This window comes from Streptomyces sp. NPDC050560 (genome assembly GCF_044457285.1).
Lineage (GTDB): Bacteria > Actinomycetota > Actinomycetes > Streptomycetales > Streptomycetaceae > Streptomyces.
Genome location: NZ_JBITGT010000005.1, coordinates 341,717 through 567,768, shown reverse-complemented (window position 1 = coordinate 567,768; position 226,052 = coordinate 341,717). Strand labels below are relative to the sequence as shown.

The following is a 226,052-nucleotide window of genomic DNA, read 5'->3' as shown; positions in this document are numbered from 1 at the left end:
TCGAGGCGGCCCCCGACGACCAGCTCGGCGTGGTCGCCCCTGATGTGCATATGCGCTCCCGAGAGTGCGTCGGTCCCGTGTCGTCAGTGCGGCACGCGTATGTCGGGTGGGTGTCGTCCGTGTGGCGAGCGGTGGGTGTGACGTCCGTTCATGTCACTGCACCTGACTGCCGCCCGGGCGGATACGTTTCTGGTTGTAAGCGAACCGATATCGAAATCGCCCCTGGGGGTGACCGCGTGGGCCGGGCCCAGGGCCCCGTGGGGGTTACACGGCATCGGCGCGCCGCTGGTGGTCAGTGCTCGTAGAACCCCTGCCCGCTCTTGCGGCCGATGTCACCGGCGTCAACCATCCGGCGCATCAGCTCGGGCGGGGCGAACTTCTCGTCCTGGGTCTCGGTGTAGATGTTCTCGGCGGCGTGCAGCAGGATGTCGACCCCGGTGAGGTCGGCGGTGGCGAGCGGGCCCATGGTGTGCCCGAAGCCGAGGCGGCACGCCAGGTCGATGTCCTCGGCGGTGGCGACACCCGACTCGTGCAGCCTGGCGGCCTCCACCACGAGCGCCGTGATGAGGCGGGTGGTGACGAACCCGGCGACGTCGCGGTTGACGACGACGCAGGTCTTGCCGATGGACTCGGCGAACTCCCGTGCGGTGGCGAGGGTTTCGTCGCTGGTCTTGTGGCCGCGCACGAGTTCGCACAGCGCCATCATGGGGACCGGTGAGAAGAAGTGGGTGCCGACCACGCGCTCGGGGTGCGAGGTGCCCGCCGCGATCTTGGTGATGGGGATCGCGGAGGTGTTGGAGGCCAGCACGGTGCCGGGGCCGACGAGGGTGTCGAGGTCGCGGAAGATGCCGAGCTTCACGTCGAGCCGCTCGAAGACGGCCTCCACGACGATGTCGGCGTCGGCGGCGGCGCCGAGGTCGGTGGTGGGGGTGATCCTGGCGAGCGCGGCGTCCGCCTCGTCCGCCGTCATCCGCTCCTTGCCCACGAACTTGCCGTAGGACGCCTCGATGGCACCGCGGCCGCGGGCGAGCGCCTCGTCGGTGACGTCGCGCAGGACGACGTCCCAGCCCGCCGCCGCCGACACCTGGGCGATGCCCGAGCCCATGAGTCCCGCTCCGATGACGGCGAGCTTGCGTGCCACTGTCCGACTCCTTTGTCGTGTGTGCCCTGCGGCGCGCGCCCGTGCCGCGCTCCGCGTGCGCCGGGGCGGCGGACGGCGTGCACGGGCGTGTCGCCTTGCCCCGGGACCCTAGCCTTTGAGCGGGCGTTGTGGGGGCCGAGGAGATGCGTGTCACGTCTCACATGACGGACTTCACATCCCCGACCGGCACTTGGGACCGGGGGGCCGGGCGGTCCCGGGCGTGGCGCCGCGGGGGCGCGCCGCCCACCGCCGTGTCATCAGCCGCCGCGTACCGCGTAGTTCAGTACGCGCTCGCTCAGCAGGTCCTCGATCGCGTCGAGCACTTCGAGCGCGCCCCTGGAGACCACCGCGGGATCGCCGAGCCGCACCATCTCGCGGCCGATGGTGCCCATCGCCGTCTCGTGCACCCAGTTGATCTGCCCCGCCATCAGCGCGGGCAGCGGGTCGTCGGGCGCGGCGCCGGTCTCCTCGCGGAGGGTGGCCTCCAGGTTCTCCCGCACCGTCTGCTGGACGGCCCACAGCCGGGAGCGCAGCGCGGCGGAGCCGTGCACCACCCGCATGAAGCGGTCGTAGCCCGCCATCAGGCCGACCCGCGGGGACACCGCCTCCACCTCGTCGCGCAGCTCGCGCAGCACCGCGCGGGCGGCGGACTCCCCGGTGTCGCGGCCGCGCACCCAGCGCGAGAGGCGGTCGACGACGCCCGACATCCGGTCGAGGAACAGGTCCTCCTTGGCCGGGAAGTAGTTGTAGACGGTGTTCACGGACACGTCGGCGGCCTGGGCGACCTCGGCGACGGTGACCGCGTCGAAGCCGCGTTCAAGGAACAGGCCCGTGGCCACATCGGAGATGTACTGCCTGGTCCGCCGCTTCTTGCGCTCCCGCAGGCCCCCTTCCTCCGGGGCACCTTCGCCGCTCGCCGCCACTCCTCACACCCTCCCTGCCGTACTCCGCGGGGGCGCGGGCCGTGCGCCGCCCGGCCCGATCCTACCCGTCGATGGGGACCCTACATTTTTGGTGGCATTGCAATTTTTAAGTCGCTCTGTTTTTCTGTGGGGCATGGCAGTCATCACCACCAGCGGCCTGAGCCGCACCTTCCGCACCAAGGCGGGCCCCGTCGACGCGGTCCGCGGCATCGACCTGTCCGTCGCCGAGGGCGAGATCGTGGGCCTCCTCGGGCCCAACGGCGCCGGCAAGACCACCACCCTGCGGATGCTCACCACACTGCTGCGGCCCACCGCGGGCCACGCCACCGTCGCCGGGCACGACCTGCTGCGCGACCCCCAGGGCGTGCGCGCCCGCATCGGCTACGTGGCCCAGTCGGGCGGCCTCGACCCCCATGTCGAGGTCCGCGAGGAGCTGGTCACCCAGGGCCGCCTCTACCGGCTGAGCGCCGACACGGCCGCCGCCCGCGCCGAGGAACTGGCCGCCGACCTCGACCTCACCGCACTGCTCGGCCGCCCGACCGCGGCTCTCTCCGGCGGCCAGCGCCGCCGCCTCGACATCGCGCTCGGCCTCGTCCACCGCCCGCGGGTGCTCTTCCTCGACGAGCCCACCACGGGGCTCGACCCCGCGGCCCGCGCGGCCCTGTGGGACCTGGTGCGCGCCCTGCGCGACGGGCACGGCGCCACCGTCTGCCTGACCACGCACTACCTGGACGAGGCCGACGCGCTCTGCGACCGCATCGTCGTCATCGACAAGGGCGTGGTGGCCGCCGAGGGCGGCCCCGCCGCGCTCAAGCTCCGCTACGGCGGCTCCCTCGACGCCACCCTCCAGGACACCTACCTCGCCCTCACGGGACACGGCCCCGCACCGGCCGACGCCGCCCCGCTCGCGGTCTGACCACCGCACTCCCCCGTCCGCCCACCACCCAGGGAAACGCCCGCCATGTCCGCACTCGCCGCCGACACCGCCCTCATCTTCCGGCGGTACGCCCGCCAGACCCTCCGCTCCCGCTTCCAGATGCTCTTCGGCATCCTGATGCCGCTGCTCTACCTGCTCTTCTTCGGGCCGCTGCTCACCGGCCTCCCGCTCGGCTCGCGGGGCAGCTCCTGGCAGGTGCTCGTCCCCGGGCTGCTGCTCCAACTGGCGCTGTTCGGCGCCTCGTTCGCCGGTTTCGGCATCATCATCGAGAAGAACCTGGGCGTCATGGAGCGGATGCGGGTGACGCCCGTGAGCCGCACCGCCCTGCTGCTCGGCAGGGCGCTGCGCGACACCCTGCTCTTCGTCGGCCAGTCGGTGCTGCTCGTCCTCGTCGCGCTGCCGATGGGGCTGCGCGCCCCGCTCCCCGGCGTCCTGCTCGGCTTCGTCTTCGTGGCGCTGCTCGCGCTCGCGCTGGCGTCGCTCTCGTACACGCTCGCCTTCCGCGCCCGCACCCCGCAGGAGTTCGGCCCGGTCGTCAACGCGGTCACCATGCCGTCGATGCTGCTTTCCGGGCTGATGCTGCCGATGGCCCTGGCGCCCGGCTGGCTCGACACGCTCTCCCACTTCATGCCGCTGCGGTACTTCGCCGACGCGGTACGGGACGGCTACACCGGGCACTACGCCACCGCCGCCATGCTCTACGGCCTGCTCGCGGCCGTGGCGCTCGCCGCGCTCGCGCTCGCGGCCGGCGCGCGCGTCATCCGGCGCACCGAGGCATAACTACCCTTGCCCCATGGTCAGACTCACCCGCATCTACACCAGGACAGGCGACCGGGGCACCACCAACCTCGGCGACATGAGCCGGGTCCCCAAGACGGACCTCAGGATCGCCGCGTACGCCGACGCCAACGAGGCCAACGCCGCCATCGGCACCGCGCTCGCGCTCGGCGGACTGCCCGAGGACATGGCGCAGGTCCTCACCCGCGTCCAGAACGACCTCTTCGACGTCGGCGCCGACCTGTGCACCCCCGTGGTGCCCGACCCGGAGTTCCCGCCGCTGCGGGTCGAGCAGGCGTACGTGGACCGTCTTGAGGCGGACTGCGACGAGTACAACGAGCGGCTGACGAAGCTCAGCAGCTTCATCCTGCCCGGCGGCACCCCGGGCGCCGCGCTGCTGCACCAGGCGTGCACGGTGGTGCGGCGCGCCGAGCGGTCCACCTGGGCGGCGCTCGACGCGCACGCCGACAGCATGAACGAGCTGACCGCCACCTATCTCAACCGCCTCTCCGACCTGCTGTTCATCCTGGCCAGGGCGGCGAACGGGGAGCGCGGCGACGTGCTGTGGGTGCCCGGCGGGGAGCGCTGAGCGCCGGGACGGCCACGGGGCCCGGGGCCCGTCCCTGCCGTGTCAGCGGACCCCGGGCCCCGTCCCCGCCCCGGCCGCCTTCGCGGCCTTCTCCTTCTTCGGCCAGATGACGTACGTGGCGGCGATCACCGCGTGCAGCCCCAGGGCGCGCAGCGCCACCCACTGCCAGTTCCGCAGCGACGAGGTGTCCCCGGCGCCGCCCACGTACCAGATCGCCGCCTGGAGCAGCGCGCAGGCGACGGCCGCGCCCAGCAGGGTGCGCAGCCAGAGCACGCCCTCGTGCCTGGCCCTCGCCATGCCGTACCTGGGCGGCTTCACCGGCTCGGGCCCGCCCGCGAAGCGGTGGCGCACCTTCCCGTCGAGCCAGCGCACCGTGTAGTGCCCGTACGCCACCGTGTAGCCGATGTAGAGCGCCGCGAGCCCGTGCCTCCAGTCCGGCGCGGCGCCGTTCCTCAGGTCCACCGCGGTGGCGACGAGCAGCACCACCTCCATGACCGGCTCGCACAGCAGCACGGCCGCGCCGGTGCGCCGCAGCCCCGCCCCGTACCGCAGGAAGAGGCCCAGGGCGAGCAGGACCCAGAACGCGACCTCACAGGCGATGACCAGTCCCACGACCACGGCCGACTCCTTCCGTCCGGCCTCAAGACTGCCGCCGGGGCCACGCCCGGCGCGTCGTCGCCCGAGACGAGAGCCCGCTGCATCCTTCGATGTAGCGGGCGCCGGCGCCTCCTCTCCTTGGACAAGAGGCGGGCGGCGCCACGGTGCTTGGATGGGACCATGCCGTCCCCGCCCCCGCGCCCGCATCCGCACGACGCGCTGATCGCAGCCGCCGGGCTGCTCGGCGGGCTGCTGCTGTGGTCGCTCGGACTGCACACCCAGGAGTACGGGCCGCTGGGCGCGGCCTGGTCGCTGCCGCCGCTGCTGCTGATCGCGCTGCTCGAACTGGTCCGCAGGACGCGGCCGCGCGCCGCGGTGCTCGGCGGCACCGCCGCGGTCGTCTTCGACCAGGTCACCCCCGGCAACCTCGGCACGATCCTGATGTTCACCGACCTGCTGTACGCGGGCGTGCTCTACGGGAGCCCCGGGCAGGCCCGCCGGATGCCGCTGGTGACGGGGCTGATCACCATGGCGGTCACGGTCGGCTCGCTGATCTGGCTCAGGGACCCGCAGGCGCTGCTGATCGGCGTCCTCACGGGCCTCGTCTGCTGGGCGCCCACCACCACGGGGGCGCTGCTGCGCGGGCACCGGGAGGCCGCCGACGCGGCGCGGCTGCGCGCGGAACAGACCGCGCTGCTCGCCGAGATGGACCGGGCCCAGGCGGTGAGCGCCGAGCGCGCCAGGATGGCGCGTGAGCTGCACGACATGGTGGCGAACCACCTGTCGGCCATCGCCATCCACGCCACCGCCGCGCTCTCCCTCGACAAACCGGCCACCACCCGGCAGGCCCTCTCGGTGATCCGGGAGAACAGCGTGGAGGGGCTCGCGGACATGCGACGTCTTATCGGGCTGCTGCGCGACTCTGGAGAGGCGGGCGAGGCGCCCACGGCGGCCCCCACACTCGACGGCCTCGGCGCGCTCGCCGAGCAGGCGAGGGCGGGCGGCCTCGACGTACGCGTGGCCGACGGCAGGCCCTCGGGGCCCGCGGCGAAGCTCCCGGCGCCGGTCGATCTCGCCGCGTACCGGATCGTGCAGGAGTCCCTGACCAACGCCCTCAAGCACGCCTCCCCCGGCACCGTCACCGTGTCGCTGCGGCAGCGCCCCGGGGCGCTGGTGGTCCGGGTGACCAGCCCACTCGGCCGCCGTGACGGGCCACGGGCGCCGGGCGCGGGCGCGGGCCTCATCGGGATGCGGGAGCGGGTGGAACTGCTCGACGGCACCTTCACCGCGGGCCCCGAGCGGGCCACCGCAGACGAAGCAGAGGAAGCAGACCAAGCAGGCGAAGGAGAAGAAGGGGGCGGAGGGGCCGAAGAGGCTGGCGAAGGCGGCGGGGACGGCAAGGTGTGGCGGGTGTGCGCAGAACTGCCGACGGACACGGCCGGGCGCGGCGGGCCCCGGCGGACGGGAGCGTCATGACCATCCGGGTACTGGTCGCGGAGGACCAGTCGGCGGTGCGCGCGGGCCTCGTACTGATCCTGGGCAGCGCCGACGACATCGAGGTGGTGGGCGAGGCCGAGGACGGCGAGCGGGCCGTGTCCCTCGCCCGCGGGCTCCGCCCCGACCTGGTGCTGATGGACATCCAGATGCCGCGGCTCGACGGGGTGTCCGCGACCCGGGCGGTGGTGGCGGAGGGGCTTGCGGACGTCCTCGTACTGACCACGTTCGACCTGGACGAGTACGTCTTCGGGGCGCTGCGCGCGGGCGCGTCGGGCTTCCTGCTGAAGAACGCGGAGGCCGGCGAGCTGCTGGCGGCGGTGCGCACGGTGGCACGCGGCGAGGGGCTGATCGCCCCGGCGGTCACCCGCAGGCTCATCAGGGAGTTCGCCACGGCGCCCGCACCGCCGCGGGGCCACGCCCCGCCCCCGCCGGAGCCCGCGGAGCTGGCCGCCCTGACCCGCAGGGAGCGTCAGGTCCTCTCGTGCCTCGGCCGCGGCATGTCCAACGCCGACATCGCGGCACATCTGAGCATGGCGGAGGCCACCGTGAAGACCCACGTCAGCAGAATCCTCAGCAAACTGAACCTACGAAGCAGACTCCAGGCAGCGGTACTGGCCCAGGAACAGGGCATTTGACACCGTGATCGGGTGGGCGGGTGGGCAAAAACGCCAGAGCAACCCCAACGCACCCGCACAGAAGAATCACGCCAGCCAAGCATCACGCCAGCCAGATCTCACGCGACGTTGACCCGCTGCCCAGGCGGCGCAGCCTCAAGCCACGCCAGAAACCCCGTCAACGCATCCTCGCTCATGGCAAGTTCAAGCGGCGTCCCCCGATGAAGACAACTGAGAACCATCGCATCGGAGAGCAACGCCAACTCCTCCTCACCCGCGGGCCGCCGCCGCCCCGCCACCTCGATCGCACCGCGCTCCAGCACCCTGCGCGGCCGGGGCGCGTACGAGAAGACCCGGAACCACTCGACACGGTCGCCGTTGTAGCGTGCCACCCCGTAGCCCCAGCCCTTGCCGCTGGTGTCGGGCGGCGCCCCCGCCCCCGTCGGGACCGTGTCCCAGCGCAGGCTACAGTCGAACGTTCCGCCCGAGCGCTGGATGAGCCTGCGGCGCAGCCCCAGCACGAAGAGGCCCAGTACCGCCAGCACCACCACCGCGATACCGCACACCAGCAAAGCGAGGATCATCGGCACCGACCTCCTCGCCTCTCTGGTACCTCATCGGTAACGGGACAATTCGATTTGATCCAGCATTGCCGCAGCCGCGGCCGGGTCCGGATGCTCCGGTCCCGGCCGCGGCTGAGGCTGGCCGTGCCGCCTTGGCCTTCGCCTGGTGGGAAGGTCAGGACGGCACGGCCAGGGTCTCGCTCCGCGCGGGTGTCAGTGCACTGCCACCGCCCGCAGTCGTACGTCGGCGCGCCGCTCGGCGGACGCGTCCGCGTCGGACTTGGCCCGTTCGAGTGCCCGCTCCGCGCGCTTGACGTCGATCTCGTCGGACAGCTCCGCGATCTCGGCGAGCAGCGACAGCTTGTCGTCGGCGAACGACACGAAGCCGCCGTGCACCGCGGCGACCACGGTGCCGCCGCCGGTCGTGCGAATGGTCACGGGGCCCGATTCCAGCACACCGAGCAGCGGCTGGTGTCCTGGCATGACGCCGATGTCGCCCGATGTGGTGCGCGCGACGACCAGGGTGGCCTCGCCCGACCAGACCTGGCGGTCGGCTGCGACCAGCTCGACATGCAGCTCTGCTGCCAAAGGGGGCTCCTCGGGTCGGCACCCGGCGGCGGCCGGGTGTTGTGTCGGATTCTAGTGGCCCGTCGCCGGACCGGTGGACGGGGGCCCACCGGGGTCCCCGTCCGCGCGCGGCGCCGGGTCAGGAGACGCCCAGCTCCTTGGCGTTGTTCTTCAGGTCCTCAAGGCCACCGCACATGAAGAACGCCTGCTCCGGGAAGTGGTCGTACTCGCCGTCGCAGATAGCGTTGAACGCGGCGATCGACTCGTCGAGCGGCACGTCGGACCCGTCGACGCCGGTGAACTGCTTGGCGACGTGGGTGTTCTGCGACAGGAAGCGCTCGACTCGGCGGGCGCGGAAGACGGTGAGCTTGTCCTCCTCGCCCAGCTCGTCGATGCCGAGGATGGAGATGATGTCCTGGAGGTCCTTGTACTTTTGCAGGATCGTCTTCACGCGCATCGCGGCGTTGTAGTGGTCCTGCGAGATGTAGCGCGGGTCCAGGATGCGGGAGGTGGAGTCCAGCGGGTCCACCGCGGGGTAGATGCCCTTCTCCGAGATCGGCCGGGAGAGCACCGTCGTCGCGTCGAGGTGCGCGAAGGTGGTCGCCGGGGCCGGGTCGGTGAGGTCGTCGGCGGGGACGTAGATCGCCTGCATGGAGGTGATCGAGTGGCCGCGGGTGGAGGTGATGCGCTCCTGGAGGAGGCCCATCTCGTCGGCCAGGTTGGGCTGGTAGCCCACCGCGGAGGGCATGCGGCCGAGCAGCGTGGAGACCTCGGAGCCCGCCTGGGTGAAGCGGAAGATGTTGTCGATGAAGAACAGCACGTCCTGCTTCTGCACATCGCGGAAGTACTCGGCCATGGTGAGGCCGGCCAGCGCGACGCGGAGCCTGGTGCCCGGGGGCTCGTCCATCTGGCCGAAGACCAGGGCGGTCTTGTCGATGACGCCGGACTCGGACATCTCGTCGATGAGGTCGTTGCCCTCACGGGTGCGCTCACCGACGCCGGCGAACACGGAGACGCCGTCGTGGTTGTTGGCGACGCGGTAGATCATCTCCTGGATGAGCACCGTCTTGCCGACGCCCGCACCGCCGAACAGGCCGATCTTGCCGCCCCTGACGTAGGGGGTGAGCAGGTCGATGACCTTGATGCCGGTCTCGAACATCTCGGTCTTCGACTCAAGCTGGTCGAAGGAGGGCGCCTTGCGGTGGATGGACCACCGCTCGCCGATGTTGGCGTTCTCCTCGGGGACGTTCAGCACCTCGCCGATGGTGTTGAACACCTTGCCCTTGGTGAAGTCGCCCACGGGCACGGTGATGCCGTCACCGGTGTCGGTCACCGCGGCCTGGCGTACCAGTCCGTCGGTGGGCTGCATGGAGATGGCGCGCACCAGGCCCTCGCCGAGGTGCTGCGCGACCTCCAGGGTCAGCGTCTTGCGCTCGCCCGCGTTGGCCGGGTCGTCGACCTCGACCTGGAGCGCGTTGTAGATGTCGGGCATGGCGTCGACGGGGAACTCCACGTCGACGACCGGGCCGATGACCCGGGCGACGCGGCCCGTGGCGACGGCCGTCTCAACTGCGGTGGTCATTACTTGTCACTCCCCGCGTTCGCGTCGGCCAGGGCGCTGGAGCCACCGACGATCTCGCTGATTTCCTGGGTGATTTCGGCCTGCCGGGCCCCGTTGGCGAGCCGGGAGAGGGTGTTGATGAGGTCCCCGGCGTTGTCGGTCGCCGCCTTCATCGCGCGGCGGGTGGCCGCGTGCTTGGAGGCTGCCGACTGGAGCAGTGCGTTGTAGACCCGGGCCTCGACATAGCGCGGCAGCAGGGCGTCGAGGACGTCCTCGGCCGATGGCTCGAACTCGTAGAGCGGCATGAGCTGGCCCTTGGAGGCGGCCTGCCCGGCCCCCTCGCCGTCCGCGGCGCCGCCGTTCGCGGACGCGGAGACCGCGTCGAGGCTGAGCGGCAGCAGCCGCTCGTCCTTGGGCGTCTGGGTCAGCATGGAGACGAACTCGGTGTAGACGATGTGCAGCTCGTCCACGCCGCCCTCGTCGGTCGCCTGGCGGATGGCCTCGATGAGCGGGTCGGCCACCTGCTTGGCGTCCTGGTACGACGGGTCGTCGGTGAAGCCCGCCCAGGAGTCCGCGATCTTCTGCTCGCGGAACTGGTAGTAGGCGACACCCTTGCGACCGACGATGTACGTGGTCACGTCCTTGCCGTCGCCGCGCAGCCGCCCGGTCAGCTCCTCCGCCTTCTTGATGGCGTTGGAGTTGTAGCCACCGGCGAGTCCCCGGTCGCTGGTGAGCAGCAGCACCGCGGCGCGGGCGGGCCGCTCGACCTCCGTGGTCAGCGGGTGCTGGGTGTTGGAGCCGGTCGCCACCGCCGTGACCGCGCGTGTCAGCTCGGTCGCGTAGGGCGTGGAGGCGTTCACCTTGCGCTGCGCCTTGACGATGCGCGAGGCGGCGATCATCTCCATCGCCCGGGTGATCTTCTTGGTCGCGGTGACGGACCGGATGCGACGCTTGTAGACCCGGAGCTGCGCTCCCATGAGTCAGGTCCCTTCCGTGGTCACTTCGCGGCGGCGGGGGTGTCGTCGCCGAGGAGCTTTCCTTCGGAGGTCTCGAACGTCCGCCTGAACGTGTCGACCGTGTCGGAGAGCTTCTGGATGGTGTCGTCGGACATCTTGGCGCCCTCGACGATGGACGTGAGGAGCGGCTTCTGCTCGCGGTGCATGTAGTCGAGCAGCTCCCGCTCGAAGCGGCTGATGTCCTCGACCGGGACGTCGTCCATCTTGCCGTTGGTGCCGGTCCAGATGGAGACGACCTGGTCCTCGGTCGGGTACGGCGCGTACTGGGCCTGCTTGAGCAGTTCCACCATGCGCTGGCCGCGGCCGAGCTGTGCCTTGGAGGCGGCGTCCAGGTCGGAGCCGAAGGCGGCGAACGCCTCAAGCTCGCGGAACTGGGCGAGGTCCACGCGCAGCCGGCCCGAGACCTGGCGGATCGCCTTGTGCTGGGCGGAGCCGCCGACCCGGGAGACCGAGATGCCGACGTTCAGCGCGGGGCGTACGCCCGCGTTGAACAGGTCGGACTCAAGGAAGCACTGCCCGTCGGTGATGGAGATCACATTGGTCGGGATGAACGCGGAGACGTCGTTGGCCTTGGTCTCGACGATCGGCAGGCCCGTCATCGAGCCCGCGCCCATGTCGTCGGAGAGCTTGGCGCAGCGCTCAAGCAGCCGGGAGTGCAGGTAGAAGACGTCGCCGGGGTACGCCTCGCGGCCCGGCGGGCGGCGCAGCAGCAGGGAGACGGCGCGGTAGGCGTCGGCCTGCTTGGAGAGGTCGTCGAAGATGATCAGGACGTGCTTGCCCTGGTACATCCAGTGCTGGCCGATGGCGGAGCCGGTGTAGGGCGCGAGGTACTTGAAGCCCGCGGGGTCGGACGCCGGGGCGGCCACGATGGTGGTGTACTCCAGCGCGCCGGCCTCTTCGAGGGCGCCGCGCACGGAGGCGACGGTGGAGCCCTTCTGGCCGATGGCGACGTAGATGCAGCGGACCTGCTTCGCAGGGTCGCCGGTGCGCCAGTTGTCACGCTGGTTGATGATCGTGTCGACGGCGAGCGCGGTCTTGCCGGTCTGGCGGTCGCCGATGATGAGCTGCCGCTGGCCGCGGCCGATCGGCACCATGGAGTCGACGGCCTTGTAACCGGTCTCCATGGGCTCGTGCACCGACTTGCGCTGCATGACGGTGGGCGCCTGGAGTTCGAGGGCGCGGCGGCCCTCGGTCTCGATGTCGCCGAGGCCGTCGATGGGGTTGCCGAGGGGGTCGACGACGCGGCCGAGGTAGCCCTCGCCCACGGCGACCGACAGCACCTCGCCGGTGCGGGTGACCGGCTGGCCCTCCTCGACGCCGCTGAACTCGCCGAGGACGATGGCGCCGATCTCGCGCTCTTCGAGGTTGAGCGCGAGGCCGAGGGTGCCGTCCTCGAACTTCAGCAGTTCATTGGCCATGGCCGAGGGCAGTCCCTCGACCCTCGCGATGCCGTCTCCGGCCAGCGTGACCGTGCCGACCTCCTCGCGCGAGGCCGCGTCCGGCTTGTACGACTGGACGAAGTTCTCCAGTGCGTCCCGGATCTCCTCCGGCCGGATCGTGAGCTCCGCCATCTGGATTCCCTGCTCTCCTTGTTGGGCCCGAAGTTTCCTTGGGGGATCTGGGTTTTGCCCGATGGCGGCTCCGCCGCAGGCCCCAGAGACATGTGTCCTTGGCTCGGCCCAACGCGGGCCGTGGTACTGCTCGTGTGGAGTTGGTCAGCCGGCCAGGCGGCGGCTCGCCTCGTCGACGCGGTCGGCGATGCTGCCGTTGATGACCTCGTCGCCGACCTGCACCCTGATGCCGCCGAGTACTTCCGGGTCCACGTCGAGATTGAGGTGCATGGCCCGGCCGTAGAGCTTGGCGAGCGCGGCGCCGAGGCGCTGCTTCTGCTGGTCGCTCAGGGGCACCGCCGTGGTGACGACGGCGACCACACGGTCGCGGCGCTCCGCGGCGAGCCGGGACAGCGCATCGAGTCCCGCCTCCAGGCTACGTCCCCGCGGCTGCGTCACAAGACGCACGACGAGGCGCTCGGTGACGGGTTTGGCGCGGCCCTCAAGCAGCTCCCGCACCAGGTTGCCCTTGGCGGCCTCGGTGGCGGTGCGGTCGGTGAGCGCGGAGCGCAGCCCGGCGTTGGCGGCGACGATCCGGCCGAACCGGAACAGCTCGTCCTCGACGCTGTGGAGGCTGCCGTCACGCTGGGCGACCGTGAGGTCCGCGATCTGGGCCAGTTCCTCCAGCGCGTCCACCAGGTCGCGGGAGCGCGACCAGCGCGAGCGCGCCATGCCGGCGACCAGGTCGACGGTGGCCCCGCCGACCTGCCCGCCGAGCAGCCTGCCGACCAGGTCGGCCTTGGCCTCGGCGGGCTGCGCCGGGTCGGTGAGCACCCGGCGCAGCGCGACCTCGCGGTTGAACAGCGCGGTGACGGAGGCCAGCTCGTCGGCGAGGACGGCCGGGTTCGCGGGCGTGCTGTCCACGAGGGCGTCGAACCGCTCGCGGGCGGCGGAGAGCGCCTCGCGGCTCGCACCTGTCGCGGTCATCGGGCGGCCCCGGCGTCCGCGGCGTCGTTCGCCTCGGCCTTCGTCTCAAGCTCGTCGAGGAACCGGTCGACGGTGCGGCTCTGGCGGGCGTGGTCCTCAAGGGACTCGCCGACGATGCGGCCCGCGAGTTCGACGGCGAGTCTGCCGACGTCCTGGCGGAGGGTCTGCGCCGCGGCCTTGCGGTCGGCCTCGATCTGGGCGTGTCCGGCCGCGACGATCTCGTCGCGCTGGCGCTGGCCCTCCGCGCGCATCTCGGCGATGAGCGCGGCGCCCTGCTCCTGCGCCTCCTGGCGCAGCGACGAGGCAGCGTGCCGGGCCTCGGCGAGCTGGGCCTTGTACTGCTCCAGCACGCTCTGGGCCTCGGTCTTGGCGGCCTCGGCCTGTTCCATGCCCCCTTCGATCTTCTCGCGACGCTCTTCCAGCACCTCGTTGATGCGCGGGAGCAGCTTCTTGTAGAAGACGAAGAAGACGATGGCGAAGGCGAGGGCCCCGACGACCAGTTCGGGCCAGGCCGGGACGAGCGGGTTCTGCTCCTCCTCGGCCGCGATGGCGACCAGGTTGGCGATCACATCAGTGCCTTTCGTCGAGATGCGTCAGCAAGCGTCGATGCGTCGATTACTTGCCGAACACGAACGGCATCACGATGCCGATGAGGGCCAGGGCCTCACAGAAGGCGAAGCCGAGGATCTGGTTGGCGCGGATCAGACCGGCGGCCTCGGGCTGGCGGGCGAGGGCCTGGGTGCCGTTGCCGAAGACGATGCCGACGCCGATGCCGGGGCCGATCGCGGCGAGGCCGTAGCCGATGGAGCCCAGCGAGCCGGTGATGTCGGTGGCGGCGAGGGTCTGGAGAGCGGACATGCCGGTTCTTCCTTCTCTTTACAAGGGCCGACGGTGGTTGGCCGCCGGACGTTCAGGGGTGGGTCGTGCCGGTGGGTCGTGCTCAGTGCGACTCGGCGAGCGCGCCCTGGATGTACGAGCAGGTCAGCATCACGAACACGTACGCCTGCACGGCCTGCACGAAAAGCTCGAAGAGGATCATCACGAGCGTCATGACGAACGAGACGCCCGCGGCGGGGATCATGTAGCTGTTCAGCAGGTACCAGGAGGCCACGGTGAACATGACCAGCATCAGGTGGCCCGCGAACATGTTGGCGAAGAGCCGTACCGCGTGGGTGAAGGGCCGCACGAACAGGTTCGAGAAGAACTCGATGACCATGACGAGCGGCAGCACGGCGCCGAGTGACTTGTCGTAGCCGGTGATGTTCTTCCAGCCGCCGACCCAGCCGTGCTTCTTGAAGGTCAGCGAGACCCAGACGAGCCAGACGACGATCGCGAGGAACATCGGCACGGCGATGACGGAGCCGACCGGGAACTGGGCGAGCGGGATCACCGACCAGATGTTCATCAGCCAGATGAAGAAGAAGAGCGACACCGCGAGCGGTACGTACTTCTCGCCTTCCTTCTTGCCGATGGTCTCGTAGACCACGCCGCGGCGTACGAAGTCGTAGCCGGCCTCGGCGATCATCTGGAGCTTGCCGGGGACGACCTTGGCCCTGCCGAAGGCGGCCCAGAAGAACCAGACCAGGACGACCGTGGTCAGCAGGGCGAGCAGCATGACCTTGTTGAACTCGAAGCTGCCCCACGAGAAGAGCGGCTCGAAGAGGAAGGAATTCAGGCCCGGTGCCGGAAAACCACACCCGTTGTCGGACAGGATGCGGCAGCTCCAGTCGAAGGCGAGCTGGGTCTGGTCAGCACTCACCGCGGGCTCCTTCAGCGTGGGGCATGGGTTCGGCAACCTCGTTGTGTCGGCACGGCACGGGGCCGCGGTTCGGCACCGGACTGGTGTGGCGGGTATGGGGACTGCGGCCGGGCTTCACGCCTCGCTCCGGACCGGGCGTCGGTTCGGAAGGCCACGCCCGCGGCGCCGCAGTTGGCACCGGACCATAGCAGGAGCGGTGGCGCGCCCTTATCCCGGCCCTACTTCTCACGATGCGGACTCGGCCTTCTCGGGGTTCCCGGCCTTGTCGCCCCCGCTCGTATCGGGGTCCACGTAGAAGATCTTGGCCTTCATGTGGGCCCTGGCCTGCGCGGCCATCCACACCACGGTGCAGGCGACGAGGGTCGCGGAGAATGCCCTGGGGTTGAAGGCGGTGGTGTCCTTGAAGAGCGCCACGAAGATCAGCAGCAGCAGGAGTTGGGCGACGTAGAGCAGCAGTCCCATGGCCTGGAAGAGCTGGGGCAGCGACGCCGCGGTGCGCTGGAGCACGTAGAGCCCGAGCCCCATGAAGGCGATGACCACCGCACATCCGACAACGGCGCCCAGTGCCCCCTTGCCGCCGACGACCGCGGCGCTGACCACGGTGGCGATCGCACCGGCGGCGACGGTGGGCACGGCGGTCTGGAGGAGGTTCCGGACGTCGTTGGAGGGCATGAGGGCAACTCCAAGGGGCGTGGGGTGAGCGGGGCAGCGGGAGACAGCGGGGACGGCGGGGATGCAGAGCGTGGCGTGGTCAGGGTCGGCACAGCACGGGAGAAGGGCGTCGCGGTGGACGAGCCTAGTCCCGGACGGGAGCACGAAAACCTCGGGCTGTGATGCGCAAAAGCCTGTCGACCTACGGTCCTTCGGCCCTGTCCCGGGGTTTCGTGAACGGTATCACAAACTATTTGATGAGGTCTTTACCTGGTGGATGTGGTCGCCGTCACACGTGAGAGTGATGCCGCGCGCATGTGCAGGACAGGGGGTAACTTGCCTGATATTGGACCGTTTTCGCCCCGTCAGCGAGGCCCCTCGGCGCCTCCCCTGCGCACTCGGGAGAACGCCGAGCGCGAACGGGTTCCCATCGCGGTCGCGCCGTTGACGGCGGGACGCGTAACGCCGGTGGTACCGGAGGCGGATGGGCCGGATGTGCGGTTTGTGCCGTTCGCCCCAGCAAGGGCGGGTTCGCCGGATTCCTCCTCGGCGGTGGCCTCTTGCGTCCGGCCCTGCGCGGTATTCTCCGCCTCCGCCGCGTCCCCGGCCGCGGGCTCTGGCTCCACCGCCTCCGCGCGCCCGCGCCGCCGCCCCCGGTAGCGCGGCGGCACCACGTGCTCGGCCCACAGCGGCGTCTTCGGCTTGAAGCGGGGCAGCAGCAGGAGCACGAGGCCGACCGCGCTCAGGCCGGTGATCGTCAGCACGATCCACATCGACGCCGAGTTCACCGAGTACGCCAGCGTCCCGAACGCGATCAGCGCCGACCAGAAGTACATGATCAGTACGGCCCTGCTGTGCGAGTGCCCGATCTCCAGCAGCCGGTGGTGCAGATGCCCGCGGTCCGCCGCGAACGGCGACTGGCCCCGCCAGGTGCGGCGCACGATCGCGAGCACCAGGTCGGCGGCGGGCACCGCGATGATGGTCAGCGGCAGCAGCAGCGGGATGTAGGCGGGCACCATCTGGTGCACGGTGTTGCGCACGGAGCCGGAGTACAGGCTCAGCGCGTCCGGGTCGAGCTGCCCCGTGATGGAGATGGCGCCCGCGGCGAGCACCAGGCCGATCAGCATCGAGCCCGAGTCGCCCATGAAGATCCGCGCGGGGTGCATGTTGTGCGGCAGGAAGCCCAGGCACATGCCCATCAGGATGGCGGAGAAGAGGGTGGCGGGCGCCGCGTCCTCAAGACCGTAGCCGTACCAGATCCGGTAGGCGTACATGAAGAACGCGATGGTCGCGATGCACACCATGCCCGCGGCGAGCCCGTCGAGGCCGTCGACGAAGTTGACCGCGTTGATGGTGATCACCACCAGCGCCACCGTCAGCAGGGTGCCCTGCCACTGGGTGAGCGCCACGATGCCGACGCCGGGGATCGGCAGGTAGAGGATGGTCAGGCCCTGCACCACCATCACACCGGCGGCGATCATCTGGGCGCCCAGCTTGATCAGCGCGTCGATCTCGAACTTGTCGTCGAGGACACCGACCACCCAGATCAGCGCGGCCCCGGAGAGCAGCGCACGCGGCTCGTGGGAGGCGAACACCTCGTTGAGGCTCGGCAGATGGTCGGCGACCAGCAGACCCGCGCACAGGCCGAAGAACATCGCGATGCCGCCGAGCCGGGGCGTGGGCTCCCGGTGCACGTCGCGGGCCCTGATCTCGGGCATGGCGCCCGCCATGATCGCGAACTTCCGCACCGGCCCCGTGAGCAGGTAGGTCACCGCGATCGTGATGCAGAGCGTCAGCAAATATTCACGCACGGGCTTCCCCACAGGTATCGCTGGCCGTCACAGCCCCACACCCTAATGCCCCCGCGGAGCCCGCCCGCCGCCGAAGGCCGCCTGTCGGGGGCAGCCCTCACCCACCCACCCGTGTGACGCACCGGGCTCACGAAAAGTTCCCACCGCCGCAGTGTGCGCTCGCGGCCGCGAGCGGCGCGGGCACCGCCGACGGGCCTACTTGTACCCGGTCAGCGCGGACAGCATCGGGTCCAGGGCCTCCTGGATCTCCTCGCCGACCGAGCGGAAGAAGGTCAGCGGCGCCCCGTACGGGTCGTACACCTCGTCGGCCTCTGCGGACGGCGCGAGCAGCCAGCCGCGCAGCGCGGCGGCGGCGCGCACGAGCGCGTGGGCGCGCTCCGCGACGCCCTCGTCGGGCGGCGGCAGCGTCGCGGGGTCGATGGCCCGCACCAGGCGGGTGAACTCCTTGAGCGTGAAGGTGCGCAGGCCCGCCGAGTGCCCCATGGAGATGACCTGCGCCCGGTGGTCGCGGGTCGCGGTCAGCACCAGGTCGGCCCTGATCACGTGCTCGTCGAGGAGTTCACGCCCGGTGAACCCGGCGGGGTCGGCCCCGAAGTCGGCCAGCACGGTGGCGGCGTGCGCCTCCATCGGCGCCCCCTCGTGGCCCCAGGTGCCCGCGCTCTCCACGATGAGCCCGCCGCTCGAACCCGCGGCGAGCCCGCCGCCGCGCCCGAGCCGGTCCGCGAGGGCGTGCCTGGTCAGCCGCTCGGTGATCGGCGAGCGGCACACGTTGCCCGTGCTGACGTGGAGAATGCGGAAGGTGCCCCCGGCCTCCCCGGTGCCTATGCCACGCCCCTCAGGGGCGGTCAACTGGCCACCTCAAGGTCGGGTACCACCTTGCGCAGCTCCTCCGCGTCGATCGCGCCGGCGCGCAGCAGCACGGGCACCTTGCCGCTGACGTCGACGATGGACGACGGCACGTTGCCCGGCGTGGGCCCGCCGTCGAGGTAGACCGACACCGAGTCGCCGAGCATGTCCTGGGCGGCGTCGCAGGTCTCCGGCGCCGCGTGGCCCGTCAGGTTCGCCGAGGACACCGCCATCGGGCCGACCTCGGTGAGCAGCTCGATCGCCACCGGGTGCAGCGGCATCCGTACGGCGACGGTGCCGCGGGTGTCGCCGAGGTCCCACTGGAGCGAGGGCTGGTGCCTGGCCACCAGGGTGAGCGCGCCCGGCCAGAAGGCGTCCACCAGCTCCCACGCCATCTCGGAGAAGTCGGTGACGAGCCCGTGGAGGGTGTTCGGGGAGCCGATGAGCACGGGCGAGGGCATGCTGCGTCCGCGGCCCTTGGCTTCCAGCAGGTCGGCCACCGCCTCGCCCGCGAAGGCGTCGGCGCCGATGCCGTACACGGTGTCGGTGGGCAGCACGACCAGCTCGCCCCTGCGGACGGCCGACCCCGCCTCACGCAGCCCGGTGGTGCGGTCGGTCGCGTCATTGGTGTCGTAGCGCCGTGCCATCAGTCGGCCTCCTGGAACACATGCGGTCTTGGTCGTGTGGGCGTCACGGCAGCGCCTTGCGGGCGGTCGCGAAGCGCGGGCGGTTGTTGAGGTCGGGGTGGTCGGCGGCGTCCGCCCAGCCCGCTTCCTCGCTGAAGATCCAGGGCACCTGGCCGCCCTGGGTGTCGGCGTGCTCGACCACGACGATGCCGCCGGGGCGCAGCAGCCGGTGTGCGGTGCGCTCGATGCCGCGGATGGTGTCGAGGCCGTCCTCGCCGGAGAAGAGCGCGAGGTCCGGGTCGTGGTCGCGGGCCTCGGGCGCCACGTACTCCCACTCGGTGAGCGGGATGTAGGGCGGGTTGGACACCACCAGGTCGACCTGGCCGGTGAGTTCGGGCAGCGCGGTGCGGGCGTCGCCCTGGTGCACGGTGACCCGGGAGCCGCCGGCGGACTCGGTGCGCCGTACGTTCTCGCGGGTGAAGACGAGGGCGTCCTCGGACAGCTCGACGGCGTGCACCCGGGATCTGGGGACCTCCTGGGCCATGGCGAGCGCGATGGCTCCCGAGCCCGCGCAGAGGTCGACGACGAGGGGTTCCACGACGTCCATGGCGCGTACGGCCGCTATGGCCCAGTCGACGACGGACTCGGTCTCCGGGCGTGGCACGAAGACCCCGGGGCCCACCCGCAGTTCGAGGTAGCGGAAGTAGGCGAGCCCGGTGATGTGCTGGAGCGGCTCGCGGGCCTCGCGGCGGGCGACGGCCTCCCAGTAGCGGGCGTCGAAGTCGGCGTTCTTGACGGTGTGCAGCTCGCCCCGTTTGACGCCGTGCACATAGGCGGCCAGCTCCTCCGCGTCGTTGCGCGGCGAGGGCACGCCTGCGTCGGCCAGCCGCTGGGTGGCCTGGGCCACCTCCGCGAGCAGCAGGTTCACGCTGGTCCTCCGGGGCTGGGCTGGTGCCGGTCGTGCCGGGCGGTGGGGTACGGCGGGTGGGGCGGGTGCCGCGGGCGGCGGGGTCAGGCGGCGGCGAGCCGCGCGGCCGAGTCGGCGTCGGCGCACGCCTGGATCACGGCGTCGAGTTCGCCGTCGAGCACCTGGTCGAGGTTGTACGCCTTGAAGCCGACCCGGTGGTCGGAGATGCGGTTCTCGGGGAAGTTGTACGTGCGGATCTTCTCGGACCTGTCGACGGTGCGCACCTGGCTGCGCCTGGCGTCGGCGGCCTCCTTCTCCGCCTCCTCCTGGGCCGCCGCGAGGAGCCTGGAGCGCAGGATACGCAGGGCCTGCTCCTTGTTCTGCAACTGGCTCTTCTCGTTCTGGCAGGAGGCGACGACGCCGGTGGGCAGGTGGGTGATGCGTACGGCGGAGTCGGTGGTGTTGACGGACTGGCCGCCGGGCCCCGAGGAGCGGTAGACGTCGATCCTGAGGTCGCTCGGGTTGATCTCGATGTCGATCTCCTCGGCCTCGGGGGTGACGAGCACGCCCGCGGCGGAGGTGTGGATGCGGCCCTGGGACTCGGTGGCGGGGACCCGCTGCACGCGGTGGACACCGCCCTCGTACTTGAGCCTGGCCCAGACGCCCTGGCCCGGCTCGGGGGCCTGGCCGCCCTTGGTCTTCACGGCGACCTGGACGTCCTTGTAGCCGCCGAGTTCGGACTCGGTGGCGTCGATGACCTCGGTCTTCCAGCCGACGCGCTCGGCGTAGCGCAGGTACATCCGCAGCAGGTCGCCCGCGAAGAGCGCGGCCTCGTCGCCGCCCGCGCCCGCCTTGATCTCCAGGATGACGTCCTTGTCGTCGCTGGGGTCGCGGGGCACGAGCAGCAGCCGCAGCTTCTCGGTGACCTGCTCGCGCTGCTCTTCGAGTTCGCGTACCTCGGCGGCGAAGTCGGGCTCCTCGGCGGCGAGTTCGCGGGCGGTCTCGATGTCGTCGCCGGTGCGCTTCCAGAGCCGGTAGGTGTCGACGATGGGGGTGAGTTCGGCATAGCGCTTGCCGAGCCGGCGGGCCCCGGCCTGGTCGGCGTGGACGGAGGGGTCCGCGAGCCGCTTCTCCAGGTCGGCGTGTTCGCCGATGAGTTCCTCGACCGCCTCGAACATCTTCCGTGGCTCCTGATCTGCGTGCGATGAGGGCGGGACGGGCCGCCGTGCCGGGGTGTCCCCGGGCCCCGGCCGGGAAAAAAGCGCCGGTCCCGGCCGCCCCGGGCGGGGGCTGCCGAGGACCGGCGTCAGGGGGCGTCTTGTCGATCTTCGTGGAACAGGGCGCGGTCGGATGCCGTAGCTGTCGTCGCGACCCCGCGCAGGCCGAACGGGACGCCCCCCGGGAGGTCGCTACTTGCGGGAGCCGGTGGCGGCCTTGCCGAAGCGGGCCTCGAAGCGGGCCACGCGGCCACCGGTGTCGAGGATCTTCTGCTTGCCCGTGTAGAACGGGTGGCACTCGGAGCAGACGTCGGCACGGATGGTGCCGCCCTGGATGGTGCTGCGAGTGGTGAAGGACGCCCCGCAGGTGCAGCTCACCTGGGTCTCGGCGTACTCGGGGTGGATGTCGCGCTTCAAGGTCTCTCCTAGGTTCTGGAGGGCGCCGGGTCGCAGGCGCGGGAGTGCGCTGCGTGAACCGGAGCCGACGTACCAGTCTGCCAGTCCTGGCCGCATGTCCCAAAACCGGGGGCGGGGGGCGGTTATTCCGCCGGGTGCCCGCGGTGGCGTGCGGTGAGCGGCCGTTCACCTTGGGCCACCGCGGCCCCGCGCGGGTGTCAGCGTCCGGCGACGACGTCCTTCGCGTCTCCCTTGTCGCCCGCGGAGTCCTTGGTGGCGGAGGCCGGGATGGTGCGGTCGGCCCTGAGGGCGTCCCAGACCTGGCGGGCCTGGCGGTCCTGCGGCAGTACCCGGTTGGGGTCCGCGGGGTCGTACCTGACGGGCAGGGTGACCATGTCGATGTGGTCGGCGCCGATGCCCTTGAGGCCCCCGGCGAATCCGGCGAGGCTGCGTACGGAGTCCAGGTCGGAGTCGGTGGTCAGGGCGCTGGTGGCGGTGTCGGCGAGGTCGTAGAGCTTCTTGGGGTCGCTGAACAGGCCGACCTGCTCGACCTGGCCGATGAGGGCCTTGATGAACGCCTGCTGGAGCTGGATGCGGCCGAGGTCGCTGCCGTCGCCGACGCCGTGCCGGGTGCGGACGAGGCCGAGCGCCTGCTCGCCGCCGAGGGTGTGGGGTCCCGGCGCGAGGTGGAGGTGGCTCTTGTCGTCGTCTATGCGCTTGCTGGTGGTGATGTCGACGCCGCCCAGAGTGTCCACGAGCTTCTTGAAGCCAGTGAAGTCGACCTCCAGGTAGTGGTCCATCCTGATCCCGGACATCGCCTCGACGGTCTTGACGGCGCAGGCGGGCCCGCCGACCTGGTAGGCGGTGTTGAACATCTGGTCGCGCCCGCCGGCGGCCTCGGAGCCCTTGTCGGTCTTGCAGTCGGGCCTGGTGACGAGGGTGTCGCGCGGTATGGACACCACGCTGGCGCGTTTGTGCCCCTTGTAGACGTGCACGATCATCGCCGTGTCGGAGCGCGACGAGCCCTCGTCCTTGCCGTACTCGCCGTTGGACCCCGCCCGGGAGTCGGAGCCGAGTACCAGGATGTCCATGGAGCCGTTGTCCGGGTCGGCGGGTCGGTCGCCGCCGAGGGCGGCGTTGATGTCGACGCCGCTGATGTTGCCGTTCAGCTTGGCGTAGAGGTAGCCGAGCCCGCTGCCGCCGACCACCACGAGGCCGACCGCGGTCCACGCCGCCACCAGCAGGGCCTTGCGGCGCCTGCTGCGGGGCCTGCGGCGCCGTCCCTCGTCCCGGGCGGCGGTGCTCTCGTCAGCCATGGTCTCCTCGGTTCTCGAAACGGCCGGGTACCCCGCCCTTCGCGGGGTCAGTCACCTCAGGTGTGATGCGCGCTCTCCGGAAAAAGATCCGGGAAATCGTGCGCGGACCCGCCGGAACCCGCCGGGGGCCTGCGCCCCCGTGGTCCTCGTGGCCCCTGCCCCGCCGTTTTCCGGCCACTCGCGCCCGGGGTGTGGCATAGGTCTCGGGCGTGGCCGTACGAACCCCGGCACGACGCACGACCGCCCCCGCCACGGCGTGTGGCGGGGGCGGCTTCGTGCGGGGCCGTGCGCGGGGACTGTCAGTCGCCGGGCATGGGGGTGGTCTTCTGGATCTGGAGCAGGAACTCCGCGTTGGACTTCGTCTGCTTCATCTTGTCCAGCAGCAGTTCGATGGCCTGCTGCTGGTCGAGGGCGTGCAGCACCCGGCGCAGCTTCCACACGATGCCCAGCTCCTCGCCGCTGAGCAGGATCTCCTCCTTGCGGGTGCCGGACGCGTCGACGTCCACCGCGGGGAAGATCCGCTTGTCGGCGAGCTTGCGGTCGAGCTTCAGCTCCATGTTGCCGGTGCCCTTGAACTCCTCGAAGATCACCTCGTCCATGCGGGAGCCGGTGTCGACGAGCGCGGTGGCGAGGATGGTCAGCGAGCCGCCGTCCTCGATGTTGCGCGCGGCGCCGAAGAACCGCTTGGGCGGGTAGAGCGCCGTGGAGTCGACGCCGCCGGAGAGGATGCGGCCGGAGGCGGGCGCCGCCAGGTTGTACGCGCGGCCGAGGCGGGTGATGGAGTCGAGCAGCACGACGACGTCGTGTCCCAGCTCGACGAGCCGCTTGGCGCGCTCGATGGCCAGCTCGGCGACGGTGGTGTGGTCCTCGGCAGGCCGGTCGAAGGTCGAGGAGATGACCTCGCCCTTGACCGAGCGCTGCATGTCGGTGACCTCTTCCGGACGCTCGTCGACGAGGACGACCATCAGATGGCACTCGGGGTTGTTGTGCGTGATCGCGTTGGCCACGGCCTGCATGATCATGGTCTTGCCGGTCTTCGGCGGGGCCACGATCAGGCCGCGCTGCCCCTTGCCGATGGGCGAGACCAGGTCGATGATCCGGGTCGTCAGCACCCCGGGGTCGGTCTCCAGACGGAGCCTGTCCTGCGGGTAGAGCGGGGTGAGCTTGTTGAACTCCGAGCGGCCGCGGCCGTGTTCCGGCGCCATGCCGTTGACGGAGTCGAGCCTGACCAGCGCGTTGAACTTCTCGCGGCGCTCGCCCTCCTTGGGCTGCCGCACGGCGCCGGTGATGTGGTCGCCCTTGCGCAGGCCGTTCTTGCGGACCTGGGCGAGGGAGACGTACACGTCGTTCGGCCCCGGCAGGTAGCCGGAGGTGCGGATGAAGGCGTAATTGTCCAGGATGTCGAGGATGCCCGCGACCGGGATCAGGACGTCGTCCTCGGTGATCTGCGGCTCGCCGACCTCGTCGCGCCCGCGCCGCCCGCGGCGGTCGCGGTAGCGTCCGCGGCGGCCGCGGCGCCCGCCGCCGTCGTCGTCGTAGCCGTCGTCCTGCTGCTGCTGGCGTCCGCCGCCGCCCCCCTGCTGGCGCTGGCCGCCGCCCTGCTGGTTCTGCCCCTGGTCGTCGTTCTTGCCGCCGCGCCGGTCGCGGTCCCTGCCGCGGCCGCGCTCCCTGCGGCTCTGGCGGCCCTCGTGCTCGCCGCCGCCCTGGCCGTCGTGCTGGCGCTGCTGGTCGCCGTTCTGGGAGCCGCCCTCGCCCTTCGGCTCGGACTTGGCCTCGGCGTCGGTGCGCGCGTCGGGGCTGCCCGCCTCCGCGGTGGCGCGGCGCCTGCGGCGCTCACCGGGCGCCTGGTCGTCGCTCGCGGGCTGTCCTGGGATGTCAATCTGCTGCTGGGCGGCGCGGGCGCCGTCCTGGGCCTGCTCGCCGCCCTTGGGCGCCGTCTTCGCGGGGGCCTCGGGGGCCGTCCCGTCGCCCGCGGGCTTTCCGGCGTTCTTCGCGGCCTTGGCGGGCTTGTCCGCCTTGCCGTCCTTGCCGTCCTCGCCAGTACGCGCCCTTGAGGTGGCCCGCCGCTTCGGCTTGGGCTCTGCCTCGGACTCGGGGGCCTTGGCGGCGCCGCCCCCGGCCTGTGCCTCCTTGATGACCTCGATCAGTTGGCTCTTGCGCATCCGCGCGGTGCCCCTGATCCCGAGGCCCGATGCGACCTGCTGCAACTCGGCCAGCACCATGCCTTCGAGGCCGGTGCCGCGGCGGCGCCGCGTCCCGGTCGTTGCACCGGTGGCAGGCGCAGCATTGGCGTCCGTGGCGGGCGCGGCAGCGGTGTCGACCGTGCTGTCGGCAGTCACGCCCATCAGATCGGTGGTGTCGCTCACGAAGGGTCCTTCCCTGGAGCGGACGTCGGCCTGTCTGGCTCGGCGACCGGTTGTGCTGTCCGGCGGCCCTGTCGGATGGACCGTGCCGGGGCGGTGGTCCGCCAAAGCGGCGGAAGAAACAACTGGTGATGGCGATTCCCGGAGCCGTGCCACGCATGGGCTGTGTCACGCGGCTGGGTCACGCCGGTTCCGGAGCGTGCTCGGGTGACCGCTCAGTGCAGGGCACCGAACGGATCGGGAGGCTCCCGGAAGGATGTCTGTCCCCGACAGGGACACGAAGCACCTCGCCATGGTGGGGTCGGGTGCAGACTTGAGATTAACACTACCGGATGCAACAAACATTCCCCCTCTCGAAATCCGGCACACACGGGCGTTTATCCGGCCCTGTTCGTGGTCAGCGGCAGGACGCAGGTGCCCTTGCCGTCCAGCGGCAGCCGGTTGGCCGCCCAGCCGTCCCCGGCGAGCCTGGCGACCTTCTCGGCCTCCTCCTCGCCCGTGAGGGCCAGCACGGTGGGCCCGGCGCCGGAGATCACGGCGGGTACGCCGTCCGCGCGCAGCCGCTCGACCAGTGCGGTGCTCTCCGGCATGGCGGGGGCCCGGTACTCCTGGTGGAGGCGGTCCTCGGTGGCGGGGAGCAGCAGTTCCGGGCGCCTGGTCATGGCCTCGACGAGCAGTGCGGCGCGGCCCGCGTTGGCGGCGGCGTCGACGTGCGGGACGGTGCGCGGCAGCAGACCGCGCGCGGTTTCGGTGAGTACGGGCCTGGCGGGCACGAAAACCACCGGAACGATGGAATCGGCGGCGTCCATCCTGATCGCGCGGGCGGCGCCGCCCTCGGTCCAGGAGAGCGTGAACCCGCCGAGCAGGCAGGCGGCGACGTTGTCGGGGTGGCCCTCGATCTCGGTGGCGAGTTCGAGCAGCGCGGTGTCGTCGAGGCGGGCGTCGCCGCCTATGGTGACCGCCCTCGCGGCGACGATGCCGGCGCAGATCGCGGCGGAGGACGAGCCGAGGCCGCGGCCGTGCGGGATGCGGTTGGCGCAGACGATCTCAAGGCCGCGCGGCTGGCCGCCGAGCAGGTCGAAGGCGGTGCGCAGGGCGCGCACCAGCAGGTGGTTCTCGTCGCGGGGGAGCGTTTCGCTGCCCTCGCCCGCGATGTCGATGTCGAGGCCGGAGTCCGCGACCCGTACCACGACGTCGTCGTAGAGGCCGAGGGAGAGACCGAGGGCATCGAAGCCGGGTCCGAGGTTGGCGCTGGTCGCGGGGGTGCGCACCCGGACGGCGGCGGCACGGAAGGCGGGACCGGCCATCGCTCGACGACTCTCCTTGCGCTGGGGGATGTGCTGGTGGGCTTGGCTGTTCGGGAGATTCGGGGCACCCGGGCCGTGCGGTGGCCCGGCTTGCGGTGTTCCTGGCGTGGTCGCTGCTGGCGTGTCCTGGGGTGCGGCAGGTGACGGGACCCGGGGCGCCCACGGCCGAGCCGTGTCGGAGGGCGCCGCTGCATATGCGGCAGAGCGGGTGGGGCAAGCCTATCGAAGGAAGGTTCTGCCACGACACAGGGCGCACAGGAGGCGCACGGTGCGTGTCGTGAGCCCCCTTGTGCCCCCATTGCCCCGCCCGGCCTGGCGCGAACCCTCGCTGCGGCGTGGTCCAAGGGGGCCCTGGCCTCCCGTGGCCGGGCCGGGGTCATACGGGGCCCCGCCACGGGCGCCGTACCGGAACAGAGCCTCCCGCTTTGCTTTCCGCCGTCCGGCGTCGCATATGCGAACGCGTCGGGCCCTTCCGGGTACCGGAGGGAACGCGTCCGCTGCCCCCGAGGGCACGCGGGGCGCGCCGCGGCACGCTGTGGCCGTGCCCGGAGGGGCACGGTTCGTGGCCGCGGGCGGCCATCCGCGGCGGGAGGCGGGGACGGGGCACTCCGTCGGGACGGGCCGCCCTGTCGCGACGGCGGCCGTCGCGTGGCCCCGGAGCCGACCGCGGGTGGCGGCCGGGGCGTGGCCCGGGAACCGGCCGCGGCCCCGCCGCCGGGGCCCGCGACGGGGTCCCGGGACGGCTCAGTCCAGGCCGAGATGCTGTGCCGCGGCGGCGGCGTCGACCGGGACGGTACGGGGCTGCGGGGCGCCCGCGACCGCCCAGTCGGGGTCCTTGAGGCCGTTCCCGGTCACCGTGCAGACGATCCGCTGCCCCGGGTCGACCTTCCCCGCCGTGTGAGCCTTGAGCAGCCCGGCCACGGACGCGGCGGAGGCGGGCTCCACGAACACGCCCTCCTCGGCGGCCAACAGCCGGTAGGCGCGCAGGATCTCACGGTCCGTCACCTCGTCGATGAGGCCGTCGGACTCGTCGCGCGCGGCGAGCGCGAACTGCCAGGACGCGGGGTTGCCGATACGGATCGCGGTGGCGATGGTCGACGGGTCCTTGACGACCTCGCCGCGGACGATGGGCGCGGAACCCGACGCCTGGTAGCCGAACATCCGGGGGGTGCGCGTGGCGGGCCCGTCGGCCGCGTACTCCCGGTAGCCCTTCCAGTAGGCGGTGATGTTGCCCGCGTTGCCGACCGGCAGGACGTGGATGTCGGGGGCGTCGCCGAGGGCGTCCACGATCTCGAACGCCGCGGTCTTCTGCCCCTCGATACGGACCGGGTTGACCGAATTGACCAGCGCCACGGGGTAGTTCTCCGACAGGCCCCTGGCGAGGGTGAGGCAGTCGTCGAAGTTGCCGTCGACCTGGAGGATCTTCGCGCCGTGCACCAGCGCCTGCCCCATCTTGCCGAGCGCGATCTTGCCGCGGGGCACCAGCACCGCGCTGATCATCCCGGCGCGCACGGCGTACGCGCTTGCGGACGCCGAGGTGTTGCCGGTGGAGGCGCAGATGACGGCGCGCGCGCCCTCCTCCGCAGCCTTGGTGATGGCCATGGTCATGCCGCGGTCCTTGAAGGAACCGGTCGGATTGGCCCCCTCGACCTTGAGGTGCACCTCGCACCCGGTGCGCTCCGACAGCACCTGCGCGGGCACCAGCGGGGTGCCGCCCTCGCGGAGCGTCACGATCCGCGTGGTGCCGGAGACCGGGAGCCGGTCCCGGTACTCCTCGATGATTCCGCGCCACTGATGGGTCGTCCGGTGGTTCGTCTGGTGGGTCGTCTGGGCCATCGCCGGTTACTCTCCTTCAACCCGCATCATGCTGGCGACACCACGCACGGTGTCGAGGCCGCGCAACGCCTCGACCGTCCCCGTGAGGGCGGCGTCCGACGCGCGATGGGTGACGACGACGAGCGAGGCGTCCTCGGCCCCGTCCTGCCGTCCTTGCTGGCGCACCGTGTCGATGGATACGCCGTGCTCGGCGAAGACCGTCGCGACCTGGGCGAGCACCCCGGGCTTGTCGGCCACGTCGAGGCTGATGTGGTACCGCGTCACGACCTCGCCCATCGGGGAGACGGGCAGTCGCGCGTACGCGGAGTCGCCGAACCCGGTGGCCTCGCCGAGGCGGTTGCGGCAGACCGCGACCAGGTCGCCGAGGACCGCGGACGCGGTGGGGGCGCCGCCGGCGCCCGGGCCGTAGAACATCAGTTGTCCCGCGGCCTCCGACTCGACGAAGACCGCGTTGTACGCCTCGCGGACGGAGGCCAGCGGATGGCTGAGCGGGATCATCGCCGGGTGCACCCGGGCGGTGACGGACGCGCCGTCAGCGGCGCGCTCGCAGATGGCGAGCAGCTTGATGGTGCACCCCATCGCCTTTGCGGAAGCGAAGTCCGAGGCGGTCACCTCGGTCATGCCCTCGCGGTGCACGTCGTCGAGCCTGACCCGGGTGTGGAAGGCGATACCGGCGAGGATGGCGGCCTTGGCGGCGGCGTCGAAGCCCTCCACGTCGGCGGTGGGGTCGGCCTCCGCGTAGCCGAGGGCGGTGGCCTCGTCCAGGGCCTCCTGGTAGCCCGCGCCCGAGGAGTCCATCTTGTCCAGGATGAAGTTGGTGGTGCCGTTGACGATGCCGACGACCCGGTGGACGTGGTCGCCCGCGAGCGACTCCCGCAGCGGGCGCAGCAGCGGGATGGCGCCCGCGACGGCCGCCTCGTAGTAGAGGTCCCTGCCGTGTTCCACGGCGGCCGCGTGCAGCGCAGCGCCGTCCTGGGCGATGAGGGCCTTGTTCGCGGAGACCACGGAGGCCCCGTGCTCTATCGCGGCGGTGATGAGGGACCTGGCGGGCTCGATCCCGCCGATCACCTCGACGACGACGTCGATATCGCCGCGCTTGACGAGGGCGGTCGCGTCGGTGGTGACGAGGGAGCGGTCGATGCCGTCGCGCACCACGCTGGGCCTGCGCACGGCGATCCCGGCGAGTTCGAGCGGGGCGCCGATCCGGGCGGCGAGGTCGTCGGCGTGCGCCGTCATGATGCGCGCCACCTCTGAGCCCACGATCCCGCAGCCCAGCAGCGCCACCTTCAGCGGACGCTTACGCATCATCCGACCTCGCTTCTCCATCGTGGGTGTCAAGTCTCACGCACCGGAAGGCAACCACAGCCGACCGTCCGGATTGTGAGATGTGCGTACCATTATCGGGACTGCCGTTCCGTTCTGGCGCGCCTTTCGGCCAGGCACGCGCCCACGGACTCCCGCCCGCGCCCCATGGTGCCGGACCTGCTCCTCCCGGGCCCGCCGCCCCCGTATTCTCCGCCGCGGCGGGCCCCGGGCGCCGTATCTTTCGTCACTCCCCCGGCATCGGACCCGCCGGGCACCCGGCCGCTCGTCCGGACACCCGGCGCCTCAGCCGACGTCGAGCCGCAGCAGGTCCTCCTCGGTCTCCCGGCGGACGATCGTCCTGGCCCCGCCGCCCGCGACCGCGACGACCGGCGGGCGCAGCGCGTGGTTGTAGTTGCTGGCCATGGAGCGGCAGTACGCGCCCGTGGCCGGCACCGCGATCAGGTCCCCAGGCGCCAGGTCGGCGGGCAGGAAGGCGTCCCGTACCACGATGTCCCCGCTCTCGCAGTGCTTGCCCACGACCCTGACCAGCATCGGTTCCGCGTCGGAGGCCCGGGAGGCGAGCGCCACGGTGTACTCGGCGTCGTACAGCGCGGTCCTGATGTTGTCCGACATGCCGCCGTCGACGGAGACGTACGTACGCAGCCCGTCGAGCGGCTTGACCGTGCCGACCTCGTAGAGGGTGAAGGCGCTGGGCCCGACGATGGCGCGGCCTGGCTCGACGGAGATCCGCGGGGTGCTGAGCCGGGCGGCCTCGCACTCGCGGGTGACGATCTCGCCGAGCGACTTGGCGATCTGCGCGGGCTCACGCGGGTCGTCCTCGCTGGTGTACGCGATGCCGAGGCCGCCGCCGAGGTCGATCTCGGGCAGCTCGACGCCGTGCTCGTCGCGGATCTCGGCGAGCAGTGAGACGACGCGGCGGGCCGCGACCTCGAACCCGGCCGTGTCGAAGATCTGCGAGCCGATGTGCGAGTGGATGCCGACGAGTTCGAGGCCCTTCAGGCCGAGGGCGCGGCGCACCGCCTCCGCGGCCTGTCCGTCCGCGAGCGCGATGCCGAACTTCTGGTCCTCGTGCGCGGTGGCGATGAACTCGTGGGTGTGCGCCTCGACGCCGACGGTGACCCGGATCTGCACCGGCTGCCGCCTGCCGAGCCGGTCCGCGACGTGCGCGACCCGCACGATCTCCTGGAACGAGTCGAGCACGATCCGCCCGACCCCCGCCTCGACGGCCCGCTCGATCTCGGCCATCGACTTGTTGTTGCCGTGCAGGGCGATGCGCTCGGCGGGCATCCCGGCGTCGAGCGCGGTGGCCAGTTCGCCGCCCGAGCAGACGTCGAGGTTGATGCCCTCCTCGTGCAGCCAGCGCACGACGGCCCGGGACAGGAACGCCTTGCCCGCGTAGAACACGTCGGCGCCCGGTCCGAACGCGGTGCGCCAGTCGTGCACCCGTGCCCGGAAGTCGCTCTCGTCGAGGAAGTACGCGGGGGTGCCGAACTCCTCGGCGAGCCGCGTCACTTCGATACCGCCGACGGTCAGCACCCCGCTGTCGGCGCGGCGCACGGTCCTCGCCCACACCTTGGGGTCGAGCGCGTTGAGGTCGGCGGGCGGCGCCGTGGGGTGCCCCTCGGGCAGTACGTCGCCGTGTCGGGGCCCTGCGGGGTGTGCGGAACGGCTCATGGCTTGCTGTGCTCTTTCGGTTCGTTGACGTTCAGATGAGGTCGGGGGCGTCGATGCCCAGCAGGGTCAGGCCGCCGGCCAGCACCGTCCCGGCGGCTTCGACGAGGGCGAGCCGGGCCCGGTGGGCGGCCGAGGGTTTCTCGTCGCCCGAGGGCAGGACGGGCACGGCCCCGTGAAAGGCGAGGAAGGCGTCCGCGATACGCACCAGCCCCCGCGCGACCCGATCGGGCGCCCCGAGCCGCGCGGCGATACGCAACTCGGCGGGCTGATCGGCGAGCAGGTCCAGGAGGCGGGTGGTGGCGGTGGCGGGCGCCTCGCTGTCGGTGGAAGGGCCGGGGGTGGTCGCAGCGCCGGGGGTGGGCGGGTCGGCGGGCGTCGCGCCACTGGTTGCCGGGCCGCCAGGCGCCGTATCGCCGGTCACGGCACCACTGGGCATCGCGCCACTGGTGCCAGCACCGGTGGGCGCCACGGCGCCGGTCACCGCATCACTCCCGAGCAGGACCGCCTCGGCCTCGTCGACCCGGCTCGCGAACCCGAGCCGACCTGCCTCGCGCACCAGCGCCCTGGCCCGGGAGTGGGCGTACCTGACCCGGAACAACGGGTTCGAGTCCCGCTGCACAAGGCACTCCCGCCCCAGCTCCCGTCGCCCCGCGCCGGGCGCCAGCAACGCCCAGCGCCCGGCGTCCCGCCCCAGCACGAGGGGGTCGGACACGGCGGGCAGGGGACGGACATAGCGCTTCGGGTAGGGGGAGGCGTCGGAAGGGGACGTACGGGGGGCGGCAGCGGGGGGCGCGGTGGTGTGCGGGGCGCCGGGCGTGGCCGGGGCGCCGGAGGCGGCGGGCCCAAGACCGAACCCCCGTACCCACGCATCGGGCACACCGCCCGCGCCGATGCCGCGACGGCCCTCCGCCCCGTGATCGTCTTCGAAGCGCACGTCGACGACCCCCTGCGCCCGCAGCAACCGCCCGAGCGCATCGGCCACCACAACGGCACGCACCTCGACCGGACGCACGAGCACGACCCCCAGCCCCTCGCCCCCGGCCACGTCCGGACCACCGGGCCCCCCTGGACCGCTGGACTCGCCGAGCCGACCGGGCCGACCGGCCCCGCCGAGGCTCCCCCGAGCAGTCCCGAATTCGACGGAACCGCCCTCCAGAATCCGCCGCAGCACCCCCACACCCCCGGCCCGAGCCCCGGCACCGTCGAGGGTGATGTTCAGGAACCCGGGCCCGGTGATGTCGACGCGTGCGATGCCCGGCTCGTCGAGAAGCCGCTCCCGAAGCACCCCGGCGGCCTCCCGCCCCGGCACCCCCGCCTCTGCGGCGACGCGAAGCGCGATCCCGGTGGCGTAGTCCCCGCACCCACCGGCCCGGGGCCGCTCCACCACGGCACGCTCGGGCACGGCCACCACCAGCTCACCCGCCGCCACCGCACGCTCGACGGCGCGCAGCACGGTACGGGAGAGTTCCACGGGGTTCACGGGAACAAGCGTATGGGAGCACGCCACTTTTCAGCCCCCCGGATTCCACGTACCGAAACGCCACGAAAGGGCGGACCGGGAGACCTCCGGAATCCCACGAGAAGGCCACGAGGCGAGCGCGGAGACCACGGCGAACCGGCCTTCTGCACAGCTAGCCCCCGAAGCCCCTTCCGGCCCCCTCCTCAAGATCCCGTCCCGTGCGCGGCCCGTCCCGACGCCCGCCGAGTCCCGAACCTTCCGCCCCCGGGGCGTCGCCACCCCGCGCGTCCCTCTCCCGCTCCTCGGCCTCCTCGTAACGCCGCCGTTCGAGCAACTGGCGCACGGTCCTGACCAACTCGGCCGGCTCGAAGGGCTTCGCAAGAAAGGCGTCGACCCTGACCTCGCTCTGGTGCGGCGAGCACGCGCTGACTATGACGAGGGGCAGGGCACTGGTACGGGGGTCGGCACGCAGCCTGGCCGCCGTACGCAGCCCGTCGAGCCGAGGCATGACGACATCGAGTGTGACCAGATCCGGTCGCACCTGATGCACCATGTCAAGACACTCGGCACCATCGGCCGCGGTCACGACCTCAAACCCCTCAAGTTCGAGATTGACCCTGATCAGCTGCCGGATCACCTTGTTGTCATCGACAACAAGCACCCGGCCGGACGCGCCTGGCACAACTTGAGAGTAGGTGGCCCGAGGTCGCCGCGTCCGGGTTTTCCCCACTTCCACCCCTGCGGGGGACAAGCCCCCGCCCCCACCCGCCAAAACCCGTTCATGACCACCACCCCCAGCCTGGTACTGTTCTTCTCGTCCACACCGGACACGCCCCCGTAGCTCAGGGGATAGAGCAACGGCCTCCGGAGCCGTGTGCGCAGGTTCGAATCCTGCCGGGGGCACCTTGTATGAGGTGCCCAAAGACCCCGTCACCAGCGGAAGCGCTGAGGCCGGGGTCTTCGTATATGCGCAGGCGGATGCCGCCGGACGTAGCTGTTTGCCGTCTCCTTGTCCAGCGAGACCCTGGACGCGGACGACCACCTCCTCCCATGGGACGCGACCACCGGTTCAGCATGTGTCTCAGGCTCGGCCGCTCAGTACTCCGCAAACCCTGCTGTCCCATGCTGCGAGCACCTTGGATCAAGGAAGAGAGATGCTGGCGAATCTGCTACCTGGTCTTCGTGACGTCCGGGCACCACTGTCTGCGGGGTGCATATGGCTCTTGACGCTCTGGCTGACGGTGGAACATCGGATTCCGACACGGGAGCAAGCACGGGGTGTGTGGGCGTCGCTGTATCGTCTCGGCGGTTTGATGGGCTCTGCCGGATTGCTGGCGTCCGCAGCATTTGCGGCGTATCTCGTCGGCGCGATGTTGATGGTCCGGGTTTCCGATGTGAATGTGCAGGAAGCGCGGAAGACGGCGAGGCTGAGGAACATTCAGCTGACCCTCACTCCGCGCGTGTCCAAGCTCGCATTCGATGACCTGGTCCGCTTCCTTCAAGAACAAGGGCGGGTGCCGGTCCCGAGGTCAGGGGCGGCCAGAGACCGTCGGCGTGAGCGGGGTGAGCGGGGTGTGGTCAACCTTGTGGCACGAGACGTTCTTGGTGAGACCAGGCAGCTTCGTATCAAACTTCTGATCGCCAACTACGACTTGTTCAACGAGTACGACCGGGCCGTGGGCGAGGCGGAGTTCCGCAAGAACGTCGCCTACTCCCTGGCAGGTCTGGCAGCGGCGCTCAGTTGGCTCTATTCCCCTTGGTGGGCTCTCTTGCTGGTTGTGCCTTTCCGGCTCTACATCGCCGGAGTGGGGAGCGAGCGGATAGCCAACGACGTCATCATCCAGGCGGTAGTGGCGAGACTCCTGGAGCCCGCGACCTTGACAGGAGCCGCAGGTCTGCCCGCCGTTCCCACGGAGCAGGGCCCGTAGCGTCGCGAGGGGCGGAATGGCCGGTAGGGGCCGCCGCCTCCGGGGCGGGAGCCGTCGAGTTTGAGCCACTGGGTGCGCCCACACGGCGATGGTCTCACTGGCGAACCGTCAGCAATCAATCAGAAGGTCACATATTTCGCCGGACAGAATCTGGCCCCCTACCCTGCGAGCGTGTCCAGGACGTCCGCGACCGGGGTGGGGTCCAGCGGGCCGACGTGTGACGCTCCGGGGAAATCGTGCACGCGGAAGCTGTTGCCGGGGGTGGACGCGTCGGCTTCCGCGATCATTCTGTCCTGAAGCGCGGTGGCGATCGTACGGTCCTTGCCGAAACGCAGGTATGTGCGGGGAATGCGTCCCCAGCCGCCGGCCCGGCCGACCGCTCGGCCCGCATAGGCGGCGACGGGCTCGTCGGTCTGCATCCCGGCCAGTATCCGGCGGAAGTCGGCGTCGGGGTAGTCCGCGCAGATCATCTCCTTCAGGAGGGCCAGCTCACCGCGGACACCCGTACGGAAGTTCAGCCGCAATACCCCGAGCCGGTCCGGGTCGCCCACTGTCAGCTCCACCGGGCTGACGGCGTTCGCGTTCTCGGGTGCCGCCGTGCAGGCGTCCGCCGTGGGCAGGACGCGGCTGGGACAGAAGGCCGCCATGTAGCAGATGTGGTGAAGCAGGTGCGGGACCGCGTCGCCGACACGGCTGACCGACACGCCACCCAGGCTGTGCCCGACCAGCACCACCGGGCCGTTCCGTGCGGCCTGCCGCACGATGCCCGTGACGCGCGCCTCGTAGTCGTCCAGCCCGAGGCCCTTCAGCGGGGAGGGCTCGACCGCCATCGCCGTGAGGTCCTGCCGCTGGTACGACTCCGCCACGAAAGCCTCCGCGCCGTGCCGCGGCTGGTCCACCATGACGACGCGGTGGCCGCGCAGCACCAGTTCCCGCGCGATCGGCATCCAGAACGCCCCGGCGCTGTGGGTACCGTGCACCAGCACGTACGTTCCGGGCCCGCGACGCGGGTGCGCCGCGGCCGGCGAGGTTCCGAACCCGGTGGCCAGCGCCGTGCCCCCCACCGCGAGTCCCAGCCCGCGCAGCGCCGTCCGACGGGTAGCGCCTTTTCGCTCTTCGTTCGTGTCATTCATCATGAGCACAACGCTATGAACGGCCCGTTCGGCCCACCAGCGGCCCAACACCCCCATAGTCGGTGGCCCCAGAACCACCCCGCCGTGCGGCTCGCAGGGTCCGCAGCCGCCCGCCGGAAGGCCATCGGTAACTCGTCCGACGCCGGGGGCGGCGACGGCCGCGTGACGGAGCGCGGCGCGTTTGTCGCCAAATCCGACCATAATATGGCGAACGTCGCATATACAGTGGATGCCCGCCCTGCGGGCCAGGGCACGGCCGGGCTGTCGGTTCACCGATCGACGGCTCGTACGGTCGCCGGGCCCGCGCCCTCCCCGGTGTCCCAGCACACCGAGAGCCCCAGGAGAACGAGTGAGCGCCCCAGCGAACACCCCGCGCGAAACCGCCTCCCGCCAAGACTCCGACGACACCCCGCCCCGCTACCCAGGCGAGCGGTCCAACTACGTCGACCCGCAGCCCGTGTTGCTCTCCGGCCCTCCGGTCAGCCCGCTCAGGTTCGCGGGCGGCAGCACGGGTTGGCTGGTCACCGGCTTCGACGAGGCCCGTGCGGTGCTCCAGGACGGGCGCTTCAGCGCCGAGCGCTGGCGCGGGGACGACACCGTGCGCCCCGTCCCCCGCGCCATCCGCGAGGCGAAGGGCAACGGGCCCGGCATGTTCCTCACCATGGACCCGCCCGAGCACCACCGCTACCGGTCCCTGCTCACCGGCTACTTCACCCTGCGGCGGATGCGCGCGCTCGAACCCCGTATCGGCGCCATCGTGGCCCAGTGCCTCGACGCGGTCGAGGCCGCGGGGCGGCCTGCCGACCTGGTCGAGCACTTCGCGCTGCCGGTCCCCTCTCTGGTGATCTGCGAGATGCTGGGCGTGCCGTATGCGGAACGCCGGGTCTTCCAGCAGGCCAGCGGCCGTCTCCTGCATCAGCACGCCACCGACGGGGAGGTCGGCGCTGCGCGTGCCACGCTCGACGCGCTGCTCGCCGACGTGGTCAGGGTCAGGCGGCGCGCGCCGCAGGAGGACCTGATCTCGCTCCTCGTCTCGGACAGCGATCTGGACGACGCCGAGATCGTCGGCATCTCGCGGCTCCTGCTGATCGCCGGGCACGAGACCACCACCAACATGCTGAGCCTCGGTACGTTCGCCCTGCTGCGGCACCCGGACCAGATGCGCCGGCTGCGCGAGGACGACTCCCTGGTCCCGGGCGCGGTCGAGGAGCTGCTTCGCTACCTCGGCATCGTCAACGCCTTCCCCGTCAGGGTCGCACTGGAGGATGTCGCCGTCGGTGACGTGCTGGTCAGGGCGGGGCAGTCCGTGGCGGTCTCGGTTCCCGCGGTGAACCGCGCACCGTCCCTCGTGGACGCCCCCGAACTGCTCGACGTGGGGCGCCCCCGCAGCAACCATCTGGCCTTCGGCTACGGCATCCACCAGTGCCTCGGGCAGAACCTCGCCCGCATCGAACTAGCCGCCGGATACCGCGGGTTGCTCGACCGCTTCCCCGGCCTGCGGCTCGCGGTGCCCGCCGGTGACGTGCCCATGCGCAGCGACATGGCCGTCTACGGGGCGTACGAGCTGCCCGTCACCTGGTGACCCGGCCCGGTCCCTTGTGCTGGAGGGCGCACGGGGGGAGCCCCGTGGTGATCGACTCGGAAACGGGCTGCCGAACAACCCGGGATTGCCCTCCTTCTGTGCATAAGTGCTCTGCCCACGGAGGACGTCGGGGTGGCCGGGGCGGGGCTTTCGGCAGGCGGGGGGGGGAGGTGCGGCCGGGGTGTCGGGCAGGGGGTGGCCGTTGTGCGCGGCGGTGTCCAGCGGTGGACGGGATCGCGGTGGGCCGCGAACATCCACCCTGCGGTTACCGCACCCCCCCACCCAGCCACGGCGCGTCGAAGCGGGCATCTGGTTCCGGCTCCGTGACCGGGCGAGGCTGTGGGCCCTTCCCTCCGGCCCCTGACCGTGGATGTCGGGGCGAACATCGGGCTCTTCTCGCTCTACGCGATCCAGCGGTGGCCCGGGGCCGAGATCCTGGCGTTCGAACCCATCCCGGAGACGCTGGAAGTGCTGCGCAGGAACATACGGATGCACGGCCTCGGAAACGTCACCGTGCACCCCTGCGCGCTGGGCGCGGAACGCGACGACGACGTGGCGTTCACCTACTATCCCGTGATTCTGGGCAATTCGACGCGCTATCCGGAGGAGAAGAAGCTACAGAAGGCGGTTCTGACGCCCATCGAGGGGGCGTCCGTCGTCGAGGAGAAGCACACGGGCCACCAGGTCCGCGCCCGCATCGAGCAGCTTTCCACCTTTCTGAGCGAGGGGAGCAGGGTCGATCTCGTGGAAGTGGACGTCGAGGGGGCGGAAGTTGACGTGCTGCTCGGTGTCGACGCCGGGGACTGGCCGAAGACCGATCAGGTGATCATGGAGGTCCAGGACATCGACGGCAGGCTCGACGCAATCCGCGACCTGCTGCACGACCACGGCCTGGAGTCCACCGCCGAGATCTCCCCGCTGATCCCGCCCGAGATACGCACCTACGTACTGCACGCGGCCCGCCCCTGACCAGACCCCGGAGCGGAGCGACGGCACCGGCGCCGCGGCCGCCGACCGGGAGAACGGATACGCGCCGTGGCCCTGCTCCGTGGGAGCGATCCCATGGGCTTCGGCGGGCGGCACGGCCGCTACGGGCCGACGGTGCTGCGCCGGTGGCGCGAGAACAGCTCGCTCTCGGCCGTGAAGAGCAGAGTCGGCGCGGGCGCGTTCGTCCGTGCCGGGGCCGGTCAGGTGCTGCCCCACTGCCCGAAGGGTGGGGGAGGCACGCCCACCATTGTGAGGCGGGGGACGGCGCGCAGCCGGTTCTCGTGGAGGAGGCGCGGTTCTACCCCCTCCATCGCGCAGTACATGACCTCGTAGCCGCCACGGGCGCCCGCGATGATGCGGCCCGGGTCCAGTTCGTACCGCTTCACCTCGGGCATCCAGGGCATCGGGGCAAGGTCGAGCACGTACGGGGCCCTGCCCGGGTGGATCATGCGGTGCTGGAGCGTGCGGCGCTCGTCGCGGTAGCGGACCAGGCCGTCGCGGTACCCGGCGCCGAGGCCGGGGCGGACCCGGTCGAGATGGCGTATGGCGTACCGCTGCGCGACGGTGATGCGGGCCGGGGGCGGTGCGATCGGCTTGGTACTGAGGGACAGGACGTGTGTGCAGCCGTCCGCCAGCGCGAGGCGGAAGGGGTGCGGGGTGAGGACCCCGCCGTCCAGGGCCCGGCTGCCGCGGTAACTCGCGGTGCCCCGCAGGGCGATGGGCAGCCAGGTGCTCGCCACCAGGGCGGCCCGCAGGTCGCGGGCACCGTCGAAGTCGGCAACCGCGGCGGTGCGCAGCTCGTCGACCAGGGTGACGGCGACATGCAGCCGGGTGGGCGAGGCGAGGACCGCGCGGTAGTCCATGGGCTTGACGCGGTCCACGATGCCGAAGACGTACTCCAAATCCATGATGTTGCCCCTGAGGGCGCGGCGTGGGTCGACGAAGCGGCGGGTGGCGAGGTCGTCGTAGTAGATGGACAGGCGGTGCCAGGTGTCGCCGCTGAGGAAGTACCCGCTGTTGATGGAGCCGGAGGACGCCGCGTAGACCGCGTCGAAGGCGCCGCGGAAGCCCAGGTCCTCCAATGCGCAGAGCATCGCGGCCGACACCACGCCCCGTATGCCGCCGCCCTCGACGGCGAGACCGATCTTCAGGCCGTCGGGGCCCGCCGACCGGTCGCCGTCGCGGCGGCGGCGCAGTGCCTCAAGGACCGGGTGGTCGGCCGGCCAGGGGTCCGAGCGCATACGATCACGGCTCCCGGGGGTCGGGCGGATGTAACGGGCGATCAGGTTGCCACAGCCCGTTTGGGCAGGTCAACGCCCACCCGGCGGGTGCGGTCCCGTGGCCGGGCGGCGCCGCTGCGAGGCGGTCAGGGCGCGGGCCACGCGTCCACCACCTCGGCGTGCCTGATGCCGCCGGACTCGGCGATGTGCCGGAACCACGAGGCGACTTCGGGGACGGTGCTCGCCAGCTTCGCCGACTCCTCCGCCTCGGCCCTGCCACGCCAGACGACGATGTCGAGCCAGCCGCCGTCGTCCTCCTTGGTGAGGTAGGCGGCCAGACAGCCGGGGAAGCGCTCGCGCAGCGCGCGGAGCATCGCGGGGCGCTCTCGCCGCAGCGCCTCCTCGGCGCCCTCGTGAACGGTGAAGCGGGCCAGTTCGACCACGGTGGCCATGGGGCATCCCTCGTTTCCGCTGTGGTGGACGGTGTGACGGGTGGGGCGGCGCGCGGCGGTGCCGCCGTACGGCCCACTCCCGCAGGGGAAAGTGTGCCGGGCGTTGACGGGGCCGTCCCCGAATGGGCCTGTTGTTCGTTGAGGCCGGTATGGAAGGAACGGATTCGACGGCGAAGCCCCTCCCCCCATGCTGGTCGCTGCTGCCCCGAGTGCAGCGCCCCCCGGTGCCGAGGCGGCGGTCCGGGGCCGTGCGGTACCGGTCCCTGCTCCGGTGGCCCGAGGTGCGGTCGGCGCGCTCAGGCGCCCGGCGCGGCGCCCTCCGCTTCCCCGCGCGCCCCCTTCCCGCCCGCCGCTCCACCTCCCCTGGCCGACCGCTCGCGGCGGAGGGCGGCCTTCCGGCCGGAGGGGTGAGTGCCGGGGCGCGGACCGGCGCCGCCGCGGCGGGCGCGTCGGCGGCGTACGAGTGGGCCCAGCGCGCCTGGTGGAGTCCGACCGGGCGTGGGGTGATGGTGACGTTCTCGGTGGTGACGGTGGCTGCGGGAGTCGTGGCGGGGGCCTGGCGGGTCTCCGGCTGAACCGCTCCCCCACCGCTCGACCGCCACCCGCCCGACCGCCGCCCGCCCGGCCTCCGCGTGCCCGCCCTCCACGCGCGTGCGTGATCCGTTGCCGGACGGGACCCCGCCCCTGCGCTCCCCCGCGCCGGGACCCGTCCCGCCGGGGCCGCTCCACCATGGCGGTGCGGCCGGGTCCCGGTGCGACGGACCGCCCCACGTCCCGCGCGCGCCGAGGTACGGGGCGCACGGGCGGCAGGGCCGTCGTGCGCCAGCCGGACAGTGACGAGCGGCTTGGAGCGATTCATTGAACGGACATTCCGACGTCTTCGCCATCCCGCTGGAGGACGAGGCGTATCTGGTGTACGCGCCGCTGCACGGCGTGGCCTTCGCGGCCAGCGAGGCCATGACGGCGGCGGTGTCCGACGTCCTAGCCGGGGGGCAGGGCGACGCGAGCGTGGCCGCGCTGGTCGAGGAGACCGGGCTGCGGCGCAGGCCGCGGCCGCCCGTCACCCGCCGCCGGGGCACCCCCGAGCCGACCGAGGTGACGCTGTTCCTGACGACGGCGTGCAATCTGCGCTGCACCTACTGCTACGCCTCGGCGGGCGACGCCCCCGCCAGCTATATGTCCATGGACGTGGCCAGGCAGGGCATCGACTTCGTCGTCGCCAACGCCAAGCGGCAGGGGGCGCCGTTCGCCGGGGTCAACTACCACGGCGGCGGGGAGCCCAGCGTCCACTGGAACCTCATGACGGAGTCGCTCGCCTACGCGCGCGAGCAGGCGGGCGACCTGGAGGTCATCGCCGCGTCGGCGGGGAACGGGGTGTTCACCGACCGGCAGATCGACTGGATGATCGCCCATCTCAACGGGGGGATGAGCCTGTCCTTCGACGGGCTGCCCGAGGTGCACGACAAGCACCGGCCGACGGTGCGGGGCACGGGGTCGAGCGCCCGTGTCATGCACACCATGCGGCGCTTCGCGGAGGCTGACTACCCCTTCGCGGTGCGGCTCACGGTCACCGCCGAGCAGATTCCGCTGCTGCCGGACTCCGTGGAGTTCGTCCTGTCGAACTTCGCGCCCCGGCGGGTGCAGGTGGAGCCCGCCTACCAGCTCGGCAGGCACGAGGGCGAACCGGACGCGGAGACCGAGGAGTTCATCGCGGCCTTCCGCGAGGCGCAGGGCCGGGCCGCGCGGTACGGGCAGGAGCTGCTGTACAGCGCCGCCAGGGTCGGCACCGTCAGCAACCACTTCTGCGGCATCACCCAGGACAACTTCTGCCTGACGCCCTCGGGGAACGTGTCGGCCTGCTTCGAGGCGTTCGCCGAGGACAACGAGTTCGCCGACGTCTTCCTCTACGGGGCGCCCGACGCGGACGGCTACGCCTTCGACATGGACCGGCTGGAGCGGCTGCGGGATCTGGGGGTCGAGAACCGGTCCTTCTGCGACGGCTGCTTCGCCAGGTGGAACTGCGCGGGCGACTGCTACCACAAGTCGCTCGCCGCCAACGGGCGCGGCGAGTTCGTCGGCTCGCAGCGCTGCCACATCACCCGCGAGCTGGTGAAGGACCAACTGCTCACCCGGATCGCCCAGTCGGGCGGCCTGATGTGGCGGGCCGGGCAGGAGACGCCCTGCGCCGTGCACGGAGCCCAGGAGGGCGCGGCGTCCGAACTCGCCGCCGCCGCGGCCGGAGGTGACCATGAATGACGTGATGCTGCCCTGGCCGCGCCCGCGGCGCCCGGGCAAGGGTGGGGAGAAGAAGCCGCAGGCCGCGGCGCCCCGCTACGAGATCCAGCGGGTGAACGCCGACGGGTCCACCGGCCCCGTGGAGATCCTGCCCATCACCAGGCCGCCGTGGGAGGCGAAGTCGGGGCGGCGCGGCTTCCTGGGCGCCGGGATCGCCTCGTCGGTCGCGGCCGCGCTGCTGCTGAGCGGCTGCGACGACAAGGGCTCCGACACCCCCACGTCCCCTTACCCGGGCTCGTCGGACTCCTCGTCGCCCTCCGACTCCCCCTCGCCGTCGGACTCCCCCGGCGACTCCACGGAGCCCACCGAGACCTACTCGCCGCCGGACACCGAACCGGCGTACACACCGCCCGACACCTACTCGCCGCCCGACTACGACGACCCGCCGTCCTATGAGATCGGCGGCGGCACCGGCGGCCAGATCTGTACCTGCAACAAGGTCTGCACCTGCATCCCCGTCTGCCAGGCGCACCAGCTCCTCAGCCCGGACCCGGCGGTCAGGAGGCTCGCCGAGACCGTGGTGGTCGCCATGGGGCCGCGCGAGCTGCCGTATCTGCGGTGGGCCGAGCGCGAGGCCACAGGACCGCTGCGGGAGCGGGTGGGCGAGCTGATCGGCGAGGTGTGCGGCGGCCGGCGCCTCACCCGCGACGACCTCGACGACCCGGGCTGCGCGGACCTGCTCGACTCCCCCGACCCGGTGGTCGCGCTGATGGCGGCGCAGGTCCTCACGCTGCGCGCGCTGCGTCTTGGGACGGGGCTCGGCGGCGCCACGGGGCGGCGGGCCGCGGCGGCGCTCACCGCGGGCGGCGAACTGCACCGCAGGCGGGCGCCCGCCTGGAGCCGCTGAGGGGCGGGCAGGCGGGCGCGGGTGCCGTGCGGGGCTGTCAGCCCTGGACGTCCACCGTGATCGGCGCCTCGTTGTTGGCGAGGTCGGCGTCGTAGTCGGGGTCGATGTCGTAGACCGACGTCGCCTTCGCCGAGCCCTTGGCGGTGCCCTCGGTGCCGGCGCCGATCTTCAGGCCGAAGGTGTACGGGTACGAGGACGTGGCGTCCAGGGTGTAGTCGGACGGGGCGCACACGTACTGGGGCTTGCCGGGCTCGCCGGGCTCGCCGCTCGGGCCGTCGATGTGGAACGGGGTGCAGTCCCCGGGGACGTCGACCGCGGTGGTGCCCTTGGGGATGTTCACCAGCAGCGCCGCCTGGTCGTCGCTGGCGTTCTGGCGCACCCAGCCGGGGCCGTTGTTCTTCAGGGTGGCCGTCACGTCGACGGTGTCGCCGGGCGCGCCCGCCGCCTTGTCGCCTGCCGCCTGGAGGTCGGCGGTGTTGTCGGCGCGCAGCGTGAGCTGGTCGAGGCTGTCGCCCGGGTCGGCGCCGGTGGCGCTGGTGCCGTAGCCGATGGTCTCGAAGAGTGCCTTGTCCAGCACCTTCACCGGCAGCGACAGCTTGGTGCTCGCGCCGGGGGCTATCGCCTTGTCCAGGTGGCAGACCGCCTCCTTGACCTGGTCGGCGTCGGTGCCGTAAGAGCAGCCGGCCACGGGTCCCGGGAAGTCGAGGCCGCGGGTGAGGGTGGTCCTGAAGACGATGTCGCGCGCGGTGGCGGTGCCCTCGTTGGTGATCGTCACCGACTGGTGGTGCACGGTGCCCGGTTCGAAGCCGTCGTCGGTCAGCGGGGACCACACCAGGTCGGGGGTTCCCTCCGCGCCCTGCGCCAGGGGGGCGAGTACGGCCAGGGGCACGGCGACGGCGGCGGTCGCCACGGCGGCGGCCAGGGCGGAGGGGGGTCGAAGGCGCATGGGGGTCTCTCCAGGTCGGTCGGGAAGCGTGCTCGGTGACGGGCCAGGGCCTGGCGGCCGGAGGGACGGCCTGCGGCCGACGGCCCCGCGGGCCGCCGTCGCCCCTCGGAAAGGCCGCGTTTCCCTGGACGTCATGTCTTAGACAGGCGGACCTCGCCGGGGGTTGCACGGATTTCCCAGCCGCCTCATTGGTCACAAACGGTCGCTCTCCTTCCGCTTCCTGACGGCGAATTGGCCCCGAGGCGCGGGTACACCGGGGAGTCCCCGGGTGCACCGGGGAGCCGGTCGCCGCCCGCGCGTCACAGCTCCCGCATCGCCCGGCCGACGGCCTGCCCGACCGCTCCCGGGTCGCCCATCCCGACGCGGGCCAGGACGTGCCCGTCGGGCCGTACGAGAACCGCGGCGGGGGCCGTGCCCAGGGCGGCGGCGAGGGCGCGGGGTGCGCTCGCGGGGACGTCGAGGGACGCCACGCCCTCGGGCAGTGAGGCACGGGCGCGGTCCTTGGCCGTGCCCCACCGGGGGTTGCCCGCGGCGCGGCCGGGCCACAGCAGGACGGTGAAGGTGTCGGCGGCGATGGCGGGCCAGTGCCCGGCGCCGGGTACGGCCCCGGGCGCGCCGCCGAGCCTGAGCGGGAGCCTGGCGCCCTCGGGTGCGGGATCGGGGCGGCCGGGGAGCGGGAGGCGGCGGCGTGGCCGCTCGCCGTAGTGGACGTCGGCCTGGCTCAACTGGGGTGCCACATAGCGCTGGAGCAGCCCGGTGCGGTGGGCCGCGCGGACGGCCGTGTCCCGCACGGCGATCTTGTAGCGGCTGCCGACGACGCCGAAGCGGGTCTGGAGGGCGGCGGCGCGTGCCACCTGGTGGACGACGGGGCGCCGCTCCGCGTCGTAGGAGTCGAGCACGCGCGCGTCGAGGGTGCCGCGCAGGACGCCTCCGAGCTTCCATCCGAGGTTGACCGCGTCCTGGATGCCGGTGTTCATGCCCTGGCCTGCGGCGGGGCTGACGATGTGTGCGGCGTCCCCCACGAGGAAGCAGCGGCCGTGCCTGAAGGTGGCCGCGGTGGCGCACCGGATGCGGTGGACGGTGCTCCAGTTCAGGCTGCCGACGGTGTTGGTGCCGGGGGCGCGGTCGTCGACGAGTTCCTGGAAGAGCGCGCGCGAGGGCGGGGTGGCGTCCTCGGTGTGCGGTACCGAGACGGCGATGCGGTAGCGGGCGCCCCCGAGCGGTGCCAGTACGAGGGCTCCGGTGCGGGAGTAGCAGTGGTGCGCCAGGCGTTCGTCGAGCGCGGTGTCCATCACGGCGTCGGTGATGGCGATGCTGACGTTGACCTGGGGGCCCTGGTAGTCGATGGCGAGTTCCTTGCGGACGGTGCTGTGGGCGCCGTCGGCGCCGATCAGCCAGTCCGCGGTGGTCTCCTCGACGGTGCCGTCGGCGTGTTCGAGCTTGGCCTCGGGGCGTCCGCCCGAGGTGTCGAGGCCGGTGAGGCGCACCCCCCGCTCGATCTGGCCGCCCAGTTCCTCAAGGCGCCCGCGCAGCACGGTCTCGGTGTCGCTCTGCGGGATCATCAGGGCGAAGGGGTAGAGGAGATTGTCGAGCCGCCTGACGAGGGTGCTGCCGAGGTGGCGCCCGTAGGAGTAGTAGGCGAGTCCGTCGCACTGGTGGCCGCCGTCGAGCAGGGCGTCCACCACCCCGACGCGGTCGAGCAGTTCCAGGCTGCGGGACCAGATGACGTTGGAGCGTGAGTGCTGCGAAGGGCGCCGGTCGGCGTCGACGAGGCGTACCTCCACCCCCTGGCGCAGCAGTTCACAGCCGAGGACGAGGCCGACGGGGCCGCCCCCGACGATCAACACTCGCTGGTGCATGCGTGTCTCCTCACTGGGGCGCGTGGTGGCCCCCGAAGGTGGAGACAGCGGTGCCCCCGAACAATGTGACACCCCCCGGTTGTGGATCACGGGAGACCGCGGACAGAGCAGGACAAGACCCGGACGAGGTCCCCTTGCGAACCCCTTGCCGTTCACTGAAGCCCCAGTTCGCAGCGGGCGGAGGCGGTGCTTCCGGGGCGTGTGGCCGGTGTCAGGTAAGCGGCTGGATGTGGAACTCCCGCACGGTCTCGGTCGCGCTGAGCCGTGCGGTGGCGGGTTCGGCGAGCCAGCCGCCCTGGGCACGGACGTACTCCTGGGCGTGCGGGAGCGCCATGTGGCGGTCCATGGCGTCCTGGTCGCGGTACTCCTCGCGGAAGAAGAACAGCCCGGGCTCCGTGGGGTCCTCGTAGAAGCCGAAGGCGATGACGCCGTCTTCGGCGCGGCTCGCGGTGCGCAGGGCGGTGGCCGCTGCCAGGAACTCGGCGCGCCGGTCGGCGCGGATGCGGGCTTCCGCGGTGAGCACCACAGAAGGTGCTGCGGTCGAGGGCATGTCGCCCCTCTCGGGTACGGCGCGGCCACGGGGGTGTGCCGCGCGGTCGGTCGGCGGCGCCCCAGGGAACCGACCGGGCGGCCCCGCCGCCTGCGCCGGCCCCCGAGCGCCCTCAAAGCGTTTCAAAGTGCTGCAACACGTTCACAACACGTCAGAGAGGCTAGGCCACCTCCGTGTCCCGCGGTCAGAACACCGGCTTGCGGCGCGCCCGCACGGCCCGCATCGCCTCCGTGAAGTCCGGGCTCTCGAAGGACTCCCGCATGAGCGCCACCGACTCGGCGACTGCTGCCTGCGCCCCCTGGTCGAGGCCGCGCAGGACCTGGCCCTTGATCGCGGCGAGGGAGGCGGGTGAACAGGTGGCGGCGAGTTGACGGGCGTACTCGGTGGCGCGGTCCTTCACCTCCGCGCGCGGGGTGACGTACTGGACGAGGCCGATGCGCAGCGCCTCGCGCGCGCCGACCGGGCGGGCGGAGAGCAGCAGGTCCATGGCGGCGCCGGTGCCGACGAGGCGCGGCAGCAGCCAGGCCGCGCCGTACTCGGCGACGAGGCCGAGGCGGGCGAAGACCGTGGAGAGCTGGGCGCTGTCGGCCAGGAAGCGGACGTCGGCGCCGAGCGCGTGGACCAGGCCGAGCCCCGCCGCGCTGCCGTTGACGGCCGCGACGAGCGGGGTGCGCAGGGTCAGCGGCAGGTGCGGGGGGTGTCCCAGGTGCTCGGCGAGGTCGCGGCGGGCGGCGGGCCCGGTCAGCTCGTCGAGGAGCGCCGGGGTGGCGCCGGAGCAGAAGCTGCCGCCGTCGCCCGTGACGACGATCGCGCGTACCCGCGGGTCGCGGTCGGCCTCGGCGAGGGCGTCGAAGTAGCCGCGGAACATCGCCAGGTCCATGCCGTTGCGGCGCTCCGGCCTGGCGAAGGTGACGGTGCGTACGGCGTCGTCCGTGGTCACGCGAATGCCGGAGTCGGTGCCTGAGTCGTTGTCCGGGTGGCTGTCTGCGTCGGTATCCGGGTGGGTCTCGGCCATGGGTGCGGCGCCTTCTTTCGGTCGTCGTGGTGTGCGCGTTCGCGCCTGCGGGCTCCCCTCGAAGGGGTCTTCACTCTTCTCCGGCCCCGAGAGACAGAACTCTGTTATAGAGTAGAGGTCTGTCCTCAGACAGTGGTCTGTCATTTGCGTCTGTGGGGCCGCAGGGCCTCACAGACGCAGCGATCGAGGAGGCCCCGTGCGCCTGTCAGAGCCCCTGGGCATGTCCGGTCTGTACGCCTGGCTGCCGCCCGAGTCCGACCGTGCCGCCGACGCCGTCGCCCAGGGCCGGGTCGAGCCGGACACCGCGGCGGAACTCGGCTACTCCGCCCTGCCCGTCGCCGTGTCGGCGCCGCCGGAGATGGCGGTGCTCGCCGCCCGCGCGAGTCTCGACGCCGCCGCCGTCAAGCCCGCCGAGGTGGGCATGGCGCTGCACGCGTGGCTGCACCACCAGGGCCATGACCTGTGGTCGCCCGCGCACTACATCGCCCATGAACTCGGGATCGCGGCCGCCGCCCCGCTGGGCGTCCAGCAGCTCTGCAACGGCGGGGCCGCCGCCGTCGAACTCGCCGCCGCCAGGCTCCTGCTGGAGCCCGGCCTCGGATACGCCCTGATCACCACGGCCGACCGGTTCGCCGAGCCCGGTTTCGACCGCTGGCGCAGCGACTACGGCATCGGCTACGGGGACGGCGCCACGGCGCTGCTGCTGCACCGCCTCGGGCCCGACGGCGCGGAGCTGACGCTGTACGCCGTCAACACCAGGGCCGCGCCCGAGCTGGAGCGCATGCACCGCGGTGACGACGCGTTCAGCCCCGCAGCCCGCTGGCACAGTCCCCATGTCGACATGCGCCGTACCAAGAAGGCGTTCCTCGCCGAGCACGGGATCGAGACGTTCGCGGCGGCCGGGCGGGAGCGCATGCACGCGGTGCTGCGGGCCAGCCTGCGCGACGCGGGCCTCGCCGCGGACGATCCGCGGCTGCGCTGTGTGGTGCTGCCCCGGCTCGGCGCCAAGACGCTGGACCAGGCGTACCGCCCGGCGATCGCGGAGGTCACCGACGCGGAGATCGTCGACCTGGGGCGCGACACGGGCCATCTCGGCGCGGGCGACACCGCGGCCAACCTCGCCGCACTGAGCGCCCGCGGCATCCTCTCCCCCGGCGACAGGGCGCTGGTCGTCAACGCCGGGGCCGGGTTCACCTGGTCCTGCCTTCTGGTGGGGCGGGACTGACGGTGCCCCGGGGCCGCCCCGCGGCGCCCCGGGGCAGATGCTCAGCCCTCCCCCACGGCGGCCCGGCGCAGCCCGGCCCTGTCGGGCACCCCGGTGAGGCCGAACCAGTCGGGCGACGGCGAGTCGAGCGCCGGGTCCGCCGTCAGGATCGCCTGCTGGAGACGGAGCAGACGGGGGGTCGGCTCCAGGCCCAGCTCCTCCACCAGGCGCTCCCGCAGGGTCCGCAGCGCGGCCAGCGCCTCCGCGCGCCGGCCGCAGCGGTACAGCGCGAACATCAGATGGCCATGGAGGGTTTCGTGCAGCGGATGCTGGGTGACCAGATGCCGCAGTTCGCCCACCAGGCGCTGGTGCCGGCCGAGGCACAGATCGGCGGTGATGCGCCGCTCCGTGGTGTGCAGCCGCCGCTCCTCCAGTTGGAGGATCTGCGACTGGATCAGCGGGCCCGCCTCGACGTTGGCGAACGGCGCCCCCGTCCACAGAGCCAGCGCCTCGTGCAGGAGGTCGGCGCCCGCGGTGAAGTCACCGGACTCGACGGCCTCGGTGCCGAGCCGGTCGAGCCGTCGGTATTCGGCCAGGTCGATCCTGAGCCATCGGGTGCTCAGCCGGTAGCCGCCGCCCTCGCCGACGATCAGCTCCGCCGCGCCCGCCGCGGCACGGTCGCCGAGCGCCTCCGCAAGGGAGCGGCGGAGCTGGCTCACATAGGTCTGCACGGTCGCCGTCGCGCTCTGCGGCGGTTCCTCCGCCCAGAGTTCCCGTACCAGGGCCGAGGTCGCCACGGCCGAATTCGCCATGCTTGCCAGAACGGCGAGAACCACCCTTGGTTTGGGTGCGATCGCCACTTTGTCCACAGCGTCTTTTAAAGACAGTGGACCAAGAATCCTGATATCCATTGCATCCCCCACGCAACAGGAATTGGCCAAGGCAGTCGAAAATGTTCATCGGGTACCCGGCGCGGAGCCCCGGTCGCGAGGACCGGGCGTCCTGCTGAGTGGAACCCCCGTTGAACTGGCCGACTGGCCCGTGACGCGGACACATCCGCGCCGCGCTATGGGCGTCGGCACTTCCACTGCGGAAGCCAGGGCTCTTGTATGAAAAGCGTGGAATCTGAGGGCTGGAAAAAAATCGACGCGGAATGCGTCACGCCCGACCCCCCGGTCCCCCGACTGCTGTGCGCCTGGCTTCTAATTCACTGAACAACCCTAGCAGACGCGTATATAAAGATCTCGTTTCGGATGAAGTGGGCAGCACTCTTCCGGTTGATGAATTCTGCGCACCCGTTCGAGGGGGGATGTTTGTGCGTATCGATGCGTCCGCGGCGGGAGAGGGGCGACGGGCCGGGGGCGGGCTCAGTCGTCGGAGGGTTCCAGCAGGTCGGCGGCGCGGTCGAGGAGGCGGCGGAACTCGGCGGTCTCCGCGGCGCTGAAGCCTCCGGTGAGCCGGTCCATCACGCCGGCGACCGCGGTACGGCCGCGGGCGGCGACCGCGCGCCCCTCCTCGGTGACACAGGTGACGAGCACCTTCTGGTGGAGGGGCGACGGGCGCCGCTCGACGAGTCCCTTGTCCTCCAGATTGGACAGGACGGTGGCCATGGTCTGCGGGGTGACGAGGCAGGCGCGGGCGAGTTGCGCGGCGGACATGCCGTCGGCGCGGGAGAGCAGGGTGAGGGTGTCGTACTGCGGGACGGTCAGGTCGAACGCCCGCAGGGCCCCGCGTTTGCGGCCGACCAGGGCGAGTTCGGCCCGCCTGAGCGCATGGCCCAGGGCCTCGGGGCCGGTGTCGGCGGCGTCCTGGGCGCCGGTGTCGACGCCCGGTGAGTTCCGCATGCGTGCACTATCGCACAGCGTGCCGCGGCGGCCCTCACCTGCGCCGTCCCGGCCCGGTGAAGGTGCAGGTCAGACGGGCCGTGCAGACGAGACGGCGGCCCTCGTCCATGATGTCGACGCCATAGCTCGCACAACTGCGGCCCACGTGCAGCGGGCGGCAGACGCCGGTGACGAGCCCCGAGCGCACCGCGCGGTGGTGGGTGCAGGACAGTTCGAGGCCGAGCGCGATCCGGTCGCCGCCCGCGTGCAGCCATGCGGCCAGGGAGCCCAGGGTCTCCGCGAACACCGCGCTGGCGCCGCCGTGCAGCAGCCCGACGGGCTGGCGGTTCCCGGTGACGGGCATGGTGCCCTCCACCAGGTCGGGGCCGTACGAGGTGAGGGTGATGCCCATACGGGCGATGAGTTGCTCGTCGCGGAAGGGCGCGAGGATCTCGACGGGTCCGAAGCAGGTGGGCGGGGCGCTTGTCATGGCCGACTCCTTGGCTTGTGGTCCTGGGCGGGCGGCGACCCGGGCGGGGTCAGCCGCCGTCGGTGGTGGCGCCGACCGCGTCCTTGCCGCCGCCGTCCACAGCCGCGGGCGCCCCGGCGGCCTCCGGCCGGCGGCCGGTGAGGAGCAGCCCGGTGAGCAGGGCGCTGAGCGCGCAGCCTGCGGCGACGATCCACAGCGTGGCGTGCAGTCCGCTGGTGTAGGCCGCCGCCGCGGCGTGGGTGAACGCGTCCACGTCGGCGCCGGGCGGCAGTCCCCGGGCGGCGCCCGCAAGATCGCCCTGGAGCAGCCGGGAGGTGAGCGTGTCCACCCCGGCCGGGTGGGCGGCGGTCTCCGCGTGGTGCGCGAGGCTGCGGCCGGTGAAGCCCGCGACCAGGGCGCCGAGTCCTGCCATCGCGACCACGTCGGAGGTGAGCCTGACGGTGCTGAACATGCCCGCCGCCATGCCCATGCGCTCCGGCTCCACGGTGGACACGGAGGCGTTGTCGAGCACCCCGAGGGCGAGGCCGTATCCGACGCCGATGCACAGCAGCGGCCCGGCGAGGGTGGTGACGGGGGCGCCGGGGCGCAGCACCGTCAGCCAGGCGGCGCCCGCTGCGGAGAGTGTCAGCAGCGCCACGAACAGGGTCCTGGTGCCGATGCGCGAGCCGGCGGAGCCGACCAGCACGGGCACCAGCAGCGAGGGCCCAGTGAGCAGCAGCAGGACGGCGCCGATGCGGGCGGGCGACATGCCGTCGACGCCGCTGAAGTATGGCGGCAGGACGATGACGAGGGCGACGAAGCTGAACGCGAGGACCACGGGCACCAGGCAGATCGCCGCGAACTTCGGTTCGAGGAAGAGCCGCAGGTCGAACATGGGCTCCGCGGCCCGCCGTTCGATGAACGCGAACAGCACGACGAGCAGGACGCTCCCGGCGAGCGAGCCCAGTACCAGGGTGTTCGTCCACCCGCGCCCCGAGCCCTCCACGAGCGCGAGGACGAACAGCGCGACGGCGAGGCTGAACGCCGCGGTGCCGGGCCAGTCGAAGCGGCTGTCCGCCACGGGCACGGGGGCGGGCAGCAGCGGGGCGACGGGGACGACGAGCGCGGCGAGCACCGCCATGGTGAGGAACACCCCGCGCCATCCCGAGAGCCCCACCAGCAGGCCGCCGACCATGGGTCCGAAAGCGAGCCCGGCGCCGAAGAAGGTGCCGAACATGCCGAACGCCCTGGCCCGCCCGGGGCCGTCGTAGGCGCGGGCGAGCATGGCGGTGACGCTGGCGAGCGAGGCGCCGCCGCCGAAACCCGCGGCGGCGCGCGCCACGTTGAGCAGCACGATGTCCCCGGCGAGGCCCGCGACGGCCATGCACACCGCGAAGAACGCGAGGCCCGCGATGAAGACGCGGCGGTGGCCGACCCGGTCGGCGAGCGAGCCCATCCCCGCCATCGAGCTGGAGGCGGTGAGCATGTAGCCGTCGACGACCCACTGGGCGGCGGGCAGCCCGCTGTGCAGGTCGGCGCTGATGTCGGGGACCGCCACGGAGGGCGCCGTGACCACGAGGGTCATCAGCGGCCCCGCGACACAGGCGGCGGTCAGGGTGGCCTTCGGGTTGCCGCGTGCGCGGCGGCCCGCCGGGCCTTGCGCTGGGGTGGGGGACAAGGGGGGCTCCGCTTCTGGGGTGGCCTGGTGGATGGTTCTGTCAGGCGTGCAGCCGCCGGGTGCCCGCGACGGGGGCCGCGGACAGCTCGGGCCAGCGGCGCTCGCGGGCGACGGCGAGGACGGCGGGGTTCTCCCCCACCACCGCGGCGTTGCCGACGGCGCCGAGCAGGTCGAGGTCGCCCGCGTCGTCGGCGTACGCGTAGCAGTCCTCGGGCGCTGCGCGGTGTGCCGCCATCGTCGTGAACGCCGCCGCGGCCTTGTGGGCGCCGAACATGGCGTGCGCCACGCGTCCCGTGAGCCGGCCCTCGGCGTCGGTCTCGGGCCTGGTGCACAGCACCCGGTCGATGCCGAGGTCGTCGGCGACCGGCTGGAGGCAGGGCAGCCAGGAGCCCGACACCACGACGGTGAGGTGCCCGGCCTCCTGGTGGGCGCGCAGCGCCCGCACCGTCGCGTCGATGTACGGCACGCCCCCGGCACGGAGCTTGCCGAACCAGTCCCGGCCCTCCGCCATCACCTGGTCGAACGGGGTGCCGGCGAGGAGTGCGAAGTACTTCGCGTTCACCTCGGCGGCGCTCCCGCCCGCGGCGGCGAACCGGCGCAGCGGCTCCACCCGGCGATCGTACGAGGCCGGCTCGGGGTCGGACGCCGCGATGTGGTGGCGCAGCAGCTCGAAGAGGCCCTTCATCGCGGTCAGGGTCTCGTCGGCGTCGAAGAACGCCACGACGGGCCGCGCGGCGGTGGTGTCGCTCATGGGTGGTGTCTCCTTGTGTCGCTTGGGCTTCACGGGGTGCGGCGGGGGGCGGGCGCCCGGCGGACGCGGGGGCGCGCGGCTGTGGTGGGGGGCGCGTGGAGGTCCGGGGGGCGTGGTGGGTGCTCGGGGGCGTGCGGCGGGCGTCGGCGGCCGGGCGCGGGGGCGGTTGCGCGTTACGCGGCCCACAGGAGGCCGCCGTTGACCTCCAGCACATGGCCGTTGACGTACGCGCTGTCGGCGCAGGCCAGGAAGACGGCGGCGGCGCCGAGTTCCGCGGGGGTGCCGAGGCGCCCCGCGAGGAGGCGGCGCCGGTAGGTGTCCCAGGCCCGGGGTGTGGCGGCGACCTGGCGGCCCATGCCCTCGTCGATGTAGCCGGGGGCGAGGCAGTTCACGGTGATGCCGCGGGGGGCGAGTTCGACGGCGGAGGTCCTGCTGAACATCTCGACCGCGGCCTTGCTCGCGCTGTACGCGGCGGCGCCCGCGGCGGTGCGGGTGGCGAGGCAGGAGGAGACGTTGACGATGCGGCCGCCGCCCTGGGCGGTCATCGGCCCGATGGCGGCGCGGGTGCACAGGAAGGTGCCGGTGAGGTTGGTCGACACGGTGCTGTGCCAGTCGTCGAGGGAGAGCCCGGCGATCTTGCCGTCCCTGCTGACCCCGGCGTTGGAGACCAGGACGTCGAGGGAGCCGAAGGTGTCGACGGTGGCGGCCACCAGCCTCCGTACGTCGTCCTCGTCGGTGATGTCGGCGCGCCGGTAGGCGAGGCGGCCGGGGTGTTCGTCGGTGAGTTCCCCGATGTCGTGGGGGCCGCGGGCGGCGCACATCACGGTGGCGCCCTCGGCGAGGTAGCTTTCGGCGATCGCGCGGCCGAGGCCGCGGGTGCCTCCGGTGATCAGCGCGACGGTGTGGTCGAGTCGTCCCATCGTGGTGTCCTTCGTGCGGCCCCGGTCGGTGGCCGGGCCTATGGCCGGGCCTAGTACCAGGTCAGGAGCATGGCTCCGGCGGTCATGCCGCCGCCGACGGCGGCGAGCAGGATGCGCTCGCCCCGTGCGAGGGGGCGTTCGCGGTGGGTGGCGTGGAGGGTGAGGGGCACCGAGGCGGCGGCGGTGTTCCCCATCAGGGGCGCGGTGAGCACCAGGCGGCCCCGGGGCACTCCCGCGTCCTTGGCGAAGGCTTGCAGGAGGCGGGTGTTGGCCTGGTGGAAGACAAAGCGGTCGATGTCGTCGAGACCGAGTCCGGTGTCGCCGAGGGTCTGGCCGACGACCTTGTCGAGGGTGGCGAGGGCGTAGTCGCGCACCGCGCGGCCGTCCATGTGGAAGAGGTGCGCGCCGGACTCGCGGGCCGCGGCGTCGAGCGGGGTGCGGGTGCCGCCCGCCTCGACGCCGACGAGGTGGTGCAGGGCGCCGTCGGTGACGAGCCGTATGGCGCCGATGCCGTAGCCCTCGGGGACCTCGCCGAGGACGGTGGCGCCCGCTCCGTCGCCGAAGAGGCTGACGGTCCTGCGGTCGGTGCGGTCCATGACGGTGGAGAACATGTCGGCGCCCACGACAAGCACCTGTTCGCCGCGCATCCGGCCGCCGAGCAGCCCCTCGGCGACCGCGACCCCGTAGAGGAAGCCGCTGCACACGGCGTTGACGTCGAAGGCGGGGACGCCGGGCAGGCCGAGGCGGTGCTGGGCGACGGCGGCGGTGGACGGCTGGGGCGAGTCGGGTGTGCAGGTGGCGACGATGAGCGCGGCGAGCCGCTCCCGGCAGACGCCGGGGGTGGACAGCGCCTCGGCGGCGGCGAGCGCGGCCATGTCGGAGGTGGTGGTGCCGGGCGACGCGTAGCGCCGCTCCCGCACTCCGGTGCGCTCCTCGATCCACGCGGGGGTGGCGCCGGTCCACGAGGCGATGTCGTGGTTGGTGACGATCCGCTCGGGCAGGTGGGAGCCGAGCGCCAGAAAGCCGACGGGCATGGTGGTGTGCCTTTCTGTGCGGCCGTCGCGCGGCCGGGTGTCAGTGCCCCATGCCGAGTCCGCCGCTGACCGGGAGGACGGCCCCGGTGATGTACGCGGCGTCCTCGGAGGCGAGGAAGCGCACGGCGGCGGCGACCTCGTCGGGGGTGCCGGGGCGGCCCAGCGGGGTGGAGCGCAGGTAGTCGGCGCGCCGCCGTTCGGTGAGGGTGCTGGTCATGTCGGTGTCGATCAGGCCGGGGCTGATGACGTTGGCGGTGATGCCGCGGGAGCCCAGTTCCCAGGCGAGGGAGCGGGCGAGGCCGATCAGGGCGGCCTTGGAGGCGGCGTAGTGGGTCTGTCCTGGCGAGCCCTGGAGTGCGACGGCGGAGGAGATGAGCAGGAGGCGGCCCCAGCGGGCGCCGAGCATGCAGCGGGCGGCGTGCTTCACGACCCGGATGGCGCCGCGGAGGTTGGTCGCGAGGACGTCGTCCACGTCCTGGTCGCGCAGCCCCGGCAGCAGTCCGTCGCGGGTGATGCCCGCGCTGACGACGAGGATCTCCACATGGCCCTGGGCGGCCTCGACGTCGGCGAACGCCCGCCGCACCGCCTCGGGTTCCGTGATGTCGCAGGGGACGGCGGTGAGGTCGGGGGGCGGTGGCCCCGAGCGGTGGGTGACGGTGACGCGGTGCCCCGCGGTGTGCAGGGCGCGGGCCGCGGCGAGGCCGATGCCGCGGTTGCCGCCGACGACGAGTGCGGAGCGTCTCATGCGGCGGTCACCACGATCACGGCGTTCTGCCCGCCGAAGCCGAAGGAGTGGGAGGCCGCGGCGCGCAGCGGGGCGCGGCGTGGCGCCGCCGTGACGATGTCGGCCTCGATGTCCGGGTCCTGGCGGGTGAGGTTGGCGGTGGGCGGGATCTCGCCGCGCTCGACGGCGAGCACGGTGTAGGCGGCCTCGACGGCTCCGGCGGCGCCGATGAGGTGTCCGATGGCGCCCTTGGTGGAGGTCACCGCGGGGTGTGCGCCGTAGACGCGCCGGATCATGCGCGCCTCCGCGATGTCGCCGAGCGGGGTGGAGGTGCCGTGCGCGTTGATGTGTCCGATGTCGCCCGGCGTGGTCAGGGCGTCGGCGAGTGCGGCGCGCACCGCCCGCTCGGCGCCGCCGCCCGCGGGGTCGGGCGCGGAGGGGTGGTGGCCGTCGGCGGAGGCGCCGAAGCCGCTGACGCGGGCCCGGACGCGGGCGCCCCGGGCGGCGGCGTCCGCCATCCGCTCCAGGACGAGCACCCCGGCGCCCTCGCCCGCGACGAAGCCGTCCCTGTGCAGGTCGAAGGGGCGTGAGGCGCGTGCCGGGTCGTCGCCGCGGCGGGAGAGCGCCCCCATCTTGTGGAGGCTTGCCATCCCGGTGCGGGTGAGGGCGGCCTCGCTGCCTCCGGCGAGCACCACGTCGCACATGCCGGACTCCAGGAGCTGGCGTCCGAAGCCGACGGCGGTGGTGCCGGAGGCGCAGGCCGTGGACACCACCTGGTTGGGGCCGAGGGCGCGGCAGTCCATGGCGATGTACCCGGCCGTCATGTTGACCGGCGCCATCACCATCAGGGTGGGCGAGACCAGCGCGGGCCCCTCGTCGAGGCAGGTGCGGTGCTCGCGCTCGAAGGTGGCCGAGCCCCCGAAGGAGGTGCCGATGACCACGCCCACCCGTGCGCCGTCCCACTCCGTGCTGTCCAGGCCCGCGTCGGCGACGGCCTGGCGGGCCGCGATCACCCCGAGGGCGCTGACCCGGTCCATGCGCAGGGCGGCCCTGCGGCCCAGGGCGGCCGCCGGATCGACGTCCTCGACCCGGCAGGAGAAGTCGACGGCCGTGCCGGACAGTTCGTCCGTCCTGGCCGCGGCGGACTCCCCCGCCCACACGCGTTTCACGTTCTTCTCCACGCCGGTCCCCGCCGGGGTCACCAGGCCGAGCCCGGTGACCGCGACGTCGAACCGCGTGCGGCGCCCCGGGGCCATCAGGCCGCGGCGCTCTGTGTGCCGAGCAGCGCGACGATGTCGCCGAGCGTGCGCTCCGGGGTGAGTTCGCTCTCCTCGACGATCACGCCGAACTCCTTCTGGATGGCGACGCCCAGCTCGATCAGCGCCAGCGAGTCGAAGTCGAGGGACTCGAAGGTGGCGCCGGGGAGGAGGGCGTCCGTGGGGACACCGATGCGGTCGAGAAGCTGGTAGAAGCGGTCCTGAACGGGCATGTCGTGACTCCCTTGGGGGTGTGGTCGATTCGTTGTGCGGGTGGATTGGTCATGCGGGTGGGTGGGGTCGTGTGGTGGCGTGGTGGGTGGGGCGTGCGTGGGATGGGGGCGGCCGTGCGGCGTGCCGTGGCCGGTCGGGCGTTCGTACGGCGGCCGGTCGGGTACGGCGGCATGTGTGCGAGGCGTGCCCGGGTACGGCGCCGGTGGGTGTCGCCTCCGCCGGGCCGGACCCCCGGTGCCGGGTGCGGGCGTCGGCCCGGGGCGCCCGGGTGCGGCGGTGCGAGGCCGCCGTGCTGATGGCCGCCCCTGCGCGTCGCGGGGCGCCGGGTCAGCGGGTGGTGGGGGCGGCCACGACCACGGCGGTGAAGGTGAAGCCGCCGCCGCCGTTGAGTACGAGGGCGTGTTCGCCGGGCTCCAGCAGGTGCCGGGAGACGAGGTCGGCCAGGGAGGCGTTCAGGTCGCCTGCGCCCAGGTGGCCGCTCTCCCTGCCGAGGTCGAGCAGTTCGGCGGGGGTGGACTCGACGAGCGGTGGCACGTACGCCTCCCGCATGGCCTTGGCGCCGAGCCGCGGCAGTACCGCGTACCGCAGCCGTGGATCGTCGGGCGCGAGTCCCGCGTCGGCGAGCGCGCGGGCCACGACGGCGCGGATGCGGTCGTGCGCCGTCTTGGTGAACCGCTCGATGCCGAACTCGCGCACGAAGGCGCGCTTGGTGCGCCGCACGTCGATCATGGAGCCGTGGCCGAGCGGGGCGGCGTCCAGCTCGTCGTCGCCGCGGTGCATCACCTCAAGCTCGGACGCGGCCTCGGTGTGGACGGCGTGGAGCAGCAGGTCGGCCGGGAGGCCGCGGTGGTGGTGGACCAGGACGGCCGTGGCGCCGTCGCCCGCCGCCATGCCGTAGTCGGTGAGCCAGCGGTCCCAACTGGGCAGCAGGAACCGGTCCGCGGTGGTGACAAGGGCGGGCCCCGCGGCGGGGTCGCCCTGGAGGCGGGCCGCGGCAAGCTCGATGCCGACGGCGCCGCCGTTGCACTGCTGGAGCACGCCGACAGGGGTCGCGCGGTGGGCGCCGAGCCGGTCGGCGATGTGGTGCGGCGCCGACCAGGCGTCGTGGCCCTGGTGGTGCACGCTGGCGTGCAGCAGGAGCGACAGCGCCTCGGCGGGGACGCCGCCGCGGTCCAGGAGAGCGCGGGCGGCGCGCACGGCCATGCCGGGCGGCGCGGTGCCGGCGGAGACGGGCAGCTCGGTGTAACCGAGGTCGCGGGCGGTCGCGGCGCTCAGCCGTCCGGAGGCGACCGCCAGGTCCGCGGTGTCCCTGTCCGGTGGCAGCCAGGCCCCGGCGAGCAACGAGAGCTGCCGGGTCAGCCTCATCGGCGTGCTCCCCGGCGGGCCTCGGCGCCGTCACGGGTGCCGGGGCGGTGGCCGGTGTCGGCGAGGGTGACCGTGATCGCGCAGATCACGGTGTCGAGTTGGCGGAAGTCCACCGCGACGGTGTGTCCCGCCGGGGGCCCCGCGACGGGGCCACGGCGCCGTGCGGTGACCGTGGTGGGGGCGTCCAGCTCGGCGAACCGCCCGAACTCGGCGTCGAAGCCCGCCACTTGGGGCAGCAGCGCGCGCTCGCCGCGGCTCGCCGTGTACAGGGCGGCCTGCCTGGCCGCCTCGATCAGCCCCATCGCCGGTACGTGGTCGAGCGGGTGGTCGTAGATGGCGGGGTGGCCCGCCGGGACGTCGAGCCTGGCCGTGGCGCCGTCCGGTGTCGGGGTGGCGTCGGTCAGCACGACGTTCTCCGGGAGGCTCCGGCCCACCGCTCCCGGCGCCGCCACGGTGCCCCCGGCGCGGGGCGGCAGCGCGCTGGTGAGCGGCGGCGGTGTGGTGCGGCGCAGGGCGCGCAGCGCGGCATAGCGCCCGGAGGGCATGTAGGCGGCGCCGATGGTGGCGTGGCCCGCCGGGGTGCCGTTCAGCGCCAGGTCCACGTCGAGGGTGGCGGACTCCAGGCGCCCGCCGCGCTCCCTGAGGTCGGTGGCGCCGACCAGCAGCGTCAGCTCGTCCGGTCCTCCGCCGGGCGGCTGCGGGGCGGCGGCGGTGAACCGGGCCGTCCAGCGTGTCACCAGGAACGCCGTGTCCGGTGGCACGCCGAGGTAGCGGTGCGCGACCGTGGTGGCGGCCTGGCGGCAGCACTCGGTGAGAAGGAGCGGATCGGCGGCGAAGCCGTCCGCGGGCGCCGCGGAGCCGCCCGCGGTGGCCGTGGTACGGGCGGCGGCCGGGCGGCCGCCACCGTCGCCGTCGGGTCCTGTGGTCTCCGCGGGCCCGGCCGCCCCCGTGGCCCCCGCAGGGGCCGTCCTGCCGCCGCGGTCCAGGCGGTCCGGCGCGGCGTATCCGGTGTGGTCGGTGAAGTAGCGGTGGCTGCGCGGCAGTTGGGCGGCGACCGCGAAGCGGATGCCGCTGACGGGCCGCGTGTCGGTGACGTACACCTCGGTCACCGCGCGCCTGTGTACCAGCGAACGCTCGACGGGACGCTCGAAGGCCAGCTCCTGGCCAGCGGCGCCCTCCTGCATGACTGTCATCCCGATGTCCCCGTCCCCGTTTCCCCGTTGCACCCGTGGCTCTTCCCGGTCCTGTGCGGCGTGCCACGGGCAGCGCGCCGCACGGGAGGCCGCCTGTGCGGGGCCTCCGCGGGGTCGGGCCGCGACCGGGGATCGGCCTGGCTCCTCGCCCACCACCGCAATGTGACACCCCCTCCTGAGCGACCGGGCCAGGTCCGCTTGAGGTTCCGGCCAGATACGGCCGTGGGCCGGGGAAGAGACGCCGGGGAAAGCACCGAAGTGCCTGGCCGGAGCGGTCGCCGCACCGCTGCCCCGGCCCTCCGCGCCGCGGCCGCGCACCGGCCCCGTATCAGCCCCAAGGGTGATGACCCGGCCCCGGGTTGACGACGGGACGCGCCGGTAGCGCTGCGTTGCGTATCGTCGACGGAGAGGTACCGGAGAGGCGGAGAGCGGAGAGGGCGGGCCGAAGGGGTCCGGCTTCCGTGCGGTCTGACGGAGGAGAGACGTGGCGCGTACCGCAGTGGTGACGGGTGGGGGGACCGGCATCGGCCGGGAGGTGGCACGGCGGCTGGCCGCCGAGGGCGCCGAGGTGGTGGTCGCGGGCAGGCGCCGGGAGGTGCTGGAGAAGACCGCGGCCGACCTGCCAGGCGCGGTGCGCCCTGTGGCGTTCGACGCGGCGTCGCCCGAGGCGGTGGCCGAGGCGCTCGGGCGGCTGCCGGAGCGGGTGGACGTGCTGGTGAACAACGCGGGCGGGGCGGCGGCGCTGGACCGGCCCGCGCCCGAGCCGGGGGATCTGCGCGCGGTGCGTGACGCCTGGTACGCGGACATGGATCTGAACCTGATGACGACGGTGCTGGTCACGGAGGCGCTGGAGCCCCGGCTCGGCGACGGCGCCCGGGTGGTCAGCCTCAGCTCGCTCGGCAGCCGCAACGGCGAGGGGGCGTACGGCGCGATGAAGGCGGCCGTCGAGTCCTGGAACGTCGGCCTGGCCCGGCGGCTCGGCCCCCGCGGCATCACGGCGAACGTGGTCTCGCCCGGGTTGGTGGAAGACACCGAGTTCTTCCGCGGGCTGATGACGGACGACTGGCGGCAGTCCCTGGTGAGCCGGTCCGCGAACGGCCGCGCGGGCAGCCCCGACGACATCGCCGCCGCCGTCTGCTTCCTCGCCTCCCCCGGGGCCGGGCACGTCACCGGCCAGGTGCTGCACGTCAACGGGGGTTCGTACAACGGGCTCTGACGGCCGCCGCGGGGGCGGTGGCGCGGGGCGCGGGCCGTACACGTGTGACGCCGACGCCCGGCACGCGCGCGTGCGGGCCACTGCGGCCCCGGCGCCGCCCCCTGCGGCCATGACGGACGGATGCCCCCGACCCTGGCGACGGGGGCATCCTGTCCGGGGCCCGGCCTGATCAACCGTGGTCAGACCGTGGCCACTTCAGCTTCCTTTCCTTGACCGGTCGTCCGCTTTCCAGGCGACCGCCCTTGCTCGGGCGAGCGTGCACTCCCTCAGGTGACCGTCCACACGAACGACCGGGTCGAGCCCGAGGCGCCCGCGGGCCCGCCCCGTGCGGTGACGGTGACCGTCCACGTACCGGTGCGGGTCGCGGCGCCGGTGAAGCGGCCCTTGTCGCTGAGGGCGATGCCGGGCGGCAGGTCCGACGCCGTGTACGTGGCCGCGCCGCCGTCGAGCGACCAGTCGACGCGCTTGCCGTGCGGGCTGCTCATGCCCCGCGGCCCCTGTTGCGCCGGGGCGGCGGCCTTGGCGGCGGCCCCGGACGCCGCCTGGAGGGTGCCGGTCAGCGGCAGGTCGCGGGAGGAGTCGCCGACGAGGATCTGATAGGAGCCGGGGGTGGTGGTCCAGCCGTGGCTGCCCGTATCCCAGTGAGCGAGATCCTTCGCGGTGAGTGTGAACGTGACGGTTTTCGACTGCCCGGGATCGAGTGTGACCCGCTGATAGCCCCGGAGTTGGTGCGGGGGCTCGCCGTCGGACGCGGGGGCCGCCACGTACAACTGGGCGACGTCCGTACCGGCCCGTGAGCCGGTGTTCCGCACGGTCGCGGTGACCTTGGCGGTGCCGCCCGACAGGGCGCCGACATCCAGGTCGCTATAGCCGAAGGTGGTGTACGACAGGCCGTATCCGAACGGGTAGAGCGGCGCGATGTCCTGCGCGTCGTACCAGCGGTACCCGACGTCGAGCCCCTCGCTGTAGTCGACCTCGCCGCCGGTGCCCGGCCAGCGCGCGGGGGTGTTGGCGGGCACGTCGCGCAGCGACTTCGGGAAGGTGACCGGGAGCTTGCCGGACGGATTGACGTCGCCGAAGATCAGTTCCGCCATGGCGGTGCCGATCTGCTGTCCTGGGTAGAAGCCCTCGAAGACGCCCGCGACCGAGTCGAGCCAGGGCATGTTGATCGCGGAGTTGTTGTTGAGGACGACCACGGTCCTCGGGTTGGCCGCGGCGACCTGGCTGATCATCTCGTTCTGGTTGTTCGGCAGGTCGAGGGTGTCGCTGTCGTGCTCCTCGTTGCCGTAGTTGTCGCTGGCGAAGACGATCGCCACGTCGGAGCCGCGCGCGAGGTCGACCGCGGAGCCGAGGTCGGTGGCGTCGTTGTAGGTGACGGTGGTGTCGGTGCCCTTGACCCGGTTCTCGATGCCGGTGATCGGCCAGACCGTGCCTGAGCTGGTGACCGTGGCGCTGCCGCCGCCGATGGTCTGCACCCCGGCGCCGCCGTCGACGCCGATCACGGCGATGGACTTGGTGGTGTCGGCGGACAGCGGCAGGATGCCGTCGTTCTTCAGCAGGACGGTGCCCTCCTCGGCGCCCTTGAGCGCGACGGCGACGTGTTCCGGCGTGGTGACCGTGGCGTCCCGGTCGCCGGTGGGCTCCTTGTCGAAGAGGCCGAACGCGAAGTACTGGGTCAGCAGTCGGCTCGCCATCGTGTCCAGCGTGGCCTGGCTCACGGTGCCCTTCTCGACGGCCTGCGCGAGGAAGTCCGCGAAGAAGTAGCCGTTGGGCATCTCCACCGTCAGGCCCGCGTTCGCGGAGTCCTCGGTGGCGTGGGTGCCGCCCCAGTCGCTGGTGACGAAGCCGCCGAAGCCGGCCTGCTCGTACAGGCCCTTGTTCATGAGGTCCGGGTTCTGGCAGGCGGGGACGGAGTTCACGACGCTGTACGCGCACATCGCCGCCGCCACCGCGCCGTCCTCGGCCGCCGTCTGGAACGCGGGCAGGTACATCTCCTGGAGCGTGCGCTCGTCCACCACGACGGTGCCGTCCGGGTGCTCGATGTTGTACGCGGCCAGGTGCTTGACCTCGGCCATCACCCCGGCGCTCTGGATGCCGCGGATGTCGGCGGCGCCCATCCGGCCGTTCAGGTACGGGTCCTCGCCGTACGACTCGAAGGAGCGGCCCCAGCGCGGGTCGCGCACGAGGTTCACCGTGGGGCCGAGCGCGACCTGGGCGCCCTTCCCCGCGAACTCCTCGCCGATGGCGGCGCCGTACTGCTCCATCAGGCCCTCGTCGAAGGTGGCGCCGTTCAGGTTGCCGCTGGGCATCTGGGTGACGCCGCCGAGGCCGTCGCCGACGCCGTGCGGGCCGTCCTGGAGGCCGATGCCGGGGATGCAGAGCGACGGGATGCCGTCGATGTTGCCGATGTAGGGCGAGGCGTTGTTGTTGCCGTGCAGGATGGACACCTTCTGCGCGTTGGTCATGTGGCTCATGACCTGCTGTACGCGCTCGGCGACCGGGGCGGTGGAGCCCACCCAGGGGCAGTCGCCGTCGCCGCCGTCCGGCGGCGGGTCGTCGGAGCCGCCCTCGGTGCGCAGCGAGAACTCCCACAGCGAGTAGCCGAACTCGGTGGCGCGCGCGGTGCCGTAGAGGCGCACGTAGCGGGCGGTCGCGTCGAAGGAGAGGCTCTCTGTGCCGCCCGCGCCGCTGGTGGTGGAGTACACGTCGCGCCAGTCGGAGCCGTTGTCGGAGACCTGGATCTGGTACGCCTTCGCGTACGCGGCCTCCCACGTCAGCTCGGCGCCGCAGAGGGCGGTGGGGCCCCCGAGGTCGACCTGGAGCCACTGGGGGTCGGCGGCCCCGCTCGACCAGCGGGTGCCGGTGTCGCCGTCGAAGGCGGCCGACGCGGGGAAGGCGGGGTCCTGTACGGAGGAGGCGGTGGCGGCCTTGCCGACCGCCGCGGTGGTGGTGGCGCAGGCCGCCGCGCTCCCGAGGGAGGCGGCGGAGGCCGAGGCGAGGGAGAAGCACGCCGACGCCAGCAGCGCGAGCGCGAGGATGACGGCGGCTCCGGGCGACCGCCGAAGGCGTCTGGGACGCCGGAGAGACCCTGATCGGGTGGCCCTCATGAGGGGTACCTCTCGAATTCTCGAAGTCTTCGGTTGTGGGCCCGCCGCCCCGGTCCGCCTCGTCGCGGACGGGTGGGGCGGGCCGTACGGGTGTGACGCGTGGTGCGGCGGGAGGCCGGAACTCCCGCCAGTCGTCGGAGCGTTGTGAGAGCGCTCTCTCGACCTCCGTGATGGTCCAGCGGTCGCCCTCGGGGTGTCAACAGGGCGGACGGGGAGCTGGGGAGAGTTTGACGAGGGCCGGGGAGGGCGACCGCTCCAGGCGGCGCACCGGGAGGCCGTTCGCCGGTTTCGATTGACCGAAACAGGCATTCCGGTTTGCTTCTCATGGGATCATATCGGCCCGACCGCGTGGATGTGGGGCTCAGGGAAGGCGTCGCGATGGGCTGGGACGAGTGGGAAGAGCTGAAGGGCCGGGCGGCGGACCGGCGCACCGCGCACACCCGCCTCAACCAGTACCCGGGCGACCAGGGCGACGGCGACGGCGATCTCGTCGTGCACCAGGACGACCTGGGGGCCGTGGGCCACGAGGCGTTCGTCCTCCACGACCATCTGCGCAAACAGGCCGACATCGCGGGAGCGGGCGCGGAGAAGGGCGGCGAGGGGTCCACGGCGCGCGCCGCCGCGGCGCTGAAGAAGCAGCACTTCGCGATGGGGCCCGCGATGGGCACCACCGTCGAGTACTGGACGAAGCAGGTGAAGGCCGTGCTCCAGGCGTGCGCGGACATCTCCAACCATCTCGACTACAGCGCCAAGTTGCACACGAAGGACGACACCCATATCGCGGCGAGCCTGCCGGACACGCCGACGTCGAAACTGAACGACCTGTTCAAGTAGGAGAGGGACGAGGATGCCGCTTTCCTACCGGGACCTGATGGACGTCGATCTCGGCCCGCTGGGGACGGCGGTGGGCGACTGGAAGACGGCGGTCGACCACCTCTCCACCCTGGCGGACAGCGCCAGGGACGGCCTCAAGGCCAAGGCGGACTCGGCGAAGTGGGCCGGGGTGAACGCGGGAGTGACGCGGGGGTTCGTCGCCAGGACGGCGAAGGAGTTCCGGGACCTGCACGGCGAGGCGAAGAGCGTCTTCGACGTGCTCGACGACGCCCACCGCGAGCTGGTGACGCTCCAGAAGAGCGTGACGTCCCTCGTGCACGAGGCCGAGGGCAGGGGCCTGGTCGTCAAGGACAACGGCGACACCACCGTCACAGTGACCCAGTACGCCGCCCCCGGGGAGCCCGCCAAGGAGGACCTGGAGAAGCAGACCGAGCACTACGCCGCCCAGATCACGTCAAAGGTCGGGCAGGCCGAGGACATCGACCAGTCGGTGAAGCTGGCACTCGGCCGCATCCATGGCAAGGACGCGTACAACGCGGGCCACCACGAGTACGGTTCGCTGAACGACGCCCAGGCGGAACGCGCTATCGAACTCGCCAATAGGGGCGACAAGATGACAGACGCGCAGTTCCGTGAGCTGAACCGGCTGCTGAAGTACAACGGCGGCGCCAGGGACGGCGAGTTCGCCACCGATTTCTTCAAGGGGCTCGGCGGGCCCCGCAAGACGCTTGAGTTCTACGCGGAGATGGCGACGGACGGCACGGCCGACAATGCCGGCAAGACGCGGCTTGACCTGGCGAGACAGCTCCAGCGGAATATGGGTATGACGTTGGCGACGGCGACTGATCCCGACAACCGGGAGCATCTTTCGGACAGTTGGGGAGCGCAGTTCCGTCGGCTCGGCACCCGGCAGATCGCGTGGGTGGACGGGCAGATGTACAAGCCGCTGGGGTACCAGGTGCTGGGCGGCATGCTGCGCTACGGCGACTATGACGCCCGTTTCATCAACCCCGTCGCGGAACACATCACCCAACTCCATGACAGGCATCCCGACATGTTCGACATCAACCGGGAGGTCGGGGGCAGTGACGCGTACGGGTTCAATCCCAGCGGGAAACTGGGGAAGGGGCAGGACCCGCTGAGCGGGGTGTTGGAGGGGTTGGGGCATAGTCCCGCGGCCGCGACGGCGTTCTTCCACGATGAGCCGACGCCGTATGACGACAACGGTTCGGAGATCGAGGATGGCAAGGTCGGTTACAGGAATTATCTCAACCACTTCACGGACGAGAACTTCAAGTGGTCGACCGACAACAACGAGCCGTTCCCCGCGGCCAACGGCGAAAAGTCCTTCACCGACCACCAGTTCGGGCCGACCGCGCTGGGGCATGCGCTGGAGGCGGCCACGACCGGACGGGCTTATGACGACGACAGCGGGCCGGCAATCATGCACGGAACGCAGCAGGCCGCCCTCGTAGGGCAGTTGGTCGACAAGTTCGGCGAACATCCGGAACTGATCCGGCACGATCTCAAGAGCGGCGCGGACGACGAAGGCAGTGGCCCATTGTGGGGCATGCGCGAGAGTCTCGGGGATATCACGGCTGAGTACATGGGTGATTTTCAGCGCGGCGTGGTGGGAGGAACAGCGGATCATTTCCCCTCCTTCGGTGAGCAGGTCGAGATCAATCCGGAAAGAGCCACGGCATTCCTGGGGGAAGTCGGGCAGGACCCCCACGCTTACGCGTCAATCACAAGTGCCCAGCAGGCTTACACCGCGAACATTGTCGATCACGTCTTGAACGACCCGAGCGAGACACGAGTGGACCCCAGCGAGCGGCTACGAAACGGTGTCGAGCCCGGAGGGATGATCGCTGGCATCATGAGCCAGGCACGTTCCGACGCGGTGGTGGCACACCACGCCGCGGCCGACTCCGCCTTCAATGACGCGGCGGCCGACAAGATGAAGTGGGCGGACCGCCTCCTCGGCATGGGGATCGACAAGGGCGCGGAGAAGGTTCCGATCCTCGGGCCCTCCATCGGCTGGGCCAAGGAGGACCTCGAAGAGAGCATTCTCAAGAGTGTGGCGGCCGATTCGGCCGACGATGCCGCCAGAGAGTCATCGGAGGAGTATCACGGCGGTCGGAACGCGGTCATCGCTTCCACCCGCAGCATCGTGGAAACAGCAGCCGGGGACAGGTTCAGCGACGCCAGTGTCAGCGACTTCCAGGACTCCGCCGTGTCCGGGGCGAGTGCGGGATTCAACTCGGGTGTGAACGCGGTGAACGGCGGGGATGCCAAGTGACCGGGGACCACGTGCGCCGGCTGGGCGCTGCCGCTGTCGGGGCCACCCTCCTCGTAGCACTGCTCGGGGCGTGCGGCGGCAAAGAACGCAACTACCAGATCCCGAAGTCACTCTGCGGAGTCCCCGTCCTCGACGAACACATCGTCGAGGATGTACTCCCTGGCGGGGACGAGATCGACCCGCGGCCGGCCTCGACGGGAGATATCCCCCAGCACCTCTACTGCGACATCCATATCGACAACAAAGTACAGATCGGCATCGAAGGAACCTGGAGGCCCGCCGGTTTCACGGCCAAGGACTCCGCCGTCGATCATTTGCAGTACGGCGCCCCCTCCACCGACCACGGCCGCTACGTCTACTGGGAAGACGGCGCCACCACCGCCTTCCCCTGCGCCAACACCAAACAGAAGTCCGGCGCCTTCTCCGTCTACGTCAACGCGCCACGCGCCGACGGCGACATGGGCGAGAAGATGCGGCGCTTCGTCGCCTCCTATGCCCAAGCCTGGAAGACCCGGCTGCCCTGCGGCAGTTGACAGCCACTCCCCCGCCCGGGGACGTCAACTTGTCGACGATGGTGACCACCGGAGCAGGAAGTGCAGGGCCTCCCACGACGGGGTGTCGGGAGGGGCCGTGTAGGCGACCAGGAGTTGGTCGGGGGAGGTGTCCACCGTGAGTTGTTGGACGTCCAGGGTGAGGGGGCCCGCGACGGGGTGGAGGTAGGTCTTGGTGAGCTGTCGGGGGCCGCTCACCCGGTGGCTCTCCCACCAGGTGGCGAAGTCGCGGTCGGCGCGGCGGAGTTCGTCGATCAGGGCGGCCAGTTCCGGGTCGTCGGGGTGGCGGCCCGCCTCCATGCGGAGCATGGCGACGCAGTCGCGGGCGGCGTGCGGCCAGTCCGCGTACAAGGAGCGGTAGGTGTCGTCGAGGAACGTCATGCGGTAGAGGTTGCGCCGCCCCGGTGGCACCGCCGCGAAGTCGGTGAGCAGGGCGACCGCCGCGCGGTTCCAGGCGAGGACGTCGGTGCGGCGGCCGAGGACGAGTGCCGGGATGTCGTGCATGCCGTCGAGCAGGAGGCGCAGCCGGGAGTCGACGCGCTGCGGGGCGGGGCGCCCGGCGGGGGCCAGCTGGGGCACGTCGGCCACCGTGAAAAGGTACGTGCGCTCGTCGGGGGCCAGACGCAGGGCGTCGGCGAGCGCGTTCAGCACCGGGGGTGACACCCGGTGGGCCCTGCCCTGTTCCAGGCGTACCACGTAGTCCGTGCTGACGTGGGCGAGCTGGGCCAGTTCCTCGCGGCGCAGGCCGGGGACCCGGCGGGGCCTGCCGTCGTCGGGCAGACCGGCCCCGCGCGGGTCGAGCGCGCCGCGGCGGGCGCGCAGGAAGGCACCCAGAGCGCTGCCGCGGTGGCCGCCCCGGGGACCCGGGCGGGTGTCGGGTCGGTCGTCCATGGTTCCAGTGTCCGCCCGGCGGGCCCCTCGTGCCTGGTACTGGTCCGCATAGGCAGGGCGCTCCCTGGTACGCGCCCGGTGCGCCGGGCGACGGTGGGGGTGGACCGGGGGACGGGACTACGGAAGGTGGGTGTGATGGGACGCGGTGTGCGCGACCGGGGGCGTGGTGGCCCCGCCCTCGGCGGGAAGGTGCTCGCGGGGCGTGTCGGGTTCGGGGCGATGCGGCTGACCGGGCCCGGTCTCTGGGGCACCTACGAGGACCGCGCGGGCGGGATCGCGCTGCTGCGGCAGGCGGTCGAGGAGGGCGCGGCCCTCGTCGACACCGCCGACGTGTACGGGCCGCACAGCAACGAGCTGCTGATCCGCGAGGCGCTGCACCCCTACCCGGAGCATGTGGTGGTCGCCACCAAGGGTGGTCTGGTGCGCGGCGGGCGCCCGCTGGAGACGATCGGCGCGGTGGGCAACCCCGCGTATCTGCGGCAGAGCGCCAGGATGAGCGCGCGGCGGCTGGGGGTGGACCGGATCGACCTGTACTACCTGCATAGCGGTTATGCGCGCGACGCCTCGTTCGAGGACCAGGTCGGGGTGCTTGCGGAGCTGCGGGACGAGGGGGTGATCGGGGAGGTGGGGCTCTCCAACGTGACCGTGGAGCAGTTCGGGGCGGCCCGGCGGATCGTGGATGTCGCGGCGGTCACCGCGCACTTCAACGTGGTGGACCGGCGCCAGACCGCACTGCTGGCGGCGGCGGAGGAGGCGGGCGCGGTGTTCTCGCCGTGGCAGCCGGTGTCGCTCTCGCGGCCCGGGGCGCCCACGGACACCGGGGGTCCCGCCGAGGTGCGCGGTGTGCTGGAGCCGGTCGCGGCCCGGCTCGGGGCGACCGTGTCGCAGGTGGCACTTGCGTGGCTGCTGGCGCGCTCCCCCGCGATGCTGCCGGTGCCGGGCACCACCAGCCCCGGCCATCTCCGCGAGAACCTGGCGGCGGGTGAACTATGCCTGGAACACCGGGACTTCGAGTCCATCGAGGCCCTGGGGAATGCCGAGGGCCCGGGGGATGCCAACGGCCTCGGCAGCGCCGGAGACCTCGGGGTGCCGGCCTCAGGGCCGGCCGTATGAACGCCGGACGGGTCCCGGCCACGCGCCGCGACCGCAAGCGCGACCGCGGGGCGGCTACTGCCGCGGCCGCAGCGCCATGGCCACGGCTGCGGCCGCGCCGCCGTCCGTCACTTGTCGTTCAGGTCGTTCTTGAATTCCTTCGCGCAGTGGTCCTTGTCGGACTGGCTGTTGGCGTGCTTCATGCAGTCGTTGTAGTCGTGGAACTCGTCCGAGTTGAAGATGGAGATGCCCGCCGCGAGGATCACCGAGGACACGATGAGGCCGAGGACGCCGAGGATCGCTCCGGCGATGGCCTTGCCGCGGTGGGGCGCGGTGCCGCCACGGGCCCTGCGGGCCCCGATGACGCCGAAGACCAGGGCGAGCAGGCCGAGGACGATGCCCCCGGCCACCGTCCAGAAGAGCACGCAGGCCAGGATGCCCAGCACCAGGGCCGCGATGGCGAGCCCATTACTCCTCCGCATGGGCATGTCATTCTGCTGGGGGTACCGGATGTCCTGCTGCGCCATGATGACCGCCTTCCGCAGCACCGTGGACCGCACGGCGCGTCTCGTCGGAGTGTCGTGCCCGGGACCGGACACCGCCTGAGCACTCGTCGAACGGTGATGCAGATGCCCCGGGATGAAGGCTTCATTCCGGGAGGGGCCGACGCGCCGTCCGAGAAGGACCGACGCGCCGCGCCAACGGTCTCCGCGCAGGTACCGGCCCGGGTACTGGACGCGGGGGTCCGCCGCGACGCGCGCGTCAACCGGTACTAGACACACGCGTCAACCGCTGCCAGGAGTGCCGCGAAAGCCCGCCTGCTCCCCCGTCGCCCCGCCCGCGGCGCCCTACCCCGCCCGTCCCGCGACCGGCCGGTGTCCCAGTGCCACGTTCCCCGCCACCGTGGCGGCCGCGGCGAGGCCCATCCCCAGGATGGCCCAGTCGAGGCCGAGTTGGCCCGCGAGGGAGGCGAGGACGAGGACGGCGACGGCGCCCGCCGTGACGACGAGGAGGTGCGCGGTGGCGCGCATACGGCCGAGCCGGTGCAGGAGCGCGAGCACGGCGAGGTGCACCGCCACCGGGACGGCCACCGCGAACGCCGCGGTGGTGTCGGCGAGATGGTCGCGGTGCTCCGCGGTCTCCACCGCGACGTCGAGGCCCGCGCCGAGCGCCGCGCCCGAGGCGAAGACGAGGTAGTGGCCGTAGCCCCAGGACAACGCGGTGCGCAGCGCGGGGAGTTCGGGCTCGGCGCCGCTGAAGTACGTCCACCAGAGGGAGAAGACGAGCAGCAGCCCACCGGCGGCGATCAGCAGCAGCTCTGCGGACACCCCGTGCTCGGTGAGGGCCGAGTGGATGCCGGTGGTGGTGGCGAGGATGACCTCGCCGAGCACGATGATGGTGAACAGGCCGTACCGCTCGGCGATGTGTCCCGCGTGCCAGGGTGTGGCCTCGCGCCGCGACTCGGCCCACAGCGGCACACACACCTCCGCGACCACCAGCACGCCGAAGCCCGCGTAGTCGTACGGGTGCGGCAGCAGCAGCCGCAGCACCCAGCCCGCCTGGACGACCGCGACGCCGATCGCGTAGCGGGTGTCGGCGCCGCGGCGCCGCGGGTCCTGGGCCGCGGCGCGCAGCCACTGGGTGACCATGGCGAGCCGCATGACCACGTAACCGGCGGTGACGACACGGAAGTCGTAGTCCCCGAACGCGTCGGAGACACCGGCGGCGAGCACGAGCACGCCCGCCATCTGAAGGAGCGTCAGAACGCGATAGGCGACGTCGTCGGTGTCGTAGGCGGAGGCGAACCAGGTGAAGTTCATCCACGCCCACCAGATGGCGAAGAACACCATGGCGTAGCCGAGGACGCCAGGTCCCGTGCGGCCGTCGGCGAGGGTGTGGGCAAGCTCGGCCGCGGCCTGGGAGACCGCGACCACGAAGCAGAGGTCGAAGAGGAGTTCCAGCGGGGTGCTGGCGCGGTGCTCCTCGTCGGGCGCGCGGCCCCGCATGGGGCGCAGCCACTGCCCCCGCCGCTGTGCCGCGCCCGCGTCCCCCATGCTCATACCGCCTCCGTGGTGCCGTTCCTGCGGCGGCGCCCGCGCGGCGGTCCGGGCCCCGGGGCCCGCCCGGGGCCCCGGGAGGTCAGCCGCGCGGCCCCGCCGCTCCCGTGTCCTTCGTGGCGAGGGGCGCGTCCGGCCGTGGCGGCAGGTCGGCTCCCTCGATGTCCACGTTCGGCAGCGTACGGTCAAGCCACCGCGGAACCCACCAGGCGTGGCGGCCCAGCAGGGCGAGAACCGCCGGTACGACGGTGAGGCGTACCACGAAGGCGTCGATGAGGACGCCGACGGTGAGGGCGAAGCCGATGGACTTGATGATCGGGTCGTGGTTGAAGATGAACCCGCCGAAGACGGCCGTCATGATGAGCGCGGCGGCGGTGACCACCCGGCCGCTGCGGGCGATGCCGTGCACGATGGCCTCGCGGGCGTCGCCGCCGTGGTGGTAGTGCTCCCTTATCCGGCTGACGAGGAAGACCTCGTAGTCCATGGCGAGCCCGAAGAGCACGCCGATCAGCAGCACCGGCAGGAACGCGACGACGGGCGCGGGCGCCGCCACCTGGAACACACCGCCGAGGTGGCTGTACTGGAAGACCCACACCACCGCGCCGAGCGAGGCGGCGATGGACAGCAGGAAGCCGAGCACCGCCTTGAGCGGTACGAGGACGGAGCGGAAGGCGAGGCAGAGCAGCAGCAGGGCGAGGACGACGATGATGGCGACGAACAGCGGGAGCGCGTCGGAGAGTTTGCCCGAGACGTCGATGGCGCCCGCGGTGGCCCCGGCGACGTAGGCGGTGCCGCCCGCGGCGGTGACGGCGCCGGTGCCGTGGTCGCGCAGCCGGTGCACCATGTCGGAGGTGGCGGTGGCGTCGGGGCCCGTCTTGGGGACGAGTCCGACGACGGAGACGGTGCGCTCCTTGTTGGCGGTGGGCGGGGTGACGGTGGCGACGCCGGGGTCCTTGGCGACGGTGCCGGCGAGCTGCTTGACCACGCCCGCGCGTTGGCCGGTGGGCACGTCGTGCAGGTCGGCGACGACGATGAGGGTGGCGTTGAAGCCGGGTCCGAAGCCCTTGGCGAGCAGGTCGTAGCTCTTGTGCTGGGTGCTGGAGACGGGCTGGGTCTCGTTGCTCGGCAGGCCGAGCCTGAGGCCGTGGGCGGGGGCGGCGACGGCGAGCAGCGCGACCACCGGGACCAGCAGGAAGAGGAGGGGCGCGCGGGTGACCGCGCGGCCCCAGGCGAGGCCCCAGGCGCCGGGGGCGCCGCCCTCGGCCGACCGCCTGCCGAGGACCCGGCCGCGCCGCGGCCGCAGCCGCTCCCCGGCGAGCGCGAGCACCGCGGGCACCAGGGAGAGCGCCACCAGGATGGCCACGAGGACGGTGGCGGCGGCGGCGAGCCCCATCACGGTCAGGAACGGCACGCCCACCGCGGAGAGCGCGGCGAGCGCCACGACGACGGTGACCCCGGCGAAGACGACGGCGCTGCCCGCAGTGGCGGTGGCGCGGGCGATGGAGTCGCGGACGTCGGAGCCGGGTTCGGCGAGCTGTTCGCGGTGGCGGGAGACGATGAAGAGGGCGTAGTCGATGCCGACGGCGAGGCCGAGCATCAGCGCGAGCACCGTCGCGGTGTTGGTCATCTCGATGAAGCGGGAGACGAACTGCACCCCGAGCACCCCGATGCCGACGCCCACGAGCGCGGTGACGAGGGGCATCCCGGCGGCGAGCAGGGAGCCGAGCGCGACCGCGAGGACCACGAAGGCCACCACCACGCCGATGACCTCGGCGGGCCCGCCGACCTCGACGGGCGGGGTGGAGGCGGAGCCGCCGAACTCGACGGTGATCCCGGCGTCCCGCGCCGGGTCCATGGCCCGGCTGAGGTCGTCCTTCGAGGACTCGGGGACGTTCTGCGGGATGTCGTCGTAGCGCACGTCCGCGTAGCCGATGGTGCGGTCGCGGGAGACGGTGCCGGTCTTCGAGGGGTCGGCGACCTGGATGACGTGCGGGACGCGGGCCGCGCGCTTCAGGCCCGCGCCGATCGCGGCGCGCACCTCGGGGGTGGCGAGGGTGTCGCCCTCCGGCGCCTCGAACACCACCCGGGAGACCCCGCCCGCGGCCTCGGGGAACTGCTTCTTCAGCAGGTCCTGGGCCTGCTGTGACTCGACGCCCGGCACGTCGAACTCGGTGCTGATCTTGCCGTGCAGGGTGATCCCGAGACCGCCGATCACCACGAGCATCAGCAGCCATACGGCCACCACCCGCCCCCGGCGCCGTACCACCCAGCGTGCCCATGCGTACAGCCGTCCGGCCACGATGTGTCCTCCCTCGGCGCCGATGGCACCCTCAACGGTCTTTTTGCAGACTATGCATACTTACTATCGAATGCAAAAATGGACGCGGTGGGTATGCTCATGCCATGCAGGAGTACGCGGTGGGGCGCGAGGCCGGGGAGGCGCCGGGGGCCGACGCCGGGGAGCAGCCGAGGCCGGGCCTGCGGGAGCGCGGCAAGGCGCGGCGGCGCGCGGCGATCGTCCGGGCGGCGTTCCGGCTCTTCGCCGAGCGGGGCTACGAGGCCACGACCATCGCGGACATCGCCCACACCGCCGAGGTGGCCCCCCGCACCGTCGCCCTCTACTTCCCGCGCAAGCAGGACATCGCGTTCGCGGACTTCGACGCGTCGGTGCGGCGGCTCACCGAGCTGCTGTGCGAGCCGCAGGCGGACGAGACCATGCTCGACGTCTTCGAGCGCTGGATGCGCGACGAGGTGGCCCTTGAGGACGAGACCGCGACCCTCTCCCGCCGCGCCTTCGAGGCCAACCCCGAGCTGCGCGCGATGCGCGCGACCCGCCTCACGGACGCCGCCCACGCCGCCTCCGACGCGGTGGCCCTGGAGACCGGGATCGCCGAGAACGCCTTCGCCCCCCGCATGATCGCCGCCGCGGCCGCGGCGGTGGTCACCGAACTCCACGATCAGCGCGAGTCCTGCGACCCCCAGGAGGCGATCACCCTCGCGATGACGTTCCTGCGGGGCGGGGTGCGGTCGGTGAAGGGCGGCGAGGAGTAGCACCGGTCCTCGGCGGGGGGGGTGCCACCCTCCGTCCACCGGCGCGCAACCGCCCGCCGTTACGCTCCCCGCATGACCGTCACCCTCTCCCTCAACTACCCCGCCGCGATACCCGTAGGGCACCGGGTCGAGATCACCGAGTTCGCCGACACCCGGCCGGAGAAGAAGCGGTACAAGAGGCCGTCGTTCGAGGACGCCTGCGCGTATCCGGCCCTGCTCGACCTGGACACCGGCGTCAGGTACATGAGCCATGTGCACGCGAGCCGGGGCGGCAACAGCAGCTACCTCCCCAGCCCCTACCCCGTGGCCCCGCTGCCCGGCCTCCCGGTGAGCCGGGTCTACCGGGCGGTCGTCAGGGCCTGTGCGCTGGTGATGGTGGACGCCGTGGACAACCAGTACACGACGCTCGTGGTGGAGCCGGCGGAGGAGTAGCGGCCGGGCAGCGGGCGAACGGGCCCAGGTGCGGTACAGGCCCCGGCCACCGTCCTTGGCGGTGTCAGTCGGTGCGGGGCGGGTTGTGCCGGTCGGGGGTGGCGGGGGACGCGTGCAGCGGGGTGTGGCCACGGCGCACGCGGTCGGGGTGGAACAGGACGCGGCGGCCGGTGCCGCCGTCGTCGCCGGGGGTGCCGGTGGCCGTCCACGCGACCCGCGCCGTGCCGGAGAGGCGGAGGGTGTCGCCGGTGGCGAAGTCGATCACGAGCAGGCCCGCCTGCGCCCCGGGCGCCGGGCGGAAGAGGGGTGCGCCGGGGGCAGGGAGGGCGCCCACCCGCAGGGTGGCGGCGTCCCGCACGTCGAGGAAGCCGCGAGCGCCGGTGAGCACGGTGGCCCACAGGGTGCCCTCGGGGTCGCGGGCGGTGAGGACGGCGAAGTCGCGCTCCGCGAGGTAGGGGCGCACGCCGCCGGACAGAGGCCGCGCCACGGGCGGGACGTCCGGGAATACATAACCCCCTCCCTCCGTTGTGAGGGTTAGTAAGCGTCCGGTCCCGGGTCACGGCCCGGGAGGGAGAGGAGGCCGTATGGCTCGCAAGGGCTCCGCCGTCCGCGGTGTGGTGACCCTGCGTTCGTCCGCGGGCACGGGGCACACCTACGTCACCCGCAAGAACCGGCTCAACGACCCCGACCGTCTTGAGCTGCGCAAGTACGACCCGGTGAAGGGGGCGCACGTGCCGTACCGGGAGAGCCGCTGACCACGCGGCCCCGCACCCGGGTCCCCCGACCCGCCACCCGCACGACCCGAGGGGAGTCGTTCCTCATGAAGCCAGGCATCCACCCCGTGTCCCGCCCCGTCGTCTTCCGCGACACGGCCGTCGGCACGGCGTTCCTCACCCGTTCCACCGCGGACTCGGCACGGACCGTCCGCTGGGAGGACGGCAACACCTATCCGGTGATCGACGTCGAGACGTCGTCGGCGAGCCACCCGTTCTACACCGGCACCGCCCGGGTCCTCGACCAGGAGGGCCGGGTGGAGCGGTTCAGGCAGCGCTACGGCGGCAGGTACACGTCGTAACGGCGCACCCACCCGCGAAAGCCCCGGCGGCAGCGCTGCCACCGGGGCTTTCGCGCCGTCCCGAGGGGGCCGCACGCACGCCGAGAGCCATGTCCGATTCCCGCCAGCCAGGGCCGGGGAGGCGCCGCACACTGGGGGTGTGACTCCCGATGACATCAAGTACGCGGCGGTGCGCAGCCGGGACTCCCGCTTCGACGGGGAGTTCTTCTTCGCGGTGCGCACCACCGGCATCTACTGCCGGCCGAGCTGCCCCGCCACCACCCCGCGCCGCCGCAATGTGAGCTTCTTCCCGACCGCGGCCGCCGCCCAGGGCTCCGGCTTCCGCGCCTGCCGCAGGTGCCGCCCCGACGCGGTTCCGGGCTCCGCGGAGTGGAACGTGCGCGCCGACCTCGTGGGCCGCGCCATGCGGCTCATCGCGGACGGCGTCGTGGACCGCGAGGGCGTGTCGGGTCTCGCCGCGCGCCTCGGCTACAGCGCCCGGCAGGTGCAGCGCCAGCTCACCGCCGAGGTGGGCGCGGGACCGATCGCGCTGGCCAGGGCGCAGCGTGCGCACATCGCGCGCGTCCTGCTCCAGACCACCCCGATGCAGGCCGCCGAGGTGGCGTTCGCGGCCGGGTTCTCCAGCGTGCGGCAGTTCAACGACACGGTGCGGGCGATCTACGCGGCCACCCCTGGCGAGCTGCGTGCCGCGAAGCCGCGCGGTGGCGCGCGGGCGGCGGCCGGAGTGCCACTGCGGCTGGCGTACCGGGGCGCGTACGACACCGGGGACATCTTCGACTTCCTCGCGGAGCGCGCCGTACCGGGTGTCGAGGAGGTGACGGGGGACGCGGGCGCGCGGCGCTACCGGCGCACCCTCGCACTGCCGCACGGCGGCGGGACCGCCGAGGTGCGGGAGGCGGCGGGCGACGGCTGGCTCGACTGCGCGCTGCGCCTCGACGACCCGCGCGATCTGACGACCGCCGCCCAGCGGACGCGGCGGCTCTTCGACCTGGACGCCGACCCGGACGCGGTGGCGGCGGCGTTCGCCACCGACCCGGTGCTCGGGCCGCTGGTGGCGGCGCGGCCCGGGCTGCGCGCCCCGGGGGCCGCGGACCCCGCGGAGCTTGCGGTGCTCGCCGTGCTCGGACAGGGGCTCGACCCCGCGGAGGGCGCCCGGTTGGGCGGCGCGCTCGTCGCCGCGTACGGGCGCCCCCTGGCCGCCCCGGACTGCGGCCTCACCCACACCTTCCCCGGGCCCGAGACGCTCGCGGTGGCGCCCCTGGAGACGGCCCTGTGCGGCACGGACGGTGTCGGGCCAGAACGCGCCGCCACCGTACGGGCGTTGGCCGCGGCGCTCGCGGAGGGGGCCGTCCGGCTCGACGCCGGGGCCGACCGGGACGCGGCGGAGAAGGCGCTGCTCTCGGTGCCCGGGGTGGCGGAGGAGACGGCCGCGTATGTGCGGATGCGGGCGCTGGGCGACCCCGACGTGCCGCTCACACCCGACGCGGACCCCGCCTGGCGCCCCTGGCGCTCCTACGCCACCCACCACCTGCTGCGCGCCGCACGCCACCACGGACCACCGCCCACACCCACACCCACACCCACACCCACTCAGGCAGGGGCACAGACGCCCGCACCCGACGAAGGAAAGCAACCATGAGCACCACCACGAGCGCGGCACGGCGCGGCCACGCGCCGCTCGCCGCCCGGGTCGACGCGCTGGACTGGGACACCGTCACGGCCGACCTGGACGCGTACGGCAGCGCCCTCACGGGACCGCTGCTCGACCCCGCCGAGTGCGCCGCGACCGCGGCACTCTTCGACGAGCCCGAGCGCTTCCGCACCACCGTGGAGATGGCGAGGCACCGCTTCGGCTCCGGCCGCTACCGCTACTTCACCCACGATCTGCCGCCGCTGGTACGGGAGTTGCGGGAGGCGTTCTATCCGCGGCTGCTGCCGGTGGCGCGGGAGTGGGCGGGGCGGCTCGGCCGCGACGCGCCCTGGCCCGACACACTCGAACGGTGGCTGACGGAGTGTCATGCGGCGGGGCAGGACAAGTCGGCGCAGATTCTGCTGCGTTACGGCGCGGGCGACTGGAACGCGCTGCACCGCGACGTGTTCGGCGAGAAGGTGTTCCCGCTCCAGGTCGTGGTCGGGCTCGACGCGCCGGGGGAGGACTTCACCGGCGGCGAGTTCCTCATGACCGAGCAGCGGGCGCGCGCCCAGTCCCGCGGCTTCGCCACCGTGCTGCCGCGCGGGCACGCCCTGGTGTTCACCACGAGGGACCGCCCGGTGCCCTCGAAGCGTGGGTGGTCGAACGCGCCCATGCGGCACGGTGTCAGCACGGTGCGCTCGGGCTCCAGGCACACCCTCGGACTGGTGTTCCACGACGCCTCCTGAGCCCCCGCGCGACGTCCGAAAACCGCCAGCAACGGGACCGGGAAAGCGGCATTGTCGGTGGTGGCGGCGCTGAACACGAAGCAAGCACGTAAGCAAGCACATAAGCACGGACGGGGCCGGGGACGGCCCGGGAGGACGGCGGCTCGATGAGCACCACACCCAGCACACCCACCACCGGCACGGCACCGACGCTCTGGACGACCGTGGAAAGCCCCCTCGGGGAGTTGCTGCTGACGGGCGTGGAGTCGGCCTCGGCGCCCGGGGGCGTGGCCCTCGCCTCGCTCACCATGGAGGGGCAGCGCGGCGCTCCCGACCCGCGCGGCATGCGCCGCGACCCGGCCGCGTTCGCGGCGGTCGCGCGGCAGCTACGCGCCTACTTCGCGGGTGAACTGACCGTGTTCGACCTGGAGTTCACGGAAAGCGGCAGCGCCTTCCAGCGCCGGGTCTGGGACGCCCTGGCGGGCATCCCGTACGGCGCTACTCGCTCTTACGGGGAGCTGGCGGAGCAACTAGGGGTTCCTCGTGAGGGGTTGCGTGCCCTGGGCGCCGCCATCGGGGCCAACCCGCTGCTGGTGGTGCGGCCCTGCCACCGCGTCATCGGCGCCGACGGCTCGATGCGCGGCTACGCGGGCGGGGTGGAGCGCAAGCGGCGGTTGCTGGAGGCCGAGGGCGCGCTTCAGCCGACGCTGTACTGAACCGGTGGGACCACCGGGAAACGCCGACGGCCCGGCACCCTTCTCCTGGGGGCCAGGCCGTCCGCGTGGGTGTCAGGGGCGGGCGGCGCCGGTGAAGGCGACCACGGCCTCGGAGGTGTGGGCGAGGAACGTCAGGCTCTCCTGGAAGTAGAGCTGCACACTGGTCGCGTCGTGGCCGAGGTAGCCGATGGACACGTCCTGGCCGAGGCACAGCTCGAAGTCGCCGCCGCGGGTGGACATCAGGAAGGCGCCGTCGATCGCGGGCGCCCACACGATGTCGCCGCTCAGCAGCCGCGCCAGGTGCTCGTGGATGGGGTAGCCGTGGTCGGAGGTCTCACTGACCGCGGTGTACGCCTCGGCGCACAGCGCCAGGCTGTACGGGCCCTCGACACCGGCGAGGCGCAGCGCGGTGATGGCCTGGCTGACGGCGTCGGGGTAGTCGCGGGCGTCGGCGGGGAGGGTGAGGGGCGGGTTCGACGAGGAGGCGCGCACCCCCTTGACGGCGGCGGCCGGGTAGCCCTCGAAGACGGCGCGGTCCTCGGCGAACGCGAGCTTGCGCGCCGCGTCCTTCACCGGCTGCCAGTCGGCGTCCTTCGCGCCGCGCGCGACGTTGTCGACCTCCTCGCGGTCCACCGTGAACGGCACCCGCAGCTCCACCACCGGCTGGGAGCGGCGCACATGGGCGGTGACACCGTCGGCGGGCGGTGCGATGGCGTCGCGGTGCCCGGTGGACACGGCAGCGAGTTCGAGCCCCGCGGCGTCCGGTACGTCCACGATGCGGCGGGCCGCGACATGCCGCTTGAAGGTCCTGGTGGCCTCCGCCTCCAGGTCCGCCCAGGCGGCCGCGGAGACGGGTGCCAGCTCGCGATGCAGGTTGTTCACGGGGCGGTGCTCCTGTTCAGATCGCCGATGCCCAGGCTGCCGTCGTGCCGGGGCGGGGTGCTGCCTTCGGTGGCCGCCGCGCCGGTGCCGCTCTCCGTGAGGGCGCTGTGCGCGGGGGCCGGGGCCGGCGGCAGGTCGTCGAGGAAGCCGGCCGGCGGCGCGAAGAAGAGGGTGCCGGTGACCGCGGTGGAGAAGTCGAGGATGCGGTCGTGGCTCGCGGCGTCGGTGCCGAGGAACATGCGCCGCAGCATCAGCTCGGTGACCTCGGGGGTGCGCGCGTAGCCGATGAAGTAGGTGCCGAACTCCCCCGCTCCCGGGCTGCCGAAGGGCATGTTGTCGCGCAGGATCTCGCGCTCGGTGCCGTCGGGCTCCTCGATGGTGGTGAGCGCGACGTGGGAGGCGGTCTCCGGCAGTTCGACGTTGTCGAGCTTGCGGCGGCCGATGACACGTTCCTGGGTCTCGGTGGGCAGGGTGTTCCAGGCGTCCAGGTCGTGCAGGTACTTCTGCACGATGACGTAGCTGCCGCCGCCGTACGCGGGGTCCTCGGCGCCGATCACCGCCGCCTCGCGCGCGGCCCGCCCCTGCGGGTTCTCGGTGCCGTCGACGAAGCCCAGCAGGTCCCGGAAGTCGAGGTACTTGAAGCCCTGGGTCTCGTCCTGAACGGTGACGGCGCCACGCAGCCTGGCCATGATCTCGGTGGCCAGGGCGAAGCAGAGGTCCTGGCGGTACGCCCTGATGTGGAAGAGCACGTCGCCCGGGGTGGCCGGGGCGCGGTGTGCGGCGCCCTGGAGTTCGCGGAACGGGTGCAGCTCCGCGGGGCGCGGCAGCGCGAACAGCCGCTCCCAGACGTCGGCGCCGACGGCGGCGACGCAGTTCAGGCCCGCCTCGGGGGCGCCGAAGCCGAAGGAGCGCACCAGGCCGGACAGGTCCTGGAGCACGTCGCGCACGCGCTCCTCGCCGCCGGGGTCGACGGTGAGGACGAGGAAGTGTGCGGCGGTGGTGAGCGGGCCGAGGAGGGGCTGCGGCTGCGCCGCGGCCCCCGCCCCCTGCCCGGGCCCCCGCTCCGTGTAGGTCTCCTCGCTCACGCGCTCTCCCGTCCCCGCCCGTCGCCGTCCTGGTGCCCGCCGGGCCGCCGCGGTGCGCGGCGGCATGGACGGTGCGGGGACCACAGTAACGCCGGGTCCTGCCGCGCAGGGGGTGGCTCGGGCCGCGGTGCGGTGCCCGTACGGTTGTCCGGCGAGGCGCCGGGTGGCTAGGCTGGCCGCGCCCGGGGGCGGTTGCGCCGTGCCGCGGGCCGGTTCTCCCGCGAAGCGGGGAGCGGGACGAACAAGCGGTGGATGTCGGTCGGTAGCAGGAGGCAGAGATGGCACAGGGAGTTGTCGTTCGGTTCGACGACACCAAGGGTTACGGCTTCATCGCCCCGGACGAGGGCGGTGACGACGTCTTCGTGCACGCGAACGAGCTGAGCGACCGCGGTGCCTCCATCACCTGCGGCACCCGTGTCGAGTTCGGCATGGTCGACAGCGGCCGGGGTCTCAAGGCGTTCGGTGTGCGGGTGTTGTCGCCCGCGCCCGGCAAGGTGCCCGTCGGCGGCCCGCTGCCGAGCGGCGCGCTCGACGACTCGCGCGGCCAGGACGACGTGCCCACCCCGCCCCCCGCGGCCCGGCAGGCGCCGCGCGGCGAGGGGGCGGCGGACGACACCTGCGAGGTGTTCGCCCGGGCCGACTTCACCCGGCTCGCCACCGAACTCCTCCTGACGAAGGCCCCTGACCTCTCCGGCCACCAGGTGCTCGCTCTGCGGGGCGCGCTCGTCGAGTTCGCGGCCGAGCACGGGTGGGTCGAGTAGGCGTAGCCGGTCGCACCGGGCAGGGCGGGCCGGGCAGGGCGGGGGCACTGCGTCCGCCGCGCCCTGCGCCTGCCCGACGCTGAACTCCCTCAGGGCCCGTTTTGCGCCCTAGTGCTTTTCCTGGCTGGTGTGTGCCGTCCGGCCCCGCGGTCCTTCCCGGCCGGTGCGCACCGCAGGGCCCGTGGCACCGCTTTCCCGGGGCCGCGGCCCGGGGGTGTCGGCGGGGGTGGGGCCGGGCGCGGTCGCCAACTCCGCGGTCAGCGCCTCGTGGAGGCGCGCGGGACGGGTCAGGCAGACGGGGGGCGCGCACGGCACCCGCCAGCGCACCCGGCGCCCCTCGGTGTGATGCGCGGGCGGTACGGCGACATACGTACCCGTGCCCAGCACCCGTACGTACGCCGGGGGCAGCCGCCAGGCGTCGGCGCGGCCCCGTTCGACGAGCCAGTACAGCACCCGGCTCGACCGGTCCTCCAGCACGGCCCCGGTGTCGGGGCCGAGACGCCCGAGGGCACCCGCGCCGAGGGGGTGTGCCACCCGCACCGCGTCCCAGTGCTCGCCCGCGGCCACCAGGGTGGGGCCGGGTGCGACGGGGGGCGTCCAGAACGCCGTGCACAGGCGCTCGTACTGGCGGCAGAGGAGTTCCACCGTGGCCGCGAGGCGGCGCGGGCACGGTGTCCGCGCGCCGGGTCCCGTGGTGTCGGGGTGCGAGTCGGCGCCGAGCACCTTCCACGCCTCGGCCACCGCCACCAGGGCCGCAGTGCGTCTGCCGCCCTCGGGCAGCAGCCGGGCGGTGTGTGCCACGCGCGGGGCGAGCAGCAGCAGACAGGCACGCATCCTGGACACCGTGAGGGCGTGCTCCTGCGCGCAGAACGGGGGTGTGTCGTCGTCGAGCACGTCGGCGGCGTCCGCCCGCATCGCGGCCACGTCGGGTGGCAGCGGGGGCGGGGTGTGCGCCGGGGGGTGGGGGTGGTCGGCGGGTGCGGCGGCCGCGGGCGGGCCCGGAACATGGATGTGGTGAGGCACGGCGGAACTCCTGACCGGCCGCCCTGGCGTGGACGCCGGTGGATGCGGAAGGCGGTTGGTGCGCTGCGGGTGTGCGGGTGCCGGGGGCGGTGTGCGGGGGCGGGGTGTGCCGGGGGTGCGGGCGTCGCGCCCCAAAGCGGGGTGGGTGGGCCGCACACGAACACACCGTCCGTGGACACCGCGCGGCGGCGGAGGAACGGGGGTGCTGCGAACGGGATGCCCACTGCGGGCCGTGCTTATCCCGTCCGGGGTGCAACCGGCGCGATGCGGTGGGTGGGTTGCCGGAACACACCGCACCCCGCGCCGCGTTTCACACCACTCGCGACCCCAATCCCCCGCGCGGCTCCCGGAACAGTGCCGCCTCAGGTCATTTCGCTGGCGGGCGGTGTATCGCCGCCGGTGGGACGGCCAACGTTCAAGCGATTCAGGGACGTTGGCCGTCCCACGGTCACCTCCACGCAGTGAAGGGGTGAGCCGGACGTCCGAGCGCATGACGTGGCGATGTGTCCCACGACGCATCGTGGCAACCGTCCGTCACGTCACCTCGGTGACGACTGGTACTACTTGGACCGGGCAGCCTTGGCAGGGCGGTTGCCGGTCTGCCCCTGGTTGTACGCCTGCTGGTGGTACGCCTGCTGACCGGCGGCTGGGGAGTTGGAGTACTGGTTCGACGGCCCCGGCGCGCTTCCGGCGCCGGCATTGAGCCGGGCTGCGCTCGCGATCTGACGCTGTGTGTCCTGCGCCAACTGGCCAGGGTACGGGTGGTCGTAACCCATACTCAGCATCTGCTGCCTGTATCGCTCTTGCTCCAGCGAGAGTTGCCCTGCATAGGACTGGCTGGCCGCGTTCTGGGACGGAGGTACGTTCACATAGAGGCTGGCGGCCGCAGCCGGGACGCCAGAAAACCCCTGAGTCCGACCGTCCCCCTGCCCCGACGCTGACTGGCTCTGTGCCGGTTCCGGCATCTCGTCTTCCTCTCCGTCGCCCACCCGGCCACGGCGGTTGTCGTGTCCTGTGACCGACTATGGTGACGACCGCGCCTGGTCCGGCGTGGTCGTAGACCAAACGGCTGGGCCGACCCGCCAGGTTCAATACGCGCCTTCTCACTCACTGGGGAATCCTCTCGACTCGGAACCGCTTCGATGGATATGCGCGTGGCCGACACCTCGTTGCTGCGACTATTGAGGCCGACCACCACCCGAGAGAGGCCCGCATGAACGACTACGACGCCTGGATACGGCGCTTCTTCCCCAGCGAGGAGGCCGCCGTCCAACTCGTGTGCCTGCCGCACGCGGGCGGCTCCGCGGCCTTCTACCGGCCCATGGCCCAGGCCCTCAGCCCCGGACTCGACGTGCTCTGCGTGCAGTACCCGGGCCGCATGGAGCGGCACAGGGAACCCCTCGTCGACGATCTCGGCACGCTCGCCGACCAGGTCGCCGAGGCGGTGCTCGGCACCGTGGACCGCCCGTACGCCCTGTTCGGGCACAGCATGGGCGCCATCCTCGCGTTCGAGGTGGCGCTGCGCGGACAGGAGTCGGGGCGGGCCCCGGTACGGGTGTTCGCGTCGGGGCGGCGCGCCCCCTCCACCCACCGCGACGAGCGGGTGCACCAGCGTGACGACAACGGCCTGATCGCCGACGTCAAGACGCTCAGCGGCACCGACGGACGGGTCTTCGGCGACGACGAGCTGATGCGCATGGTGCTGCCCGCGATCCGCAACGACTACAAGGCCATCGAGACCTACGAGCACACCCCGGGGCCGCGCCTCACCTGCCCGGTGACCGTGCTGACCGGCGACACCGACCCCAAGGTGAACGCCGAGGAGGCCGCCGCGTGGGAGGCGCACACCGACGGCGGCTTCGAGATGCACACCTACCGTGGCGGGCACTTCTACCTCGTCGACCACGCGCCGGAGGTGCTGCGGCTGGTCGACAGGCAGCTCACGGGCGCGGAAGCGCACTGAAACACACTTCCGGAACCCGCCGCACGGTCGTGCACGTAGTGTGAACGTAGCGTGGGCCGGGGTTTGCGGGTGGCGGCCGGGGCCAGCTTCCCCCAGGGGGACCGCGCGACAGCACCCGGCCGCCCGTACGCCCGGCACAGGAGAGAGAAGGACCGACGGATGGCTACGACGTATTCCATGCGGCACGAGCACGGCAACATCTTCCTGGACGGGCCGTCCACCTCCGCGGTCCTCAGGACCGGCACACTGCGCCTGAAGCGCGCCGAGATCGAGGCGGGTGGCGGGTCGCTGCCGATCGAGATCACCGACCGCAGGCGGCGCGAGGCGCGGGCGGGTACGGAGAAGAAGCCGGTGCTCCAGCTCAGCCCCAAGGACAGCTTCGTGCCCGGCAAGGGCAGGGTGCGGTGGGAGGTGAAGATGCGCTTCAAGGGCTACCGCGGTGTGGTCAGCCAGGGCGCGGACCGCATCGAGGTGTTCCTGCCGCGCTTCGGCAGGACGCCCGAGTGCACGGTCGTGGGCCACTGGGACCAGGTGGAGACGGTGACGCTCGCGGCGTGCTTCGTCCTGATGAACCGCCGCCGCCGCGACGGTGCCATCGCTGCCGCCGCTTCCAGCGGCGGCAGCGGCAGCTAGGTCGTGTCGTTCGGATCTTCGCGGGGGCGCGACGCCAGCTACGGCACCTCGCCGCGTTGTCGGACCGTCCACGTACGCCCAGTACGAGGACGATCCTCCGCCTTGCGATGCACCGCATCTGACGCCGCACCCTGGTCCACGAAGATCCAAACGACACGACCTAGGGCGGGAAACCCGCGCCCGCCCCGCACGGGTGCGGCGCGGGCGTACGGTGCACACCGCGAGGTGACGGTGTGTCAGGGCGGGTCAGTCGTGCGGTGCGGTGTCCGCCGGGAGGCAGATGGCGGTCAGCACGATGCCGTCGCGCACCAGCCACCTGCCGTCGAAGGACGGCGGCACCCCCGGCGCGGTGGCCAGCAGCCTGGCGTGGAACGTACCGCCAGGCTCCGCCCCCGGCTCCCGGGTGAACACCAGGTCGGCCTCCTCGAACTCCAGCATCCTGCGGGCGATCGGGAACCACGCCTTGTAGACGCTCTCCTTGGCGCTGAACAGCAGCCGGTCCCAGTGCACCCCCGGCTCCCCGGCCGCGTGCCTCGCGTGCCTGGCCTGCTCCGCGGGCAGCGCGATGGCCTCTAGGACACCCTCGGGGACCGGACCGTGCTCCTCCGCGTCGATACCGAGGGCGCGAATCCGCTTGCCGTGGGCGAGGACCGCGGCGCGGTAGCCGGTGCAGTGGGTCATGCTGCCCACGATCCCCTCGGGCCACACCGGCTCGCCGCGCGGCCCCGAGAGCACGGGCACCGGCGGCAGCCCGAGCCCCGCCATCGCCTCCCTGGCGCACAGCCGCACCGTCGCGTACTCGTTGCGGCGGCGCTCCACGGCCTTGCTGACGGCCGCCGCCTCCTCGGGGAACAGCTCGGCGGCCTCGGTGTCGTCCCTGCGGTGGGCGCAGGACACGTCGGGCGGCAGCAGGGCGTCGATCATGCGGGCCCCGCGGGCGGTCGCGCGGCGGTGCCCGAGCCTGCGGGCACGGCCCGGCCGTCGCCGGGGGCGGGCGCCGGGAGGATCTGGCGCAGCAGCCCCCGGGGGTGGCCGCGGCGGCGCCACTCGCGCGGGTAGCCGATGGACACCTCCTCGTGGCGCACCCCGTCGTGCCAGGTGGTACGGGGGATGTGCAGATGCCCGTACACCACGGCTGCGGTGTTGTGGCGCACATGCCAGTCGGCGGTGAGGTCGGTGCCGCACCACTGGGCGAACAGCGGGCGCCACAGGATGTCGGTGACGGCGCGCACGAACGGCCAGTGCCCGACGAGGACGAGCGGGACGTCCGGGTCCTGCTCGGCGAGGCGGCGCTCCGTCTCGGCCACCCGCGCCCGGCACCAGTCGTCCCGGGACGCGAACGGGTCGGGGTGGAGCATGAACTCGTCCGTGCACACCACGCCCGCCTCGTACGCCAGCTCAAGCGAGTGCTCCTTGCTGCCGGCCTCCGGCACCCGGAACGAGTAGTCGTAGAGCACGAACACGGGGGCGATCGCCACCGGCCCCTCGGGGCCGCGCCACACCGGGAACGGGTCCTCCGGGGTGCTGATGCCGAGGCCCCTGCACATCTCGACGAGGTACCGGTAGCGGGCCTCGCCGCGCAGTTGTACCGGGTCGTCCTTCGGGGTCCACAGCTCGTGGTTGCCCGGTGCCCAGACCACCTTGGGGAACCGCTCGGCCAGCAGGGTCAGGGCCCACTCGATGTCGGTGCTCAGCTCGGCGACGTCGCCCGCGACGATCAGCCAGTCCTCGTCGGAGGTGGGGCGCAGGGACTCGGTGATGGGCCGGTTCTCTGGCATGCCGACATGGAGGTCGCTGACCGCGAGGAGCTTTCCCCCGGGCGCGCTCATGAGGCGTGTCCTTCCACCGGGTCTTCGATGGCAACCATGGCGCTCATGCTATGTCGGAACGGCGCACAACGTGCGCGGAGTTGGGTGCGAACGCCCGATACCGGGGAAAACCGGGGTGGAAGCAGGGGTTTCCCGGGGTCACCGCCCGGTGTGCGCCGGCCCGGGGGCGGGGAGCGGCGGGGGCGCGGCGGGTTCATCATGGGGTCACCCTTGTTCCCGTCCCCCGGTGCCCACCGGACCCCACGCAGCCATGAGGAGTGCCCACCATGACCCCGAAGCCGCCCCCCGGCGCACCCGGTCCGACGGGCCAGGAGGGCGCCGCGGGGCAGGAGCGTCCCGGCACCCTGCGCAGGGCGCGGGCCGCCCGTACCGAGGCGGCGTTCAAGGAGGCGGCCAGGGCGGTGTTCGCGCGCAAGGGCTTCATCAACGCCAAGATCGGCGACATCGCGGCGGAGGCGGGCCGCGCCGCGGGCTCCTTCTACAACCACTTCCCCAGCAAGGAGGCGGTCCTGGAGGCGCTGGTCACCGACTGGGTCGACGCCGCGGGCCGGGAGCTGACCGGGCACGGCACCGACCACGACCTCTCCGACCCCGAGCACCTGCGCCGGCACGTGGCGGTGGTGTGGCACACGTACCGCGCGCACCTGCCGGAGATCCGGGCGCTCCAGGAGGCCGCGCTGGTCAACGACGCCTTCGCGCGGCGGCTCGACGCGTTGCAGTACGCGGAGAGCGAGGTGCTGCGCCAACACCTGGCGGACATGCGGAGTGCGGGGGCCGAACTGCCGGGCCCGGTGGACCTGGTGGCCTCCGCGGTGCTCGCGCTGCTCAACGAGTTCAGCCGCACCTGGCTGCTGTCGGGGGCGGCCGCCGGGGGGCGGTGCCCGACGGACGAGGAGGCGGTGGACACCCTGACCCGTTTTATCCTGCACGGTCTCGCGGGCGGCCCCGGGGACTCCTGAGCGGGCCCGTCCGGCGGGCTCAGTGGCTGCTGCCGGTGCGGTGGGCGAGGGTGCAGGGGATCTCCATGGTCACCATGGTGGGGCCGCCGTGCGGGCTGCTGACCGCGAGGATGCCGTCGAAGGCGGCGATCCTGCGTTCCACGCCGCGGATGCCGGTGCCGTCGGGGTTGGCGCCGCCCTTGCCGTTGTCGGTGACGGTGATCTTGAGCATGCCGTCCCGGTAGCCGATCTCCAGCCACATCCGCTCGGCCTCCGCGTGCTTGGCCGCGTTGGTCAGCATCTCGCTGATCGCGAAGTACGCGGCCGACTCGACCGCCTCCTCGGCGCGGCCGTCCAGCTCGATGTCCACCTCGACGGGGACCGGCATCCTGAGCGCGAGGGCGTGCGCCGCGGGGCCGAGGCCGCGCTCGGCGAGCACCGGCGGGTGGATGCCGCGCACCAGGTCACGCAGCTCCCCCAGGGCCTCCGCCGAGTCCGAGCGCGCCCTCGCGACCAGCTCCTTCGCCTTGGCCGGGTTCCGCTCGATCAGCGCCTCGATGGTGCCGAGGCTCATGCCCATGGCGACGAGGCGCGCCTGGGCGCCGTCGTGCAGGTCGCGCTCGATACGGCGCAGCTCAGCGGCCGAGGTGTCGACGGCGTCGTGCCTGGTCCTGGTCAGCTCCTCGACGCGGCGCTCAAGCTCGGCGGCGCTCGGCGCGAGCACCGCCCTGGAGAGCTGGAAGTGGGCCCGCAGCAGCGCGGGCACGGTCAGCACGGCGCCGAAGGCGAGGGCGGCGCCGACCGCGGTGGCCGCGAGGGCGGTGGCCTCGCCGTCGACCGGCACGAAGGCGTACCAGTAGCGGCCGCCGTCGCCCACGAACACCGTCCACAGGCCGAGGCCGAGTAGCAGGCCCTCGACGGGGTAGTAGACGAGCGCCCCGGGGACCAGCGCGGTCACCGCCCCCGCCGTCATGTCGACGAAGAGCCAGCGGATGTCGCGCCAGGTCGAGGGGTCGCGCAGCAGCGCGAAGCACTTCTGGATCTGCCCGAGCGGGCCGCGGCCGAGGTCGCGCGGGAGGGGCCGGTAGGCGGCGGGGATCTTCACGTCGCCCCACTCGGCGGCGAGGACCCGCCGCCAGTTCGCGTACGTGCGCACGAGCTGGAGCACCCAGGGCGTGGTCACCATGCCCACGCCCACCGCGATCAGCACCATCGAGACGACGCAGAACACGAACAGGGTGATCGACCCGGCCAGGCAGACCACACCGAGCGCGAGCGCCCGCGCCCCGGTTACCACCGCGTTCTTCACACGCATGTCCGTCACTTCCTCAGTTCTTCCGCGGTGTCTTCCCCGGCGATGCGGTCAATTCTGCCGGGTGACGGGCGAGGCGGTCACGGGTTCCAGGGCGTGGCCGCCGGGTGTACGTAACGACACCCCGAAGCGGCGCGGACTCCCCTCGCGCGCCCCCGGCGGCGGAGTGCGCGCCGTGCGCACGGGCGCCGGTACGCACACGGGTCATCCTCCGGTTGGGGAGATTCAAGGGCGGGGTCATCCCCTGGCCGCCGGGGCGCGGCTACTGTGACGGGGTTCAAGTCACGCTGTACGGCGTCCGCCTGACGGGGGCTTCGAGGACGCCACTCGCCCACCCGCCCGCGCGGCGGCGTGTGCCGGTGTGCCGTGCCACTCCTCCCACCCGGCCTCGGGGGGCGAGCGCCGGCGGTGTGGCGGGCCCATGACAAACCCATGGCGCCCGACTCGACACGAACGATGGAGGAGTTAGCCATGCGTCGCAGACTCGCCGCCCCCCTGGCCGTCGTCGGCCTCGCCCTGTCCGCCGCCCTGCTTCCGGCCGCCACCGCGTCCGCCGCGGTGCCCGCCGACAAGGCCGAGGTGCTCAGCAGCTTCACCCAGACCTCGGAGAGCAGCTACAACGCGTTCATGGCCGCCAGGAACAACCAGGCGGCATGGGCGGACTACGCCTTCGACTGGTCCACCGACTATTGCAGCAGTTCCCCCGACAACCCGCTCGGCTTCCCCTTCAAGGACGCCTGCTCGCGGCACGACTTCGGCTACCGCAACTACAAGGACCTCGGCACCTTCCCCGCCAACAAGGACCGGCTCGACGACATGCTCTACGCGGACCTGAAGCGGGTCTGCACGGGGTACTCGGGCGCGACGAAGGCGACCTGCGACTCCACGGCGTGGATCTACTACCAGGCGGTCCACAACTTCGGCTCGGTCGCCCCGTCCGGCACCCCGGCGGCGAGCTGACCCCTCGGCACGGCACCGGCGCCCCGGCCGCCGCCCCCGCACCCGCGGCGTACGGCCGGGCACCGGTGCCACCCGGGCGGCACGCCCCACGGCCGCCTCAGGCGCCCTTCTTGCGCGGCGCCGCCCGCTTGGCGGGCGCCGTCTTCTTCGCGGCGGACTTCTTGGCGGCGGCCCGCTTGCCGCCCGCGGACGCCCGCTTGCCGGTCGCGGTCGCGCCCCGCTCGTCCGGCGCTGCCCGCTTGCCCGCCCCCGTGGCGGCCCGCCCCGCCGTCTTCTTCCCGCGGGGCGCGGCCTTCTTGCGGGGCGCCGCCTCCTGCGGCCCGCCCCGGGTGTCGCGCGCCGCCGCTACGGAGTTCTCCAGCGCCGCCATCAGGTCGATGACCTTGCCGCCCCGGCCCGCCCCCGCCGCTCCCCCGCCCTCCTGCACGTCCTGCCCCGCGGCCTTGGCCGCGACCAGTTCCTCCAGGGCCTCGCGGTACTCGTCGCGCAGGGTGGAGATGTCCACTTCGCCCAGGGTGTCCATCAGCGCGTCCGCGAGGTCCAGCTCCGCGTCGCGCACCGTCACCTCGGTCTCCGGCGCCACGTCCTCGGGCCTGCGCACCTCGTCGGGCCAGAGCAGGCCGTGCATCACGATGACGTCCCCCACGACACGGAGCATCCCGAGGCGCTCCCGGCCGCGCAGCGCGTACTTGGCGACGGCCACCCGGTCGCTGCGCCCCAGCGCCTCGCGCAGCAGCGTGTACGGCTTCGCGGCGGCGGGGCCGTTCACCGCGAGGTAGTACGCGGTGCCCATCTGGAGGGGGTCGATCCGGTCCGCGGGCACGAACGCCACGATCTCGATCGTCTTCGCGGTGGCGATCGGCAGGGACGCCAGGTCGTCGTCGGTGATCGGCACCACCGTGCCGTCCGGCTCCACGTACGCCCTGCCGATCTCGTCGGGATTCACCTCCTCGTCGTCCAGCTCGCACACCTTGCGGTAGCGGATGCGCCCGCCGTCCGCGGTGTGGACCTGCCGGAACGAGACGGAGTGGTTCTCGGTGGCGTTCACCAGCTTGACGGGGATGCTCACCAGGCCGAAGGAGATCGCGCCGTTCCATATGGATCGCACGTTGCGCACCCCTTGTCCCGCGGGCCGTGTCCCGCCGCCGTCGACTCTGCGTATCAACCGTTTTCCATGAGATTGTCATGGTATGACGCCGATCACGGAGGTGGAGGGACGGCGCATTCCGCTGTCCAACCTGGAGAAGGTCATCTATCCCGGGCCCCCGGATGATCCCGGGCGCGGATTCACCAAGGGCGAGGTGCTGCACTACTACGCGTCGGTGGCGGGGCCGCTGCTCGCGCAGCTCAGGGACCGTCCCGTGTCCTTCCTGCGCTATCCGGACGGGCCGGGGGGCCAGCGGTTCTTCACCAAGAACGTGCCGCCCGGCACGCCCGAGTGGGTGAGCACGGCCGAGGTGCCGCACTCCGACGGGCCCGCGCGGCAGGTCATGGTGCAGGACCTGCCGTCGCTGATGTGGGCGGCGAACCTGGTGACCGAGTTCCACGCCCCGCAGTGGCGCGCCCCCGCGCCGCCGCGCGCCGACCGGATGGTGTTCGACCTGGACCCCGGTGCGCCCGCCACCGTGGTGGACTGCTGCCGGGTCGCCCTGTGGCTGCGGGAGCGGCTGGCGGACGACGGGCTGCACGCGGTGGCGAAGACCTCGGGCTCGAAGGGGCTGCACCTGCTGGTGTCCCTGGCCCCCGCGGCCGACCCCGCGGCGGTGACCGCGTACGCCAGGCGGCTCGCGGTGGCGGCGGAGCGGGCGCTGCCCGGCCTCGTGACGCACCGGATGACGCGCAGCCTGCGCCCCGGGAGGGTCTTCGTGGACTTCAGCCAGAACGCGGCGGCGAAGACCACCGCCGTCGCCTACACGCTGCGGGTGGGGCGCCTGCCCCTGGTGTCGGCGCCGGTGGGCTGGGCGGAGGTCGAGGGCTGCGGCTCGGCGGACGCGCTGGCGTTCACCGCGGCCGGCCTGCCGGCCAGGATCGACCGGGAGGGCGACCCGCTCGCCTCCCTCGACGAACACGCGGCACCCCTGCCCGCCTGAACGCGGCCGGGAGACGTCCGCAGGGCCGAGTACCGGTGCCGGAGGGCCGCCGCCCGGCCGAGCAGCACCGCCGGGTGGTCGTACGGGCGGGCGCCGTCGTCAGGCCGCCGCCGAGGTCTGCGCCGTCCGGCGCTCCCCCGCCCGGGCCGGGACGCTCACGCCCGGGTCCGCCGGTCTCACACCCAGGTCCGCCGGTCGCGGGCGAGCGCGTACACCGCCTCGGTGTCGGCGGGCTTCAGCTCGCCGCCGAGGCGGCCGAGGCCCGGCACCTCCTCCAGGGGCAGGACGCGCGCGTCGCGCGGCGGTGCCGTCACCCGTACCGACGAGGCGCCGACCAGCACGAGATGGGCCCGCACCTGCGCGGTCAGGGTGTGCGCCACCCGGTCGGCAAGCGACGCGAGGGTGCGCAGCACCGGCCGCGGCGCGCCCCTGCCGACCCCGACGAGCGGTGCCGCGATCCGCACCCGCTGGCGGTGCGCGGGCAGCGCGTGCAGCAGCAGCACCCCGCCGGGGCCGATCAGCAGATGGTGGACGCGGTCGCCGCCGGGCAGCGGCACCGAGTGCAGCGCCCGCCAGCCCGCACCCTCCAGCTCTTCCAGCACGGCGCCCACCGCCTCCTGCGCGGCCAGCTCCTGGCGCCGCGGGTCGGGGCGCAGCCTGCGGGCCATGGGGGACGCGGGGGCGGGCGCGCGCTCCAGCGCCACCCGCAGCGCCTCGCCCGGACGGTTGGGCGCCAGGTCGTCGTCCGGGTGCAGGGTGAGCCCGGCCAGCTCGGCCGTGCCGGGCACCGGCGGCGGTCCTACCGCCACCTCGCCGGAGAGGAACGGCGCGAGGACGTCGAGGACGTCGTCGGCGCGCTCCCGGTGCAGCAGGTTCACCCGGGCCTCGTCCCGGTCGTACCAGGCGACGGTCTGGCCGTCCTGGCGTGTCACGTAGATACGGTCCCTGCCGCCGCGCCGCGTCGGCACCGCGCGCAGCCCGCCGCCCGTCATGCCCCGCACCCCCGCCGCCCGGGGCGCCTCGTCCGCACACCCACCGCATAGCAGTACGCCACCGTGACCCGCACCCTCCGTGACCTCTCCCGCACCGCAGACGGCCGGCCCGGTCCTCCGGGTCCGCCGACTTCCATGGGAACAGGCGCACAGCCGCCTCGGCAAGGAGACGCCGACGGGGCGGCCCGGCGCGCCGCGGCACACCCGTGACACCACGGCGCACCCTCCGGATGCCTCGCGCGCCCCGTGCACCCCCGCGCGCTCCCCACGGCCGCCCCCGCACGCCACAGCGCGCGCCGCCGCCCGCGCGCACCCCTATGGCGCAGCCCGAGCTGCGGCCCGTAACGGCCCGTTCCTAGGGTGACTTTGGGTGACGTGAGGCACTACACCCCGTATGCCCGTGTCACCCGCACCACCCGTATCCAAGGAGGTCTCATGTCCCTGCGGTCCACCGCCGCCCGGTTCGGCATAGCCGCGTCCTGCGGCGTCCTCACCGCGCTCGTCGCGGGCGGCGGCGCGTTCGCCGCCGCGCCCGCGCACAACGACCCGCCGACGTACAAGGGCCGGGTGACGGCCCATGGCGGGCTGCTGCTCCGCGACGCGCCGAACCGGGACAGCGCGGTCATCCGCAGCGTCCCGTACGGCTCGTACGTGGACATCTTCTGCAAGGCCAAGGGCGGCAGCGTCGACGGCAACAGGGTCTGGTACCTGCTGACCGACGGCACCTGGGCCTGGGGCTCCTCGCGGTACATCGCCACCGTGGGGCAGCCGCCCCGCTGGTGCTGACCCCGCGCCCCCCCGGTGGGCCCGTCGCACGGGCGGCGGGCCCACACTCCGTGTACCGCCCCATAACGGGGCATATCATCGTCCGGCTTGTTACCTTCCGGGCATGACGGGAACCACGGCAGCGGCCCGGCCGCCCCGGCGCCGGGGCACGGAACTCGCGCTGATCCTGCTGGCCGTGACGCTCTGTCTGGCCGGGTACTGCACGGTGGGGCTCGCGGTCGACGGCGCGCCGCCGCGGCACGCGCTCGACTACGGCGCGGGCCTCGGGGCGCTCGCGCTCGTCGCGCACCTCGCGGTGCGGCTGCGTGCCCCGTACGCCGATCCGGTGCTGCTGCCGGTGGCGGTGCTGCTCAACGGCGTGGGCCTGGTGCTGATCCACCGGCTCGACCTGGAGACCCCGGGCGACCACGCGGCGGGCAGCCAACTGGTGTGGTCGGCGCTGGGCGTCGCCCTCTTCACGCTCGTGGTGGTCGCGCTGCCCGACCACGGGCGCCTCCAGCGGCACGCCACGGCCGCCGCGGTGGCCGCGCTGGCGCTGATGGTGGCGCCCGTGCTGTTCCCCGCGGTGAACGGGGCCAGGATCTGGGTCAGGTTCGGCGGGCTCTCCTTCCAGCCGGGCGAGTTCGCGAAGGTGCTGCTCGCGGTGTTCTTCGCGGGCCGCCTCGCCACGACCGCCGCGCGCGGCGGCACGGGCACACGGGCGCTGCGCCCGCTGGCGGGGGTGTGGCTGCTGAGCGTGCTGGTCCTCGTGCTGGAGCGGGACCTGGGGACCTCGCTGCTGTTCTTCGGCCTCTTCGTGGTGCTGCTGTACGCGGCGACGGGGCGGCTGCGCTGGATCGGCGCCGGGCTGCTGCTCGGCGCGGCCGGGTCGCTCGCGGTGGGGCTGCTCGAACCCCATGTGCACGGCAGGATCGCGGACTGGCTGCACCCGTACGCCTCCATCGACGCGGGCCAGGGGCCCGGGCAGCTCGCGCAGTCGCTGTTCGCGTTCGGCGCCGGGGGCGTGACGGGCACCGGGCTCGGCCGCGGGCACTCCGCGCTCATCGGGTTCGCGGTCAAGTCGGACTTCGTCCTGGCGACCGTCGGCGAGGAACTGGGCCTCGCGGGCCTGTGCGCACTGCTCGTGCTGTACGCGCTGCTGGTGGAGCGGGGGCTGCGTACGGCGCTGGTGCTGGACGACCCGTTCGGGCGGCTGCTGGCGGTGGCGCTGGCCGCGGTGCTCGCGCTCCAGGTGTTCGTGGTGGCGGGCGGGGTGACGGGTCTTATCCCGCTGACCGGCATGGCGATGCCGTTCCTCGCCCAGGGCGGCTCCTCCGTGGTCACCAACTGGGTGATCGTGGCGCTGCTGGTGCGGATGGGCGACGCGGCGCGGCGGCGCTACGACGGCAGCCGGGAGCTGTTCCGGGTGGCGCGCGCCGCGGAGCGGGAGACCGCGGCGGGGGCGGGGCGGGCACGGGCGTCCGAGGGGGCGGCGCGGTGAGGCGCGCGGTGCGGCACACCGCGCTGCTGTGCGCGCTGCTGCTGGTCTCCCTGGTGGCGAACGCGGTACGGGTGCAGGTGGTGCGGTCCGGGGAGCGGGCCGGCGATCCGGCGGACCGGCGGGCGGCGATCGCGCGGTACGGCACGCCGCGCGGGGACATCCTCGTCGGCGGGCGCGCGGTGACCGGCTCACGGGACACCGGCGAGCGGCTGCGCTACGAGCGCACGTACACCGAGGGCCCGCTGTACGCGCCGGTGACCGGGTACGCCTCGCAGGCGTACGGCGCCTCGGGCCTCGAAGCGGCGGAGGACGCGCTGCTGTCGGGCAGCGACGAGGCGCTGCGCCCGCTGTGGGGTTCGCGGCGGCGCGGCGCGCGGGTGGCGACCACGCTCGACCCTGCGGCGCAGCGCGCCGCGTTCCGTGGGCTCGCGGGGCGGCGGGGCGCGGTGGCGGCGGTGGAGCCCGGCACCGGGCGGGTGCTCGCGCTGGTGTCCACGCCCTCGTACGACCCGGGTGAGCTGTCGGGGAACGGGGCGGGGGCGGCGCGGGCCTGGCGGCGGCTGAACCGGGACGCGCGGCGGCCGATGCTGAACAGGGCGCTGCGCGGGACGTATCCGCCCGGTTCGACGTTCAAGGTGGTGACGGCGGCGGCCGCGCTCGACGCGGGCACGGTGCGGGACCTGGACGCGCCGACCGACTCCCCCGACCCGTACCGGCTGCCTGGCACCCGCACCCGGCTGACGAACGAGACGGACGGCTGCCGTGACGCGTCGCTGCGGCACGCGTTCCTCTTCTCCTGCAACACGGTCTTCGCGCGGCTCGGCGCCCGGACGGGGCTCACCACGATGGCGGAGACCGCGCGCAGGTTCGGCTTCGACGGGCGGGCGCGCGGGGTGCCGCTGCCGGTGGCGCCGTCGACGTTCGACACCCGGATGGACACCGCGCAGTTGGCGATGTCCTCGATCGGGCAGTTCGACACCCGGGCGACGCCGCTCCAGATGGCGTCGGTGGCGGCGGCGGTCGCGGACGGCGGCCTGGTGCGGACCCCGTACCTGGTGGACGGGGTGGCGACGGCGGACGGGCGCCCGGTGCGCACCGCGGGCCGTGCCGAGCCCCGCCGGGCGATGAGCGCGGGGACGGCGGCGCGTCTTCGGGAGCTGATGACGGGGGTGGTGGAGCGCGGCACGGGGACGGGCGCGGCGGTGCCGGGCGTCGAGGTCGGCGGCAAGACGGGCACGGCCCAGCACGGCGTGGACAACACGGGCGCCCCGTACGCCTGGTTCATCGCGTGGGCGAAACCGCGGGGCGCGGACCGCCCTTCGGTGGCGGTGGCGGTGGTGGTGGAGAGCGGGAAGGGCGAGCGCGGCGAGGTCTCGGGCAACAGGCTGGCGGCGCCGATCGCGCGGGGGGTCATGGGGGCGGTGGTGAGGGGGGCCTGACGGTCAGAAGCGCATTCCCGCGAGGTCGACCGTGATCGGGAAGGGGAGATCCACCGCGAGCTTGCCGTGGAAGATCCCGTTCACCGCGTACGTCTTGGTCACCGGATCGAGTTCGTGTACGTAGACGACGGGCAGTCCCTCGTTCTCCTCGACGCGCCAGAAGTGCGGGATGCCCGCTTCCGCGTACTTGCGGGGCTTGACGCCGCGATCGCGCACCGCGGACTCGGGGGAGACGATCTCGACCGCCAGCCGGACCGCCGAGGGCTCGTACCAGGTCTGGCGGACACTGGTGCGCTCGCTGCGCAGCACCGCCATGAGGTCGGGCTCGACACGGTCACGGGGCGAGAGCCTGACGGTCATCTCCCTGGCGACGTACAACTCGTCCGGCGCCTGGTTCCACAGCGCTGATTCCAACCAGCGCAGGACAGCCATATGGAAATCGGCCTGCGGGCTCACGTAGAACAAACCCCCGTCGATCAATTCCGTGTGCGGCGGGAGCCCGGGGATGGTGTCGAGGTCCTCCGCCTTCCACCCGTCCACGGGCGGCACCGGGTAGGTGTACGGCCCTCGCGCGTTGTGATCCTCGGCCGTGGCCATCATCAGCGCTCCCATGCGACGGAGTCTGCCAGGTCGCACCAGCCTACCCAGCCGAAAATCTGCACGGCCACGCATGCGGGTGAAAGCGCCTGCGGACGGTTGACGTTCGCCCCTGTGTCCACAGGCATTGACGCCGTTGCTGACACGTAGTCTCATAAGGGTGTGACCGGCGGTAACACATGCCGGACCACCGCTGTCCGCGACTGGTGAAGGGGGACCGACGTGACGGCCCTGACCGAGGACGGAACACCGCGCGACGCGCTCGGGCCGCTGAAGGACCGCGAGGGGGTCGCGCGGCGGCTGCTCGAAGCCTCCGCCAAGCACTCCTTCGACCCCGACGCGGAGCTGGACTGGAACGCGCCCTTCGATCCCGACAAGTGGTTCTGGCCGCCGGAACTCGTCTCGCTCTACGACACCCCGCTGTGGCGGCGGATGCCGCAGGAGCAGCGGATGGACCTCGCCAGGCACGAGGCGGCGTCGCTGGCCTCGCTCGGGGTCTGGTTCGAGATCATCCTGATGCAGCTCCTCGTACGGCACATCTATGACAAGCCGCTGACCAGCGCACATGTGCGCTACGCACTCACGGAGATAGCGGACGAGTGCCGGCACTCCATGATGTTCGCGCGGCTGATACGGCGCGGCGGCGCGCCCGCGTACCCGGTCACCCGGCTGCACCACAACGTGGGCCGGGTCATGAAGGCGGTCTCCACCACCCCGGGCTCCTTCGCCTGCACCCTGCTCGGCGAGGAGATCCTCGACTGGATGCAGCGCCTCACGTTCCCCGACGAGCGGGTGCAGCCGCTCGTGCGGGGCGTGACGCGGATACATGTGATCGAGGAGTCCCGCCATGTGCGCTACGCCCGCGAGGAGTTGCGCCGCCAGATGGTGACCGCGCCCCGCTGGGAGCGGAATCTGACCCGGGTCACCAGCGGCCAGGCCGCCCGGATCTTCTCCGTGGCCTTCGTCAACCCCCAGGTGTACACGGACGTGGGCCTCGACCGCGCGGAGGCGCTGGCCCAGGTGCGGGCGAGCGCGCACCGCAGGGACGTGATGCAGTCGGGCGCCAGGCGCCTCACGGACTTCCTCGACGACATCGGCGTGCTCCAGGGCGTCGGCCGCCGGATGTGGCGCTCGTCAGGGCTGCTGGCCTGAGCCCCGGCGGGGGGCGCCGCGCCGCCGCCCAGGAGCGGCGCGGGACACTGGCCGGGTGAGAAGCGAAGACACCCCCTTCCACGGCGGGCCGCTCGACGGCCGGGTGCTGCCGGTGCTGGTCGGGCCGACCGGGCAGCCGCCGAAGTACTACCGCGTCCCGGTGCCTGACCCGGAAGGCGGCGAGCCCACGGTGCTCGTCTACCGCCGGGTCCAGGCCGCCCGCAGCCGACGGCTCGGGCTGCACCTCGGGTGGCGCTACGAGTACGAGCCCGAGGGCGCCGCGGCGACCGGCCTCAAATGGCCGTGGACAAGGCCGGGCCGCCCGGGGCGGTGAGCGGGAGGTGAGCCGGGGGCAGTGAGCGGGGGCGGTGAGCCGGGGGCGCGGCGGCGGCACCGCAACCGGGGTTGCGCCGAACGCCGCGTGCCCTCACCCCCGCGGGTGAGACGCGCCCCCGCGGCGCGCGGAGGGTGCGGGGGCGCGGTGGGGACCGGGGCGATGGTTCACCTTGCGGTGCGGGCGTGCCGTACCGCGGTGGAGGTGACATCGTGGCGCGCGCACTCGTGCCCCGCGTCCGTACGGCCCTCGCGACGGCCGCCGTACTGACCGGAACGCTGGCCGTTCCCGCCCAGCAGGCCGCGGCGGCCCCGGGCCCCGGGCCCGCGCGCGCGGCCTCGGCCGCGGGGCTGCTGACCGAGCTGCGCGGCGCGTACCGGCAGGCGGGACAGGCCACGGAGACGTACAACGCGACGGCCGAGAAGCTGCGCGACCGGCGCGCGGAGTCCGAGCGGTTGCAGCGGCGGCTCAAGGCGGCGCGGGCCGCCGCGCACCGGGGGCGGCAGGCCGCGGGGCGGCTGGCCAGGGAGCAGTACCAGGGCAGCAGCAGCGGGCTCTCCCCGTATCTGCGGCTGCTGCTCTCCCGCGATCCGCAGCGCGCCGCCGACCAGGGCCATGTCATCCAGCGGCTGTCCGCCGACCGGGCGGCGGCCGTGCGGCGGCTGACCGGCGGCGAGCGCACCGCCGGGCGGCTCGCGGCCGAGGCGGACCGCGCCCTCACCGCGCAGGAGAAGCTGGCGAAGCGGCAGCGCACGGACCGCGACCGGATGCGCAAGCGCCTCGCCGGGGTGGAGAAGCGGCTCGCCGGGCTCGACGAAGGCCAGCTCGCCGCGCTGCGCCGCCTTGAGGACGGCTCCCCCACGGACACCAGGGCCGCGGGCGCCGCGGGCGCGCCCGCCGCCGCGGACGGCGGTGCCCCCTCGGCGGGCGCGGGCGCCGCGGCGGTCGCCTACGCGCTGCGGCAGCTCGGGAAGCCGTACGTGTGGGGCGCCACGGGGCCCGACTCCTACGACTGCTCCGGGCTCACCTCGCGGGCCTGGGCGCACGCGGGCGTCACCATCCCGCGCACCAGCCAGCAGCAGTGGGCGCGGCTGCCGAAGGTGCCGGTGGACCGGGTCAGACCGGGCGACCTGGTGATCTACTTCCCCGGCGCCACCCATGTCGGGATGTACGTGGGCGACGGCAGGGTCGTGCACGCCCCGCACCCCGGCGCCGTGGTCACCGTCTCGCCGATGCGGGCGAATCCGGTACGGGGCGTGGTGCGGCCGGGGTGAGGCGCCGGGGGCGCGGGGCGCGCGTCGGCCCCTCCCCAGGGACGCCGGGGGCGGGCGGGGGCGGAGACAGGCGTGGCGGGCGTGTGTAATATGCCGATCGGACTTGTTACCGACCGGTAGGTGCGGGTGTACCGGGCCGGCTCCGCCGTTCGCGCGTCCGCGCCCGTTCCCCTGTCCCTCCGCGCACCCAGGGAGCGGCCATGCCCGTACTCGAACGCCGGGACGTCCCGAACGGCACCGGGACCTCCCCCGTGCTCGTGCTCGACATCGGGGACGGCGAGAACCGCTTCCACCCGGACTGGCTCGGCTCCGTGGGCTCCCTCCTCGACGAGGTGGAGAAGACCGAGGGGCCCCGGGCGCTGGTGCTGGCGGCGCGGGGGAAGTTCTTCTCCAACGGGCTCGACCTCGACTGGCTGTTCGCGCACGGTGACCGGACCCGCGACTACCTCTCCGAGGTGCAGCGGCTGTTCGCCCGGCTACTCGGCCTGCCGATGGTCACCGTGGCCGCGCTCCAGGGCCACACCTTCGCGGCGGGCGCGATGCTCTCGCTCACCTGCGACGTGCGGGTGATGCGCGCGGACCGCGGCTTCTGGTGTCTGCCTGAGGCGGACCTCGGCATGCCGTTCTCGCCGGGCATGGCGGGTCTCATCAGGTCGAGGCTGGCCCCCGCGACCGCCCATGAGGCCATGGTCACGGGGCGCCGCTGGGGCGGCACCGACGCGCTCGCCGCCGGGATCGTCGACGCCACCGCCGCCGAGGGCGCCGTGCTCGACGCGGCCGTCGAGCGCGCCGCCGCCCAGTGCGCCAAGGCGGGGCCGAACCTGGCGGGCATCAGGGCGGTCATGTACGCCGACGTCATCGAGGCGCTGCGGAACGGGGACCTCCCCACCGGGTGACCGAGCGGCGGGTGACCGACCGGCGGGCGGGCGCCGGTGGGCCGGGCCCCGTTCCGCCCTGCCTCAGCCCCTGTTCAGGTTGCGGTCGAGGAGCGGCAGCAGGCGGTCCCAGTGGCGCTCGAAGGCGGCCTGGTCGAAGGACGAGGTGTCGGCCATGGTGAAGCCGTGCTGGGTGCCGGGGTAGACCTCGCAGGTGTGGTCGACCCCGGTGGCGTCGAGCGCCCGGCGCCACTCCTCGACGGCCGCCGGCTTCATGTCGCCCACGGCGAGACCAAGATGGACCTCGGCGGTGAGCCCGGGCAGCGTCCGGTGCGGGCTGTCGGGCGCGTCGGTGACCAGCCCGCCGGGGTGGAATCCGGCGACGGCGGCCACCTTGCCCGGGTGGGCGGCGGCGGTCCGCACCGCGAGGACGGCGCCGACGCAGTAGCCGACCGCGGCGACAGGGCCCTCGGCCACCTCGGGGCGGCCGGTGAGGAAGTCGAGGTAGGCGTCGGCGTCGCGCAGGACCCGGTCGGCGGTGTGCGCGTCGACGAACGGCATCAGCTTCCCGATGACCGCGGGCCTCGTGTCCTGGTCGATGTGCTCGGGGAGTTCGGCCAGGGGCGCGGTGCCGTGCCGGTAGAAGAAGTGCGGGACGAGCACGTAGTAGCCGTGTGCGGCCAGCCGCGCCGCCATGGCGCGCAGCACCGGCCGCACCCCGAAGGCGTCCGCGTACAGCAGCACCCCCGGGTGCCGTCCGCCGCCGTCGGGGAGGGCGGCGAAGCCGTCGGCCGTGCCGTCCTGGGTGGGGATTCGTACGTCTGTGAGGGGCATGGGTTTCTCCTGTCGTGTCGAGGTGGTGGGCCTGTAATCGACACGACGGGGCGGGCCCCGCGCGGCGGCGGGTCCCGGTTCGGACCGCGGGCGTGCGGTGGCCCGCGCGGCGCTCAGTGGGGCACCGGGTCGCCTGTCCGTGTGTGGCGCGATGCCGTCCCGGTATTCATCGCCGGTCAGCGTATCGGGCGCCGGGCGGGCAGGGGCGACCGGCCCGGGGGCGTGGGCTTCGGGCGCGTGGCGGGGTGGGGCGGACGCCGGGCACGGGCATCGGGCGCCGGGCGGCCGGGGCGGTGCTCCCGGGCGGGCGCGGATGTGGGGGGGCGTTCTCGCGGCCGGGGGGTTCTGCTTCGGGGGGTCCTTCGTGGCTGTGGGGGGGACTTCGGGGGGGTGTCGCGGTGCCGGTGGGGGGCGCCGCATGGCGGGCGGCCCGGTGGTACGGGCGGGGCCCGTGGCTAGTCGGGGGCCACTTCGAGTGCGTGGCGTACGAGCGCGAGCAGGGTGTCCACCACGGGGCCCTGCTTCCTGGCGTCCATGATCAGTACGGGTATGTCGTCGGGCACCGTGAGGGCGTCCCGCACGTCCTCGGGGTCGAACAGCTCGCTGCCCTCGAAGTGGTTGACGGCGACGACGTACGGCAGGCCGCTGCTCTCGAAGTAGTCGAGCGCGGGGAAGCAGTCCGAGATCCTGCGGGTGTCGCACAGGACGACGGCGCCGATCGCGCCGCGCGTCAGGTCGTCCCACATGAACCAGAAGCGCTCCTGCCCCGGCGTGCCGAAGAGGTAGAGCACCAGGTCCTCGTCGAGGGTGATGCGCCCGTAGTCCATGGCGACCGTGGTCGTGCCCTTGTCGGGGGTCGCCGAGATGTCGTCGGTCGCCGCGCTCGCCTCGGTCATCAGCGCCTCGGTCTGGAGCGGCGGTATCTCCGAGACGGTGCCCACCAGGGTCGTCTTGCCGACGCCGAAGCCGCCCGCGATGACGATCTTCGTGGCGAGGGGGGCTTTGGTGCGGTCCTTCTGCCAGGACCGCAGGTCCTCCTCGGGCTCGTCGCCCGCGAGCAGCGCCTCGAAACTGCTGAACGCGCCGCTGCCGGGGGCCGGGCCCGAAGCCCCGTCGGCCGCGTCGGGTCCGTCGACCTGGCGGACCCCGCCGACCTCATCGGCTTCCTGCGCCTCACCGGTCTCATCCGCCGCGTCGGTCCCGCGGGCCTCGCCGGTCCCACGGGCCGCGTCGGTCTCACGGGATTCGTCGGGCCCGTCGACCTTGTCAGCCGTGGCGGTGCCCGGCGCGTCCGCAGGCGCCTCGCCTTGTGGGGGCGGCCCGCCGTCCGGGGGCGCGGCGCCGCCCGGCGCGGGGCCCGCGGCGGGGGCGCCCGGTTCTGGACCCGGGGCAGCGCCCGTGAGGTCCGCGGGTTCGGCCGCCCCGGCGGCGTCGCCGCCTCTCGTGGGGGGTTTGGATACATCAGAGACGGCGAAGTCCACTCAACACCCTTTCCAGCAGCACGCGGTCCGGCTGTCCTTCGCCGTGACCCGTTCCGTACACACGGATCTTTCCCTGGTCCGCGAGGTCGCTCAGCAGCACCCGGACCACCCCGAGGGGCATCCGCAGCAGCGCGGCGATCTCCGCGACCGTTCGCATCCGTCGGCACAACTCCACGATCGCCCGCAGCTCCGGCATCATCCGGGCCCTCGGGTCGCCCTGGGTGAGCGCGAGGCGCTCCTGCGGCGCCTCGATCGCGGCCACGAACGTCTCCACAAGCAGCGTGTGGTCGCCCCGGGTGCGGCCCCCCGTGAGCGAGTAGGGCCGCACCCTCGACGGCATGCCGCCCCGCCTGGGGAGGTGGTTCACTTGGCCCCTCCCGCCGGGCGGCCGGCGAGCTGCTCCTTCTGGGGCGGTCTGCGGGAGCCCGGCACCCGCTCGCCCGCCGCGGCGGAGTCCATCGAGCGGCGCAGCTCGCCCCGCAGCTCGGGGGTGAGGACGTGTCCCGCGCGGCCCACGAACAGCGCCATGTGGTAGGCGACGACGCTCATGTCGCAGTCGGGGGTGGCGTGCGCGCCGAGGAGGGAACCGTCACTGATGGCCATGACGAAGAGGCTGCCCTCTTCCATGGCAACCATGGTCTGTCTGACCCGGCCGCCGTCCATCAGCTTGGCGGCACCGACGGTGAGGCTGCCGAGCCCGGACACGATGGTGGCGAGATCGCCCACCGTGCCCTTGGGGCCCCGGCCCCCGCCGCGCGCCTGCGTCCCCGGCTCTGCGGGCGCCTCGGGCGCCTTCGGGGCCTGGGCGGCCGCCGAGTCCGAGGAGAGCAGCAGCACGCCGTCGGACGACACCACCGCGACCGACAGCAGACCCGGCACCTCCTCCACCAGGTTCGTCAGCAGCCAGTGCAGATTGCGGGCCTGGCTGCTCAGTCCATGGGTGCTGCGGGCAGTCAACTGGATGCCTCCTCGGCTGAGTCCCCCTCGGATCGGTTGAGGTCCGCCGCGGGCCTGGGCCCGGGCTCCGCGGCGCGCACCGCGCCGCCCGTCGCTCCCGGCGGGCGGCCCGAGGCGATCTCCGCCTCCGCGTCCCTGCGGCCCTCCAGCGCCCCCCGCTGGAAGCCGCCGAGCCTGCTGCGCAGCGCCTCGGCGTCGACGCCCCGCGCACGCGGTGCGGGGGCCGGGGCGGGCGGGGTGATCCTCGGCCTGCGCTTCGGCAGGCCCTTCTCGGTGAGCCGGTGCCGCCCCGTGCCGTCGGGCGGCGGCGCGCCGCCGGCTCCCGGTGCCCGGTCGCTGGTGCGCTCGTGGGCGTCGGGCCCGATGGCGTACGGGTTGATGGGGCCCTGCCCGACAACGCCCTGGCCCGGCCGCGTGACGCGTACCGGTGCGGGGCGCTGCGGCGCCCGGGGCGCCGGGGCGTGTTCCGGGTGGGCCTCCGGTGGGTGCCCCTGGTCGGGGGGCGCGGTGACCCGTGGAACAGGGGGCGCGGGGTGGGGGGTGGCGGTCGGGGGCGCCGCGGGCTCGGGCGCGGCGAATTCGAGGGTGCGCTCGGCCGCGGCGATCAGGGGGTCGGCGGTGGGGGTGTCCGCGGCCGGGTCCTGAGCCTGGTCCTGGGCCAGGGGCGGGTGCTGTCCCGGGCCGACGGCGGGGTGCGGCGCGGGCGCGGGCGCCGCGGGCCGTGCCCGCTCCCGGTCGGACCGCGCCCGGGGCGTGAGCCCGGGCTGCTGCTGCGCCTGGAGGCCCGGCCGGTCCTGGAAGCCCTGCCGCTGGTGCTGGTCCGGCCGCCGTGGTGCGTCCGGCCCGGCCGGGCGGTCGAGCGGGTCGACGCTGCCGTGGGTGACAAGGGCCGGGGGCAGTACGGCGACGGCGGCGATGCCGCCCTGCTTCTGCTCGCGCAGCCGTACCCGTACACCGTGCCGCCCGGCGAGCCTGGCCACCACGTAGAAGCCGAGTCCGAGCCCGTCGCCGTCGCCCGTGGGGCGGGCGGGTGCGGCGGGATCGGGGTCGGCGAGCCTGGCGTTGGCGGCGTCGAGGCGTCCGGCGTCCATGCCGATGCCCTCGTCGGTGACGGACAGCATCACCTCGCCGCTCTCCAGCAGCCAGCCGGAGAGTTCGACGGCGCCCTCGGGCGGGGAGAACACCGTGGCGTTCTCCAGGAGTTCGGCGAGCAGATGGCTCAGGTCGTCGGCCGCGAACCCGGCGACGTCGGCGTGCGGCGGCAGCGAGGCGATGGTGACGCGCTCGTAGCGCTCGATCTCGCTGACCGCGGCCCGTACGACGTCGACGAGCGGGACCTGGCCGTGGTGCTGGTGGCCGTGCTCGGCGCCCGCGAGCACCAGGAGGTTCTCGCTGTGGCGCCGCATCACGGTGGCGAGGTGGTCGAGGCGGAAGAGGGTGGCGAGGCGGTCCGGGTCCTCCTCGCTCTCCTCCAGGCCCTCGATGACGCCGAGTTGGCGCTCGACCAGGCCGAGGGTGCGCAGCGCGAGCCCGACGAAGGTGCCCTCGACGCTGTCGGTGAGCCTGCCGAGCCGTGCGGTGGTCTCGTCGAGGGCGGCGCGCAGCGCGGCCCGCTCCTCGGCGGCCGCCGCTGCCGCGCCCTCGGGGGCGGCGGGCGCCCGGGGTGCCGCGGCGGGGGCGGCGCGCAGGGCGGCGGCGCGCTCGTGGAGCGCGTTGACGGACCGTACGACGTCGGCGAACTCGTCGTCGCGGCCGGTGAAGCGGATCGGCTCCCCGGTGCCCGGCTCCGCGGCGGCGAGCCTGGCGGTGCCGCGGCGCAGCACGGCGAGCGGCCTGGTGAGGCCACGGACCGCGCCGAGCGCGGCGGCGACCGCGAGCAGCAGGCAGGCGGCGGCGAGCCCCGCCCTGACTTCGAGGGCGGTGACGTCGTCGTCGCGCAGGGCGGCGAGTTCCCTGGTGCGACGGTCGCTGAGGGAGCTTTCCGCGCCGCGCATCAGCTCGACGCGTGCGGTGAGCTTCGCGTCGAGCTTCTTCGGGTCGGTGCCCTTCTCGTCCGACGACAGGGTGGCGCTGTCGGTGAGCCCGTCGAGGGCCTTCTCGGCGGCGTTGGCGTCGGGGCCGCTGACGGTGGAGTCGTACGCGGCCGTGTAGGAGGCGGGGGCGCCGTCCTCGAACTGGGCGTGGGCGGCCTTCTCCCGCAGCCGGGCGAGCTGTGCCGCCGCGGTGAGCGCGTCGCGCTGCTCGCGGTCCTCGGACGACTCGTCGTAGGAGGTCCTGGGCGCTCCCGTGGCGGGGTCGTAGACGGTGGTGCCCGCGCCCTTGGGCACGGCGAGCGCGGCGAGCAGCAGGCCCCGGGTGGCGGCGGCCTGTTCGACCGCGGTGTCCAGGTCGGCGAGGGACTGGGCGCCGTCGTCCGTGCCGGTGGGCATGTCGGCGGCGAGTTCCTCGGCGAGCGCGTGCAGGCGCAGGATCACGGCGCTGTACGCCTCGTGGGCGTCGAGGGCGCTCTCCTTGCCGGTGAGGGCGCTCCTGCGCACCGCGGCCACCTTGTCGAGGTCGCCGCGGAGTGCGGGGGGCGCGTCGGTGCGCAGTTCCGCGACGTCCCGGTCGACGCGGGCGCCGCGCTGCCGGCCGACCTCCTTGTCGTGGGGGCGTCCCGCGGCGATGTAGGCGGTGACCTCGTCGCGCTCGTCGGCGAGCGCGTGGGCCAGCGTCAGCGCGTGCTGGGTGCGCTCCGCGAGGGAGACGAGGGACTGGGCGTCGCGCAGCCGCTCGACGGAGCCGAGCAGGCCGGGCGCGGCGGCGCCGCCGACGGCCACGGCCACGACGACGACCGCGAGGCCGAGCCTTCGGCGCACACGGGTGCGCCGGCCGCGGCCCGCGGGGGGCGGCCCGGCGCCCGGCGCGGGCGCGGTGGCGGTGGGGGCCGCGTCGGCGGGGGCCGTGCGGGGTCCTTCGGATGGGGCTTGGGGAGTGGGGGTCCCGGAGATTGGCGAGGGCACGTCTGAGGTCCCTGGGGCTGCCGGGGGTACGGGGGCGGTGCTCTGGAGGGTGTTCCGGGAGGCGTCTTGGCCCCCCGAGGCACCCGAGGGTACGGCGCCGGGGGTGCCGGAGGTGGAGCGGGGGGTGGAATTCCGGCCACCCTCGGCGGTCGGCGGTACGGGGGCGGTGGCGCCCGTGGCGGCGGAGGACGCGGCCGGAGCGCCCGGGGCCTGGGTGCCGGGGGCCTTGTGGGCGCCGGGGGCACGGTGGCCGGAAACCGACTGAGGGGTGAGGGGGCCCGCTTGAGGGGTGAAAGGGCCTGCCTGGGGCGCGAGGGGGTCCGCGGCGGACACGCCGGTCCCGGTCCCGGGGTCCGCGGGGGAGGCCGGGGCAGGGGTGAACGGCGCCCGCGGGCCCGGGGTGTCCGGGTCGTCGGGGGCGTGCGAAGAGGTGGGGTCCTCGGTGTCGGCGGCGCTCTCCTCGCTTCCGGTTCCTGACGTACGGGGGCCGTGGCCCCGGGCGGTGTCGCCGGTGCCGGGGGTACGCCCCGCCCCGCCCGCCGTCCGCCGGGTCCTGCGGGCGCCGGCCGGGCCGCCCGTCCCGCCCGAGGACGCCGCCTGCCTGCCCCCCAGCCGAGGCCGCTTCTCCTGCACCGGTGCTCGCATTCCTGTACTCGTCTGCTCCTGGCCGGGTGAGGCCCCGTCAACACGTGCCTTCCGGTTCGGCATCCGACCATTCCAGTGCACGTGGGCGGTAACCGCACATCACCTCACCCACCACCCGAAGGAGTGAACCGCGCGCGAGAGTCCCCGGCAAGTTCCACCGGCATGGTCATCACCCCTGGAAACGCGGGCGCTTGCAGTGCGACACCGGCTTTGGCAGGATGCCCCGCCGCCTCGCGCACGAGCCCGCGCCACGGCTCGGCGCACGCCCCTGAGCTGGTGTTCCTTGCCTCCGTACGGTCCGCAGGTGCGGCGTGGAGAAGCTATGGAGCACTCGTGCAGACTGGCTGGATGCGCATCGAACTCGCTACCGAACCGGGTAGCCGCGACCGCGACAACGAGGACTTCGTGTCCGTGGCGCTCCCCGCGTCAGGACAGGGTGGCGCCCTCGTACTCCTGGACGGCGTGACCCCTCCCGCCGACGGTGACGGCTGTTCGCACTCCGTCCCCTGGTTCACGGCCCGGCTGGGGGGCGCACTGGGCGAACTGTCCGTTTCGCGGCGTGACCTGACGCTCCGTGAGGTGCTTTCCGAGTCAATCGGACGTACCGCCGACGCCCATCGGCAAACGTGTGACCTTTCTCACCCGAGGACGCCGCAGGCGACGGTGGTGCTCGCGCGGTGGGACGAGGAGCGCGTGGAGCACCTGGTGCTGTCCGACTCGGCGCTGCTGCTCGCGCTGGACGACGGGAAGGTGGTGCCGGTGCTCGACGAGCGGCTGGCGCGGGTGCCGCGCGGGTCGCTGGTGTCGGACGCGGTCGCGGACTCGACGGTGCGCAACAAGGAGGGCGGCTTCTTCACGGCCGCCGCCGACCCCGGGGTCGCCGCCCGCGCGGTCGCGGGCGCGCACCCCCGCGCACGCGTGCGCGCCCTGGCCGCCCTCACCGACGGCGCCGGCCGCTGGGTGGAGAAGTTCCATGCGGGCGACTGGTCGGCGTGCTTCGAGGTGCTGCGTGCGGAGGGGCCCCAGGGGTTGATCGACCGGGTACGGGGGCTGGAGGAGGCCGACGCGGGAGCGGGGCGGGCGGTGCTGCGGCGCTCCAAGACGCACGATGACGCGGCCGCGGCCTTTCTTGCCCTTCCGTGAGGGGGCGTGCCGCCCTCTCGGCCCCGGGGAGCCTGTTTTCTGGCTTTCGGCCAGTGGGCGGATGGAATCGGGGAGTTCGGCACCGCCGGGAAGCGTGGTTCGGGGTGCTCGCCGTTGCGGCGGATTTGAGGGGGCGGCGCCCCCTCGGGCCCCCACAGCAAGGGCAAGAGAGCGCACTCCCGGCAAGGAGAGGGAGCCCGTCGCAGGCGGGAGCAGGCGTGGTTGAGGGGAGCGGTTCTCAGGGGGGTGTCACGGAGTTGAGGCGGTGGAGGAGGGAGGCCAGGGTGGCCACCTCCGTGGGGGTCCAGTCGGAGAGGGTCCGTACATAGCGGGCGCGGCGCGCCTCCCGTACCGCGCCGAAGCGGGACGCGCCCTCCGGCGTCAGCCGTACGAGCCAGGCCCGGCCGTCGTCGGGATCACGCTCACGGGTGACGAAGCCGATGGTCTCCAGGGCCCGGAGCTGCCGGGACATGGTCGCCTTCCCGACGCCGATGTACAGCGCGAGGTCCGTGGCCCGCTGGGGCCCCGCCCCTTCGAGCCTGAGCAGCAGCCCGTACGCGGACGGTTCGAGTTCCGGGTGCACCTCGCGGGCCATTTCCCCCGAGGACGCCCGCGCCCTGCGCATGAATACCGTCAATTCCCTTTCGAGCGCGAGGAATTCGGGAGCCTCCCCGTCGGGGCCCCAGTCGTTGCCCCCGGCGGGATTCCCGCCGTCGTCCGCCTTCTGCACCTCGCCACCCGAGCCTGTGTAGATTCCGGCTTCCCGGTCCTGAAGCCTCCCGCGATCCGCCGCCACCGCCGCAGCTCTTCCAGTATTTCTCAGATGGGGACGAGCGAGGCCACCCGGGCCCCTCCGCCCCCGTGCGTCACGCCCGTGACAGCGCCGCATGACGGTGTGTCATGCCTTTGACAACACGAACAGGGGCCTCCCCTGGCGCGTCGTCACGTTTCCGGACGTACCAGGACATAAGAATAGGAATACCCCACCAGGCTCAACCGAAGTCTTCGGAGGCGCGCAATGCCCGTCCACGGGTCCGGAACGGACCGACGCGTACCCACCAAGGCCGCCGGGGTGCTCCTCGCGGCGCTCTCCCTCTCCCTGGCGTCCCTCACCGTGTTCACCCCCGCCACCGCGGCCGCCGACAGCCCCGAGCGCGGCTCCGCGTACATGGGCATGGGCGTCCTCTCGCACGACGGCGAGGGGCAGGCGGCGGCCGAGCCCCGCGGCATCCAGATCGCCAGGACCGAGGGCGTGGACGTCTCCAGCCACCAGGGCAACGTCAACTGGCGGTCGCTCTGGAACAGCGGCGTGAAGTGGGCCTACGTCAAGGCCACCGAGGGCACGTCGTACCGGAACGGCAACTTCACGCAGCAGTACAACGGCTCGTACAACACCGGGATGATCCGGGGCTCGTACCACTTCGCCACCCCGGACACCACGACCGGGCGCGCCCAGGCGAACTACTTCGTGGACCACGGCGGCGGCTGGTCGAAGGACGGCAAGACCCTCCCGGGCGTGCTGGACATCGAGTGGAACCCGTACGGGGCCTCCTGCTACGGCAAGAGCGACGCCCAGATGGTGAGCTGGATCAGGGACTTCGTGAACACCTACAGGTCCCGCACCGGGCGGGACCCGGTGATCTACACGGCGACGAGCTGGTGGAAGGACTGCACCGGCAATTCCTCCGCGTTCAGCAAGGTCAACCCGCTGTGGGTGGCGCGCTACTCAGGATCGATCGGTGAGCTGCCCAAGGGCTGGGACTTCCACACCATCTGGCAGTACACCTCGACCGGCAAGACGGTCGGCGACCACAACCACTTCAACGGCGCGCTCAGCCGGGTGAAGGCGCTCGCCAACGGATAGCGGCGGGCGCGGCCGGGAACGGCGCGAGGGGCGGCGGGCCCGTGTGGACCCGCCGCCCCTCGCCGTGCGCCCTGCCTCAGGGCCGGGGGTCAGGCCGCCGCCCGCACCTCGGGCGCGCTGTCGCTTGTCGCCGCGGACAGCGCCAGTTCGAGCACCTGCCGGACGTCCGTCACCGGGTGCACGTCCAGCTTCTCCAGCACCTCGGCGGGGACGTCGTCCAGGTCGGGCTCGTTCCGCTTCGGGATCACCACGGTGGTGATACCCGCGCGGTGCGCCGCCAGCAGCTTCTGCTTGACGCCGCCGATCGGCAGCACCCGGCCGGTCAGCGAGACCTCACCGGTCATCGCCACGTCCGTGCGCACAAGACGGCCGCTCAGCAGCGACGCGAGCGCCGTCGTCATGGTGACGCCCGCGCTCGGGCCGTCCTTGGGCACCGCGCCCGCGGGGAAGTGGATGTGCACCCCGCGGTCCTTCAGGTCGCCGACCGGGAGCTCCAGTTCCGCGCCGTGCGAGCGCAGGAAGGAGAGCGCGATCTGCGCCGACTCCTTCATCACGTCGCCGAGCTGCCCGGTCAGGGTGAGACCTGAGCCGCCGGTCTCCGGGTCCGCGAGCGACGCCTCCACGAAGAGCACGTCGCCGCCCGCCCCGGTCACCGCGAGCCCGGTGGCCACGCCCGGCACCGCCGTACGGCGCTCGGCCGGGTCCTGGGCCGACTCGGGCACGTGGTGCGGCCTGCCGATCAGGTCCCTGAGGCCGTCCCCCGACACCGTCAGCGGCAGCTCGGCCTCGCCCAGCTCGTGCTGGGCCGCGACCTTGCGCAGCAGCCGGGCGATGGAGCGCTCCAGGTTCCGCACCCCGGCCTCGCGGGTGTACTCGCCCGCGAGCCTGCGCAGCGCGCCCTCGTCGACCGTCACCTCGTCGGCCTTGAGACCGGCCCGCTCCAACTGGCGCGGCACCAGGTGGTCACGGGCGATGACGACCTTCTCGTCCTCGGTGTAGCCGTCGAGCCTGACCAGCTCCATCCGGTCGAGCAGCGCCTCCGGGATGGCCTCCAGGACGTTGGCGGTGGCCAGGAAGACCACGTCGCTCAGGTCGAGTTCGACCTCCAGGTAGTGGTCGCGGAAGGTGTGGTTCTGCGCCGGGTCGAGGACTTCGAGGAGGGCGGCCGCGGGGTCGCCGCGGAAGTCGGAGCCGACCTTGTCGATCTCGTCGAGCAGCACCACGGGGTTCATCGAGCCGGCCTCCTTGACGGCCCGCACGATGCGGCCGGGCAGCGCGCCGACGTAGGTGCGCCGGTGGCCGCGGATCTCCGCCTCGTCCCTGACGCCGCCGAGCGCGACCCGTACGAACTTGCGGCCCATCGCGTGCGCGACGGACTCGCCCAGCGAGGTCTTGCCGACGCCGGGCGGGCCGACGAGCGCGAGCACCGCGCCGCCGCGCCTGCCGCCGACGACCCCGAGGCCGCGGTCGGCGCGCCGCTTGCGCACCGCCAGGTACTCGGTGATGCGCTCCTTCACGTCTTCGAGGCCCGCGTGCTCCGCGTCGAGCACGGCCTGGGCGCCCCTGATGTCGTACGCATCCTCGGTCCGCTCGCTCCAGGGCAGTTCGAGCACGGTGTCGAGCCAGGTCCTGATCCAGGAGCCCTCCGGGCTCTGATCGCTGGCCCGCTCCAGCTTCTCGACCTCCTTGAGGGCCGCGTCCCGCACGTTCTCCGGCAGGTCGGCGGCCTCCACGCGGGCGCGGTAGTCGTCGGACTCGTCCTCGGCGCCCTCGCCGCCCTTGAGGTCGCGCAGCTCCTTGCGCACGGCTTCGAGCTGACGGCGCAGCAGGAACTCGCGCTGCTGCTTGTCGACGCCGTCCTGCACGTCCTTGGCGATGGTCTCCGCGACGTCCTGCTCGGCGAGGTGCTCGCGCAGTTGCCCGGTGGCCAGCTTCAGCCGGGCGACCGGGTCGCCGGTCTCCAGCAGCTCCAGCTTCTGGGCGGTGGTCAGGAACGGCGAGTAACCGGAGTTGTCGGCGAGCTGGGACACGTCGTCTATCTGCTGCACCCGGTCCACGACCTGCCAGGCGCCGCGCTTGCGCAGCCAGGCGGTGGCGAGGGCCTTGTACTCCTTCACCAGCTCCGTGACGGAGCCGGGCAGCGGGTCGGGGGCCTGCTCGTCGATCCGGGTCCCCTCGACCCAGAGGGCGGCGCCGGGACCCGTGGTGCCCGCGCCGACGCGGACCCGGTGGCGGCCCCTGATCAGGGCGCCGGGGTCGCCGTCGGCGAGGCGGCCGACCTGCTCGACGGTGCCGAGCACACCGGTGCCCGCGTAGGTGCCGTCGATCCTCGGCACCAGCAGCACCCGCGGCTTGCCCGGCGCCGACCTGGCGGCGGCCTGCGCCGCCTCCACGGCGGCCCGCACGTCGGTGTCGCTCAGGTCGAGCGGGACCACCATGCCGGGCAGGACCACCTCGTCGTCGAGCGGCAGCACGGGCAGGGCGAGTGACGTGTCAGGGCCGGTGGACTCAGTAGCCATGATCTCCCCTTCGGCAGTCAAGTTGAGCTATGCAGACTCAATGCTTGTGAGCCGATGAATGTTCCCCGGGGGTTGTTCGCTGTCAGCGATCAGGGGACGGGAGCCCTCACGACCGGGGTTCCGGCGCCTTGCGCCTCCTTGGGCAACAGCGCGCGGAGCTTCCGTTATGCCCGGCGCCCGGCGGCTCGCGGGATCGGCCGGGAGGGGCGGAGGAGGAACCCCGAGGAGGAAGAGGCGGAAAAGGGGTGGAGGTCGGCGGGGTGAGCGTGTGTAATGGCTGCAAGTCAGCAGAGGCTATTACACGCAGAGGTGCGTGCCCCCGGGGTGCGTGCCGCGTGGGGTCGAGCAGGAGGGGCGGTGCAGACGTGGCGTTCACGTCCGTACGGAGTGGTCGGGAGGGTGCCGGGCATACGGCGGCGCCGGGCGCGGGAGAAGGCGGCGGAGAGGGGTGCGGGGACGCGGCGGCGGCGCGGCCGTGGGACGACACGGCCTGTGTGGCCGAGAGCTGGGTGGCCGGCTGGGTGCTCTCGCGCGGCGCCGCGGAACCGGTGCCGCGCGACTGGGGGCTCACCGTCGACGTCGGACAGGTCACACAGGTCACGCGGTATGTGATCACCCGCCCCGAGGAGTCGTCCGTACGCCGCGTCGCCGCCGAGGGCGCCGTGCCGGGGCACTGGATCAAGGTCTTCGCCGAGCAGTCCTCGATCGGCCCCTGGCTCGGCCCCGGCTGGCGCGTGGACGAGCCCGGCCATCTGATGACCACGCGCGTCACGGGCCGTGCGCCCGGCGGGCCCCCCGACGGCTACCACCGGCGGAGCTGGACCAGGCAGGGCGTCACCCGGGTGCTCCTCACCGCGCCCGACGGCGCGTTCGCCGCCCGCGGCCAGGTCGCGGTGCGGGGCCGCACCGCGGTCGTCGACCAGATCGAGACCGGCGCCGCCCACCGCCGCCGCGGCCTCGGCAGCCATGTGCTGGGCGTCCTCGACGCCGCCGCCCACCACGGCGGCGCCGACCGCGCGGTCCTCGGCGCCTCGCCCGAGGGACGGGAGCTGTACACGTCACTGGGGTGGGAGGTGCGGGCACCGCTGAGCAGCTATGTCTTCAAGGGGCCCGCCGAAGCCCGGGGGCTTACCGAACCCAAGGGGCCCGCCGAGGCCACCCGCGGAACCTGAGGGCCCGCGCGCGAGAGCGCGAAGGCCCGCGCGCGGCCCCTCACGGGAGGCGCCGCCGCGCGGGGGCCCCGGGGGACGGCGGCGGGCGGGCGCCGGGCTCAGAGGCGTACCGCAGGGAGCGCGGCCGTGGCGGGCGGGGTGTGCAGGGGCCGGGTGAAGAAGGTCGCCGCCTCGGCCGCCGCCGTCGGGTCAGAACCCAGGTCTCCGGGCCGTACCGCCTTGCCGAGGAGCACGCCGCCCCACCGCATCCGCATGAAGTCGGCCGTGTTGCGCAGCGCCCCGACCAGGGGGTCCGCGTGCTCCGGGGTCGGCGAGTGGTAGGCGGTGACGCCCCAGAGGGTGGAGCCCTCCATGTCCGCGCGGAACGTGGCGCCAGGCACCCGGAACCAGCCCGACCAGTGGTCCAGGTACAGCTTCGCCTCCGAGGACAGGCTGTACCAGTACAGCGGCGAGACGACCACCACGTCCGTCGCCTCACGGGTCGCCCGCCACAGGTCGGCCAGCGCGCCCTCGGGACGGGGGAACTCCCCCGCCCCGTCGTGCCGTACGTCGCGGAAGCGCTCCATCGGCAGGTCACGGAGCCTGACCCAGGTGCGCGCCGCCGCGTCGGGCAGCGACCGTGCCGCGTGCCTCGCCAGCGCCTCCGAGTTGCCGCCCTCCCTGGTGCTCGCCAGCACGAACAGGAACCTCCGCCGCTCCCACGACCCCGCCTCGTCCGCCATCGCCGCGTCCCGCCTCTCCCGGCCACCCCGTGCGGCCACCGGTGCCGTGCAGCGCCACGGCGCCCCCGGGTATTCCGCCCGCCACCCTCGGTGTGCGGCACGGGACGCGCGGGGGCCACCATGGGGCCATGCCCACCCCACCCGAAGCGCCCGAAGCACGGGAAGCCGCGGAAGCGGCGGAAGCAGCAGCACCGGAAGCGTCCGCCGCCGTCAGGGCCGCGCCACCGGGGCCGCCCGAGGTGCTCGACCGGCGGGAGGGGCCCTACGGGGAGGTCGTGCTGCGGCGGCACGGCGACCTGCTCCAGATCATCGCCAACGGCTGCTTCCTGATGGACACTTCCGACGGCCGCTCGGAGCGCCTCCTCGTCGACCACGCCCTCGCGGCCCTCGACGGCCGCGCCAGGCCCACCCTGCTCGTCGGCGGCCTGGGCGTCGGCTTCTCCCTCGCCCACGCCGCCGCGCAGCATCGCTGGGGCCGTATCACCGTCGTGGAGCGTGAGCCCGCGGTCATCGACTGGCACACCGGCCCCGGGGCCCCCTTCGCGCACCTCACCGCGCGGCCGCTCGCCGACCCCCGCACCCGCGTGGTGCGCGCCGACCTCATCGCCCACCTCAGGGACGCCGACGGCCGCTACGACGCGCTCTGCCTCGACATCGACAACGGGCCCGACTGGACCGTCACCGACGACAACGCCGGCCTCTACTCCCCCCGGGGCCTCGCCGCCTGTCTGGCACGGCTCACCCCGGGCGGCGTGCTCGCCGTGTGGTCGGCCCGTCCTTCGCCCGGGTTCGAGGAGCGGCTGCGCCGCACGGGGTTCCAGAAGGTGCGTACAGAACAGATCCCCGTCCCCCGGGGCGTTCCGGACGTCGTGCATCTCGCGGTCAGGGCTGGATAGCCGCGGGCAGGCACAAGCCCTTACGCTGCTGATCGGCGCCCGGCCCGGCCTGGCGCCGACCGCACACATGGGATCACCCCCACGGATTCCGGTAAGAAACAGGCAGGGGCGGGGCGATGGAGCAGACACACACCTCCCACAACGGTGCCGGGGCGGCGGGCGCGCAGCGCCGCGTCCTCGTTGTCGAGGACGACGCCACGATCGTCGAGGCCATTTCCGCCCGGCTGCGCGCCGAGGGGTTCCTGGTGCAGACGGCGACCGACGGGCCCACCGCCGTCGACACCGCCGACGCCTGGCAGCCCGACCTGCTGATCCTCGACGTGATGCTGCCCGGCTTCGACGGCCTCGAAGTCTGCCGCCGGGTCCAGGCGCAGCGCCCCGTACCGGTGCTGATGCTCACCGCGCGCGACGACGAGACGGACATGCTGGTCGGCCTAGGCGTGGGAGCAGACGACTACATGACGAAGCCGTTCTCCATGCGGGAACTGGCCGCCCGGGTGCACGTACTGCTGCGCCGGGTGGAGCGCGCCGCGCTCGCGGCCACCACGCCCCGCAGCGGCATCCTGCGCCTGGGCGAACTGGAGATCGACCACGCGCAGCGGCGGGTGCGGGTGCGCAGCGAGGACGTGCACCTGACCCCGACCGAGTTCGACCTGCTGGTCTGCCTGGCGAACACGCCGCGCGCGGTGCTCTCCAGGGAGCAACTGCTCGCCGAGGTGTGGGACTGGGCCGACGCCTCGGGTACGAGGACGGTGGACAGCCACATCAAGGCCCTGCGGCGCAAGATCGGCGCGGAGCGCATCCGCACCGTCCACGGCGTCGGGTACGCGCTGGAGACGCCGACGCCATGACCGGCCCCCACCCGGGGCCGCGGACACCGAACACGAGGTGAGCACGGTGAGCACGGTGCGGCGATGACCGCCATCCCAGACCGGCCCGCGGCCCCCTCGGGCGAAGAACAGCACACGGGACCCGGCCGGCGCCCCCGGTGGACAGGACCACGGCGCCGCGGGACGCTCCCCCCGGCGCTCTCGTCCCTCCCCGGCCTCTCCGCCCTCGCGGCGTTCTCGCTCTTCTCGGTGAAGAACAAGCTGAGCACCCTCGTGGTGGTCTCCGTGTTCATCACCACGGGCCTGCTGATGATCGCCGTGCGCACCGAGACGGAGCTGCGCTTCATCACGGTGTTCTCGGTGATAGCGACACTGCTGCTGACCCAGTTCGTGGCGCACTCGCTGACCGCGCCGCTCGACGAGATGAACACCGTCGCCCGCGCCATCTCGCACGGCGACTACACGCGCCGGGTGCGCGGCGCGGGGCGCAGGGACGAGCTGGGCGACCTGGCCGTCACCATCAACCGGATGGCGGACGACCTGGAGCAGCAGGACCAGCAGCGCAAGGAACTGGTGGCGAATGTCTCACACGAGCTGCGCACCCCCATCGCCGGGCTGCGCGCCGTGCTGGAGAACGTCGTCGACGGGGTCTCCGCGGCCGACCCCGAGACCATGCGCACCGCGCTGAAGCAGACCGAGCGCCTGGGGCGGCTCGTGGAGACGCTGCTCGACCTGTCCCGCCTCGACAACGGGGTCGTGCCGCTGAAGAGCCGCAGGTTCGAGGTGTGGCCCTATCTGTCGGGCGTGCTGAAGGAGGCCAACATGGTCGCCTCGGCGCGCGGCGGCATCGCCACCGGCTCCGGCCACCACACCCGTACGGACGTCTATCTGCGGCTCGACGTGCACCCGCCCGAGCTGACCGCGCACGCCGACCCCGAGCGCATCCACCAGGTCATGGCGAACCTGATCGACAACGCGGTCAAGCACAGCCCCCCGCACGGCCAGGTCACCGTGAAGGCGCGGCCGGGCCCGAAGCCGGACTCCCTGGAACTTGAGGTCCTGGACGAGGGTCCCGGCATCCCCCGCTCCCAGTGGCACCGCGTCTTCGAACGCTTCAACCGCGGCGCGGCGGGCGCGGCCGTCAGCGACGGCGGCACCGGCCTCGGCCTGGCGATCGCCCGCTGGGCGGTCGACCTGCACGGCGGTCGCATAGGCGTGGCGGAGTCACGGCGGGGATGCCGGATCAGGGTGTCTCTGCCGGGGCCCCCCTGATTTAGGCTCGTTCGCCTCCGGGGCGCTGGAGTTGGTGTCCCGCGCCCTCCCGTGCTCAGTACGCTCCTTCGTCGCTCCCCTCCGCGCGCGAGGACACGGGACACCAACGCGCCCCTTCGGCTCACTCGCCCTGCGACGCGCCTCGCGAACGGCGCTGCTTCGGGAGTACCACGGGCCAGCTCCACGCTTGCTCGAAAAACCCAAAGTAATTCCCGCCATCCCACATCCCGAAACGCGCGCCCCGATGTGATCTACGCGACGTATGGTCGCTCCGGACTGCATGACCCCGCAAAGGGGGCGTAGCCTTTATTCCCGCTGTCCATCACCTTGTGAAGCGGAAGAGGGCGGTTACCGCCGTGTCGCCACAGTCCCCCAGTAATTCGAGCGTCTCCACCGGCAAGGAGGGGCAGGGCCCGGACCCTGCCGCCGCCTTCGGTCCCAACGAGTGGCTCGTCGACGAGATCTATCAGCAGTACCTCCAGGACCCCAATTCGGTGGATCGAGCCTGGTGGGACTTCTTCGCCGACTACAAGCCAGGGGCAGCCGCCACGGCCGGTGACGGGGCCGCGGGGGCCACCGGCACCGCCCGTGCGGCAGGCACCCCCGCCGCGCAGGCGCCCGCCGCGCCGCCCGCCCCCAAGACGGCACCCGCGGCGCCCGCCGCTCCCGCTCCCGCGCCGAAGGCCGCGGCCCCGGCCGCGCCCGCCGCTCCCCCGAAGCCCGCCCAGGCGCCCGCCCGCCCGGCGCAGGCCGCCGCGGCGAAGCCCGCGGCCGGCGCGAAGGCCGCGGACGCGAAGGACGCGGCGGAGGACGCCTCCGAGTACGTGCCGCTGCGCGGCCCCTCCGCCGCCGTCGCGCGGAACATGCACGCCTCGCTCGAACTGCCGACCGCCACCTCGGTGCGCGCGGTCCCGGTGAAGCTGCTGTTCGACAACCGCATCGTGATCAACAACCATCTGAAGCGCGCCAGGGGCGGGAAGATCTCCTTCACGCACCTGATCGGCTACGCGATGGTCAAGGCGATCAAGGCCATGCCGTCGATGAACTGGTCGTACGGCGAGAAGGACGGCAAGCCGTCCGTGGTCAGGCCGGCGCACATCAACTTCGGCCTCGCCATCGACCTGGTGAAGCCCAACGGCGACCGGCAGCTCGTCGTGGCCGGCATCAAGAAGGCCGAGACGCTCAACTTCTTCGAGTTCTGGCAGGCGTACGAGGACATCGTCCGCAGGGCGCGGGACAACAAGCTCACGATGGACGACTTCTCGGGCGTCACCGTGTCGCTGACCAACCCCGGCGGCATCGGCACCGTCCACTCGGTGCCGCGGCTGATGCCCGGACAGTCGGTGATCATGGGTGTGGGCGCCATGGAGTACCCGGCCGAGTTCCAGGGCACCTCCCAGGACACCCTGAACCGGCTCGGCATCTCCAAGGTGATGACTCTCACCTCCACCTACGACCACCGGGTCATCCAGGGCGCCGCGTCCGGCGAGTTCCTGCGGATCGTCGCCAACCTCCTGCTGGGCGAGGAGGACTTCTACGACGAGATCTTCGAGGCGCTGCGCATCCCCTACGAGCCGGTGCGCTGGCTCAAGGACATCGACGCCTCGCACGACGACGACGTCACCAAGGCCGCCCGGGTCTTCGAGCTGATCCACTCCTACCGGGTCCGCGGCCACGTCATGGCCGACACCGACCCGCTGGAGTACCGCCAGCGCAAGCACCCCGACCTGGATGTGAACGAGCACGGGCTCACCCTGTGGGACCTGGAGCGCGAGTTCGCCGTCGGCGGCTTCGCCGGGCGCTCGATGATGAAGCTCCGGGACATCCTGGGCGTGCTGCGCGACTCGTACTGCCGCACCACCGGCATCGAGTTCATGCACATCCAGGACCCGGGCCAGCGCCGGTGGATTCAGGACCGGGTGGAGCGCCCGCACGCGAAGCCCGAGCGCGAGGAGCAACTGCGCATCCTGCGCCGCCTCAACGCCGCCGAGGCGTTCGAGACGTTCCTCCAGACGAAGTACGTCGGCCAGAAGCGGTTCTCGCTCGAAGGCGGCGAGTCCGTGATCCCGCTGCTCGACGCGGTGCTGGACGCGGCGGCCGAGTCCCGGCTCGACGAGGTCGTCATCGGCATGGCCCACCGCGGCCGTCTCAACGTACTGGCGAACATCGTCGGCAAGTCGTACGCGCAGATCTTCCGCGAGTTCGAGGGCAACCTCGACCCGAAGTCGATGCACGGCTCGGGCGACGTCAAGTACCACCTGGGCGCCGGGGGCACCTTCACGGGGCTCGACGGCGAGCAGGTCAAGGTGACGCTGGCCGCGAACCCCTCGCACCTGGAGGCCGTCGACCCGGTCGTCGAGGGCGTCGCGCGCGCCAAGCAGGACATCATCAACAAGGGCGGCACCGACTTCACGGTGCTCCCGGTCGCCGTGCACGGCGACGCGGCCTTCGCGGGCCAGGGCGTGGTCGCCGAGACGCTGAACATGTCACAGCTCCGCGGCTACCGCACCGGCGGCACCGTGCACGTCGTCATCAACAACCAGGTCGGCTACACCGCTCCCCCGGAGTCGGCGCGCTCCTCGATGTACGCCACCGACGTGGCCAGGATGATCGAGGCGCCGATCTTCCATGTGAACGGCGACGACCCGGAGGCCGTCGTGCGGGTCGCGCGGCTCGCCTTCGAGTTCCGGCAGACGTTCAACAAGGACGTCGTGATCGACCTGATCTGCTACCGGCGCCGCGGCCACAACGAGTCCGACAACCCGGGCTTCACCCAGCCGCTGATGTACGACCTGATCGACAAGAAGCGCTCGGTGCGCAAGCTGTACACCGAGTCGCTGATCGGCCGGGGCGACATCACCCTCGAAGAGGCCGAGCAGGCGCTCCAGGACTACCAGGGCCAGTTGGAGAAGGTCTTCACGGAGGTCCGCGAGGTCACCGCGGAGACCCCGGCGGCGCAGGTGCCCGAGCCGCAGCCGGAGTTCCCGGTGGCGGTGCAGACGGCCGTGTCGCAGGAGGTCGTCAAGCGGATCGCCGAGTCCCAGGTGAACACCCCCGACCGGGTCACGGTGCACCCGCGGCTGATGCCACAGCTCCAGCGCCGCGCGGCCATGGTCGAGGAGGGCACCATCGACTGGGGCATGGGCGAGACCCTGGCGATCGGCTCGCTGCTCCTGGAGGGCACCCCGGTGCGCCTGTCGGGACAGGACTCGCGGCGCGGCACCTTCGGCCAGCGGCACGCGGTGCTGGTGGACCGGGAGACCGGCGAGGACTACACGCCGCTCCAGCACCTCACCGACGAGCAGGCCCGCTACAACGTCTACGACTCGCTGCTGTCCGAGTACGCGGCGATGGGCTTCGAGTACGGATACTCGCTGGCGAGGCCCGAGTCGCTGGTGATGTGGGAGGCGCAGTTCGGCGACTTCGCCAACGGCGCGCAGACCGTCATCGACGAGTTCATCTCCTCCGCCGAGCAGAAGTGGGGCCAGACCTCGGGCGTCACCCTGCTGCTGCCGCACGGCTACGAGGGCCAGGGCCCCGACCACTCGTCGGCGCGCCCCGAGCGCTACCTCCAGATGTGCGCGCAGAACAACATGACGGTCGCCATGCCGACGCTGCCGTCGAACTACTTCCACCTGCTGCGCTGGCAGGTCCACAACCCGCACCACAAGCCGCTGATCGTCTTCACCCCGAAGTCGATGCTGCGTCTGAAGGCGGCGGCGTCGAAGGCGGAGGAGTTCACCACCGGCGGGTTCAGGCCGGTCATCGGGGACGACTCGGTCGAGGCTGCCGCGGTCCGCAAGGTGGTGTTCTGCACCGGCCGGGTCTACTACGACCTGGAGGCCGAGCGGCAGAAGCGGGAGTCGAAGGACACCGCGATCATCCGTCTTGAGCGGCTCTACCCGCTGCCCGGCACCGAGTTGCAGGCGGAGATCGCCAAGTACCCGAACGCCGAGAAGTACCTGTGGGCGCAGGAGGAGCCGGCGAACCAGGGTGCCTGGCCGTTCATCGCGCTCAACCTGATCGACCACCTCGACCTGGCCGTCGGCGAGGACGTGCCGCACGGCGAGCGGCTGCGCCGGGTCTCCAGGCCGCACTCCTCGTCGCCCGCGGTGGGCTCGGCGAAGCGGCACCAGGCGGAGCAGGAGCAGTTGGTGCACGAGGTCTTCGACCTCTGACCCGCGCCGCCCGGGTTGCGACCCGCGAGGCCCGTCCCGTCGTCGTACGGGGCGGGCCTTCGCCTTTCCCGGCCGACCCGGGGCGGGGGGCAGTTGCACGGGCCCCCGGGGTCGTCACACGGGCTGCGGCTCGAAGTCCCAGTGCGGGCGGGTGCCGGCGGCCGCGGAGCGTGCGTGCGGGTTGTCCTCGCCGAGCAGCGCGGTGAGGTCGGCGAGCGCGCGGGCGCGGTGCCCCTCGGCGGCGGGGTCGCCGAGGGCGGCGAGGTCGAGGGCGAGGCCGGTGCGGACAGTCGCCGTCAGCACATGGGAGGCGCCCAGGGTGCGGGTGGCGCGCTCCAGGGCGTCGGCGCCGAGCGCGGCCGCGTCCTCGGTGCCGCCGAGCGCGGCGACGGCGGCGGCCCTGTTGAGCAGGGAGCCCACCGTCCACGGGTGGTCGTCGCCCACGGCCTCCTCCATCTCGGCCGCGGTGATCCTGGACAGCTCCGCCGCTGCGGCTGCCTGCCCGTCGTCGAGCATGAGCACGCCCAGGTTGTCCCTGGCGCCGATGGCGTACGGGTGCTCGGGTCCGAGGAGCGCCTGGTAGTCGTCGACGACGCCGGTCAGCAGCTCGCGTGCCTCGCCGCCGCGGCCCAGCTCGCGCAGCAGCATGGCGTAGTCGCAGGCGGCCATGAGGGTGCCGGGGTGGCGTGCGCCGCGGCGGTCGAGCTGGCGCTCGTGGACGGAGCGCAGCAGCGCGTGCGCGAGCTGGAGGTCGCCGACGCGGCGGGCGCAGAGGGCGTGGTGGTGCTCGGCGGCCAGCGTCTCGGCGTGCCGCTTGCCGAGGACCTGGGCGTGCAGCCGGGCGTTGCGCTCCTGTTCCGACAGGGCCTCGCGATAGCGGCCGAGGAGGCGCAGCATGCGGGCGGTGCGCAGGGCCGAGCCGAGGGTGAGGGCGTTCTTGCCGCCGAGCAGTTCCACCCTGGCGCCCAGGACGCGCCGGTGCTGGGCGAGCGAGTCCTCGTAGCGGCCCTGGAGTCCGACGGCGACGGCGAGGTTGTTGCGCAGCGCGAGGGTGCGGGGGACGTCGTCCTCGCCGAGTTCCTGGGCGGCGCGGGCGACGGCGCTCTCCACGAGGGCGCGTGCCTCGTCGAAGCGGCCCCTGGCCATGAGGGTGCCGGCGAGGCCGTCCTCGGCGCGGATCAGCTCGATGGGGCGGGTGGCGGGGTTCTCGCGCAGGAGGGCGAGGGTGTCCCTGCCGACGTGCTCCGCCTCCCCGTATCTGCCGAGCCTGCGAAGCATGTTGGCGTGCTGGTGGCGGGCGACCAGGACGGACCTGTGGGTGTCGCCGAGGGTGCCGCGCCAGCGGGTGGCGGCCTCGTCGCTGAGCCAGAGGCCGTCCTCGTACTCGCCGCGGACCCGCTGGTACTCGATGCAGTTGAGGACGAGAGCCCTGACGTCGGTGTCGGTGGAGTCCAGCGCGCCCGAGGGTTCGAGGTGCGGGATGAGTTCGGCGTAGCGGGGCCAGTTGGCGGCGGGGGCCGGATCGCGGGGGTCGGCGAGCACGAGGACCCGGCGGGCGATGGCGGAGTACTTGCGGGCCTCGGCGTGGGACTGCACGGAGCGCACGTAGCCGTGGAAGAGGCGGTGCATGCGCAGCGTGCCGATGGTCTGGATGTCGAGGTGGGGGCCCTGCTCGTACTCGACGCGCATGGAGGTGATCTCGGAGAGCTTGCGCAGCGCCGCGTTCCAACTGCTGGGCTCGGCGGACAGCTCCCGCAGGCCCTCGGGGAGTCCGGGGCCGCCGAGCGCGGCGCGCAGCAGCCGTACGGGGCCGAGGTCGGGCGAGAAGTGGGCGAGGAGGTGGAGCAGGTGCCAGGCGGGCGGCGAGGTGTCGCGCAGCGTGTTGAGGAGCTTGGCCCAGGCGACCTGGAAGCTCTGCGGATAGCTGGGCGAGGGCACCACCTGGAACTGCCCTGGCCTGCCCTCCCTGATGTCGTCGATGTACTCGGTGACGGAGGCCATGGGGTTGACGTCGAGCCAGGCCGCCATCTGGTCGAGGAGCAGCGGCAGGTCCTCGACGGCCTCGGCGAGCTGGTCGGCCTGCTCCTCGGTGAGCCGGTGGCTGCGCAGCGCGGCGAACGCGACGGACTCCTGGCGCTCGAAGGCGTCGACGGCGACGGACTCGGCCTGCGCGGCCCAGTCGAGGTCCTGGGTGGTGACGAGGATATGGCCGCGGCCACCCTCGGGGAGCAGCCCGCTGAGGCGTTCCGGGGCGCCGGCGCCGTCGAAGACGAGGAGCCAGGGGCGGCGGGTGCGCACGAGTTCGCGGTGGACGGCCTCGATGGTGTGCTGGAGTTCGTTGTGCCCGGGCAGGCCGAGTTCCGCGCCGAGGCGCGCGTACTGCTCGCGGGCGGCGACCCGGCCCGCCGCACCGACCCACCACACGATGTCGTACTCGCCGCGGAAGCGGTGGACGTACTCCAGGGCGAGCTGGGACTTTCCGACGCCGCCCGGGCCGTGCAGCACGGCGCGCTCGCCGGGCACGGACAGCCGCCCGCGGACGGTGTCGAGCAGGTCCGCGCGGCCGACGAAGCGGCGGTTGCGCCGCGGCACGCCGAAGATCTCGGGCGGGTCGTCGGGAAAGCGGGGGCCGCGGTCGAGGGAGACGGCGGCGGGTGCGCCGTCGAGGCCGACGGTCTGGAGGACGAGGGCGCGGGCGGCGGCGGGGCCGAGGCCGCGCAGTCCCACGGGGGCGAGCGGGACGATCTCGTCGGAGAGGTCGCGGGTGGTGACGCTGACGGCGCCGACCCGCGCGCGCAGTGCGGGATCGAGCGAGCGCAGCACGTCGAGCCAGGCGTCGAGGCCGCTGGTGCCGAGGTGTTCGTACCAGTCGTCGACGACGACGAGCACCTGTCCAGGCGCGCCCTGGAGCAGGCCGATTCCGCCGCCCTCCTGGGGGCGGCGCAGCGGGTTCCAGCGGACGGCGGTGCTCGCGCGGCCCGCCGAGCGGAGCTGGTGGTCGATCCAGCGGGCCCAGGCTTCGCTCTGGCCCGCGAAGAAGACGGTGACGTGGGGCCGCTCGTGGTCCCGTACCGCGGTGTCGCGCTGTGTGTTGGCCGTCATGTCGTCAGGCTCCTCGGCCGGCGGTGGTTCGGCGGTCTCGGGGACCGGGGGTGCTCGGGGTGCGGCCCGGGTCCGGGGTGGGTGCGGTGCTCCCGGGTGGTGCGGTGGAGCGGGTGGGCCCGGGGCCCGGCGGGTTTCGGGGGTCTTCAATTGTGCGTCATATCGGTGCGTTCGTGGGCCCGTTGGGGCCGGGGGGCGGTGCCGGGCGCGCCGCGGGTCAGGTGGTTTCGGCCAGCCTGGCCGCGATATGGCGTATCAGGTGCTCCAGGTCGGCGCAGTAGACGCTGGGGTGCCGGAAGCCGCTGCCGGGGGTGTAGCGGTGGACGTAGTTGCCGCCGCCGCACACCCGGTGGACGGGGCAGCGGCGGCAGTCCGCGGCGAGCGCGTCGGCGCCGAGCTGGCGGGCGGCGATGCCGGGGTGGCGCAGGGCCTCGTCGAAGGTGTGGTGGCGGACGTCGAGGCCGGTGGCGGGGGCGCCGGGGTAGGCCGACTTGAGGGCGTCGACCTGCTCCACGGCCCCGTCGGTGTCGACGACGACGGCGGCGAGCGGGGAGAGCCCGACGGCCTCCGCGGTGCTCGGCGCGCCGTAGAGCAGGGCGGTGATCTCGGTGAAGAGCCGGATGCGGGTGGGGGTGGCGGGGCTGTCCCACCAGGCGTCGAAGACGTCGGCGAGCCAGCGCCCGTACGGTGCGGGCCAGGGGCGGCGGCGTCCTGGCGCGGGCGGCGGGGTGAGCCCCGGCGGCGGGGTGTGCCAGTTGCCGTGCGGCAGCAGGAAGTCGATGCCGGGCGGGCCGAGGCGCAGCAGGGAGCCGTACACCTCGCGGGGCGGGGTGGCGTGGTCGATGGTGGTGAGGACGCCCGCCCAGGTGCCTGGACGGCCCGCGAGGAGCCGGGCGGCGGCGTGTGCGGCGGGCCAGGAGGCCCGGCCCGCGTGGTCGCGGCGGTGCCGGGCGAGGGCGGCGGTGCCGCCGTCGAGGCTGAGGCCGACGCGGATGCCCGCGGCGGCGAGTTCGGTGAGCGCCTCGGGGGTGAGGAGGGTGCCGTTGGTCTGCACGGTGGCGGTGACCCGGCAGTCGGCGGGGACCTCGGCGCGTACGGCGTCGGCGTAGCGGATGAGGGGGGCGGTGCCGGCGAGGAGGGGTTCGCCGCCGTGGAGTTCGACGCGGATGCCGGGCAGCCGGTGGCGGCGCGCGTGCTCCCCGATGCGGGCGGCGGCGAGGGCCATGGTGGCGCGGGAGACCCGGGCGGGGCGCTCCCGCCAGCTCTGGTCGGGGCCCTCGTAGATGTAGCAGTAGTCGCAGGCGAGGTTGCAGCGGCTGTGCACCTTGAGGACGAACTGCCGGAAGGGGACCGGGCGGTGGCCGCGGGTGTCGAGTGCGGTGTGCGGCCAGCGCGGGTGCGGCGGGTGGTGTGCGAGGGGCGGCCGCGCGGCGCGCGGCGCCGCCCTGGCGGGGACCCGGCCGGGCTCCGCCGTCATGGGGCGTCGTCGTACTGGGCGACGATCTGGTACGTGCCCGGGTCCTCCGCGCGGGCGGTGGCGCGCTCCCCCAGCTCCGCGAGGATGGCCGCGAGCACCGGGTGCCGGGGCCGCGTGGGCGGGGTGAGCGCGGGCAGCGGCGCCTCGTGGAGCGCGGTGGCGACCGGCTCCCGGCGGTCCGGTACGGCCGGGTCTTTCGGGTCGGCGGCGCCGACCGGGGGTGTGGGGGGAGGGGTGGGAGGCGTCACTCCCCGTCCCCCTCGGCTGTGTCCCCCGTCGTCAGGCGGCTGACGGCGCGGCGGATGTCGTCGTCGAGCGGGGGCTCGGCGGCGTCGAGGGCGGAGCGGTACTCGGCGAGGGCCAGGTCGGTGTCGCCGCGGCGTTCGAGGAGCAGGCCGCGCAGTTGCCGGGAGCGGGCGAGCCGCGGCGTGTCCCCGGCCTCCGCGGCGTACTCGGCGGCGGTGCGCAGCCCCGCCTCGGCCCGCTGGAGGAGGTGGGGGGAGCCGAGGCGGGCGGCGAGTTCCATGGTCACGGTGCCGCGCTGGAGCCAGCAGTCGGCGGCGAGCGCGGTGTCGTCGGCCGCGGTGGCCTCCCTGGCCGCTTCGCCGAATATCCAGTCGGCCTCGTAGAGATCGGTCAAGCCTTCCTCCTGGGAGCGGAAGCGCAGGTGGTGGGCGACGCCGAGGAGCCTGCGGCGGTTCGCGAGGTCGGGGTCGCCGCCCGGGGTCCAGTCGAGCGCGGTCGCCAGGGCGCGCACGGCGGCGCCCGCGTCCTCGGCCGCGGCCTCGGGGCCGCCCCGGGCGATGTGGAGTTCGGCGCGGTCGTTCAGGGTGCCGCCGTACTCGGCGAGGATGCCGGGGCGGCCCGGGTCGTCCCTGCCGAGGAGGGCGGTGGCCTCCTGCCAGGCGGCGATGGCGAGGTTGAGTTCCGCGGGGTGCCCGGTGGCCTCGTAGTGGTCGCGGTGCAGCCGGGCCGACCAGGTGTGGCAGTCGAGCAGGAGCGCGGGTTCTTCGCCCGCGGCGGCGAGCGCCCGGGAGACGGCGTCGAGGACGGGCCGGTGCTCGCCCTCCGCTGCCGCGCCCGCGGCGGGGCGGGTGATCTCGATGGTGGCGGCGAGGTCGAGCCAGGCGCGGCAGGACTCGTCGGCGGGCAGCGCGCCCTCCTCGCGCAGGGCGGCCATGAAGTCGTCCCCCGCGAGCCTGGCGTGCTCGGCGGCGCGCTCCTCGTCGGGCGGGCCCGCGGGCGCGACCGGGCCCCTGCCGAGGTACTGGCGGGCCAGGTCGAGGCGGATGCGGCCGCGGGTGAGGCGGCCGCGCTCGGGCGCCGGGTGGTCGAGGCGGGCCGCGGCGGCGACGGCGGCGCGCTCCAGTTGGGTGAGGTACCAGTCCTCGGGCCCCGCGGCGCGGAAGGGGCCCGCGGGGGCGGCGAGCGGTGCGGCCCACTCGGCGAGGAACGCCAGCACGGTGGGCAGCGTCTCGGCGGCGAGCAGCCGCGGCTCCGGCGCCTCGGCGGGCCGCGGGTGCGCGCCGGTGTCGCCTCCCGCGGACTGCTGCCGGTCGGCGCCGCGCGGCTGGGGCCGGGGCTCCGCAGAAGGCGCAGCGGGCGCCGAGGGGCGGGCGCGGTGCTCGCCGGTGTGCTGCCCGCCGCGCCCTGGGCCCGCGGTGGGCGGCCCGGCGGGCGCGGAGGGCGGGCGGGCGCCGTCACCGGCGCGCGGGTGCGGGGTGCGGGTGGAACTGGTGGAGCCGATGGTGCGCAGGTTGCCGAGGGTGTCGTAGCCGCCGCTCGGGCGCTCGCCGAGCGGCGGGGCCGCGATGACACGGGCGAGGTCGTCCGCGGCCCTGCGCAGCAGCTCGCTGTACGCCCACAGGTGCCCGGGGCGCTCGGCGTCGGCGTACTCCTGGGCGAAGGCGCGCAGGTCGGCGGGGAGGTCGTCGACGCCGAGCCAGGAGCTTTTCAGCGCGCCCGCGAGCACCCAGTGGACGGTGCCGCGCAGCAGCGCGGCGCGCGGGGCGGCGGGCGGCTCGGTGCCGAGCACCGAGAGGGCGTCGCGCAGGTCGTCGCCGACGCGGCGGATGCGCCAGCGGGTCAGCAGCGCGTTGGCCAGTTCCTCGGCGGCGGTGGCGCGTTCCGCGGGGCCCGCGGCGACGGCCCCGGCCTGCTGGCAGAGCGCGACGGCGTCGTCGAGATCCCGGATCAGGCCGCCCGCCTCGAAGGCGGCGAGCGCGTCCCGGCCGCGCTCCAGCAGCTCCGCGGTGCCGAGCCTGGGGTCGGGCGGGCGCAGCCGCGGGCCCCTGGTGCGGCTGCCGAGGTCGCGCAGCACCTCGCCCGCGACCTCCGCGAAGGCGCGGAGCCCCGCGGGCTCCTCGTGCCCGTCGAGCGGCGGCTCGGCGCGGCGCACCGCGGCCGGGTCGACGGTGCCGCGCAGGAAGCCGGCGGCCAGCGCGGGGAAGTTCCGCGCGACCCGCCCGAAGTGCCGTTCGACGTACTCGGAGCAGTGCTTGAACAGCAGCTCCGCCTCCTCGACCGGCAGCTTGCCGCGCAGCTCCTTGGCGACGCCGGGCAGGAAGTCGTAGCGCAGGGTGCGCGGGTCGCCGTCCTCCCCGGTGTCGCGGCGCCGCACCAGGCCGCCGAGCAGCACCTCGGAGAGGACGTCGGGGCCCGTGCCCGCGAGCATCGCGTGCTGGACGAGCTGCATCACGGGCAGGAAGAGCGGCACCGCGGACAGATAGGACGCGAGCCGCCGCGCCTCGGGCGACGCCTGCCGGGAGAACGCCCGCACCCGGTCGGCGCCCGACAGCTCGCGGGCGGCCTGGACGAGGCTGGTGGCGGGCGGGTGCAGCGGCTGCACCCAGCCGGCCGCTGCGGTGAGGCTCTGCCCGGTGGAGCCCGCGACGAGGCGCGCCCAGCCCTCGACGGAGGAGCGGCGCAGCGCGAGCACCGGCACCGGGAGCGCCCCGGGGCGCACGGGCTGGCGCTCGGGGGTGAACACCAGGCGCCCCGCGGGTCCCTCGCGCCGGTGCAGGATGCCGCGTACCGCGGGCAGATGGGTGCGCCGCCACATCCGCTGCGGCAGCGGCTGCACCACGGCGACGGGCGCGGTCGACGCCCAGCGGTACAGCATGCGATGGATGCCGCCGCTGCGCCACATGGGGCCCGCGCAGTCGCTGAGCAGCAGGGTGAGCCTGCGTCCCGTGGGGTCGCTGAGCTGTTCCGGGGCGTGCAGGGGGCCGCCGCCCTGGGGCGTGGCGGAGCACCCGGGCCAACCGTCCTCACCGGCGTGCAGGTACTGGACACGGACCTCGCGGAACGCGCCGGCCCGCTCGCAGACCTGCCGCAGCTCGTCCAGGGCCTGCTGCCACACCATGGTCGAGGTGGAGACGTCCATCACGAGCAGCAGCCTGGCCTCGCGGCGCCGTTCGCTGCGCATCACCGGCTGGACGAGCCCGGACTCGGCGGCGCGGTCGGCGGTGCGGCCCTCGTCGAGGGCGCCCGGCACGGGGCGTACGGGCGCCCGGTAGCGCTGGAGTATCCGCAGGCCGCGCTGGAGCGACAGCGGCTCGGGCAGCGCGGGCGCCGCGGGGACCTGCACGGTGCGCAGCCCGCGCTGCCCGGGGTCGCCCCCGGCCTCGGGCGCGAACAGCCGCTCGCTGTCGGGTTCCGCGTCCTCGTCGGCGCCGCGGCGGTGCGGGGGCAGGGTGCGAAAGCCGCGGCCGTTGCTGTGGCCCTGTGGCGGGGTGTTCCGCTCGACGGGTCCGCGGGGACGGTCGGCGGGCCCGTCGGCCGCCGCCGCGGGCAGCCAGCGGGCGAGCCAGAGCGCGTCCGCCATCTCCTCGACGCTCGGCGGGATGTCCGCCTCCCGCATCCTGGAGATCAGCTCGCTGAGGGCGCGGTCGGCCACGCCCCCGTCCCTCGTGGCGGCACGGTCGGCCGTGCCCCCGTCCCTCGCGGCCCCGGTGCTCATCGTGGGCCGCGGTCCAGCGGCCGCATCAGCAACTGGGCGAGTTCGCCGCGCCGCCCCGCCGCGCCACGTGCCGCGTGCTGGGCGAGGAAGATCGCGTTCAGGAGCTGGTCGGTGGGGCGCAGCGCGCCGTCCGCCTCGGCCTCCGTGAACTGCTCGACGATGTCGTGGTTGTCCTCGTACGCGCCCGCGCCGAAGTGGGCCTGCACCAGCGCCGCGAGCCGCTGGTCGCGGGGCGCCTCCAGGTCGAGCGGGACACAGCGGCGCAGCAGCGGCGCGGGGAACTCGCGCTCGCGGTTGCTGGTCATCACCACGAAGGGGAAGGCGTGGCAGCGGACCTGACCGTGCGTCACCGGGACCCGGCGGCCGTCGTCGGTCAGCACCTCCACGGTCTCCTGGCCAGGCCGGTCGGAGATCCGCTCCAGCTCGGGGATGGCGAAGCGGCCCTCCTCCAACACGTTCAGCAGATCGTTCGGCAGGTCGATATCGCTCTTGTCCAGCTCGTCGATGAGCAGCACCCGGGGCCGCTCGGCGGCCACGAGCGCGGTGCCGAGCGGGCCGAGGCGCAGATAGCGGCCGATGTCGCCGGAGCGGTCGGCGGGCGCGGCGTCGGCGCCCGGCACGGTCCGGTCGAGCTGGGCGTCCTGGAGCCGGCCGATGGCGTCGTAGGTGTAGAGCCCGTCGCGCAGCTCGCTGCGGGACACGATGGGCCACTCGAGCACCCGGCCGAGCCCGAGTTCGTACGCGATCGAGTGTGCGAGGGTCGACTTGCCCGCGCCCGGCGGCCCGGTGACGAGCAGCGGGCGGCGCAGGTAGAGCGCCGCGTTGATCAGCTCCAGGGTGCCGTCGTCCTGCACCGGCAGCGGCACGCTGCGGGCGCCGAGCCTGCGGCTCGTCGACGAGTCGAGGGGCGGCACCTCGTACGGGACCACGGGCGCGTCGAAGCGGCGCCACGGCGGCGGCTCCGGCAGGTCCCGAATCCTGTCCGGGGCCGGCCCCCCGGTCCCCCGGTAGATGAACCAGTCGCTCATGGGGTGCTCCTCGTGGGCGGTCGGTGGTGGATGTGCCAGCCGGAGTACTGGCCGACCGGGGCGACAGGCGCCCACAACGGGCCCCTGAAAATGTACCTTCGGCGGTCCGGGGCGCCGGACGGTTCAGGCCGCCGGGCGGCGGTGCCGCGGGGGGCCGAGTGCCGCGGGGTGCGCCGGGTGCGCGCCCCCGGCACCGCGCCGCCCGCGCGCCGGCTCGCGGCGGTCATGACGGCGCGTCCAGGGGCGTGCCGTCCTCCGCGGGCAGCGGGCGCCTCGGGTCGTCGTACAGCAGCGCGAGCGGCTCGGCCCAGCGCTGCGCGGTGCGCTGCACGCTGATGTCCTCGCGCAGCCTGCGCAGCACATCGGGCAGCTCGTCGGGGGCGCCGACGGAGGAGAGCAGCCTGCGTACCCGCGCGTGCAGGTCGTCGCAGCCGTCGGTGCAGCCGCCGCCGTGGCCGTCGATGCGCCACAGCGCGAGCCCGTGCCCGCCTTCGAGGGCGAAGCGCATCGCGGCCTGCCCCGCGCCCTCCGCCACGGACCGGCAGATCACCGGTACCGCCGCGGCCGGGGCCTCCTGGAAGGCGCGCGCGGTCGGTGTGCTGCGCGGCCTCGGCACCCGCAAGACCTCCAGGGGGCGCTGCGCCGTCAGCGCCTTCCAGCGGTCCCACCAGAGTTCGTCCGGTTCTCCACGGCGCGCGAGGCAGCGCAGCACCACGCGGCGTTGTGCCCCCAGGTGGTACGTGTCGTGCAGCGCGGCGATGTCGTCGAGCCGCCAGCGGTGCACCGCCATGTCGAAGTACTCGGCGGGCAGCGCCACTTCGAGCGGGACCGGGCGGCCCGCGCGGTCGTGCTGGTGGAACACCTCCGTCAGCGAGGGCCGCAGCGCCTGCACCAGCTCGTCCGAACGGTGCCCGTTGGTCGAGTTGTCGGTCGCGAACAGCACGGGCCCCGCCTGGCCGCGGTCCACCAGCACCTGCCAGAAGAAGTGCGGCGGGTCGGCCCCGATCACCGGGTCGAGCAGCACCGACACCGTGGTGCCCTCGCCCTGGCCCGGATACGGGACGATCTCCGGGACCCCGTCCGACGCGGGGAGCGCCAGGTCGCCGGGCAACCGCGCCTCCGTCACCAGCGCGTGCGCGAGCGGCGACGGCGTGTCCGCGAGCCGCTCCGCGATCCAGTCGGTCAGCGCGTCCGCCGAGCCCCCGCACGCCTCCACGTACAGCGCGACGAGCCGCAGATAGCGAAGGCCCGTCAGCGGGTCGAGCGGCCCCGTCCCCTCCAGCAGCAGCCCGTGCCCGTCGCGCCAGGTGTGCAGCTCAGGGGTGTCCTGCGGCCAGGAGATGCCGCTGCGCGCCTTGCGCGCGAGCGCCGCGACCGTGGGCCCGTCCGGCGGGGGCGGCAGCGTCGCCAGGTGCCGCAGCGCCCTGCCGCGGTCGCGCGGCGTCCACTCGGCGCCCCCGGTGTTGCGGCCCGCCATCACCACCCGGTGCTGCGCCTGCACCCAGCTCTCGTCGCCGCCGAGACCGCGCAGGCTGTGCCACTTGTCGTGGTCCGCGATCACCTTCCGGTACGTCGGCCCGAACCGCCGCAGCGCCCCGAGCGACACGGCGAGCCCCCCGTCACGCCCCTCGCGCTTCGCCTTGACCAGTGCCACGACCGCGCCGCTCTCGGGATCGAGCAGCGGGCCGCCCGACACCCCCGCGGGCAGCTCCACATCCGAGAAGCGCAGCCCGTAGCGGTCGTCGTGGATGGTGATGTCCAGCTCCGCGCTCCATGACACCGGGCGCTCGGGGCGCTCCTGCGAGGGCCGGTAGCCGTAGACCCAGGCGGGCCCGTAGTGCCGCACCGCGCGGTCCGACAGCCAGACGCACGGGTGGTCGACGCCCTCTTCAAGCAGCCGCACGAGCGCCAGGTCCTCCGCCATCGGCACCGGGCCGCCTGCCGGGTCCGACAGCAGCCACTGTGCGAGACGGGCGCGTACGGGGGCGCCGCCGTTGACGCGGTCGCCGCCGCGCACCGCGAAGACCGCGTCCCGGTCGGCCTCCCCGCGCCAGTTCAGCACGTGCGCGGCGGTCAGCACCCAGCCGGGCGCGACGAAGAACCCGGAGCCCCAGACCTGGCCGCCCCACTCGTCGGCGGCCATCAGATGCACCGTGGCGTTCCTGGTCAGCGCGTGCAGCCGCGGGTCGGGCTCAGGCATGGGGCGCTCCCTGAGATCCTGGCGGCTGCGGCGCGGCGGGCGCCGGGATCGGCGCGGGCTGCGGGGCGGGAACCGGCTGGGGGGTGACGGCGGGATGCGAGGCGCCCGACGCCTGGTCGCCGTCGAAACGCCAGGTCAGCGAGACCTGGATCGACGCCTTCGCCTCCCCCGAGGCCAGCACGGCGAGCGCCTTGCCCGGCTGCGCGCTCAGCTCCACGCCGAACGAGATCTCCGCCTCGTCGGGCGCGGCGGCACGCGCCGCCCGCAGGACGTTCCCGCCGACCGCGCGGATCAGCTCGTCCAACTGCTCAAGGCGCCCACGGACCGCGTCGACCACCCCGACGTCACGGTCGTCCCCGTAACCGTCGGTGCTGCTGAGGCGCGCCATCACCACCGAGCCGTCCGGCAGCTCGATCGCCCGAATGCGGCTCATCCCGCTCCCCCCGGCCTTTCCCTCACGTCTCCCACGATCAACTCTTCCGCATCGAAGCCCGCTTGAACCACCGCGCCCCGACCCTCCGATGGTCCCAGCCGACGCCCCGTCAGGCCCCACGGGGAACGAACCCGGCGCGGGACCGCGACACATCCGTGACGCCCGGCGGCCACGGCCGCATAACCTGAAGGGTCCGTACCTTCGCATCAGGAGCAAGTGTTGTACTTCACCGACCGAGGCATCGAGGAACTGGATCGGCGGCGCGGCGAGGAGGAGATCACTTTCGAGTGGCTCGCAGAACAACTGCGCGCCTTCGTCGACCTCAACCCCGACTTCGAGATCCCGGTGGAACGTTTGGCGACGTGGCTGGCGCGGTTGGATGATGAGGAGGAGTGAGGAGTGGGGGGCCTCCCCCCCCTTTTTTAGGCTCGTTCGCCTCCGGGCCCGCTGAGTCGGTGTTCCGGGCCACCCGTGCTCACTCCGTTCCTTCGTCACTGCGCTCCGCGCGGGCGACCCGGAACACCGACGGGGCCCTTCGGCTCACTCGCCCTGCGAGGCGCCCTGCGAACAGCACTGCGTTGGGATTTCCCTGCGCCACAGCAGGCACGAAACCCTCGGGCTACCGGGAGTACAGGATTGGGGCGACCCGGGATGTTTGGGGTACCGGGGTTGACGTCATCGGGCCACGATATATCGTGAGTACCCAGAGACGCGATATGGCGCGTCCTTGGGTAGGGAGGCCCGGGCGATGTCCGAGTGGTCTGTCACAGAGCCACGCAAGTTCACCTTCGACGCACCGGTCGAGACGCTTCACGTCCGTATCGCGAACGGTGCGGTGAACGTGGTCGGCGTCGAGGAGGGGCCCGCCCGGCTTCAGGTGTCCGAGATCCATGGGCCGCCGCTCACCGTCTCCGAGAGCGGCGGCGCGCTCACGGTCGCGTACGGGGACCTGTCGTGGCGCGGGCTGCTCGGCTGGCTCGATCCGCTCGGCTGGCGGCGGCGCTCCGCCGTGGTGTCGCTCGCGGTGCCGGCCTGCACCCTGGTGGAGGTGGGCGTGGTCGAGGCGGGCGCCGTGGTCTCGGGGATCGAGGGCCGGGCCGAGGTGCGTGGCGTCAGCGGTGACATCACGCTGGTCGGCTGCTCGGGGGCGGTGTCCGCGGAGACGGTCTCCGGCGGGGTGGAGGCCCAGGGGCTCTCGGGGGACCTCCGCTTCAAGTCGGTGTCGGGCGATCTGACGGTGGTGGACGGCTCGGGGACGTCCGTGAAGGCGGACTCGGTGAGCGGTTCGATGATCGTGGACCTGACCGCCGACGCCACCGAGGAGTCGGGCGGGGCCACCCGGGTCGCGCTCGCCAGCGTCTCGGGGGAGATCGCGATCCGCCTCCCGCACCCCGCCAACACCGAGGTCGAGGCGAACACCACCGGCGGCACCGTCTCCAACGCCTTCGAGGACCTGCGGGTCAGCGGGCAGTGGGGCACCAAGAAGATCACCGGCAGGCTCGGCTCAGGCAAGGGCAGGCTGAAGGCCACCACGGTCTCGGGCTCCATCGCCCTGCTGCGCCGCCCGCCCGAGGAGGACGCCGGGCCGCGGCCCGCGCCGCCCGAGCCGCCCGAGCCGGGTGACACCCCGGGCGGCGGGCCCGGGGACGGGCCGGGTGACGCGCCGCGGGACGCCCCGGTGGGTCCAGGCGGCCCGCCACGGGGGCCCGAGGACGCGCACGCCGATGTACCGACCGACGGAAAGGTGCTCTGACATGGCCCCCGTCTTCGCCCATGGGCGCCTCAGGCTCTACCTGCTGAAGCTCCTCGACGAGGCGCCGCGGCACGGCTACGAGGTGATCCGGCTGCTTGAGGAGCGCTTCCAGGGCCTGTACGCGCCCTCGGCGGGCACCGTCTATCCCCGTCTGGCCAAGCTGGAGGCCGAGGGCCTGGTGACGCACACCACCGAGGGCGGCCGCAAGGTGTACTCGATCACCGACGCGGGCCGTGAGGAACTGGCAGGCCGCAGCGGGGAGCTGGCCGATCTGGAGCTGGAGATCCGGGAGTCGGTGGCCGAGCTGGCCGCCGAGATCAGGGACGACGTCAAGGGCGCGGCGGGCGATCTGCGCCGGGAGATGCGCGCCGCGGCCTCGGAGGCCCGGCAGGAGCCGGGCGGCCACGGCGGGAGGCGGTCGGCCGGGGGGCGCGGGGACTTCACCGGGGGCGACCCCGGCGGCTTCGGTGACCGGGAGGCGTGGCGCAACGCCCGCGAGGAGCTGCGGCGGCTGCGTCAGGAGTGGAAGGACCAGGCGCGGCGGGCCAAGGACGAGTCACGGCGCGCGAAGGACGAGTCGCGCCGGGCGCGCGACGAGGCGCAGCGGGCCAGGAGGCAGGCGCGGGAGGCCCAGGAGTGGGCGAGGAACCAGGCGCAGCGGGAGTTCGAGCGGGTCGCCGAGCAGGTGAAGGACCGGGTGGCGGCGCACTTCGCGCGGGGCGACTGGCCCACCGGGGTGCGTGAGGGCATGGCGGAGCTGGCCAAGGAGTTCGGCGACCTCTCCAGCCTCGGGCACTTCGGCAAGGGCGGCGGGCCCGGCGACTTCGCCGCCTTCGGCGGCTTCGCGGTCGACGACGTCGACGACAGGGAGAGCGACGCGGGCGACACGGGGGACGGCGGCGGCAGCGGTACGGGGCCGGGGCGCGGGGCGCCGGGGCCCTGGGACAAGGTACCCGCCGACGCCCTGCGGGACGCCGCCGCGGAAGGCCACGAACCGGAGTGGGCGCACGGGGACTTCGGGGATTCGACGGGGGAGCCCGCGCGCGACCTCGACCGGCTGCTCGACCGCTTCCGTGACGACATCCGCGATGTGGCCAGGGACAACGGCGTCGACGAGGCCCAGCTCCGTGCCGCCCGCCGCCACCTCTCCACCGCCGCGGCCCGTATCGCGGCCCTGCTGAGCACCCCCCGCGCGGGGGGCGGGGGGTGACAACCGGGCGCGTGGCGGCGCCCGTTGGGCGCGCGGAGAGGGGCGCCGCCCCCCTCGGGGTCAACTCTGGTTGACGGCGGGGGGTCGGTCAACCTACATTGACACCATGACCGAAGCCACGGATCTCGCACGGGCCGCCGGGGACCGCGATCCCCGCGTCGGCCTGCGCGCCGTCACCGCCCTGCGCCGTCTGCTGGAGCAGTTGGAGTCCGTACAGGTCCGCAGCGCCCGGCAGCAGGGGTGGTCCTGGCAGGAGATCGCCGACCAGCTCGGCGTGAGCAAACAGGCCGTCCACAAGAAGTACGGGAGGCATTGATGTTCGAGCGGTTCACCAAGGAGGCCGGCGCGATCGTCAAGGCCGCCGTCGCCCGGGCCCTGAAGACGGACGGCGGGGGCGTCACGCCGGAACACCTGCTGCTCGCCGTGCTCGACGAACGGCACGGGCCCACCGCGGACGTGCTCGCCCGGCTCGGCGCCGCGGAGCGCAGGGAGTCCATGGCGCGGGCCGTCGAGGAGTCGCGGCGCAGGGCCGGGCTCTCCCAGGCCGACACGGAGGCGCTGGCGGAACTGGGCATCGACGTCGCGGAGATCGTCGCCCGCGTCGAGGAGACCCACGGGGTGGGGGCCCTCAGCTCCCCGGGTGACGGCTTCCACTTCCGCCGCGGCGATACGCCCCGCGGGCCGAGGAGCCACCGCCACGTCTCGTTCTCCAGGGGCGCCAAGGAGACCCTGGGCAAGAGCCTGCGGATCGCGGCGGCCAGGAAGGAGAGGCGCATCGGCGCCGAGCACATCCTGCTCGCCCTGCTGGTGCGCCCCGGGATCGCCGCCGAGGTGATGGCCGACCACGGGGTCACGTACACCGCGGTGGAACGGCTCCTGCCCGCCTCGGCCGAGGCCCGCTGACCGGCGGTCCTGGACGGAACCGGGGGGCGACGTGTACTGGGCGACATGGAGACTTTCCGTACTGGGCCCCCGGGTGCGGCGCGCGGCACCGCCCGCCGCCGACCCCCGCGCCAGGCCCCGGACCGGCGGGCGGCCCCCGTCGGACGAGGGGGCACCGTGCCCGCCGGGGGGCGGCGGTGAGAGCGCGCCCGTCGAGGGCGAGAGCGGTCGGCAGGACCGCCCGCACACCCGTCAGTTGCTCGTCGGCGGCCCCGGGTGACGGCATCCGGGGCCGCTGGTCGGGCGGTCCTGGCGGTCCTGGCGGTCAGACAGTGAGCACGATCTTGCCGAACTGGTCGCCGCGCTCCATCAGTTCGAAGCCCTCGCGGGCCCGGTCGAGCGGCAGCGTGCGGTCGATGACGGGGCGTACGCCCTTGGCGGCGCAGAAGGCGAGCAGGTCCTCCAGCTCGTCCTTGGCGCCCATGGTGGAGCCGACCACCTTGAGTTCGAGGAAGAAGATCCGGTTCAGCTCGCCGCGCGCGGGGCTGTCGCCCGAGGTCGCGCCGCAGATGACGAGGGTGCCGCCGGGCCGCAGCGACTTCAGGGAGTGCGACCAGGTGGCCGCGCCGACGGTCTCGATCACGGCGTCCACCCGGTGCGGCAGCCGCGCGCCGCTCTCCAGCGCCTCCACGGCGCCGAGTTCCACGGCGCGCCTGCGCTTCGCCTCGTCCCTGCTGGTGGCGTAGACCCGCAGACCGGCGGCGCTGCCCAGCACGATCGCGGCGGTGGCGACCCCGCCGCCCGCGCCCTGGACGAGCACCGAGTCGCCGGGGCGCACGCCCGCGTTGGTGAAGAGCATGCGGTACGCGGTCAGCCAGGCAGTGGGCAGACAGGCCGCCTCCTCGAAGGACAGCCCTGCGGGCTTCGGGAGCAGGTTCCAGGTGGGCACGGTGACCCGTTCGGCGAAGGTGCCCTGGTAGCGCTCGGTGAGGATGGAGCGGGGCTCGTCGGGGCCGACGCCGTGGCCCGACTGGCCGATGACGGAGTGGAGGACGACCTCGTTGCCGTCCTCGTCCACGCCCGCGGCGTCACAGCCGAGGATCATCGGGAGCCGCGCGTCGGGGAGTCCGACCCCGCGCAGCGACCAGATGTCGTGGTGGTTGAGCGAGGCGGCCTTGACCGTGACGGTCGTCCACCCGTCACGCGGCCCAGGGGCGGGCCGCTCGCCCACCTCCAGCGCGCTGAGAGGATCGGTCGAATCGGTACGGGCGGCGTATGCAGCGAACATGAGCCGACCCTAGGCGCTCCACGGGCCCCCGTCTGCTCCACGGCGACGGGGCCCCGGGACGACACCCGACGCCTCCGCACCGGGCTACACCCGGCTCCCCACAGTCCCGGACCTGCTTTCAGCGAGACCGGGACAGGTCTTCAGACAAGCCCGGGCTGGGTTTCAGACGGGCGCAGGCTTGATTTCAGACCTGCCTGTGAGGGGTTCCAGACAGGCCCGGGACGGGTTTCAGAGGTGCGAGGGGGCCGCGCCCCCCTCGGTGCTCCGGACCACCGTGATCGGGTGGGCGGGTGGGCACGCAGCCCAGGACGCCAGCCCCCTCCCACCCGCACCCAGAATCCACGCCCCGAAGGACAGGACTCAGGCGCGAGCCACCCCCTCCGCACGCGCAGCCACCGCCACCGCCTCCGTCACCGCAGGCGCCACCCGCTCATCGAACGGCGACGGAATGACGTAGTCAGGCTTGAGATCGTCGCCGACCACCCCCGCCAGCGCCTCCGCCGCCGCGATCTTCATCGCCTCGGTGATCCGGGAGGCCCGCACCCGCAGCGCGCCCGCGAAGATGCCGGGGAAGGCGAGCACGTTGTTGATCTGGTTCGGGAAGTCGGAGCGCCCGGTCGCCACCACGGAGGCATAGCGGTGCGCGATGTCGGGGTGGACCTCGGGGTCCGGGTTGGCCATCGCGAAGACGTACGCGCCGTCCGCCATCGACGCCACCGCGGGCTCCGGCACCGTACCGCCGGAGACGCCGATGAAGACGTCGGCTCCGGCGAGCGCCGCCTCCAGGCTGCCGCTGAGCCCGGCCCTGTTGGTGATCCTCGCCAGCTCCCGCTTGACCGGGGTCAGGTCGTCGCGGTCCTCGCTGACGACGCCCTTGCGGTCGGTCACCGAGACGTCGCCGACGCCCGCTTCGAGCAGGAACTTGGCGATGGCGACACCGGCCGCACCGGCGCCGGAGATCACGGCGCGCAGGTCGGCGAGGGAGCGGCCGGTCAGCCGGGCCGCGTTGCGCAGCGCGGCGAGCGTGACCACGGCGGTGCCGTGCTGGTCGTCGTGGAAGACCGGGATGTCGAGGCGCTCCTGGAGCCTGCGCTCGATCTCGAAGCAGCGCGGCGCCGCGATGTCCTCCAGGTTGATCCCGCCGAACGAGGGCGCGAGCCTGGCCACGGTGTCGACGATCTCGTCGGTGTCCGTGGTGTCGAGGGCGATCGGCACCGCGTCCACGCCGCCGAACTGCTTGAAGAGGATCGCCTTGCCCTCCATGACGGGCAGCGACGCCTCGGGCCCGATGTCACCGAGTCCGAGGACCGCGGTGCCGTCCGTGACGACGGCGACGACCCCGGACTTCCAGGTGTAGTCGTGGACGAGCGCGGGCTTCTCCGCGATGGCGCTGCACACCGCGGCGACCCCGGGCGTGTACGCGAGCGACAGGTCGTCCCTGTCGTTGACCGGGACCGTGGCCCGCACCGCGAGCTTGCCGCCGCGGTGCAGGGCGAACGCCGGGTGGAGCGGCTCGTCGCCGTCCGTCGCGGTCCCCGCGCCGACGCCCTGCGCCGGGGGTGTCCGCTGCGCCGTGGCGCCGTCGCTCTCCGTGTCGCTGCGAGGATTGACGATCTCCGCTGCCACTGTGTCGTACCCCTTAGGTCTGCGTGATGGAGGGTGACCGCTCCTGATTGAGGAGCGGGCGGGCACCGCGTACGCGCTCGGCCGGTTCTGGTCGGTGAACCGCCTGCGCGTCACGCGACGGGCGCGCCGCACGCGCGCCCTGAGCCCCGGATGAGGGGTGTGAGGCACCTTCTTACCGGACGCACGGTGTCGTGGACGAGTCCGGCAGCGATCGGTGACGTGTCTCATAGCCGAATATGGCGAAGATTTCACATGGGTCGCCGCCAAATCACAGTTGGGGGACGAAACCTGAACAAGCCATGGCCAACTGATGGGCAAGTCATGGCCGGCACATGAACCGGACCGGACCTTCACGCTCCACGGGGCCAGCGAAATCGGAAGGCGTCGATCCGTTTGTGGCCGAAGATTCTGCGGTAGCGAGGGACGGGGCCCGCAGATGATCCGGCCCCGAACGACCGTCCTGTCCCGCTTCAGCGGGTCACCTGTTATCCGATTTTGACATGGGGGCGCCCCTGCACGGTCTTGTCCGGATGGCAAGATGCCCTAATCACACAGGGGCCCGACATCCGCAGGTGTGTGCCGCCCGCCCCGCTCACGGCAACTCCCTCACCCCGCCGGAGGAACACCACCATGACCGCACGCTCCACCCGTCGCACGACCCGCGCCGGTGCCGCGGCGTCCAGCACCCACGGACGCCTCGCGAGGTCGCGGTTCGCCGCAGTGGGCACCATCGCGGTCGCAGGCACCCTGCTGCTTGCCGGTTGCGGTGACCAGACGAAGGACAAGGGCGACAGCTCCGACGGCGGCAAGAGCAAGAGCGCGGCCGGCTCCTCCTCCCTCGCGGACAAGCTGCCGGGAGAGATCCGCAGCGCCGGTGTCATCAAGGTCGGCTCCGACATCGCGTACGCGCCCGTCGAGTTCAAGGACAAGTCCGGCGCGACCGCGGGCATCGACCCCGACCTCGCCGCGGCACTCGGCAAGAAGCTCGGGGTGCGGTTCGATTTCGAGAACGGCACCTTCGACACCCTCATCACCGGTCTCCGCTCCAAGCGGTACGACATCGCGATGTCCGCGATGACCGACACCAAGGAGCGCCAGCAGGGCATCGACCCCGACACCGGCAAGAAGGTCGGCGAGGGCGTCGACTTCATCGACTACTTCAACGCGGGTGTCTCCATCTACACGCCCAAGGGCAAGACCCAGGGCATCACCGACTGGCCCGACCTGTGCGGCAAGAAGATCGTCGTCCAGCGCGGCACCGTCTCGCACGACCTCGCCAAGGACCAGGCGAAGAAGTGCCCGGCGGGCAAGAAGCTCTCCATCGAGGCGTTCGACGACGACCAGCAGGCCCAGACCAGGCTGCGCTCCGGCGGCGCCGACGCCGGCTCGTCCGACTTCCCCGTCGCCGCGTACGCGGTGAAGACCGCGGGCGGCGGCAACGACTTCGAACTCGTCGGCGACCAGGTCCAGGCGGCGCCGTACGGCATCGCGGTGGCCAAGGGCAACGACCAACTGCGGGACGCGCTCAAGGCCGCGCTCGACGCCGTCATCAAGGACGGCGAGTACGGCAAGATCATCCAGAAGTGGGGCGTCGGCGCCGGCTCCGTGAAGCAGGCCACCGTCAACGGCGGCAAGTGACCCTGCGCCGGTCCCCCGCCGCGGCGTCCCGTCCGTGCGGACGGCGCCCGCGGCGGGGGGACCGGCGGCCGCAGACTCCGTCACGAGCCCGTTGAAAGGCAACTTCCGTGTCCAAAGACACCGATATGGCGGACAAGGCGGGCGGCGCCGCCGAAGGCGCCGACCCGGCCGCCGCGACCGCGGCACCGCCCGAGGCGATCAGGGCCGTCCCGGTACGGCACTACGGGCGCTACGTCGCCGCGCTGGTCGCGATAGCCGTCCTGGTCGCGATCGTCTACGCGTTCTCCCAAGGCAAGATCAACTGGGGCGCGGTGCCCGACTACTTCTTCGACCACCGCATTCTCAAGGGCGTCGGCCAGACCCTGCTGCTGACTGTGCTGTCGATGCTGATCGGCGTCGTCGGGGGCATCCTGCTCGCGGTGATGCGCCTCTCGCGCAACCCGGTGACGTCGTCGATCGCCTGGTTCTACATCTGGTTCTTCCGCGGCACCCCGGTGCTCGTACAGCTCATGGTCTGGTTCAACCTGGGCCTGGTCTTCCAGTACATCAACCTGGGGCCGATCTACAAGGACTACTGGTCCTCCTTCATGACGCCGTTCCTGACGGCGCTGCTCGGCTTCGGCCTCAACGAGGCCGCGTACATGGCGGAGATCTGCCGGGCCGGGCTGCTGTCGGTGGACGAGGGCCAGACGGAGGCGTCGCACGCGCTGGGCATGAGCCAGGCCAAGACCCTGCGCCGCATCGTGATCCCGCAGGCGATGCGGGTGATCGTGCCGCCGACGGGCAACGAGGTCATCAACATGCTGAAGACGACCTCCCTGGTGTCGGCGGTGCAGTACTACGAACTGCTGCGGTACGCACAGGACATCGGGCAGACCTCGGGCGCGCCGGTGGAGATGCTGTTCCTCGCCGCGGCCTGGTACCTGATCATGACGTCGATCCTGAGCGTGGGCCAGTACTACATCGAGCGGTACTACGCGCGTGGTTCGAGCCGGATGCTGCCGCCCACCCCGTGGCAGCGGGTGCGGGGGAACCTGCTCTCGTTCGGCCGTCCGAAGGGAGCACTGGGATGACCGGGAAGCAGCAGGACCTGCGGAAGGCGCCGCGGGACGCCGCGGGCGGCACGCCGATGGTGCGGGCCGAGGGCGTCCACAAGTCGTTCGGCGGCCTCCACGTGCTCCAGGGCATCGACCTGGAGGTCGCGGCGGGCGAGGTGTTCTGCCTGATCGGCCCCTCCGGGTCCGGCAAGTCGACGTTCCTGCGCTGCATCAACCACCTGGAGAAGATCAACGCCGGGCGCCTCTACGTCGACGGCGAACTGGTCGGCTACCGGCAGCAGGGCGACAAGCTCCACGAGCTGCGCGACCACGAGGTGGCACGCAACAGGCGCGACATCGGCATGGTGTTCCAGCGGTTCAACCTCTTCCCGCACATGACCGCGGTGGAGAACATCATGGAGGCCCCGACGCAGGTCAAGGGCGTACCGAAGGCGGAGGCCAGGCAGCGCGCCGGGGAACTGCTGGAACGGGTCGGCCTCGCGGACAAGGCCGACAGCTACCCCTCCCAGCTCTCCGGCGGCCAGCAGCAGCGGGTGGCGATCGCGCGGGCGCTGGCGATGGACCCGAAGCTGATGCTCTTCGACGAGCCGACGTCGGCACTCGACCCCGAGCTGGTCGGCGACGTGCTCGATGTGATGCGGGACCTGGCCCAGAGCGGCATGACGATGATCGTCGTCACCCATGAGATGGGCTTCGCCCGTGAGGTGGGCGACTCCCTCGTCTTCATGGACGGCGGCGTGGTCGTCGAGTCCGGCACCCCACGCGACGTACTGACCTCCCCACAGCACGAGCGGACGAAGTCCTTCCTGTCCAAGGTCCTGTAGCTCGGGGGGAGGAAGCTACGGGCCGGTACGTATCCCCCGCGTACTGAAAACCGCATGCGGGGGGGCAACGCCGGTTCGCGGGGGCGCAGCGCTCGGTGTGCTTCCGTGTACCGGGCCCTGGGCCCCGGGGTGCCGGGGGCTCTCCCGCGGGTCAGGACGTCGCGGACAGGGCGGCGCCGAGGTCGCCGGGGCGACTGATGTCGATGCGGGCGACGCGTCGGTCCCGGGTGGTGACGGTGATGACCGCGAGCGGATGGCCGCCGGGGGCGATGACGCTGACCGGCCGGCCGTCGACGAGCAGCGGCGCGCCGACGCGGATGCGGTCGGCGAACAGCGTCGTCTCGCGGGCGACGGCATCGGCGCCGGTGATCGCCTCCGGCGTACCGGGCGGGAGGAGCGTGGCGTCGGCGACGCGCACGCAGTCGTCGGTCATCAGGGCGACCATCCGGCCGATGTCGCCCCCGGCGGCCGCGTCGAGGAAGGCTTCCACGACGGCATGGTCGACGGTGGCGGCCGTCGACGCGGGCCGGGCCCCGGCGAGGCTTCTGCGTGCCCGGCTGGCGTGCTTCTTGGCGCTGTCCGCGCTGGTGCCGAGGGCCTGCGCCACCTCGCGGAACGGGACGTCGAACAGGTCGTGCAGGACGTACGCGACGCGCTGGGCGGGCGTGAGCAGGCCGAGGACGACCATCAGTGCGCGGGAGATGTTCTCGCGCCGGAGGTAGCGCTCGTCCGCGGCGACGGTCTCGGCGGGGAGCAGGTCCGCGAGCAGGGGCTCCTCGCGGCGGCGGTGCCGCGTGCGTAGCTGGTCGAGACAGACCCGGGTGAGCACGGTCGTCAGCCACGCGGCCGGGTTGCGGAGGCCGTCGGTGTCCGCGGCGGACGCCTTGAGCCAGGTGCTCTGGACCGCGTCCTCCGCGTCGTGGACGGACCCGAGCAGCCGGAACGCCAGCGCCGTCAGTCGCGGCCGCGCCGCTTCGAACTCCGTGATCGGCACCACCAGGTGTCACCTTTCCGAGGCGGCAGACGTCGGGACGGACGAGACCGCCAATCTCCCACCCGACAACCCTCGTAACGGAGACACCCGCCGATGAGCATACAGAAAGCCCGATTCCCCCTCACACACGAACAAATAGCGAGGAGGCGCCCGGCATGACCACCACCGCCTTGCTCGTCGCCACGATCGTGTGTATCGCGGCCAACGCCTCCATCGCCGTCGCCGACTACGCAGGGGCGGGCTTCGTACGGAAGAACTCGGCCGAGGTACACGTCCCCGAAAGCGCCCTCCCTTACCTCGCGACCCTGAAACTGGCCGGGGCGGCAGGGCTGGTGGTCGGCCTGACCGCGTGGCGTTGGGCGGGCCTCGCCGCCGGCATCGGCCTGACCCTCTTCTTCACCACCGCCGTAGCCACCCACCTGCGCACCCACGTCCTCCACAACATCGCTTTCCCGACCCTGTACCTACTCCTCGCCCTCACGGCAACCACGTACATGACCACCTGACGGGACTACCCCGGACCGGCACTCAGGCCGGTCCGGCGGTCTGAGGACGACCGCCGAGCGACGAAGCCTGTCCGGCGTTTGAGGACGAGCGTCCAGCGACAAAGCCCGTCCGGCGCCTGAGGACAAGCACTCAGCAACAAAGCCCGTCCGGCGCCTGAGGACAAGCGTCCAGCGAAGAAGCCCGTCCGGCGTTTGAGGACGAGCGTTCGGCGACGGAGGCCACTCCGCCCTCACCTCAACCCGAGTACCACCGCATCGGACGGCGACCGCCAAACCCCCCGCGCCTCCGCGAACCCCGCCCCCCGCAGGGCCCGCACATGCCACCCCTCGGGCAACGACTCCCCGTCCGCATGCTCCCCGTAGATCTCGAACCGCTCCGCCGTCGCCTCGGCGAGCGCCGGCTCCGCCGCGGCCCGGGCCCACCACTCGCTCCAGTCCGCCACGCCCGCCGCCCGCGCCCTGTCCATCCGGGCGTGCCGGTACGCGGACTCCGCGGCGTCGACACGCGGCGTGTCCTCGCCCGGCATATGGTCCGCGTTCATGAAGACGCCGCCCTCGCGCACGAGCCCCGCCAACTGCCCGTACAGGACCGTCAGGGGCTCACGGTGCATCCAGTGCAGCGCGGTGGCGGTGAGCACGGCGTCGTACGTGCCCTGCGGCAGCCGCTCGGGCCAGTCGGGCTCCTTGAGGTCGGCCCGTACGAACGAGACCCTGGGGTCGTCCGCGAACGTACCGCGCGCGATGGCCAGGAGCGCCGGGTCGAGGTCGACGCCCACGGCGGCGGCCCCGGGGAAGCGGCGCAGCAGCCTGGCCGTGATGCTCCCCGTGCCGCAGGCCAGGTCGAGCACCCGGGGCGCCGGGCCGACCAGGGCCTCGACCATGTCGAGCATGACCGTGAAGCGCTCCTCACGGTCCGGCATGTACCACTCCTGCTGCCGGTCCCAGCTACGCTGCCACGTCTCCCAGTCGGTTCCCGCCGTCGTCTCCGCCATCATCGCCTCCGACCCGTCGTACGCTCGGACCATGCCGTAAGCCCCGTATAGCTACGGCGTCCATTACTCGCACCCGCCCACGTACCATAAAGCGCCCCTGGTAAGGACTACAAGTGGAACTCGACCGTTACTCGGATTTCGCCGTGCGCCTGGTCAACAGCGAGGAGCCGGACCGCGGCACGGACTCGCTGACATCGGTGGCCGCGGTGCGCGAGCTGTTCGGCGAGAACAACTCGGCGGCCCGCCGTGCCACGGACGCCGACGTGACCCGGTTCCGCTCGGTACGGGCGCGGCTGCGCACGGTGTTCGAGGCCGCCGACGCCGGGGACGCCACGCTCGCCGTGGACCTGCTCAACTCACTGCTGCTGGAGTTCCCGGTGAGCCCCCAGATCTCCGGGCACGACTTCCTGGACGACGAGGGCCACCCGCGCTGGCACATGCACCTGGCCGACCACCCGTCGAACGCGACCGCCGGCTACGCCGCCATCGCCGCGATGGGGCTCGCGTTCCACCTCACGGAGCACGGCGCAGAACGCCTCGGCCTCTGCCAGGCCACGCCCTGCCGCAACGCCTATCTGGACACCTCCACGAACCGCTCGCGGCGCTACTGCTCCGACCGCTGCGCGACCCGGGCGAACGTGGCCGCCTACCGGGCCCGCAAGCGTCTGGGCGCGAGCCGGTCGGAGAGCACGGGCCGCACCGCGGACAGCGCCCAGGAGAGCGCACCGGCGAGCGGGCGCTGACCCGGCCGGGTGGTACGCGGCCGGAAGCGGGCGAGGACCACGCCGAGCACCAGGTCCTCGGGCACCGCCCCGTACACGGTGCTGTCGGCGCCCGCGCCCGGATTGTCGGCCAGCACCCACCAGCCCCCCTCGCGCAGCCCGACGGCACGCTTGACGATCAGCAGGTTCTGCTGGAGCGGGTGGCGCAGCACCACGACATGCCCGGGGCGCACCCTGGCCCCGTAACGGACGAGCACCCGGTCCCCCTGGTACAGCGTCGGGACCATGGAGGGCCCCTCCACTTCCGCGACCCCGAACAGCGCCCGGACCTCCTGGCCTTCCGCTGTCTCCGGCATCAGCAAACCTCCCGGTCCGATCCCTCGCCCATCCTCACCATGCCCAGTTTCACCCTGGACTTTTGTCCTAAGCCCACCGGGGCACTCGGGAAAACGTCTCCCGCACGGAGTAATCTCCCACCTGAGAAGACGATCACGAGGAAGGACAGCTCAATGCTCTCCCGCCTGTTTGCCCCCAGGGTCAAGGTCAGCGCCCACTGCGACCTGCCCTGCGGCGTCTACGACCCCGCCCAGGCCCGCATCGAGGCGGAGTCGGTCAAGGCCATCCAGGAAAAGATGGCCGGAAACGACGACGCGCACTTCCAGGCGCGCGCCACCGTCATCAAGGAGCAGCGCGCCGAACTGGCGAAGCACCACGTCTCGGTGCTCTGGAGCGACTACTTCAAGCCCCCGCACTTCGAGAAGTACCCGGAGCTGCACCAGCTCGTCAACGACACCCTGAAGGCCCTCTCCACCGCGAAGGGCTCGACGGACCCCGCCACCGGTCAGAAGGCGCTGGACTACATCGCCCAGATCGACAAGATCTTCTGGGAGACCAAGAAGGCGTAACGCCCTCACGGTTCTTCCGGGCCGCGGCCTCTCCTGTGTGTCGCGGCGTCCGTGCTTCCCGCACCCGGCCCCCCGGTTTCCGCCCCCGTGGCGGTGCCGGGGGCCGGGTGCGGTGGTGTGTGGGGAGACTGGTCAGGGGGTCAGGGGCGCCAGTCGGGGAAGGGGACGGTGTCGTGGACGGCGGACACCGGGAGGGGGCCGTAGATATGAGGGAACGTCTCCGCAGCGTCCGGCTCCGGGGGTTCCTCGCGGACCGGGGCGGTCAGGCCCGACGGGTCGATGACGAGGACCACCAGGTCGGCCGGGTCCGTGTCGGTGTAGAGGAAGTCCGCGACGCGGCGCAGTTGGTGCGGCCTTGAGCAGTGGATGAAGCCGACCTCGGCCAGGGTCCTGCCGCGGGTGGAGCGGGTGTAGGTGCCCGTGGTGCGGGCGGCCTCCCAGTGGGCACGCTCGGCGAGGTGCAGCAGCGGGGCCGCGGGGCGCGGCTCGCGCCACATGGGCCACATCCGGGGGCCGTCGGGCAGGTCGACGGTGTGGGCGGCGGGGGTGAAGCCGTGGCGTGCGTAGAGGTCGCGGCTGCGGGCGCTGCTGGCCTCCAGGTAGGCGGGGGTGCCGCGGCGGTCGCAGTCGGCGAGGACGGCGGCGATGAGGCGGGAGCCCAGACCGGCGCCGCGGCTGGCGGCGTCCACGCCGATCATCTGGAGGTAGACATGGGCGCGGTCGTGCGGGTGCCTGGCGCCGGTCAGCGCGCCGATGGTCTCGATGCGCTCGTTGCCCGGGTCCACCCGGGATCTGACCAGGGCGGGGCCCTCGGCGGCGCCGGTGGCGCGGCCCCTCGGCACCGACAGCCAGAGCGCCGCCGCGCGCGCGTCCTCGGTGACGTCGATCCAGCCGCCGTCGAGGGCGATGTCGAAGAACACGCCCATCAGGGCGCGGTGGTGGCGCGGGCGCCGCGCCTCGTCGGGGAAGATCCAGCCGCTCACCGGGTCGTCGGCGAGCGCGCGGTCGAGCAGCGCGCTGACGGTGTCCCGGTCCGCTCCCGACGCCCTGCGTACCGCCACGGCCATGACACGTCCCCTCGTCCGCCCCACCCGTCGGCCGCAGCCTAACCCGCGCCCGTGGCCCGGGCGCGGACCTGGACCCGGGCCACGGGGGCTGTGTGGACCGGGCCCAGGGATCGGGGGTGACGCGCCGTCACACGGTGCGGCGCGTCACGTACTCCGCGAGGGCGAGCAGTTCCCCGGCGTCGGGCGGCCGGGGGACCGCGGCGGACAGGTGGTGCAGGGCGCGCGCCATACGGTCGGCGGCCTGGACCTGCGCCCAGTCGCGCCCGCCGGCCCGCTCCAGGGCGTCCACCGTGCGCTCCAGGTCGCCCGCCCCGGGCGGGGTGGCGTAGAGCGCGGCCAGTTCTGCGGCGGCCGGGGTGCCCGCGGCGAGGGCGGCGACCACCGGCAGGGACTTCTTGCGGGCCGTCAGGTCCGCCCCTGCGGGCTTGCCGGTGCGCCGTGGGTCGCCCCAGATGCCGATGACGTCGTCGATGAGCTGGAACGCGAGACCGGCCTCGCGCCCGAACGCGTCGAGCGCCGCCACCTCCTCGTCGCCCGCGCCCGCGTAGAGCGCGCCGACGGCGCAGGCGCAGCCGAGCAGCGCCCCGGTCTTGGCCTCGGCCATGGCCAGGCACTCGTCGAGCGTCACCTCCTGCGGCCTCCGGCCTTCGAGTGCGGTGTCCGCCTGCTGTCCCTCGCACAGCTCCACCACGCAGGCGGCGAGCCGGGCGGCGGCGCGGGCCGACGCCGGGTGCGGGTCCTCGGCGAGCAGCCGCTGCGCGAGCGCCTGGAGCGCGTCGCCCGCGAGGATCGCGTCCGTGGTGCCGAACACCGTCCAGGCCGTGGGGCGGTGGCGGCGGGTGGTGTCACGGTCCATCACGTCGTCGTGGAGCAGGGTGAAGTTGTGCGTCAGCTCCACCGCAGCGGCGGCCCGTGCCGCGCCCGGCGCGTGCCCGCCGAGCGCCCTGGTCGCGGCGAGGACGAGGGCGGGCCTGATGGCCTTGCCGGTGTGCCCCTGGCCCGTGCCCCCGCCGCCGGGCGGATGGGCGTCCCGCCAGCCGAAGTGGTGCAGCGCCACCCGGCGCATCGCCTCCGGGAGGGAACCGACCGCGGCGCGCAGCGCGGGCCCGACGGCGGCACGCGCCGCCTGGAGGATCGCCTCGGCGTCGCCGCCGCAGTCCCTGCCCCCGCTGCCCCTGTTGTCCCCGTCGTCCGGGCTGTCGGGGCGGTCCCCGCCGCCCGGCCGGGGCCGTGTCACCGCCCCGTCGGACGGGGACACGGCGTCCCGGGAGGGTGTTGTCACTGCCAGCGGCCGATCTCGACGTTCTCCAGGACGCCGAGGGCGTCGGGGACCAGGACGGCCGCCGAGTAGTAGGTCGTCACCAGGTAGGAGATGATCGCCTGGTCGCTGATGCCCATGAAGCGGACGGAGAGGCTGGGCTCGACCTCGTCGGGCAGCCCGGTCGCGTGGAGCCCGACGACGCCCTGCTCGCTCTCGCCGGTACGCATGCAGATGATCGAGGTGGTGCGGGTGTCGCTGACGGGGATCTTGTTGCACGGGAAGATCGGCACCCCGCGCCAGGTGGGGATGCGGTTGCCGCCCATGTCGATGCTCTCGGGGACCAGCCCGCGCTTGTTGCACTCGCGGCCGAAGGCGGCGATCGCCTTCGGGTGGGCGAGGAACAGCTTGGAGCCGCGCCTGCGGCTGAGCAGTTCGTCCAGGTCGTCGGGGCTCGGCACGCCGTTGTGCGGCTGGATGCGCTGGTCGTACTCGCAGTTGTTGAGCAGGCCGAACTGGCGGTTGTTGATCAGCTCGTCCTCCTGGCGCTCCTTCAGCGCCTCGACGGTCAGCCGCAACTGCTGCTCGGTCTGGTTCATCGGCTGGTTGTAGAGGTCGGCGACCCGGGTGTGGACGCGCAGCACGGTCTGGGCGACGCTCAGCTCGTACTCCCTGGGCGCGGCCTCGTAGTCGACGAAGGTGGTGGGGAGGGCGGCCTCGCCGATATGGCCGGCGGAGAGGTCGATGGCCTTCTCGCCGTACTTGTTCGACCGCTGCTCTGGCACCGCGCCCAGGCTGCGCAGGTGGTCGCGGAGGCTGTCCGAGCGCTCGGCCAACTGCTCGAACTCCCGGCGCGGCAGGGAGAGCACGGTGCAGGTGGTGACGGCGCGCGCCGTGTACTCCCAGACGGCGTCCGGGTCGGTGAGGGCCTGCTCGCCGAAGTAGGCGCCGTCGGCGAGGACACCGAGCACCGCGTCGTCGCCGTAGGGTCCTGTGCCGACCTTCTCGACCTTGCCGTGCGCGAGGAGGTGGACCTCCCGGGTGGGGCTGCCGAGGGAGGCCACCACGTCGCCCGGGGTGAACTCGCGCTGCTGGCAGCGCTCCGCGAGCTGGGCAAGCACCTCGTGGTCGTCGAAGTCGCGGAGGGCGGGCAGCTCGCCCAGCTCCGCCGGTACGACCTGGACCCGGTCGCCCGTCTTGACGAAGGTGACCCGGCCGTCACCGACGGCGAAGCTGAGCCTGCGGTTGACCCGGTATGTGCCGCCCTGCACGTTCACCCACGGCAGCATGTGCAGCAGCCAGCGCGAGCTGATCTCCTGCATCTGCGGCACGGTCTTGGTGGTCGTGGCCAGATTCCGCGCCGCCGAGGTGCTGAGGCTCTGCTGGGGCCCCGGCTCCTGCGTGCGGATCTCTTCGCCTACCGACATTGGAATTGCCCTCCCGATCTTGCAGTGACTGCACCGCTCAGCCTTCCAGCACGGTGCGTGGCGACGCCATTACACGAATGAGGGGGAATGAACGGTGGGGTACGGGGCACATGGGCACGCATGTTGCAGGCAGGCGGCGGCGTACGGCCGCGGGCGGCGTCCCCCATCGCGGCCCGGGGCCGGAGAACGTGCCGGGAACAGGCCCGGAACCGGGAACAGCGCACCGCCGCCGGGCTCGCCGTGGGTGTCCCGTGTGCGAAGGTTGTACTGACGGCGGTGCCACCCAGGGCGGCGCCCCACGCACCCGTCTTCCGACAGGAGAACCGTCATGGCAGGCTTTCTCGACCGCGCGCGGGAACAGGCGCAGCGCGGCATCAACCAGGGCAAGCAGCGCCTCGACGAGGTGCAGGCCCAGCGCGCGGGCAACGACCTGCTGAAGAAGCTGGGCGCCGCCTACTACGCGGAGCGGCGCGGCAACGGCACTCCTGAGGAGACCCAGCGGGCCCTCTCCGCGCTGGAGAGCCACATCGCGGCGAACGGCGACTCGTTCCTGCACTGACCGCACGGGGCCGCGCGAGTAAGGCGCACGCGTGCCTGCCCGCGCGCCCGCCCGGGGGCGCGGGCAGGGCCCGGTCAGCGGTGGCCCGGGTCGTCCGCCTCGCGGTAGGCCGCCGCCTCCTCCAGGTCGAGGCGGCGCAGCAGGGTACGCAGCATCTCGTCGTCGATGTAACGGGCGTCGCGCAGGCGCACGAAGACCGAGCGCTCGGTCTCGATCATCGTGCGGGCCAGGCGGCGGTAGGTGTCGTCGGCGCTCTCGCCGGTGGACGGGTTGACCGAGCCGAGGCGCTCCCACACGGCGTTGCGGCGGCGTTCGAGGACGGTGCGCAGCCGGTCGGCCAGGGGCTCAGGCAGGGTGTTGCGCTCGTCGTCGAGTAGCTGCGCCAGGCGCTCCTCCGCCGCGGTCGACGCCTGGGCCTGCGCCTGGGCCTCGGCGAGCGTCATCTCCCGCTCGTCGCGCGGCGGCAGCTTCAGCCACCTGATCAGCGCGGGCAGGGTGAGGCCCTGGAGGACGAGGGTGCCGATGACGGTGGTGAACGTCAGGAACAGCACCAGGTTGCGCGCGGGGAAGTCGGCGCCGTCGTGCAGGGTGAGCGGGATGGAGAAGGCGATCGCGAGCGACACCACACCGCGCATCCCCGCCCAGCCGATGACCAGCGGCCCCTTCCAGGTCGGGTCGGGCTCCCGCTCCCTGATCCTGCGGGAGAACGCGCGCGGCAGGAACGTCGCCGGGTACACCCACACGAAGCGCGCCGCGACGACCACGACGAACACCCCCACCGCGTACCCGAGCGCCTCGCCCACCCCGTAGGGCCCGAGCCCTTCGAGCACGACGGGCAGTTGGAGCCCGATGAGCGCGAAGACGGCGGTCTCCAGCAGGAACGCCACCATCCGCCACACCGCGTCCTCCTGGAGGCGGGTGGCGAAGTCGACCTGCCAGGCGCGGTGGCCCAGGTAGAGCGCCACGACGACCACGGCGAGCACCCCGGAGGCGCCCAACTGCTCGGCGACGCCGTAGGCGACGAAGGGGATGAGCAGCGACAGGGTGTTCTGGAGCAGCGCCTCGGTGAGGTGGGTGCGCAGCCAGTGCAGCGGCACCATCAGCACGAGGCCGACGCCGACCCCGCCGAAGGCGGCGAGCAGGAACTCGCCGAAGCCGTCGGCCCACCCCGCGCCCTCCCCGACGACGGCGGCGAGCGCCACCTTGTAGGCGGTGATGGCGGTGGCGTCGTTCACCAGTGACTCGCCCTGGAGGATCGTGGTGATCTTGGCGGGCAGCCCCACCCTGCGGGCGACCGCGGTGGCCGCGACGGCGTCGGGGGGCGCCACCACGGCGCCGAGCACCAGCGCCGCGGTCAGGGGCAGGTCGGGCACGAGCAGATACGCGACCCAGCCCACCGCGAACGTCGCGAAGAGCACGTAGCCGACGGAGAGCAGCGCGATGGGGCGCGCGTGCGCGCGCAGCCCGAGGTAAGAGCTGTCGGTGGCGGCGGTGTACAGCAGCGGGGGCAGCAGCAGCGGCAGCACCACATGGGGGTCGAGGGTGTAGTGCGGGACGCCGGGCAGGTAGGAGACGGCGAGCCCGACGGTGACGAGCAGCAGCGGCGCGGGGACGTGGGTGCGCTGCGCGGCCCCGGCGATGGCGGCGCCGCAGGCCACGAGCAGCAGCAGGGGCAGGGCGTCCATGGCTGCGGCGTCTCCTTCCGCGGGTGCGCGGGACGGTGGTCCCGGGGGACGCGCGCTCGGCGCGGCGGTCGCTGGTCAGGCATCGTAACCTGGCCAGCGTCGGCACCGTCCGTGCCGGGCGCGCTCGCGGGCGGGGCCGGCCCGGCGCCGTCGCCGCGACGTGTGCCGCGACCGTGTCAGCCGACCCAGGGAGGCCCCGATGAAGGAGTGCTCACACCTCGCCGCCGCGCCGGCCGGGGAGCCGGAGCCGCTGAGCGGTACATGCCTCGAATGCGAGGCGGCGGGCACCCAGTACGTGCAGCTCAGGCTCTGTCTTGCCTGCGGTTACGTCGGCTGCTGCGACTCCTCGCCACTGAAGCACGCGAGCGCGCACTTCACCGAGTCGGGGCACCCGGTGGTGCGCTCGTTCGAACCGGGCGAGAACTGGCGATGGTGCTATGTCGACAACGTGCTTGTCTGAGACGGCTCTCCCACGTGTGGCAACGGCTCCGACATGGGCGGGGACGGTTCGGAGGACCGGCGTATGGGTACGTCAACCCGGCGCATGGTGTTCGCAATTGATATCGGCGACCCCCTAGCCACGGAGCGTACTCAAGTGTTTACTATGAGTGACAAGGCTGGGCGGGGTCGCGATCACGCGGAACTCACGCGCGCGATAGCGTCACCGCAGAACCATCCACCGCGTCGCCCGGGGCGCCTTCGGGCACCCCGCGGGAAACGTGTACCACCTTGGAGGTGAGGGTGTCCGAGATCGCAGGCGAGCCCGGGGTCCAGGACTTCGTCGAAGTCCGGCTGCCCGCTGCGGGTGCCTACCTGTCGGTGCTGCGGACGGCCACGGCCGGACTCGCGGCGCGTTTGGACTTCACCCTCGACGAGATCGAGGATCTGCGCATCGCCGTGGACGAGGGCTGCGCGATCCTGTTGCAGCAGGCCGTCCCCGGGTCCGTGTTGAGCTGCGTCTTCCGGCTGGTGGACGACTCCCTGGAGGTGACGGTCTCGGCCCCGACCACCGACGGCCGCGCCCCGGAGCGCGACACCTTCGCGTGGACGGTGCTCTCCGCCCTGGCGGGCAAGGTCGACTCCTCGGTCGCCGAGGACAAGACCGTCTCCATCAGCCTCTACAAACAGCGCGGCGCGGGACCCGGGCCGACGTGACGAACGGGGAAGGCCCGGCGCGTGACGAGGGCCGCGGCAAGGGCATCCGCAGCCTCAGGGGCGGCGGCGCCGCGGGACGCCACGGGCAGGGCACGGACGAGACCGAGACCACGGGGGCCCCGGCCGGTGTACCGGAGCAGCAGGCCAGACCGCACCCGGAGGATGCCGGGCGGAATCAGGCCGAGGGCGCACCGGGAGCGGAGCGGAGCGGTGAGGACGAGCGCGGCGCACCGGCAGGACGGGGCGGCGGTCTCGGGGCACCTCAGGGCGGCTGGGGGAGGGCGGGACGGATGAGCGAGCACGGGCAGGACATCGGGCGAGAGGGCGAGGAAGGGCCCCTGCCGGGGACGGCCGACCCGCAGCACCGCCGGGCACAGGGCGGCGGCGCGGGAGCGCAGGACCGGGACAGGGCCGGGCACAGCAAGGCCGCGGGCGCGGACACGGCGGCCGCCGAGCAGCCCGCGGCGCACGGCACGGGGCCCGCCGGGCACGAGGCGCCGGACCGCGGCGGTGCCCGCGCGCTCTTCGTGGAGCTGCGCTCGCTGCCCGCGGGCAGCCCGGAGTACGCGGAGCTGCGCAACCGCCTGGTGCGTATGCACCTGCCGCTGGTGGAGCACCTGGCCAGGCGCTTCCGCAACCGCGGCGAGCCGCTCGACGACCTCACCCAGGTCGCCACCATCGGCCTGATCAAGTCCGTGGACCGCTTCGACCCGGAGCGCGGCGTGGAGTTCTCCACGTACGCCACACCGACGGTGGTCGGGGAGATCAAGCGGCACTTCAGGGACAAGGGCTGGGCGGTGCGGGTGCCGCGGCGCCTCCAGGAGCTGCGTCTCTCGCTGACGACGGCGACGGCGGAGCTGTCCCAGTTGCACGGCCGCTCCCCCACGGTGCACGAGCTGGCGCAGAAGCTCGCCATCTCGGAGGAGGAGGTCCTTGAGGGCCTTGAGTCGGCGAACGCGTACTCGACGCTGTCGCTCGACGTCCCCGACACGGACGACGAGTCGCCCGCGGTCGCGGACACCCTCGGCGCGGAGGACGAGGCGCTCGAAGGGGTCGAGTACCGGGAGTCACTGAAGCCGCTGCTGGAGGATCTGCCGCCGCGCGAGAAGCGCATCCTGCTGCTGCGCTTCTTCGCGAACATGACGCAGTCGCAGATCGCCCAGGAGGTCGGCATCTCGCAGATGCACGTCTCCCGGCTGCTCGCCCGCACGCTCGCGCAGTTGCGCGAGAAGCTGCTCGTGGAGGAGTAGGGCGCCGCACCCGCGCGCCCGCGCCCCCGGGCGTCGCCCCCCGGCCCTCAGGCGGAGTCGCCGGGGCGGCGGATGCCCAGGGCCCGCGCGGTGGCCGGGTTGAGCAGCAGCACCAAGGCGGCCACCGCGACGACGGCGACCACGATCCCCACCGGGATGAGCCCGCTGTCGGCCTGGAGCAGGTTGTAGGCCACCGGCAGCGCCAGCACCTGGGTGATCACCGCGGGCCCCCGGCTCCAGCGCCGCAGCCGCAGCAGCCCGAGCGCCGCGAAAAGCGGGAGCGCGGCGAGCACCAGCAGGGTGACGCCGGTGGTGACGGAGCCCTGCCGGTCGCCCGAGCCGCCGCCCAGGCCCCGTACGAGCAGATAGCAGCCGGCCGCGAAGACGGCGGTGCCCTCCAGGGCCGCGAGGCCCGCGGCCAGCGTCAGCCGCCCAGGGCGCGGCTCGGACGCGGCGGTCTGGGGCTCTTCGGTCTGCTCGGCGCTCACCCCAGCAGGGTAGCCCCGGCCCCGGGGCCGCAGAACCTGGGTGTGAGTGAGGCGCGCGGCGGTGGGTACGCTGCTGCGCATGCGCGCTCTCCTCGTGGTCAATCCGGCAGCAACGACGACGAGTGCGCGTACCCGGGACGTTCTGATCCACGCGCTGGCGAGCGAGATGAAACTCGACGCCGTCACCACCGAGTACCGCGGGCACGCCCGTGACCTGGGGCGGCAGGCCGCGGAGGGCAAGGACATCGACCTGGTCGTGGCGCTCGGCGGTGACGGCACGGTCAACGAGGTCGCCAACGGCCTGCTGCACGAGGGTCCCGACCCCGAGCGGCTGCCGGGCCTCGCGGTCGTCCCCGGCGGCTCCACCAACGTCTTCGCGCGCGCCCTGGGGCTGCCCAACGACGCCGTGGAGGCGACCGGCGCCCTGCTGGACGCGCTGCGCCGCGGCTCCCAGCGCACGATCGGACTCGGGCGCGCCGAGGGCACTCCCGGCACCCCCGACGAGGGCGTGCCGGCCCGCTGGTTCACCTTCAACGCCGGACTCGGCTTCGACGCCGGGGTGATCGGGAGAGTGGAGCGGGAGCGGGAGCGCGGCAAACGCTCCACCCACGCGCTCTACGTCCGCCAGGTGCTGCGCCAGTACCTCGGCGAACCGCACCGCAGACACGGCACGATCACGCTGGCGCGGGAGGGCGCACCGGCCGTGCACGACCTCGTGGTGTCCATAGTCTGCAACACCGCACCATGGACATATCTGGGAAACCGGCCGCTGTACGCGTCTCCCGGGGCGTCTTTCGACAAGGGTCTGGACGTGCTCGGATTCACCCGGCTCTCGGCGCCCGCGGTGGCCCGTTACGGCACTCAACTGCTGTCCTCGTCGCCGGTGCGCGGGCCACGGGGGAAGCACACCGTCTCACTTCACGATCTGAGCGGCTTCACCTTGCATTCCAAGGTGCCACTCCCCCTCCAGATGGACGGAGACCACCTGGGAGTGCGTACGAGCGTGACGTTCACAGGCGTACGGCGTGCACTGCGTGTGATTGTGTGAGTGGAAGGGCCTAAAGTCCTTTCACTCGAACGTTTAGCGCAGCCTCCACCCCATGGAATTACGGCTGTGACCTAGTCGACACCGAGGAATCAAAAAAAACTTTCCGGAAGGGGTTGTATCCCGAGCCGAGGTTTGCGAATCTCTACATGGCGCTCGGGACGGCCGAAACATCAGGCCCCACGAAGTGTCCGATCCCTCTCCACTCCAGGACCACTGCCGGTCGCCCGGTTGTCGGCCCTTCCCTTGTCGAGGGATTCGTGAAAGCGTTCACATTCACAAGCACTCCGCATGTATGACCAAGAGAGGTAGCAGCCATGGACTGGCGTCACAACGCCGTTTGCCGCGAGGAAGACCCCGAGTTGTTCTTCCCCATCGGCAACACCGGTCCCGCGCTGCTGCAGATCGAGGAAGCCAAGGCCGTCTGCCGTCGCTGCCCCGTTGTCGAGCAGTGCCTGCAGTGGGCGCTTGAGTCCGGCCAGGACTCCGGCGTCTGGGGTGGCCTCAGCGAGGACGAGCGCCGCGCGATGAAGCGCCGCGCCGCCCGCAATCGGGCGCGTCAGGCCAGCGCCTGACGCCCACGCCCCGTACGAGCCTCAGCCCGGCGGCGCATGTGCCCCCCATGGCACAACTCGTGAACAGCGAGTTCGCACCCCCGCCCCGAGCAGCAGCGCGCAGTACCCACGTACGCGAAGGACAGCAGTAACCAGAAGTCGGTGCAGACAAGCACACACGCGGCGAACCCCGGGCCCGATCGGCCCGGGGTTCGGTGTTTCTCCCCCGAAGAGCCCGGTGTCGGCCGGGGGGCGCCCGGCGTCAGCCCTGCTTCTCGGAGCGCACCGGGATGTCGAGCACCACCCGGGTGCCGCCCTCGGGGGCCGGCAGCATGGTGAAGACGCCGCCCAACTCCCCCTCCACCAGCGTCCGTACGATCTGGAGGCCGAGGTTGCCCGCGCGCCGCGGGTCGAAGTCCGGGGGCAGCCCGACGCCGTCGTCCTGGACCGTGACCAGCAGCCTGGCGTCCTTGCGGCTGCCGCCGCGCACCGCCGAGACCTCCACGGCGCCCTGCTCGCCGGGGGCGAAGCCGTGTTCCAGGGCGTTCTGGAGCACCTCCGTGAGGACCATGGCGAGCGGGGTCGCGACGGCCGCGTCCAGGATGCCGAAGCGCCCCGTGCGCCGCCCGCTCACCTTGCCCGACGCTATCTCCGCGACCATCGCGAGCACCCGGTCGGCGATCTCGTCGAACTCGACCCGCTCGTCCAGGTTCTGGGACAGGGTCTCGTGCACGATCGCGATGGAACCGACCCGGCGCACCGCCTCTTCGAGCGCCGCGCGCCCCTCCTGCACCCCAATGCGCCGGGCCTGGAGGCGGAGCAGCGCGGCCACCGTCTGGAGGTTGTTCTTCACCCGGTGGTGGATCTCCCGGATGGTGGCGTCCTTGGTCATCAGTTCCCGCTCGCGGCGCCGGAGTTCGGTCACGTCGCGCAGCAGTACGAGCGAGCCGATGCGGGGGCCCTTGGGCTTCAGCGGGATGGCCCGTACCTGGATCACCCCGTCGCCGCCCTCCACCTCGAACTCGCGCGGCGCCCAGCCGCTGGCGAGCTTCGACAGCGCCTCGTCGACGGGGCCGCGGTCGGGGGCGAGCCTGGCCGTGGTGGTGCCGAGGTGATGGCCGAGCAGATCGGCGGCGAGGCCGAGGCGGTGGTAGGCGGAGAGCGCGTTCGGCGACGCGTACTGGACGACGCCCTCCGCGTCGAGCCTGATGAGTCCGTCGCCGACCCGCGGTGACGCGTCCATGTCGGTCTGCTGGTCCGGGAAGGGGAACGAGCCCGCGGCGATCATCTGCGCCAGGTCGGACGCGCTCTGCAAGTACGTGAGTTCGAGCCGGGAGGGGGTGCGCACGGTGAGCAGGTTGGTGTTGCGGGCGATGACGCCGAGCACCCTGCTCTCGCGGCGCACCGGGATCGACTCGATGCGCACCGGGACCTCCTCGCGCCACTCGGGGTCGCCCTCGCGCACGATGCGGCCCTCGTCGAGCGCGACGTCGAGCATCGGGCGCCGCCCGCGCGGCACGAGATGGCCGACCATGTCGTCGTGGTACGAGGTCGGGCCCGTGTTGGGCCGCATCTGCGCGACCGAGACATACCGGGTGCCGTCCCGGGTGGGCACCCACAGCACGAGGTCGGCGAAGGAGAGGTCGGAGAGCAACTGCCACTCCGAGACCAGCAGGTGCAGCCACTCCAGGTCGGGTCCGGAGAGCGCGGTGTGCTGGCGTACGAGGTCGTTCATGGAGGGCACCGCCCGAGCGTACCCCCGGCGCCACCCGCGGGCCGCGGCGCCTGGTCGGGACCCTCGGCCCGGCCGGCACCGCAGCCCGGAGCTGCCGCTCCGGCCCTGGGGGCCGGAGGACTCCCGCGGCCATGGGTGTGCGGTGCCCGGCGGCCGCGGGGCGCGGGAGCCGGTGCGGTCAGGGCAGAGAGCGCCGGTCCCCGGTCCGCCCCTCTGTGCGGGAGGAGCGGAGGCCCATGCCCCATTGTGGACTAGACCATTCAGTCATGTCCATGCGCGGTGGCGGGTTGGTCCGCCGATTTCCGGCCGGGGCGCGGGTCCCAGTGGGCGGGCCGTGCGAATCCCGCGGGCAGCCGGGTGGCGGCGTCGCCGAGCGCGGCGGTGAGCTGGGTGCCGGTGAGGAAGAGCGCCGTGTCGAGCCGGGCGCCGTGCAGGCGGGCGTCGCGCAGGTCGGCGCCGGTGAGGTCGGCCGAGGACAGGTCGGCGCCACTGAGATCGGCGGCGACGAGCAGCGCCCCGCGCAGGCTCGCGCCGCGCAGGTCGGCGCCGCGTAGCCGGGCGCCCAGCAGGTCGGCGCCGCGGTGGTCGCGGCGGCGGCCGGGCACGGCGGCGCGCTGCCGGTCGGCGGCGCGCCGCAGCAGGGTGTTCACCTCGGCCCGGTGGGCGGGCAGGTCGAGCGCGAGCAGTTCCTCGGGGGCAGCGAGGGTCAGCGCCTCGGTGTGTTCGAGCGCGGCGCGCAGCCGGGGGCGCAGTGCCACGGCCCTGGGCAGGGTCAGCGCCTCGGTGAGGTAAAGCAGCAGTTCGTGGAGCTGCCGTACGACGGGGAACACCTCGGTCATCGCGCGCAGCACGGCGGGGTCGTCGCGCCAGTCGCTGCCGCCGAAGGTGTGCCGGGAGACCTTCTGGCCCGCGCCGTGGCAGTCGAAGACCGTGCAGCCGGGGTAGCCGCTGGGACGCAGCCGGTCGTGGATGCCGCAGCGGAAGTCGTCGCGGAGGTGGCCGCAGGGCCGCCCGGCGGGTTTGTCGACGGCGAAAGCGGCGGAGGCGGCGAAGGGCAGCGTGACACAGCAGAGGCCCTGGCATGCGGCGCAGTCGGGCCGCAGGTCGCTACGCGGCGGTCCGCCCGTTCCGCCCGCTCCACTCGGTTCGCCCGGTTCTTTCATGCTCGTTCCCGGGGGGCGTGTCACCGCGTCCCCCGGACCTCCTCAGCGGGTCTCGGTCACCTTCGCCAGCGCCCGGGGGGCGTCCGGGTCCTGGCCGCGGGCGATGGTGACCTCGTACGCCAGCAGTTGCAGCGGGATGATCTCCAGGATGGGCTGAAGCTCCTCGGGGACCCCGGCGGTCGGCAGCACGAAGCCGCCCGAGGCGCCGTCGACCTGCTCCTTCGGACCGAAGACGACGAGGTCGGCGCCCCGGCCGCGGAGCCGGTCGAGCACCGGCTGGAGCGCTTCGCCGCCGCGCCCGTCGGTGACCACGGCGATGACAGGGGAGATGTTGTCGACCATCGCCAGCGGCCCGTGCAGCAGGTCGGCGCCCGAGTAGGAGAGCGCCGGGATGTAGCTGGTCTCCATCAGCTTCAGCGCGGCCTCCTTCGCGGTCGGGTAGCCGTACCCGCGCGAGGTGATGACCATGCGCTCGGCGAACCGGTAGCGGGAGGCGAGCGCGCGCACCTCGGCCTGCCGGTCGAGGAGCTGCGCGGCCAGCTCGGGCAGCGGCCTCGCCTCCGTGCCGTCGCCGCCGCGCAGGCCCTCGACGAAGAGGTAGAGCGCGAGCAGCGAGGCGGTGTACGTCTTCGTGGCGGGCAGGGCGCGCTCACGGCCCGCCATGATGTCGATGTGGTGCTCGGAGACGGCGGCGAGCGGCGAGTCGGGGTTGTTGGTGACCGCGAGCGTGATCGCCCCGGCGGCGCGGGCCGAGCGGGTGGCGGCGACCAGGTCGGGCGAGCCGCCCGACTGGCTGACGGTGATCATCAGCACGTCCCGCAGATCGGGCTCCGCCCCGTACGCGGTGGTGGTGGACATGGAGGCGAGGCCGCAGGGCAGGCCGAGCCTGATCTCCAGCAGGTACTTCGCGTAGAGGGCGGCGTTGTCGGACGTGCCGCGGGCGGTGAGCAGCACGAAGCGGGGCCCGCGCTCGGCGATCAGGCGGGCGGTCTCCCTGATGGGCGCCGCCCCCCGGTCGAGCAGCCGCCGCAGCGCCTCGGGCTGTTCGCCCATCTCGCGGGACATGATGACGCCTGGCTGCTCGCTGTCCGAAGCGGCAGGTGTGGCGGGCATACGGGGCCTCCCAGCTCGTTGCGTGTCGTGTCGCCCGGTTCCATTCCACTCCCCCTGCCGGGTCCCGCGCCACGGGGGGCGGCTCACCGCAGCCCATCGGGCGGAGGTGAAGGGAGACCGAGAGGAAAACGACGGAGACGCGTGGACTAGACCAATTTAGCAGACCGCCCACGGGAGGTGAGGGGGTACGGGGGCGGCCCCGCCGCCCCCGCGCGGCCCCACAGGAGCCTCCGGCGGCGCACGCCGCGCAAGCTCCCGCTCCACGCTTCCCCGCGCAAGCCCCCCACTCCACGCGCCCCGTGCAAGCCCCCCGGCGCCCGGCCGGGGCGCCCCCCTCCCGGGAGCGCACCGGCGAGGGCCCCGCAGCGGCCCACCCTGCGGCTACGCGGCTGCGCCGCCCCCGAGGCCCCCCGTCAGCGCCTCCGCCGCCGCGATCCCGCAGACGCGGGCCGCGCCGTGTGTGGTGACGTAGAGGGAGCCGCGGGGGGCGGAGCCGGGGACGCCCATCTCCACGACCGCGGTGTCGGGGCGCGCGGCGATGAGGGCGGCGAGCGCGTCGGCCATCCAGGCGTGCCGGTGCGCGTCCCGTACCACCGCGACGATCCTGCGCTCCCCCGCGGCGCGCAGCACCTCCGCACCGGCGTCCCGGCCGGAGAACTTGGCGCTCGCGGTGCCGGGCAGCAGCCGCTCCAGCTCCACGGAGACGCCCCAGGGGGTCTCGTCGCCCACCGCGATGTTGGCGCCGGGGGTGAGCAGCGCGACGAACGGCGGCTCGGTCAGCGGGGCGGCGCCCTCGCCCCTGGTGACACGGACCGCGAGGCGCGCCGCGTCGAGCCCGATGTCGGGGTCGCCCGCGCCGTCCGCGGCGGCCGCGGCCTCGGTGGTCCAGCGGGCCAGCTCGCGCACCCGGGCCGCGGCGTCCGCGAGGCGCTCCTCGGGCAGCTCGCCCGCCCGTACGGCGCCGACGAGCGCGTCGCGCAGTTGCCGTACCGTCGCGTCGTCCGCGAGGCCGCCGCCCACGCAGATGGCGTCGGCGCCCGCGGCGACGGCGAGGACGCTGCCGCGCTCGATGCCGTAGCGGGCCGTGATGGCCTGCATCTCCATGCCGTCCGTGACGATCAGCCCGGTGTGGCCCAGCTCCTCGCGCAGCAGCCCGGTGAGGATGCGCCGGGAGAGGGTGGCGGGGCGCTCGGGGTCGAGCGCGGGCACCAGCAGATGGGCGCTCATCACGGCCTTCGTACCGGCGGCGACGGCGGCGCGGAACGGCACGAGGTCGCGCTCGTCGAGCGTCGCCCTGTCGACGTCGATACGGGGCAGCGACAGGTGCGAGTCGACGGCGGTGTCGCCGTGCCCGGGGAAGTGCTTGGTGCAGGCGGCGACCCCGGCGCGCTGCATGCCCTCGACATAGGCGGCGGTGTGCCGGGCGACCAGGGCGGGGTCCGCGCCGAAGGAGCGGACCCCGATGACCGGGTTGTCGGGGTTGGCGTTCACGTCCGCGGAGGGCGCCCAGTTGAGGTTGACGCCGCAGCTCGCGAGGCGCCTGCCGAGCGCGAAGGCGGCGTTCCTCGTCAGGGTGGTGTCGTCGACGGCGCCGAGCGCGTGGTTGCCGGGGAAGGAGGAGCCGCCGCGCACTTCGAGGCGGGTGACGTCGCCGCCCTCCTCGTCGATGGCGACCAGCACGTCCCCGCGCTCCTCGCGCAGCCGTGCGGTGAGGGCGGCCAACTGCTCGGGGGAGGCGATGTTGCGGCCGAAGAGCCCGACGGACGCCAGGCCCTCGCCGAGCCTGCGCAGCAGCCAGTCGGGGGCGGTGGTGCCGGTGAAGCCCGGCTGGAGAACGGTGAGCGCGTCGCGGGTGAGGGTGTCGGTGCCGCTGGCGAAAGTGGTCATGTGCCGAGTCATCCCTTTACTGCGCCGGAGGTGAGCCCGGAGGCCATCTTCTTCTGGACGAACATGAAGAAGACCACGACCGGGATGGCGATGAGGGTGGAGGCCGCCATCAGCGCGCCGTAGTCGGTGCCGCGCGTGGTGGTGAAGTTCATCAGCCACACGTTGAGCGTGTACTTGTCGTTGTCCTGGAGCACCACGTAGGCGAGCAGGTACTCGTTCCACGCGTTGATCAGCGAGAAGATCGAGGCGGCGGCGAGCCCGGGCGCGAGCAGCGGGAAGATCACCCGCCAGAAGGCGCCCATCCGGCTACAACCGTCCATCATCGCGGACTCCTCAAGCTCCTTGGGGATGTTGATCACGAAGCCGCGGATCATCCAGGTAGCGAAGGGCAGCGCGGAGACCAGGTAGACCACCATGACGCCCCAGTACTCGTTGAGCGCGCCGAGGTCGTTGAGCTGGAGGTAGATCGGGATCAGCATGGCGCTCGGCGGCAGCAGTTGCACCGCGAGCAGCACGATCATGAAGACCTTGCGGCCCATGAACTGGAAGCGGCCGATGGCGAACGCCGCGATGGTGGAGAGCACCATGGCGCCGACCACCGCGGAGACGCAGATGATCAGGCTGGAGGCGATCGCGCTGCCGAAGTTCGGCATGTGGACGGCGCGGCTGAAGTTGTCGAGCGTGAAGGTGTCGGGGAAGAGTTTCTGGTCGTAGCTGCGTATCTCGCTGTTGGGCCGCAGCGCGCTGACGACGAGCCAGTACACGGGGAAGGCCATCACCACGAAGGCGACGAGCCCGATGACGTTGTGGAGGTGGCGGCTGCGGCGCTTGCGGTCGCGGCCCCCGGCGGGGGCGCGGCGGGCCGCCGCGGCGGCACCCGCGGCAGTGCCAGCGGCGGTCCCGGTCGAGGTGACGGCGCTCATTCGACCTCTCCGATCTTGAGGAGCTGGCGCAGGTAGTACACGGCCACGCCGGAGAGCAGCAGCACCGTGATGAGGGAGATCGCGGCCCCCTCGCTGAAGGAGTTGGACTCGAACGCCTTGTCGAAGGAGTAGAGGCCCAGGAGGTTGTAGTCGGGTTCCGGTTTGTTGTCGCGGAGCAGGAAGACCTGCCCGAAGACATTGAAGTCCCAGATCACCGACAAGGTACAGACCATCTGGAAGACGGGTTTGATGACGGGCCAGGTGACGTAGCGGAAGATGCCGAAGGTGCCCGCGCCGTCCAGCGCCGCCGCCTCCTCCAGCTCCGCGGGGACCTGGGTGAGGGCCGCGTAGAGGGTGATCACCACGAAGGGCACGGCGCCCCAGATCACGAGCGCGCCGATGACCACGAAGCCCTGCTTGGGGTCGAGCCACCAGTTGTGGCCGCGGAAGTGCAGGCCGAGGTACTTGGTCAGCACCATGTTGGCGACGCCGTAGTCCGAGTCGGAGAACCAGCGGAACACGGAGGAGGCGACGAGCAGCGGCATCGACCAGGCGGCCACCAGCGCGCCGGTCAGCGCCAGTCTGATCCAGCGGGTCATCCGCTGCATGGACTGCGCGAGCAGCAGCCCCGCGCCCATGGTGACGACCACGCAGACGACCATGAACAGCACGGTGCGCACGACCGAGTCCCAGAACTCGCCGTCGCCGAGGATGGTGCTGAACTGGTCGAAGCCGACCCAGGGCGCGGCGTCGCCCGTCCACAGCTCCCGGCGGCCGACGTCCTGGAAGGACATCATGACGGTCTTCACCAGCGGCCAGGCGAACACCGCCACGATGGCCACGAAGGCGGGGGCGATCAGCAGGTACGGCAGCAGCGCGCCGCGCCTGCGCGCCCGTCTCGGGTCGCTCGTGCCCTTCGCGGGTCGCCCGCCCGGCGCGGCCGGTGGTACGCGGACCGGCGGGTCGGCTGCTTTCATGTCGGCGGCACTCATCGTGCGGCCCTCCCGTTCGAACCGGAAACCGGGGTGCGGGGGCGGCGGGGCGCCGTGCTCGGCGTCCGCCACCCCCGGTGGGTGTGCGCGTGCGGGCGGCCTCGCGGGGGCTCCGCGAGGCCGCGGCGGGGCGGCGGGGTCAGGACGACTCGTTGATCATCTTGTCGATCTCGGCGTCCGCGGCCTTGGTGGCGGAGGCGACCGACTTGCCCTTGAGGATGTCGAGGAGCATCAGCTCGATGGTCTCCTTCTTCTCGATCGCGGCCCAGCCGGGGGCGATCGGGGTGAACCAGGCGTTCGGGACCGCGCTGGCCGCCGCGGCGGTCGCCGGGTCCTTCGTCAGCGGCTCCAACTGCTTGGTGTTGTTGGGCAGGATGTCCTTGCCCGCGAGCCCGGCCTCGCCCTTCTCACCGGTGAAGAGGGAGATCCAGTCCTGGGCGAGGTCCTGCCGGTCCGACTTGGAGACGGTGGCCAGGTCGGAGCCGCCGATGAAGGAGGGCAGGGTCTTGCCGTTCGGGCCCGGCATGGCGGCGGTGCCGATCTTGTCCTTGAGCTTGGCGTTGCCGCTGGCCTTCGGGTCGACGACGTTGGCGGCCTCCCAGGCGTTGCCGTAGATGACGGCGGCCTTCTCGTTGGCCATCACGTTGGCGTGGTCGGCCTCGTCCTTGGTCTGGTCGCCGTGGTTGTACTTCTTGACCAGGTCGACGAAGTGCTGGACGCCCTTCTGGGCCTCGGGCGACGACAGGGCGCCCTTCCACTCCTTGGAGTCCTTGTCGTACGTGGCGATCTGCCCGCCGTACGCGGCCACGTAGGACATGGCGGCGTACCAGTAGCGGCCCGGCAGGTACAGCGGCGAGAACGCCTTGTCCTCGGAGCCGTACTTGTCGCCGACCTTGTCGAGCGCCCCGGTCAGGTCGGTCTCGGTGGCGGGGAAGGTGTCCTTGCCGGTGGCGGACTTGAACATGTCCTTGTTGTAGACGGCGACCCGGGCGCCGGCGTAGTAGGGGACGCAGTAGAGCTTGCCCTCGTACTGGCAGGTGTCCTTGAGGCCCTTGATCCAGGTGTCGGAGTTGTCGTACTTCTTGGCGTCGATGTCGCCGAGCGCGCCGTTGAGGATGTAGGTCTGGGTCTCGGTGTTGCCGAGTTCGACCACGTCGGGGAACTTGTCGCCGGAGAGTGCCGCGTCGAGCTTCTTGGTCTTGTCGCCCCACTGCTGGTACTGGACGTTGACCTTCACGTTCGGGTACTTCTTGTTGAACTCGGCGTTGGCCTGGGTGACCAGTTCGGGCCAGCTCGTCTGGGCGTCGACCATCAGCCAGACCGTGAGCTGGCCGTCGCGGTCCTTGGGCGCCTTCGACGAGTCGCTGTCGGACCCGCCGCAGGCCGCCACCGCGACCATCATCGTCGCCGCGCCCACCGCGGCCACGAGCTTGCGCTTCATGTCACCCTCCTCAAGGGCTCTCCCCTGGCAACCCCCCACCCACGGCGCCGTTGTTCTGGAATCAGGCGAGAACTGCCCGCGGGACCGGGAACTGGACTAATGGTGTAGACCAGCACCCGGAGCTTGGCCTAGACCTATGGGCGTGTCAAGGGAGGCCGAAAGGGACGGGGACCTCCGTTACCCGAACGACATCCGCAGGACACGGGCCGGACGGTGCGTCAGGAACCCCCGCGCGCACGGGGCGCGTGCGCGCGGGCGCGCCGCCCCTGGTACGCGCCGTGCGCAGCCCCGGGCGCGCGGGCATGGCCCGCGGGTGGACTAGACCAGGTGGGGTGCTCTCGGTGTATAAGGAAGGGCACGGCCACCGCCGCCGGGCGGGGCCCCACAGCGGGCCGTGCCAGGATGAATGCCTCACCCGGCGCGGCGCCGGGTGGCGGCACAGGAGCCGGGAAGGCGGAGCATGAGCACGGACGCCACCAGCGCGGACCACACGGAGCGCACCGGGCAGGGGGACACGGGCCCCGGGCCCGCGGAGGCGGGTGCCCAGGCCCCCCTGCGGACCGCGCGCGTCCCCAAGTACTACCGCCTCAAGCGGCATCTGCTCGACATGACCAAGACGCTGCCGCCCGGCACCCCGGTCCCGCCCGAGCGCACCCTCGCCGCCGAGTTCGACACCTCGCGGACCACCGTGCGCCAGGCCCTCCAGGAACTCGTCGTCGAGGGCAGGCTCGAACGCATCCAGGGCAAGGGCACGTTCGTCGCCAAGCCCAAGGTCTCCCAGGCGCTGCAACTGACCTCGTACACCGAGGACATGCGCGCCCAGGGCCTCGAACCCACCTCCCAGCTCCTCGACATCGGCTATGTCACCGCGGACGACATGCTCGCCGGGCTGCTCGACATCACCGCGGGCGGCCGGGTGCTGCGCATCGAGCGGCTGCGGCTCGCCAGCGGGGAGCCGATGGCGATCGAGACCACCCATCTGTCCGCGAAGCGCTTCCCCGCGCTGCGCCGCAGCCTCGCCAAGTACTCCTCGCTCTACACGGCACTCGCCGAGGTGTACGACGTCCGGCTCGCGGAGGCGGAGGAGACCATCGAGACGTCGCTCGCCACGCCGCGGGAGGCCGGGCTGCTCGCCACCGATGTGGGCCTGCCGATGCTGATGCTCTCCCGGCACTCCCTCGACCACTCGGGGCGGCCCGTGGAGTGGGTGCGCTCGGTGTACCGCGGCGACCGCTACAAGTTCGTCGCCCGGCTCAAGCGCCCGGCCGACTGAGGCGCCCCGGCGTACCGGAGCACCCGCCCCGCTCGCGCCCCGCACCGCGCGCCACCGCAACACGAACGTTGTCCGGTGTGGGGTTCCCTCGTGCTGACCGGTCGCTTAGATTTCCTGCGCACCGCGTTCTGATCAGCCTGATCGGCGGTGAACCTGTCAGCCGACGGTGTGAGCGAGGAGTGGGAGCCGCCGTATGCCAAAAGTGCCGGAAGCGAGCAAACCGGTGGTGACACCGGTGCGCGTCATCATCGGGGTCTGCCTCGTGGCGCCGTTCGTGGCCATGCTGTGGGTCGGCTCCTTCGCCAGGGTCGACCCCCGGTTCATCGGGATTCCGTTCTTCTACTGGTACCAGATGCTCTGGGTGCTGATCTCCAGCGCGCTGACCGCCATCGCGTACCAGCTCTGGAAGTACGACCAGCGCTCCCGGGGGCTCACCCCCGGCGGCGCGCGCCGCGCCGGGACCGGCGGCACCGGCGGGGCGCCCGCGTCCGACACCAGCAAGGGAGGTGCGGACCGGTGAACGACGACGTGAACGGTGTCGCGCTCGGCATCTTCGTCTTCTTCTTCCTGCTGGTCACCGCCATGGGCTTCTGGGCCGCGCGGTGGCGGCGCACCGAGCGCGAGCACACCCTCGACGAGTGGGGCCTCGGCGGGCGCTCCTTCGGGACCTGGATCACCTGGTTCCTGCTCGGCGGCGACCTCTACACCGCGTACACCTTCGTGGCGGTGCCCGCGGCGATCTACGGCGCCGGGGCCTCCGGCTTCTTCGCGGTGCCGTACACCATCCTGGTCTACCCGCTGATCTTCACCTTCCTGCCGCGCCTGTGGTCGGTGTCCCACAAGCACGGCTACGTCACCACCTCCGACTTCGTGCGCGGCCGCTTCGACTCCAAGGGCCTCTCGCTCGCGGTGGCGGTCACCGGCATCATCGCCACGATGCCGTACATCGCGCTCCAACTCGTCGGCATCCAGGCCGTGCTGGACGTGATGGGCGTCGGGGGCTCCGAAGGCACCAACTGGTTCGTCAAGGACCTGCCGCTGTTCATCGCGTTCGCGGTGCTCGCCGCCTACACCTACTCGTCCGGGCTGCGCGCCCCGGCGCTGATCGCGTTTGTGAAGGACTCGCTCATCTACATTGTCATCCTGGTCGCGATCATCTATATCCCGATCAGGCTGGGCGGCTTCGACGACATCTTCGCCAAGGCGGGCCATGCCCTCTCGCAGGTCAACCCCGCCACGGGCAAGCCGCGCGGGGAGCTGGCGACCGGTGAGAAGGGGCAGTGGACGTACGCGACGCTGGCGTTCGGCTCGGCGCTCGCGCTGTTCATGTACCCGCACTCGATCACCGCGACGCTGTCCTCGCGCAGCCGTGAGGTGATCCGCCGCAACACCACGATCCTGCCGCTGTACTCGCTGATGCTGGGCCTGCTCGCGCTGCTCGGCTTCATGGCCATCGCGGGCGGCGTCAAGGTCGACAACGGGCAGCTCGCGATCCCGCAGCTCTTCGAGGACATGTTCCCCGACTGGTTCGCGGGCGTGGCGTTCGCGGCCATCGGCATCGGGGCGCTGGTCCCGGCGGCGATCATGTCCATCGCGGCGGCGAACCTGTTCACCCGCAACATCTACAAGGACTTCATCAAGCCGGACGCCACCCCCGCGCAGGAGACCCGGGTCTCCAAGCTGGTGTCGCTCGTGGTGAAGGTGGGCGCCCTGGTCTTCGTGCTCGGCATGGACCAGACGGTGGCGATCAACTTCCAGCTCCTGGGCGGCATCTGGATTCTCCAGACCTTCCCCGCGCTGGTCGGCGGGCTGTTCACGCGCTGGTTCCACCGCTGGGCGCTGCTGGTCGGCTGGGCCGCGGGCATGGTGTACGGGACGCTGGCCGCGTACGGCATCGCGAGCCCGACCCAGAAGCACTTCGGCGGCAACGCCAAGGAGATCCCCGGCATCGGCGAGATGGGCTACATCGGCACCACGGCGTTCGTGCTGAACGTGGTGGTCACGGTGGTCCTCACGGTGATACTGCGGGCCGTGAAGGCGCCCGCGGGCACCGACCACACGTCCCCCGGGGACTACACGGGCGACGCGGGCGACCCGGGCGTCGAGCCCGACCTGCCACCGGCGACGGCGGGGGCGGCGCACTGACCCCGGCCGTCACGGGGCCGCCGGGGCCTGCTCCCCGGCGGCCGCCGGCCGTCAGCGCACCCACTCCTTCAGCCGCTCGGTGTCCAGGGTGATGCCGACGGGCTCCGGAAGGTCGACCGGCTTGCCGAACGGGACCCTGCGGACGCTCTCGTAGCGGACGCCGTCAGGCTCGCTGTGGACGGTCACCTCGCAGGTGTCGCGGTCGATGAGGAGATAGACGGGAATGCCCGTCTCCGCGTAGGCCCGAGGCTTCTGCACCCGGTCACGCTCGTCGGTGTCGGCGTCGTAGGAGGTGACCTCGACGGCCATCAGGGCGCCCTCGGGAGCCGCCCACTCGCCCTGCCCGACGAATGCCTCACTCCCGGCAAGCACCGCGTCGGGGCGCGCACGGCCGCTGCGGTACGTCTGCACCTTGAGGCCCTGCTCCGGGTGGAGGAAGAGCTCAGGACGGTGCTGGATGCAGAGGCGCAGCAGCCACTGGATGATGCGTGCGTGGTCCCCGTCGGGCACGACCCTGCTCCTGATCTTTCCGTCGATGAGTTCCAGGCGGATTCCCTCGGTGGAGCGGGCCAGTATGCGGGTCAGCTCGTCGAACTCCTCGGCGATGGCGTGCGGACGCTCGTCGGTCGTGGTCATGGTTACCTCCTCCTGTTCAGCACGATAGCCGAGCCCTCCGACACCCCGGCCCGCCGCGGCGGACTCGCCGCTCAGCGCCGCTCCGCCCGCAGGATCAGCCGGCGGGGATGCAGCGTGATGCCGATTTTCGTTCCGCTGTCGGTCTCCGGGAGTGCGGAAAGGTGCCATTTCGGGGCCACGGTGGCCAGAATGATGGCGAGTTCCGCCAGACTGAAGTGATCGCCGGGGCACTTACGGTTACCGACGCTGAACGGCATCATCGCGAACGGCGGCACCTCCTCGGCACGTTCCGGCAGCCACCGGTCGGGGTCGAATGCGAGATGCCGCTCGAACGAGCGCGGATCGCGCTGCATCGCGTACGGGCTGTAGACGATGTCGGCACCGGCCGGAATCGAATAGCCGCCGAGTTCGGTGGCCGCCACGCAGCGCCTTGTGAATATCCAGGCGGCCGGGCGGATGCGCATCGCCTCGGTGACGACATTGCGGGTATGGGTCAGCTCCGCGAGATGCCCGAAGGCGAGCGGCCCCTCGCCCACCACCGAATTCACCTCGTCGACCACCCGGCTTTCGTGCTCGGGGTGTTCGGTCAGCAGCCAGAACGTCCAGGCGAGCGTGGAGGCCACGTTCTCGGCGCCTGCCACCACGATCGAGACGACGTGGTCGTGGATCTCCCGGTCGGTCAGCGGCGCCCCCGACTCGTCGCGCGCGGCGAGCAGCGCCCCCAGCAGGTCGCCCGGGGCGTCGTCCGCGGCCCGCCGCTCCGCGATGATCTCGTGGACGAGCGTGTGCAGGTCGTCGAGGGCGTTCGCGAAGCGCCGGTTCGCGGGCGTGGGCACCCGGTACAGCGGCCCCACGGAGAGCACCATGCGGCGGTAGAGCCCCTCGAAGACGGTGTGCAGCGACTCGCTGACGCGGTCCGCCTTCTCCCCGATCGAGGCCACTTCGAGCAGCGAGCGCGAGACGATCCTGACCGCGGCGCGGAACATCTCCGCGCCCACGTCCACGGGCCCCGGCCGCCAGCGCCGCGCAAGATCCCCGGCCTCCTCGCACATCACGGCGGCGTAGTCCGCGATGCGCTCGGGCCTGAACGCGGGCTGGATCATCCTGCGCTGGCGGCGGTGCAGCGCCCCGTTGCTGGTCGCGACGCCCTTGCCGAGCAGCACTTCGAGCGTGTCCCACAGCGGGCCCCCGACCTCGTAGCCGGGGCTCTTCAGCAGCGTCCCGACGAGTTCGGGGGCGCAGACCGCGTACGCGGTGCGCGGGCCGAGCCTGATCCGTACGACGTCGCCATCGTCGCGCAGCGAGGCGAGGAAGGACAGCGGGTCGCGCACCAGGTTCCAGGCGTGCCCGAGCAGCGGGGCGCCGCCGCGGGCGAACGGGGGCGCGGGGAGCGCGTCGGCCGCCGCCGCGGGCACGGACCGTGTGCTCATTTCTCACCTGCCTGGTCGCTGACGTACGGGGGTGTGGCGCGGTCGTCCCAGCTCTCGACGCGGTAGCGGCCCGACTCGTGGTGGAACCAGTAGACGGACGAGAACCAGTTGCGCATGTTGGAGAGGCAGTCGCGGGTCGCGGCGGCCAGTTCCGCGCCCTGTTCCGAGCCGCCGGCCCAGCGCGCGGTCAGCCGCAGCACGTCCTTCTCGGCCGCCATGAATTCGGTGACGCAGTTCGAGACCCGGCCGTGCACCTCGGCGACCGCGGATTCCAGGGAAAGCCCCTCATGGTGAATCAGGCTGATTCCGAGATTGTGCACCTCGTCCCCCGCGAGTTCCTTCGGCAGGGAGCAGAGGTCGTTGTACCAGGCGGAGAAGTCCTGGGTCGCGAGTGCGGCCCTGCGATAGGCGGGATTCTTGCGCACGGCCGCCGGAAGTTCACATCGGGAGGCCGGTTCGAGAAGGTCGATCCAGATCCAGTGCGCGAAAGTGAGCCGCCGCAGTTCGACATAGGAGTCGACCGGCGGAATGGTGTGGGTAAGACGGTTCTCGAATTCCACGTCATAGGCGCGTATCACCTCGTGGAAGTGCGCCGAGAACCGCGCGGTCCACCGCGGGCCGCACCCGTGGGTGAGCCGCGGCACCACGTCCGCGAACGCGGCGACCAGCGGGTCGGGATGGTCGAGGTGCGACGCGGGTGAGTCGAGTGCCTGGTGGAGCCGGGGGCCGAGTCGCCGCCAGGCGTCGGCGCGGCCGTGCACCGCGTCCCGGTCGTGCCGGTCGTCCCAGGCGAAGAACCAGGTACTGAAGTCCGCTATCGCGGCAAGGAGTTCGTCGGGGGCGCCGAGGTAGTACCCGGCGACCAGGTCCGTGTAGCGCAGCCCGTCGGCGTACCGATACACCTTCTCCTCGGGCATGAGCCGTTTTTCGAGCAGCCAGGCGCGGGTCTTCTCCTGGAGCCTTGGCCAGTAATCATGGCGGCGCCTGATGAACTGCTTCTCGATCACCGGAAGTGAGAGTGCGGGTGGCACCGATACGGCCGCCTGCGGTGCGGGCCCTGCGTGTGCGGCGCTGTGCGAGAAAGCAGGCACGGACATACCCCTCTCAGCAGTGTGTGGCGCGCGTCGCCTCCCCCGAAGTCGGGCGCGCGTCGTCGCGTATCCCCACGCTTTCGTCAAGCACTTTAACTGACCGTTTGACAAACGGAAATGCCACACTCGGTTCCTGAAGATGCGGAGATGGCAAGGCTGTTGACGCTTCCCGACCGACTTTCGCCCGTTTCTGACCGCTCCGGGGTTACGCGACAATCCCGCCGCCCGGCATATGCCACCGCCCACCGAGGACATTCCCGGCGGGCGGTGGCGTGCGTGCATATGCCAGGAGAATTGGCGTTGCCGGTGTGGGCGGCGCCTCAGTCGTTGGCGACGACCGGGTAGCGCGGGGTGCCCTCCGCCATCTGCCGCAACGCGTCCTTGCGGTCCCGCTTCGAGAGCCGGTCGATGTACAGGTACCCATAGAGGTGGTCGGTCTCGTGCTGGAGGCAGCGCGAGAAGTAGCCGGTGCCCCGCACGGTGATGTCGTTGCCGTACTCGTCCTGCCCCGTGACCACCGCGTAGTCGGGCCGCGGCAGCTCCGCGTAGGCGGTCGGCACGGACAGGCAGCCCTCGCTTGAATCGTCGAGGCGGCGCTGCTCTGCGGGCAGTTCCCGGAGCACCGGGTTGCAGACCACGCCGACATGGCGGACGTTCCGGTCGTCGCCGCAGTCGTAGACGAAGACCTTCAGGTCGACGCCGATCTGGTTGGCCGCGAGGCCGACGCCCTCCGCGGTGCGCAGGCTGGCGAACATGTCGTCGACCAGGCGGCGCAGCTCGTCGTCGAACGTCTCCACCCGCCTGCACTCGCGGTGCAGCACCGGGTTGCCGACGACCGTGATCGGGCGGGAGGTGCCGCGATCCCGGTAGGCGCCCTCGCGCTCCTCGCAGTCCTCGGTGTCGACGACGAAGCCCTCGTCGTCGACGGGCAGCGCCCGCGCCGCGGCGGGCAGCTCCTGCTCAGTGTCCTGCGTGTCCTGCGTCATCTCGCCTTCCAGATCTTCGCTGCCTCGCCCGCCGGGCGGCGGCGCGCGCCGCCGGGCCCCCGGGCCGAGTCCCTTCCGTCACCGGGTCCTGACGGGCGGGCAGGCCGACCGCCTGAGCGACCACGACGCGCCCGCACCGGGGAACCGATGGGACCGCAAGTCTATTCAGCAGACCTCTTCCAGGTCCCGCCAGTCCCGGGAGTCGGGGCTGTCCGCGACCCAGCCGTCGAGCAGGCCGCGCACCAGGGACTCGGGGGCCGCTATCCCGCACTCGCGCTCGGGCACCCAGAGCTGGCCGTCGGTGCGGTGGCCGAGGGGGCCCGGGTGGCCCGGCTCGCTGTGGTCGTGGGGGTCGAGGTGGACGCCGTCGCCCTCGTCGCTCGGCATCCGGCTCTCGGAGCAGAGCCGGCACAACAGCCGTACCGACGAGGACCAGTCCTCGGCGGCGAAACCGGCGTCGGCTGCCAGCTTCTCCAGCGCGTCCCTGTCCTCCTCGGTGGCGGCTTCGAGCAGCACCACCCAGGTCGGCACGGGCGAGGGCGCCCACAGCTCGATCTCGTCGAAAACCGGGTAGGCGTGCCCGGCGGAGGTGGTGCGCTCGCCGTGCGGCACCCCGTCGTGGAGGACGACCTCGCCCCAGCGGCGCCCCGAGGACGGCAGCGGGATGGAGAGCACCTCCACGCGCGCGGGGTCGATCCTGCGCCCCCACACGACCTCGGCCTCGCCCTCGGGCGAGAGCCGGACGGCGGCGCTGCCCAGGTCCATGCCCAGCGGCTCGCCCGCGGTGGCGGGGCCGCCGCCCGGGACCCTGAGCCCGTACGCCTGCCAGGCCCTGCGGGCCAGCGGCCAGTCCTGGAGCGCGGTGGCGGCGATGCCGACGTTCCACCAGTCGGGGGCGCCCGCCTCGCGGTCGAGGAGCGCCACGGCGCGCAGCCCCGCCGCCCTGGCCTGCTCCCAGTCGTGGCGGAACTTGTGCAGCAGGGCGAGGTTGAACCAGGACTCGGAGAGCCAGGGCTCCAGGTCGGCCGCGCGGGTGAGGAGCGCGCCCGCGTCCTCGTACCGGCCGTCCCCGATCAGCGTGAACGCCCGGTCCGTCGCCTGCCGCCAGGAGGCGGAGGGCCGGTGCCGTCCCTTGCCGAAGATCCTCACGATTCCCGCCTGCCGTTTCGACCGGGGATACGGTGTCGTCCCCCGCGGCGCACACCCGCGGAACCCGCCCCGGGCGCTGCCGTACTCGCATCCAACCACGGAGGTCCGGATGACCGCTCATTACCCATGGGTTGGCCGGGAAGGCAGGAACGCTCCCCCGGGCGCCACCCGAAGAGCCCTTGCCCAGCGTAGGGCGCACCTATGCACGGCGGGGACAATCGGCGAACGGAACGGGGCGCGGGCCGCCGCGGTGGAGGGCACGCGGCGCGGTCACGCGGTGCCGGGCGGCCGCCACGGACGGCGACCGCGGTGGGCCCCAGGGGCCCGGAGGGTCAGCGGCCCTCGGCCGGGGCCTGCTTCCCGCCCTCGGGGACGGTCTCGCCGCGCTCGGAGACGATATCGCCGCCCTCGGGCACGATCTCGCCCGAGCGGATCATGTCGATCCGGCCCATGACCTTGGCCCTGAGGTCCGCGGGCACGTCGTCATGGCCGCAGCAGCGCTTGACGAGCTTCTTCACGGCCTGTTCGAGCCCGTACTTCTCCAGGCAGGGCGAGCACTCCTCGAAGTGGTGCTCGAACTTGCTGGAGTCGGCGTCCGGCATCTCGTGGTCGAGGTACTCGTAGAGATGGTCCAGTACTTCCGAGCAGTCCGTTTCGTGCGGCTCTCCGCAGCTCATGAGCCCGAGCCTTCCGTTCCGTTCGCTTTCCCGGCGCCGGCCGGGACCAGCCCGCGGTCCCTGGCGTAGTCCTCCAGCATGCCGCGCAGTTGCCGACGGCCGCGGTGCAGCCGGGACATCACCGTACCGATGGGTGTCCCCATGATGTCGGCGATCTCCTTGTAGGCAAACCCCTCTACATCCGCGAGATAGACCGCGATGCGGAATTCCTCGGGGATGGCCTGGAGCGCCGACTTCACGTCCGAGTCGGGCAGGTGGTCGAGCGCCTGGGACTCGGCGGAGCGCAGCCCCGTCGACATGTGCGACTCGGCGCGTGCGAGCTGCCAGTCCTCGATCTCCTCCGCGGCGCTGCGCTGGGGCTCGCGCTGCTTCTTGCGGTAGGAGTTGATGAAGGTGTTGGTGAGGATGCGGTAGAGCCACGCCTTGAGATTGGTGCCCTCCCGGAACTGGTGGAAGGACCCGTACGCCTTCGCGTACGTCTCCTGCACCAGGTCCTCCGCATCCGCGGGGTTGCGCGTCATGCGCAGCGCCGCCGAGTACATCTGGTCGAGGAACGTGAGCGCGTCCCGCTCGAAACGGGCGCTGCGCTCGGCCGATGTCTCCTCCGGCCCCGGCTTCCGGCTCTCCCCGGCCCCCGCGTCGGTCCCTGTGACCTGACCCACCTCCTCCGATGGCGTGGTGAGACCGCGAGTGGTCCCACTCGGATCGGAGAATAGTCGACCTCCGCCGCCCGCGGTGGGCCGCTCGCCGTCGCCAGGTGCCCGAACAGGCGAGGTCTTCGCCACATTGAGCATCGACAGCGTGACCTCCTCGGGGCTGCTGTGACGGCTCGGGCAGATGGTCGGACCCATACGGCGGACTCCCTTTCTCACGACGTCGCGGCGCGGCCCCGGCGCACCCGTACGGGTGGCTCGTACGGCCGCCGCCGTCGCTCGTTCCAACAGTGGAGCGCGCTCCAGCATTCCCGTACGCGACGCCGGGTGAGCCGCTACGGCCGCCCGAGCCGCCCCGCCCACTCCCCCACGGCGCGCGTGAGGACGTCGAGTGCGCCGTCCTGGCCGATCGCGGCGCGCTTGGGCACCGCGAAGGAGTGGTCGGCCGAGTCCACGGCGACCAGCTCGTGGGGGCCGTCGGGGAACTCGGCGGGGCGGCCGAAGGGGTCGCTCCCGCCCTGGACGACCAGCGTGGGCAGGCCGGAGCCCAGCAGCTCCGCGGCGCGTGACTTCTCGGGGCGGCCCGGCGGGTGCAGCGGGAAGCTCAGCGCGAGGACCGCGAGGGCGCCGAGTTCTGCCGCGGTGCGGCAGGCGACCCTGGCGCCCGCGCTGCGGCCGCCCGCGACCACGGGGAGGCCGGGGGCGGTGAGCGCGGGCCACACCCCCCGCCACCCCTTGTCCAGGGTGCCGGGGGCGGGCGCGAGCCTTCTGCCCGCGACCCGCCAGGGCTGTTCGACCAGCGCCACGCTCACGCCGAGCGGGGGCAGCGCCGCGGCGAGCGCCACCAGGTCGCGCGCCTCGACGCCGCCGCCCGCGCCGTGGCCGAGGGCCAGGACGAGGCGGGGGTCACGGGCGGTGTGCCAGGTGGCGCGGGCGGTGCCCGCGGCGGTCTCGACGCGCTCGACGCGCGGTTCGCCTGCTGAGTCGTCCACGCCCCCATCCTGCCGCCCCGCCGACCGGGCCCCGCGCATTCCCCCCGGTGTCACAGGCCGAACAGCCAGCTTCCGCCGCCGATCAGCGACGCGAGCGCGATCACGTGGAACACGAAGAGCCAGAGCCCGGCCGCCACCCCGGTCAGCCGGGCGAGCTGGTCGGCGTCGGAGTCGCGCGCGCCGCCGCGCCGCCGCCTGCCCTGTAGCTCGAACGCCGGGCGCACGCCCCCGATCAGCAGGAACCACACGGCGGTGTACGCGAACACCGCCTGCACCTGGGGCCCGGCGAGCCAGGACACCAGCAGGAAGGCGCCGCCGGTGACGAACACCGTGAGGACCCCGTACGCGTTGCGGATCATCACGAGCATGATCAGCAGCAGTGCGGTCGCCACCCAGAGCAGCACCCTGATGTGCCCGGTGGCCAGGAGCGCGGCGCCGCCGAGCCCGATCAGCGGGGGCGCGGTGTAGCCGGCGAACGCGGTGAGGACCATCCCGGGTCCTGTTGGCCTGCCGCGGCTGACGGTGAGCCCCGAGGTGTCGGAGTGCAGCCTGATGCCGTCGAGGCGGCGCCCGGTCAGCACCGCGACCAGGCCGTGCCCGCCCTCGTGGGTGATCGTGACGGCGTTGCGGGCTATCCGCCAGGCCCCGGCGGGCAGTACGGCGGCGAGGGCGAGGGCCGCGGTGACGAACACCACCCAGGCGTCGGGGTCGGGCTGGCCGCCGAACCCGTCGACGAAGCGGTCCCACAGGGAGCTTGCGGAGGCGGCGGCGGCCGGGAGCGCGGTGTGGACGTCCTGTACGGCGTACGTGACGGTGCTGAGGCTTGCGTTCATGGGGCGCGGCGGCTCCTCGGACGTCGGCCGCGGCGGGGCGCGGGCGGTGCTGGCGGGTGGGACCTGTCGGGAACTGGAAGTGTGGCGTGCGGGGCTGGCAGTGTGGCACTCATGTGCGGACGGTACGCGGCGAGCAGAAGACCCGATGATCTCGCGGGCATCTTCGAGATCGAGAAGTGGGAGCCCGAGGAGGAGGCGGCGCCCGACTGGAACGTGGCGCCGACCAAGGAGGTCTACGCGGTACTCGACCGCCCTCTGAAAGACGCGGCGCGGCCCGCTCCGGTTCGCCAGCTACGCCGGCTGCGCTGGGGCCTCGTACCGTCGTGGGCGAAGACCCCCGAGGGCGCGGCGCGGATGATCAACGCACGGGCCGAGACGGTGCACGAGAAGCCGTCGTACCGCAGGGCCTTCGCGGCCAGGCGGTGCGTGCTGCCCGCGGACGGCTACTACGAGTGGGTCACCGGCGCCGACGAGCGCGACCTGGAGGTGGAGGGCCGCAGGAAGCGCCCGCGCAAGCAGCCGTACTTCGTGACGCCCGCGGACGGCTCGGTCTTCGCGATGGCGGGCCTGTACGAGTTCTGGCGCGACCGCACGCTGCCCGACGAGCACCCGGCGGCGTGGCGGGTGACGTGCGCCGTGATCACCACGGAGGCGGAGACGGCGCCGCTCGCCGTCGCCCCGGACGAGGGCCCGCGCTCCCTCGCCGACATCCACCCGCGGATGCCGCTGATGCTGACGCCCGACCGCTGGGACGACTGGCTCGACCCGTCCCGTACCGACCCCGCCGAGCTGCTGCCGCTGCTCGCGCCGCCGCCCGAGGGGCTGATGCGTGCGTACCCGGTCTCCACGGCCGTCAGCAACGTCCGCAACAACGGCCCCGAGCTGCTCAAGGAGCTGCCCGCGCCCGAGGAGGGCACGCTCTTCTGAGCCCCGCGGCTGCCCGGCGTGCGCAGGGCGCGAGGAGCGGTGGCGGTCCGCGCCACAGGCCACCCCTCCGTACCCGCTCCCACGCCCTTACCAACCTGAGGTTTCCACCGGGTTTCCGTGCATCCGGGCACGCCGGGGGGCCACCCGCAGCCGATAAAGTGAAGGCATGACCGAGACCCCAGCGCCCACCGCTCACTGGCACGCCCCGTACGCGAGCGGGGCCGTCGACGCGACCGTCACCGTGCCAGGCTCCAAGTCGGTCACCAACCGCGCGCTGGTGCTCGCCGCGCTCGCCTCGGAGCCCGGCTGGCTGCGCCGCCCGCTGCGCTCCCGCGACACCCTGCTGATGGCGGGCGCGCTGCGCGCGATGGGCGTGGGCATCGAGGAGACGGTGCCGTCGATGGCGTCCGCTTCCGGGAGTCCCGCGGAGGGCGGGGAGGCGTGGCGGGTCATCCCCGCGGGGCTGCACGGCCCCGCCACGGTCGACGTGGGCAACGCGGGCACGGTGATGCGCTTCCTGCCGCCGGTCGCCACCCTCGCCGACGGGCCGGTCCGCTTCGACGGCGACCCGCGCTCCTACGAGCGCCCGCTCGGCGGGGTCATCACGAGCCTGCGCGCGCTCGGCGCCCGTATCGACGACGAGGGCCGCGACGCGCTGCCGCTGACCGTGCACGGCGGCGGCGCCCTGGAGGGCGGCCCGGTCTCGGTGGACGCGTCGGCGTCCTCGCAGTTCGTCTCGGCGCTGCTGCTGTCGGCGCCGCGGTTCAACCAGGGCGTCGAGGTGCGGCACGTCGGGTCGTCGCTGCCGTCGATGCCGCACATCAGGATGACGGTCGACATGCTGCGCGGCGCGGGCGCCCAGGTGGACACCCCGGAGGCGGGCGGCGAGCCCGACGTCTGGCGGGTCACGCCCGGCGCCCTGCTCGGCGTCGACCTGACCGTGGAGCCCGACTTGTCGAACGCGCAGCCGTTCCTCGCCGCCGCGCTGGTCACCGGCGGCCGGGTGGTCATCCCCGACTGGCCCGCACGCACCACCCAGCCGGGTGACCGGCTGCGGCGGATCTTCACCGAGATGGGCGGCGGCTGCGAGCTGACCCCGCAGGGCCTCGTCTTCACCGGCTCGGGAGCGGTCCACGGCCTCGACGTCGACCTGGGCGAGGTGGGCGAGCTGGCCCCCGGCATCGCCGCCGTCGCCGCCCTCGCGGACTCCCCGTCGACGCTGCGCGGTGTCGCGCACCTGCGGATGCACGAGACGGACCGGCTCGCCGCGCTCACCAAGGAGATCAACGAACTCGGCGGCGACGTCACGGAGACCGCCGACGGCCTGCACATCCGCCCCCGCCCGCTGCACGGCGGCGTGTTCCACACCTACGAGGACCACCGCATGGCCACCGCGGGCGCCGTGATCGGCCTCGCGGTGCCGGGACTGCGGGTGGAGAACGTGGCGACGACGGCGAAGACCCTGCCGGACTTCCCCGACCTGTGGACCGGGATGCTGGGTCAGTGACGGGCGGACGGTGACCCATGCGCCGCTACGGCAAGCACACGGACGAGGACGACGTCAGGGTCCGGCCGGGGCGCAGGGGCACCCGCCCGCGCACCCACATCAGGCCCAAGCACGAGGACGCCGCGGAGGGCATGGTCCTCACCGTGGACAGGGGCCGGGTGACCTGTCTGGTGGACGGCCGGGTCGTGATGGCGATGAAGGCCCGCGAACTCGGCCGCAAGGCCGCCGTGGTGGGCGACCGGGTGGCCCTGGTCGGCGATCTGTCGGGGGACAAGGACACCCTGGCGCGCATGGTGCGCATCGCCGGGCGCACCTCGGTGCTGCGCCGCACCGCCGACGACGACGACCCGTACGAGCGCGTGGTCGTCGCCAACGCCGACCAGTTGGCGATCGTGACCGCGCTCGCCGACCCGGAGCCGCGCCCGCGGCTGGTCGACCGCTGCCTCGTGGCCGCGTACGACGGCGGGCTCGAACCGCTGCTCGTGCTCACCAAGTCGGACCTGGCGCCGCCCGACGAGCTGCTGCGCACCTACGAGCCGCTGGGGGTGCCCTATGTCGTCACCTCCCGCGGGGAACTGACGGACGGTGACGCGCTCGCGCGGGTGCGGGAGCTGCTCGACGGCCGCATCACCGCCTTCGTCGGGCACTCGGGCGTCGGCAAGACCACCCTTGTCAACGCCCTGGTGCCGGAGGCGAGACGGCGCACCACGGGCCGGGTGAACGCGGTCACCGGCCGCGGCAGGCACACCACCACCTCCGCGCTCGCGCTGCCCCTCGACGACGACACGGCGGACGGCGGCTGGGTGGTGGACACCCCGGGGGTGCGGTCGTTCGGGCTCGCCCATGTGGACCCGTCCCGGGTCATCCACGCCTTCCCCGACCTGGAGCCCGGCACGGCAGGGTGCCCGCGCGCCTGCGGCCACGACGAGCCGGACTGCGCCCTTGACGGCTGGGTGGCCGAGGGGCACGCGGACCCGGCGCGCCTGTACTCCCTGCGGAGACTGCTCGCCACCCGCGAACGCCACGAGGGCGACTGACCCGTGACGTTTGCATGGGTAGGGTGACGGTAAGGGCATAATCGCACCGAGCTGGAGGCGTGATGAGGCAGCCACGGTTGGTGGAGATTCGGGAGGCACATTCATGGCGTGGCTGCTGGTCATCGTCGCCGGGCTGCTGGAGACAGGGTTCGCGGTCTGTCTGAAGCTGTCGCACGGGTTCACCCGGCTCTGGCCCACGATCGCGTTCGCCTCGTTCGCCCTCGGCAGCTTCGGGTTGCTGACACTGGCACTGCGCCGGCTCGACGTCGGCCCCGCGTACGCGGTGTGGACGGGCATCGGCGCCGCGGGTACGGCGATCTACGGCATGATCTTCCTCGGTGACCTGGTGTCGGTGCTGAAGATCGTCTCGATCAGCTTCGTCATCATCGGGGTCATCGGGCTCCAGCTCTCCGGCTCCGCGCACTGATGTACTCCGGCTCCGCGCGCCGCAGCACCGGCTCCGCGGGCTGAGGAGCAGTCGGCCCGCGTACGTGGTGGGTCCGCGCCGGGCGTGCGGTGGCCGCCCTTGTCGCCGAGTCGACATCGCGACACGCGCGGGGCGCGGCGGACGCCCCGTCAGCGGCGCGCGAGGGCGGGCAGCGTGTCACGCACGAGCCCCGCGGCCCCCTCGCCCGCTGCGGGCACCAGCAGACAGGACAGCGCGAGCCGCATCGCCAGCTCGCACAGCCTGGCCTGCTCCGCCGCCTCGACGCGGCCCGCCTTCGGGCCGCAGAGCGCGGCGACGGCCCTCTCCCGCACGTCGGCCAGCACCTCCCCGGGCGAAGGCAGCGAGCCGTCGGCCCTGCGCTGGGCGGGCATCACGGACGTGGAGGCCACGGCGGCCAGCGACGGCGCGGGCAGGCGCTGGGGCCAGAGCCCGGTCAGGACGGCCCGCACGATCGGGTTGGCGCGCCCGGTGGCGACGGTCCACTCGGCGAGCGCCGTCAGCCGCTCGTGCGCCGCGGCGGGAGCGCCGCGCGAGCCGTCGGGGGGCGGCGGAGGGGTCGTCAGCATCCGGTCGGCCCCGGCGAGATACGCGTCCGTCTCGCGGCGTACGAGGGCGCGGGCGAGGCCGTCCTTGCCGCCGAACTCGTTGTAGAGGGTCTGCCGGGACACCCCCGCAGACGCCGCCACGTCGACCATGCGGATTCTCGGCCAGGGGGCCCGGGAGAGCGCCCCGTAGGCAGCGTCGAGTAACGAGTCCCGCGCTCCTGGCATCATCGCCTCCCGCCGGGCAGCAGAGCCTCTCGACAGAGTTGACGTGGCCATGAGCACTGTCAAGGGGGCGGGAGACCTCCGCTCGCGGGGGCGCGCGACGGTGGTGCGACGCGGGACACACGGGGTGGATGGTCCGGGCGGTGGTGGCTCGATACTGTTCGCTCATGCCCGACTATCGTGATGACCTGCGCCTCGCCCACGTCCTCGCGGACGCCGCCGACGCCGCGACGACGGAACGGTTCAAGGCGCTCGACCTGAAGGTGGAGACCAAACCGGACATGACGCCGGTCACGGAGGCGGACAAGGCGGCCGAGGAGCTGATCAGAAGTCAGCTCAAACGCGCCAGGCCACGCGACGCGGTCCTCGGCGAGGAGTACGGCATCGACGGTACGGGCCCCAGGCGCTGGGTGGTCGACCCGATCGACGGCACCAAGAACTACGTGCGCGGCGTCCCGGTCTGGGCCACGCTGATCGCGCTGATGGAGGCGGGCGAGAGCGGCTTCGAGCCGGTGGTCGGGATGGTCTCGGCACCGGCGCTCGGCCGCCGCTGGTGGGCGTCGAAGGGCCATGGCGCCTCCACGGGGCGCAGCCTCAGCTCCGCGACGGCGCTGCGGGTCTCCCGGGTGTCCAGGCTCGCGGACGCCTCGTTCGCGTACTCCAGCCTGGGCGGCTGGGAGGAGCAGGGGCGGCTCGACGGCTTCCTCGACCTCGGCCGCGCGGTGTGGCGGACCAGGGCGTACGGGGACTTCTGGCCGTACATGATGGTCGCCGAGGGGGCCGTGGACATGTGCGCGGAGCCGGAACTGTCGCTCTGGGACATGGCGGCCCCGGCGATCGTGGTGACCGAGGCGGGCGGCACCTTCACCGGCCTCGACGGCGTCCCCGGCCCGCACAGCGGCAACGCCGCGGCCTCCAACGGCCTGCTGCACGACGTGCTGCTCGACCATCTGGGGGACCGCCGCACGGGCGTCTGAACACCCCCGGCACGGTGAAAGTCCCCGCCGCGGCGGGGGTCCCTGACACGGCGAAGGACCACCGACACGGCGAAGGGCCGGACGTCCCGGCGGGGGATATCCGGCCCTTCCTGGTTCGGCAAGCGGTCTCAGGCACGGAGGGCCTGGACCGCGGCTTCGAGCCGCTTGCCGAAGTCCCCGTCGGCCTGCCGGAAGTTGCCGACAGCGCGCTCGGCGATGTCGTCCCTGGAGACCTGGGAGATGAAGCCGGCCAGATTCTCCACGAGCCGGTCCTTCTCGTCCTGCGACATCAGCCGGTAGAGGTTCCCCGCCTGCACGAAGTCGTCGTCCTCGGCGTGCGCGGGGGCGGCGCTCTCGCCGGTCTCGCCGGTGACGGGCAGGGGCTGCCACAGCGGCCTGTCGGTCTGGAAGGGGCCGCCGAAGCTGTTGGGCTCGTAGTTCTTGGCGCCCTTGTGGCGGCCGTCGTACAGGAGACCGTCGCGGGAGTTGGTACGGGCCTCGGTGGCGTGGGGGCGGTTCACCGGGAGGTGGTCGGCGTTGACGCCGACCCGGTAGCGGTGGGCGTCCCCGTAGGCGAACAGGCGGCCCTGGAGCATCTTGTCAGGGGACGGGCCGATGCCGGGCACGAAGTGCGCCGGGCTGAAGACGGACTGCTCGACCTCGGCGAAGATGTTCTCCGGGTTGCGGTTAAGCTCCAGCCTGCCGATCTCGATCGGCGGGTAGTCGTCGTGCGGCCACACCTTGGTCAGGTCGAACGGGTTGAAGCGGTACGACGCGGCCTCGGCGGCGGGCATGATCTGCACCTGCACGGTCCAGGACGGGAAGTCGCCGCGCTCGATGGCCTCGCGCAGGTCGCGCTGGTGGCTGTCCGGGTCCTCGCCCGCGAGCCGTGCGGCGTCGGCGGCGGTGAGGTTCCTGACGCCCTGGTCGGTCTTGAAGTGGTACTTGACCCAGAAGACCTCGCCGTCGGCGTTGTTCCACTGGTACGTGTGGGAGCCGTAGCCGTTCATGTGGCGGTACGAGGCGGGGATGCCGCGGTCGCCGAAGAGCCAGGTCACCTGGTGCGTCGACTCGGGGCTCAGGCCCCAGAAGTCCCAGACGTTGTCCGCCTCCTGGGAGCCGGTGTACGGGTCGCGCTTCTGGGTGTGGATGAAGTCGGGGAACTTGATGGCGTCCTTGACGAAGAACACCGGGGTGTTGTTCCCGACGAGGTCGTAGTTGCCGTGCTCGGTGTAGAACTTCAGCGCGAAGCCGCGCGGGTCGCGCACGGCGTCGGCCGAGCCGAGGTTCCCTGCGACCGTGGAGAACCGCAGGAAGGTTTCGGTCTGCTTGCCGACCTCGGAGAGGAACGCGGCGCGGGTCCACCGCGAGACGTCGCGGGTGAGGGTGAAGGTGCCGTACGCGCCCGCGCCGCGGGCGTGCACGATGCGCTCCGGGATGCGCTCGCGGTTGAAGTGCGCCAGCTTCTCCAGGAGCACCTGGTCCTGGAGAAGTACGGGACCGCCGACACCGGCGCTCTCGCTGTTCTGATTGTCGGCGACCGGGGCACCGGACTCCGTGGTAAGCGGTCCCTGTGTCGTCACGTATGCCTCCTGCATCGGTGGTGCGGTCGAACCGGCCGGGGTCACCGGCCTTGGCCTCAGTCCTTGACTGGCCCTTGGCTAATGCCGTTCTCGATCCTACGATAGACTTTGTCTAAGTCAAGTAAACTTCCAAAGTCACACTCGATCGGAAGCTTGTTCCCCTGCTGTTAGGCTGGTGCGTCATGAGCGACCTTCTGGAACGACTGCGCGGACGTGGCTGGCGCATGACGGCGCAGCGTCGAGTCGTGGCCGAGGTGCTCGACGGGGAGCACGTCCATCTCACGGCGGACGAGGTCCACGCGCGCGCGGTCGACCGGCTCCCCGAGATCTCCCGCGCCACCGTCTACAACACGCTGGGCGAGCTGGTGCTGCTCGGCGAGGTCATCGAGGTGAGCACGGACAAGCGCGCCAAGCGCTACGACCCGAACGCGCACCGCCCCCACCAGCACCTGGTCTGCTCGGGCTGCGGCTCGATCCGCGACGTGCACCCCGCGGGCGACGCGCTCGCCGACCTCCCCGTGGCGGAACGGTTCGGCTTCGCCGTCTCCGGCGTGGAGATCACCTACCGGGGCCTGTGCCCGGAATGCTCAACGGCCTGAGGCCGTCAGCTCCCGCCCGCACACGAGCCCGCCGCGGCGCACATACGCGCACCCATGCCGAAAGCCCGGTCCCTTGCCTGGGACCGGGCCTTCGGATCTGGTAGCGGGGACAGGATTTGAACCTGCGACCTCTGGGTTATGAGCCCAGCGAGCTACCGAGCTGCTCCACCCCGCGTCGATGTCTCGACCCTACGTGAAGCCGCCTCAGCAGCGCAAATCACTGTCCCGGCACCGTGCGACGGCGCCTGGCGCCAGGTCGGCGGCGGGCTTCGGTGTCACGCCGTCAACTCCTGGCGCAGCGCCTCGCGCAGCCGCGCGGCGCGCTCGGTGACCTCGGCGGGGCCGAGGTCGGCGGCGCGGCCGCTCCAGCGCTGCGCCTCGGTCAGCTCGCCGCGGCGCGCGTACACCAGCGCGAGCCGCAGCGCGGCCCTGCCGTGCCCGGCGTCGGCGGCGCGGCGCCACCACAGCACCGCCTCGGGCTCGCTGCCCTCGCGGGCCAGCAGCAGTCCGAGGTTGAAGGCGCCGCCCCGGCTGCCCGCCTCGGCGGCCCTGCGGTACCAGTCGGCCGCCTCGACGACGTCGCCCCTGGCGGCGGCGAGCATGCCGACCCGCACCTGGGCCCTGCGGTGGCCCTGGCCCGCGGCGCGCTCGTACCACTCCTCGCACTCCGTCTTGATCTGGACGGGCTCGCCCAGCTCGTGCTCGGGAGGGGGAGGGCGCCGGGAGTCGAGGACGGTGGCGAGCCGGTAGGCGGCCTCCGCGCTGCCGCCGCCCGCGGCGCACCGCAGATGGCGCTCCGCGTCGGCCTCGTCGCCCTCGCACAGCCGGGCGATGCCGACCTGGAGGGCGGCCTCGGTGTGGCCCGCGGCCGCGGCGCGCTCGTACCACTCAAGGGCGCCCTTCTCGTCGTCGCCCGCGGCGCGCAGGATGCCGAGGTTGAACGCGGCGTCCACGCTGCCCGCCTCGGCCGCCTTGGAGAACCAGGGCTCGGCGCCGACCGCGTCGCCCCGCTGGAGCAGCAGTACGGCGAGCGCGTTGGCGGCCTCCCGGTGTCCCGCGTAGGCGGCGTGCCGGTACCACTGCTCGGCGCGGCCGTCGCGGCCCCCGGCGGTGCACAGCAGGGCGAGGTTGTAGGCGCCGTTGGTGTCGCCCGCGTCCAGCGCGGTGCGGTACCAGCGCTCGGCGGTCTGGGTCTCGCCGCGCTCGGCGTGCAGGGCGCCGAGCGCGTTGGCGGCGTTGCCGTCGCCCTCCTGGGCGGCCTTGAGCCACCAGGTGGCGGCGCTTTCCAGGTCGCCAGCGTCGCGCAGCAGGAAGCCGAGGGCGCAGGCGGCGCCGGGCTCGCCGTCCTTGGCGGAGGTGAGGTACCAGCGCCCGGCCTCCTTCAGGGCGCCGCGCTGCTCCAGGATGGTGCCGAGGCGCAGCGCGGCGCGGCGGTGGCCGCGGGCCGCGGCCTGCCGGTACCACTGCTCGGCCTCCTGCCCGGGCGTCAGCTCCTCGGCGCCCTCGGGGCGCTCAGGACGCTCGGGGCGCCGTCCGCGGCGAGGGGGGCGGGGCGTGCCGGGGGGGCGCTCGCGCTCCGCGCGCGCGTCGAGCGCCTTCGCCAGGCGGTAGGCGGCCTCCCGGTGGCCGTGCTCGGCCGCGGTGCGCATCCAGCGCTCCGCGCCCGCGTCACCGCGGTGTTCGAGCAGGTCGGCGAGGGCGTACGCGCCGAGGACGTGCCCCTGCTCCGCGGACTGCCGCAGCCAGTACTCGGCGGCGGGCTCGTCGCCGCGCTCGCGGTGGTGGCGGCCGAGGGCGTGCGCGGCGGCGGGGGAGCCGGCGACCGCGGCGACCCGCCACCAGCCGGCCGCCTCCTCGGGGTAGCCGCGCTGGTGCAGCAGCACACCGAGGTTGTTGGCGGCGGCGCGGTCGCCCGCGGCGGTGGCGGCGCGCAGTTGGGGTTCGGCGCCTTCGAGGTCGCCACGGCGCAGCAGGGTGGCCCCGAGGACGCTCATCGCTTCGACGTCGCCCGCCTCGGCGGCGAGCTTCCTGCGCGCCTCCTCGGCGGCGACGCCGGGATCGTCCCGGTCGGCCGACCGTACAAACCGCCCTGTCTCCACCAGAGTTGCCTTATCCCCCATACCGTTCATCGTCGCACCACCCGTACCCCCGGCACATCTGGTATACCGCACCCCGGGAGGTCACTTCAGCGCTTTGTCGACATGCCCACAGAGGGATAAGTCAAACACGGATCGCCCAACTCCCCCAGGCGACGCGGCCGCCGTATCAACACTGTTTCCAACGCTTCATCTCTCACGGTGTGAGGGAAGCCCGGGCCGAGGGGATGCGGCACCGGCGCACGGGCCCCGGTGCGCGCATGGTGTACGGGCGCGGTCCGGGGATTCTGCGGGTCGGCGCGGTTCGCGCTCCGCGATGGGGACAGCGCGAGGGCCCGGCTTCCCTGTGGGGAAACCGGGCCCTCGTCTTCCGTAGCGGGGACAGGATTTGAACCTGCGACCTCTGGGTTATGAGCCCAGCGAGCTACCGAGCTGCTCCACCCCGCGTCGTGTGTGTACACCGTAGCACGACGCGGGGTTCACCAACTCGTCAGCCTCCGTCGCCCCCTGAGCCGCTTCCGTCGCCGCTCTGATCGCCCTTGTCGGAGCTGTCGGTGCTACCGGAGCTGTCGCCGCCTCCGCCGCCCGACCCGGAGCCCGACGAGGCACCGGAGCCGCTGCTGGGCTTCTTGCCGCCCTTGTCCTGCGCGTCCTCGGCCCGCTGCAACGCCTTCTCCAGCCGCTCCTGGGCATCGCCGTAGGCGCCGAAGTCGCCCTTCTTGAGGGCCTTCTGACCGTCTTCGAACGCCTTCTGCGCGTCGTCGAGCGCCTGCGCCACCGTGGGGTTGGAGGAGCTGGGCGGCGGTGGCTGGTCCTGGTCGCCGTCCGGTGGCTCCTGGGTGTCACCACTGGTCGGGAAGACCTTCTGTAGCGCCTCGCCGAGGGTGTCCTCGAACGCGCTGGCGTTGCCGTAGGCCACCAGGACCTTCCGCAGCAGCGGGTACTTCAGGCCGCCGCCGCGGACGTAGACCGGTTCGACGTAGAGCAACCCGCCGTCGAGCGGCACGGTGAGCAGGTTGCCGTATTCGACTTCTGAGTCACCACCACGCAGCAGTCTGATCGATTCGGCGATGTCCTGTTCGGAGTTGAACTTGCTCTGTACCTGTTTAGGTCCGTCGATGGTTCTGCTGGAGGGCATCTTCAGGATCTCGATCTTGCCGTAGTCCTTGGTGCCGGCCTCGGCGTTGACCGCCATGAAGGCGCCCAGGTTGTCTCTGCCGTTGAAGGTGAACGTCGTCGTCAGCGAGAACGCCTGCGAACTCTCCCCTGGCATCTGCATGCTCAGGTAGTAGGCGGGCACCGAGTCCCCCGACTTGGTGGTCGGATCGCCCGGCACCTGCCACACCTCGCTGCCGCTGAGGAACGTCTTGGCGTCCTTCACGTGGTAGCGGGTGAGCAGTTCGCGCTGCACCTTGAACAGGTCCTGGGGGTAGCGCAGGTGCGACATCAGCGCCGGTGAGATGTCGCCCTTCGGCAGCACCGTCCCGGGGAACGCCTTCATCCAGGTCTTGAGGACCGGGTCCTGGTCGTCCCACTGGTAGAGCTTGACCGTGCCGTCGTAGGCGTCGACGGTCGCCTTCACCGAGTTGCGGATGTAGTTGACCTTGTTCTGCTGTGCGACGACCTGTCTCTGGTTGTTGGCGGCGGTCAGCGAGTCCGCCGTCGTGTCGCCCAGGGTCGTCCGCGACGCGTACGGATAGCCGTTGGAGGTGGTGTACGCGTCGACGATCCACTGCACTCTGCCGTCGACCACGGCCGGATAGGCGTCCCCGTCGATGGTGAGCCAGGGCGCCACCGCCTCCACCCGGTCCTTGGGCGTGCGGTTGTAGAGGATGCGCGAGCCCTTGCCGATGGCGCCCGAGTACAGCATCTGCGGTTCCCCGAACGCGACCGCGTAGGCCGCGCGGTTGACCGGGTTGTCGAGGTTGACCCCGCCCTTGCCGTGGTAGCTGAAGGACTTCTCGTTGCCCGCGTCGTCGGTGTAGTCGATCTCCTTCTGGGGACCGCCGACGATGGAGTACGTGTTGGTCTTCTCGCCGAAGTAGATCCGCTGCTGGTACTCGGGCAGGTCGCCCTTCGAGGGCAGGTCGGACTCGGTGAACTCGGGACGGCCCTCGCTGTCGGCGCTCGTACCGCGCGCGCTGACGACGCCGTAGCCGTGCGTGTAGCGGAAGTGGTCGTTGATCCAGTTGTTCTTCGGGACCCCGTTCAGGTTCAGCTCGCGCAGGCCGACGACGGTGTCCTGCTCCTTGCCGTCGGGCGACTTGTAGCGGTCCACGTCCAGGTTCGACGGGAACGCGTAGTAGTTCTTCATCTGCTGGAGCTGCTGGAACGTCGGCGAGACGATGTTGGGGTCGAGCAGCCGGATGCTCGACGCGTTCGTGGCGTCGCCGCGCAGCTTCTCGTTGTCCGCCGTGCTGGCCTTGCCGGGGTACTCCTTGACCTCGGTGCCGTTGATCCCGTACGCGTCGCGGGTCGCCTTGAGGTTCTTCTCGACGTACGGCGCCTCTTTGGCCTGCTCGTTGGGCTGGACCTGGAACTTCTGCACGATCGCCGGGTAGAGCCCGCCGATCAGGATCGCGGAGAGCACCATGAGGCCGAAGCCGATCACCGGGAGCTGCCAGGTGCGCCGCCACAGCGTGGCGAAGAACAGCAGCGCGCAGATCACGGCGATGCAGAACAGGATGGTCTTGGCGGGCAGGTACGCGTTGGCGTCCACGTACCTGAGCCCCGTCCAGTTCCCGGTGGCCTTGAAGTCGCTCGACTTGACCGCGAGTCCGTACCGGTCGAGCCAGTAGGCGACGGCCTTGAGGGCGACGAACAGGCCGAGCAGCACGGACAGGTGCCCGGTGGCCGCCGCGGTGGCCCTGCTGCCCGGGTTGGTGATCCGCAGGCCGCCGTAGAGGTAGTGCGTGAGGGCGGCGGCGACCAGGCAGAGCACGGCGGCGGCGAAGCCGAACCCGAGCAGGAAGCGGTACCACGGCAGGTCGAACGCGTAGAAGGACACGTCCATGTGGAACTGCGGGTCCTTCTGGCCGAAGGGCACGCCGTTGACCCACATCAGCCAGGTGCGCCACTGACCGGCGGCGGAGGCCCCCGCGATCAGCCCGACCAGGGCCGTGATCGCCAGCAGAATCCACTTCTTGTACGGGGCGATGCCCATCCGGTAGCGGTCGAGGTTCTGCTGCTCCATGGACATGGCGCTCAGCGGCGGGCGCAGCCGGTGGGCCAGCCAGACGTTCACCCCGACCGCCGCGGCCATCAGCAGCCCGAACACACAGAAGAGCCCGATCTTCGTCCACAGCGTGGTGGTAAAGACGGACGAGTAGTTCACTGACCGGTACCAGAGCCAGTCGGTCCAGAACCCCGCGAACATGACGAACGCCATGGCCAGCACGGCCAGGACGCCCAGTGTCATGAGCAGGGTGCGGACACGCCTGGACGGCCGGCCCACTCTGATCCGTGGCCCCGTCGGGCCTCCGCCGCGGTCCGGCATCTGGAAAGCCAAGGTGCGCACCTCGAAGTTCGCTGTTGCTGTGGTTGGCTGATGTGCGGGACCCCCGGCCCCCTCGGGCCCCGTGACCGCCCGGAGGCGGCTCAGCGATCGTAGGGCCCCTCTGTGCAACTTACTGAAGCTTTACGCAGTTCCCGTTTCGGGGCCTGAACCAGGCAGGATATTGCCCATGCCCAACACGCCTTCCCCCGGACCCTCGGGTCCTTCCGGCCCCTCCGGCCGCTCCGGTTCCGCCGGCTCCTCCGGGTCTCCGCCGGCCGCGAGCCCGCTGACCCGCGCCGTTCTGGAGATCGACGAGTTCGTCGCGTCGCTCGGCTGGGACCAGCCCGCCCGGCTGTTCGCGCTCGTCGACACCGGCAGGCTGCGCAGCAGGGAGCCCACGCTCGCCGACCGGCTCGGCCTCGCCGACGACGCGGCCGCGGGCGCGTTCACGCCCGTGGAGCAGGACGAGGTGTCCGGGGAGCGGCCCCTGGACGAGTTCCTGGCGACCATCGCCTGGCCCGAGGCGGTGGCCGGATGCGCCCTGACCGTGGAGCGCCTGATGCTGCCGCCGTCCGCCGAGGCCGCCGTTCCCGAGGGGCTCGGGGAGGACGGGCTCGCCGAGTGGGTGGCGGCGCACCCCGAGCGCCAGGAGGTGCGGATGACCGTCGCCGTGCTGCGGGACGGGGCGCGGGAGTCGGCGCTGCGGCTGCGCGCGAAGGACTCCCCCTCCGATGTGCTGACCGGCTCCGACCTGGTGCCCAATCTGGCCGAGGCGCTCGCGGCCACGTTCGCCGAGTAGCGCGGCGCCCCCGCCGCCCGGGCGTGCCGCGGCGGCGGGGCTCGCGGCCGCCCGTCCGGCGGCGTCCGCGCGCGTGGCCGGGGCCGCCGCCCCGTGGTGCCGGCGCACCCGCGTCAGCCCTTGGTGCAGGAGGGGAGCCGGGAGGTCTTCTTCTCCCTGATGTCCTTGAGGGCGTCAAGCGCGTCGTGGATGGTGCCCACCTTGACGAGGGTGAGCCCGTCGGGGACGTTCTTGGCGGCCTCGGCGCAGTTGCCCTCGGGGGTGAGGAAGTAGCGGGCGCCCTGGTTCCTGGCGCCGATGGTCTTCATCCCGATGCCGCCGATCTCGCCGACCTTGCCCGCGTCGTCGATGGTGCCGGTGCCCGCGACGAACTCGCCGCCGGTGAGGTCGCCCGGGGTCAGCTTGTCGTAGAGGCCGAGCGCGAACATCAGCCCGGCGCTCGGCCCGCCGACGTCGGCGAGCTTGATGTCGATCGGGAACGGGTACGTGTGGTCGACGCCCGCGGTGATGCCGACGATCGCGTGCCCGTCCTTCTCCGGCGACTTCCCGGCGGTCACGGTGACGCGGTGGGTCCCGGTGGCGTTCTTCCCCGACTTCTCCGCCGCCTCCTGCGCCTTGGCGGGGACCACGGTGAACGCGACGGACTGGCCGGGCCTGTGCTTGGTGACGAGCTTCGCCACGTCGTCGGGCTGCTTGACGGCGGTGCCGTCGACCGCCTTGATGACATCGCCCGCGTGCAGCCTGCCCTGCGCGGGGCTGTCCTTCTGCACGGCGGCCACCACGGTCTGGGTGGTGACCTTGACGTGGAGCTGCTTCAACGCCGCGACCTTGGCGCTCTCCTGGGACTGGCTGAACTCCTCGGCGTTCTCCTGGTTGGACTGCTCCTCGGTCTGCCCGTCCGGGTAGAGCACCTGGCGCGGCACCACGAGCTTGTCTCCCGCCAGCCAGCCGTAGACGGCCTCGACCAGGTTCATGTGGTACTCGGCGCTGGTCACGCGGACCGTCGTCATGTTGAGGTGGCCCTTGGCCGGATGGGTCTTGTCGTCCGGGACCTGGAGCACCGGCTCGCCGTCGTGGTCGCCGAGGGTGTTGACCGTCGGCCCGGGGGACATCTCCCCGTACGGCACCTGGATGAAGACTCCCGCGCACAGCAGCGCGATCAGGATCAGGGTCGAGGCGAGCATCGTCGCGGTGCGGCGTGGCATGGAACGACAGTACGGGACCAGTCTGTGTGCCCAGCGGGGGGTCCGGCCGGGCGGTGGCCCGGCCCCCTGGGCGCTCATCCGGCCCTCATCACGCCCTGGCACGGCGGGTCACAGCGCGTCGGAGTGCGACTTCTCCATGGCCTCGCGGAAGCGGGCGTAGCCGTCGAGTTCGGGTCCGTCGCCCGTCCTCCTTGAGCGGCCGGCCCAGGTGCCCCAGAGCCCGGCCCCGAAGGCGGCCACAAGCGGAATCAGCAACCAGGCGAGCGCGGCCATGCCGACCTCCAACCCCACGACGGGGAAACGTGCGTACGAGTGCTGCCGCCGCGAGAGCCGCCGGGGCCGCAGGACCCCGCCGGTGGTCGACGTCCGTTACCCCGGGCGGGATGCGCGGCCCTGAGGCCCCGTCGGGAGCCCGCGACCGGCCGACCAACTGGCAGATCAGCAGATTAACCATCCGCAGGGCCAACGCTCCCGAGGGGGGTGTGGTTACGCAACCGGAACCCCTCCGACGGCCGTACGAGTGCGGGGCGCCGGGAGGCCGTTCGGGTGAGGGGGCCTGGGGGCGCGGCCCGCGGGGCGCGAGGGACGCGCGGGGCGGGGGCGGCTGCAGGGATGCGCGGCGGGGCGTGGGTGCGGGGCGCGCGGGGCCGGGGCGAGCTTGTGTTCGGGGCGCGCGGGTGTGGGGTGCGCGCGGTCGGGGCGCGCGGGCGCGGGGCCGTGGGGGCGCGAGACGGCTGCGCAGGGCGCGCGGGGTGTGTGGGGGTGTGGGGTGCGGGGTGCGGGGTGCGGGCCGCGTGGGGCTCAGCCGCCCGCGCCGACCCACTCCTCGGTGCCGTCGGAGAACCGCTGGTGCTTCCAGATCGGCACCTCGCGCTTGAGGTCGTCGATCATCTCCCGGCAGGCCCCGAACGCCTCCGCGCGGTGCGCGCAGGCCACCGCGACGATCACCGCGATGTCGCCCACCACCAGGTCGCCGACCCGGTGCACCGCCGCAAGCGCCCGTACCGGGTGGCTCGCGACGACTTTCTCCGCCACCCTCCGCATCTCGTCCTCCGCGCTGGGGTGCGCGGTGTAGCCGAGCGCGTCCACCCCCGCGCCGCCGTCGTGGTCGCGCACGGTGCCGACGAACACCGCGATCCCGCCCGCCGCGGGGTCGCCGACCGCGGCGTACACCTCGTCGAGCGAGAGCGGCGTGTCGCGAACGGCCAGCAGTCGGATGGCGTCAGAGGCAGATTGCATACACGCAGCCTATTTGATGAACGGGCGGACGGGCGGCACACGTGCGTGCCCCTCGACGAGCACGCGCGCGCGCCCGGCAGACGCGGGGGCGCGGCGAATTCCGCGGACGCCGCGGGCGCTCAGATGCGGCGGCGCGCCCTGCGTGCCCTGCGGACCAGGGCCGCGGTGCCGAGCAGGGCCACGGTCGCGCCCGCGGCGCCCGCCGCGGTGGCGTCCTTGCGGCCGAGGCGCCGCCCGGCCACGGTGTGCCGCCCCGCGACCTCCTCCAGCAGCTCGGCGAGCACCTGCTCGTTGGTCCACCGGGGCCGCCAGCCCGCGTCGTGGAGGCGGCTCACGCTGACCACCCAGGGGTGCATCGTGTACGCGAGGTCGCCCGCGGGCGAGGGCGTGAGCCCGATGCGGTGCAGCCGGGCCGCGGCGCCGAGCGCGACGCTCGACGGCAGCTCCATGCGGCGGATGCCGGAGAGGTCCTCGACCTCCTCCTGTTCGAGCCAGCCGTCGCAGCCGACCGCGAACTCCCCGTCGATCTTCCCCAGCGCCGCGTACTCAAGGGCCCCGCACAGGTCGTCCACGTGGCAGAACTGCCAGGCGGGCCGCGACCCGGCCACCACCAGCAGCCGGGGCGACTCGAAGTAGCGGGTCAGCGCGGTGTCGGTGCCGCCGACCAGGACCGCGGGGCGCACCACGGTCACGTTCAGCCCGGGGTGCGCGCGGGGCGCGCGGCGGGCCAGGCGCTCGATCTCCAGGAGGTCGCCGACGCCGGTGGCGTCCGCGGTGGCCCGCAGCTCGGCGTCCTCGGAGAGCGGCAGCTCGTTGTCCTCCAGCGCCCCGTAGACCATCGCCGAGGTGCACAGCACGACGCGCCGCACCCCGGCGGCGGCCGCCGCGGTCAGCACGGTCTGGGTGCCGCGCACGTTGTACGCCGTGCGGGCCGCGGGGTCGGACTCCAGATCGAGGTCGACGGCGAGGTGCACCACGACGTCCGTACCGCGCAGTTTCTCGGCGATCGCGGGGTCGCGGATGTCGAGGAGGTGCCAGCGGGCGTCCTCGCACTCGCCGCGGCGCTCGTCGATGGCGACCACCCGCTTGACCGCGTCCCCCGCGGTCAGGCGCTCGGTCAGCAGCGCGCCGACGCCCGACGCGGCGCCCGTGACGGCGACGACGGGCCCGCGCGCGGGTGCCGCCCTCTGGTTTCGCGCTGCGCGAACCTGTGGATCTGGGGAACTCACCAGGTGTCTCCAGCGGTTGTCTTCAGTACGTACGCGCCATAAGCGCACGTAGCAGGTGGCATCCATCCTGCCGCAGACCGGGACCGGGCAGCGCACCGAGGCCCTGTCCGGCCCCCGGGTGTCTACGCTGGGTGGTGATGCAGGGCAGCCGCCGTCGGCACCGTACCGGCGGCCCGACGAGCCGAGGAATCCCGTGAGTGACACCCCATTCGGATTCGGCCTTCCGCCGGAGGAGCCGGAGAACGGCGACGAGGGCAAGAAGAAGGACCAGCAGGACGGTGGTGGTCAGGGACCTGCCAACCCGTTCGGTTTCTCGCTGCCGGGCGGCGGGGACAACCCGCTCGCCGCGATGTTCGGCTCGATGAACCCGTCCGACCTGGGCGCGGCCTTCCAGCAGCTCGGCCAGATGCTCTCGTACGAGGGCGGCCCGGTGAACTGGGACATGGCCAAGCAGATCGCCCGCCAGACGGTCTCCCAGGGCACCCAGGACGGGGTCAAGGACAGCAGCGTGGGTCCCGCCGAGCGCTCCGCGGTGGAGGAGGCCGTGCGCCTGGCCGACCTGTGGCTCGACGACGTGACGTCGCTGCCCTCCGGCTCGGCGTCGGCGGTCGCGTGGAGCCGCGCGGAGTGGGTGGAGGCGACCCTTCCGGTGTGGAAGGAGCTGGTCGACCCGGTCGCGGAGCGCGTGGGCGCCGCGATGGGCGACGTCCTGCCCGAGGAGATGCAGGCGGTGGCGGGGCCGCTGATCGGCATGATGCGCTCGATGGGCGGCGCCATGTTCGGCACCCAGATCGGGCAGGCGGTGGGGGTGCTCGCGGGCGAGGTCGTGGGCTCCACCGATGTCGGCCTGCCGATGGGCCCGGCGAACAAGGCGGCGCTGCTGCCGGTGAACGTGGCCGCCTTCGGCCGTGACCTGGGGGTTCCCGAGGAGGAGGTGCGGCTGTACCTGGCCCTGCGGGAGGCCGCCCACCAGCGGCTCTTCGCGCATGTGCCGTGGCTGCGCTCGCATCTGTTCGGCGCGGTGGAGGGGTACGCGCGCGGGATCAAGGTCGACACCCAGAAGCTTGAGGACGTCGTCGGCCAGCTCGACCCGCAGAATCCCGAGCAGCTTCAGGACGCGCTCCAGCAGGGCATGTTCCAGCCGGAGGACACCCCGGAGCAGAAGAACGCCCTCGCGCGCCTGGAGACCGCGCTCGCCCTGGTCGAGGGCTGGGTGGACGCCGTGGTGCACGCGGCGGCCAAGCCCCGTCTGACGTCGGCGGACGCGCTGCGCGAGACGCTGCGCAGGCGGCGCGCCACGGGCGGCCCCGCGGAGCAGACCTTCGCCCGGCTGATCGGCCTTGAGCTGCGCCCCAGGCGGCTGCGGGACGCGGCCAGGCTCTGGGCCTCGCTCTCCGACGCGCGCGGTGTCGACGGCCGGGACGGCCTGTGGGCGCATCCCGACATGCTGCCGACCGCCTCCGACCTCGACGATCCTGACGGTTTTGTCCATCGCGAGCAGTTGGACTTCTCCGAACTGGACAAGATGCTCGGGGACGCGGCGAGCGGCCTGCCCACCGACCTCACGAAGACCGACCCCGCGAAGAGCAACCCAACGGAGAGCGACCCAGGCGAGAAGGACCCGGACGGCGAGGCGAGGCGCCCCGAGGGCGACAAGGGCCCCGACGCCGGCGGGAAGCGCAACGAGGACGAGGGCGGCGACGACCGGGGCGACGGCGGCAAGTGACCTCGGAAGACGGAAAGAGCCCCCTGTTCGACGACGCGGTGGCCACGCTGAAGGGCCTGCCGTCCGAGGGGGGCCAAGACGAGCTGCGCCGCGCCTATCTGGACCATCTCGCCGCGCATCCGGACGGCATGTGGCGGGCGTGCGGCGCCGGGCATGTCACGGCGAGCGCCCTGGTCTTCGACCCCGTGGCGGAGCGGGTGCTGCTGACCCTGCACGGCAAGCTGGGGATGTGGCTCCAGATGGGCGGCCACTGCGAGCCGGAGGACCGCACGCTCGCGGGCGCGGCGCTGCGGGAGGCCCGCGAGGAGTCCGGTATCGAGGGCCTTGAGCTGCTGCCCGGCGGCCCGGTGCGCCTCGACCGGCACCACACGCCCTGCGCCTGGCACCTGGACGTGGAGTACGCGGCACGCGCCCCGCGGGGGGCCGTCGCGGCCATCAGCGACGAATCGCTCGACCTGCGCTGGTTCGGCTACGACGAGGTGGCGGACGTCGCCGACGACAGCGTCGTACGGCTGATGGCGGCCACCCGCGCGCGCGTGGACGGCGTCTGACACGGCCCACCCGCGTCACACACAGGCGTGACAGACACGGGTAAGGGGCGCCGTCCCTTGACCGCGCCCCTTACCTCCGGGCCCGTGGGGCTCGCGCCTCCCCGCGGGGCCGGTGGATCACTGCCAGACGTTGCCCTGGTTCTGTCCGCGCGCGCCCTGCTGGCCCATGCCGTACTGGGCGCGCAGGCCCTGCCCGATGACCGCGTTCTGCGGCGGCAGCAGCTCGCTCGGCTGGACGAGGGCGAAGCCCTGGCCCATGAAGCTCAGCTCCCAGCCCTCCCCGGTGTTCCCGCGCCGCCGCCACACCCCGGAGGAGTGGGTCTGCGCCTGCATCTGCACCCTGAGGCTGTTGGACCAGGCGACGATCGCGTCCGCGTCCGCGTTGACGTAGCGGTCGGGGGTGACCTGGAGCATCAGGGGCTGTCCCGAGGTCATCAGGGCGACCTTGCCGCGCCCGGTGATCACCAACTGGTACTTGCCGGAGCCCGAGATGCCGTACTGGCTGTCGACCGCGACGACCTCGTAGTGCAGCGACGAGTCCAGCGCGAGGACGTAGCCGCTGTCCACGGTCAGGCCCTCCTGCTCGACGTCCATCACATGGATGTGCTGGGCGAGGTTGGCCAGGTAGACCGTGCCCTGCCCGTGGCAGCGCATCAGGTCGAGGCCCTCCCCGGTGTAAGCGCGGGCGCGCTGCTGGGTCATGTTCTGGATCTCGCCGTCGAACTCCATGAGGCCCTGGTAGGCCACCATGGCGCCCTTGCGGGCCAGGATGTCGTCCTGGCCTTCGAGCAGGACCCTCAGCAGTTGCGGGTTCTGGAGCGTGTAGCGCTCCTGGCTCTGCTGCTCGGTGAGGCTGAAAAGCGGGCTCTGCATGAGTCTTTCTCCCCCCTCAGCCCCGCGCCCGCAGGCGGTCGGTGCTGTCCTCGCTCGGCTGTACGACGACGATGCCGCGCCCCGAGAAGCCCATCTGGTACGCCTCCCCGCTGCCGCGCCCGATGAGGGACCCGGCGCGGAAGCTGCGCTTCCCCTTGACCTTCAGCGTCGGCGACCAGGCGACCAGCGCGTCGGGGTCGACGTACGTCTCGTCCTCGCCGCTGCCGCAGTCGACCACGATGGGCGTGCCGCGCGAGGTGAGCGCGACCCAGCCCTGGCCCGAGACCTTCACGTTCCACAGGCCCTGGCCCGCGAACTTGGCCAGGCCCTTGACCCGCTCCACGCCCCACTGGAGGTGTGCGTCGAAGGCGAGGAGGTTGGTGCCGTTGACGGAGATGGCGTCGCCGCCGAGGTTCAGCACGACGACGTCGGCGCCGTAGTCGGCCAGGTAGAGCAGGCCGTCACCTGAGCACTTCATCATGGGCGCGCCCTCGCCGGTGACCCAGTCCCGGGCGATCTGCCGGACGGCGGGCGGGTTGGGCTCGTACTGCACGAAGCCCTCGTAGGCGACCATGGACCCCACGCGCGCGAGGAGGTCCTGGCCGGTCTGCATGGCGACCTTGAGCATGTGGCCGCCGTGGGTCTCCATCCGGGCGGAGACGGGCGCCGGGGCGAAGCCCGCGAGCTGCTGATTCATGTCGGGACCTCACACCTCGTAGGGCTGGACGACGACGAAGTTGCCCGGCGCGGCGCGGAACTGGAGGTTCACGCTCTCCCCGCTCTGCCCCGGGTACGCGTTCATGCGCATCCGCACCTGGCTGGAGACGATGACCTGGGCGGCGGCCGACCAGGCCACGACGGCGTTGCAGTCCGCGAAGGTGGTGGGGGTGACCGGGAGCAGCACGGGCACCCCGTGCGTCTTCACGACGATGGTGCCGGTGCCCTGGAACTGCATCGTGAACAGGGCGCCGCCGGGGATGCCGTGGCCCTCGATACGGCGCACCTCGTACTGGAGGGCCTCGTCGAAGGCGAGCACGTTCTCCGCCGAGACGCAGATCGCCTCGCCCTGAAGCTCGATCGGGTGCAGATGGGTGGCGTTCTCCGCGAGAAACACCTGCCCCTGCCCCGAGCAGCGCATGAGCTGCATCTCCTGGCCCGTGGCGTTGCCGACGATACGTCCTGCGAAGCCCGCGCCCTTGTAGCCGAAGTCGACCTTGCCCTGGTAGAGCACCATGCTGCCCTGGCGGGCGAGCACCGGCTGGCCGCTGACGCCCAGGTCGACGCGGACCAGCTTCTTGTTCTGGAGCGTCCAGCGCTGTCCTGTCGCGGCCTCCTTGAAGAGGCTGAGGCCGCCGTCCACACCGGGCGTCACGGGCTGGGCCGCGGCGGGCGCCCCGTAGGGCGCGGGCGCGCCGGGTTGTCCCGGGAAGCCGCCGGGCGGGGGGCCGCCGGGGAACTGGCCGCCCGGGGGCTGCCCGTAGCCGGGCGGGGGCGTCGGGCCGCCGGGGGGCGGGTAGCCGCCGGGGGCCTGGGGGCCCGCGTAGCCGGAGGGCGCGCCGGGCGGCCCAGGCGGCTGCTGCCCGTACGGCGGGGCGCCGCCGGGCTGGCCCGGGTACGGCTGCTGGCCCGGGGGCTGGCCGCCGGGCGGCGGGCCTCCCGGGTTGAACGGCGCGGGTCCCGGCGGGTGCGGCACGGTGCCGCCCGGGGGCGTCAGGGGCGCGACGACGGTCGGCGCCGCGTGCACCGAGGGTCCCGAGGGCGCGGGCGGCGGCGTGCCGCCGGGCGGTGCCGCGCCGTACGGGGGCGTGCCCTGCGGCGGGCTGCCCTGCGGGGGCGCGCCTTGCGGGGGCGCGAAGTTCTGCGCCGCGGGGGCCGGGGCGGCGGGCGGCGCCTGCTGCGGTACGGGGGCCGGGCCCGCGGGGGCGCCGAACGCGGGCGGCGCGGCGGGCTGCTGGGCGGGGCCGCCGGGCGGCGGTGCGAACCCGGGGGCGCCGCCGGTGGGAGCCGCGGGGGCCTGCTCCTCCTCCATGACCTCGCCGCCGAAGTTCTTCAGCAGCGCGTCGAGGCCGCCGTCGAAGCCCTGGCCGACGGCCGCGAACCGCCACACGTCCTTCAGATAGAAGTCGCCGAGCATCACCGCGCGTTCCGTCGAGAACTCGGAGCCGTTGAACGAGTAACGCGCCACTTCCTCGCCACCCGCGACGATGCGCAGATAACCGGGCGCGACCTGCGACATCTGCCCCGCGCCGTCGATGGTGGCGGTGAAGGAGAGCCGCTGGATCTGCTGGGGGATGCGGTCGAGGGTGACCCGGAACGACTCCGTGTCCCCGGCCTGCGCGCCCAGGAGCTGGACGGACTCCTCAGGTGTCTTCGGCTGGTTGAAGAAGACGAAGTAGCGGTCGTCGGAGAGGCGTTCTGCCGCGTCGAGGCCGAAGCAGCTAATGTCGAAGGTCACCCCCGGAGCCGCGATCTGCACTCCCACGTACAGATCCGTCCCCTGGGTGAGGTCACTGATCCTGGCCTTGTGGCCGCGTTGGAATTCCCGAGACATGCGCTACGACCGTCCCCCATCCCGATTCTTATGGCGTCGCGCCAGGCTAACCGCAATCGCCGACATCACACGAAGCCGGTACAGAGCCGGTACACAACCCCGCCGCCCCTCACACCCCGCCCGGCGCCCCGCCGTTGCCGCGGCCCGGCCGCCTCACGCGTCCCGCGCGTACCGGCCCCCAACCCGAGGGCGACCGGCACGCCCGCCATGTCCGGTGCGACCGGTGCGACCGGCAAATCCGGGGCCTCCTACGGGACCGTCCCGTCCGGAACATCCTCCGTGCCCGGCACGTCGGGCTCTTCCTGCGGCATGCGCGCCGCCGCGGCCACGCCCTCCAGGTAGCCACGCGCGCGTTCGGTGCGCGGATACGCGTCGAGCAGCGCCCAGAAGCGCGGCCCGTGCCCCGGCACCAGCAGGTGCGCCAGCTCGTGCAGCAGCACGTAGTCGACCACGTACTCGGGCATGCCCTGGAGCCGGTGCGAGAGCCTGATGCTGCCCTCGGCGGGGGTGCAGGAACCCCAGCGGGAGTTCTGGTTGGTCACCCAGCGCACGGACTCGGGGCGCGCCTCGCCGCCCAGATACTGCCCCGAGAGCCGCCGCGCCCGCTCCGCCAGCTCGGCGTCGCCCGGCCTGCGCCTGCTCTCCTGCGCGGCGAGCTTGTCCAGCATCACCGTGATCCAGCGCTGCTCCTCGGCGGCGGACATCCGGGCCGGGATCAGCACGATCGTCCGGCCGCCCTCGCGGTATGCGGAAACGGTTCTCCGCCGTCGGCTGCTGCGGCGGACCTCGACGTCCCCGGCGGCGGATCTGTCGCCGCGGGCCCGTGGGGCGACGGCGGCGGCACGGGGCGAGGGCTCGGCGGACACGCCCTCGACCGTACCCGCAACGGCTCGCCGAAGTCCCGGCACCCCGGCCGGGGCCACGCCACCCCGAGCGATTCATATGACCAGTACGAAGTTTTCCCCGCCCTGTGGATAACTTTCGGCACGACCTCGCCGCGGCGGGCGAAGCTGTGCGGGCCGGTGACAGCCACCGGTCCGCCGGGGTTTCCGGTGGTCGTCGCTACGGGGGAGCTTCCTCGTGCGGAGCGGAGGGATCAAGGATGCGTGGGGTGCGTGGGATGGGTGAGGCTGGGGCTGGGCTCTCGGCTGGGGCCGACGCCGGGCGAGGGCGGGGGCGTGGGCGTGCGGTGGGGGCGAGGCCGGGGGGTGCGCCGCCCGGTGGGCGTTCGGGGAGCGGGCGGCAGGCGGGTGGGCGCCGGACGGGCGGTGGGCGCCCGCCCGGTGGGCGGGAGGCGGGCGGGGGCCCGGCGAGCGGGCGGCCGAGCGGCGATGCCGAGATGCATCCCCTGCTGCGGCCGTCGTTGCGGCGGGCCTGGCGGGATCTGAACACGGTGCAGTTCGGCATCACCCCCGGTCTCGCCCAGGTCCTCAGCCCGGTCTCGACCGCCACCGGTACCTTCCTCACCCTGCTCGACGGCACCCGAGGACTCCCCCTGCTGCGCGAGGAGGCCCGGCGCATGGGGCTTCCCGAGGGGCATGCCGACGAGGTGGTGCGCCGGCTGGCCGCCGCCGGGCTGCTCGACGACGCCACCGGCGGCGGCCTTGCCGCCGCGGCCCTCCGCGGCAGGCCCGCGCTGCTCGACCGGCTCAGGCCCGACCTCGCGGCCCTCTCCCTCGGCGATCCCGACCCCGACTCCGGGATCGCGGGGCTCGGCACCAGGCTCGGCCGCCATGTCCAGGTACGCGGCGCGGGCCGCGTCGGCGCCCTGCTGGCCGCCGTGCTCGCCGCCGCGGGCGTGGGCCATGTCGACGTACGGGACGGTGGCGAGGTGGAGCCCTGGGACACCGCGCCCGGCGGGCATCCCCCGCAGGACGTGGGGCACCGCAGGGACGAGTCGGCCCGCGCGGGCGCCCGCCGCGCCGCGCCCGACCGGCCGTCGGCCCCCGCGCCAAGCACCGGAGAGGCGGGCCTCGGCCTTGTGGTGCTCGCCCCGCGCGACGGCCTCGGTGCCTGGGCACCGCACCCCTCGGCCACCGCCGACCTCGTCGCCGCGGGCACGCCCCATCTCCACGTCGGGGTGATCGAGCGCACGGGGGTCGTCGGCCCCCTCGTCCTGCCGGGGACCACGGGGTGCGCGGGCTGTCTCGACCTGCACCGCGTGGACCGCGACCCGGCATGGCCCCGGATGCTGGCGCAGTGGCGCTCGGGCCGCCAGCGGCATGTGGTCGGCGGGGAGGTGGCGCTGACGACGACGGTGGCCGGGCACGCCGCCGCGCAGGCACTCGCCTTCCTCGGCGGCACCCCGCCCGGCGCCACGGGCGCGCGCTGGGAGGTCTCGGCGCCCGGTTTCGACTGGCGGCGCGCCCGGGTGCGCCCCCATCCGCACTGTCCCTGCGGGGCCGCGCGGCACGGCGATCGACAAGCCGGGGGGACGCGGGCCACTGTGGACGGCGAAGGGCGCGCGACAATGTCCGGGTAACCGCCGCGGGTCGCGTGGCTGTGTGGCTCTGGAGGGGGCGCATGTCGGATCTTCCGCGCAAGGCGGTCACCCGTACCGCGAAGCTGGCCGCGTTGCCGCTGGGCTTCGCCGGCCGGGCGACCTGGGGACTCGGCAAGCGGATCGGCGGCAGATCGGCGGAGATCGTCGGCCGGGAGCTGCAACAGCGCACCGCCGACCAGCTCTTCCGGGTGCTCGGGGAGCTGAAGGGCGGCGCGATGAAGTTCGGGCAGGCCCTCTCGGTCTTCGAGTCGGCGCTGCCCGAGGATGTCGCCGGGCCCTACCGCGCCGCCCTGACCAAGCTCCAGGAGGCGGCGCCGCCGATGCCCACCGCCACGGTGCACTCGGTGCTCACCGAGCGTCTGGGCGAGGACTGGGCGGACCTCTTCCTCTCCTTCGAGGACAAGCCCGCGGCGGCGGCCTCGATAGGACAGGTGCACCGGGCGGTGTGGCACGACGGCCGCGAGGTCGCCGTGAAGGTGCAGTACCCGGGCGCGGGCGAGGCCCTGCTGTCGGACCTCGGCCAGCTCAGCAGGTTCGCCAGGCTCCTCGGCCCGCTGATCCCCGGCATGGACATCAAGCCGCTCATCACCGAGATGCGCGACCGGGTCTCCGAGGAGCTGGACTACGACCTGGAGTCCCGGGCGCAGAGCGCGCACGCCGAGGAGTTCGACGGCGACCCCGACGTCCTGGTGCCGAAGGTGGTGCACCAGCGCGAACAGGTCCTGGTGACCGAGTGGATAGACGGCATCCCACTCTCCGAGGTGATCGCGGACGGCACACAGGAGCAGCGGGACCGGGCCGGGCAGCTCCTCGCCGGGTTCCTCTTCTCCGGACCCGCGCGCACCGGCCTGCTGCACGCCGACCCGCACCCCGGGAACTTCCGCCTGCTCCCCGACGGCGACGGCGGCTGGCGTCTCGGCGTGCTCGACTTCGGCACGGTGAACCGGCTGCCGGGCGGCCTGCCCGCCACCATCGGGAACTCCCTGCGGATGACCCTCGAAGGCGAGGCCGACGCGGTGTACGAGCTACTGCGTGAGGAGGGCTTCGTACGGGAGGACATCGATCTCGACCCGATCGCGGTGCGGGACTACCTGCTGCCGATCATCGAGCCCGCGCGGGTCGAGTCCTTCCAGTTCACCCGGGCCTGGATGCGCGGCCAGGCGGCCCGGATCGCCGACCCGCGCTCCCCCGCCCACCAGCTCGGCCGCCGGCTCAACCTCCCCCCGTCCTATCTGCTGATCCACCGGGTGACGCTGAGCACGATCGGCGTCCTGTGCCAGCTCGGCGCGACGGTACGGCTCCGGGAGGAACTGGAGGCGTGGGTACCGGGGTTCGTCGCCGACACCGAGGCCGACGAGGAGACCGGGGACGACACGGCGGTGGAGGAGGCCGAGTACGAGGAGCCCTTGGCCGGTGACGAGGACGGTGGAGTGGAGGCGGGGCCCGCGGCGCCCGCGGAGGACGTAGCGAACACCACCGACACCACCGCGAGGACCGGAACGGGCGCGGAGCCCGAGGCGGCTGCGGCGGCGGAGGCCGGGAGCTGAGAGCGGCGCTCGACCGCCCCGGGGCCCGTGTCCGTGGCCACGGGGCTGTGGTCGGGGCGGGGTGTGAAACGGGCATGGCCGCCGACTCAGGGAGTCGGCGGCCATGATCATGGTGCCTGGTGGTGCCCTCGGCGGAAGGTCAGTGCATCACTGCCATCGCCAGGGCACGCCGGGCGCGCAGGGAGGCGCGTTCCGCACGGCGCTGCATACGGCGCGCGGTGACCACGCGGGCCACGCGGCGGCCGTCCTCGGCCTCGCGGAGTCGGTTCTCCATATGCGCGCGTGCCAGGGCTTCTGGGATGAGTTGCATCTCACGGGTCCTGTTCTGGCGCGAGTCGTTGGCGCCTGTGGTGTTCACGTCTGGTGTCGCGGAGCCCTGGGGCTCTCGGGGGGACGGCTGCATCGGTGCCTGCTTCTGGGGGTCGTGCGTCAGGGGGTGGTCGATCGTGCCGGGCGCGTTCATACCGCGACCGGGTTCTTGCGCGGGCGACCACGCGGCCGCTTGCGGGCGACCACGACACCCTGGACGAACAGCTCCCCGCCCCAGACGCCCCAGGGCTCGCGGCGCTCCTTGGCTCCGGCGAGGCAGGCGTCGATCAGCGGGCAGGTGCGGCAGAGGGACTTGGCGTACTCGACGTCGGCCGGCGACTCGGCGAAGAAGACCTCCGGGTCGTAGGAGCGGCACGGGACGGGCACGCCCAGGTTCTCGATGGCGTCGTCAAGCGCGGTGAGCGGGATCAAGGCGGAGTCCTCCGTGGAGCCGGGCGGCGGGATGGTGTCTGAAGGCGGTACTGACGGGGCGTGCGCTTCGCGTTGCACGGTCTGTCTTCCTCGTCTGTCGGGCCGGCCTGTTGGCCGGTCGTCGGCTGGTACCGGGGTCGTATCCCGAGGCCCCCTCGATCCGTCTCCTCTGGGGAAACAGAAGGGCCGCGGAACCCGGGTGGGATTCCGCGGCCCTGAAGGCGCCGACCTGATCAATCAGGTTGGATCACTCCAGGGAGTGAGCCCGCGGAAGGCCCACTGCTGCATGTGATGCGTCGCTCGATTCCGGAATCCGGCACCGGCCGCCGCGAAGGAGAGGACCTTGGTCCCTTCCTCTGCTTCTGCCACCGATGCCTTGCTCGGTCGCTGGGCGCGCTCAGGGGTCACCAGATCCATGGAGGGCGCCACGGGCAGGGAGCCGCCGGCGAGAACACCGGACAGACCCGTGCCGAGGATCGAAGAGCCGGACGGGACGGCGACGATCGAGCTGCCAGCGAGTTTGGCGGTGCTGACATAGGTCGTGGTGATGGTGGAGATGCTCATTTCAATCGCCTCCTCTCGGCGTCTTCGGGGACCGGACTCGCGTCCGATCCTGCGGATATCAAGTACAACACGGAGGACGGCCCTCGGAGAAGACCTGTCGTTTCCGATGCCAAGAACCTATGGGGATTCCCCGGGCATGCGCAAACCATTTTTTCGACGAGTTCGTATCAGTCTCATCCGTCGTCGCCCGGACGCTCCTCACCTGCGCAGATCGCCAGAATGTCGGCGCCGAAGCGGCGCGCCTTGCGGACCCCGACACCGGGGACCCGGGCGAGACCGCCCTCCTCGTCGGGCACGGCCTCGGCGATCGCGACGAGCGTCTTGTCCGTCAGGACGCAGTACGGGGGCTGTCCCATGCGGCGTGCCTGGGCGGAGCGCCAGTCGTGCAGCCGGGTGTAGACGCCCTCGTCCATGTCGGAGGGGCAGTCCTCGCAGCGCATGAGCTTCATGGCCCCGGCGTCGGTGAGGGGCTTGCCGCAGACGCGGCAGCGCGCGGGGGTGCGGCGCCTCGGGCGGCTCTCGGCCGACCGGGCCGCGCCCGCGCGCACGCCGCCCGCCGCGGCGGCGGAGGCGGTGTCTCCCGAGGTCTTCGTGCGCAGGCCGTCGAGGAAGGGGCTGGGGCGGCGGGTGGCGCGGCCGCCGGGGGTGCGCGCGAGGGCCCAGGAGATCGTGAGGTGGATACGGGCGCGGGTGACGCCGACGTAGAGGAGGCGGCGTTCCTCCTCTATCTGGTCCTGGGTCCTGGCGTGGGAGATGGGCATCATGCCGTCGGCCACGGCGACGAGGAAGACGGCGTCCCATTCGAGTCCCTTGGCCGCGTGCAGGGACGCGAGGGTGACGCCCTCGACGGTGGGGGCGTGCTGGACGGCGGCGCGCTCGTCGAGTTCGGCCATGAAGTCGGTGAGGGTGGCGTCGGGGCGGGCGTGCGCGAAGGAGTCGGCGAGGCGGGCGAGCGCGGCGAGCGACTCCCACTTCTCACGGGTGGCGCCCGAGCCCGAGGGGGGCGCGGCGCTCCAGCCGGTGGAGGTGAGCACGGCGCGGACCTGGGCGGGGATGCCGGTGACGCCGCTGAGGAGGGTGTCGTTGCCCCCGAAGTGGGCGGCGGCGCGCAGGGCGCTGCCCGCGGCGCGGACCTCGGGCCGGTCGAAGAACCGCTCGGCGCCCCTGAGCTGGTAGGGCACCCCGGCGTCGGCGAGCGCCTGCTCGTAGGTCTCCGACTGGGAGTTGGTCCGGAAGAGCACGGCGATCTCGCTCGCGGGGGTGCCTGCGTCGATGAGTTCCCGGATGCGGCGGGCGGTGCCCTCCGCCTCGGCCGGCTCGTCGGGGTAGGCGCGGTAGGCGGGCTCGGGGCCCTGGTCGCGCTGGCTGACGAGTTCGAGCCGCTGCTGCGCGGGGCGGCCCTTGGCCTGGGCGAGCACCCCGTTGGCGAGGTGGACGACCTGCGGGGTGGAGCGGTAGTCGCGTACGAGCTTGACGACGGTGGCGCCGGGGTGGCGGCGGCTGAAGCCGAGGAGGTGGTCGGGGGTGGCGCCGGTGAAGGAGTAGATGGTCTGCCCCGCGTCGCCGACGACACAGATGCTGTCGCGCTCGCCGAGCCAGAGATCGAGCAGGCGCTGCTGGAGCGGGCTGACGTCCTGGTACTCGTCGACGACGAAGTGCCGGTACTGGTCGCGCACGAGCCGGGCGATGTCGGGCTGGTCCTGGAGGATCGCCACGGTGAGCAGCAGGACGTCCTCGAAGTCGATGACGGAGCGGTCCCGCTTGACGTCCTCGTAGGCGGCGTAGACCTGGGAGATCTCGGCGGGGGCCCGGGGCGCCTGGCGGGCGGCCGCGGCCGCCGCGGCCGCGTAGTCGGCGGGGACGATCTGGGTGACCTTGGACCACTCGATCTCGCCCGCAAGGTCGCGCAGTTCGGTGCGGTCGGGCCGCAGGCCGCAGGCGGCGGCGGCCTCGGCGATCAGCGACAGCTTGCGGTCGAGGATGCGCGGCAGCCCGCCGCCGACGGCGCGCGGCCAGAAGTACTGGAGCTGGCGCAGCGCCGCGGAGTGGAAGGTGCGGGCCTGGGTGCCCTGCACGCCGAGCTGGCGCAGCCTGCCGCGCATCTCGGCCGCTGCCCTGTTGGTGAAGGTGACCGCGAGCACGCTGGACGCCTTCAGCACGCCCGCGTGCACCCCGTAGGCGATGCGGTGGGTGATGGCGCGGGTCTTGCCCGTGCCGGCGCCCGCGAGCACGCACACGGGGCCGCCGAGGGCGGTCGCCACTTCCCGCTGCTCCGGGTCGAGTCCGGCCAGCACGGCGTCGGCGTCCCGCGGGGCCGGGGCGAACTGGTCGGGTCCCGGATCGTGCGGGAAGAGGGGGGCGTGCGGTGCTGATGTCACCCCGCCATGCTGCCAGGTCGCCCGGGACGGCAGGGCGGGTTGTCCACAGGCGGGTCGGATTGGTCGTACTGGTGCTGGTCGTACGGGTTCGCCGTGGCGGCGGGGTGGGAATGGCGGCGCGGCGGGTGGTGTTCTGTGATGTCAGACACCGCTTTCCCGGTGTATCCCGGGCGTGAAGGAGAACGAGCAGCATGTCGGGCACCGTGACCATGTACAGCACGACCTGGTGCGGCTACTGCCGCCGGCTCAAGAGCCAGCTCGACCGTGAGGGCATCGGGTACGACGAGATCAACATCGAGCACGACGCGGAGTCCGCGGCGTTCGTGGAGAAGGCCAACGACGGCAACCAGACGGTGCCCACGGTGGTCGTGCAGTCGTCCTCGGGTGCCTCCACCACGATGACGAACCCGAGCCTCGCCCAGGTGAAGCAGGCACTGGGCGCCTGACGCGCGGCCGCCCGAATAGGCCGGGGCTGTCGGACCGGGCCGCGAGGGGCCGGAGGTGGCGCGCGGCGCCGCCCCGGCCCCTCGGCATGTCCGCGGCGCATCGGCGCCCCCTCGGCACGGCCGCGGGGAGGGCCGTCAGCGTCCGGTGCCCGGCCTCGGCACGGGCTCGCCGTACCACAGCTCGATGAGGCGGGCCGCGATGGAGATGCCGTACGGCGGCAGCACCTCGCCCGACGCGAACGCCTCTTTCAGCTCCTGGCGGGAGAACCAGCGGGCCTCGGAGATCTCCTCCCCGTCGACGGTGATCTCGGCCGAGGTGGCGCGGGCGAAGAAGCCGAGCATCAGGCTTGAGGGGAAGGGCCACGGCTGGCTGGCCACGTACTGGACGGGGCCGACGACGACGCCCGCCTCCTCCCAGACCTCGCGGCGCACCGACTGCTCTATGGACTCGCCCGGCTCGACGAACCCGGCCAGGGTCGAGAAGCGGCCCTCGGGCCAGTGCACCTGACGGCCGAGGAGGGCGCGGTCCTGCTCGTCGGTGACGAGCATGATCACGGCCGGGTCGGTGCGCGGGTAGTGCTCGGCGCCGCAGGCGGGGCAGCGCCTGATGTGCCCGGCGGCGGCGATGACGGTGCGCTCGCCGCAGCGGGAGCAGAAGCGGTGCAGGCGCTGCCAGTTCTCCAGGGCGACCGCGTGGACCATGAGGCCCGCGTCGCGCGCGGACAGCAGCAGCCCGGCCTCGCGGAGCCCGGCCGCACGCGCGGGCTGGTCGAGGCGGCCGGGGAGGGTGTCCTTCTGGAGGGCGAAGTAGCTGACGCCGTCCTCGTCGGTGCCGAGGAAGTAGCGGTGCTCCTCGGTGAGCGGGGCCTCGAAGGACGGGGTGGTGACGAGTTCCGTACGGCCCTCGGGGGTCTCGTCGACGAGGACCTGGCCGCCGGAGACCACGAAGACCCGTGTCGTGGGGTGGCTCCAGGCCGCGGCCAGCCATGCCTCGTCGGTTCTGTGGTGTGCCGCCCGGTCGATGCCGCTCGGGGCGGCCAGCGACAGGGGGCGGTCGTCGGTCTTGTCGGGCCAGGTCGTCACGGGTGCTTCTCAACTCCCCCGGTGAGTGGTGGTCGCGGTGGGGCGGGCGCCCGATGTGGCGAAGAACACCTGGTTCTCCGGGAGGCACCCGGTCCGCGCGTGAGGGATTTTTCCCCTTTGGGCCGGTTCGCGGGGTGGGGGGTACGGGGGGTTCGCGTGGCCTGCCGGGAGTGCGGCGCGACGTGGTCGTGCGGTTGGCCTGTGGTCGGTGCCTGCCCGCCGCGGGGTGGGCGTGCCCGCCGTGCGGCCGTCGTCCGGGGCCTCGGGCCGGGCCCGCGCGGGCGGGCGGCGCGGGGTGGGGCTCGCGGCGCCCGGGATGCCCCGGCGCACGCGTGACACCCGACCGGCGTCGACAGCACTGTCAACGGACTTGCTCATGGTCTTGAGCCTATCGGCACTCGGTGCCGTCGTGACCCGAAGGACCGGCGGCTTCCGCGGCGTCGCCGAGGAGGAGTCGTTCCAGGCCCTCGCGGTCGGGCAGGTCCCGTGGCACGACGGTGTCGCCGGTGCGTACGTGCACGAAGACGGCGCGTACGGCGTCGGGGGGTATGCCGTGCCGCTCGGCCCACGCGAGGCGGTAGACGGCGAGCTGGAGGGGGTCGCCCTCGGGGGTGCGGCCGGTCTTCCAGTCGACGATCTCGAAGCCGCCGTCCTCGTCGCGGTAGACGGCGTCGATACGGCCGCGCACCACGCGCCCGGCGAGGGTGATCTGGAAGGGGACCTCCACACGGTGGGGGGTCCTGTGTGCGTACGCGGTCCTCTCGAAGGCCGCCTTCAGGGCCTCCAGGTCGCGCTCGTCGTCGATGATGTCCGTGCCCTCGGCGTCCCCGGCGTCCCCGGCGTACTGGTCGTCCGCGCCGCCCGGCAGCTCCTCGGGGAGGAGCAGCGGCAGCGGCAGCGCCTCGTGGCGCGACTGCACCCAGGCGTGGAAGCGGGTGCCGCGGCGGGCGGCGGGCCTGGGCGGCTGCGGCATGGGCCGTACCAGGTCGCGTACGTAGCCCTCGGGGTCGGCCGCGAGCCGCATCATCTCGGTGGCGGTCAGCGTGGCCGGCAGCGGCACCTCGGTGACCGCGTCGCGGGCCCGCAGCAGCTCGCCCGTCAGGGCGTCGAGGTCGCGGTCCCAGGAGGCGACGGCGCGTTCCTCCTCGGGCGTGAGCCGGGGTGCCCGCCGCGCGTCCGCCGCGCCGTACGACGGCTGCCCGGGGAGCAGGGCGCCCGCCCGTGCGTGTGCCGGTTCGCCGTCGTACGGCGGCTCGTCTTGGGGCGGCGGCCCCTCCCCCGCCTCCTCGTCCCACGGCGGCTCGTCGGGCCAGGGCGGCTCCTCCGGGTCGTCCTCGTCGCGTGGGGGCGGCGGCCAGTCCGGGTCCTCGGCCGCGGCCCTGTCGCGCGGGTCGGGCGGGGCCGAGGGGAGGCGGCCCAGATGGGCGTGGACCAGCTCGGCTGCGGCCTTGCGGCGGGCGAAGGCGGTCTCGTCGAGCGGGAGCGGCCAGGCCTGCTCGACGGCCGCCGTGTCGAGGGCCGGGTTCTCCTCGCCGTCGGCCGGGGCGTCGGCCCACTCCTCGGTCTCGCCGTTTCCCGCGGCGCAGTGGTCGCGCAGCGCCTCAAGGAACTCCGAGGGCCCGCGCGGGCGCTTCTGGGACGGCCCCCACCAGTGCCCCGAACCGAGCAGCAGCGACCTGGCGCGGGTGAAGGCGACGTAGCCGAGCCGCAGTTCCTCGGTGTGCTGGTGCTCCCTCATGTCCGCGTGGAACGCCTTGAGGCCCTTCGCGTCCCACGCGGGCACCGCGGGCAGGGTGTCCGCGTCGCCGCGCAGCGCGTGCGGCAGGACCCTGCCCTGCGCCGTCCACTTCTCGCGGCCCTGGGTGCTGGGGAAGACGCCGGTGACCAGGCCGGGCACGGCGACGACGTCCCATTCGAGGCCCTTGGACTTGTGGGCCGTGAGGACCTTGACGGTGTTCTCGCCGCCGGGGAGGGCGTTGTCGAGGCCCTTCTCGAACTGGACGGCGGTCCTCAGGAAGCCGAGGAAGGCGAGCAGGCTCGCCTCGCCGTCGCCCGCCGCGAATCCGGCGGCGACGTCGAGGAAGTTGGACAGGGTCTCGCGGCGGCGCGCGGCGAGGGCGCTCGGGGAGGCCGACAGCTCCACTTCGAGGCCGGTGACGGCCAGCACCCGGTGCAGGACGTCCATCAGCGGGTCGGCCAGGGAGCGGCGCAGGTCGCGCAGTTCTGCGGCGAGCCGCGCGAACCGTACGCGCGCCTCGGCGGAGAACGGGAGCGCGGCGGCGGCCTCGTCGGTGTCCTGCGGGTCGAGGAAGGTGTCGAGGGCGTCCGCGAGCGAGACGACCTCGGCCGGGTCGACGCCCTCGACCGCCTCGGCGAGCCGCACGTCGGGATCGCCGGTGTCCGGCCCGCGGTGGCGCACGAGCAGCCGCGCCCTGCGGCCGAGGAGGGCCAGGTCACGGGCGCCGATCCGCCAGCGCGGGCCGGTCAGCAGCCGCACCAGGGAGGCGTTGGCGCCGGGGTCCTGAAGGACCTCGCAGACGGCGACGAGGTCGGCGACCTCGGGCAGGTGCAGCAGCCCGGAGAGTCCGACGACCTCGACGGGCAGGTCCCTGGCGACCAGCGCGCGCTGGATCTCGGCGAAGTCGGTGGTGGTGCGGCACAGCACGGCGATCTCGCCCGGGGGCGTGCCGGTGCGCACGAGGTGGGCGAGGGAGTCGGCGAGCCAGTCCATCTCCCGTGCGTGGGTGGGCAGCAGGGCGCAGCGCACGGTGCCGTCGTGTGCCGCGCCGTCGGCGGGGGTGAGCGCGCGCACGCCCGCGTGGAGGGCGCGCAGCGGTGTCGCGAGGCCGTTGGCCAGGGCGAGCAGGCGCCCGCCGCTGCGGCGGTTCTCGCTGAGGGCCCGGCGGACGGCGGGGCGGCCCCCGGCGTCGGTGAAGTGCTCGGGGAAGTCGTCCAGGTTGGCCACGGAGGCGCCGCGCCAGCCGTAGATGGCCTGGCAGGGGTCGCCGACGGCGGTGACCGGATGGCCGGTGCCGCCGCCGAAGAGCGCGGCGAGCAGGACGCGCTGCGCCACGGAGGTGTCCTGGTACTCGTCGAGGAGGACGACGCGGAAGTCGTCCCGCAGGACGCGGCCGACCTCGGCGTGGTCGCGCGCGAGTGCGGCCGACAGCGCGATCTGGTCGCCGAAGTCGATGAGGTCGCGCTCGCGCTTGGCCAGGCGGTAGTGCTCGACGAGCGCGGTCAGTTCGCGGCGCGCCGCGCTCGCCTCGGGGACCTTGCGCAGGTCGCCGTTGGTGAGGCGGGTGCGCGCGAGGGTGTCGGCGAGCGCGGTGTCGTACGCGCGCAGCCGGGCCGGGGGCACGAGGTGTTCCGACAGCTCGGCGTCGAGCGCGAGGACGTCGCCGATGAGGTCGGGGAAGGAGCGGGTGAGCGCCGGGAAGGGGCCCGGGGCCTCGCGCAGGACGCGGGCGGCGAGTTGGTGGCGGGTGGCGTCGGCGAGGAGGCGGGCGGTCGGTTCGAGGCCGATGCGCAGCCCGTGGTCGGTGAGGAGGCGCCCGGCGAAGGCGTGGTACGTGGAGATGACGGGCTCGCCCGGCGGCTCCTCGGGGCCGGGCTCCGGGTCCGTGACGCCCGCCTTGACGAGGGCCTTGCGCACCCGCTCGGCCAGTTCGCCCGCGGCCTTGTTGGTGAAGGTCAGGCCGAGTACCTGCTCGGGCGCGACCTGTCCGGTCCCGGTGAGCCACACCACGCGCGCGGCCATGACCGTCGTCTTGCCCGAGCCGGCGCCCGCGACGATGACCTGGGGCGCGGCGGGCGCGGTGACGCACGCGATCTGCTCGGGGGTGAAAGGGACGCCGAGCAGCTCTTTCAGCTCCTCGGGGTCAGTGAGGCGTGCGGTCACCCTGCGAGGTTAAGGGCCGCCACCGACAACGGGCCGGGCACGCGGCGGCCCGCGGGGTCAGTCGACGGCGTGGCGGCCCTCGGGGCGGGCGCTGCACGAGGCGCGGAACGCGCAGTGCGCGCAGTGCTGTCCCGTGGTGGGGGTGAAGCGCTCGTCCAGGACCCGGCCCGCGGCGGTGGCCAGCAGTTCGCCGATCCACTCGCCCTCGGGCGCCCCCTGGGACTGCACCCGGGGCAGGGCGTCGCCGCCCTCCTTGGCGGGCGCGGGCTGGCGCAGTTGGACGAGTTCCGCGCCGCCCGGCTCGGGGCGGTGCCCGTCGAACGCGTCGTCCACGGCGCCCTCGCGCACCGCGAGCTGGTACACGGCGAGCTGGGGGTGGTGGGCGACCTCGTCGGCGGTGGGGCTGTTCTTGCCGGTCTTGAAGTCGACGACGTAGGCGCGGCCCCCGGCGTCGCGTTCGACGCGGTCGATGGAGCCGCGGACGCGCACCTGGTAGGGGCCCGCGTCGAGGGTGACGTCGAACTCCTGCTCGCCCGCGACGGGGGTGCGTCCCGCGCGGTCCATGGTGTGCCAGCGCAGGAAGCGTTCGAGCGCCACGCGCGCGTGCTCCTTCTCCTGCGCCGACTTCCAGGGCGCGTCGAAGGCGAGGGCGTTCCAGACGGAGTCCAGACGGGCCATCAGGACGTCGAGGTCGGCGGGGGTGTGCCGGGAGGCGACCTCGTCGGCGAGGACGTGGATGACGTTGCCGAAGCCCTGGGCGGTGGTCGCGGGGGCGTCCGCCCGCACCTCGCGGCCGAGGAACCACTGGAGCGCGCAGGTGTCCGCGAGCTGGCCGAGGGCGCTGGGCGAGAGCGCCACGGGCGCGTCGCGGTCGCGCAGCGGGGTGCTGTTGGCTGTCGGCTCGTCCATGCCCCACCAGCGGTAGGGGTGGGCGGCGGGCACGAGGGGGTGTCCGTCGCCGTCGTCGAGCGCCGCGAGCCGGGCGAGGCGGGCGGCGGCGGCCTCCCTGAGCGCGTCGGAGGCGCGGGGGTCGACGGTGGTGGCGCGCAGCTCCGCGACGAGCGCGGCGACCGACAGCGGGCGGCGGGGGCGGGTCGCGACGTGGACGGGCTCCGTGCCGAGTTCGGTGAGGAACCGCGAGGGCTGGTCGCCGTCGTCGGCGGCGGCCCTGACCGCGGTGACGACGAGGCGTTCGCGCGCGCGCGTGGTGGCGACGTAGAACAGCCTGCGCTCCTCGGCGAGGAGCGCGGCGGGCGGCAGCGGCGGGGCGAGCCCGTCGGGGGCGATGCGGTCGGCTTCGAGGAGCGAGCCGCGGCGCCGCAGGTCGGGCCAGAGCCCCTCCTGGACCCCCGTGACGACGACGAGCCGCCATTGGAGGCCCTTGGCGCGGTGCGCCGTCATCAGGCGTACAGCGTCGGGGCGCACGGCGCGGCGGGTGAGGGTGTCGGCCGCTATGTCCTGGGCGTCCACCTCGGTGAGGAAGTTCAGGGCGCCGCTGCCGCCGGTGCGCTCCTCGGCGCGGGCCGCGGTGGCGAACAGGGCGCACACCGCGTCCAGGTCGCGGTCGGCGTTGCGGCCCGCGGCGCCGCCGCGGCGCGCGGCGCCCTGGAGCCGCCCGGGCCACGCGGTGCCGTCCCACAGCAGCCAGAGGGCGTACTCGGCGGACGCGCCCCTGGCCAGTGCCGCGCGCGCGTCGGCGAGGAGCCGCCCCAGCTTGCGGGCCTTGCGGGCGCCCACGGAGTCGTGGGCGACGAGCCTTCGGGGGTCCGCGAGCGCGCGCGTGAGGAGCGCGTCGGAGGGCGGCGGTACGGCCCGGCCCGCGGCGCGCTCCTCCTCGCGCAGGGCGCGGCCGAGGCGCCGCAGGTCGGCGGCGTCCATACCGGCGAGCGGCGACGCCAGCAGGGTGAGCGCGGTCTCGGTGTCCAGCCAGGGGGCGGCGTCATCCGGCGGCGGCTCGGCGCCCGCCGCGGCGTCCTCGGGCGCGGACTCCCGCGGCGGTACGGCGGCCTCGGGCGCGCCCCCGGAGCCCTCTGCTGCGGCCCCAGGCGCCGCCCCGGCGCCCTCCGGAGCGGACCCCGGCGTCGGCCTCGGGTCCCGTACGACGGCCTCCGCCACGGCGCGCAGGGCCGTCAGCAGGGGTGCCACGGCGGGCTCGTGGCGCAGGGGCACGTCGTCGCCGTCCGTCTCGACCGGGACGCCCGCCGCAGTCAGGGCGCGCCGCAGGGAGGGGATGGCGCGCCCGCCCGAGCGGACGAGGACGGCCATCTCGTTCCAGGGCACCCCGTCCTCCAGGTGGGCGCGGCGCAGGATGTCGGCGGTGTGGTCGAGTTCGGCGCCCGCGGTCGGGCACGTGTACACCTCGACGGTGCCGCCGTCGTGCGGGGGAGCGAGATCCCGGTGGGCGCGCGCCACGTCGGCGGGCAGCCGGGGCAGCGGCATGCGGCGGGCGAGGTCCCGGGTGGCCGCGAGGAGCCGCGCGCGCGAGCGGCGCGCGGCGGCGAGGACGGCCACGCGCGCGGGCGCGCCGTCGGGCCGTCTGAAGGCGTCGGGGAAGTCGAGGATGCCGTTCACGTCGGCGCCGCGGAACGCGTAGACGGACTGGTCGGGGTCACCGAACGCGCACAGGGTGCGGCCGCCGCCCGCGAGCGCCCGCAACAGTCTCACCTGGGCGGCGTCGGTGTCCTGGTACTCGTCGACGTACACGGCGTCGTAGCGGGAAGCGATGCTGGGGGCGCCGGGGGCGGCGGCGATGAGGGCCGCGCGGTGGACGAGTTCCGCGTAGTCGATGACGCCGCGCATGTCGAGGACGTCGAGGTACTCGGCGAGGAACGCGGCGGCGGCGCCCCAGTCGGGGCGGCCGAGGCGGGCCGCGAAGGAGTGCAGCTCGCGGGGGCCGAGGCCGAGTTCGCGGCTGCGGGCGAGCACCGCGCGCACCTCGTCGGCGAAGCCGCGTGTGGTGAGGCAGGCGCGCAGCTCCGCGGGCCAGCGCACCCGGGCGAGCCCGGCGCGCTCCGCGTCGATCTGGCCCGCGAGGAGTTCCCGTACCGCCACGTCCTGCTCGGGCCCCGAGAGCAGCCGCAGCGGCTCCGCGAACACGTCGGCTTCCTGGTGGGCCCTGACCAGGGCGTACGAGAACGAGTGGAAGGTGGTGGCGAGCGGGGTCCTGCCGGCCGGGACACGCCGTGCCATCCGGTCGCGCAGCTCCACGGCCGCCGCCCGGCTGAAGGTGAGCACCAGGACGCGCTCCGGGTCGGCGCCGCGGGCGATTCTGCGGGTGACCGCCTCGACGAGTGTGGTGGTCTTGCCCGTGCCGGGCCCCGCGAGGACAAGCAGGGGCCCGTCGGTGTGGTCAACCACGGCGCGCTGCCGTGCGTCCAGTGGGGGGAGGCCGGCGGATGCGGGCGGGGTGCGCACGAGCCGGTACGCACCGGCGGTCCCCCGTCGCACCCCGGGGGGCGACAGGCGCCGGGAGGAAGGGGGGGAACTCACGTGTCTCGCCGGTTCTTGAGGGTGCGCTGGTGGTCGGGGGGTCCCGGATGCCGCCGGGGGGCAGCGGGATGAGGGGGACGTATGCCGCAGACGTTACGCCGTGCGCCGGGTGCGGGGCGGCGCGTCCCCCGAACGGACCTTCCGGGGCCCTGCGCCGGGGGCGATGGCGGAAGCTTTCAGGTATGAGCCGCCGCGTCGTGTCCGCCGTCCCACCGCGCGCGCCGCATGTCGACACGCGGCAGGTGCCCCTCGGCGGCGCGCCCGGCGTCGCGCAGCGGTGTGCCCTCCGCGCGGTAGCCGTCCAGTGCGCGCAGCTCGTGCCCGGGCAGCAGGGTGCCGTCGGCGCGCACCACGCGCCACCAGGGGACGGGGCCTCCGTAGAGGGCCATGACGCGGCCGACCTGCCGGGGGCCGCCCTCGCCGAGCCACTCGGCGACGTCTCCGTAGGTCATGACGCGGCCCGGCGGGATGCGCTCCACGACGTCGAGGACGCGCTCGGCGTAGTCGGGAAGCTCGGCGGTGTGCGGCGGGCCGTCCGGCGGCGGACTCTTCTGGCTCATCCGCCCCATCCTGCCAAACGGCGCCGACAGCGCCGCCCCGGAGCGCGGCCGTGCGGGTCGGCCCGGCGAGGGCCCGTACGTGTCCCGGCGTGCCTGGTGGGGCACACTGTGGGCGCTCGTACCCGCAGGCTCCCGCGTCTGTCGGTGGGGCATGCCACCATCGTGCGGGGCGGTGACCGGTGATACGAGATCAAGAAGAGACGGCGGGCGAGCAGGGTATGCGGCCGGACGGCGCGGCGAGCACCTCTGGCGGTTCCGCGCGCCCGCACACCGGCGCCGCCGCCCACGGCACGCCCGCCGACGGCACACCGGCCGCCGACCGCACGCCGCCGCCGGGCGCCACCGTGTACGACCCCTCGGCCCCCGGGCCCCCCGGCGCCGCCGAGGGCCCTGACGGCCCCGGCACGGGCCCCGGGCGGCCCGGCGAGCAGCCCCCGCGGGGTCTCGACGGCGCCACGGCGGCCGACCCCGCGTCCCCGCGGGACGACGGCCGGGACGACGGCGCGCCCGCGCACGGGGGCGATCCGGCGGCGCACGGCGGGCCTGACGCGCCCGAGGGCGGCGGCGCCACGCCGTACCCGCCCATGCCCGCGCACCCTCCTGGCCCGCCGAAGCCTCCGGGGCCGCCCGCGCCGCCGTCCCAGGACGAGCCCGAGGAGCCCCCGGACGGGGCCGTGCCCGCGACGGGCGCCTCGGGCGCGCACATCGAGCGGGTCGAGGGCGACGAGCCTTTGCTGCCCGCGCGCGTGCACCGCCCCTCCGACCTGATGCGGCTGCTGTCCGGGGTCCTGGTCATCGCGGTGCTGCTCGCGATCGCCGCGTTCGCGCACGGCACCACCTCGGGGCTCGAACAGGACATCACCAAGGGCACGGGGCGCGCCCCCGACCTGCTGATCAAGTTCGCGGGGCTCGCCTCAAGCATCGCGGTGCTGCTGGTCCCCGTGGTGTTCGCGGTGGAGCGCCTCATCAAGCGGGACGGGCTGCGGATCGCCGACGGCGTCCTCGCGGCCGTCCTCGCGCACGGGGTGACCCTGGCGACGGACCTGTGGGTCGCGAGGAGCGCGCCCGACTCGATCCAGGAGGCCCTCACCCAGCCGTCCCCCGGCGACCTCCATGTGCTCACCGATCCGGTGCACGGCTATCTGGCGCCGGTGATCGCCTATATGACGGCCGTCGGGATGTCCCGCAGACCGCGCTGGCGAGTGGTGCTGTGGGTGGTGCTCGCGCTCGACGCGTTCGCGATGCTGGTCACCGGCTACACCACCCCGTTCTCGATCATCCTGACGCTGCTGATCGGCTGGACCATCGCCTACGGGACGCTCTACGCGGTCGGCTCGCCGAACGTACGGCCCACCGGGCAGACCCTCCTCGCGGGCCTGCGCCGGGTCGGGTTCAGGCCGCTGAGCGCCGCGCGCGGGGAGCACCCGCAGGACACCGCGGAGGGCGGCGACAGGGGCCGCAGGTACTTCGTGACGCTGGAGGAGGGCGCGCCGCTCGACGTGACGGTCGTCGACCGGGAGCAGCAGGCCCAGGGGTTCTACTACCGCGCGTGGCGGCGCCTGACGCTGCGCACGATCACCACGGGCCGCAGCAGCCTCCAGTCCCTGCGGCAGGCGCTCGAACAGGAGGCGCTGCTCGCCTACGCCGCCATCGCGGCGGGGGCGAACGCGCCCAAGCTGATCGCCACCTCGGAACTCGGCCCCGACGCCGTGATGCTCGTCTACGAGCACGTGGGCGGGCGCACCCTCGACTCCGTGGCGGACGAGGAGATCACCGACGCGCTGCTGCACGACACCTGGCACCAGCTCAAGGCGCTCCAGTCGCGGCGCATCGCCCACCGCAGGCTCGCCGGGGACGCGATCCTCGTCGACGACGCGGGCCGGGTGGTGCTGACCGATCTGCGCGGCGGCGAGATCGCGGCGGGCGACCTGGTGCTGCGCATGGACATCGCCCAACTGGTCGCCACGCTCGGGCTGCGGGTGGGCGCGCGCCGCGCGGTGGCGTCCGCGGTCACCGTGCTCGGCCCGGACGCGGTGGCGGACTGCCTGCCGCTGCTCCAGCCGATCGCGCTGACCCGCGCGACCCGCGGCACCCTGCGCAGGCTGGCGCGCGAGCGCGCGGAGCGCGAGCGTGAGGCGGTGCTCGCGGCGTCCAGGCACTCGAAGGAGGCCAGGCTCGCCGAGGCGGGCGCCGAGCAGGGGGGCGACGGTGCGGCGCCCACGCGCGCGAGCGGCAAGAAGTCGCTGCGCGCGGAGAAGCAGGCCGAGAAGCGGGCCATAGAGGAAGCCCTCGAAGAGGCGCGCGAGGAGGACCTGCTGACGCAGATCCGCCGCGAGGTGCTGCGGATCAGGCCGCAGGCGCCCGTCGAGCCCGCGCGTCTCGAACGGATCAGGCCGCGCACCCTGGTCAGCGTCATCGCGGGCGCCATCGGCGGCTACTTCCTGCTGTCCCAACTGACCAACATCGAGTACGGCACGCTCGTCGCCGACGCGCACTGGGGCTGGGTCGCGATGGCGGTGCTCTTCTCCGCGCTGAGCTACTTCGCGGCCGCCATGGGGCTCCTCGGCTTCGTGCCGGAGCGGGTGCCGTTCCTCCAGGCCGTCGCCGCGCAGGTCGCCGGGTCCTTCGTGAAGATCGTGGCGCCCGCGGCGGTCGGCGGTGTCGCGCTGAACACGCGCTACCTCCAGCGGGCGGGGGTGCGGCCCGGGCTCGCGGTGGCGAGCGTGGGCGCCTCGCAACTGTTCGGCCTCGGGGTGCACATCCTGCTGCTGCTGACATTCGGCTATCTCACCGGCACCGAGAAGACGCCGTCGCTGTCCCCGTCGAGGACGGTCATCGGGGGGCTGCTCACGGTCGCGGTGCTGGTGCTGGTCGTCACCTCGATCCCGTTCCTGCGGCGGTTCGTCGTCACCCGGGTGCGGTCGCTGTTCGCGGGCGTCGTGCCCCGGATGCTCGATGTGCTCCAGCGGCCCCAGAAGCTGATCACGGGCATCGGCGGCGCGCTGCTGCTGACCGCCGCCTTCGTGATGGTCCTCGACTCCTCCATCCGCGCGTTCGGCAACGACCAGGCGTCGGTGAGCGTCGCGGGCGTCGCCGTGGTGTTCCTCGCGGGCAACGCGCTCGGCTCCGCCGCCCCGACGCCGGGCG

200 protein-coding genes and 3 tRNA genes (2 of these 203 running past the window's edge) are annotated in these 226,052 nt (G+C 73.1%); 77 read left to right on the top strand and 126 right to left on the bottom strand.

Translation table 11 applies throughout. The annotated features are described in order from the left end of the window. From ACIBIW_RS14725 to ACIBIW_RS14715, 3 genes are all read right to left on the bottom strand, one after another. Positions 1-50, bottom strand: partial view of an STAS domain-containing protein gene (locus ACIBIW_RS14725; protein ID WP_399335821.1) — the beginning only. It extends 274 nt beyond the left edge of the window; 50 of the gene's 324 nt are visible here — the first part of the coding sequence; the start codon lies at positions 48-50; its stop codon lies off the left edge, out of view. Between the two features lie 242 nt (positions 51-292). Beyond that, positions 293-1,141, bottom strand: coding sequence for a 3-hydroxyacyl-CoA dehydrogenase family protein (locus ACIBIW_RS14720; RefSeq protein WP_399335819.1), 849 nt, complete (start codon positions 1,139-1,141; stop codon positions 293-295). Between the two features lie 257 nt (positions 1,142-1,398). Beyond that, on the bottom strand, positions 1,399-2,064 hold the full coding sequence (locus tag ACIBIW_RS14715; RefSeq protein WP_399335817.1) for a TetR/AcrR family transcriptional regulator: 666 nt from the start codon (positions 2,062-2,064) through the stop codon (positions 1,399-1,401). 133 nt (positions 2,065-2,197) lie between these two features. On the opposite strand from ACIBIW_RS14715, the gene ACIBIW_RS14710 reads away from it, so the two are divergent. The 3 genes from ACIBIW_RS14710 to ACIBIW_RS14700 are packed head-to-tail and all read left to right on the top strand — an operon-like array spanning position 2,198 to position 4,367. Beyond that, positions 2,198-2,980 (top strand): ABC transporter ATP-binding protein, encoded by a 783-nt coding sequence (locus tag ACIBIW_RS14710; protein ID WP_399335815.1) that lies wholly within the window; start codon positions 2,198-2,200, stop codon positions 2,978-2,980. Positions 2,981-3,025: 45 nt separating this feature from the next. Next, on the top strand, positions 3,026-3,781 hold the full coding sequence (locus ACIBIW_RS14705; RefSeq protein ID WP_399335813.1) for an ABC transporter permease: 756 nt from the start codon (positions 3,026-3,028) through the stop codon (positions 3,779-3,781). Positions 3,782-3,794: 13 nt separating this feature from the next. Then, the gene (locus ACIBIW_RS14700; RefSeq protein WP_399335811.1) at positions 3,795-4,367 is read left to right on the top strand and encodes a cob(I)yrinic acid a,c-diamide adenosyltransferase; all 573 of its coding nucleotides are present in this window, start codon (positions 3,795-3,797) and stop codon (positions 4,365-4,367) included. Between the two features lie 42 nt (positions 4,368-4,409). Here ACIBIW_RS14700 and ACIBIW_RS14695 read toward each other — a convergent pair whose 3' ends face one another. Next, positions 4,410-4,985, bottom strand: a complete 576-nt coding sequence (locus ACIBIW_RS14695) for a hypothetical protein (RefSeq protein WP_399335809.1) — start codon at positions 4,983-4,985, stop codon at positions 4,410-4,412. Between the two features lie 159 nt (positions 4,986-5,144). On the opposite strand from ACIBIW_RS14695, the gene ACIBIW_RS14690 reads away from it, so the two are divergent. Together ACIBIW_RS14690 and ACIBIW_RS14685 are read left to right on the top strand one after the other, a co-directional pair. Next, positions 5,145-6,440: a sensor histidine kinase gene (locus ACIBIW_RS14690; protein ID WP_399335807.1), complete on the top strand. Its 1,296-nt coding sequence runs from the start codon at positions 5,145-5,147 to the stop codon at positions 6,438-6,440. Beyond that, positions 6,437-7,096 (top strand): response regulator, encoded by a 660-nt coding sequence (locus ACIBIW_RS14685; protein WP_399335805.1) that lies wholly within the window; start codon positions 6,437-6,439, stop codon positions 7,094-7,096. The genes ACIBIW_RS14690 and ACIBIW_RS14685 overlap by 4 nt, the downstream gene beginning before the upstream one ends. Before the next feature lie 98 nt (positions 7,097-7,194). Here ACIBIW_RS14685 and ACIBIW_RS14680 read toward each other — a convergent pair whose 3' ends face one another. The 24 genes from ACIBIW_RS14680 to ACIBIW_RS14565 all read right to left on the bottom strand — a co-directional run bounded on the left by ACIBIW_RS14680 (position 7,195) and on the right by ACIBIW_RS14565 (position 33,450). Next, positions 7,195-7,659: a DUF2550 domain-containing protein gene (locus ACIBIW_RS14680; RefSeq protein WP_399335803.1), complete on the bottom strand. Its 465-nt coding sequence runs from the start codon at positions 7,657-7,659 to the stop codon at positions 7,195-7,197. A gap of 192 nt (positions 7,660-7,851) precedes the next feature. Further along, entirely contained in the window at positions 7,852-8,226 is a 375-nt protein-coding gene (locus ACIBIW_RS14675) for a F0F1 ATP synthase subunit epsilon (RefSeq protein ID WP_399335801.1), read from the bottom strand. 118 nt (positions 8,227-8,344) lie between these two features. Then, positions 8,345-9,787, bottom strand: a complete 1,443-nt coding sequence (gene atpD, locus ACIBIW_RS14670) for a F0F1 ATP synthase subunit beta (protein ID WP_399335799.1) — start codon at positions 9,785-9,787, stop codon at positions 8,345-8,347. Next, positions 9,787-10,743, bottom strand: a complete 957-nt coding sequence (locus ACIBIW_RS14665; protein ID WP_399335797.1) for a F0F1 ATP synthase subunit gamma — start codon at positions 10,741-10,743, stop codon at positions 9,787-9,789. The genes atpD and ACIBIW_RS14665 overlap by 1 nt, the downstream gene beginning before the upstream one ends. A 20-nt stretch (positions 10,744-10,763) precedes the next feature. Further along, positions 10,764-12,353: a F0F1 ATP synthase subunit alpha gene (gene atpA, locus ACIBIW_RS14660; RefSeq protein WP_399335795.1), complete on the bottom strand. Its 1,590-nt coding sequence runs from the start codon at positions 12,351-12,353 to the stop codon at positions 10,764-10,766. A gap of 144 nt (positions 12,354-12,497) precedes the next feature. Further along, on the bottom strand, positions 12,498-13,319 hold the full coding sequence (locus ACIBIW_RS14655) for a F0F1 ATP synthase subunit delta (RefSeq protein WP_399335793.1): 822 nt from the start codon (positions 13,317-13,319) through the stop codon (positions 12,498-12,500). Beyond that, positions 13,316-13,888, bottom strand: a complete 573-nt coding sequence (locus tag ACIBIW_RS14650) for a F0F1 ATP synthase subunit B (protein ID WP_399335791.1) — start codon at positions 13,886-13,888, stop codon at positions 13,316-13,318. The genes ACIBIW_RS14655 and ACIBIW_RS14650 overlap by 4 nt, the downstream gene beginning before the upstream one ends. Before the next feature lie 46 nt (positions 13,889-13,934). Beyond that, positions 13,935-14,177 (bottom strand): ATP synthase F0 subunit C, encoded by a 243-nt coding sequence (gene atpE / locus ACIBIW_RS14645; protein ID WP_399335789.1) that lies wholly within the window; start codon positions 14,175-14,177, stop codon positions 13,935-13,937. A gap of 82 nt (positions 14,178-14,259) precedes the next feature. After that, positions 14,260-15,030 (bottom strand): F0F1 ATP synthase subunit A, encoded by a 771-nt coding sequence (atpB, locus tag ACIBIW_RS14640; protein WP_399335871.1) that lies wholly within the window; start codon positions 15,028-15,030, stop codon positions 14,260-14,262. A gap of 273 nt (positions 15,031-15,303) precedes the next feature. Then, positions 15,304-15,750, bottom strand: a complete 447-nt coding sequence (locus ACIBIW_RS14635; RefSeq protein ID WP_399335787.1) for a hypothetical protein — start codon at positions 15,748-15,750, stop codon at positions 15,304-15,306. 344 nt (positions 15,751-16,094) lie between these two features. After that, complete coding sequence (locus tag ACIBIW_RS14630; protein WP_399335785.1) at positions 16,095-17,540, bottom strand: MraY family glycosyltransferase; 1,446 nt, start codon at positions 17,538-17,540, stop codon at positions 16,095-16,097. Between the two features lie 195 nt (positions 17,541-17,735). Then, a complete protein-coding gene (locus tag ACIBIW_RS14625) occupies positions 17,736-18,389 on the bottom strand; it encodes a protein-tyrosine-phosphatase (protein ID WP_399335783.1) in 654 nt (217 codons plus the stop codon). Further along, positions 18,386-19,033 carry an L-threonylcarbamoyladenylate synthase gene (locus ACIBIW_RS14620; RefSeq protein ID WP_399335781.1) on the bottom strand — a complete coding sequence of 216 codons (648 nt, stop codon included), beginning with the start codon at positions 19,031-19,033 and terminating at the stop codon, positions 18,386-18,388. Before ACIBIW_RS14620 ends, ACIBIW_RS14625 begins: the two co-directional genes overlap by 4 nt. 43 nt (positions 19,034-19,076) lie before the next feature. Continuing rightward, positions 19,077-19,940 carry a peptide chain release factor N(5)-glutamine methyltransferase gene (gene prmC, locus ACIBIW_RS14615; RefSeq protein WP_399335779.1) on the bottom strand — a complete coding sequence of 288 codons (864 nt, stop codon included), beginning with the start codon at positions 19,938-19,940 and terminating at the stop codon, positions 19,077-19,079. An 83-nt stretch (positions 19,941-20,023) separates the two neighbouring features. After that, positions 20,024-21,097, bottom strand: a complete 1,074-nt coding sequence (gene prfA, locus ACIBIW_RS14610; protein ID WP_399335777.1) for a peptide chain release factor 1 — start codon at positions 21,095-21,097, stop codon at positions 20,024-20,026. Between the two features lie 231 nt (positions 21,098-21,328). After that, positions 21,329-21,553: a 50S ribosomal protein L31 gene (gene rpmE, locus ACIBIW_RS14605; RefSeq protein WP_399335774.1), complete on the bottom strand. Its 225-nt coding sequence runs from the start codon at positions 21,551-21,553 to the stop codon at positions 21,329-21,331. A gap of 197 nt (positions 21,554-21,750) precedes the next feature. Continuing rightward, positions 21,751-22,848, bottom strand: a complete 1,098-nt coding sequence (locus ACIBIW_RS14600) for an LCP family protein (protein ID WP_399335772.1) — start codon at positions 22,846-22,848, stop codon at positions 21,751-21,753. A gap of 299 nt (positions 22,849-23,147) precedes the next feature. Beyond that, positions 23,148-25,214, bottom strand: a complete 2,067-nt coding sequence (gene rho, locus ACIBIW_RS14595) for a transcription termination factor Rho (protein WP_399335770.1) — start codon at positions 25,212-25,214, stop codon at positions 23,148-23,150. 374 nt (positions 25,215-25,588) lie between these two features. Beyond that, a complete protein-coding gene (gene thrB / locus ACIBIW_RS14590) occupies positions 25,589-26,518 on the bottom strand; it encodes a homoserine kinase (RefSeq protein ID WP_399335768.1) in 930 nt (309 codons plus the stop codon). 744 nt (positions 26,519-27,262) lie between these two features. Then, positions 27,263-28,354, bottom strand: a complete 1,092-nt coding sequence (gene thrC / locus ACIBIW_RS14585; protein WP_399335766.1) for a threonine synthase — start codon at positions 28,352-28,354, stop codon at positions 27,263-27,265. A gap of 6 nt (positions 28,355-28,360) precedes the next feature. Next, positions 28,361-29,662: a homoserine dehydrogenase gene (locus ACIBIW_RS14580; protein ID WP_399335764.1), complete on the bottom strand. Its 1,302-nt coding sequence runs from the start codon at positions 29,660-29,662 to the stop codon at positions 28,361-28,363. A gap of 300 nt (positions 29,663-29,962) precedes the next feature. After that, positions 29,963-31,354: a diaminopimelate decarboxylase gene (gene lysA, locus ACIBIW_RS14575; protein ID WP_399335762.1), complete on the bottom strand. Its 1,392-nt coding sequence runs from the start codon at positions 31,352-31,354 to the stop codon at positions 29,963-29,965. A 31-nt stretch (positions 31,355-31,385) separates the two neighbouring features. Continuing rightward, complete coding sequence (nrtL, locus tag ACIBIW_RS14570; RefSeq protein WP_399335760.1) at positions 31,386-32,834, bottom strand: ArgS-related anticodon-binding protein NrtL; 1,449 nt, start codon at positions 32,832-32,834, stop codon at positions 31,386-31,388. A 151-nt stretch (positions 32,835-32,985) separates the two neighbouring features. After that, positions 32,986-33,450, bottom strand: a complete 465-nt coding sequence (locus ACIBIW_RS14565) for a response regulator (RefSeq protein WP_399335758.1) — start codon at positions 33,448-33,450, stop codon at positions 32,986-32,988. A 194-nt stretch (positions 33,451-33,644) separates the two neighbouring features. Between ACIBIW_RS14565 and ACIBIW_RS14560 the strand changes: the two genes are divergently transcribed. Both ACIBIW_RS14560 and ACIBIW_RS14555 read left to right on the top strand, forming a co-directional pair. Beyond that, positions 33,645-33,716 (top strand) — tRNA-Arg (locus ACIBIW_RS14560). A 320-nt stretch (positions 33,717-34,036) separates the two neighbouring features. Then, positions 34,037-34,741 (top strand): hypothetical protein, encoded by a 705-nt coding sequence (locus ACIBIW_RS14555; RefSeq protein ID WP_399335756.1) that lies wholly within the window; start codon positions 34,037-34,039, stop codon positions 34,739-34,741. 158 nt (positions 34,742-34,899) lie between these two features. Here the strand turns inward: ACIBIW_RS14555 and ACIBIW_RS14550 are convergent, their stop codons facing one another. Then, positions 34,900-35,727: an alpha/beta hydrolase gene (locus tag ACIBIW_RS14550; RefSeq protein ID WP_399335754.1), complete on the bottom strand. Its 828-nt coding sequence runs from the start codon at positions 35,725-35,727 to the stop codon at positions 34,900-34,902. 496 nt (positions 35,728-36,223) lie between these two features. Here ACIBIW_RS14550 and ACIBIW_RS14545 point away from each other — a divergent pair, with 496 nt between their 5' ends. Both ACIBIW_RS14545 and ACIBIW_RS14540 read left to right on the top strand, forming a co-directional pair. After that, positions 36,224-37,456 (top strand): cytochrome P450, encoded by a 1,233-nt coding sequence (locus ACIBIW_RS14545; protein WP_399335752.1) that lies wholly within the window; start codon positions 36,224-36,226, stop codon positions 37,454-37,456. Positions 37,457-37,822: 366 nt separating this feature from the next. Beyond that, complete coding sequence (locus ACIBIW_RS14540) at positions 37,823-38,425, top strand: FkbM family methyltransferase (RefSeq protein WP_399335750.1); 603 nt, start codon at positions 37,823-37,825, stop codon at positions 38,423-38,425. Positions 38,426-38,643: 218 nt separating this feature from the next. On the opposite strand, the gene ACIBIW_RS14535 is transcribed toward ACIBIW_RS14540, so the two are convergent. Next, the gene (locus ACIBIW_RS14535) at positions 38,644-39,684 is read right to left on the bottom strand and encodes a patatin-like phospholipase family protein (RefSeq protein ID WP_399335748.1); all 1,041 of its coding nucleotides are present in this window, start codon (positions 39,682-39,684) and stop codon (positions 38,644-38,646) included. Positions 39,685-39,809: 125 nt separating this feature from the next. Beyond that, on the bottom strand, positions 39,810-40,115 hold the full coding sequence (locus tag ACIBIW_RS14530; protein ID WP_399335746.1) for an antibiotic biosynthesis monooxygenase: 306 nt from the start codon (positions 40,113-40,115) through the stop codon (positions 39,810-39,812). Positions 40,116-40,973: 858 nt separating this feature from the next. On the opposite strand from ACIBIW_RS14530, the gene ACIBIW_RS14525 reads away from it, so the two are divergent. Further along, positions 40,974-42,371: a radical SAM protein gene (locus ACIBIW_RS14525; RefSeq protein WP_399335744.1), complete on the top strand. Its 1,398-nt coding sequence runs from the start codon at positions 40,974-40,976 to the stop codon at positions 42,369-42,371. After that, positions 42,364-43,257: a hypothetical protein gene (locus ACIBIW_RS14520; RefSeq protein ID WP_399335742.1), complete on the top strand. Its 894-nt coding sequence runs from the start codon at positions 42,364-42,366 to the stop codon at positions 43,255-43,257. Before ACIBIW_RS14525 ends, ACIBIW_RS14520 begins: the two co-directional genes overlap by 8 nt. A 37-nt stretch (positions 43,258-43,294) precedes the next feature. On the opposite strand, the gene ACIBIW_RS14515 is transcribed toward ACIBIW_RS14520, so the two are convergent. From ACIBIW_RS14515 to ACIBIW_RS14500, 4 genes are all read right to left on the bottom strand, one after another. Further along, positions 43,295-44,203, bottom strand: coding sequence for a hypothetical protein (locus tag ACIBIW_RS14515; protein WP_399335740.1), 909 nt, complete (start codon positions 44,201-44,203; stop codon positions 43,295-43,297). 299 nt (positions 44,204-44,502) lie between these two features. Continuing rightward, positions 44,503-46,062: an FAD-dependent monooxygenase gene (locus ACIBIW_RS14510; protein WP_399335738.1), complete on the bottom strand. Its 1,560-nt coding sequence runs from the start codon at positions 46,060-46,062 to the stop codon at positions 44,503-44,505. Positions 46,063-46,273: 211 nt separating this feature from the next. Continuing rightward, the gene (locus tag ACIBIW_RS14505; protein ID WP_399335736.1) at positions 46,274-46,612 is read right to left on the bottom strand and encodes a putative quinol monooxygenase; all 339 of its coding nucleotides are present in this window, start codon (positions 46,610-46,612) and stop codon (positions 46,274-46,276) included. Positions 46,613-46,796: 184 nt separating this feature from the next. Continuing rightward, a complete protein-coding gene (locus ACIBIW_RS14500) occupies positions 46,797-47,627 on the bottom strand; it encodes an enoyl-CoA hydratase/isomerase family protein (protein WP_399335733.1) in 831 nt (276 codons plus the stop codon). Between the two features lie 196 nt (positions 47,628-47,823). Between ACIBIW_RS14500 and ACIBIW_RS14495 the strand changes: the two genes are divergently transcribed. Further along, complete coding sequence (locus ACIBIW_RS14495) at positions 47,824-48,852, top strand: 3-oxoacyl-[acyl-carrier-protein] synthase III C-terminal domain-containing protein (protein WP_399335731.1); 1,029 nt, start codon at positions 47,824-47,826, stop codon at positions 48,850-48,852. 41 nt (positions 48,853-48,893) lie between these two features. On the opposite strand, the gene ACIBIW_RS14490 is transcribed toward ACIBIW_RS14495, so the two are convergent. The 12 genes from ACIBIW_RS14490 to ACIBIW_RS14435 form a co-directional block, all read right to left on the bottom strand. Further along, complete coding sequence (locus ACIBIW_RS14490) at positions 48,894-49,742, bottom strand: BTAD domain-containing putative transcriptional regulator (protein ID WP_399335729.1); 849 nt, start codon at positions 49,740-49,742, stop codon at positions 48,894-48,896. Between the two features lie 456 nt (positions 49,743-50,198). Then, positions 50,199-50,675: a MarR family winged helix-turn-helix transcriptional regulator gene (locus ACIBIW_RS14485; protein ID WP_399335727.1), complete on the bottom strand. Its 477-nt coding sequence runs from the start codon at positions 50,673-50,675 to the stop codon at positions 50,199-50,201. A gap of 34 nt (positions 50,676-50,709) precedes the next feature. Beyond that, positions 50,710-51,144: a hotdog fold thioesterase gene (locus ACIBIW_RS14480; protein ID WP_399335725.1), complete on the bottom strand. Its 435-nt coding sequence runs from the start codon at positions 51,142-51,144 to the stop codon at positions 50,710-50,712. Positions 51,145-51,193: 49 nt separating this feature from the next. Continuing rightward, positions 51,194-52,801, bottom strand: a complete 1,608-nt coding sequence (locus tag ACIBIW_RS14475; protein ID WP_399335723.1) for an MFS transporter — start codon at positions 52,799-52,801, stop codon at positions 51,194-51,196. Between the two features lie 40 nt (positions 52,802-52,841). Continuing rightward, positions 52,842-53,552 carry an HAD family hydrolase gene (locus ACIBIW_RS14470; RefSeq protein WP_399335720.1) on the bottom strand — a complete coding sequence of 237 codons (711 nt, stop codon included), beginning with the start codon at positions 53,550-53,552 and terminating at the stop codon, positions 52,842-52,844. A gap of 173 nt (positions 53,553-53,725) precedes the next feature. Further along, positions 53,726-54,472, bottom strand: a complete 747-nt coding sequence (locus ACIBIW_RS14465) for an SDR family NAD(P)-dependent oxidoreductase (protein WP_399335718.1) — start codon at positions 54,470-54,472, stop codon at positions 53,726-53,728. Positions 54,473-54,522: 50 nt separating this feature from the next. Continuing rightward, positions 54,523-55,506, bottom strand: coding sequence for a 3-oxoacyl-ACP synthase III family protein (locus ACIBIW_RS14460; protein ID WP_399335716.1), 984 nt, complete (start codon positions 55,504-55,506; stop codon positions 54,523-54,525). A gap of 40 nt (positions 55,507-55,546) precedes the next feature. Then, positions 55,547-56,251 (bottom strand): SDR family oxidoreductase, encoded by a 705-nt coding sequence (locus tag ACIBIW_RS14455; RefSeq protein ID WP_399335714.1) that lies wholly within the window; start codon positions 56,249-56,251, stop codon positions 55,547-55,549. Then, positions 56,248-57,486: a beta-ketoacyl-[acyl-carrier-protein] synthase family protein gene (locus tag ACIBIW_RS14450; RefSeq protein WP_399335712.1), complete on the bottom strand. Its 1,239-nt coding sequence runs from the start codon at positions 57,484-57,486 to the stop codon at positions 56,248-56,250. The genes ACIBIW_RS14455 and ACIBIW_RS14450 overlap by 4 nt, the downstream gene beginning before the upstream one ends. Next, on the bottom strand, positions 57,486-57,719 hold the full coding sequence (locus ACIBIW_RS14445; RefSeq protein ID WP_399335710.1) for an acyl carrier protein: 234 nt from the start codon (positions 57,717-57,719) through the stop codon (positions 57,486-57,488). Before ACIBIW_RS14445 ends, ACIBIW_RS14450 begins: the two co-directional genes overlap by 1 nt. A 328-nt stretch (positions 57,720-58,047) precedes the next feature. Beyond that, on the bottom strand, positions 58,048-59,085 hold the full coding sequence (locus ACIBIW_RS14440; protein WP_399335708.1) for a ketoacyl-ACP synthase III family protein: 1,038 nt from the start codon (positions 59,083-59,085) through the stop codon (positions 58,048-58,050). Continuing rightward, on the bottom strand, positions 59,082-60,278 hold the full coding sequence (locus ACIBIW_RS14435) for an AfsA-related hotdog domain-containing protein (RefSeq protein ID WP_399335706.1): 1,197 nt from the start codon (positions 60,276-60,278) through the stop codon (positions 59,082-59,084). Before ACIBIW_RS14435 ends, ACIBIW_RS14440 begins: the two co-directional genes overlap by 4 nt. A gap of 484 nt (positions 60,279-60,762) precedes the next feature. Here ACIBIW_RS14435 and ACIBIW_RS14430 point away from each other — a divergent pair, with 484 nt between their 5' ends. After that, on the top strand, positions 60,763-61,494 hold the full coding sequence (locus tag ACIBIW_RS14430; protein ID WP_399335703.1) for an SDR family NAD(P)-dependent oxidoreductase: 732 nt from the start codon (positions 60,763-60,765) through the stop codon (positions 61,492-61,494). Between the two features lie 266 nt (positions 61,495-61,760). Here ACIBIW_RS14430 and ACIBIW_RS14425 read toward each other — a convergent pair whose 3' ends face one another. After that, positions 61,761-64,601, bottom strand: a complete 2,841-nt coding sequence (locus tag ACIBIW_RS14425; protein ID WP_399335701.1) for a glycoside hydrolase family 3 C-terminal domain-containing protein — start codon at positions 64,599-64,601, stop codon at positions 61,761-61,763. A 378-nt stretch (positions 64,602-64,979) separates the two neighbouring features. Here ACIBIW_RS14425 and ACIBIW_RS14420 point away from each other — a divergent pair, with 378 nt between their 5' ends. From ACIBIW_RS14420 to ACIBIW_RS14410, 3 genes are read left to right on the top strand one after another with little or no spacing between them, the layout of a single operon-like run. Next, entirely contained in the window at positions 64,980-65,435 is a 456-nt protein-coding gene (locus tag ACIBIW_RS14420) for a hypothetical protein (RefSeq protein ID WP_399335869.1), read from the top strand. 13 nt (positions 65,436-65,448) lie between these two features. Continuing rightward, positions 65,449-67,734: a hypothetical protein gene (locus tag ACIBIW_RS14415; RefSeq protein ID WP_399335699.1), complete on the top strand. Its 2,286-nt coding sequence runs from the start codon at positions 65,449-65,451 to the stop codon at positions 67,732-67,734. Next, the gene (locus ACIBIW_RS14410; RefSeq protein ID WP_399335697.1) at positions 67,731-68,267 is read left to right on the top strand and encodes a hypothetical protein; all 537 of its coding nucleotides are present in this window, start codon (positions 67,731-67,733) and stop codon (positions 68,265-68,267) included. Before ACIBIW_RS14415 ends, ACIBIW_RS14410 begins: the two co-directional genes overlap by 4 nt. 24 nt (positions 68,268-68,291) lie before the next feature. On the opposite strand, the gene ACIBIW_RS14405 is transcribed toward ACIBIW_RS14410, so the two are convergent. Continuing rightward, positions 68,292-69,176, bottom strand: a complete 885-nt coding sequence (locus ACIBIW_RS14405; RefSeq protein ID WP_399335695.1) for a helix-turn-helix transcriptional regulator — start codon at positions 69,174-69,176, stop codon at positions 68,292-68,294. A 135-nt stretch (positions 69,177-69,311) separates the two neighbouring features. On the opposite strand from ACIBIW_RS14405, the gene ACIBIW_RS14400 reads away from it, so the two are divergent. After that, a complete protein-coding gene (locus ACIBIW_RS14400; protein ID WP_399335693.1) occupies positions 69,312-70,289 on the top strand; it encodes an aldo/keto reductase in 978 nt (325 codons plus the stop codon). Between the two features lie 107 nt (positions 70,290-70,396). Here the strand turns inward: ACIBIW_RS14400 and ACIBIW_RS14395 are convergent, their stop codons facing one another. From ACIBIW_RS14395 to ACIBIW_RS14385, 3 genes are all read right to left on the bottom strand, one after another. Further along, a complete protein-coding gene (locus ACIBIW_RS14395) occupies positions 70,397-70,795 on the bottom strand; it encodes a DUF4190 domain-containing protein (protein WP_399335691.1) in 399 nt (132 codons plus the stop codon). Between the two features lie 321 nt (positions 70,796-71,116). Beyond that, positions 71,117-72,322, bottom strand: coding sequence for a low temperature requirement protein A (locus ACIBIW_RS14390; protein ID WP_399335867.1), 1,206 nt, complete (start codon positions 72,320-72,322; stop codon positions 71,117-71,119). Positions 72,323-72,407: 85 nt separating this feature from the next. Beyond that, positions 72,408-74,624, bottom strand: coding sequence for an MMPL family transporter (locus tag ACIBIW_RS14385; RefSeq protein WP_399335689.1), 2,217 nt, complete (start codon positions 74,622-74,624; stop codon positions 72,408-72,410). Between the two features lie 104 nt (positions 74,625-74,728). On the opposite strand from ACIBIW_RS14385, the gene ACIBIW_RS14380 reads away from it, so the two are divergent. Continuing rightward, positions 74,729-75,376 carry a TetR family transcriptional regulator gene (locus tag ACIBIW_RS14380; protein WP_399335687.1) on the top strand — a complete coding sequence of 216 codons (648 nt, stop codon included), beginning with the start codon at positions 74,729-74,731 and terminating at the stop codon, positions 75,374-75,376. Positions 75,377-75,448: 72 nt separating this feature from the next. Next, positions 75,449-75,808, top strand: a complete 360-nt coding sequence (locus ACIBIW_RS14375) for a hypothetical protein (protein ID WP_399335685.1) — start codon at positions 75,449-75,451, stop codon at positions 75,806-75,808. Positions 75,809-75,872: 64 nt separating this feature from the next. On the opposite strand, the gene ACIBIW_RS14370 is transcribed toward ACIBIW_RS14375, so the two are convergent. After that, positions 75,873-76,295: a hypothetical protein gene (locus tag ACIBIW_RS14370; protein WP_399335683.1), complete on the bottom strand. Its 423-nt coding sequence runs from the start codon at positions 76,293-76,295 to the stop codon at positions 75,873-75,875. A gap of 97 nt (positions 76,296-76,392) precedes the next feature. Between ACIBIW_RS14370 and rpmG the strand changes: the two genes are divergently transcribed. The 5 genes from rpmG (at position 76,393) to ACIBIW_RS14345 (ending at position 79,957) form a co-directional block, all read left to right on the top strand. Next, positions 76,393-76,563 (top strand): 50S ribosomal protein L33, encoded by a 171-nt coding sequence (gene rpmG, locus ACIBIW_RS14365; RefSeq protein ID WP_399335681.1) that lies wholly within the window; start codon positions 76,393-76,395, stop codon positions 76,561-76,563. Between the two features lie 65 nt (positions 76,564-76,628). Next, on the top strand, positions 76,629-76,883 hold the full coding sequence (locus ACIBIW_RS14360) for a type B 50S ribosomal protein L31 (RefSeq protein WP_399335679.1): 255 nt from the start codon (positions 76,629-76,631) through the stop codon (positions 76,881-76,883). Positions 76,884-77,022: 139 nt separating this feature from the next. After that, positions 77,023-78,522, top strand: coding sequence for a bifunctional transcriptional activator/DNA repair enzyme AdaA (locus ACIBIW_RS14355; RefSeq protein WP_399335677.1), 1,500 nt, complete (start codon positions 77,023-77,025; stop codon positions 78,520-78,522). Then, a complete protein-coding gene (locus tag ACIBIW_RS14350) occupies positions 78,519-79,262 on the top strand; it encodes a 2OG-Fe(II) oxygenase (protein ID WP_399335675.1) in 744 nt (247 codons plus the stop codon). Before ACIBIW_RS14355 ends, ACIBIW_RS14350 begins: the two co-directional genes overlap by 4 nt. A 146-nt stretch (positions 79,263-79,408) precedes the next feature. Then, a complete protein-coding gene (locus tag ACIBIW_RS14345; RefSeq protein ID WP_399335673.1) occupies positions 79,409-79,957 on the top strand; it encodes a methylated-DNA--[protein]-cysteine S-methyltransferase in 549 nt (182 codons plus the stop codon). Between the two features lie 72 nt (positions 79,958-80,029). On the opposite strand, the gene ACIBIW_RS14340 is transcribed toward ACIBIW_RS14345, so the two are convergent. Both ACIBIW_RS14340 and ACIBIW_RS14335 read right to left on the bottom strand, forming a co-directional pair. Then, the gene (locus tag ACIBIW_RS14340) at positions 80,030-80,839 is read right to left on the bottom strand and encodes a family 1 encapsulin nanocompartment shell protein (protein WP_399335671.1); all 810 of its coding nucleotides are present in this window, start codon (positions 80,837-80,839) and stop codon (positions 80,030-80,032) included. After that, positions 80,836-81,924, bottom strand: coding sequence for a Dyp-type peroxidase (locus ACIBIW_RS14335; protein ID WP_399335668.1), 1,089 nt, complete (start codon positions 81,922-81,924; stop codon positions 80,836-80,838). Before ACIBIW_RS14335 ends, ACIBIW_RS14340 begins: the two co-directional genes overlap by 4 nt. Positions 81,925-82,202: 278 nt before the next feature. Here ACIBIW_RS14335 and ACIBIW_RS14330 point away from each other — a divergent pair, with 278 nt between their 5' ends. Then, positions 82,203-82,685, top strand: coding sequence for a cold-shock protein (locus tag ACIBIW_RS14330; protein ID WP_399335666.1), 483 nt, complete (start codon positions 82,203-82,205; stop codon positions 82,683-82,685). A gap of 108 nt (positions 82,686-82,793) precedes the next feature. Here the strand turns inward: ACIBIW_RS14330 and ACIBIW_RS14325 are convergent, their stop codons facing one another. Then, positions 82,794-83,708 (bottom strand): DUF6415 family natural product biosynthesis protein, encoded by a 915-nt coding sequence (locus ACIBIW_RS14325; RefSeq protein WP_399335664.1) that lies wholly within the window; start codon positions 83,706-83,708, stop codon positions 82,794-82,796. A gap of 560 nt (positions 83,709-84,268) precedes the next feature. After that, positions 84,269-84,454, bottom strand: a complete 186-nt coding sequence (locus ACIBIW_RS14320; RefSeq protein ID WP_399335662.1) for a hypothetical protein — start codon at positions 84,452-84,454, stop codon at positions 84,269-84,271. A 467-nt stretch (positions 84,455-84,921) separates the two neighbouring features. On the opposite strand from ACIBIW_RS14320, the gene ACIBIW_RS14315 reads away from it, so the two are divergent. Together ACIBIW_RS14315 and ACIBIW_RS14310 are read left to right on the top strand one after the other, a co-directional pair. After that, a complete protein-coding gene (locus ACIBIW_RS14315; RefSeq protein ID WP_399335660.1) occupies positions 84,922-85,671 on the top strand; it encodes a thioesterase II family protein in 750 nt (249 codons plus the stop codon). Between the two features lie 159 nt (positions 85,672-85,830). Beyond that, positions 85,831-86,304, top strand: a complete 474-nt coding sequence (locus ACIBIW_RS14310) for a hypothetical protein (RefSeq protein WP_399335658.1) — start codon at positions 85,831-85,833, stop codon at positions 86,302-86,304. Positions 86,305-86,550: 246 nt separating this feature from the next. On the opposite strand, the gene ACIBIW_RS14305 is transcribed toward ACIBIW_RS14310, so the two are convergent. Further along, entirely contained in the window at positions 86,551-87,228 is a 678-nt protein-coding gene (locus tag ACIBIW_RS14305; RefSeq protein WP_399335656.1) for a 4'-phosphopantetheinyl transferase, read from the bottom strand. Continuing rightward, entirely contained in the window at positions 87,225-88,133 is a 909-nt protein-coding gene (locus ACIBIW_RS14300) for a metallophosphoesterase family protein (RefSeq protein ID WP_399335654.1), read from the bottom strand. Before ACIBIW_RS14300 ends, ACIBIW_RS14305 begins: the two co-directional genes overlap by 4 nt. 266 nt (positions 88,134-88,399) lie before the next feature. Here ACIBIW_RS14300 and ACIBIW_RS14295 point away from each other — a divergent pair, with 266 nt between their 5' ends. Next, a complete protein-coding gene (locus ACIBIW_RS14295) occupies positions 88,400-89,092 on the top strand; it encodes a TetR/AcrR family transcriptional regulator (protein ID WP_399335652.1) in 693 nt (230 codons plus the stop codon). A gap of 19 nt (positions 89,093-89,111) precedes the next feature. On the opposite strand, the gene ACIBIW_RS14290 is transcribed toward ACIBIW_RS14295, so the two are convergent. After that, a complete protein-coding gene (locus ACIBIW_RS14290; protein WP_399335650.1) occupies positions 89,112-90,386 on the bottom strand; it encodes a histidine kinase in 1,275 nt (424 codons plus the stop codon). Positions 90,387-90,854: 468 nt separating this feature from the next. Between ACIBIW_RS14290 and ACIBIW_RS14285 the strand changes: the two genes are divergently transcribed. Then, positions 90,855-91,343, top strand: a complete 489-nt coding sequence (locus ACIBIW_RS14285) for a phospholipase (protein ID WP_399335648.1) — start codon at positions 90,855-90,857, stop codon at positions 91,341-91,343. A gap of 97 nt (positions 91,344-91,440) precedes the next feature. Here the strand turns inward: ACIBIW_RS14285 and ACIBIW_RS14280 are convergent, their stop codons facing one another. Continuing rightward, positions 91,441-92,451 (bottom strand): Ku protein, encoded by a 1,011-nt coding sequence (locus ACIBIW_RS14280; RefSeq protein ID WP_399335646.1) that lies wholly within the window; start codon positions 92,449-92,451, stop codon positions 91,441-91,443. 82 nt (positions 92,452-92,533) lie between these two features. Here ACIBIW_RS14280 and ligD point away from each other — a divergent pair, with 82 nt between their 5' ends. Beyond that, a complete protein-coding gene (gene ligD / locus ACIBIW_RS14275) occupies positions 92,534-93,433 on the top strand; it encodes a non-homologous end-joining DNA ligase (RefSeq protein ID WP_399335644.1) in 900 nt (299 codons plus the stop codon). 176 nt (positions 93,434-93,609) lie between these two features. Here the strand turns inward: ligD and ACIBIW_RS14270 are convergent, their stop codons facing one another. After that, complete coding sequence (locus ACIBIW_RS14270; protein WP_399335642.1) at positions 93,610-94,425, bottom strand: NERD domain-containing protein; 816 nt, start codon at positions 94,423-94,425, stop codon at positions 93,610-93,612. A gap of 435 nt (positions 94,426-94,860) precedes the next feature. On the opposite strand from ACIBIW_RS14270, the gene ACIBIW_RS14265 reads away from it, so the two are divergent. The 3 genes from ACIBIW_RS14265 to ACIBIW_RS14255 all read left to right on the top strand — a co-directional run bounded on the left by ACIBIW_RS14265 (position 94,861) and on the right by ACIBIW_RS14255 (position 98,130). Continuing rightward, on the top strand, positions 94,861-95,211 hold the full coding sequence (locus tag ACIBIW_RS14265) for an SH3 domain-containing protein (protein WP_399335640.1): 351 nt from the start codon (positions 94,861-94,863) through the stop codon (positions 95,209-95,211). 103 nt (positions 95,212-95,314) lie between these two features. Then, positions 95,315-96,691: an FtsW/RodA/SpoVE family cell cycle protein gene (locus ACIBIW_RS14260; protein ID WP_399335638.1), complete on the top strand. Its 1,377-nt coding sequence runs from the start codon at positions 95,315-95,317 to the stop codon at positions 96,689-96,691. Continuing rightward, positions 96,688-98,130 (top strand): penicillin-binding transpeptidase domain-containing protein, encoded by a 1,443-nt coding sequence (locus ACIBIW_RS14255; protein WP_399335636.1) that lies wholly within the window; start codon positions 96,688-96,690, stop codon positions 98,128-98,130. The genes ACIBIW_RS14260 and ACIBIW_RS14255 overlap by 4 nt, the downstream gene beginning before the upstream one ends. A gap of 3 nt (positions 98,131-98,133) precedes the next feature. Here ACIBIW_RS14255 and ACIBIW_RS14250 read toward each other — a convergent pair whose 3' ends face one another. Beyond that, on the bottom strand, positions 98,134-98,742 hold the full coding sequence (locus tag ACIBIW_RS14250) for a Uma2 family endonuclease (protein ID WP_399335634.1): 609 nt from the start codon (positions 98,740-98,742) through the stop codon (positions 98,134-98,136). Between the two features lie 207 nt (positions 98,743-98,949). Between ACIBIW_RS14250 and ACIBIW_RS14245 the strand changes: the two genes are divergently transcribed. The 4 genes from ACIBIW_RS14245 (at position 98,950) to ACIBIW_RS14230 (ending at position 102,383) form a co-directional block, all read left to right on the top strand. After that, a complete protein-coding gene (locus tag ACIBIW_RS14245; RefSeq protein ID WP_399335632.1) occupies positions 98,950-99,879 on the top strand; it encodes a diiron oxygenase in 930 nt (309 codons plus the stop codon). Between the two features lie 55 nt (positions 99,880-99,934). Further along, complete coding sequence (locus ACIBIW_RS14240) at positions 99,935-100,213, top strand: hypothetical protein (protein ID WP_399335629.1); 279 nt, start codon at positions 99,935-99,937, stop codon at positions 100,211-100,213. 212 nt (positions 100,214-100,425) lie between these two features. After that, positions 100,426-101,487 carry an NlpC/P60 family protein gene (locus ACIBIW_RS14235; RefSeq protein ID WP_399335627.1) on the top strand — a complete coding sequence of 354 codons (1,062 nt, stop codon included), beginning with the start codon at positions 100,426-100,428 and terminating at the stop codon, positions 101,485-101,487. Between the two features lie 200 nt (positions 101,488-101,687). Beyond that, on the top strand, positions 101,688-102,383 hold the full coding sequence (locus tag ACIBIW_RS14230; RefSeq protein ID WP_399335625.1) for an enoyl-CoA hydratase-related protein: 696 nt from the start codon (positions 101,688-101,690) through the stop codon (positions 102,381-102,383). Between the two features lie 63 nt (positions 102,384-102,446). On the opposite strand, the gene ACIBIW_RS14225 is transcribed toward ACIBIW_RS14230, so the two are convergent. The 5 genes from ACIBIW_RS14225 to ACIBIW_RS14205 all read right to left on the bottom strand — a co-directional run bounded on the left by ACIBIW_RS14225 (position 102,447) and on the right by ACIBIW_RS14205 (position 108,492). Beyond that, positions 102,447-103,196, bottom strand: a complete 750-nt coding sequence (locus tag ACIBIW_RS14225) for a dienelactone hydrolase family protein (protein WP_399335623.1) — start codon at positions 103,194-103,196, stop codon at positions 102,447-102,449. Between the two features lie 455 nt (positions 103,197-103,651). Continuing rightward, positions 103,652-104,257 (bottom strand): GTP-binding protein, encoded by a 606-nt coding sequence (locus ACIBIW_RS14220; RefSeq protein WP_399335865.1) that lies wholly within the window; start codon positions 104,255-104,257, stop codon positions 103,652-103,654. Positions 104,258-104,657: 400 nt separating this feature from the next. Beyond that, positions 104,658-105,017 carry a DUF742 domain-containing protein gene (locus ACIBIW_RS14215; protein ID WP_399335863.1) on the bottom strand — a complete coding sequence of 120 codons (360 nt, stop codon included), beginning with the start codon at positions 105,015-105,017 and terminating at the stop codon, positions 104,658-104,660. 23 nt (positions 105,018-105,040) lie between these two features. Then, positions 105,041-105,634: a roadblock/LC7 domain-containing protein gene (locus ACIBIW_RS14210; protein ID WP_399335621.1), complete on the bottom strand. Its 594-nt coding sequence runs from the start codon at positions 105,632-105,634 to the stop codon at positions 105,041-105,043. After that, positions 105,631-108,492, bottom strand: a complete 2,862-nt coding sequence (locus tag ACIBIW_RS14205) for a nitrate- and nitrite sensing domain-containing protein (RefSeq protein ID WP_399335619.1) — start codon at positions 108,490-108,492, stop codon at positions 105,631-105,633. The genes ACIBIW_RS14210 and ACIBIW_RS14205 overlap by 4 nt, the downstream gene beginning before the upstream one ends. A gap of 1,137 nt (positions 108,493-109,629) precedes the next feature. On the opposite strand from ACIBIW_RS14205, the gene ACIBIW_RS14200 reads away from it, so the two are divergent. Continuing rightward, on the top strand, positions 109,630-110,424 hold the full coding sequence (locus ACIBIW_RS14200; protein ID WP_399335861.1) for a hypothetical protein: 795 nt from the start codon (positions 109,630-109,632) through the stop codon (positions 110,422-110,424). A 238-nt stretch (positions 110,425-110,662) separates the two neighbouring features. Here the strand turns inward: ACIBIW_RS14200 and ACIBIW_RS14195 are convergent, their stop codons facing one another. After that, positions 110,663-111,154, bottom strand: a complete 492-nt coding sequence (locus ACIBIW_RS14195) for a MarR family winged helix-turn-helix transcriptional regulator (protein WP_399335617.1) — start codon at positions 111,152-111,154, stop codon at positions 110,663-110,665. 288 nt (positions 111,155-111,442) lie between these two features. Here ACIBIW_RS14195 and ACIBIW_RS14190 point away from each other — a divergent pair, with 288 nt between their 5' ends. Beyond that, entirely contained in the window at positions 111,443-112,288 is an 846-nt protein-coding gene (locus ACIBIW_RS14190) for a lysozyme (protein ID WP_399335615.1), read from the top strand. A gap of 89 nt (positions 112,289-112,377) precedes the next feature. On the opposite strand, the gene lon is transcribed toward ACIBIW_RS14190, so the two are convergent. After that, positions 112,378-114,807 (bottom strand): endopeptidase La, encoded by a 2,430-nt coding sequence (lon, locus tag ACIBIW_RS14185; RefSeq protein WP_399335613.1) that lies wholly within the window; start codon positions 114,805-114,807, stop codon positions 112,378-112,380. Between the two features lie 494 nt (positions 114,808-115,301). Here lon and ACIBIW_RS14180 point away from each other — a divergent pair, with 494 nt between their 5' ends. Next, positions 115,302-115,979, top strand: a complete 678-nt coding sequence (locus ACIBIW_RS14180) for a GNAT family N-acetyltransferase (protein WP_399335609.1) — start codon at positions 115,302-115,304, stop codon at positions 115,977-115,979. A gap of 98 nt (positions 115,980-116,077) precedes the next feature. On the opposite strand, the gene ACIBIW_RS14175 is transcribed toward ACIBIW_RS14180, so the two are convergent. Further along, on the bottom strand, positions 116,078-116,701 hold the full coding sequence (locus ACIBIW_RS14175; RefSeq protein WP_399335607.1) for a flavodoxin family protein: 624 nt from the start codon (positions 116,699-116,701) through the stop codon (positions 116,078-116,080). Positions 116,702-116,829: 128 nt separating this feature from the next. On the opposite strand from ACIBIW_RS14175, the gene ACIBIW_RS14170 reads away from it, so the two are divergent. From ACIBIW_RS14170 to ACIBIW_RS14155, 4 genes are all read left to right on the top strand, one after another. Then, entirely contained in the window at positions 116,830-117,597 is a 768-nt protein-coding gene (locus ACIBIW_RS14170; protein WP_399335605.1) for a spermidine synthase, read from the top strand. 116 nt (positions 117,598-117,713) lie between these two features. Then, complete coding sequence (locus ACIBIW_RS14165) at positions 117,714-118,448, top strand: response regulator transcription factor (protein WP_399335603.1); 735 nt, start codon at positions 117,714-117,716, stop codon at positions 118,446-118,448. Positions 118,449-118,511: 63 nt separating this feature from the next. Beyond that, positions 118,512-119,699: a sensor histidine kinase gene (locus ACIBIW_RS14160; RefSeq protein WP_399335601.1), complete on the top strand. Its 1,188-nt coding sequence runs from the start codon at positions 118,512-118,514 to the stop codon at positions 119,697-119,699. A 356-nt stretch (positions 119,700-120,055) separates the two neighbouring features. Then, positions 120,056-123,877, top strand: coding sequence for a multifunctional oxoglutarate decarboxylase/oxoglutarate dehydrogenase thiamine pyrophosphate-binding subunit/dihydrolipoyllysine-residue succinyltransferase subunit (locus ACIBIW_RS14155; RefSeq protein WP_399335599.1), 3,822 nt, complete (start codon positions 120,056-120,058; stop codon positions 123,875-123,877). A 114-nt stretch (positions 123,878-123,991) separates the two neighbouring features. Here ACIBIW_RS14155 and fxsT read toward each other — a convergent pair whose 3' ends face one another. From fxsT to ACIBIW_RS14120, 7 genes are all read right to left on the bottom strand, one after another. Then, positions 123,992-126,979, bottom strand: a complete 2,988-nt coding sequence (fxsT, locus tag ACIBIW_RS14150; RefSeq protein ID WP_399335597.1) for an FxSxx-COOH system tetratricopeptide repeat protein — start codon at positions 126,977-126,979, stop codon at positions 123,992-123,994. A gap of 217 nt (positions 126,980-127,196) precedes the next feature. Beyond that, positions 127,197-128,456: an FxsB family cyclophane-forming radical SAM/SPASM peptide maturase gene (locus ACIBIW_RS14145; RefSeq protein ID WP_399335595.1), complete on the bottom strand. Its 1,260-nt coding sequence runs from the start codon at positions 128,454-128,456 to the stop codon at positions 127,197-127,199. Continuing rightward, on the bottom strand, positions 128,453-128,704 hold the full coding sequence (locus ACIBIW_RS14140; RefSeq protein WP_399335593.1) for a hypothetical protein: 252 nt from the start codon (positions 128,702-128,704) through the stop codon (positions 128,453-128,455). The genes ACIBIW_RS14145 and ACIBIW_RS14140 overlap by 4 nt, the downstream gene beginning before the upstream one ends. Beyond that, positions 128,701-132,354: an SAV_2336 N-terminal domain-related protein gene (locus ACIBIW_RS14135; protein WP_399335591.1), complete on the bottom strand. Its 3,654-nt coding sequence runs from the start codon at positions 132,352-132,354 to the stop codon at positions 128,701-128,703. Before ACIBIW_RS14135 ends, ACIBIW_RS14140 begins: the two co-directional genes overlap by 4 nt. A 59-nt stretch (positions 132,355-132,413) precedes the next feature. After that, complete coding sequence (locus ACIBIW_RS14130) at positions 132,414-133,445, bottom strand: AAA family ATPase (RefSeq protein ID WP_399335589.1); 1,032 nt, start codon at positions 133,443-133,445, stop codon at positions 132,414-132,416. Between the two features lie 223 nt (positions 133,446-133,668). After that, a complete protein-coding gene (locus ACIBIW_RS14125) occupies positions 133,669-135,645 on the bottom strand; it encodes a trypsin-like peptidase domain-containing protein (RefSeq protein WP_399335587.1) in 1,977 nt (658 codons plus the stop codon). Beyond that, positions 135,638-136,078, bottom strand: a complete 441-nt coding sequence (locus ACIBIW_RS14120; RefSeq protein ID WP_399335585.1) for a CU044_2847 family protein — start codon at positions 136,076-136,078, stop codon at positions 135,638-135,640. The genes ACIBIW_RS14125 and ACIBIW_RS14120 overlap by 8 nt, the downstream gene beginning before the upstream one ends. A 219-nt stretch (positions 136,079-136,297) precedes the next feature. On the opposite strand from ACIBIW_RS14120, the gene ACIBIW_RS14115 reads away from it, so the two are divergent. The 5 genes from ACIBIW_RS14115 (at position 136,298) to ACIBIW_RS14095 (ending at position 139,944) form a co-directional block, all read left to right on the top strand. Continuing rightward, positions 136,298-136,474, top strand: a complete 177-nt coding sequence (locus tag ACIBIW_RS14115; protein WP_399335583.1) for a DUF6104 family protein — start codon at positions 136,298-136,300, stop codon at positions 136,472-136,474. Between the two features lie 352 nt (positions 136,475-136,826). Beyond that, positions 136,827-137,831: a DUF4097 family beta strand repeat-containing protein gene (locus ACIBIW_RS14110; protein ID WP_399335581.1), complete on the top strand. Its 1,005-nt coding sequence runs from the start codon at positions 136,827-136,829 to the stop codon at positions 137,829-137,831. A gap of 1 nt (position 137,832) precedes the next feature. Beyond that, a complete protein-coding gene (locus ACIBIW_RS14105; protein ID WP_399335579.1) occupies positions 137,833-139,041 on the top strand; it encodes a helix-turn-helix transcriptional regulator in 1,209 nt (402 codons plus the stop codon). Between the two features lie 106 nt (positions 139,042-139,147). Beyond that, entirely contained in the window at positions 139,148-139,357 is a 210-nt protein-coding gene (locus tag ACIBIW_RS14100; protein ID WP_399335577.1) for a helix-turn-helix domain-containing protein, read from the top strand. Next, positions 139,357-139,944 carry a Clp protease N-terminal domain-containing protein gene (locus ACIBIW_RS14095; protein WP_399335575.1) on the top strand — a complete coding sequence of 196 codons (588 nt, stop codon included), beginning with the start codon at positions 139,357-139,359 and terminating at the stop codon, positions 139,942-139,944. Before ACIBIW_RS14100 ends, ACIBIW_RS14095 begins: the two co-directional genes overlap by 1 nt. A 304-nt stretch (positions 139,945-140,248) precedes the next feature. On the opposite strand, the gene ACIBIW_RS14090 is transcribed toward ACIBIW_RS14095, so the two are convergent. Both ACIBIW_RS14090 and ACIBIW_RS14085 read right to left on the bottom strand, forming a co-directional pair. Then, on the bottom strand, positions 140,249-141,211 hold the full coding sequence (locus ACIBIW_RS14090; RefSeq protein WP_399335574.1) for a zinc-binding dehydrogenase: 963 nt from the start codon (positions 141,209-141,211) through the stop codon (positions 140,249-140,251). A gap of 360 nt (positions 141,212-141,571) precedes the next feature. Next, entirely contained in the window at positions 141,572-142,837 is a 1,266-nt protein-coding gene (locus ACIBIW_RS14085; protein ID WP_399335572.1) for an NADP-dependent malic enzyme, read from the bottom strand. Positions 142,838-143,467: 630 nt separating this feature from the next. Here ACIBIW_RS14085 and ACIBIW_RS14080 point away from each other — a divergent pair. The 3 genes from ACIBIW_RS14080 (at position 143,468) to ACIBIW_RS14070 (ending at position 146,357) form a co-directional block, all read left to right on the top strand. Beyond that, positions 143,468-144,475 carry an ABC transporter substrate-binding protein gene (locus ACIBIW_RS14080; protein ID WP_399335570.1) on the top strand — a complete coding sequence of 336 codons (1,008 nt, stop codon included), beginning with the start codon at positions 143,468-143,470 and terminating at the stop codon, positions 144,473-144,475. A 125-nt stretch (positions 144,476-144,600) separates the two neighbouring features. Beyond that, entirely contained in the window at positions 144,601-145,548 is a 948-nt protein-coding gene (locus ACIBIW_RS14075) for an amino acid ABC transporter permease (protein ID WP_399335859.1), read from the top strand. Then, complete coding sequence (locus tag ACIBIW_RS14070) at positions 145,545-146,357, top strand: amino acid ABC transporter ATP-binding protein (RefSeq protein ID WP_399335568.1); 813 nt, start codon at positions 145,545-145,547, stop codon at positions 146,355-146,357. Before ACIBIW_RS14075 ends, ACIBIW_RS14070 begins: the two co-directional genes overlap by 4 nt. 151 nt (positions 146,358-146,508) lie before the next feature. Here ACIBIW_RS14070 and ACIBIW_RS14065 read toward each other — a convergent pair whose 3' ends face one another. Beyond that, positions 146,509-147,354: a sigma-70 family RNA polymerase sigma factor gene (locus ACIBIW_RS14065; protein ID WP_399335566.1), complete on the bottom strand. Its 846-nt coding sequence runs from the start codon at positions 147,352-147,354 to the stop codon at positions 146,509-146,511. Positions 147,355-147,506: 152 nt separating this feature from the next. Here ACIBIW_RS14065 and ACIBIW_RS14060 point away from each other — a divergent pair, with 152 nt between their 5' ends. Continuing rightward, a complete protein-coding gene (locus ACIBIW_RS14060; protein ID WP_399335564.1) occupies positions 147,507-147,857 on the top strand; it encodes a DoxX family protein in 351 nt (116 codons plus the stop codon). A 230-nt stretch (positions 147,858-148,087) separates the two neighbouring features. Here ACIBIW_RS14060 and ACIBIW_RS14055 read toward each other — a convergent pair whose 3' ends face one another. Continuing rightward, entirely contained in the window at positions 148,088-148,849 is a 762-nt protein-coding gene (locus ACIBIW_RS14055; RefSeq protein ID WP_399335857.1) for a class I SAM-dependent methyltransferase, read from the bottom strand. A 113-nt stretch (positions 148,850-148,962) separates the two neighbouring features. Between ACIBIW_RS14055 and ACIBIW_RS14050 the strand changes: the two genes are divergently transcribed. Further along, complete coding sequence (locus ACIBIW_RS14050) at positions 148,963-149,592, top strand: CGNR zinc finger domain-containing protein (RefSeq protein WP_399335562.1); 630 nt, start codon at positions 148,963-148,965, stop codon at positions 149,590-149,592. Here ACIBIW_RS14050 and sodX read toward each other — a convergent pair. Continuing rightward, positions 149,496-149,927, bottom strand: a complete 432-nt coding sequence (gene sodX, locus ACIBIW_RS14045; protein WP_399335560.1) for a nickel-type superoxide dismutase maturation protease — start codon at positions 149,925-149,927, stop codon at positions 149,496-149,498. The two genes, ACIBIW_RS14050 and sodX, sit on opposite strands and share 97 nt — an antisense overlap. A gap of 153 nt (positions 149,928-150,080) precedes the next feature. Here sodX and sodN point away from each other — a divergent pair, with 153 nt between their 5' ends. Continuing rightward, positions 150,081-150,476 carry a superoxide dismutase, Ni gene (gene sodN / locus ACIBIW_RS14040; protein WP_399335558.1) on the top strand — a complete coding sequence of 132 codons (396 nt, stop codon included), beginning with the start codon at positions 150,081-150,083 and terminating at the stop codon, positions 150,474-150,476. Between the two features lie 140 nt (positions 150,477-150,616). Here the strand turns inward: sodN and ACIBIW_RS14035 are convergent, their stop codons facing one another. The 3 genes from ACIBIW_RS14035 to ACIBIW_RS14025 all read right to left on the bottom strand — a co-directional run bounded on the left by ACIBIW_RS14035 (position 150,617) and on the right by ACIBIW_RS14025 (position 154,228). Continuing rightward, positions 150,617-151,543, bottom strand: coding sequence for a GNAT family N-acetyltransferase (locus ACIBIW_RS14035; RefSeq protein WP_399335556.1), 927 nt, complete (start codon positions 151,541-151,543; stop codon positions 150,617-150,619). A 127-nt stretch (positions 151,544-151,670) separates the two neighbouring features. Next, complete coding sequence (locus ACIBIW_RS14030; protein ID WP_399335554.1) at positions 151,671-152,780, bottom strand: family 2 encapsulin nanocompartment cargo protein polyprenyl transferase; 1,110 nt, start codon at positions 152,778-152,780, stop codon at positions 151,671-151,673. 41 nt (positions 152,781-152,821) lie between these two features. Beyond that, complete coding sequence (locus tag ACIBIW_RS14025; protein ID WP_399335552.1) at positions 152,822-154,228, bottom strand: family 2B encapsulin nanocompartment shell protein; 1,407 nt, start codon at positions 154,226-154,228, stop codon at positions 152,822-152,824. Positions 154,229-154,556: 328 nt separating this feature from the next. On the opposite strand from ACIBIW_RS14025, the gene ACIBIW_RS14020 reads away from it, so the two are divergent. After that, positions 154,557-154,787 carry a hypothetical protein gene (locus tag ACIBIW_RS14020; RefSeq protein WP_399335550.1) on the top strand — a complete coding sequence of 77 codons (231 nt, stop codon included), beginning with the start codon at positions 154,557-154,559 and terminating at the stop codon, positions 154,785-154,787. A gap of 74 nt (positions 154,788-154,861) precedes the next feature. On the opposite strand, the gene ACIBIW_RS14015 is transcribed toward ACIBIW_RS14020, so the two are convergent. Then, positions 154,862-156,472 (bottom strand): Na+/H+ antiporter, encoded by a 1,611-nt coding sequence (locus tag ACIBIW_RS14015; RefSeq protein ID WP_399335548.1) that lies wholly within the window; start codon positions 156,470-156,472, stop codon positions 154,862-154,864. A 199-nt stretch (positions 156,473-156,671) separates the two neighbouring features. Here ACIBIW_RS14015 and ACIBIW_RS14010 point away from each other — a divergent pair, with 199 nt between their 5' ends. From ACIBIW_RS14010 to ACIBIW_RS14000, 3 genes are all read left to right on the top strand, one after another. Beyond that, positions 156,672-156,932 carry a UBP-type zinc finger domain-containing protein gene (locus ACIBIW_RS14010; protein WP_399335546.1) on the top strand — a complete coding sequence of 87 codons (261 nt, stop codon included), beginning with the start codon at positions 156,672-156,674 and terminating at the stop codon, positions 156,930-156,932. A gap of 281 nt (positions 156,933-157,213) precedes the next feature. Further along, positions 157,214-157,627 (top strand): anti-sigma regulatory factor, encoded by a 414-nt coding sequence (locus tag ACIBIW_RS14005; RefSeq protein WP_399335544.1) that lies wholly within the window; start codon positions 157,214-157,216, stop codon positions 157,625-157,627. After that, positions 157,624-158,877 carry an RNA polymerase sigma factor SigF gene (locus tag ACIBIW_RS14000; protein WP_399335542.1) on the top strand — a complete coding sequence of 418 codons (1,254 nt, stop codon included), beginning with the start codon at positions 157,624-157,626 and terminating at the stop codon, positions 158,875-158,877. The genes ACIBIW_RS14005 and ACIBIW_RS14000 overlap by 4 nt, the downstream gene beginning before the upstream one ends. 47 nt (positions 158,878-158,924) lie before the next feature. Here the strand turns inward: ACIBIW_RS14000 and ACIBIW_RS13995 are convergent, their stop codons facing one another. Continuing rightward, complete coding sequence (locus ACIBIW_RS13995; protein ID WP_399335540.1) at positions 158,925-159,365, bottom strand: hypothetical protein; 441 nt, start codon at positions 159,363-159,365, stop codon at positions 158,925-158,927. Between the two features lie 79 nt (positions 159,366-159,444). Here ACIBIW_RS13995 and ACIBIW_RS13990 point away from each other — a divergent pair, with 79 nt between their 5' ends. After that, positions 159,445-160,413, top strand: coding sequence for a diacylglycerol/lipid kinase family protein (locus tag ACIBIW_RS13990; protein WP_399335537.1), 969 nt, complete (start codon positions 159,445-159,447; stop codon positions 160,411-160,413). A 314-nt stretch (positions 160,414-160,727) separates the two neighbouring features. Further along, positions 160,728-160,985 (top strand): WhiB family transcriptional regulator, encoded by a 258-nt coding sequence (locus ACIBIW_RS13985; protein WP_040248489.1) that lies wholly within the window; start codon positions 160,728-160,730, stop codon positions 160,983-160,985. A 241-nt stretch (positions 160,986-161,226) separates the two neighbouring features. On the opposite strand, the gene ACIBIW_RS13980 is transcribed toward ACIBIW_RS13985, so the two are convergent. From ACIBIW_RS13980 to ACIBIW_RS13950, 7 genes are all read right to left on the bottom strand, one after another. Next, positions 161,227-162,699 (bottom strand): sensor histidine kinase, encoded by a 1,473-nt coding sequence (locus ACIBIW_RS13980; protein ID WP_399335855.1) that lies wholly within the window; start codon positions 162,697-162,699, stop codon positions 161,227-161,229. A gap of 260 nt (positions 162,700-162,959) precedes the next feature. Continuing rightward, positions 162,960-163,862 (bottom strand): pentapeptide repeat-containing protein, encoded by a 903-nt coding sequence (locus tag ACIBIW_RS13975; RefSeq protein ID WP_399335535.1) that lies wholly within the window; start codon positions 163,860-163,862, stop codon positions 162,960-162,962. 42 nt (positions 163,863-163,904) lie between these two features. Then, positions 163,905-164,975 carry an SIS domain-containing protein gene (locus ACIBIW_RS13970; protein ID WP_399335533.1) on the bottom strand — a complete coding sequence of 357 codons (1,071 nt, stop codon included), beginning with the start codon at positions 164,973-164,975 and terminating at the stop codon, positions 163,905-163,907. 381 nt (positions 164,976-165,356) lie between these two features. Then, the gene (locus tag ACIBIW_RS13965; RefSeq protein ID WP_399335531.1) at positions 165,357-166,862 is read right to left on the bottom strand and encodes a glycoside hydrolase family 3 protein; all 1,506 of its coding nucleotides are present in this window, start codon (positions 166,860-166,862) and stop codon (positions 165,357-165,359) included. Positions 166,863-166,870: 8 nt separating this feature from the next. Continuing rightward, complete coding sequence (locus tag ACIBIW_RS13960; protein WP_399335529.1) at positions 166,871-167,785, bottom strand: carbohydrate ABC transporter permease; 915 nt, start codon at positions 167,783-167,785, stop codon at positions 166,871-166,873. Then, on the bottom strand, positions 167,782-168,777 hold the full coding sequence (locus ACIBIW_RS13955) for a carbohydrate ABC transporter permease (RefSeq protein ID WP_399335527.1): 996 nt from the start codon (positions 168,775-168,777) through the stop codon (positions 167,782-167,784). Before ACIBIW_RS13955 ends, ACIBIW_RS13960 begins: the two co-directional genes overlap by 4 nt. Positions 168,778-168,916: 139 nt before the next feature. Further along, positions 168,917-170,218: an extracellular solute-binding protein gene (locus ACIBIW_RS13950; RefSeq protein ID WP_399335525.1), complete on the bottom strand. Its 1,302-nt coding sequence runs from the start codon at positions 170,216-170,218 to the stop codon at positions 168,917-168,919. A gap of 460 nt (positions 170,219-170,678) precedes the next feature. Here ACIBIW_RS13950 and ACIBIW_RS13945 point away from each other — a divergent pair, with 460 nt between their 5' ends. The 3 genes from ACIBIW_RS13945 to mctP all read left to right on the top strand — a co-directional run bounded on the left by ACIBIW_RS13945 (position 170,679) and on the right by mctP (position 173,636). Continuing rightward, entirely contained in the window at positions 170,679-171,491 is an 813-nt protein-coding gene (locus tag ACIBIW_RS13945) for a GntR family transcriptional regulator (protein WP_399335523.1), read from the top strand. A gap of 193 nt (positions 171,492-171,684) precedes the next feature. Then, complete coding sequence (locus tag ACIBIW_RS13940; protein ID WP_399335521.1) at positions 171,685-172,011, top strand: DUF3311 domain-containing protein; 327 nt, start codon at positions 171,685-171,687, stop codon at positions 172,009-172,011. Beyond that, positions 172,008-173,636 (top strand): monocarboxylate uptake permease MctP, encoded by a 1,629-nt coding sequence (mctP, locus tag ACIBIW_RS13935; RefSeq protein ID WP_399335519.1) that lies wholly within the window; start codon positions 172,008-172,010, stop codon positions 173,634-173,636. Before ACIBIW_RS13940 ends, mctP begins: the two co-directional genes overlap by 4 nt. A gap of 51 nt (positions 173,637-173,687) precedes the next feature. On the opposite strand, the gene ACIBIW_RS13930 is transcribed toward mctP, so the two are convergent. The 9 genes from ACIBIW_RS13930 to ACIBIW_RS13890 all read right to left on the bottom strand — a co-directional run bounded on the left by ACIBIW_RS13930 (position 173,688) and on the right by ACIBIW_RS13890 (position 182,083). Beyond that, entirely contained in the window at positions 173,688-174,272 is a 585-nt protein-coding gene (locus ACIBIW_RS13930; RefSeq protein WP_399335517.1) for a Uma2 family endonuclease, read from the bottom strand. A gap of 71 nt (positions 174,273-174,343) precedes the next feature. Continuing rightward, positions 174,344-175,702, bottom strand: coding sequence for a cytochrome P450 (locus tag ACIBIW_RS13925; RefSeq protein ID WP_399335514.1), 1,359 nt, complete (start codon positions 175,700-175,702; stop codon positions 174,344-174,346). Next, positions 175,699-176,799, bottom strand: a complete 1,101-nt coding sequence (locus ACIBIW_RS13920; protein WP_399335512.1) for a multidrug MFS transporter — start codon at positions 176,797-176,799, stop codon at positions 175,699-175,701. Before ACIBIW_RS13920 ends, ACIBIW_RS13925 begins: the two co-directional genes overlap by 4 nt. Before the next feature lie 314 nt (positions 176,800-177,113). Continuing rightward, on the bottom strand, positions 177,114-177,779 hold the full coding sequence (gene def, locus ACIBIW_RS13915; protein WP_399335510.1) for a peptide deformylase: 666 nt from the start codon (positions 177,777-177,779) through the stop codon (positions 177,114-177,116). Positions 177,780-177,944: 165 nt separating this feature from the next. Continuing rightward, complete coding sequence (locus ACIBIW_RS13910; RefSeq protein ID WP_399335508.1) at positions 177,945-178,928, bottom strand: tetratricopeptide repeat protein; 984 nt, start codon at positions 178,926-178,928, stop codon at positions 177,945-177,947. Between the two features lie 332 nt (positions 178,929-179,260). Continuing rightward, positions 179,261-179,605: a mycothiol system anti-sigma-R factor gene (rsrA, locus tag ACIBIW_RS13905; protein ID WP_399335506.1), complete on the bottom strand. Its 345-nt coding sequence runs from the start codon at positions 179,603-179,605 to the stop codon at positions 179,261-179,263. Beyond that, the gene (locus ACIBIW_RS13900) at positions 179,602-180,267 is read right to left on the bottom strand and encodes a sigma-70 family RNA polymerase sigma factor (RefSeq protein WP_399335504.1); all 666 of its coding nucleotides are present in this window, start codon (positions 180,265-180,267) and stop codon (positions 179,602-179,604) included. The genes rsrA and ACIBIW_RS13900 overlap by 4 nt, the downstream gene beginning before the upstream one ends. A 326-nt stretch (positions 180,268-180,593) precedes the next feature. After that, positions 180,594-181,250: an alpha/beta family hydrolase gene (locus ACIBIW_RS13895; protein WP_399335502.1), complete on the bottom strand. Its 657-nt coding sequence runs from the start codon at positions 181,248-181,250 to the stop codon at positions 180,594-180,596. A gap of 50 nt (positions 181,251-181,300) precedes the next feature. Continuing rightward, positions 181,301-182,083: a M50 family metallopeptidase gene (locus ACIBIW_RS13890; RefSeq protein WP_399335500.1), complete on the bottom strand. Its 783-nt coding sequence runs from the start codon at positions 182,081-182,083 to the stop codon at positions 181,301-181,303. A gap of 111 nt (positions 182,084-182,194) precedes the next feature. On the opposite strand from ACIBIW_RS13890, the gene ACIBIW_RS13885 reads away from it, so the two are divergent. The 4 genes from ACIBIW_RS13885 to ACIBIW_RS13870 all read left to right on the top strand — a co-directional run bounded on the left by ACIBIW_RS13885 (position 182,195) and on the right by ACIBIW_RS13870 (position 185,981). Further along, a complete protein-coding gene (locus ACIBIW_RS13885) occupies positions 182,195-183,010 on the top strand; it encodes an SOS response-associated peptidase (RefSeq protein WP_399335498.1) in 816 nt (271 codons plus the stop codon). A 166-nt stretch (positions 183,011-183,176) separates the two neighbouring features. Beyond that, a complete protein-coding gene (gene aroA / locus ACIBIW_RS13880; RefSeq protein ID WP_399335496.1) occupies positions 183,177-184,517 on the top strand; it encodes a 3-phosphoshikimate 1-carboxyvinyltransferase in 1,341 nt (446 codons plus the stop codon). A gap of 17 nt (positions 184,518-184,534) precedes the next feature. Then, entirely contained in the window at positions 184,535-185,554 is a 1,020-nt protein-coding gene (gene rsgA / locus ACIBIW_RS13875; protein WP_399335494.1) for a ribosome small subunit-dependent GTPase A, read from the top strand. Between the two features lie 103 nt (positions 185,555-185,657). Continuing rightward, entirely contained in the window at positions 185,658-185,981 is a 324-nt protein-coding gene (locus tag ACIBIW_RS13870; protein ID WP_399335492.1) for a DMT family transporter, read from the top strand. Positions 185,982-186,130: 149 nt separating this feature from the next. Here ACIBIW_RS13870 and ACIBIW_RS13865 read toward each other — a convergent pair whose 3' ends face one another. Next, positions 186,131-186,775 (bottom strand): TetR/AcrR family transcriptional regulator, encoded by a 645-nt coding sequence (locus tag ACIBIW_RS13865; protein ID WP_399335490.1) that lies wholly within the window; start codon positions 186,773-186,775, stop codon positions 186,131-186,133. A gap of 161 nt (positions 186,776-186,936) precedes the next feature. Here ACIBIW_RS13865 and hisN point away from each other — a divergent pair, with 161 nt between their 5' ends. Beyond that, entirely contained in the window at positions 186,937-187,746 is an 810-nt protein-coding gene (gene hisN / locus ACIBIW_RS13860) for a histidinol-phosphatase (RefSeq protein ID WP_399335488.1), read from the top strand. Between the two features lie 128 nt (positions 187,747-187,874). On the opposite strand, the gene ACIBIW_RS13855 is transcribed toward hisN, so the two are convergent. Further along, the gene (locus ACIBIW_RS13855) at positions 187,875-189,344 is read right to left on the bottom strand and encodes a catalase (protein WP_399335486.1); all 1,470 of its coding nucleotides are present in this window, start codon (positions 189,342-189,344) and stop codon (positions 187,875-187,877) included. Positions 189,345-189,511: 167 nt separating this feature from the next. Here ACIBIW_RS13855 and ACIBIW_RS13850 point away from each other — a divergent pair, with 167 nt between their 5' ends. After that, on the top strand, positions 189,512-189,928 hold the full coding sequence (locus ACIBIW_RS13850; protein WP_399335484.1) for a Fur family transcriptional regulator: 417 nt from the start codon (positions 189,512-189,514) through the stop codon (positions 189,926-189,928). Between the two features lie 98 nt (positions 189,929-190,026). On the opposite strand, the gene ACIBIW_RS13845 is transcribed toward ACIBIW_RS13850, so the two are convergent. The 4 genes from ACIBIW_RS13845 to ACIBIW_RS13830 form a co-directional block, all read right to left on the bottom strand. After that, positions 190,027-190,103, bottom strand: a tRNA-Met gene (locus tag ACIBIW_RS13845). Between the two features lie 100 nt (positions 190,104-190,203). Then, positions 190,204-192,057, bottom strand: coding sequence for a tetratricopeptide repeat protein (locus ACIBIW_RS13840; protein WP_399335482.1), 1,854 nt, complete (start codon positions 192,055-192,057; stop codon positions 190,204-190,206). A gap of 340 nt (positions 192,058-192,397) precedes the next feature. Next, a tRNA-Met gene (locus ACIBIW_RS13835) sits at positions 192,398-192,471 on the bottom strand. Between the two features lie 43 nt (positions 192,472-192,514). After that, a complete protein-coding gene (locus ACIBIW_RS13830) occupies positions 192,515-195,520 on the bottom strand; it encodes a UPF0182 family protein (RefSeq protein ID WP_399335853.1) in 3,006 nt (1,001 codons plus the stop codon). A 187-nt stretch (positions 195,521-195,707) separates the two neighbouring features. Here ACIBIW_RS13830 and ACIBIW_RS13825 point away from each other — a divergent pair, with 187 nt between their 5' ends. Further along, entirely contained in the window at positions 195,708-196,319 is a 612-nt protein-coding gene (locus ACIBIW_RS13825) for a PPA1309 family protein (RefSeq protein WP_399335480.1), read from the top strand. Positions 196,320-196,432: 113 nt separating this feature from the next. On the opposite strand, the gene ACIBIW_RS13820 is transcribed toward ACIBIW_RS13825, so the two are convergent. From ACIBIW_RS13820 to ACIBIW_RS13805, 4 genes are all read right to left on the bottom strand, one after another. Beyond that, positions 196,433-197,524 (bottom strand): PDZ domain-containing protein, encoded by a 1,092-nt coding sequence (locus ACIBIW_RS13820; protein WP_399335477.1) that lies wholly within the window; start codon positions 197,522-197,524, stop codon positions 196,433-196,435. A 108-nt stretch (positions 197,525-197,632) separates the two neighbouring features. Continuing rightward, positions 197,633-197,815, bottom strand: coding sequence for a hypothetical protein (locus ACIBIW_RS13815; RefSeq protein ID WP_399335873.1), 183 nt, complete (start codon positions 197,813-197,815; stop codon positions 197,633-197,635). Between the two features lie 510 nt (positions 197,816-198,325). Beyond that, on the bottom strand, positions 198,326-198,763 hold the full coding sequence (locus tag ACIBIW_RS13810; RefSeq protein ID WP_399335475.1) for a molybdenum cofactor biosynthesis protein MoaE: 438 nt from the start codon (positions 198,761-198,763) through the stop codon (positions 198,326-198,328). 119 nt (positions 198,764-198,882) lie between these two features. After that, positions 198,883-199,992, bottom strand: a complete 1,110-nt coding sequence (locus ACIBIW_RS13805; protein ID WP_399335473.1) for an SDR family oxidoreductase — start codon at positions 199,990-199,992, stop codon at positions 198,883-198,885. Positions 199,993-200,185: 193 nt separating this feature from the next. Here ACIBIW_RS13805 and ACIBIW_RS13800 point away from each other — a divergent pair, with 193 nt between their 5' ends. Both ACIBIW_RS13800 and ACIBIW_RS13795 read left to right on the top strand, forming a co-directional pair. Continuing rightward, a complete protein-coding gene (locus ACIBIW_RS13800; RefSeq protein WP_399335471.1) occupies positions 200,186-201,718 on the top strand; it encodes a zinc-dependent metalloprotease in 1,533 nt (510 codons plus the stop codon). Further along, positions 201,715-202,269, top strand: a complete 555-nt coding sequence (locus tag ACIBIW_RS13795) for an NUDIX hydrolase (RefSeq protein ID WP_399335469.1) — start codon at positions 201,715-201,717, stop codon at positions 202,267-202,269. Before ACIBIW_RS13800 ends, ACIBIW_RS13795 begins: the two co-directional genes overlap by 4 nt. 117 nt (positions 202,270-202,386) lie before the next feature. Here the strand turns inward: ACIBIW_RS13795 and ACIBIW_RS13790 are convergent, their stop codons facing one another. From ACIBIW_RS13790 to ACIBIW_RS13775, 4 genes are all read right to left on the bottom strand, one after another. Then, positions 202,387-203,142 (bottom strand): AIM24 family protein, encoded by a 756-nt coding sequence (locus ACIBIW_RS13790; RefSeq protein WP_399335467.1) that lies wholly within the window; start codon positions 203,140-203,142, stop codon positions 202,387-202,389. Positions 203,143-203,158: 16 nt separating this feature from the next. Then, on the bottom strand, positions 203,159-203,839 hold the full coding sequence (locus ACIBIW_RS13785) for an AIM24 family protein (RefSeq protein ID WP_399335465.1): 681 nt from the start codon (positions 203,837-203,839) through the stop codon (positions 203,159-203,161). Positions 203,840-203,848: 9 nt separating this feature from the next. Continuing rightward, positions 203,849-205,693 carry a TerD family protein gene (locus tag ACIBIW_RS13780; protein WP_399335463.1) on the bottom strand — a complete coding sequence of 615 codons (1,845 nt, stop codon included), beginning with the start codon at positions 205,691-205,693 and terminating at the stop codon, positions 203,849-203,851. A gap of 248 nt (positions 205,694-205,941) precedes the next feature. Then, the gene (locus tag ACIBIW_RS13775; protein WP_399335461.1) at positions 205,942-206,559 is read right to left on the bottom strand and encodes a M48 family metallopeptidase; all 618 of its coding nucleotides are present in this window, start codon (positions 206,557-206,559) and stop codon (positions 205,942-205,944) included. A gap of 473 nt (positions 206,560-207,032) precedes the next feature. Here ACIBIW_RS13775 and ACIBIW_RS13770 point away from each other — a divergent pair, with 473 nt between their 5' ends. Further along, positions 207,033-208,175 carry a TOMM precursor leader peptide-binding protein gene (locus ACIBIW_RS13770; RefSeq protein ID WP_399335459.1) on the top strand — a complete coding sequence of 381 codons (1,143 nt, stop codon included), beginning with the start codon at positions 207,033-207,035 and terminating at the stop codon, positions 208,173-208,175. 41 nt (positions 208,176-208,216) lie between these two features. Next, the gene (locus ACIBIW_RS13765; protein ID WP_399335457.1) at positions 208,217-209,743 is read left to right on the top strand and encodes an ABC1 kinase family protein; all 1,527 of its coding nucleotides are present in this window, start codon (positions 208,217-208,219) and stop codon (positions 209,741-209,743) included. Between the two features lie 139 nt (positions 209,744-209,882). On the opposite strand, the gene ACIBIW_RS13760 is transcribed toward ACIBIW_RS13765, so the two are convergent. From ACIBIW_RS13760 to ACIBIW_RS13745, 4 genes are all read right to left on the bottom strand, one after another. Next, positions 209,883-210,206: a hypothetical protein gene (locus ACIBIW_RS13760; protein WP_399335455.1), complete on the bottom strand. Its 324-nt coding sequence runs from the start codon at positions 210,204-210,206 to the stop codon at positions 209,883-209,885. Next, positions 210,203-210,562: a WhiB family transcriptional regulator gene (locus ACIBIW_RS13755; protein ID WP_399335453.1), complete on the bottom strand. Its 360-nt coding sequence runs from the start codon at positions 210,560-210,562 to the stop codon at positions 210,203-210,205. Before ACIBIW_RS13755 ends, ACIBIW_RS13760 begins: the two co-directional genes overlap by 4 nt. 159 nt (positions 210,563-210,721) lie before the next feature. Continuing rightward, the gene (locus tag ACIBIW_RS13750) at positions 210,722-211,048 is read right to left on the bottom strand and encodes a hypothetical protein (protein WP_399335451.1); all 327 of its coding nucleotides are present in this window, start codon (positions 211,046-211,048) and stop codon (positions 210,722-210,724) included. Between the two features lie 173 nt (positions 211,049-211,221). After that, the gene (locus ACIBIW_RS13745) at positions 211,222-213,486 is read right to left on the bottom strand and encodes an ATP-dependent DNA helicase UvrD2 (RefSeq protein WP_399335851.1); all 2,265 of its coding nucleotides are present in this window, start codon (positions 213,484-213,486) and stop codon (positions 211,222-211,224) included. A gap of 131 nt (positions 213,487-213,617) precedes the next feature. Here ACIBIW_RS13745 and ACIBIW_RS13740 point away from each other — a divergent pair, with 131 nt between their 5' ends. Then, positions 213,618-213,872 carry a mycoredoxin gene (locus ACIBIW_RS13740; protein WP_399335449.1) on the top strand — a complete coding sequence of 85 codons (255 nt, stop codon included), beginning with the start codon at positions 213,618-213,620 and terminating at the stop codon, positions 213,870-213,872. A 135-nt stretch (positions 213,873-214,007) separates the two neighbouring features. Here the strand turns inward: ACIBIW_RS13740 and nudC are convergent, their stop codons facing one another. The 4 genes from nudC to ACIBIW_RS13720 form a co-directional block, all read right to left on the bottom strand. Beyond that, complete coding sequence (gene nudC / locus ACIBIW_RS13735; RefSeq protein WP_399335447.1) at positions 214,008-214,955, bottom strand: NAD(+) diphosphatase; 948 nt, start codon at positions 214,953-214,955, stop codon at positions 214,008-214,010. Positions 214,956-215,343: 388 nt separating this feature from the next. After that, positions 215,344-218,856 carry an ATP-dependent helicase gene (locus ACIBIW_RS13730; protein ID WP_399335445.1) on the bottom strand — a complete coding sequence of 1,171 codons (3,513 nt, stop codon included), beginning with the start codon at positions 218,854-218,856 and terminating at the stop codon, positions 215,344-215,346. A 57-nt stretch (positions 218,857-218,913) separates the two neighbouring features. After that, positions 218,914-222,345: an ATP-dependent helicase gene (locus ACIBIW_RS13725; protein ID WP_399335443.1), complete on the bottom strand. Its 3,432-nt coding sequence runs from the start codon at positions 222,343-222,345 to the stop codon at positions 218,914-218,916. Between the two features lie 176 nt (positions 222,346-222,521). Beyond that, positions 222,522-222,905 carry an MGMT family protein gene (locus ACIBIW_RS13720; RefSeq protein ID WP_399335441.1) on the bottom strand — a complete coding sequence of 128 codons (384 nt, stop codon included), beginning with the start codon at positions 222,903-222,905 and terminating at the stop codon, positions 222,522-222,524. A 218-nt stretch (positions 222,906-223,123) separates the two neighbouring features. On the opposite strand from ACIBIW_RS13720, the gene ACIBIW_RS13715 reads away from it, so the two are divergent. Then, positions 223,124-226,052 carry the 5' portion of a lysylphosphatidylglycerol synthase domain-containing protein gene (locus ACIBIW_RS13715; RefSeq protein WP_399335439.1) on the top strand. 167 nt of this gene lie beyond the right edge of the window, so the window shows 2,929 of its 3,096 coding nt (coding positions 1-2,929); its start codon is at positions 223,124-223,126; its stop codon lies off the right edge, out of view.

What these genes read in the sequence shown, in the direction of transcription:
- ACIBIW_RS14710 (WP_399335815.1), top strand. Translation starts at nt 2,198, where the DNA reads ATGGCAGTCATCACCACCAGCGGCCTGAGCCGCACCTTCCGCACCAAG.
- ACIBIW_RS14705 (WP_399335813.1), top strand. Translation starts at nt 3,026, where the DNA reads ATGTCCGCACTCGCCGCCGACACCGCCCTCATCTTCCGGCGGTACGCC.
- ACIBIW_RS14700 (WP_399335811.1), top strand. Translation starts at nt 3,795, where the DNA reads ATGGTCAGACTCACCCGCATCTACACCAGGACAGGCGACCGGGGCACC.
- ACIBIW_RS14690 (WP_399335807.1), top strand. Translation starts at nt 5,145, where the DNA reads ATGCCGTCCCCGCCCCCGCGCCCGCATCCGCACGACGCGCTGATCGCA.
- ACIBIW_RS14685 (WP_399335805.1), top strand. Translation starts at nt 6,437, where the DNA reads ATGACCATCCGGGTACTGGTCGCGGAGGACCAGTCGGCGGTGCGCGCG.
- ACIBIW_RS14680 (WP_399335803.1), bottom strand. Translation starts at nt 7,659, where the DNA reads ATGATCCTCGCTTTGCTGGTGTGCGGTATCGCGGTGGTGGTGCTGGCG.
- atpD (WP_399335799.1), bottom strand. Translation starts at nt 9,787, where the DNA reads ATGACCACCGCAGTTGAGACGGCCGTCGCCACGGGCCGCGTCGCCCGG.
- ACIBIW_RS14665 (WP_399335797.1), bottom strand. Translation starts at nt 10,743, where the DNA reads ATGGGAGCGCAGCTCCGGGTCTACAAGCGTCGCATCCGGTCCGTCACC.
- atpA (WP_399335795.1), bottom strand. Translation starts at nt 12,353, where the DNA reads ATGGCGGAGCTCACGATCCGGCCGGAGGAGATCCGGGACGCACTGGAG.
- ACIBIW_RS14655 (WP_399335793.1), bottom strand. Translation starts at nt 13,319, where the DNA reads ATGACCGCGACAGGTGCGAGCCGCGAGGCGCTCTCCGCCGCCCGCGAG.
- atpE (WP_399335789.1), bottom strand. Translation starts at nt 14,177, where the DNA reads ATGTCCGCTCTCCAGACCCTCGCCGCCACCGACATCACCGGCTCGCTG.
- ACIBIW_RS14635 (WP_399335787.1), bottom strand. Translation starts at nt 15,750, where the DNA reads ATGCCCTCCAACGACGTCCGGAACCTCCTCCAGACCGCCGTGCCCACC.
- ACIBIW_RS14620 (WP_399335781.1), bottom strand. Translation starts at nt 19,033, where the DNA reads ATGGCACGGCGCTACGACACCAATGACGCGACCGACCGCACCACCGGG.
- prfA (WP_399335777.1), bottom strand. Translation starts at nt 21,097, where the DNA reads ATGTTCGAGGCGGTCGAGGAACTCATCGGCGAACACGCCGACCTGGAG.
- ACIBIW_RS14600 (WP_399335772.1), bottom strand. Translation starts at nt 22,848, where the DNA reads ATGGCTGACGAGAGCACCGCCGCCCGGGACGAGGGACGGCGCCGCAGG.
- thrB (WP_399335768.1), bottom strand. Translation starts at nt 26,518, where the DNA reads ATGGCCGGTCCCGCCTTCCGTGCCGCCGCCGTCCGGGTGCGCACCCCC.
- thrC (WP_399335766.1), bottom strand. Translation starts at nt 28,354, where the DNA reads ATGGCCCAGACGACCCACCAGACGAACCACCGGACGACCCATCAGTGG.
- ACIBIW_RS14580 (WP_399335764.1), bottom strand. Translation starts at nt 29,662, where the DNA reads ATGATGCGTAAGCGTCCGCTGAAGGTGGCGCTGCTGGGCTGCGGGATC.
- lysA (WP_399335762.1), bottom strand. Translation starts at nt 31,354, where the DNA reads ATGAGCCGTTCCGCACACCCCGCAGGGCCCCGACACGGCGACGTACTG.
- ACIBIW_RS14535 (WP_399335748.1), bottom strand. Translation starts at nt 39,684, where the DNA reads ATGCGCTCGGACCCCTGGCCGGCCGACCACCCGGTCCTTGAGGCACTG.
- ACIBIW_RS14530 (WP_399335746.1), bottom strand. Translation starts at nt 40,115, where the DNA reads ATGGCCACCGTGGTCGAACTGGCCCGCTTCACCGTTCACGAGGGCGCC.
- ACIBIW_RS14520 (WP_399335742.1), top strand. Translation starts at nt 42,364, where the DNA reads ATGAATGACGTGATGCTGCCCTGGCCGCGCCCGCGGCGCCCGGGCAAG.
- ACIBIW_RS14515 (WP_399335740.1), bottom strand. Translation starts at nt 44,203, where the DNA reads ATGCGCCTTCGACCCCCCTCCGCCCTGGCCGCCGCCGTGGCGACCGCC.
- ACIBIW_RS14510 (WP_399335738.1), bottom strand. Translation starts at nt 46,062, where the DNA reads ATGCACCAGCGAGTGTTGATCGTCGGGGGCGGCCCCGTCGGCCTCGTC.
- ACIBIW_RS14505 (WP_399335736.1), bottom strand. Translation starts at nt 46,612, where the DNA reads ATGCCCTCGACCGCAGCACCTTCTGTGGTGCTCACCGCGGAAGCCCGC.
- ACIBIW_RS14500 (WP_399335733.1), bottom strand. Translation starts at nt 47,627, where the DNA reads ATGGCCGAGACCCACCCGGATACCGACGCAGACAGCCACCCGGACAAC.
- ACIBIW_RS14490 (WP_399335729.1), bottom strand. Translation starts at nt 49,742, where the DNA reads ATGGATATCAGGATTCTTGGTCCACTGTCTTTAAAAGACGCTGTGGAC.
- ACIBIW_RS14485 (WP_399335727.1), bottom strand. Translation starts at nt 50,675, where the DNA reads ATGCGGAACTCACCGGGCGTCGACACCGGCGCCCAGGACGCCGCCGAC.
- ACIBIW_RS14480 (WP_399335725.1), bottom strand. Translation starts at nt 51,144, where the DNA reads ATGACAAGCGCCCCGCCCACCTGCTTCGGACCCGTCGAGATCCTCGCG.
- ACIBIW_RS14470 (WP_399335720.1), bottom strand. Translation starts at nt 53,552, where the DNA reads ATGAGCGACACCACCGCCGCGCGGCCCGTCGTGGCGTTCTTCGACGCC.
- ACIBIW_RS14465 (WP_399335718.1), bottom strand. Translation starts at nt 54,472, where the DNA reads ATGGGACGACTCGACCACACCGTCGCGCTGATCACCGGAGGCACCCGC.
- ACIBIW_RS14460 (WP_399335716.1), bottom strand. Translation starts at nt 55,506, where the DNA reads ATGCCCGTCGGCTTTCTGGCGCTCGGCTCCCACCTGCCCGAGCGGATC.
- ACIBIW_RS14455 (WP_399335714.1), bottom strand. Translation starts at nt 56,251, where the DNA reads ATGAGACGCTCCGCACTCGTCGTCGGCGGCAACCGCGGCATCGGCCTC.
- ACIBIW_RS14450 (WP_399335712.1), bottom strand. Translation starts at nt 57,486, where the DNA reads ATGGCCCCGGGGCGCCGCACGCGGTTCGACGTCGCGGTCACCGGGCTC.
- ACIBIW_RS14445 (WP_399335710.1), bottom strand. Translation starts at nt 57,719, where the DNA reads ATGCCCGTTCAGGACCGCTTCTACCAGCTTCTCGACCGCATCGGTGTC.
- ACIBIW_RS14440 (WP_399335708.1), bottom strand. Translation starts at nt 59,085, where the DNA reads ATGAGGCTGACCCGGCAGCTCTCGTTGCTCGCCGGGGCCTGGCTGCCA.
- ACIBIW_RS14435 (WP_399335706.1), bottom strand. Translation starts at nt 60,278, where the DNA reads ATGACAGTCATGCAGGAGGGCGCCGCTGGCCAGGAGCTGGCCTTCGAG.
- ACIBIW_RS14425 (WP_399335701.1), bottom strand. Translation starts at nt 64,601, where the DNA reads ATGAGGGCCACCCGATCAGGGTCTCTCCGGCGTCCCAGACGCCTTCGG.
- ACIBIW_RS14420 (WP_399335869.1), top strand. Translation starts at nt 64,980, where the DNA reads ATGGGCTGGGACGAGTGGGAAGAGCTGAAGGGCCGGGCGGCGGACCGG.
- ACIBIW_RS14415 (WP_399335699.1), top strand. Translation starts at nt 65,449, where the DNA reads ATGCCGCTTTCCTACCGGGACCTGATGGACGTCGATCTCGGCCCGCTG.
- ACIBIW_RS14405 (WP_399335695.1), bottom strand. Translation starts at nt 69,176, where the DNA reads ATGGACGACCGACCCGACACCCGCCCGGGTCCCCGGGGCGGCCACCGC.
- ACIBIW_RS14400 (WP_399335693.1), top strand. Translation starts at nt 69,312, where the DNA reads ATGGGACGCGGTGTGCGCGACCGGGGGCGTGGTGGCCCCGCCCTCGGC.
- ACIBIW_RS14395 (WP_399335691.1), bottom strand. Translation starts at nt 70,795, where the DNA reads ATGGCGCAGCAGGACATCCGGTACCCCCAGCAGAATGACATGCCCATG.
- ACIBIW_RS14390 (WP_399335867.1), bottom strand. Translation starts at nt 72,322, where the DNA reads ATGGGGGACGCGGGCGCGGCACAGCGGCGGGGGCAGTGGCTGCGCCCC.
- ACIBIW_RS14380 (WP_399335687.1), top strand. Translation starts at nt 74,729, where the DNA reads ATGCAGGAGTACGCGGTGGGGCGCGAGGCCGGGGAGGCGCCGGGGGCC.
- ACIBIW_RS14375 (WP_399335685.1), top strand. Translation starts at nt 75,449, where the DNA reads ATGACCGTCACCCTCTCCCTCAACTACCCCGCCGCGATACCCGTAGGG.
- rpmG (WP_399335681.1), top strand. Translation starts at nt 76,393, where the DNA reads ATGGCTCGCAAGGGCTCCGCCGTCCGCGGTGTGGTGACCCTGCGTTCG.
- ACIBIW_RS14360 (WP_399335679.1), top strand. Translation starts at nt 76,629, where the DNA reads ATGAAGCCAGGCATCCACCCCGTGTCCCGCCCCGTCGTCTTCCGCGAC.
- ACIBIW_RS14350 (WP_399335675.1), top strand. Translation starts at nt 78,519, where the DNA reads ATGAGCACCACCACGAGCGCGGCACGGCGCGGCCACGCGCCGCTCGCC.
- ACIBIW_RS14345 (WP_399335673.1), top strand. Translation starts at nt 79,409, where the DNA reads ATGAGCACCACACCCAGCACACCCACCACCGGCACGGCACCGACGCTC.
- ACIBIW_RS14330 (WP_399335666.1), top strand. Translation starts at nt 82,203, where the DNA reads ATGGCACAGGGAGTTGTCGTTCGGTTCGACGACACCAAGGGTTACGGC.
- ACIBIW_RS14315 (WP_399335660.1), top strand. Translation starts at nt 84,922, where the DNA reads ATGAACGACTACGACGCCTGGATACGGCGCTTCTTCCCCAGCGAGGAG.
- ACIBIW_RS14310 (WP_399335658.1), top strand. Translation starts at nt 85,831, where the DNA reads ATGGCTACGACGTATTCCATGCGGCACGAGCACGGCAACATCTTCCTG.
- ACIBIW_RS14305 (WP_399335656.1), bottom strand. Translation starts at nt 87,228, where the DNA reads ATGATCGACGCCCTGCTGCCGCCCGACGTGTCCTGCGCCCACCGCAGG.
- ACIBIW_RS14300 (WP_399335654.1), bottom strand. Translation starts at nt 88,133, where the DNA reads ATGAGCGCGCCCGGGGGAAAGCTCCTCGCGGTCAGCGACCTCCATGTC.
- ACIBIW_RS14295 (WP_399335652.1), top strand. Translation starts at nt 88,400, where the DNA reads ATGACCCCGAAGCCGCCCCCCGGCGCACCCGGTCCGACGGGCCAGGAG.
- ACIBIW_RS14290 (WP_399335650.1), bottom strand. Translation starts at nt 90,386, where the DNA reads ATGCGTGTGAAGAACGCGGTGGTAACCGGGGCGCGGGCGCTCGCGCTC.
- ACIBIW_RS14285 (WP_399335648.1), top strand. Translation starts at nt 90,855, where the DNA reads ATGCGTCGCAGACTCGCCGCCCCCCTGGCCGTCGTCGGCCTCGCCCTG.
- ligD (WP_399335644.1), top strand. Translation starts at nt 92,534, where the DNA reads ATGACGCCGATCACGGAGGTGGAGGGACGGCGCATTCCGCTGTCCAAC.
- ACIBIW_RS14270 (WP_399335642.1), bottom strand. Translation starts at nt 94,425, where the DNA reads ATGACGGGCGGCGGGCTGCGCGCGGTGCCGACGCGGCGCGGCGGCAGG.
- ACIBIW_RS14265 (WP_399335640.1), top strand. Translation starts at nt 94,861, where the DNA reads ATGTCCCTGCGGTCCACCGCCGCCCGGTTCGGCATAGCCGCGTCCTGC.
- ACIBIW_RS14260 (WP_399335638.1), top strand. Translation starts at nt 95,315, where the DNA reads ATGACGGGAACCACGGCAGCGGCCCGGCCGCCCCGGCGCCGGGGCACG.
- ACIBIW_RS14250 (WP_399335634.1), bottom strand. Translation starts at nt 98,742, where the DNA reads ATGGGAGCGCTGATGATGGCCACGGCCGAGGATCACAACGCGCGAGGG.
- ACIBIW_RS14230 (WP_399335625.1), top strand. Translation starts at nt 101,688, where the DNA reads ATGCCCGTACTCGAACGCCGGGACGTCCCGAACGGCACCGGGACCTCC.
- ACIBIW_RS14225 (WP_399335623.1), bottom strand. Translation starts at nt 103,196, where the DNA reads ATGCCCCTCACAGACGTACGAATCCCCACCCAGGACGGCACGGCCGAC.
- ACIBIW_RS14215 (WP_399335863.1), bottom strand. Translation starts at nt 105,017, where the DNA reads ATGCCGTCGAGGGTGCGGCCCTACTCGCTCACGGGGGGCCGCACCCGG.
- ACIBIW_RS14200 (WP_399335861.1), top strand. Translation starts at nt 109,630, where the DNA reads ATGCGCATCGAACTCGCTACCGAACCGGGTAGCCGCGACCGCGACAAC.
- ACIBIW_RS14190 (WP_399335615.1), top strand. Translation starts at nt 111,443, where the DNA reads ATGCCCGTCCACGGGTCCGGAACGGACCGACGCGTACCCACCAAGGCC.
- lon (WP_399335613.1), bottom strand. Translation starts at nt 114,807, where the DNA reads ATGGCTACTGAGTCCACCGGCCCTGACACGTCACTCGCCCTGCCCGTG.
- ACIBIW_RS14175 (WP_399335607.1), bottom strand. Translation starts at nt 116,701, where the DNA reads ATGGCGGACGAGGCGGGGTCGTGGGAGCGGCGGAGGTTCCTGTTCGTG.
- ACIBIW_RS14170 (WP_399335605.1), top strand. Translation starts at nt 116,830, where the DNA reads ATGCCCACCCCACCCGAAGCGCCCGAAGCACGGGAAGCCGCGGAAGCG.
- ACIBIW_RS14165 (WP_399335603.1), top strand. Translation starts at nt 117,714, where the DNA reads ATGGAGCAGACACACACCTCCCACAACGGTGCCGGGGCGGCGGGCGCG.
- ACIBIW_RS14160 (WP_399335601.1), top strand. Translation starts at nt 118,512, where the DNA reads ATGACCGCCATCCCAGACCGGCCCGCGGCCCCCTCGGGCGAAGAACAG.
- fxsT (WP_399335597.1), bottom strand. Translation starts at nt 126,979, where the DNA reads ATGACGGCCAACACACAGCGCGACACCGCGGTACGGGACCACGAGCGG.
- ACIBIW_RS14145 (WP_399335595.1), bottom strand. Translation starts at nt 128,456, where the DNA reads ATGACGGCGGAGCCCGGCCGGGTCCCCGCCAGGGCGGCGCCGCGCGCC.
- ACIBIW_RS14130 (WP_399335589.1), bottom strand. Translation starts at nt 133,445, where the DNA reads ATGAGCGACTGGTTCATCTACCGGGGGACCGGGGGGCCGGCCCCGGAC.
- ACIBIW_RS14125 (WP_399335587.1), bottom strand. Translation starts at nt 135,645, where the DNA reads ATGCCTGAGCCCGACCCGCGGCTGCACGCGCTGACCAGGAACGCCACG.
- ACIBIW_RS14120 (WP_399335585.1), bottom strand. Translation starts at nt 136,078, where the DNA reads ATGAGCCGCATTCGGGCGATCGAGCTGCCGGACGGCTCGGTGGTGATG.
- ACIBIW_RS14110 (WP_399335581.1), top strand. Translation starts at nt 136,827, where the DNA reads ATGTCCGAGTGGTCTGTCACAGAGCCACGCAAGTTCACCTTCGACGCA.
- ACIBIW_RS14105 (WP_399335579.1), top strand. Translation starts at nt 137,833, where the DNA reads ATGGCCCCCGTCTTCGCCCATGGGCGCCTCAGGCTCTACCTGCTGAAG.
- ACIBIW_RS14100 (WP_399335577.1), top strand. Translation starts at nt 139,148, where the DNA reads ATGACCGAAGCCACGGATCTCGCACGGGCCGCCGGGGACCGCGATCCC.
- ACIBIW_RS14095 (WP_399335575.1), top strand. Translation starts at nt 139,357, where the DNA reads ATGTTCGAGCGGTTCACCAAGGAGGCCGGCGCGATCGTCAAGGCCGCC.
- ACIBIW_RS14090 (WP_399335574.1), bottom strand. Translation starts at nt 141,211, where the DNA reads ATGTTCGCTGCATACGCCGCCCGTACCGATTCGACCGATCCTCTCAGC.
- ACIBIW_RS14080 (WP_399335570.1), top strand. Translation starts at nt 143,468, where the DNA reads ATGACCGCACGCTCCACCCGTCGCACGACCCGCGCCGGTGCCGCGGCG.
- ACIBIW_RS14075 (WP_399335859.1), top strand. Translation starts at nt 144,601, where the DNA reads ATGGCGGACAAGGCGGGCGGCGCCGCCGAAGGCGCCGACCCGGCCGCC.
- ACIBIW_RS14070 (WP_399335568.1), top strand. Translation starts at nt 145,545, where the DNA reads ATGACCGGGAAGCAGCAGGACCTGCGGAAGGCGCCGCGGGACGCCGCG.
- ACIBIW_RS14060 (WP_399335564.1), top strand. Translation starts at nt 147,507, where the DNA reads ATGACCACCACCGCCTTGCTCGTCGCCACGATCGTGTGTATCGCGGCC.
- ACIBIW_RS14055 (WP_399335857.1), bottom strand. Translation starts at nt 148,849, where the DNA reads ATGGCGGAGACGACGGCGGGAACCGACTGGGAGACGTGGCAGCGTAGC.
- sodX (WP_399335560.1), bottom strand. Translation starts at nt 149,927, where the DNA reads ATGCCGGAGACAGCGGAAGGCCAGGAGGTCCGGGCGCTGTTCGGGGTC.
- sodN (WP_399335558.1), top strand. Translation starts at nt 150,081, where the DNA reads ATGCTCTCCCGCCTGTTTGCCCCCAGGGTCAAGGTCAGCGCCCACTGC.
- ACIBIW_RS14035 (WP_399335556.1), bottom strand. Translation starts at nt 151,543, where the DNA reads ATGGCCGTGGCGGTACGCAGGGCGTCGGGAGCGGACCGGGACACCGTC.
- ACIBIW_RS14025 (WP_399335552.1), bottom strand. Translation starts at nt 154,228, where the DNA reads ATGTCGGTAGGCGAAGAGATCCGCACGCAGGAGCCGGGGCCCCAGCAG.
- ACIBIW_RS14020 (WP_399335550.1), top strand. Translation starts at nt 154,557, where the DNA reads ATGGCAGGCTTTCTCGACCGCGCGCGGGAACAGGCGCAGCGCGGCATC.
- ACIBIW_RS14015 (WP_399335548.1), bottom strand. Translation starts at nt 156,472, where the DNA reads ATGGACGCCCTGCCCCTGCTGCTGCTCGTGGCCTGCGGCGCCGCCATC.
- ACIBIW_RS14010 (WP_399335546.1), top strand. Translation starts at nt 156,672, where the DNA reads ATGAAGGAGTGCTCACACCTCGCCGCCGCGCCGGCCGGGGAGCCGGAG.
- ACIBIW_RS13990 (WP_399335537.1), top strand. Translation starts at nt 159,445, where the DNA reads ATGCGCGCTCTCCTCGTGGTCAATCCGGCAGCAACGACGACGAGTGCG.
- ACIBIW_RS13985 (WP_040248489.1), top strand. Translation starts at nt 160,728, where the DNA reads ATGGACTGGCGTCACAACGCCGTTTGCCGCGAGGAAGACCCCGAGTTG.
- ACIBIW_RS13980 (WP_399335855.1), bottom strand. Translation starts at nt 162,699, where the DNA reads ATGAACGACCTCGTACGCCAGCACACCGCGCTCTCCGGACCCGACCTG.
- ACIBIW_RS13975 (WP_399335535.1), bottom strand. Translation starts at nt 163,862, where the DNA reads ATGAAAGAACCGGGCGAACCGAGTGGAGCGGGCGGAACGGGCGGACCG.
- ACIBIW_RS13970 (WP_399335533.1), bottom strand. Translation starts at nt 164,975, where the DNA reads ATGCCCGCCACACCTGCCGCTTCGGACAGCGAGCAGCCAGGCGTCATC.
- ACIBIW_RS13965 (WP_399335531.1), bottom strand. Translation starts at nt 166,862, where the DNA reads ATGACCACTTTCGCCAGCGGCACCGACACCCTCACCCGCGACGCGCTC.
- ACIBIW_RS13960 (WP_399335529.1), bottom strand. Translation starts at nt 167,785, where the DNA reads ATGAGCGCCGTCACCTCGACCGGGACCGCCGCTGGCACTGCCGCGGGT.
- ACIBIW_RS13955 (WP_399335527.1), bottom strand. Translation starts at nt 168,777, where the DNA reads ATGAGTGCCGCCGACATGAAAGCAGCCGACCCGCCGGTCCGCGTACCA.
- ACIBIW_RS13950 (WP_399335525.1), bottom strand. Translation starts at nt 170,218, where the DNA reads ATGAAGCGCAAGCTCGTGGCCGCGGTGGGCGCGGCGACGATGATGGTC.
- ACIBIW_RS13945 (WP_399335523.1), top strand. Translation starts at nt 170,679, where the DNA reads ATGAGCACGGACGCCACCAGCGCGGACCACACGGAGCGCACCGGGCAG.
- ACIBIW_RS13940 (WP_399335521.1), top strand. Translation starts at nt 171,685, where the DNA reads ATGCCAAAAGTGCCGGAAGCGAGCAAACCGGTGGTGACACCGGTGCGC.
- ACIBIW_RS13930 (WP_399335517.1), bottom strand. Translation starts at nt 174,272, where the DNA reads ATGACCACGACCGACGAGCGTCCGCACGCCATCGCCGAGGAGTTCGAC.
- ACIBIW_RS13925 (WP_399335514.1), bottom strand. Translation starts at nt 175,702, where the DNA reads ATGAGCACACGGTCCGTGCCCGCGGCGGCGGCCGACGCGCTCCCCGCG.
- ACIBIW_RS13920 (WP_399335512.1), bottom strand. Translation starts at nt 176,799, where the DNA reads ATGTCCGTGCCTGCTTTCTCGCACAGCGCCGCACACGCAGGGCCCGCA.
- def (WP_399335510.1), bottom strand. Translation starts at nt 177,779, where the DNA reads ATGACGCAGGACACGCAGGACACTGAGCAGGAGCTGCCCGCCGCGGCG.
- rsrA (WP_399335506.1), bottom strand. Translation starts at nt 179,605, where the DNA reads ATGAGCTGCGGAGAGCCGCACGAAACGGACTGCTCGGAAGTACTGGAC.
- ACIBIW_RS13890 (WP_399335500.1), bottom strand. Translation starts at nt 182,083, where the DNA reads ATGAACGCAAGCCTCAGCACCGTCACGTACGCCGTACAGGACGTCCAC.
- ACIBIW_RS13885 (WP_399335498.1), top strand. Translation starts at nt 182,195, where the DNA reads ATGTGCGGACGGTACGCGGCGAGCAGAAGACCCGATGATCTCGCGGGC.
- aroA (WP_399335496.1), top strand. Translation starts at nt 183,177, where the DNA reads ATGACCGAGACCCCAGCGCCCACCGCTCACTGGCACGCCCCGTACGCG.
- rsgA (WP_399335494.1), top strand. Translation starts at nt 184,535, where the DNA reads ATGCGCCGCTACGGCAAGCACACGGACGAGGACGACGTCAGGGTCCGG.
- ACIBIW_RS13870 (WP_399335492.1), top strand. Translation starts at nt 185,658, where the DNA reads ATGGCGTGGCTGCTGGTCATCGTCGCCGGGCTGCTGGAGACAGGGTTC.
- ACIBIW_RS13865 (WP_399335490.1), bottom strand. Translation starts at nt 186,775, where the DNA reads ATGATGCCAGGAGCGCGGGACTCGTTACTCGACGCTGCCTACGGGGCG.
- hisN (WP_399335488.1), top strand. Translation starts at nt 186,937, where the DNA reads ATGCCCGACTATCGTGATGACCTGCGCCTCGCCCACGTCCTCGCGGAC.
- ACIBIW_RS13855 (WP_399335486.1), bottom strand. Translation starts at nt 189,344, where the DNA reads ATGCAGGAGGCATACGTGACGACACAGGGACCGCTTACCACGGAGTCC.
- ACIBIW_RS13850 (WP_399335484.1), top strand. Translation starts at nt 189,512, where the DNA reads ATGAGCGACCTTCTGGAACGACTGCGCGGACGTGGCTGGCGCATGACG.
- ACIBIW_RS13840 (WP_399335482.1), bottom strand. Translation starts at nt 192,057, where the DNA reads ATGAACGGTATGGGGGATAAGGCAACTCTGGTGGAGACAGGGCGGTTT.
- ACIBIW_RS13830 (WP_399335853.1), bottom strand. Translation starts at nt 195,520, where the DNA reads ATGCCGGACCGCGGCGGAGGCCCGACGGGGCCACGGATCAGAGTGGGC.
- ACIBIW_RS13825 (WP_399335480.1), top strand. Translation starts at nt 195,708, where the DNA reads ATGCCCAACACGCCTTCCCCCGGACCCTCGGGTCCTTCCGGCCCCTCC.
- ACIBIW_RS13820 (WP_399335477.1), bottom strand. Translation starts at nt 197,524, where the DNA reads ATGCCACGCCGCACCGCGACGATGCTCGCCTCGACCCTGATCCTGATC.
- ACIBIW_RS13810 (WP_399335475.1), bottom strand. Translation starts at nt 198,763, where the DNA reads ATGCAATCTGCCTCTGACGCCATCCGACTGCTGGCCGTTCGCGACACG.
- ACIBIW_RS13790 (WP_399335467.1), bottom strand. Translation starts at nt 203,142, where the DNA reads ATGCAGAGCCCGCTTTTCAGCCTCACCGAGCAGCAGAGCCAGGAGCGC.
- ACIBIW_RS13785 (WP_399335465.1), bottom strand. Translation starts at nt 203,839, where the DNA reads ATGAATCAGCAGCTCGCGGGCTTCGCCCCGGCGCCCGTCTCCGCCCGG.
- ACIBIW_RS13780 (WP_399335463.1), bottom strand. Translation starts at nt 205,693, where the DNA reads ATGTCTCGGGAATTCCAACGCGGCCACAAGGCCAGGATCAGTGACCTC.
- ACIBIW_RS13770 (WP_399335459.1), top strand. Translation starts at nt 207,033, where the DNA reads ATGCATCCCCTGCTGCGGCCGTCGTTGCGGCGGGCCTGGCGGGATCTG.
- ACIBIW_RS13765 (WP_399335457.1), top strand. Translation starts at nt 208,217, where the DNA reads ATGTCGGATCTTCCGCGCAAGGCGGTCACCCGTACCGCGAAGCTGGCC.
- ACIBIW_RS13760 (WP_399335455.1), bottom strand. Translation starts at nt 210,206, where the DNA reads ATGAACGCGCCCGGCACGATCGACCACCCCCTGACGCACGACCCCCAG.
- ACIBIW_RS13750 (WP_399335451.1), bottom strand. Translation starts at nt 211,048, where the DNA reads ATGAGCATCTCCACCATCACCACGACCTATGTCAGCACCGCCAAACTC.
- ACIBIW_RS13740 (WP_399335449.1), top strand. Translation starts at nt 213,618, where the DNA reads ATGTCGGGCACCGTGACCATGTACAGCACGACCTGGTGCGGCTACTGC.
- ACIBIW_RS13720 (WP_399335441.1), bottom strand. Translation starts at nt 222,905, where the DNA reads ATGAGCCAGAAGAGTCCGCCGCCGGACGGCCCGCCGCACACCGCCGAG.